Below are 214439 nucleotides of genomic sequence, written 5' to 3'. Positions count from 1 at the left end.
AATATGGTGGTTGTAATAAGACATATGAGCCAGCTTAAACTTTAAACGATCCCACAGCACCTTGAATGCCATAGACCGCAAGCCGCCGCCCACATGTCCCTTCATCTAAACTACAATGTCAAATAGCTCTCCCTGCTCCAAACCTCCCGGTCGAAGCGCCAGCAAGCCGGCGATAGAGAGACCGGAACACATGGCACCAACCATCTCGGTCAGTACCAGGTCCCGGTATAAAAAGAGCAACTCGCTATCCGCATCAGCGGCACGATCCGAAGATCAGCGAGGCGACCAGTCGAAGAAGCGAAGAGCGCCTCGTCGTCCGGTGAAGCTGCTTATATGGGCGGGTTCGGAAGGCGTCAACAACGATTCTCTACTTTTTTCGGTTCCCGGCGTTTTTTTCGATCCAGCGTGCCGTTCCAGGGCGTTTGCGGGCCTGTTGGCGTGCCCTTCCCCCTCCCCGGCTCCCGCGCCATAAGGTTGATGATAGTATCTTGTGAAAGGATCACTTCGTTGACCGCTGTTCCCGCGCCGCCTTCGCCGGATCGCATCTGGACGCTCGATGCGATCCGGCGGCTGGAGGCCGACTTCTGCCGTTCGGCCGATACGCATCTGATCCGCGTCGAACTGCCTGCGACGCCGGGAATAACGCTCTATCTGAAGGACGAATCGGTCCATCCATCGGGGAGCCTGAAGCACCGGCTCGCCCGATCCCTGATCCTCTATGGCCTGTGCAACGGGTGGATCGGGCCGGATACGATGCTGGTCGAGGCGACCAGCGGATCGACCGCGGTGTCCGAAGCCTATTTCGCGCGGTTGATCGGACTGCGGTTCATCGCCGTCGTCCCGCGATCGATCGCGAGCGCCAAGATCGATGCGATCCGGTTCCAGGGCGGCGAGGTCCACTTCGTCGACGACCCCCGGGAAGTCTATGCCGCGGCGCGCGGCTTGGCCGATGCCAGTGGCGGGCATTATCTCGATCAGTTCACCTATGCCGAGCGGGCGACCGACTGGCGGGGCAACAACAATATCGCAGAATCGATCTTCGCGCAGATGGCGAAGGAAGACTCGCCCGAGCCGTGCTGGATCGTCTGCGGCGCAGGAACCGGCGGCACGTCGGCGACGCTGGGACGCTTCATCCGCTATGGGCGGCATGCCACACGGCTGTGCGTCGCCGATCCGGCGGCGTCAGTCTTTCACCGTCATTATGACGATCCGGCCATCCGGACCGTCGACGGCGAATGTTCGTGCATCGAAGGGATCGGACGCCCGCAGGTCGAGCCCAGCTTCGTCCCCAGCGTCATCGACCGGATGATCGCCGTCGACGATGCCGACAGCATCGGGGCGATGCGGGCGATCAGTGCGCGGCTCGGGCGACCGGTCGGGGGATCGACCGGAACCAATATCGTCGCCTGCGCTACGCTGATCGAGGAAATGGCCGCGGCGGGGGAGCAGGGATCGGTGGTGACGATCCTGTGCGATTCGGGGCTTCGCTATGGCGACACCTATTATAACGATGGCTGGCTGACGGCGCGCGGGATCGACTGGCGACCGGCGGCAGCGCGGTTCGAACGCCTTCTGGGGCAGCCGGCATGACCCCGCTCAGCGTCACCGACCTGTTCACCATAGGTATCGGGCCGTCGAGTTCACATACCGTCGGGCCGATGCGCGCGGCCCATGCCTTTGCGACGATGCTGGACGAGGATGGCATCGTGCCGGAACGGGTGCTGTGCGACCTTTATGGTTCGCTGTCGCTGACCGGTCGCGGCCATGCCACCGATGTCGCGGTGTTGCTGGGGCTGGCGGGGGCGACGCCCGAAGGGATCGATCCCGATGCGGTCGCGGGCATGGTCGAGACGATCCACGCGACCTGCTCGATCGATCTGGCCGGCGCGCGACGTATCGCGTTCGATCCGGCGCGCGACATCGTGTTTCACCCCGGTTTCCTGCCCGGCCATCCCAATGCGATGGCGTTCACGGCCGTGCTGGCGGACGGTAGCCGGATCGTGCGGCGCTATTATTCGGTTGGCGGCGGCGCGATCCGGTCCGAAGGCGAGACCCCGCCGCGCCTGAACCTGACGCTGCCGCATCCCTTTGCCAGCGGGGCGGAACTGCTAACGACCTGCACCGATACCCGCCAGTCGATCGCGGAGATCGTCGCCGCCAATGAAAGCGCGTGGCGGCCCGAGGCGGAGACGCACGCGTTCCTCGACGCGGTGCGATCGGCGATGCTGGCCTCGATCGATCGCGGTTGTGCAGGTAGCGGCGAACTGCCCGGCGGCCTGCGGGTCCAGCGGCGGGCACGGGCGATCCGCGAGAAGCTGCTGGAGCGTGGGCCGCGGACCGACCCCAGCGTCGTCTTCGAATGGGTCAGCCTGTGGGCGCTGGCGGTGAACGAAGAGAATGCGGCCGGGGGCCGCGTCGTTACCGCGCCGACCAATGGCGCGGCGGGGGTGATCCCGGCGGTGCTGAAGTATTACGAGACCTTCGTCCATGGATCGACCCGCGCCGGTGCGCGAGCGCTGTTGATGACGGCGGCGGCGATCGGGTTTCTCTACAAGCAGAATGCGTCGATCTCGGCCGCCGAGATGGGGTGCCAAGGCGAAGTTGGCGTCGCCTGTTCGATGGCTGCCGCGGGGCTCGCCGCCGCACTCGGTGCGACACCGGGACAGGTCGAGAATGCCGCCGAGATCGGCATGGAGCATAATCTGGGCCTCACCTGCGACCCAATCGGCGGGCTGGTGCAGATTCCGTGTATCGAGCGCAACACGATGGGTGCGATCAAGGCGATCAACGCCGCCTATCTGGCGCTGCACGGCGATGGTCGCCACATCGTCAGCCTCGACCAGGTGATCGAAACGATGCGTCAAACCGGTGAGGATATGAAGAGCCAGTACAAGGAGACCAGCCAGGGTGGCCTGGCGGTCAACGTCGTCGAATGTTGAAGGATTTGCGTTTGTCCCAGCTTCCCGATTTCGCCGCGATCACTCCAGATTCGATCGCGCCCATGCTCGACACGCTGCTGGCCGGGCGCGAGGCGGTTGCCGAACGCGCCAAGGCGGCAAGCCCCAGCTTTGCCGAGACGTGGCTGCCGGTCGAGGCGGCGGATGTCGCGCTCGACGATTTCTGGTCGACGGTATGGCACCTGCATGCGGTGGCCGACACGCCTGAACTGCGCGAGGCACATGCGGCGGGACAGGCGGTGCTGACCGCGCGCGGGATCGCGGCGCAACAGGACCGGGCGATGTTCGATACGCTGCGGACGCTGGCGATCGCGCCCGACTTCGCCGCGCTGGACGATGCCGACCGGGTGGCAGTGGAACGATCGATCCGCGACCGGACGCTGGCGGGCGTGGCGCTGGACGAGGCCGAGCGCGAGCGGTTCAAGGCCGTGGCGACCGAATTGTCGGCGCTCCAGACCGAGTTCGCCAGTGCGGTGCTCGACGCGACCGATGCGTGGACGCTGCATATCGCCGATCCGGTGCGCCTCGCCGGGCTATCGGAGGCCGACCGGGCGATGATGGCGGCAGCGGCGGAAGCACGCGGGCTGGATGGCTGGGTCGTGACGCTGCAACAGCCGAGCGTGGTGGCGGTGCTGACCTTCGCCGAGGACCGCGACCTGCGCGCGGAGGTCTATAGTGCCTATGGCACGCGGGCGTCGGATCAGGGGCCGAATGCCGGCAAATTCGACAATGGCGAGCGGATCCGCCGAATCCTGACGCTGCGGCACGAGGCGGCGACGCTGCTGGGCTTCACCGACCCGGTCGCGCGGTCGCTGAGCACCAAGATGGCACCCGACGTGGCCGAGGTGCTGGCGTTCCTGCGCGATCTGGCCAGGCGGGCACGCCCGCATGCGGAGGCGGAGATCGCCGAACTGCGCGCCTTTGCCGCCGAGCATCTGGGGATCGACGACCTGCAGCCCTGGGATACCGGATTCGTAAGCGACCGGCTGAAGCGGCATGCCCATGCCATCGACCAGTCGGTGGTGAAGCAATATTTCCCGGTCGACCGGGTGCTGAACGGATGGCAGCGGCTGTTGGGCCAGCTGTTCGGCATCGTCCTGACCGAGCGCAGCGACGTCGCGACCTATCACGCCGATGCGCATTATTACGATGTGGCGGACGATGGAGGCGTGTTCGCGGGCCTGTACCTCGACCTGCATGCGCGTCCGGGCAAGAAGGGCGGCGCATGGATGGCCCCTGCCCGGCCCTATCGCGCCGATCCGGCCGAGGGCATCCCGGTCGCGTACATGGTCTGCAACTTCGCGCCGACCGGCGGCGCGACGCCCCTGCTGAGCCATGACGACGTCACGACGCTGCTGCACGAGACGGGGCATTGCCTGCACCACCTGTTCACCCGCGTGCCGCGGCCGGACATTGCCGGCACGACCGGGTTCGAGTGGGACGCGATCGAACTGCCCAGCCAGTTGATGGAGGATTTCGCGTGGGAGCCTTCCGTGCTCTCGGCGATGTCGGGCCATGTCGAGACCGGCGAGCCGTTGCCGCGCGGCCTGTTCGAGCGGATGCTGGCGGCGAGGCGGTTCGGCTCGGGCATGTTCCTGCTGCGGCAGATCGAGTTCGCGATGTTCGACCTGCTGCTGCATCTGGGCACGCAGGGCGATGACCCGATGGCGGTGATCGAGGCGGTGCGCGACGAGGTGGCGGTGGTGCGCCCGCCCGCATGGCACCGCTTCCCTCATGGCTTCGCGCATATCTTCGCCGGGGGCTATGCGGCGGGATATTATAGCTATCTCTGGGCGGAATTGCTGGCAGCGGACGGGTTTGCCGCGTTCGTCGAGGCGGGGACGGTGGACCGGGCCACCGGGGATCGGTTGCGCGAGACGGTGTTGTCTCAGGGTGCGGTGCGGCCGGCGATCGAGCTGTTCCGGGCGTTTCGCGGGCGCGATCCCGATCCGGCGGCGATGCTGGCGCGGCATGGGCTGGTTTGACCGGCCCAAAGTTCACAAAGTTCACACTTGCGCACTGTTTGTGCCGCGGTCGGACGAAAGGCGTTTTCGTTCACGCGAAGGCGCTAAGGCACGGAGAAAGTAAGAGGATTGTTCGCGCAGAGGCGCAAAGGACGCAGAGGGGCGCGTTCTAGGCAGTCGGTGCGCGATCCGAAGATCGTGGCGCCTTTTGAGGCGAGCGATAAGGCCGCTGGCGCGGGGGGATGCTGCATCAAGCACCACCCCTCAGCGTCCTTTGCGCCTCTGCGCGAAAGTCCAATCTTCTCTTCTTCGCGCCTTCGCGTGAACCATTTCGGCGGCAGCGATGAGAAACAGCGGCCCTCATCCTGCCGAACGGTTCGCCTGTAGGACAGCATTTTCGGACACCGCCCGCTTCGCAGCGGCGATAGCGCGACCGAGGGCGGGGAGCGGAACGTCGGTCAGGGTGATGCGCAGCGTCCGGTTTCGGCCCGGCATGATCTCGGCCCGGCCTTCGGGAAGGCCGACCGCGATCGGGCCGGCGGGCGTCCGATCGGGCCGGTGCGCAATGGTGACCGTGATCGGCGCGGCAGGGTCGGCAGGCGGACCTTCGCGGCGGAGCATGGAGGGGGCGCGGCCGAAGGCGGACTGGAAGGCTTCGTTGAAGCGGCGGACGCTGCCATAGCCGGCGGCGAAGGCGATATCGGTCAGCGGCAGGCGGGTGTCGTGGACGAGATGCTTGGCAAGGTGGAGGCGGCGCGTCGCCTCGATCGCCAGCGGGGTCAGCCCGAGATGTTCGACGAACAGGCGGCGGAGATGGCGGTCGGTCATCCCCAGCCGATCGGCCAGCGCGGCGACGCTGCCTTCCGCCAGCGCGCCGTCGTCGATCAGGCGCAGCGCGCGATGGATCGATGACAGGGTGCCGGCCCAGGCCGGGCTGTCGGGCGCGGTTTCGGGCCGGCAGCGCAGGCACGGTCGGTAGCCCGCCGCCTGCGCCGCCGCCGCGCAGCGATAGAAGGTGACGTTGCCGCGCTCCGGCGTGCGCGCCGGGCAGACCGGACGGCAATAGATGCGCGTGGTGCGAACCGCGGTAAAGAACAACCCGTCCTGCGCCGGGTCGCGGCGGAGGATCGCGGCATAGCATTGGTCGGGGTCGAGCATGGCGCAACCTTATCGTCGACGCGCCGCACGACTAGCGGAAAACGGACATGGACGTGACGTGATGTCCGGTTTCCGCTGGCAGTCGGTTGCGCGCGGCGGCAGGTTGCCGGGCATGATGACGCTGTACGAAGAGCTGCTGCCCAGTCCGGTCGGGACGATCACCATCCTGACCGATGGCGACGGGGTATTGCGCGTGCTGGAGTTCGAGGATTTCGGCGCGCGGATGGAGCGGTTGCTGCGGCTGCATTACGGGCCGGGCGGGTGGCGGGTCGTGCCGGCGGTGCGGACCAGCGACGCGATGCGGGCGATGACCGCCTATTTCGCGGGCGACGTATCGGCGATCGATGGTCTGCCGACTGCGACTGGGGGAACGGATTTCCAGCGGGCGGTGTGGCAGACCTTGCGCGCGGTCGGGCCGGGGCGGACGGTGGCCTATGCCGACATCGCCGCCGCGATCGGGCGGCCGAGCGCGGTTCGCGCGGTGGGCCTTGCCAATGGGTCGAACCCGATCGCGATCGTCGTGCCGTGCCACCGGATCATCGGACGGTCGGGGGAACTGACCGGCTATGGCGGCGGGCTGGAGCGCAAGCGGTGGTTGCTGGCGCATGAGGGGGTTGGGTTGGCTTAGGATTTTCGGTTCACGCGAAGGCGCCGAGACGCGAAGAAGGGAGGAGTGATTTTTCGCGCAGAGGCGCGGAGGCGCAGAGGGGTTGCGTTCCGGGCGATCGGCTAATGATCGGGAGACCGTATCGCCCTTGGCAGCAGAGCGTGAAGCCGCTGACGCGGGGGACGTCGCACCGAGCACAACCCTCTGCGCCTCTGCGCGAAATCTACCTTCTTCTCTTCGCGTCTCCGCGCCTTCGCGTGAACCAACCCACCGATCAGACCAAGGCCGCCGCCAGATCCTCACCCGGCGCCAGCGCGGCATAGGCCCGCTCGACTGCCGCGACGAACACCGCATCCTCGCCGAGATCGCCGAACACGTCGCGCATCGCCAGCAACGCCGCCGGCTGCCCGGCACGCGCCAGCAATGCCTCGGCGCGCGGGTCGATCAGCTTTTCGCCGCTCATCTTGCGCAGTTCGAGGAAGCGGAACCATGCGGCAATCGGCACCGCCAGCCGGTCGACCGGACGTCCCGCCGCGCGCGCGTCGCGGATGGTGTCGCACAGGCGATAGGGCAGCTTTTGCGAACCGTCCCACGCGATCTGCGCCAACTGGTGCGCGATCGCCGGATTGGCGAAGCGCGCCAGTACCGCGTCGATATAGGCCGACAGGTCCATTTCGGCGGGCGGCCGGATCGACGGTGCGATATCCTGCCGCATCAGCCGCTCGGCAAAGTCGGCGAGCGGCTGGCATGCCATCGCGTCGCGAACGGTGGCGAGGCCCATCAGCAACCCGACATAGGCGAGCGTCGAATGGGCGCCGTTGAGCAAACGTAGTTTCGCGTTTTCGAAACCGCGGACGTCGCGGGTGAACTGGACCCCGGCCAAATCGAGCGGCGGGCGCTCGCCGGCAAAGTCATCCTCGATCACCCATTGCGCGAAGCCTTCGCGCTGGATCGGCCACGCGTCGTCGAGGCCGGTGGCAGCGCGAACCGATGCCCTGAGCGCATCGTCGGTCGCAGGCGTGATCGAATCGACCATGGTCGATGGGAAGCGGACGTTATCGTCGATCCAAGCCGCAAGGTCGGGATCGCGCGCGGCGGCAAGGTCGCGGACCGAGCGGCGGAAGCGGTGGCCATTATCCGCCAGATTGTCGCACGACAGCAGCGTGATCGCGCCGCCCCCGGCCGCCCGGCGCGCGGCGAGGCCGGCGACCAGCCAGCCCGACAGCGTCGACGGTTCGGCCCCGGTCAGTTCGCGGACGATCGCCGGATGCTCCATGTCGAGCGCGCCGCTGCCGTCGAGGTGATAGCCCTTCTCCGTAACGGTGGTGGTGACCAGCCGGGTGGCCGGCGCGGCGATGCGCGACAGGATCGCGTCGCGGCGCTGCGCGGTCAGCAATTCGGTGATGGATCCGATCACGCGGTAGCTGGTCGCGCGGTCGAGCAGCGCCAGCGTATAGAGCCCGTCCTGCGGCCGCAGCGCATCGGCGACCCCGGTCGAATTGAGCGCGACCGCGCTGATCGCCCAACGTGGGTCGTGGCGCAAAATGCTGTCGACATAGGCCGCCTGATGCGCGCGATGGAACGCGCCGGGGCCGATATGGACGATGCCGGGGGTCAGCGTCGTGCGGTCGTAATCGGCGCGCGCGACCGTGGCGGGCAGGTCGGCAAGGGTGGCGTTGGAGAGGATCACAGCTTGTACGCCTTCTTGACGAGGCCATAGGTCAGGTCGTGCGCGACGTCGTGCGCCTCGGCTTCGTCCAGCCGGTGTTCGGCGACCAGCCGGGCGAGGAAGGCGCAGTCGACGCGGCGGGCGACATCGTGGCGAGCCGGGATCGACAGGAAGGCGCGGGTGTCGTCGTTGAAGCCGACGGTGTTGTAGAAGCCCGCCGTCTCGGTCGTCATCTCGCGGAAGCGGCGCATCCCCTCCGGCGAATCGTGGAACCACCATGCGGGGCCGAGCTTCAGGCACGGATAATGGCCCGCCAGCGGCGCCAGTTCGCGGGCATAGGTCGATTCGTCGAGCGTGAAGAGGATGATCGTCAGTTCGGTCGAGGTGCCGACCACGTCGAGCATTGGTTTCAGTGCAGCGACATAATCGGTGCGGGTCGGGATGTCGGCGCCCTTGTCGCGGCCGAACGCTTCGAACAGGCCGCGATTATGGTTGCGGAACGATCCGGGGTGGATCTGCATCACCAGCCCGTCGTCGATCGACATGCGCGCCATTTCGGTCAGCATCTGCGCGCGGAACAGCTCGGCGTCGGTGGCGTCGGCGGTGCCGGCGATGACCTTGGCGAACAGCGCTTCGGATTCCGACGCCGAGAGGTTGGCGGTGCGGGCGGTCGGGTGGCCGTGATCGCTCGACGTCGCGCCAGCGGCGATGAAGTCCTGCCGGCGTTTACGGTGCGCGTTCAGATAGCCGGTCCAGCTTGCCACGTCCTCGCCGGTCAGTTCGGCGAATTTGTCGAGGGCCGGGCGGAAGGCTTCGTGTTCGCAGTCGATCACCGCGTCGGGGCGATAGGCGGTGACGACGCGCCCGCTCCAGCCGCTGGCGCGGATCGCGCGGTGATGGTCGAGCGGATCGTCGGCACCTTCGGTCGTGGCGATCAGTTCGATACCGAAACGTTCGAACAGCGCGCGCGGGCGATAGGCGTCGGTCGCGAGCAGTTCGCCGATCCGGTCGTAATAGGTGTCGGCGTTGGCGGCGGTCAGCGCTTCGTCGAACCCGAACACCGCGCCGAACACATGATCGAGCCACAGCCGCGACGGCGTGCCGCGGAACAGATGCTGGTTGGCGGCGAACACCCCCCACGCCTTGCGCGGATCGGCGACGATCGTCCCGTCGCGACGCGGCACGGCAAGATCGTCGAGCGCGATGCCCTGGCTGTACAGCATGCGGAAGATATAGTGGTCGGGCGACAGCAGCAACTCGGTCGCGTTGGTCCAGGGGCGGTTGGTCGCGAACCACGACGGGTCGGTATGGCCGTGCGGGCTGACGATCGGCAGGTCACAAACGGCGGCATAGAGTTCGCGCGCGATCCCGCGCGTCGTCGGATCGGCCGGGAACAGGCGATCGGGGTTCAGCAGCAAGGCGGGCATCGGCATCTCCTTTCCTGCCCCTTGGTGGATTGTGCCAGCGGTGGCAATGCCCTATTTCCGTGCCCATGCTCGATGTTTCCCCCGCCCGCGCCGTGCGCGTCGATCGCGACGACGACGTCGCCCTGTTGCTCGATCCCGTTGCGGCGGGGGGCGTGGTGGCGGTCGATGACGAGCAGGTGGTGGCGCTTGGCGACATTCCGGTCGGGCACAAGATCGCAGTGCGTGCCGTCGCGGCGGGTGCGCCGGTGCGACGCTATCGCAGCCCGATCGGCATTGCGCGCGCCACCATCGCGGCGGGCGAGCATGTCCATGTCCACAATGTCGCGACGGCATTGGCCGGCGAGGACGCGTATCGCTACGCCCCCGCCCTGCCGCCCGCCCCGGCGGCACGCAGCGAGCCGGGCTTTGCCGGCTATGTCCGCACCGATGGCAGCGTGGGGACGCGCAACGAAATCTGGGTGTTGCCGACGGTCGGCTGCGTCGGGCGGCTGGGCGAGCGGATCGCGATACAGGCGGGGCCGCGCCATGCCGGGCGGATCGACGGCGTCCATGCGTTCAACCATCCGTTCGGCTGTTCGCAACTTGGGGACGATCTCAACCGGACGAGCGCGATCCTGGCGGCGCTGGCGTGCAATCCCAATGCGGGGGGCGTGCTGCTGCTCGGCCTGGGATGCGAATCGAACCAGTTGGATGCGATGCTGGCGCGATTGCCGGCCGATGTACTGGCGCGGGTGCGGACGGTGCGGGCACAAGCCAGCGCCGACGAATTTGCCGAGGCGATGGCGGCGGTCGACGAACTGGCCGAAGCGGCGGCGGCGAAGCGTCAGGCGGTGCCGCTGTCGGCGCTGCGCCTGGGCGTGAAGTGCGGGGGATCGGATTCGATGTCGGGGCTGACCGCCAATCCGCTGATCGGGCGGATGACCGACCGCGTCGCAGCAGCAGGCGGCACGGTGCTTATGACCGAAATCCCGGAAATCTTCGGCGCGGAACGGATGCTGATGGCGCGCTGTGCCGACGAAGCCGTGTTCGACCGGCTGGTCGAGGTGACCAACCGCTTCAAACGCTATTTCCTCGACCATGGCGAGCCGGTGTCGGAGAATCCCAGCCCCGGCAATATCGCGGGCGGGATCACCACGCTGGAGGAAAAGTCGCTGGGCGCGGTGCAGAAGGGCGGCCTCGCCCCGGTCAGCGACGTGCTGGACTATGGCGAGCCGGTGCGTACGCCCGGGCTGTCGGTGGTCGACGGGCCTGGCAACGATGCGGTGTCGACGACCGCGCTGGCGGCGGCGGGCGCGACGATCACCCTGTTCTCGACCGGACGCGGCACGCCGCTCGGGTCGCCGGTGCCGACGATGAAGATCGCGACCAATCGCGACCTCGCGACGCGCAAGGCGGGCTGGATCGATTTCGATGCGAGTAGGGTGCTGGACGACGGGCAGGACGCGGCGGCGGATGCCCTGCTTGCGAAGATCGTCGCGGTGGCGTCCGGCGAGCCGGCGCGCAACGAGGTGAACGAGGAACGCGCGATCGGGATCTGGAAATCGGGGGTTACGCTGTAGCCGCGCCGCTCACAGCCGGACCGCACCCATGATATAGACGTAGGGCAGTGGCGCACTTTTGGCGGACCAATCGGCAGGGCATTGGCCACCGGACACTGTAACAACCGCCTTGGCCCCATGGACCTTCAGTCGTCGGGCTACGCTCTGAAGAGCGGTGAACCCGCTTCGTTGCGTACGTTCGTCCGCGCCGGGTTGATAGCAGATCGAATAGCTGTCCAACCCGTCGACCATCCACGATCGGGCGGCATTGGCGATGATGCCCTCGGCAGTTTCGTTGAGCGTTCCGTCGAAATCGAAACCGACGATGAACGGACCGGGAAGCGGGTCGATGACGGGTGGCGGTGAGGCGGGGATATGCGTTGCCGCGCGCGGCTGGGCCGAGGCTGCTACCGACGTCAGCGCCGACATGCCCCCGACGATCCCCCATGCCAGCGGTGCAAGCCGAAGATGGGTCACGAAGAATCGTTCACTGGTTGCAAGTCGTCCCGATAGCGCTTCGCCTTCTCGACATAGACCGCCGCCGACAGTTTGAGCCCGGCAAGCTGCTCGTCGGTCAGCGTCTTCACTGCCCGCGCCGGGGCACCGACGATGAGGCTTCCCGGGGGAAACGTCTTGCCCTCGGTCACCAAGGCACCAGCGCCGACCACGCAATCGTCGGCGATGACCGCGTGGTTGAGGACGGTCGCACCCATGCCGATCAGCACGCGGTCGCCGATCGTGCAGCCGTGCAGCACCGCGCGATGGCCGATCGTGCAGTCCTGCCCCAGCGTCAGCGGTGCGCCGGGGTCGCTGTGGAGGACCGCGCCGTCCTGTATGTTGGTGCGGTCGCCGATGACGATCGCGCCATTGTCGGCCCGCACCACCGCGCCGAACCAGATGCTGGCCCCCACCCCCAGCCGTACCGCGCCGATCACATCGGCGGACGGCGCAACCCAGCTGTCGGAGGCAAGATCGGGGACGGCATCGGCGAGGGCGTAGCAGGGCATGACGCGCAGAGTATCACTCCGTCACGACGGGAGCGAGCCTTGCGCGCAGCAGCGTGTCGAAGCGGTCGAGCGGGCAGCGCGTACCGCAGCCTGGAATGGCAAGCGGGGTTTCGACCACCGTCGCCGCGTCCGATCGGATCGCGTCCAGCGGCTGTACGCGGTAGGAAAGGGTCACGTACGGCTCCTTGCGCCCCCGCCAGCGCTTGAGAATGATCGCACCGCCGGGGGCGACGTCGTTCCGCGCAAAGCCCGGCGCGTCGAGATCGACGCCGAGCGCCGCGCCGAGCGCAGTGACGTTGGTGTCATGGCCTATCAGCATTTCGAGGCGCGGCGCCGTTGCCGCCATCAGCGTCGCCAGCATGTGATGCCCGAGCGGCCCCGCCTGATGCGCGGCCATGTACGGCGAGCGGGTGAAGACGTCGAATAGCGCGGCGTGGAGCGTGCCGATCCGGCGGATCGTCGCGGCATCGGCGCGGCCGAAGCCGACCTGCGGCATCGGCATCCCCTCGGCATATTGCAGCAGGATCACCTGTGCAGTGCCCGAGGTCGATCGGATCGGGCCGGTAAAGTCGATGCCGCGTCCGTCGCGGCCGGGTTTCAGCGTCGCGGGTCCGGGGGTCGAGCAGCCGGCGGGCAAACCACAGCCGAGCACGCGGTCGAGGGTACGGATCGCATCGGCATGGCGCGCGGTCAGTGCATCGACGCCGCCGGTATAGGCGGTGATCGCCACCACCGCTTTGTCCGCGTCGAAGCCAGTCGCGCCGGCGCGGAGCGGTTCGAACAGCGGATCGACCCTGCCATCGGGGTTATGCCCGACCGGCAGGGCGCATCCGGGGGCGAGCGCATCGGCATAGGCGCGACCGGTGGCGATGGTGCGTTCGGCGGTGTTGGTCCAGATGCGGACGCTGCCGGGGGTCGGGCAGGCTTTGCTGGGCAACCAGCGGCGGTCGTAACGGGCGAGTTGCGCGATCGCCTGCGCGCCGTGCGGGGTGAGGACTTCGGGCGCGACCGGCCATGCGGGCCACTGGCCATCGACCTTGGTATCGGCGGGCGCCTCGCCGGCGATCGGCGCGCGGACGCCGTGGCGCATCAGCACGACGACGCGGTCGAGCGTGTCGCGGGCGGCGGCCGGTTGCGGGGCCAGCAGGGCGGCGGTCAGTAGGAGAGCGAGACGCATGGTTGGTCCTAATGGTTCGATAGGTCCGGACCCCCGCGCAGGCGGGGGTCCAGAGCCACGACCGAAACCGCCTGCCGCCCTGGACCCCCGCCTGCGCCGGGGGTACGGTAGTTGTCATACCCGTCGCCCCGGCGAAGGCTGGGGCCTCTCGCGGCGAGGCGCGCGGTCTCGCAACGGGGAGATCCCGGCCTGCGCCGGGATGACGAAGAGGTAGAAGCGGGGTGGCGCACTACGATGCCCCCCGCCCGCGCCTCACATCTTCATCGTCAGGCTGAACTGGAACACGCGGCCGGTCTTCAGATAACCGCCGTTACGGTCGTTCGAGATGTACGTCTCGCCCTTCCCCACCGTCGCCCAATAGGTGTACTGGTCGAGCAGGTTGCGGGCCGACACGCCGATTTCAAGATTGTCGGTCACCTCATAGGCCGCACCGAAGTTCAGTTCGCCGACCGGCTGGACATAGATGTCGGGCTGGCTGTCCTGCACCGCCGCGAGGATGCGGCCGGTATAATTGTACCACAGGTTCGTTCGGAACCCGCCGCCGGCATAGAACACGTCGGCGTTGTAGATCAGGTCCGGTGCCTGCGGCAGCGCGCTGGTGCGGGTGGTGCGCACGCCGTTCAGCGGGATGACATAGCTCGCCTCGGTCTGCTGATAGGTGATGTTCCCGCCCACACCGAAATTGCCGAGGAAGCTGCTGTCGACCATGTCGCCGACGGTGAAACGGCCCGATGCCTCGACGCCCTTCGCCGTGCCGCCGCCGCCGTTGATCGGGCGGGTATAGACGATGCCGTCGATCGTCTCGCCCGCCGTCCGCGTCGCGGTGGTCACCACGAAATTCGACAGGTCCTTGTAATAGGCGGCGAACTGGAAATAGCGGCCGACGCCGGCCTGGAAGTCGACGCCCGCATCATAGCTCCATGCCTGTACCGGCTTCAGGTCGGGATTGGGCTGGCTGATCGCGATGATCGCGTTGTTGCGGCCCGGATCGCGCGTGATGCGGGTCGGTCCGGCGAGCAGGTCGAATGCCGGGCGGGCATAGCTCGAACGGGCGGCGGCGCGCACGGTGATCCGGTCGCTGGGCTTCCACGCGGCGAGAAGGCTGGGGTCGAGATGGTCGTAGTCGCGACCGGCGTTGACGAAGCGCGTACCGTCCGCGTCGTTCAGGAAATAGCGCGCGTTGAAGCCATTATCCTCGTAGCGGACGCCCGGCATCACTTCCAGATTGCCGAACTTCACGGTCGCGGTGCCGTACAGCGCCTTGCGCTGTTCGTTGCCGCTCAGCAGCCCGGCATTCAACGTATTCGCCGCAATGACCATCGGGTCGACATAGCCGCGAACCTGCGCGTCGAGCTGCGCGCGCGAGAGCACCTTGATCGGGCGCGCCGGATAGTAATCGAGGAAGTCGGTAAGGACATAGCCCAGATACTGGTTGATCGACGGCCCCTGCACCGTGCCGCTCTGGAGCGGGGTGAGGAAGCGATAGCGGGTATTGTCGGGGGCGAGGCTGCGGCCGCTGCGGTCCGCATCCTCGTACAGGCCGCCGACTTCGACCGACGACAGGACACTGTCGCCGCTCCAGCCGATGCTGCCCTTCAGCGTCTTCTTGGTTTCGCTCAGATAGTCATAGCCGCGCTGGACATAGATCTGGGTCGGGCGGTCGAGCGACGACACATAGCGGGTGGCCCCCGCCGACAGCACCGGGCGCGGCGATTTCGGATCGGACAGGTCGACGACGACGCCCTCGGTCGCGGCACCGGTGTTGGTGGCGGTACCGTTATAGGCGATGCCGCGGAACGCCGCCTCGATCCGGGTCGGCTGGTCGAAGCGCCCATCGGCATAGGCGCCCTGCAGCGCGGCAGTGAAACCGTTCCAATGCGCCTTCGCACCCACTTGGGCTGAGAAGAGTTCCTGTTCGATATCCTCGGTGCGGAAATAGCTGGCCGGGTTCACGCCCTGCGGCGTGTAGACGCCCGCCGCGTTGTAGGCGCGGGTCGTGCTGCCATTGGCGAGGGTGCGCAGCGGATTGCCGCTCGACTGGCCGCTGGTGACTTCGTTGCGAAGCCCCGTCTGGTTCATCGTGTTGGTGTTCAGATAGGTCGCATAGTTGACGCGCGCGAACAACTCGATCGCGTCGCCGCGGAAGTCGAATGATCCGGTCGCGCCATAGCGCTTGATCTTGTTGTTGTAGAAATTCCACTGCACGCCGTCGGCCGACAGCGCATTCGCATTGGCGCGCGGGGTGCCGACATCGAAATTGGTGGTCTTGTAGTCGTTCTGGACGGCGGTCGATTCGGCGGCGTTGCCGCGTTCCTCGTAATAGCCGGCGAGATAGACGCCGAACTGGCCGTCGCTGCCGAAGCGGCGCGCGGCGTCGAGGCCGATCGCGCCGCCGAACGCTTCCTGTTCGCGGTCGAGCGCGAGACCGGCGACCTGGCCCAGCACGCGGGCGCGGGTGAAGCTCTGCGCGAAATCGAACGCGGTCGGGGTACGCAGGTCGACGATGCCGGCGATGCTGTCGGCATCCTTGGCCGCGCCCGGCGTCTTGTCGGTCACGATCGCGCCGATCGCGAACGGCGAGAACAGGTTGAGCGAGATGGCCCGGTTGTTGCCCGAGGTCTGCGGCAGACGCAGGCCGTCCAGCGTATAGGCGTTGTAGCCGGTGTCGAAGCCGCGGATCGTCACGAACTGCGCTTCGCCGGTCGCGCTCTGGTTGCGGCCCTGGTCGCGGCTGACCGATACGCCGGGCAGCATCTTGGCAAGGTCGGCGATGCCGGTCTGCGAATGGATGGCGACGTCGCCCGTGGTGACGATGTCGATCGTCGCGATCGCGGCCTGTTCCTCGTTCAGCGCGGTCCGCTGGCGCCGACCGTTGACGACGATGTCGTCGGTCAGCGATTCGCTGGCAGTCTGCGGTTCGGCGGCGGGCACGTCCTGCGCGCGGGCGGAGGCGGGCAGCAACGCCGCCACGGCAAGGGTGGTGACAGCGCCGGACAGGGCGAGCGCGGAGGCGCGCCACCGGCGTGCCGGCAGCGTCGAGAAGGACGACATGGATTTCCCCTTTGGATCGGATGCGGGGTTCTTCCCCGTTCGGTGGCGCGCTTAGGCGGCCATTGCGTATAATTTGTTACAGATGGTCATGATGTTGAGGGTTTCGGCGATGCAATGGCCATGAAATCCAAAGCGGATGATGAGATTGTGTTGATTTCGTCGCCGACCGATTGCGATCGACGCATTGCGCGATATGCTGCGCGCCTATGATGAAACGCCGCGACCGCCGCCAGGACATCCTCGATCTGCTGCGCCAGGGCGAGGCGATGGGCATCCATGGGCTGGCAAGCATCCTCGCCGTATCCGACGAAACCGTCCGGCGCGAATTGCGGCTGCTGGAGGCGGACGGGCTGATCGAGCGCATCCATGGCGGCGCGCGCCTCGCCAAATCGGTCGAGGAAGGGCCGTTCGAGGCGCGGCTGCACCGCAACGCCGCCGCGAAACAGCGCATCGCCGCCGCCGTCGCGCAAGTGGTCGAGGACGGTGAATCGCTCTATCTCGACGCCAGTTCGACCGCGTTCCACATCGCGCAGGCGCTGAAGGGCAAGCGCGACCTGACCGTGGTCACCAACGCGCTGGGCGTCGCCGCCGAACTGGGCGGGCGCAACGGCAACCGACTGTATCTGGCGGGGGGCGAGCTGGACGATCGCTATCGCGCCTTCTTCGACGCGACGGCGCGGGCCTATCTGGCACAGTTCCGGCCGGGCATGGCGATCGTATCGACCGAGTCGGTCGACACCCATTCCGGCTTCACCGACTATCATATCGGCGAGGGCGAAGTCTGCCGGCAGATGATCGGCCAGTCGCGGCGGGTGACGATCGCGGTCGACGCGTCGAAATTCGACCGGGCGAGCGTGGTGGCGGTCGCTTCGTTCGCCGAGGTCGACCGGATCGTCAGCGACCGGGCATGCGATGCGTGCTATGCGGCGGTGACGGCCGGGGTGGAGTGGATCGTGGCGTGAACGCCGCCACTGCGGAAGTCATCCCAGCGCAGGCTGGGATCTCCTGGTGATAGCGCGGGGCAGGAGCCGCGAAAGGCGCCAGCCTTCGCTGGGGCGACGTTTGCGCTGACAGGGCTTCGCCCCGCTACCCCGTCCGGCGCACCATCCACACCGTGTCGCCGGCATCGTCGACGACGAAGATCGCACCATCGGCCCGCGTCTGGATGCTGACCGGGCGACCATGGACGGTACCCTTCTTTTCATCCGCAACGAAGCCGGTCAGGAACGGCTGCGGCTCGCCGGTCGGGCGGCCATTGGCGAAGGGGACGGCAAGCACGTCATAGCCGCTGAAGCTCGACCGGTTCCACGACCCATGCCGCGCGACGAAGGCGGTGGGCGCCCCCTGCTTGGCGAAACCGATGCCGAGCGCGGCGGCATGGGCGCCGACCGCGACGTCGGGCAGCAACGTAGTGCTCAGCAATTCACGCTTCTCATTGGCATGGCGCGGGTCCTGCTTGCCGTAATAGCTGTACGGCCAGCCATAGAAACCGCCCTCGCGCACGCCGACCAGATAGTCGGGCGAGATGTCGTCGCCGATCTCGTCGCGCTCGTTGACCGCCGTCCACAAGGTCGAGGTGCCGGGAACGAAATCCATGCCGACCGGATTGCGCAGGCCCGAGGCGTAGAGCCGCTCGCGCCCGGTCGACAGGTCGATGGCGAGGATCGCGGCACGACGCTTTTCCTCGTCCATGCCATATTCACCGACATTCGACGCCGACCCGACCGAGACATAGAGCGTGCGCCCGTCGGGGCTGGCCAGCAGATTGCGGGTCCAGTGGTTGTTGTACCCGCCCGCCGGCAGCGTGACATGGGTGCGTGGGGGCGCCGTGATGCTGGTCGCGCCCAGTTGATAGGGGAAGCTGACCACCGCATCGGTATTGGCGACGTACAGCCGCCCGCCGACATATTGCATCCCGAACGGCTGGTTCAGCCCCTCGCGCAGGACGAAGCGCTGTTCGGCCACGCCGTCGCGGTTCGCGTCGCGCAGCAACGTGATGCGGTTGGCGCTGAAGCCGGTGGTCTTCGACAGCGCCTGCCCGCGCGCGACCTCGGGATCGGCGTCGAGCTTGGGCAGCGTGCGCGCTTCCGACACCAGCACGTCGCCATTGGGGAGCAGCAGCGCCTGCCGCGGATAGTCGAGGCCGCCGGCGAATTTGACGATCTGCCATCCGCGCGGGGCGGTGGGGGTCCGGCCTTCGGGCCAGCCGATCGTGACCGGATGGTTGACCACCGATTCGGTCGCATAGGGCGGATCGGTTTCCTTCAGGCCCGGAATGGCTTTCTGCGGCGCCTGCGCCAGCGCTGCGTTCGACACCAACACGAGCGCCACCGCGCCCCAATTGCGGACCTTCATCGCATTTCCCCATGCTGTCATCGCCGCGACAACCGCAGCGCGCCCGCATGGGGTCCGTCAGCAACGAAAAGATACGCGATCGGTACGGCAGGATTCCTCCCCCGCTCCGCACCGCGCACGCGCAACGGTGATCGGTTTCGAAGAACAATCTTTTGTCGCGGGCAAATATCGCCCGGTTCCAGGCGGGCGGAAAAGCCGCGCAGCATCGCTGCTTCCCGTTTGTGGATTAATCGTGATTGCTTGTTCAATTGACTCTTTGGCCGAACCCGATCATGCGCGCCTTATACATCATGGGGGACGTATGGGCGGACACGGTAACGAGACCTCGCGTTCGGCGGAAAGCGTCATCGCGGCACAACGCGCATTGCTCCTGACCGAATTCGGCAAGCATGTCAGCCGGGGCCAGCCCTATGCGATCATCGACTTCCCCGATCATGGCAATGTCGGCGACAGCGCGATCTATCTCGGCGAATTGTCCGTCCTGCGCGAACTGACCGGTCGCGATCCGAGCTATGTGGCGAGCCTTGCCCGCTTCGACGCCGACGCGCTGCGCCGCGCCGCGCCCACGGGACCGATCTTCCTGCATGGTGGCGGCAATTTCGGCGACGTATGGCCGCGCCACCAGCAGTTCCGCGAGAAGATGGCCCGCATCTTCACCGACCGGCGGCTGGTACAGGCACCGCAATCGATCCAGTTTCAGGACGATGCCGCCATCCAGCAGTGCATCGACTCCTTCGGCGCGCATCCCGATTTCCACCTGATGGTGCGCGATCGCCACAGCGTGACCTTTGCACAGGAACGGCTCGGCCTCGCCCCGACGCTGGTTCCCGATGCGGCGTTCGGCATCGGGCTGCTGCCGCGCCCGGTCAGCCCGAGCCACGACGTCGTCATGCTGCTGCGCACCGACAAGGAAAAGGTGAACCTCGACGCCAGTACGCTTCGGAGCATCCCGAATGCGCGCGAAGCCGACTGGCGGGCGGAATCGCCCAAGTCGCGGACGTGGCAGCGGCGCTTCGCCAATCTCCGCGCGATCGCGACCGGGGCGGTGACGAAGAGCAAGCGGCAGGTCTCGGTCTTCAACTATCTTGCCAACCAGCGGTTCGATCGCGGCGCGCGCGTCCTGAGCGACGGTCGCAAGGTCATCACCGACCGGCTGCATGGGCACATCATGTGTACGCTGCTCGACATCCCGCACGTCTATCTCGACAACTCCTACGGCAAGATCGGCCGCTATGCCGATGCATGGACCAAGGAACTGCGCGTCGCGCGTCAGGCGACGTCGGCACCGCAGGCCGTCGAGCTTCTGAACCAAGTCGGAAACTGAGGGCGCCATGACCGACCCCGAATTCAGTGTCATCATCTGCACGCTGAACCGTGCCACGCAATTGCCGCTGGCGCTCGACGCGCTTGGTATCGCGGTCGGGCGGGCGGAGCAGTCGGTCGAGGTCGTCCTAGTCAATAACGGGTCGACCGACGACACGCAGCAGGTGATGGAAGGCTGGGCCGCGCAGCAATCGGTACCGGTGCGGATCGTGGTCGAGGAACGGCGCGGGCTGTCGTGCGCGCGCAATGCCGGGCTGGCGGCGGCGCGCGGGCGGATCATCGTCATGACCGACGACGACTGCACGCTGGAACCCGATTATTTCGACCATGTCCGCGCCGCCTATGCCAGGGACCCGCGCGAGGTGATCCGCGGCGGCATGGTCGGCCTCGGCGATCCGCGCGACATTCCCTTCACCACCAAGCGCGCGCCCAATCCGGCCGAACTGGGACCGACGGCGATGCCGAGCGGCTTCATCATCGGCGCGAACTTCACCATGCAGCGGTCGGTCGCCGAGCGGATCGGGAAGTTCGACGAACGCTTCGGCGCGGGCGCGGCGTTCATCGGCTCGGACGACACCGATTATCTGGTGCGCGCGCAGGATCTGGGCATTCCGATCCTGTACGATCCGACCTTCCGCGTGGATCATTATCATGGCCGGCGCGGGCTGGACGCAGCGCGGAAAATGTATCGCGGCTATGGCTTCGGCAATGGCGCGCTGTACGCCAAGCATCTGCGGCAGAAGCGGGTGCGCGGCTGGATGCTGATGAGCCTGCGCGCCGCGCTACGCGACGTGCTGGGCAGGTCGGAGCACGACCTGATCAAGAATCGCGACCTGTTGAAGCTGAAGCATCAGGTGCGCGGCTTCGCGGCCTATTTTCGGCACAAGAGATGACGCCTTAACTCCTCCCCGGCACGGGGAGGGGGACCACCGCGTAGCGGTGGTGGAGGGGGGTGGCGGCAAACGCAGCCTCGCCGCAAGCGGACACCCCCCTCCACCAGCTTCGCTGGTCCACCTCCCCGTGCCGGGGAGGATTTTGCGTCACTCCACCGTGACGCTCTTCGCCAGATTGCGCGGCTGATCGACGTCGGTCCCCTTGGCGACCGCGACATGGTACGCCAGCAACTGCACCGGCACCGCATAGACGATCGGCGCGATCAGCGGGTGGACCTTGGGCATGGTGATGGTGGCGATGCAGTTCTCGCCCGCCGCCTGGATGCCGTCATAGTCGGAGATCAGCACGACCTTGCCGCCGCGCGCCTGCACTTCCTGCATGTTGCTGACGGTCTTGTCGAACAGCGGCCCCGACGGGGCGATGACGATCACCGGCACGGATTCGTCGATCAGTGCGATCGGGCCGTGCTTCATCTCGCCGGCGGCATAGCCCTCGGCATGGATATAGCTGATTTCCTTCAGCTTCAGCGCGCCTTCCAGCGCCAGCGGATAATCGGTGCCGCGCCCCAGATACAGTACGTCGCGCGCCGCCGCGATCACGCCGGCCATGGCTTCGATCGATTCGTCATAGGCGAGCGCACCGTTGATCGACGCGGGCGCCTCGGCCAGATGACGGACGATGCTGCGTTCCTCGGCCTCGGAGAGCCGCCCCTTGGCCTTGGCGAGATTGGCGGCGAGTGCCGCGAGGACCGCAAGCTGGCAGGTGAACGCCTTGGTCGAGGCGACACCGATTTCCGGCCCGGCATGGGTCGGCAGCAACAGGTCGGCCTCACGCGCCATGGTGCTGGTCGGCACGTTGACGACCACGGCGATGGTCTGCCCCTCGCTCTTGGCATGACGCAGGGCGGCGAGCGTGTCGGCGGTCTCGCCCGACTGGCTGATGAACAGGGCGAGTCCGCCCTCCTCCATCACCGGCGCGCGGTAGCGGAACTCGGAGGCGACGTCCAAATCGACCGGCACGCGGGCGAATTGTTCGAACCAGTATTTGGCGACCATGCCGGCATAAAAGCTGGTGCCGCAGGCGACGATGGTGACGCGCTTGATCCCCGACAGATCGAAGTCGGGGATGGGCAGCGACACGCGCCCTTCGAAGCGCTGGAGATAGCCGCGCAGCGTCTGGGCGACGACGATCGGCTGCTCGTAAATCTCCTTCTGCATGAAGTGGCGGTGATTGCCCTTGTCGATCAGCGCGCCGGTGACCCCCGACAGCGTGACCGGGCGATCGACGGGATTGTTGTCGCGATCGAAAATCTCGGTCCCGCCCTTCGTGCAGACGACCCAGTCGCCTTCCTCCAGATAGGCGATGCGCTGGGTCAGCGGGGCGAGCGCCAGCGCGTCGGAGCCGAGATAGACCTCATCGTCGCCATAGCCGACGACCAGCGGCGAGCCGAGCCGCGCACCGATCAGCAGATCGGGGTGCTGGCGAAACAGGATGGCGAGCGCGAAGGCGCCGTGCAGGCGCGGCAGGATCGCCTTGACCGCATCGGCCGGGGACAGCCCCGCCTCGACCTGTTCGCTGACCAGATGCGCGACGACCTCGGTATCGGTCTCGCTGGTGAAGACCCGGCCGCGTCCGGTCAGTTCGTCGCGCAACGGCTTGAAATTCTCGATGATGCCGTTGTGGACGACCGCGACCTCGTCGGTCGCATGCGGGTGCGCATTGTTGGTGGTCGGTCCGCCATGCGTCGCCCAACGGGTATGGGCGATGCCGACATGGCCGGGCAGCGGATGGTCGGCCAGTTCGGCGGCGAGGTTCTTCAACTTGCCCGACGCGCGGCGACGCTCGATCGCCGCGCCCTCGACGGTGGCGATGCCCGCCGAGTCATAGCCGCGATATTCGAGGCGCTTCAGCCCGTCGAGCAGCCGGTCGGCGACGCTGTCGGTGCCGATGATGCCAACAATTCCACACATGATCGTCTCTCCGGCGGGATGCCCGCTTATTTCTTCGACTTGGCGGCCTTGATCGCCGCCTGTTTGGCGCGGAAGCGCTTGGCCCAGCCGGGGTGGACGGCGCGCTCGGGCCGGACCAGCACCAGCGCGTCGGCCTCGACATCGCGGGTCACGGTCGACCCGGCGGCGACCAGCGCGCCGTCGCCGATTTTTACCGGCGCGACCAAGGCACTATTCGATCCGATAAAGGCACCCTCGCCGATCACGGTCCGGTATTTGAGATAGCCGTCATAATTGCAGGTGATGGTGCCCGCGCCGATATTGACGTTCGCCCCCACGGTCGCGTCGCCGAGATAGGTCAGGTGATTGGCCTTGGCCCCCACGCCCAGCGTCGTGTTCTTCACCTCGACGAAATTGCCGACACGGCTGCCCTCCCCCAGCGCCGCGCCGGGGCGCAGGCGGGCATAGGGACCGACATCTGCCTTCGACGCGACCGTCGCGCCTTCGAGATGGCTGAAGGCGTGGATGGTCACATTGTCGGCGATGGTCACGCCGGGGCCGAACACGACGTTCGGCTCGATCGTCACGTCGCGGCCGAGCCGCGTGTCGTGTGCGAAAAATACGGTGTCGGGAGCGATCAGCGTGACGCCGTCGGCCATCGCCTGGCTACGCCGCTTCGCCTGCCACGCGCCCTCGACCACCGCCAGTTCGGCGCGGCTGTTGATGCCGGCCACTTCATCCGCAGCCGTTTCGATCACCACCGCGCCGCGCCCGTCGGCGATCGCCAACATGACGATGTCGGGCAGATAATATTCGCCCGCCGCATTGGCGTTGCCGACCCGGTCGAGCAGCGCCCACAGGTCGCGGCTGTGCACCGCGGTCACGCCGCTGTTGCACAGGCCGACCGCGCGTTCGTCCGCCGAGGCGTCCTTATACTCGACCATCTTGGCGATGTTGCCGGCATCGTCGGCGATGATCCGGCCATAAGCGGCGGCATCGGCGGGGCGGAAGCCGAGAACGGCGACCGCCGGTGCATCGGGCGCATCGAGCCGCGCGGCCAGCCGCGCGACGGTATCGGCCGACAGCAGCGGCGTATCGCCGAAACAGACGATGACGATGCCGTCATGATCGGCCAGCGTCTCGCGCGCCTGCAACGCGGCATGGGCGGTGCCGAGCTGTTCGCGCTGCCACGCAATCTCGACGCCGCGCCCCGCGACCGCCGCCTCGACCTGTTCGCCGACCGCGCCGACGATCACGACGCGGCGCGAGATGCCGGCGGCGTCGAGGCTGTCGAGCAGATGGAACAGCATCGGCTGCCCGGCGAGCGGGTGCAGCACCTTGTGCTTCGACGACTTCATGCGCGTGCCCTGCCCGGCGGCGAGGATCACGGCGGCGATCGGTTGCGCGTTCATGGATGCGCTCCTTGGCATACGACCCTTGCCAATTCCATATCGCGCGCGCCAAAGCGGACCAGATGACAGAGATTTCATTCGCTATCGTCGGTTTCGATCTCGACGGGACGTTCGTCGACACCAGTGGCGACCTGACCGATGCCGTAAATCACGCGCTGGCCGATGCCGGGCGCCCGTCGCTGACCCGCGAACAGGTGATCCCGATGATCGGCGGCGGCGCGAAGCACATGCTGCGCCAGGGGATGGAGGCGACCGGCGGCTGCGACGAGGCCGAGCTGAACCGGCTGAACCGGCTGCTGCTCGATTATTATGAAGCGCATATCGCGGTCCATTCGCGGCCCTTCCCGGGTGCCGTGGCGGCACTCGACGCCCTGGAAGCGGGCGGCGTGAAGGTCGCGATCGTGACCAACAAGCTGGAGGCGCTGGCGCGGCGGCTGCTGGACGAACTCGACCTGACACGGCGTTTCGCCTGCATTCTCGGCGGCGACACGCTGGGGCCGGGCAAGTCGAAGCCGAGCCGCGCGCCGATCGACGCGATGATCGAACGCTGCGGCGGCGGACGCGCGGCGTTCGTCGGCGATTCGCATTTCGATATCGATGCGGCGCGCAATGCCGGCATTCCGTCGGTCGCCTGTTCGTTCGGGTTCATGATGCAGCCGGTGGCGGAACTGGGCGCGGACGCGGTGATCGACCACTATGACGAACTGATTCCGACACTCGCGCGTTTGGCCGCCTGACCCCCTACTCCAGTCTAGGAATTGCCATGCCCCGCCCCGTCGCCCTCATCACCGGCGCATCGTCCGGTATCGGCCTCAGCTTCGCGCATCACCTTGCCCGTACCGGCCACGACCTCGTCATCGTCGCCCGGCGCGAGGATCGGTTGCGCGACCTCGCCGAACAGCTGTCGGCCGAACACGGTATCGACATCGAGGTGATCGTCGCCGACCTCGCCGACCCGGACGACCTCGACGTGGTCGAGGAACGGCTGGAGGCGGGGGAACCGGTCGCGCTGTTCGTCAACAATGCCGGCTTCGCCGCGATGGGCAAGGTCGGCGAGGGCGATCGCGACGACATGACCGATATGCTGTTGCTGAACGTCGTCGCCTTCAGCCGGCTGGCCGATGCCGCGATGGCCGGGATGAAGCGCACGGGCCAGGGCACGATCATCAATGTCGGCTCGGGCACGCTGTTCACCAAGATGCCGGGCTATGCCGGCTATGGCGCGACCAAGGCCTATGTCGCCTATTATACCCGCGTGATGCAGGTCGAGGCGAAGGCGTTGAACATCCGCATCCAGTTGCTGATCCCCGGCGTAACCGCCACCGATTTCCACCATGTCGCGGGCAAGAGCATCGACGATTTCCCGCCCGAACGGGTGATGGAGCCCGACGATCTGGTCGTCGCATCGCTGCGCGGGCTGGAACTGGGCGAGGCGGTGTGTATCCCGTCGCTGCCCGACGTCGCGGATTGGGAAGCGCTGGAGGCGGCGGAGGCGAAGATCGCGCCCAACGCGTCGCGCGACACGGTGGCCGACCGATACCGGAACTGACGCGCCGCCCCGTGCGGGGTTACCGGGCGAACCATTCAGGGTAACGCTGCGCCTTCTCCGCCACCAATCCTTCGTAATAGTGCATCAGGTCGACCGCGTGATCGCGGTCGGTCCTGACTCGCGCCGCCGCTGCATTCGCCGCCGCCTTGACCACATCATAGTCGCGCGCGAACATGCGTCCGATCGCGTCCGCCGCCGAACGGGGATCGCGCGCGGCATAGGTTTCGGCGAAGTCCGGCTCGGCGATCTCGGCACAGCCGCCTTCGTCGGGCACGATCAACGGCAGGCCCGATGCCAGCCCTTCCAGCCCGACCAGCCCGAAGGGTTCGGCATCGGAGCCGTGGATCAGCGCGTCGCAACTGGCCATGATCCGCGCCAGCCGCACCCGGTCGTAGACCGGGCGGAACAGCTTGATATGCGGGCTGTTCTTCAGCCGGTGTTCGAGCCGGCGGGTATGCACGCCGCTGCCGATCTGGATCATGCCGACCGCCATATGGTCGCCCGCCATCTCGACCGCGTCGAAGATCATCGGCCAGCGTTTCTCGGCATGGTGCCGCCCCAGCCCGAGTAGCAAATGCCCCTCGGGCGGGAGGCCGAGTTGTTCGAGCAGCGACGCGCGCAACTGTTCGTCGCGATGCTCGGGTGAGAAGAAGCCGCGCTGGATGCCGAGCGGCATCGACGCATGCACCGTCAGCCCGCGCGCGGCATGGCGCTTTTCCAGCGCCGGGCCGTTGGTGACGAACGCGTCCATCTTGGCGAGGTAGCGCGCCATGTAGCGCGTCCACCACATGAACGCCTCCTCGATCCGCTCGCGGCTGGCCAGCCGTTCGAACCAGCGCAGCGGATAGGCACCGACATTGTCGTTATGCGCGAAATAGACCTTCACCGCATGGCCCGGCCAGTCGGCGACGATGGTCGCGGGGCGCCACGGGCTCGATGCCTCGACCACATCGGGATGGAGTTCGTCGAGCAGCGCGTGAATCGCGCCGCCGCGTACGAAGATGCCGTAATTCGGGTCGAGCACCAGTGTCGGCGCCTTCACCCAGTGGATGCGCCCGCCGCCGGGGCGTTCCTCGACCGCATTGTGCTTTGCCGGCGCGATGACGATCAGTTCGTGGCCCAGCTCGGCCATGATCGTCATCTTGTGATCGATATAGGTACGGACCCCGCCGCCGGTGGGCGAATAGAATTCGTTGACGTCGACGACGCGCATCGGGGATCGATCGGCCGGGTCAGCCGAGCGGGGCGAAACCGCCCAGCCCGCGCAGATACTGGGCGCGCACCGTCGTCGTCGTCACGCCCGCCGGCACGGTCACGATCGCCTGCGCCAGTTTCGGCCGCGCCCGCCCGAGCTTGCCCGCGCCCGGAAAGCCGGCGCCATCGCGCATGAAATTGAACTTGTTGCGCCCGTCGCGGTCATGGGTGAACAACAGCGCATAGCGGCCGGGCGACGGGGCGCGGATGCACATCTGCACCGCGCCCGATGCCGGCATGTCGGCCCAGACGCGGCGGAAGAACTTGCCCTCGGCACGCAGGTCGCGATCGTCTTTGAGGAAATCGTCCTCGTTCGCAGGGTACAGTTCCAGCTTCAGCCGGCCGGTGCGGTCCTTCAGACCCACGACGTTGACGCGGATCGCCGGCCCCTGCCCGTTGTTGCAGGCGGCGGCATCGCTGCCGATCGATTGCGCGGCGGCGGGCGTCGCGACGAGCAACGCTGCACCGAGCAGCGTCAGAGGCAATTGCATCATTCTTTCCTTGCGAGCGCAGGAAGCCCGAATGCCGCCATCAACACCGCGTGGGTAAACAAGGTGAGCGTCGCGACGAAGGCGACGAGGTCGGACAGGGCTTCGCCATGCCCGATGAACATAATCGCGAAGTTGGCGAAAAGAAGGTCTTTGTTCGGCAGCAGCGGCAGCCGTGCCACGACGAGACGCCCGGCGGCGAGGAACAGCCACCATTTGATCGACACCCAGGGCATGGCGAAATAGCTGGCGATACCAAAGGCGAGCGACCCGAGGACGAGGCGCAGGCAGTGGACGCCGAAGATCCAGCCCAGCATCCGCGCGGGCAGCGAGAATACCCGGCGCGAGAACAGTAGCAGCACGCCCGAAATCCCGACCGCGACCGCCGCCGACCAGCTCAGCATCCTGAGCTGCGGCGCGGTGAACAGTTCGAAGGCGAAGGGGAGCGCCACCGCGAGCATGCCGACGGTGACGATATTACCGGCGATGCCCGACAGGATCGTCACGTCCTTTACCGCCCCGAACGGCGCAGTCACCATCTTCAGCCGGGCACGCGCCCAGGCATAGAAGAACACGTCGCCCGAATAGCCGATCACGACATCGTTCGCGATCCGCTTCCGCACCAGCGCGCCGAACCCGTCGAACGGCAGCCGCCAGAGCGCGCGGAAGATGATGAAATCAAACAGCGGCGGGGAGAGATAGGCGAGCGCGAAGAAGAGGTAGAACCACGGCGAATCCGGTGCGGCCAGTTCGACCCCCGCCCAGCCGTGGTCGAACAGCTCCCACGCCAGCCCGACGATCATCAGCCCCGACAGCGCCGCGCCGAGGATGCGCGGCCAGCGGGGGCGGAACCGTTCGAGCGGCTCCAGCCCGGCAAGGTCGGGACCAGCCCGTATGGCGTCGGTATCGCTTACCATGTCGCGCGACGTCCTACGCGCATGGCCCGGCATTCGCCAGCATCATGCCGCGGGCGCCACCCGGTCGGGATGCGCATCCGCAAAGGCGGGCAGTGCCGATGCTCGCGCGTCGATCGCGACCAGATGCGGCCATGGCGACAGATCGAGGTCGAACCGCCGGACATTGTAGAGTTGCGGCACGAGGCAGCAATCGACCACTCCCGGCGCATCGCCGCCAAAAAACCCGTCCGCCGGCGCGCTCGCCTCCAGCGCGTCGAGCCCCAGCGCGATCCAGTGGCGATACCAGTCGGCCTTCGCCGCCGCATCGGCACCGAACTGGCTTTCAAGGCGCTGTAGCACGCGCAGATTGTCGATCGGGTGAATGTCGGCGACGATCACCAGCGCCAGCGCCATCGCCTGCGCGCGCGCCAGCGGATCGGCGGGGAACAGGCGCGGTTCGGGATAGGCGCTGTCGAGCCAGTCGAGGATCGCCAGGGACTGGGTCAGCACGGTCCCGTCGGGCAGGGCGAGTGCGGGCACGAGCCCCTGGCGGTTGCGCGCCAGATGGTCGGGCGCACGCTGTTCGCCCTTCAGCAGCGAAATCTCGACGCGATCATAAGCGACTCGCTTGAGGTTCAGCGCGATGCGTACGCGATAACCCGCCGACGACCGGAAATAGTCGTACAGCGTCACGTCGCTCACTGCGCATTCCCGCCTGCCGGCACCAGCGACGTGCCGGCGCGGCCGCTGCGGAACGAGCTGAACCATGTCGCCGGGTTCAGGCTGGTCGTGCCGTCGAGCGAGAAGGTGATGAATTCGGCACGCCCGCCGATATTCTCCCACGGCACCGGCCCGCCCAGCCCACGCTCGGCTTCGGAAAAGCGGCTGTCGGCGCTGTTGTCGCGATTGTCGCCCATCAGGAATACATGGTTGGCCGGGATCACGATCGGCGCGAAATTGTCGCCCTGCGAATAGCCGAGGTCGATCGTGTCGTACTGCCGCCCGTTCGGCAGCGTCTCGCGATACATCGGCAGGCGGCAGAACGCGCCCTTGTCGGTCCGCACCAGCGCGCCCGGATATTGATAGGCGTCGCAGCGGGTATTGGCGTCAACCGGGATCATCGCATCGCCCATCGCCTTGCGCGGAATGGCGACGTCGTTGATGTAGACGACGCCCCCCGCCACCTCCAGCCGGTCGCCCGGCAGGCCGATGACGCGCTTGATCAGGTCGGTGTTGCTGCCCGGCGGCTTGACGATGACCACGTCCCCACGCTCGGGCATCGACCCCCACAGCCGGCCATGCCATGCCGGCAACTGGACGCTCCACGTTTCCTGCGGCTCATGCAGCACGATGTCGCGGAACATCGCCACCGGATTGGGGATGGTCGGCGACACGAACGACCAGCCATAGGCATATTTGCTCACCACCAGCCGATCCCCGACGCGCAAGCCCGGCAGCATCGATTCGGACGGGATGTAGAAGGGCTTGGCGATGAAGCTGTGAAAGCCCAGCACCACCAGCAACAGCCAGAACAGCCCGCGCAATTCGCCCTTCCAGTCGAGCCGCGCACGCCGCGGCGGATGGCGGTGGGCAGGCGCCGGGGTCGGCGACGACGCGGGAACTCCATCGTTCTCCAGCGCCAGATGATCGGCCATCAATCGTCCTACTCTGTTGCCGGCACCGCCTCGATGATGACGAACGCCTGCGCCCAGGGGTGATCGTCGGTCATCGTCAGATGCACTTTCGCGACGTGGCCCTCGGGCATCATCGCGTCAAGTCGCGCTTTCGCACCACCAGTCAGCGCCAGTGTCGGCGCGCCCGAGCGGGCGTTGACCACGCCGATATCGCGCATGAACACACCCTGCGCAAAGCCGGTCCCGACCGCCTTGGAAAAGGCTTCCTTGGCAGCGAATCGCTTCGCGAGCGTACCGGCGCGGGTGAAGGGGCGTCGGGCAGCCTTGGCCTGTTCGACCTCGGTGAAGACGCGCTGGAGGAACCGGTCGCCGAACCGGTCGAGCGACGACTGGATCCGCTCGATATTGCAGAGGTCCGAGCCGAGACCGACGATCATAAAATCCTCCCCGGTACGGGGAGGGGAACCGCTCGCGAATGCGAGTGGTGGAGGGGGGTATCCCCAAACGCAACCGTCGTGGCGGAGGACATCCCCCTCCACCAGCCTGCGGCTGGTCCCCCTCCCCGTGCCGGGGAGGATTTTCCACTCCTCACCGCGCGGTCTCCATCAGATTCTTCATTCGCCGCACCATCGGCCCCAGGCCACCGAAGATCGCCTCGCCGATCAGGAAATGGCCGATATTCAGCTCGCGCACCTGCGGGATCGCGGCGATCGGGATCACATTGTCGAAGGTCAGCCCGTGTCCGGCATGGACCTCGATCCCGTTCTTCGCCGCCAGTGCCGCGGCATCGGCGATGCGGCGCAGTTCGGCGACCTGCTCGTCGCCCGCCAGTTCGGCATAGCGGCCGGTGTGCAGCTCGACCACCGGCGCGCCGAGCGCCACGGCGGCGGCGATTTGCTGCGCATCGGGTTCGATGAACAGCGACACCCGCACCCCCGCCGCGCCCAGTTCGCGGACCATCGGCGCTAAATTATCGTGCTGTCCGGCGGCGTCGAGCCCGCCCTCGGTCGTGCGCTCCTCACGCTTTTCGGGGACGATGCAGGCGGCGTGCGGACGATGGCGCAGCGCGATTCCGAGCATCTCGTCGGTCGCCGCCATTTCGAGGTTGAGCGGCACGGTCAGCTCCGCCGACAGCCGCGCGATATCCTCGTCGGTGATGTGCCGGCGATCCTCGCGCAGATGGGCCGTGATCCCGTCCGCGCCGTGCTCGGCCGCCAGCAGCGCGGCGCGGACCGGATCGGGATAGCCCGAACCGCGCGCGTTGCGGACGGTCGCGACGTGATCGATATTGACGCCCAGACGCAGTGGCCCGGTCATGCCGCGCGGCTCCCGGGCTTGATCGCCGGGATCGCCGCCAGTTCGGCGGGCAGCGCGTCGGGCTGGTAGCTCGGCACGTCGAGGCGGATCAGCGGGAAGAAGGGCACGCCCAGATCGGCGGAACCGTTCGACCGGTCGACCAGCGACGCCGCCGCCACGACCTTCCCCCCCGCCGCGCCGATCGCGGCGATTGCCTCGCGCGACGACAGACCGGTGGTGACCACATCCTCCATCATCAGCACGCGGGTGCCGGCATCGATGCGGAAGCCGCGCCGCAGTTCGAACGTACCGGTCGGCCGTTCGAGGAACATTGCGGACACGCCCAGCGACCGCCCCATCTCATGCCCGACGATCACCCCGCCCATCGCCGGCGAAATAACCACCTCGATCGATTCGCGCACCTCGTCCGGCAGGCGGCTGGCAAGTTCGTCGCACAGCCGTGCCGCACGGCGCGGATCCATCAGCACGCGCGCGCATTGCAGATAGCGTGACGAGCGCAGTCCCGACGACAGGATGAAATGCCCCTCCAGCAGCGCTTCCGCCTGCCGGAATTCGTCGAGGATCGCGTCGTCGTTCATGGCTGTCATCCCGCCCATTGCCGTCGCGCGCCCTCTACTGCCGCCCGGGGTGCGTTCGCAACCATCGCTTGAGGCCGGACGACATGCCGCGTATAGCCCGATGGGTTAGGGTTTCCAAACGCCCGCGCGACGCGACCACGCCAATCTAGAAGCGTGCCGCGTGCCAGATAACGGGGTGACGATACACGATGCGAAGCATTGGGATGAGGATGTTTGTTTTCGCCGCCGCCGCGGCACTGGCGGGCAGCGCCCATGCGCAGCAGCCTGCCGCGGTGACGCCGGGCAGCGGCGAGGTCGCGACCGCGCCGCAGGCAGGGGCCCCGCCCCCCGGATCGGCGGAGGCCAATCCGACCGGACAGGTGACGCCGCCCGCGACCGCCGCCGCCCCGACGCCGCCGGCGGTGCAGGACCCGACGCTGAACGCCGACGGATCGCCGCGCATGGTCGCAACGCCGCATGTCGGCCAGCCGACCGATCGCACGATCGACCTGCAGACCCAGTTCACGCCCAATGGGCGCGAGGGCAAGGCGTTCCACAACAACATCCTGATGCCGGTGATCGTCTTCATCTCGCTGCTGGTGCTGTTCCTGCTTGCCTATGTCGCGATCCGGTTCCGTGAAAAGGCGAACCCGGTCCCGTCGAAGACGTCGCACAATACCGCGATCGAGATCATCTGGACCGCCGCCCCGGTGCTGATCCTCGCCGCGATCGCGGTGCCGTCGATCGGGCTGCTCGCGCGCCAGTTCAAGCCGGCGCCCGACAATGCCGTGACGCTGAAGGCGATCGGCAACCAGTGGTTCTGGAGCTACGAATATCCCGATTATGGCGGCGTGTCGGTGACCGCCAACATGCTGAAGGAAAAGAACGAGGTTTCGGCCGGACAGCGGTTCCGCACCGATGCCGACGGGCCACGCCTGCTTGCGGTCGACAATCGCATCGTGCTTCCGGTCGGCGTGCCGATCCGCCTGATCACCACCGCGACCGACGTGATCCACAGCTGGGCGATCCCGGCCTTCTGGGTAAAGCTCGACGCGGTGCCCGGCCGGCTGAACGAGACCAGCTTCACCATCGAGAAGCCGGGCCTGTATTTCGGCCAGTGCAGCGAACTGTGCGGTGCGCGCCATGCCTATATGCCGATCGCGGTCGAAGCGGTGCCGGTGGCGCAGTTCAACCAGTGGATCCGCGCCAAGGGCGGCACGCTGCCGAGCCCGGCCGAAGCCGCCGCGCCGAGCAATGCCGTGATCCCGCAGCCGGGTGCCGACACCGCCGACGCTACGTCGGAAGCCGGCAATACGGCGAGCGACGCGTCGACGCCGGTCGTCAACGCGACCGAAGCCGCCTCCCCCTCCACCCAGCGCGCCACCGGCAACGGCGGCGGCGTCGGCAACGTGGACCAGTAAGATGACCGATTCCGCCCTTTCCGGCCACCACGCGTTCGACGCGCACGGTCACGGCCATGACGCGCATCATCACGATGCCGACCACAAGCCGGCATTCTTCGCCCGCTGGTTCATGTCGACCAACCACAAGGATATCGGGACGCTGTACCTGATCTTCGCGATCGTCGCGGGGATCATCGGCGGCGCGATTTCGGGGCTGATGCGCCTCGAACTCGCCGAACCGGGCATCCAGTGGCTGCCATGGCTGTCGGGCCATGAAGGCGATCAGGCGCTCCATTTCTGGAACGTGCTCATCACCGCGCACGGGCTGATCATGGTGTTCTTCATGGTCATGCCGGCGATGATCGGCGGCTTCGGCAACTGGTTCGTGCCGATCATGATCGGCGCGCCGGACATGGCGTTCCCGCGCATGAACAACATCTCGTTCTGGCTGCTGATCCCCGCTTTCGCGCTGCTGCTGGGCAGCACGATGTTCGGCGGCGGCGCGGGTACCGGCTGGACGGTCTATGCCCCGCTGTCGACCTATGGCGAACCGGGGCCGAGCGTCGACATGGCGATCCTGTCGCTGCACCTTGCCGGTGCATCGTCGATCCTGGGCGCGATCAACTTCATCACGACCATCTTCAACATGCGCGCGCCGGGCATGACCCTGCACAAGATGCCGCTGTTCGTGTGGTCGGTGCTGGTCACCGCGTTCCTGCTGCTGCTGGCGCTGCCGGTGCTGGCCGCGGCGATCACGATGTTGCTGACCGACCGCAAGTTCGGCACGACCTTCTTCGATCCGGCAGGCGGCGGCGATCCGATCCTATACCAGCATCTGTTCTGGTTCTTCGGCCATCCCGAAGTGTACATCATGATCCTGCCGGGCTTCGGCATCATCAGCCACATCGTCGCGACGTTCAGCCGCAAGCCGGTGTTCGGCTATCTCGGCATGGCCTATGCCATGGTCGCGATCGGTGCGGTCGGCTTCGTCGTGTGGGCGCACCACATGTTCACCACCGGCCTGAGCGTGAACACCAAGATGTACTTCACCGCCGCGACGATGATCATCGCGGTGCCGACCGGCATCAAAATCTTCTCGTGGATCGCGACGATGTGGGGCGGGTCGTTGCGCTTCCCCACGCCGATGCTGTGGGCGATCGGGTTCATCTTCATGTTCACCGTCGGCGGCGTGACCGGCGTGGTGCTTGCCAATGGCGGCGTCGACGACGTGCTGCACGACACCTATTATGTCGTCGCGCATTTCCACTACGTCCTGTCGCTGGGGGCGGTGTTCGCGCTGTTCGCCGGCTTCTACTACTGGTTCCCGAAAATGTCGGGGAAGATGTACAACGAACTGCTCGGCAAGCTGCACTTCTGGGTGTTCTTCATCGGCGTGAACGTAATGTTCTTCCCGATGCATTTCCTCGGTGCGCAGGGCATGCCGCGGCGCTACCCGGACTATCCGGACGCCTATGCCTTCTACAACCACATCGCCTCGGCCGGATATGGCATCATGGCGGTCGGCATGGTGTTCTTCTTCGTCAACGTCGTCATCTCGCTGATGGCCGGACGCAAGGCGGCGGACAATCCATGGGGCGACGGTGCGACGACGCTGGAATGGACCTTGTCCTCGCCGCCGCCGTTCCACCAGTTCGAAACGCTGCCCAAGGTCGACTGACCGGGACGCCGCCGAGAAAAAAACACAAACGCCCCGGAGCGATCCGGGGCGTTTTTTTACGCGGTTCTGCAAGGATCGGTACGAGTTCGAAACCGTCCCTCGAAACCTTCGGTTAACCATGTTTCAGCTTAAAAATCCGTACGTTAAACATTCCCCAACCATAGGTCTTTATCCCCGGCGTCAGCGTACGGGGGATTGCCATGTTGGGCGACGAAACGATCATCGACACTGCTGATCGGACACGGATTTCGGAACAGACGGTGCAGGCCTTGCCCGTCGATGCGGTGCCGGCCACGGGACTTGCCGCGAGACACGGCGTCATCGCCGCCGCCGCGCTGCTGGCGGCGTGCGATTCGGGCGGCGGCACCGGTCCTGGCACGGTTACCGTCGCCGGACCCAACCCGACCCCGACACCGACGCCGACCCCCAGCCCGACGCCGACGGTCGCGGCATTGAACGCCCGCAGCGCCAGCCGCTTCCTTGCCCAGGCGACGATGGGCGCGACCCGCACCGGCATCGATTCGGTGCTGAACACCGGCATCGCCGGATGGATCGAGGCGCAGTTCGCGATCCCGCGCCAGACCGGCCACTGGGACTGGATGGTCGCCAACGGCTATGCCGAGTCGAACAAGGTCAACGTCCAGAGCGGATACGATGCCAGCGTCTGGCGACAGGTCATCGCCGGTCCCGATGCATTGCGGCAGCGGGTCACGGTCGCGCTGCTCGACTATCTGGTCGTCGGCATGAACGCGCTGACCATCGACTGGCGCGCCCTGTCGATGGCGGCCTATACCGACATTCTGGCCGACAACGCCTTCGGCAATTACCGCGACCTGCTCGGCGCGATCGCGCGCAATGCGACGATGGGCGTGTTCCTGACGTTCGTGAACAGCAAGAAGGCCAATCCGTCGACCGGCAGCCTGCCCGACGAAAACTTCGCGCGCGAGCTGATGCAACTCTTCACGCTGGGGGTAAGCCAGCTCGAACAGGACGGCACCGTGCGCACGTCGAACGGACAGGTGCTGGAAACCTATACGCTCGACGACGTGTCGCAACTGGCGCGGGTGTTCACCGGGCTGCAACTGGCGACCAGCGACCGGACGACGGCCGACCGGATGCGCCAGCCGCTGATCCTGAACGACGCCAACAACGAAACCGGATCGGCGACCTTCCTCGGCGGGACGGTGTCGGGCGGCGGCTGGGCAGCGGTCGACGCCGCGCTCGACATCATCTTCCGCCATCCGAACATCGCGCCGTTCGTGTCGAAGCAGCTGATCCAGCGGATGGTCACCTCCAACCCCAGCCCGGCCTATGTCGGGCGCGTCGCCGCCGCCTTCGCCAATAACGGCAGCGGCGTGCGCGGCGACATGAAGGCGATCATCCGCGCGGTCCTGCTCGACCCCGAAGCACGCGACGAGGCCGCGGCGCTGGCCAGCCCCACCGCCGGCCGCCTGCGCGAACCGGTGCTGCGCCTGACCAACTGGGCGCGCGCATTCGGCGTGACCTCGCCCAGCGACGCATGGGCGATCGGCGACACGACCAGCACCACCACCCGGCTGGGCCAGGGCATCGGCCGGGCGTCGAGCGTGTTCGGCTTCGTCCGTCCGGGCTTCAGCCCCCCGGGAACGCCGCTGGTACAGGCCGGCCTGACCGCGCCCGAATTCCTGATGGCCAGCGAACAGACCAACATCGCCTATATCAACTATATGCAGTCGCTGGTCGGTGGCGGCACCGGCGATACCAAGGCGGATTATGCTCCGATGATGGCGCTGGCATCGGACAGCGCGGAGCTGGTCGACGAGGTCAATCTGATCCTCGCCGCCGGGCAATTGCGCGCATCGACCGTCGCCACGATCCGCACCGCCGTCGACAGCATCCCGCTGACCGCGAACAACGCCACGCTCAACCGAACCGGGGTCGCGATCCTGCTGACCCTCGCGTCGCCCGATTATCTGGTGCTCAAATGAACGCTCCAACCATCCTGACCGACGTTTCCCGCCGCGCGTTCCTGCAACGCTCCGCCTTGTTCGGGGTGGCGGGAGTCGCGGCCCCGTTCGTCACCAGCCTCGGCGCGATCGGTGAGGCGGCAGCGGCCACCGCCAGCGACTACAAGGCGCTGGTGTGCATCTTCCTTGCCGGCGGCAACGACCATTTCAACACGCTGGTCCCCTATGATCCGACCAGCCACGCCAAATATACGTCGCTGCGCAGTTCGCTCGCCTTCTCGCGCGAAGCGCTGGCGCCGACCGTCCTGCTGCCGACCGCGGACCTGGGCGGGCGCGCCTATGCGCTGGCCCCGGCAATGGCGCCGCTCAGCCCGCTGTTCGATGCCGGGCGGCTGGCGGTGGCGATGAACGTCGGCACGCTGATCCAGCCGACGACCAAGGCGCAATATCAGAACAAGTCGGTACGCCTGCCGCCCAAGCTGTTCAGCCACAACGACCAGCAAAGCTTCTTCCAGGCTTCGAGCCCCGAAGGCGCCGGTTCGGGCTGGGGCGGGCGGATCGGCGATCTGTTCCAGTCGGGCAACGGCACCGCGGCGACCACCTGCATCAACGCATCGGGCAACGCCGTCTTCCTGTCGGGCCGCAATGCGATTCAGTACAATGTCGGCACCGGTGGTCCGGTCCCGCTGCTGCGTAACGCAACGTCGCTCTACGGGTCGAGCGTTGCGGCCCAGACGTTGCGTCAGATGATGACCGAGACCAATCCGCACATGTTCGGCACCGAATATGCGCGGATCAACAAACGGGCAATGGAGACGCAGGCACAACTGGCCAACAGCCTGGCCGGCGTACCAGAATCGAATTTCCCGCTTTTTCCCTCCGACAACGGCCTTGCCGACCAGCTGCGCATGGTCGCGCGGATGATCGCCATCTCGGGCGATCTGGGCACGAAACGGCAGGTCTTCTTCGTGTCGATGGGCGGGTTCGACCTGCACGACAATCTTGCGGGGAACCAGCCGCGGCTGCTGACCAAATTGTCGGAGGCGATGCGCGCCTTCCACGACACGACGGTGGCGCTGGGCGTGGCGGACAAGGTCACGACCTTTACCGGATCGGATTTCGGCCGGACGCTGCCGTCGAACGGCAATGGTTGCGACCATGGCTGGGGATCGATGCACTTCGTCATGGGCGGGGCGGTCAACGGCAAGCGGCTCTACGGCACCGCGCCGCTGGTCGGCACCAACACGCCCGACGATGTGAGGCAAGGCCGCCTGATCCCGACCATGTCGGTCGACCAATATGCCTCGACACTGGCGCGCTGGTTCGGCGTGTCCGACGGCGACATGTCGAACGTGCTGCCCAATATCGGCAATTACGACAAATCGAGCTGGGGACAGGGGTTCGTGTGATCGGTCGGGGGACTGCCGCAACGCTTTCCCCCGCCCCCACAACCCGATATAGGGCGGCGATGACCGCGCAGACGATCACCCTGCCCGCCGAGTGGCGCGATTTCCTTGCCCTTACCAAGCCGCGGGTGATGACGCTGGTCGTCTTTACCGGGCTGTGCGGCATGCTCGCCGCGCCGGTCGCGATCCATCCGGTGATCGGCTTCACCGCCGTGCTGTGCATCGCCCTCGGCGCGGGTGCGGCGGGCGCGCTCAACCAATGGTATGAGGCCGACCTCGACGCCAAGATGAAGCGGACCCAGGGTCGTCCGCTCCCCGCCGGCCGCATGGACCGGCAATCGGCGCTGCATTTCGGTGTCGGCCTGTCGATCTTTTCGGTCGTGCTGATGGGGCTGGCGGTGAACCTCGCCGCCGCCGCGATCCTGACCGTATCGATCCTGTTCTACGTGCTGGTCTATACCGTGTGGCTCAAGCGCCGGACGCCGCAGAACATCGTCATCGGCGGGGCGGCGGGCGCGTTTCCGCCGCTGATCGGCTGGGCGGCGGCGACCGGTGACGTCGCGCTGCTGCCGTTCCTGCTGTTCTGCCTCGTCTTCCTGTGGACGCCGCCGCATTTCTGGGCGCTCGCGCTGTTCGTGAAAACCGATTACGCCAATGCCGGCGTGCCGATGCTGCCGGTGGTGGCGGGCGAGCGGACGACGCGGACGCAGATCGGGTTGTACACCATCCCCATGGCGGCGGTCGCGGTGGCGCCGTGGCCGCTGGGGCTGACCGGTGCGATCTATGGCATCGCCGCCTGCCTGCTGACCGCGACCTTCGGGTTGCTGGCGGTACAGGTCGCGCTGCGTTCGACGGGACAAGATGACAAGATGAAGCCCGAAAAGCGGCTGTTCGCCTTCTCGATCCTGTATCTCTTTGCGATGTTCGGCGCGCTGGTCGCCGACCGGTGGATGTTGGCATGAGCGAACAGGACGACCGCATCCGCGCGCGGCAGCGCGAACGGGCGAAGGTGATGGCATGGTTGCTCGGCGGGTTCGTCGTGCTGCTGTTCGCGATCACCATCGTGAAGATTCAGGCGGGAATGGGCGCATGACCCGTAATCTGCGGGTCGCGTTGCTGGCGGTGGCGGGTGTGGTCGGCATGACCGGAGTCGGTTTTGCCAGCGTGCCGCTCTACCGCATGTTCTGTCAGGTGACCGGGTTCAACGGCACCACCCAGCGCGGGGAACAGGCGCCCGGCGGCATCGGCGACAGGGTCGTGGTGCGCTTCGACACGAACGTCAATCCGGCGCTCGGCTGGGAGTTCAGACCCGAACGCGCCTCCGAAACCGTCGATATCGGCGCGCGCGACATGGCGTTCTTCACCGCTAAGAACGTGTCGGGTCGCCCGGTCACCGGCACCGCGACCTTCAACGTGACGCCATCCCAAGCGGGAAAATATTTTACCAAGATCCAGTGCTTCTGCTTCACCCAGCAGACGCTGCAACCGGGCGAGAAGGTGCGCATGCCGGTCATCTTCTTCGTCGATCCCAAGATCCACGACGACCCGGATGCGAAGGACATTCGCGCGATCACCCTATCCTACACATTTTACCCGGTGGATTCGGGCGCGACGAAGAGCTAGGATCGCGCGCAAACACGCTCCGCAAAAGGCGCGAACAGCTTAGGGACGGATGATGGCAGGCGCGAAGAACCACGATTTTCATATCCTGCCCCCCAGCATCTGGCCGCTTGCCAGTTCGATGGCCGCCTTCATGATGGCGGCGGGCGGCGTCATGTATCTGAACGAAGCGCCGCTTGGCGGCTTCGTGTTCGGCGCCGGCCTGATCGCGACGCTGGCCTGCATGGGCTTCTGGTGGGCCGATGTGATCCGCGAATCGAAGGCGGGCGACCATACGCCGGTGGTGCAGTTGCATCTGCGCTACGGCATGATCCTGTTCATCGCTTCCGAAGTGATGTTCTTCGTCGGCTGGTTCTGGTCGTGGTTCGACTTCTCTCTCTTCCCCGCCGCGATCCAGTATAATCACGAGGACGGCGTCTCGCTGATCGAGGCGGGCAATACCGCCGTCGCCGCGCAATGGCCGCCCGCCGGCCTCGAAGTGCTCAACGCCTTTGAACTGCCGCTCCTCAACACCTTCATCCTGCTGCTGTCGGGCACCACCGTCACCTGGGCGCACCATGCGCTGATCCACAACCAGCGCGGCGGTGCGCTGAAGGGCCTGTGGGGCGCGATCGGCGTGGGGGAGAATGACGGCGTCAAGAAGGGGCTGTGGCTGACCGTCCTCCTCGGCGCGCTGTTCTCCTGCATCCAGGCCTATGAGTACATCCACGCGCCGATGCCGTTCAAAGGCCTGAACTACGGCGCGTCCTTTTACATGGCGACCGGGTTCCACGGCTTCCACGTGCTGGTCGGCACCATCTTCCTCGCGGTCAACCTGATCCGCGCCTATCAGGGCGACTTCACCCCGAAGCAGCATTTCGGCTTCGAAGCGGCCGCATGGTATTGGCACTTCGTCGACGTGGTGTGGCTGTTCCTGTTCGTCGTCATCTATGTATGGGGCGGCTGGGGCGCGCCGATCCACGGCGGCTGATGTCCGACCAACCGGGCGCAGGGGGTCCCGCGCCCTTCGATTGCGGCGTGCGCGGCCTGTGCCCGCGCTGCGCCGCGCCGACCCTGTTCCGCAGTCCCGTCGCCTTTGCCGATCGCTGTCGGACATGCGGACTGGACTTCGGTGCGTTCAACGTCGGCGACGGCCCGGCGGCGTTCCTGACGCTCGGCATCGGCACGATCATCACCATCCTCGCCATCTGGCTGGAGCTTGCCGTCAGCCCGCCATGGTGGTTGCATGTGCTGCTCTGGGTACCGCTGACCATCGTCGGCGTGGTCGGCAGCCTGCGCATCGCCAAGGGCATGTTGATCGCGCTCGAATATAAGCGCGGCGCTCATGAAGGTCGGATCGACCCGCGCCCGTGAAACGCATGCCGATCCTGCCGACGCTGATCGTGCTGCTGGCGGTCGCGGCGATGGTCGCGCTGGGCGTATGGCAGTTGCAGCGCCGCGCGGAAAAGGCGGCGCTGATCGCGCACGCCCGCGCCAATCTCGATCGGCCCGTGCAACCGCTGCCGACGCGGATCACCGACGATCTGTTGTTCGCGCGCGTCACCGCCCATTGCGCACGGGTCGGCGACTGGACGATGGGTGCCGGCCGCGCGGTCGACGGCAGTTCGGGCTATCGCCACATTGCCGCCTGCACCGGCCCGAACGGCCAGCGCTTCCGGGTCGACCTCGGCGTCGCACCCGATCCGAAGCTACGGCCGGTCTGGGCCGGCGGCGCGGTGGCAGGCACGCTCAGCCAGGCACCGGGCGGGCCGACCTTGCTCGACCGGATGACCGGTCGCGTCACGCCGCCCGCACCGATGATCGTGTCGGACACCCCCGCCCCCGGTCTGAAACCCAGCCACCGCCCCGATCCTGCCAGCCTGCCCGACAATCACCTCGCCTATGCGATCCAATGGTTCGCCTTCGCCTTGGCCGCGGTCATCATATACTTGCTGGCACTTCGCCGTCGCAGCCGCTAACCGCACGCCCATGCGGTATGTCAGCACCAGGGGCCATGCGCCCGATCTCGACTTCGCCGGCGCGACGCTGGCCGGTTTGGCCAGCGATGGCGGCCTGTATCTGCCCGACGCATGGCCGACCCTGACGCGCGAAGAGATTAGCGCGCTGGCCGGGCTCAGCTATGCCGAGACCGCCGCCAAGGTCATGGCCCCGTTCGTCGGCGACGCGCTGAGCGAGGCCGAGCTGCTCGACCTGTGCGAGGCCGCCTATGGCAGGTTCAGCCACAAGGCGGTGACCCCGCTGGTGCAGATCGATCATGACCAGTGGCTGCTCGAACTGTTCCACGGCCCCACGCTGGCGTTCAAGGACGTGGCGCTGCAACTGCTCGGGCTGTTCTTCGAACGCTTCCTGACCGGCACGACCGAGCGGCTGACGATCATCGGCGCGACCAGTGGCGATACCGGATCGGCAGCGATCGACGCGGTGGCGGGTCGCGAGCATATCGACATCTTCATGCTGCACCCCGCCGGCCGCGTCTCCGACGTGCAGCGGCGGCAGATGACGACCGTCCTGTCGCCCAACGTCCACAACATCGCGATCGAAGGGGATTTCGATACCGCGCAAGCGCTGGTCAAGGCGATGTTCAACGACGCCGCCTTCTCCGGCCGTTTCCGCCTGTCGGCGGTGAACTCGATCAACTGGGCGCGGTTGATGGCGCAGGTCGTCTATTATTTCTATGCCGCCGTGCGGCTGGGCGGACCGGACAAGGCGATCGCCTTCTCGGTGCCGACCGGAAATTTTGGCGATGTGTTCGCGGGCTTCGTCGCGGCGCAGATGGGGCTGCCGATCGCCAGGCTGATCGTCGCGACCAACGTCAACGACATCCTCCACCGCGCGCTGACCAACGGCGATTATTCGAGCGCACAGGTCACCCCGACCGCGACCCCGTCGATGGATATCCAGGTCAGCTCGAACTTCGAACGGCTCCTCTATGACCTTGGCGGGCGCGACGGCGTGGCGCTGGGTGAGCAGATGCGCGGGTTCGAAGCCAGCCGGGCGATGCGGCTGACCAATGCGCAGCAGCAGGGCGCGGCGTCGCTGTTCGTCAGCGCGCGCGTCGATGGCGATCGCATGGCACAGGCGATGCGCTGGGCGTACGATCATGCCGCGCAGACGATCGACCCGCATACCGCGATCGCGCTGGCTGCCGCCCTCGACAGCGGCATCGACGCGCCGATGGTGACGCTGGCCACCGCGCATCCGGCCAAATTCCCCGAAGCGGTCGAACGCGCGGTCGGCACCCGCGCCGCGCTGCCGCCGCGCGTCGGCGACCTGTTCGATCGCGAGGAGCGCTATGTCACCCTCCCGGCGACGTTCGACGCCGTAACCGCGTGGATCGCCGAACGGGCGACGCCCCGCGCATAATGGACCCGATCGCACTTATCGGCGAACCCTGGGGCGATTACGGGCTGGTCGATTGTGGCCATGGTCGCAAGCTCGAACGCTATGGCCCGTATCGCTTCATCCGGCCCGAACCGCAGGCGATGTGGGCGCCGGCGCTGGACCATTGGGATGCGCATGGCGAATTCGTGCCCGGATCGGACGAGGATGGCGGGGGGCGCTGGCAGTTCTTCAAGCAACCCCCGCGCGACTGGCCGCTGACGTGGCGCGAGGTGCGGTTTTCGGCGAGCAACACGCCGTTCCGGCATCTCGGCTTCTTCCCCGACATGGCGCCGGTCTGGGACTGGATGCGCGGGCGGCTGGACGGCGCAAGCGACCCGGAATGTTTGAACCTGTTCGGCTATACCGGCGTCGGATCGCTGGCGCTGGCGGCGGCGGGGGCACGCGTCGTCCATGTCGATGCGTCGAAGAAATCGGTCGAACAGGCGCGCGCCAATGCCGCGCTGTCGGACATGACCGACAAGCCGGTCCGCTGGCTGGTCGAGGATGCGGCGAAATTCGTCGCGCGTGAGGTCCGGCGTGGACGGCGCTATGACGGCATCATCCTCGATCCGCCGAAATGGGGGCGTGGCCCCAATGGCGAAGTGTGGAAGCTGGAGGAGCATCTGCCCGGCCTGATCGCCGATTGCCGGCAATTGCTCGACAACGAGTCGCGCTTCCTGTTCCTTACGGTGTACGCGGTGCGGATGTCGGCGCTGGCGATCGGTGAATTGCTGCGCCAGTCGCTCGGCGATCTGGGCGGCACGGTCGAGTGCGGCGAACTGGGCGTGCGCGAGGAAACGCGCGGGCTGACCCTGCCGACCGCGATCTTCGCGCGGTGGCGTAACACTTAAGAATCCTCCCCGCTCCGCGGGGAGGGGGACCAGCCGCAGGCTGGTGGAGGGGGATCGCCGCGAAGCGCAACATGCGCGGATACCCCCCTCCACCATGCTGCGCATGGTCCCCATCCCCGTGCCGGGGAGGATTTTTAGCTCCGCCCGATCCGCATCGCCGCTCCCGCCACGATCGGTCCGCCGGCACATAGCAAGAGGCTGGTCGCCGCGAGCAGCTTCATCGCGCCCGCGCCCCCGTCCAGCGCCCCCGCCCCGAAGATCACGATCGGCAACGCCAGCGGCAGCATCACCAGTCCCGCCACCGCACCCCCGCCGCGCAGTCCCGCGACCAGCGCCGCCGTCGCGACGCTCAGCGCCGCCAGCCCCGGCGTACCGATCAGCAACCCCGCCTCCAGCAGCAGCAGCGTCGGCGCATCGATCCCCAGCAACGCTGCCGACAGCCCCGCCGCCAGCATCACCGCCGGCGCAAAACCCAGCCAGTGGCCGATCGTCTTGGCCAGCGCGATGCCGCTGTCGCTCCACCCGCGCACGACCAGTTGATCGACCACCCCGCTATCGACATCGGGCGCGACCAGCCGCTCGATCGGCAGCAGCGCCGCCAGCAACGCCGCCGCCCATGCCACCCCGCCGCCGATCCGCGCGAGCAGCGCCGCATCCGGTCCGATCGCGAAGGGAAACAGCGTCGCGACCAGCAGGAAGAACGCGACCGGCAGCAGCAGCCCGCCCCCGCTCCACGCGATCCGCAATTCACGGACGATGAGCGCGATCACAACGTCACCACCCGGGCGTCCGGCAGCGCGACCGGCACATGACTGGCGACTAGCACCGCCCCGCCCCCGGCGCGCCGTGTGGCGATCGCCGCCTCCAGCCGTTCGAGCGACGCCGCATCGAGGCCATTGGCCGGCTCGTCGAGCAACCAGATCGGGGCGTCGGCCGCCACCACGCGTGCGATCGCCGCGCGACGGCGCTGCCCGGTCGACAACATGCGCACCGGCACTTCGGCCAGCGATCCGATTCCCATCGCCGCCAGCGCCGCATCCACCCGGTCGCGTGCGCCATCCAGCCCGGCCCAGAATCCCAGCGCCTTCGTTAGCGGCAATTGCGGGTCGAGCGCCGCCGCCTCGCTCAGCAGCGCCACCGCCCCGCCGCGGGTGACGCTGCCGTCGACGGGTGGCAGCAGCCCGGCGGCGATCCGCACCAGCGTCGACTTGCCGACCCCGTTCGGCCCCTGCACCAGCAGCGCGTCACCGGTCCCCAGATCGAACGACAGGTCGGCGAACAGCGTCCGCCGTCCCCGCGCGCCGCTCACCCGATCGAACGTCAGCAGGCTCAATCCGCCGCTTCCAGCGCATGCATATCGTCGTCGGACAGGCCGAAATGATGGCCGACCTCATGCACCACGACATGCAGGATCAGGTCGCCCAGATCGACGCCGGTCTCGCACCATTCGGCGAGCAGCGGCTGGCGATACAGATGGATGCGATCGGGCAGCCGCATCCCGTCGAACATCGATTTCTCGCCGATCGGGCTGCCATGATACAGGCCGGTCAGCTCGTACGGCTCCATCTCCATCGCCGCCAGCGTCTCGTCATCGGCGAATTCCTCGACCAGCAGGACGATGTCGGACAGGTGGCTGGCGAACGGTTCGGGAATGCGGGCGAGCGCCGCGCGCGCGAGCATTTCCATCTCGGCGGCACTCGGGGCGGTTCGCGCTTGATCGGACATGGCCCAAGCAATAGGCCTTCGCCATCAGGAGACAAGGGAGGGACGATGGAACCGCTGAGCCAAGCCGAACGCGCCGATGCGCTGGATGGCCTGCCCGACTGGGACCATGATGCGGGTCGCGACGCGATCGTGCGCAGCTTCACCTTCGACAATTTCTCGCAGGCGTTCGCGTTCATGACGCAGGTCGCGTTGCTCGCCGAAAAGGCTGATCACCATCCCGAATGGTCGAACGTCTACAACCGCGTCGACATTCTGCTGACCACGCATGACGCGGGCGGGCTGTCCGACCGCGATATCGACATGGCGCAGGCGATCGACGCGCTGGTGGAGTAGGCGAACGCCGCAACGTAACTTCGAACGGTTGGAAATTACCGCCGCCGCATCTGCTGCCGCAGCTTCCCGGGCATCCACCGTGCGGCGAAGCGCATTCGCTTGGCGGTCGGGCCGACCGGCGTGTGGACGGCGTCGCCATGGACCGCATCCCATGCCGCCTGCGCCACCACCTCGACGGGCGTGAACTCCAGCCCCGCCGCGCGCACCTGTTGCCGAACGTTGAGATTGCTTCCGGCCAGCGAGGCGTCGAGCAGCGGCGTGTCGATGAACCCCGGCATCAGCGAGCGCACGCGAATGCCGTCCGCCGCCCATTCGCCGTCGAGCGCTTCGGTCAGCCCGCGCACCCCGAACTTGGTCGCCGAATAGACCGCCGCGCCCGCCGTCCCGTAAATCCCCGCCGCCGACGCGGTGTTCAGCAGGCACCCCCCGCTCGCCTTCAGAAAGCCGTGCGCCGCATGGGCACCATGGATCACCCCGGTCAGGTTGACGGCGATGGTCCGTTCGATCGCGGCGGGCGTCATGTCGGCAAAGACGCCACCTGCCGCGATACCGGCATTGTTGAACAGCGCGTCGATCCCCCCGTCCCCGGCAAAACGCCCAAGCGGCGCATCCCATGCGACGCGGTCGGTCACGTCGAACACGAAGGTCGCCGCGCCGCCGGGCAGCGACGCCGCCGTCTCCGCCAGCCCGGCCGCATTCAAATCCGCCAGCCCGATCCGCCAGCCGCGCGCGGCGAACAACTGCGCCACCGCCCGCCCGATGCCCGACCCGCCGCCGGTGATGAAGACCGTTTTCATCCCCGCAACATCCGACAGGAACGGGGCCGACGCCAGCGGTTTCAGGCGGCCACCGTCTCCAGCACGTCGCGCACCTTCGCCAACCGCTCGCCGGCATCGTCGATTCGCGCCGGCACGATCCAGCGCCCGTTCTTCTCGGTCAGCCCGTCGACATCGGGCAACGCGCTACTGCCCTGCGGCGTCAGCGCGATCGCCGCCGGCCCGGCATCGACCTTGGCCACCGCCGCCGCCTGCGCCAGCAACCGGATCCGCGCCAGATCGATCAGCAACTGCGCTTCTTCGGGCAAGGCGCCGAATCGATCCTCCAGTTCCTCCTCGAACGCTTCGAGCACGCCCTCCTCCTCGATTCGTGCCAGACGGCCGTAGAGGACCAGGCGCACCTCGGTTTCCGGGATCCACGTCTCGGGCAACCGCCCGGCAATGCCCAGATGCAGTTCGGGCACCACCCGGTCGACCACCTCGCCCCGCGCCGCGCGCAGCGCGCGACCGAGCAGATACTGGTACAGGTCGATGCCGATTAGCTTCATATGGCCGGCCTGCGCCTCCCCCACCAGATCGCCCGCGCCGCGCAGGTCGAGGTCGCGCGCGCTGATCGCGAAGCCCGCGCCCAGCCGGTCGAACGCCTGCAACGTCCGCAGCCGCTTCAGCGTCGCCTCGGCGATCGCATGGTCGGGATCGGTCAGCAGCAATATCTGCCCGCGCCGCCCGCCGCGCCCGACCCGCCCGCGCAACTGGTGCAGCTGCGACAGGCCGAACCGGTCGGCATGATGGACGATCATCGTATTGGCGCGCGGCACGTCCAGCCCCGCCTCGATGATGTTGGTCGCGAGCAGCACGTCGCCCTCGCCATGGGCGAAGCCGACCATCGCCGCGTCGATCTCCGCCGCCGGCATCTTGCCATGCGCGACGGTCAGCGTCAGTTCGGGCGCGAGCTTGCGCAGCCGTGCCTCGAGCGGTGCAATATCCTCGATCCGCGGCACGACGACGAAGCTCTGCCCGCCGCGCGTCCGTTCGCGCAGCAATGCGGTGCGCACCGTCACCTCGTCGAATTCGGTCACCGCGGTGCGGATCGGCTGGCGCAGCGCCGGCGGTGTGGCGAGAACCGAGAGTTGCTGCAACCCGATCAGCGCGCTTTGCAGCGTGCGCGGGATCGGCGTCGCCGACAGCGTCATGACATGGTCGGACAGCTCGCGCAGCTTCGCCTTGTCCTTCGCGCCAAAGCGCTGCTCCTCGTCGATCACCACCAGCGCAAGGTCACGATACTCGACACCCTTGCCCGCCACCGCCTGCGTTCCGATGACCACGCCGATCGATCCGTCGGCCAGCCCCGCCTTGACCCGCTTCTTCTCCGCCGCATCGGACAGGCGCGAGAGCCCGGCGACCTCGATTCCCGTCCCTTCGAACCGGCGACGGAAGGTTTCGACATGCTGGCGCACCAGCACCGTGGTCGGCGCGGCGATGGCAACCTGCCGCCCCGCCAGCGCGACGATCGCGGCCGCACGCAACGCGACCTCGGTCTTGCCATAGCCGACATCGCCGATCACCAGCCGGTCCATCGGCCGCCCCGCCGCCAGATCGGCGCGGGCAGCGGCAATGGCGCGCGCCTGATCGGGGGTCTCGGTGAACGGAAATCCCGCCGCGAACCGTTCATAGGCGGCGATATCGGCCTCGATCGGCGCCACCTCGATCGCATCGCGTGCCGCCGCGATCGCCGCCAGTTCGCGCGCGCTTTCGGCGATCGCCGCGTCGATCGCGCCGCGACGCTTCTGCCAGCTCGATCCGTCGAGCGCGTCGAGCGTCACCGCATCGCCATCCGCGCCATAGCGCCAGATGCGGTCGGCCTCCGTCACCGGCACCAGCCGCCGCGCACCCTTCGCATATTCCAGCACGATCGCGTCGCCGGCCTCTTCGCCCGGCAACTGCTCCAGCCCGACGATGCGGCCGATGCCGAACTCCTCATGCACGATCACGTCGCCCACCCGCAGCTCGCCCGCTTCAGCGAACAGCGGATTGGCGCTCGCAGCCGCCAGCTCGTCGCCACGCGCCCGTCCGCCCAGCAGGTCGCCGCCGGTGACCACCGTCACCCCGTCCGCCACGAAACCGCGATCGATCGGCGCGGTCAGCAGCATCGCCGTTCCGGGTTCGGCGCGCACCGCCTCGTCCCACGCCTCGATCGTCACCGGCTCGGTCCGGCCGAGCGTCGCCAGCCGCTTGCGCAGGAACCGCAGGTCGCGCGGACTGCCCGCCAGTACCAGCCGCCCGCCGTCGAGTATCTCGCGCGCGAACTTGCCGAACGCGCGGGCCGGCGCCCGGTGGGTGACGAAGCGCGGCGGCGGCGCGGCGTCCTCCGGCAAGTCGATCCGGTCGCGTGCCTTGAGCAGATCCTCCCAAGCCTGCCGATCGACCAGCGTCGCCGCATCGCGTCGCCGCCGCCGCGTCGCATCCTCTGCCAGATCGAGGAACCGGGCCCGCCGCCGCTCGGCGTCGGGGTCCATCGCCACCGCTGCACCCGGCAGATGATCGAGCAGCGAAACGCCCTTGGTCGTCACCGGCTCTGCGGCGCGACCGATCGTCACCTCGCCCAGATCGGCGTCGCCGCGCTGCGTCACGGGATCATAGCTGCGGATCGTGGTGATCGCGCCATCGGTCACCATCACCCGGATCGGGCAGATCGCATCGGCGGGGAAGATATCGACCACGCCGCCGCGTACCGCGACCTCGCCCGGTTCGTCGACCCGGTCGTCGACCACATAGCCCAGCTCGACCGCGCGTTCGGCGAAGTCGGCCATGTCGATCGCGTCGCCGATCCGCAGCACCGGCGGCGCGGCATCGAAATCCTCGGGCGTCGCGATGCGCAGCGCCGTCGCCTCGGGTGCGGTGATGCAGGCGACGCGCCGCTTGGTCGCCGACGCCATCCGCAACCACCGGAGCGCCGCGACGCGCGCGCCGGCATTGCCGGGCGAAGCGGGCGCATCGTCCCCGGGCAGCGCGTCGCTGGCGGGCAGGTGCACGACATCCGCCCCCGGCGCGAACGCGGCCAATGCCGCCGCGATCGCTGCGGCGCGCGTCTCGTCGCTCGCCACGAACAGTATCGGGCGTTTGCTGAGCTCCACCGCCAGACGTGCCGCGATCGGCCCGATCGCATGCTCCCCCCGGTCAGGACGATCGGGGGCGGCGGTGGTGTTCGGCATAGCGGAGTTCCCGGCAAGGCCCTGATATCGGGCGGACAGGAACGTTGAACGAAGCGTCGGTCGCGTCCGTTCCTGCGGCCTGTCGCATGGCGAACGCCGCTGCTATGCAGGCGCCACCGCCGGTCCGCCGGCCCTGTGGAGACGCCGATGTCCTCGATCCTGCTGCGCTTCGGCGCCGCGTTCAGCCTGATGACCGCCCTGCCCGCCATGGCGCAGACCGCACCGGCCCCGGTTGCCGAAACCCCCGCCGCGGACACCGCCGCCGCGACTCCGCGCGAAGCCGATCCGGCGCTGTGGGTCGTCAAGGACAAGGACACGACCATCTATCTGTTCGGGACGATCCACGTCCTGAAACCCGGCCTGTCGTGGTTCGACGAGGCGGTGAAGACCGCTTTCGACAAATCGAACGAGGTCGTGCTCGAAATCCCGATGCCAACCCCCGAACAGGCGCAGGCGGCGGTGATGAAGTCGGCGGTCAACGTGACCGGCCCGAAGCTGAGCGAAAAACTCCCCGCCGCCGAACGCGACGCCTATGCCAAGGCGGTCGCCGATGCCGGGCTGCCGGCGGGGGCGCTCGAACAGCTCGACCCGTGGTTCGCCGCCTCGACGCTGACGCTGGTGATGCTGCAGAAGCAGGGCTATGACCCGCAAAGCGGCGCCGAACAGACGATTTCGCAGGCGGCCAAGGTCGCGGGCAAGCCGATCACCGGGCTCGAGACGCTCGAACAGCAATTCGGCTTCTTCGACACCCTGTCCGACGCCGCGCAGGTCACGTTTCTTAGCGAAACGATCAAGGAACTGCCGACCGCGGGCGAACAGATCGACAAGATGGTCGACCAATGGGCAAAGGGCGATCCCGCCGCGCTCGCCGCGACGATGAACGAGGACATGACCGTCTCGCCCGAACTGCGCCGCGTTCTGCTGACCGACCGCAACGCCCGCTGGGCCAAGTGGATCGAGGAACGGATGAAGCGCCCCGGCACCGTCTTCGTCGCGGTCGGCGCGGGGCACCTTGCCGGCACCGGCAGCGTGCAGGATGCGCTCAAGCGGTACAAGCTGCGCGCAACGCGGGTGAAATATTGAGGATAGCGTCGGCCGGCGCCTTACACCCCGTCGCAACGAAACGTCGCCCCAGCGAAGGCTGGGGCCTCGCGCGGCGCCTGCCCCGCGCTATCACCCGGAGATCCCAGCCTTCGCTGGGATGACGGTCGGCGCGGCACGGGGTGGACGAAGACCACAAAGCTGATCGCGCGCGGTGCACCCCCACAAGAAAACGGCCGGCGGATCGCTCCGCCGGCCGTCAGGCACATGTCACGACGACGGCCCGGAAGGGAGCCGCCATCGGTAATCGGATCAGGCGTTGCAGGCCTGCGCGCCCTTGCCCGGCTGGGTCAGGGTGATCGACTTCGGGGTGCCGGTCAGGCTGTACCCGCCCTCGGCGGTAAGCGGCTTGCCCTTTTCCTCGGCCTTCAGACGGACGGGCATCTCGCCCTGCTTCGTCCGGAAATTCGCCTGCGTGTCGCCTTCGAAGAAGTCGACATAGACGAGGCTGTTGTCCTTGCAGCGGAACGTCACGCTCGCCTTGACGGGCGGGGGCAGTTCCACCGGGGCACGGTTGGCGAGCTGCGATGCCAGCGGATCGGGCGCGCGCGTGTCGAGCTGCTCCGGCTGCGACTGACCGCAGGCCGAAAGGGCGAAGGCCGCAGCGGTGGCGGCGAGGAGAAGGGGGTGCTTCATAGGATTAAGGTCGTTCGCAAACGCAAACGTTTTCGTCAAGCGCGCTTGTGCGCCGCGCAACAAAGGTTCGTCGCGGTGCGGCACAAACATTCAACCCACGGAGAACGCAAATCGTATAATGCTGTTCCACGCTTGCCCCGGATCGAGCCGGGCGGAGGGAAATTCCGGCCGGTTCGGCGTGTCGGGATAGGCTTGCGGCTCCAGACACACGGCATCGCCCTGTCGGTATAGCCGTCCACCCTTGCCCGGCTCCGCCCCGCCAAGGAAATTGCCCGAATAGAGTTGCAGCCCCGGTGCCGTGATCGACAGCGTCATCGTCCGGCCCGACTGCGGGTCGGCCAGCACCGCCGCCGGACGCAGTGTCCCCGGCTCTCCACGCACGATGAAATTATGGTCGTAGCCGCGCCCGATCGCGATCTGGTCGTCGCGCCCGTCGCGCACCCGCTCGCCGATCGCATGGGGGGTGCGGAAATCGAACGGCGTCCCCGCCACCGCGCGCTGCTCCCCCGTCGGGATCGACGTCGCATCGACCGGCAGAATTGCATCCGCCTCGATCGTCAGCAGATGGCGTAGCGCCTCGCCACGCCCGCTCAGGTCGAAAAAGGCATGGTTGGTCAGATTGACGATCGTCGGCGCATCGGTCGTAGCGTCATATTCGATGGTCAGCGCGTCATTAGTCAGGCGATAGGTCGCGCCTGCCTCCACCGTCCCTGGATAGCCGGCATCGCCATCGGGGCTGGTCAGTGTCAGGCGCACCCATGCCGCGTCGGCATCGCTGCCGATCTCCGCCACGTCCCACAGCCGCTGATCGAACCCGTCCGATCCGCCGTGCAGATGGTTGGGCGCATTGTTCGTTTCGAGCGTGTAGCTCTGCCCGTCGAGGCTGAACCGCCCACCCGCGATCCGGTTGGCATAGCGCCCGACCGTCACCCCGAACCAGGACGGCCGGTCGCGATAGGATTGGACGTCGTCGAACCCCAGCACGATATCGGCCACCGCCCCATCACGGTCGGGCCCGCACAGCGATTGCAACGTCGCCCCGAACGGCAGGATGCGCGCCGACAGCTTGCCGGCATCAAGTTCGATCGCCTCGGCGGGAGCGCCGTCCAGCGTCCCGAATGCCACCCGCTTTGCGTCCGCCATACAACCTCTCCACCAACATTCGCCACCGTACCCCCGCGTAGGCGGGGGCCCAGAGCCAAGCAATGCACCGTTGGCGCTTGGAACCCTGAATCCCCGCCTGCGCGGGGATACGGACGTTACCGAAGCGGCACCTTCGTCTCCCGCCCGTCATACACGAACGCCGTCGCCGCATTGTCGGCAAAGTCGGGCGCCACCGCCGACCCCGGCGTGTGGAAGCGCACCGACATCGCCCGCTTCGCCGCCATGCCCGGGAAACTGCCCTTGCGCGCGCCGATCGTCAGCGTTTTCGTCGCCTCGTTCCATGTCAGCGGGATTTGCGACGACTGGCCCTTGCGATAGCCTTCGCTAAGGCCGTCGTCCTCGAACAGCGTGTAGGCGCCGTCCTTGCCGGTAAAGACATGCAGCACATAGGGCGCGTCGAGCTTCTCGGCGGTCGACTGCACCGCAGCCCCGGTCGGTACGATCGATCCGGCACGGACATAGAGCGGCAGCACCGCCAACGGCGCGGCGGCGGTGATCGTCTGCCCACCCTTCAGATAGGCACCGGTCGTGAAGTCGTACCAGTCCGCCCCGGCCGGCAGATAGACCGACCGGCTGGTCGCACGATACTGCGTGACCGGCGCCACCAGGAACGCCGAGCCGAACATATATTCGTCGTCGACGCCCCAACTCTTGCGGTCGCCGGTAAAATCCATCGCCAGTCCGCGCATCATCGTCCCGTCGCGATGCCACGTCTCGGCCGCCAGCGAGGTGATATAGGGCAACAGCCGGTAGCGCAGCCGGTCATACTTGGCGAGCGCATCGTACAGCGCCGGAGCGCTCGCCCCCAGTTCGTAGATTTCGCGATACGGCGTCTCGCCATGGCTGCGGAACAGCGGGCTGAACGCGCCGAACTGGAACCAGCGCAGGTTCAGTTCCTTCCATTCGGCCACATGCGCCGGGTCCTTCTTCGCATAGCGATCCTCGACCGCGAAGCCGCCGATATCGTGCGTCCAGTTGGGCACGCCCGACATCGACAGGTTGACGCCTGCCGAAATCTGGTCGCGCAGATCGTCCCAGCGCGACGCGACGTCGCCCGACCAGAGCGCCGCACTGGCACGCTGGATGCCGCCATAGCCCGAGCGGGTCAGGATGAAGGGCCGCACATCGGGCTTGGCGACGCGCAGCCCGTCGGCGACCCCCTCGGCATGGACCAGCGGATAGCTGTTGAAGAATTCCTCCGCTGGCCCTTGCGCGGTCGGCCCCATCCGCTCGATGCGCTGTTCGATCGACAGGTTCGAATGGATGTCCGGTTCGGTCGCGTCCATCCACCATGCGTCGAAGCCCTTGTCGACCAGCGCGTCCTTCATCTGCCGGAAATAGATCGCGCGTGCTTCAGGGGCATAGGGGTCGTAGAAGGTGTTGAAATAGCCCTTGCCGACCCAATCGCGTTCCTTCGCGATCAGATTACCCTGATACAGATAGCCCTTGGCGTTCAGTTCCTCGGCATTCTTGGTGTTCGGATAGAATTTTGGCCACACCGAAATCATGATCCGCGCCTGTTGGCCATGGACGGTATCGACCATCTTCTGCGGCTGCGGAAAGCGCGCCGGGTCGAAGCAGTGGCAGCCCCATTGATCCTCGGGCCAATAGAACCAGTCCTGCACGACGTTGTCGAGCGGCAGGCCGCGCTTGCGATATTCGGCGACGACGCCCTCGACCTCGGCCTGGCTATTGTAGCGCTGGCGGCTCTGCCAGAAGCCATAGGCCCAGCGCGGCATCAGCGCCGCCTTGCCGGTCAGCGCGCGATATCCGGCGATGACGCCGTCCATGTTCTGGCCGCCGACATAATAATAATCGAGCGCATGGGCGACGTCGGACGACCACCACAGCGAATGGCGATCGGCTTGCGGCAGCGGATCATTCTGGAACAGCGCGATATAGCCGGCATTCGGCTCCCATTCGATCCGAACCTCCGCCGCCTTGCCCGCAGTCATCGGCAGGTCGAAATTATGGAACCACGGATTCCAGTTCTGCCGCCAGCGGTTCAGGACTTCCTTGCCGTCGACGAACACCTTGACGTAGCTCGACGAATAGAGGCGGAATTTCTGGACGCCGGTCGTGCTCGGCGTGACGGTGCCGGTCCACACCACCTTCTGCGTCTGCACCGCATTGCCGGCGGTATTCTGTCCGGTGGTCGCGGCGACCGTCTGCGCCTTCGCTTCCGCCGGCCAGTTCGCCTGATCCTTGATGAACTGATAGTTGATCGTGCGCTCGCGCCGCGTCACCGCCAGCCGGTCGCCCAGATAATATTGCGCCTGCCACCCGGCCTGCCCGCCGGAGCTGACCTGCATCCCTTCGCCGACCAGCTTGTAGGGCTGCGGATTGCCGAAGCGGGTGATGCCATTATTGTCCCACAGCACGCCATAGTTCTTCGTCGACACGACGAACGGGATGCCGATGTCCATATTGTGCTGGGCGAGTTCGACATCCTCGCCATTGTAATTCATCTGCCGGTTCTGATGCTGGCCCAGGCCGTAGAATCCTTCGTCGGTCCCGCGGTTGAACTGCTGGCGGATCGACACGAACCGCTCGCCCCCGGCGTTGCGTGGGGTAAAGGCGGCGCGCGGGGCTTCCTCCAGCGTCAGCTTGCCGGCGGCATCGCGAAAGCGGACCTGCCCGTCATCGGTATCGATCTCGGCCGATCCACCGGCGGTCTTGACCACGACCAGCTTCGTCGTCTGCCGCACGGTGAAGTCGCCCGCGGGCTTCGCGGTCACCATCAGGCTGTCGGGCGTGTCGAGGCTGGCGTCGGGCACCGCCGTCACCCGGAACCGGTCGGGACCATAGACCAGCACCCGCACCCGCTTAGCCGACCCCGCATCGGGGGTCACCACCACCCCGCCCGGCACCTTCGCCACTTCGGCGGCAAGTGCCTGGGTCGAAACCGACAGGGCCAGCGACAACAGCGTCCAGCGAAGCGTCTTCATCAGCGATACGTCCCCATCGTTACGCGCAGCAGCATCGGCTGCGCGGTGAAATTCAATCCGTAATCGGTCTGGTCGCCGTTCAGCACGCGACGCATGACGAAGCTGCCGTCATCGGCCAGCGTCCCCTCCTCGACCTTCAGCAACATCGCGGTCTCGCCCTTGCTCTTGTCGGCGAGGTCGATGTTGACGCGGATGTCGGTGCCGGTGACCAGAAACTGGTCGGGGGCGAGGTGCAGGACGGCCATGCCGCCGACCGGCTGTGCGGCATGCGGCGGCGGCGCGGCCTTCAGCCATGGCGAATCCATCGATCCGAATTGCCATTCGCCATATTTGGCCGATAGCTGCCACCGACCCATCGTCCGGGACTGTTCGGCGTCGGGCGCACCCTTGGCCGTCCCCCAGCCGGGATGGGCATAGGCCAGCTTCGCCCAGCCGCGCGCCATGGGTTTCAGCAACGCATAGGGCCGCGCAAACGCATCCAGCGTCGCCGCGTCCAGCGTCACCGCGCCCAGCGGATGGTTGGAATAGCCGGTATCGTCCATCCCGAACGGCGCCCAGCCGATTCCGCCCCGCCCCAACGTCGGCCACAGGAAGCGCGCGAAATCCATGGCATTGCCGGTCTCCGGCACCAGCAGCGCATTGTCGCGGCGCGCATAATGGTCGAGGAATTTCAGGTAGTTCTTGCCGTCACGGCCATAGAGGTCGGGCGCGACCGCATCGATATGCGGCGCCGCCGCCTTCCACACGTCGATCACCTGCCAGTCGGGGCCACCACTCGCCCCGCCCGACTTGCCCGGCGCGGCAAAGGGGTCGCCGACCGCCGCATTGACGTACATCGGTACCGGCTTGATCGCCTTTCCCGCCGCCGCGATCGCGTCGATATAGCGCGCGGTGTACCAGGCGTTGAACGCCGCCTCGGCCCCCACGCCATAGGCCTGCTCCCAGGTGCCCTTCTTCCCAAGCTTCGACGGCACTGGTCCGGCGAACAGCCGGTTGGCCTCTGGCGAATAATCGCGCCCCTGCTGGTACACCCCGACCTCGTTCTCGGGCTGGACCATGATGACGCTGTTGTCGGTATCCTTGTCCTTCAGATAGCGCATCAGCGCGACGAACGCCTTGCGGTCCGCCGCCAGCGTCGCGGGCGCATGCGGCGACAGCGCATAATGCGTCTTGCCGTCCTTCGTCCGCATCCGCGGGAACCGCGCATTGTCGCGCTTCACCCATGCCGGGACATAGCCGGGCGAAGTGTTCTTCCACGTCCCGAACCACAGCAGCACCAGCTTGACACCCCGCTCGCGCGCCTGCGGCAACAGCGCGTCGAGATAGCTGAAGTCGAACTGCCCCTCGACCGGTTCGATCTGCTCCCATGCGACCGGGATCTCCAGCGTATTGGCGTGGAGCCGTTCGACCACCGGCCACACCTGCGGCAGCATGGCGGGATAGTTGCTCGAATTATTGGCCTGTACGCCCAGCATCAGGAACGGCGCACCATCGACCATCAGCGCGTGGCGGCCATTGCGGCTTTCGATCCGGGGCACCTCGCCCGGCGCTGCCGACGCCGCCGCGCCTGCGACCAGCGCCCATGAAGCCAGTGCCACCGCCCATCCGCGCATCGCCGCCCCCTCCGGTCGTCGTCGGCTTGCTGCCGACAACGTTGTCACGCCCTTACCGCGGGACGACATGTCAGACAATTGTCTTCTTTATTTGGGCGGGCAGGCAGCGGGGTCAGGCGGGGGGCTGCTTCCCGCGTCGACGCCCCGCAAACGCCTTCTGCCCGATCCTGCCAACGACCCCGTCGCCCCAGCGCAGGCAAGCCCTGTACGAAACTACTCTTACCGTACCCCGGCGAAGACCGGGGCCCAGTTGGGGGGACGTTCGTACATCACGGAAAGGACATGCCAACTGGACCCCGGCCTCCGCCGGGGTACGATGAATTTTACGGTCAGAACGTTACGTTCACACAAGCGTCCCCTGCGTACCGGCACAAGGACGGGCGTATCTAGACGCCCCGCGACATCACTCCCCGCAACCCTACCGCCCGCTCACCTTCGGCAGCAGCGCCGCCGCCGCCGCCTGTTCGGGCGTTTCGAACGGCCCCTTCGCCACCGGCAACAACGTGCTACGCGCCTCGTCGTCGATATCGCGCGCGACCAGTTCCTCGCCCAGCTTCAGTCGCGGCTCCGGCGCGGCGGGCACTGCCTGCACCACCTTGTACAGCCCGCCCACCGCGACATCGGTGGCGCGGTCGCCGGCCACCGCGAAACTATTGTAGTAGGCGATCAGCGGCAGGATGCCGTCGGGGTCCTGCCGGTTGGCCTTGACGATATAGCCGCGTGCCTCGTCCAGCCGCTGGCGTCGTTCGCCTGCGGGCGCGCGCATCGCCAATTGCGTCAGCGCGGTCCCCTTCCACACCATCGCATTGGGTTCGGCAGGCGACTGCGCCAGCGCACGGTCGGCGGCACGCAGGCATTCGGCCGGATTGCCCGCGCGACACTCGGCCTCTGCCAGCAGGAGTTGATTTTCGATCAGATCGGGAAAGCGGGCCGCATTGCCGCGCAGCCGTTCCAGCCATGCGGTGCGCCGCGCCAGCGCCGCGTCGCGGTTCGGCCCGCTGTCTGGCACATCGATCCGCGCGCCCATTTCCAGCCGCCCGCGGATCAGCCCCGCCTCGGCACGAGTCAGGCGGCGGATGGTCGGTTCGGGAATGCGATCGGCGGGAAAGGTGACGCGGTCGAACGGCGCCTTGCTCCCGCGAAACAGCATGACCGCGCGTTGCAGGTCGGCGGGCTTGCCGAACACGCTCGCCGCGCGCTTCGGATCGGTCCCGGCTGCGACAGCGGCAAGATATTGCTCAAGCCGTGGTTTCCACGTGTCGGAAAAATACAGAAAATGAACCATCCGCCATGCGTGATAGGGGGTCCACGCCCGCCCCTCGCCGGTCAGGTAGCGGCCGTCGAAGACATGCTTGATCGGATATTCGCCGAACCGGTCCATGACCTTGAAGAAGCCTTCGGGACGCCGGCCGTAATCGATCGAGGTTTCTCCGGCGACGATGGTCGAGAAGAGTTCGCCGAACCCCTGCACGAACCAGCGCGGATAGGCGGCGGGGAAGTAGGTCATCAAATAGTTTTGGGCGAAGCCGCTATAGAGCCGCGAGTTGGCCGACTGGCAGACCACGATCTCGTTCGCCGGGAATTGCGAAAGATATTCGGCGGTTTCCCCGTTGGAGATCGGATCGGGGCGAACGACCGGAAAGTTATCGACCAACGGACTGTCTTCCCCGGCACTGCAATTGCGGCTGCTCGGACGCCCCCGCGACGGTTGCAGGATTAGGTTGAGGTCGGTTTCGGTGGTCGCCAGCACCGGCCCTTCCGGGCGCGGATCGTAATAGATCGTCTGCGCGAACTCGTGCGGGTACGGACCATATTGCCAGCGCGAGTCGGTCAGCCGCAGGTGCTCGAACTCCGCCGCATCGCCGATGATCGTCACGGCGACCTTGATCGTATCGTCGGGCTGGTCGACCCGGCCCAGCAGCGCCGACAGCAGGAAATGCAGCTTTTCCAAATTGTGCGCGGTCGCGCGCAGCCGCTTCTCATCACCCTGGCTAAAGACCGCGACGTGCGGCGTTTCCGCCATCCGCCACCCGCTCATCTCGATCTTCTTCCCGTCGACCGTCTGCTTGGTGGTACTGCGGCCGGTTACGGTGATGGTCGTGTCGCCATTGCGGACCGGCGCGGTCAACTGGGCATGAGCGGGGGCAGCGGCAGCGATCGCCGCACCGGCACAAGCAACGAACAGTAAACAGCGTTTCATATTGCTATGCTCCACTTGCCCGTGCAACGGGATCGATCGACATCAGGCGCGCTAAACTTGCGGAATGCAAGTCGTTCGATGGCGATATTGCGGCTGATCTGGATGTGATCGCTACCAAACCACCGTAAACCGGGATCGGCGGGACGCGAGTAATATAATTGCCGCATTGCGAAATTTTGTTCGCATGTGCCACAAGGGTTGAGCCAGCCAACAAGGAGTCGCATAGCCCGGGCATGACACCAAAAGCCAAGCTTGCCCGCCCCCTGGAAACGATGCTGGTCGACAGTGCGCTCCCCGGCGAAATCGAAGGTCTGGACGGCGCGGCCCGCGCCGATGCCGCGCAGTTCGTGGCGGCGACCGCCGCGCACCGATCACCCGGCACGGTCAGCGTCGCACTGGAGACGCTCAGCCGGGGTGAAGCGCGGCGGATGCGGCTGGCGGTCATCAATGACGACATGCCGTTCCTGGTCGATTCGATCGCCAGCACGATCGTCGCCCACGACATAGCCATCGACCGCATTCTCCACCCGGTCGTGCCGGTCACGCGCGACGCGGCGGGGACGCTCACCGATCTGGCGGGCGAGGGTCGCCGCGAATCGATGATCTACATCGAAATGGAGCGCGCCGATGCCCGCGTGCGCCACGCGCTGGTCGCCGAGATCGAACGCAATCTCGACCATGTCCGCGCCGCCGTCGCCGACTGGCGGGCGATGCAGGCGGCGATGCAGGCCGATGCCGCCCGGCTGACCGCGCACGCCGACACCGCCGAGGATGCGGCGCTGCTGAACTGGTTCGTGGCGGGCAATCTGACCCAGCTGGCGCACGAAACCTGGTCGCGCGACGGGGTGGTCGGCGAACGGCTGGGCCTGTCGCGCGCGCGGCTTGAGGTGCCGTTACTCGCCGATGCATCGCGCCAGCGCGCGATCGGATGGTTCGATGCCGGCAACCGCCAGCCGCTGCTGCTGAAGTCCAACTGCATCTCGACCGTCCATCGCCGCGCGCCGATCGATCTGGTGCTGGTGCCGGTGGTCGAGGGCGATCAGGTGACCGGCGTATCGATCCATGGCGGGCTGTGGACCAGCGCCGCGTTGCAAGCCGACCCGGCCGACGTCCCCGTGCTGCGCCGGAACTTGGCGGCGCTGCGCACCAAATTCGGCTTCGACCCGTCGGGCCATGCGGGGAAGGCGTTGAACCACGCCATCTCGACGCTGCCGCACGACCTGACCACCGCCTTCGATCCGGAGGCGCTCGAGCAGCTGGCGCTGACGGCCATGTCGGTCGCCGACCGTCCGCGCTCGCGGCTGGTGCTGATCCGCTCGGCGCTGGGCCGGCATCTTTTCGCCTTCGTCTGGCTCGGCCGCGACGACGTGACGACGCAGCGTCGCCTCGCGATCGGCGACATGCTGGCACAGGCGGCCAATGCGTCGATCCTCAACTGGTCGATCGCTATGGAGGATGGCGAGGCGGCGCTGATCCGTTACGTCCTCGACCTGCGCCAGGACGGGCGCATGCCCGAAGCGGGCGAACTCGACCAGCGGATCGAACGCATGGTGCGCGGCTGGCGCCCGGCAGTCGAGGGGGCGTTGGCCGAACTCGCGCCCGAGGGGGCGACGCGCATGGCGCTGCGCTTCGCCAACGCCTTCCCCAACAACTATCGCAACTCGAACCTCCCCGACGAAGCGGCGCGCGATATCGTCCGTGTGGCGGGTCTGACCGATGCCGGGTCGCGCTCGGTGCGCATCCTGTCGGCGCCGGGCGAACGGACGCGGATCAAAGTCTATCGCCGCGGCGGCGCGCTGCCTTTGTCGGATGCGGTGCCGGTGTTCGAGAATTTCGGCTTCCGCGTGATCGAGGAACTGCCGACCCGGCTGGAGGATGACGAAAAGAGCTTCATCCACGATTTCGAGGTCGAGATCGCCTCGGGCAACGCCCCCCGATTCGATGTGCCGACCGTCGAGCGCGCGATCGAGGCGGTGCTGGAGAACCGCGCCGAAAACGACGCCTTCAACCGCCTGACCGTCGAGGCCGGCATCGCCCCCGTCGCGGTCGTGCTGCTGCGCGCCTGGTTCCGCTATCTGCGCCAGACGGGGCTGAGCTACAGCCTCGCCACTGCCGTCGACGCGCTGCGCCGGGCGCCGGGCGTCGCGACCGCGCTGATCGAGCGGTTCAACGCCGCGCACGATCCATCGCGCACGGATCGGGACGCCGGCATCGCTGCCGCCGATGCCGCGATCGAAACCGGTCTCGACGCGGTGTCGGCGATCGACGACGACCGTATCCTGCGCAGCTATCGGGGGGTCGTTGCCGCCACGCTGCGCACCAACGCCTTCGCCCCCGCCGCCAACGAGGCCCTCGCCTTCAAGCTCGACAGCGCGACGGTCCCCGGCCTGCCCAAGCCGCTGCCGTGGCGTGAGGTCTTCGTCTATTCCCCGCGGGTTGAGGGCATCCATCTGCGCGCCGGCCCGGTCGCGCGCGGCGGCCTGCGCTGGTCCGACCGCCGCGACGATTTCCGCACCGAAATCCTGGGACTGATGAAGGCGCAGCGCGTCAAAAACGCGGTGATCGTACCGACCGGGGCCAAGGGCGGCTTCTATCCCAAGCAGCTGCCCGCCCCGTCGAACCGCGACGCATGGCTCGCCGAGGGGACCGAGAGCTACCGCATCTTCATCCGTTCGCTGCTGTCGATCACCGACAATATCGTCGACGGCAAGGTCGTCCATCCCCACGGCGTCACCATCCATGACGGCGAAGACCCCTATTTCGTCGTCGCCGCCGACAAGGGCACGGCCACGTTCAGCGACGTCGCCAACGCGCTCGCGCTCGAACGCCATTTCTGGCTCGGCGATGCCTTCGCCAGCGGCGGCAGCGTCGGCTATGATCACAAGGCGATGGGCATCACCGCCAAAGGTGCGTGGATATCGGTCCAGCGCCATTTCCTCGAACTGGGCGTCGACGTGCAGACGCAGCCGATCGACGTCGTCGGGTGCGGCGACATGTCGGGCGACGTGTTCGGCAACGGGATGCTGCTGTCCAAGGCGATCCGGCTGAAGGCCGCGTTCGACCACCGCCACATCTTCCTCGATCCCGAACCCGATGCGGCGGCCAGCTGGACCGAACGCGACCGACTGTTCGCACTGCCCCGGTCGAGCTGGGCCGATTACGATCCCTCGCTGATTTCGGCGGGCGGCGGCGTGTTTCCGCGCACCGCCAAGACCATCGCGCTCACCGATCCGGTCCGCGCGATGCTCGGCGTGACCGAGCGCGAGATGGAGCCGAGCGCGCTGATCTCCGCGATCCTCAAGGCGCCGGTCGACCTGATCTGGTTCGGCGGCATCGGCACCTATGTGAAAGACCGTGCCGAAAGCCATCTCGACGTCGGCGATCCCGCCAACGACCGCATCCGCGTCGATGCGCAGAGCCTGCGTGCCAAGGCGATCGGCGAAGGCGCGAACCTGGGCGTGACGCAGGCGGCGCGCATCGCGTTCAGCATGGCCGGTGGGCGGATCAACACCGACTTCATCGACAATTCGGCAGGCGTCGATTGTTCGGACAACGAGGTGAACATCAAGATCGCGCTGAACCGCGAAGTGATCGAAGGACGCCTCGCGATCGACGATCGCAACGCGCTGCTCGCCCGCATGACCGACGATGTCGCGCATCTGGTGCTGGAGGATAACCGGCTGCAGACGCTGGCGCTGTCGGTGATGGAGAATGACGGTCCCGTCGCGGTGCCGAGCTATGTCCGCGTCATCGAACTGCTCGAAGCCGCCGGCAAGCTCGACCGCGTGGTCGAGGGGCTGGCGACCAGCGACGACTATGTCCGCCGCGCCCAGGACGGCCGCGGCCTCACCCGCCCCGAACTGGCGGTGCTGCTCGCCAGCGTCAAGCTGGCGTTGCAAGAGGCGATCGAACACGCCCCGATCGCGACCGACGCCGACATGGCCGGCGACCTGTTGGCGGCGTTCCCGAAGGAGATGCAGGAGACGCACAAACAGGCGATCCTCGACCATCGCCTGCGCGGCGAAATCGTCGCGACCAAGCTTGCCAACCGCATCGTCAACCGGCTGGGCGTGCTCCACGTCTATGAACTGGCGGAGGAAGAGGGCGAGGCGCTGGCCGATATCGCCGCGATGTTCGTCGCCGCCGAACGGCTGTTCGACATCGACGCGCTCTACGACCGGATCGAGGGTGCCGACATTTCGGAACGCGCCCGCATCGCCCTGCTCGACGAGGTTGCGGTCGGGGTGCGGTCGCAGATCGCCGACCTGCTGCGCGCCTTCCCCGCCGGCACCATGCCGGCCCATGCCGTCGCGCATCTGCAAAAGGGGGTGGCGAGCCTTGCCGGACAGACCAGTTCGCTGCTCCGTGCCGAGGCGGCGCAACAGCGCGACCGCATCGCTGGCGTGTTGCAGGATGCCGGCGCACCGCAGGAACTGGCCGGGCAGGTCGTGCGCCTGTTCGAACTCGACGGCGCGGTCGGCCTTGCCGATCTCGGCCGCCGGCTGAAGCTCGACGAGACGAGACTGACGCTCGCCTTCACGCATCTCGGCTTTGCGCTGGGGCTCGACTGGGCACAGGCGGTCGCCGCGCGGATTCAGACCGGCGATCCGTGGGAGCGGCTGCTCATCGCCGGCCTCGCCCGCGATTTCCAGCAGTTGCGCTTCGACTTCCTGAACCGCAACGCCGGCAAGGACCCGCAGGCGGCGGTGGAGGCATGGCTGGAGGCGAACCGCGACCGCGTCGCCCAGTTCGCCGCCCTGGTCCACCGCGCCCGTCAGGCCCCGGTCGCCAGCGCGGCGATGCTGGCACAGATTGCCGGACAGGCACGGGTGCTGCTGGCGCGGTAGGGCATACCGTCCGCTACCGCCCCACTCTCCCGGGCCGGCCCCGGGGTCCCGCTTCGTCTGCGACTGCAGTACGGCGGGACCCGGCGCAAGGCGAGCCTCCGATTGGAAACGTCGCCTCGGCGAGGCTGGCACCGTTGGCGGCTCCTGCCGCGCGCTATCGCCGACCGGTTCCGGCCTGCGCCGGAGTGACGTCCGGTTCGACGTGGATGGGCCAGACGCCAGATGCGAGCTTTCGGAGGTTGCTCAGGCCCGCTCGATCCGGACGCGCCGGATCGACGATTACAACACCGAGCGACCGGACTTGTCCGCCGGCTACTTTACCCCCGCCCCGTCAATCTCCGCCGTCGTTACGACGGTATACGCTGGCAGTAACTGCTTGGCCGCGTCGCGGTCCTCCGTCTCGAGCGAGATTGCCCAGTCCATACGACGCGCGCCGATTTTTTGTCGGAATGAATGGTGGGTATTCAGCCGGTACAGCCCGATGCAAATACGTACACATCGTCGGACGGCATATCACAAATGTAACAGGCGGATCGTCAAAACTAACTGAGAACTTGTAAGCGTGGCCAGCAGGCCGCCTTGCGGCAGCACCGGTAGCCGGAATGCTTGTCGCCTTTGACGAGGGCGCGGACGGTGCGGGAAGTTATCAGTTTTACGACGAGTCATACGAGCACTCGTATGACTCGTCGGATCGAGGTGGTCGGGGCGATGCCGCCGCTGCCAGCATTTGCCGAGGTACAGGTGGCGGAACTGACGCTGCCAGCGCCACAGCTGGCGCCATATCCATCGGAGGCTCATCCAGATCGAATTGCCGGGCGGCTTTCGGGTGAGCGTGGATGCCGCGGTGGATGCAGGCGCGCTGGCACGGGTGCTGTCGGTGCTGCGGTCAACCTGATGCTGCTGCCGACGCGGGTGTTTCTGGCGTACAGTACCTGCCGCAACAGCGGTACGGCATGCGGCTGCTTCATCTTCATGCGCTCGGCCGGCACGCGCCAGTCCTTTTCGGCGAAGTCGATCTCGCTCTACTTCGCCTGCCGCAGCTCACCCAGGCGCAGGAAGACATGCGGCGCGATCCTGAGTGCATGCAGGGTCTCGGGCCGCCCATGTACCCGCCAATTGCGCGTAGCAGGTCGCCGACCTTCGTGGGCTCGACGATCGCCGCATGATGCTTAACCCGCGGAACAGTAAGGGCGCCGCGCAGAATGTCGGCCGGATTACGCTCGGTGCACAGGGTCGCGAAACCATAGCGGAAGACACGGCCGGCGAAGGAGCGTAGCCGAAGCGCCGTCTCATGATGCCCGCGGCGCTCGACCCGCTTCAGCACGTCGAGAAGCTCATGCGGGGTGATCGCCGCGATCGGACGCTTGGCGATGCCATCGAGGAGTTCGAGGAACCAGCGCGCTTTCTTGATGGTGGCGGGGGAGCGGCCCTCACGCTCCATCTTCTCGATATATTCCCCGGCGACGAGCGCGAACGTCGTCTGCGCCGCCAGTTCGGCCTTCAGCCGCCGCTGGCGCTTTTCCTCGACGGGATCGATCCCGTCATCGAGTTCGGCCTTGGCCTCGTCGCGCTTCCTGCGCGCCTGCACCAAGGTGACATCGGGGAAACTGCCCAGCGACAATTTGCGCTCGATGCCGCAGCATCGATAGCGAAAACGCCATAGCAGGGGGCCGGATGGCTGCACCGTAGATACAGGCCGTCCGAATCGGCCACCTTGTAAGGACGCTCTGCCGGTTTCAGCGCCCGGATCTGCACAACCGTAAGCATGGGGCCACGCCTCCTGCAACGTTCGTGGCCCCATGATTCGTGGCCCCTTTCGAGTGGGCCACGGCGGAACATAATGAGATTTCACGGGACCGCCGAGAGGCATTTTACCGCAGATTTCTGCGGTTTTCCAGGTTTGTTCCGGGGACGTGATGGTGCCGCTTACAGGACTCGAACCTGTGACCCCCGCATTACGAATGCGATGCTCTACCAACTGAGCTAAAGCGGCCCGGGACGGTTTGCCGTCTGGACGCGGGCGATTAGCAGCGGGGGCCGGGGGTGGCAAGTGGATTTACACCGGAACGGGTAGCCACGCGCTTTACCGGACGTTTACCACGCGTGGTACACAAGGCGAGCGATCGGGCAGAAGGCCCATGGGGATCTGAATATGGATATCGTGGGTGGGCCTTCGGAGCGGGGGGATGGGGACCGGGAGGGCGTTGGTAGCGAAGTGGTCTCCGTCGGGACCGACGAGCGGCGGATGCACGTCCGGGCGTACAACTACTGGGTGTCGCTGCTGAACGGACGGCCGTGCCCGTTGATCGAGTCGCTCGACCCCGCGGGCATCGCCGATTTCGGCCCGAACAGCGTGCTGCTCGACTTCACCGGCGGGCAGGACGATGCCGAAATCCGCTTCCTCGGCCACGCCCTGCGCGAGGAAAGCGGTACCGATTCGTCGATCGTCCGCCTGTCGCAGGTGCCGTCGCGATCGCTGCTGTCGCGGCTGACCGACCATTATCTGCAGATCATCGCCAACCGCGCGCCGATCGGCTTCGAAGCCGAATTCGTCGGCCATCGCGGCTTTCCGATGCTGTATCGCGGCATCCTGATGCCGTTTTCGTCGGACGGCGAGGCGATCGATTACCTGTACGGCGTCATCAACTGGAAGGAAGTGGTCGACGCCAGCGTCCAGTCGCAGCTCGCCGCCGAGCTGACCGAGGCGCGCCGCACCAGCGCCCCGCGCCGCACCCCCGCGCTCGCCACCGCCACCGCATGGGCCGACGGCCCGAGCGCACCGATCGCCCCCAGCACCCCCACGACCCCGGCCGCGAAGCCGGCCCCGACGCTGGCCGAGCAGCTGGTCGCGACGCGCCGGACGATCGAGGCGGCACCGGCATCGCCCGAGGCGCTGGCCACGGCCTATGACTTTCTGGTCGCGAGCGATCGCGACGCGGCGGGCTATGCGGCGATGCTGGCGGGTGCCGGACTGACCGTCGATCCGCGCGCGCCGGTGGAGACGCTGGTCCGCCTGCTGTTCGGCACGCCGCACGAAGGCCATGCCCGCCTGCTCGCCCGCGCCAATCGCGCCGGGGTGGGCGAAGGCGAGTTCGCCGAATGGATCGAGCGCACCGGCGCCCGCCCCGCCGCGACGCCGAACGTGGTCGTGCCCGTCGCGCCGGGCGACGAACCCTATGTCGTGCTGCTGGCGCGTGCGGTCGATGCCGGATCGGTCGAGATCATCGGCCGGGTGCAGGCGGATGCGGCGTTCGTCGAGACCGCGCTGCGCGATCTGGGATATTGAGGCAAGCGCGGGCGGCGATTGCCGTCCTGTCCCGACAGCCAATCGGTCCGGTGCGCCATCGAAACACCCGCGCGGATGCCGCAGCGGAACGCGGGGTCAGCCGCGCACTGGACCGGTGCGCTGCGCCACCGCCCATGTCGCGGCAGCGTCGAGTGCGGGATCGCGTCCCGTCGCGATTGCTTCGACCGTCACCGGAACGACGACGTCCGGTTCGATCCCGGCATCGGGCTGCGGCGTCGTCGGGAAATAGCCGATCAGCGGCAGGTCGAACTCGATCCCGCTGCCCGGCAGCTTGGTGAAGAAGAAGCCGCCGCCATTGATTCCGCGCCGGTTGCCGCCGGTCGGTTCACCGAACAGCCTTACCCGGCCACTGCGCCGTGCCGCATTGATGAAACCGAAGGTCGCCGAACTGTTCGCGGGGCCGATCAGCGCCGCAACGGGCACGTCGAGGCGTTTTGCATCCGGCCGGATCGGCAACGATTTTGCCCCGTCGGGCAGACCGTACCAGCCGCCGCCCAGATCGGCGCCACCCAGCCCGATGCGTCGGAAACCGTCATCCCAGGTGGAAACATGCGGCGCGAGCGTCGCCGGCACCTCGCGAAACCGCACCTTCGGTTCGAACGTCCAGCCGATCAGATCGCGACGGATCAATCGCGCCAGAATCGGGTCACCGCAATCGTCGCCACCCTCGTTCCGACGAAGGTCGACCACCAGGCCATGGGTGGTCGCCGCATCGTCGAGGCGATCCGACAGCCAGCGTTTCCAGTCCCATTTCGAATTCCACATCGCCCAACCGGGCATGTCCAGCACGGCGACCCCGTCCGGCCGGACATGATAGGTCCAGCGCGGGGCGTCGCTGTCCTCGCGCACGCGGGTCATCGTCGCCTGCCGGGCGGCCAGTCCGATCGCCGGCACTTCGACCCGGGTTGCCCGACCGTCGGGCTGCACCAAGGCCAAGCGATGCACGCCCCCGATCGGCGGCAGCAGCAATCCGTGGAAGACGTCGAAATATTCGATATCCTCGGCCCCGCGCACCCCCAGCAGCGACCGGCGCTTGCCGTCATTATGCCCGTCGCCGCGCGTATAGGGCATCAGCGTATCGAGAATGTCGCCGACATCGCGTCCGTCGACCGCGGTGATGCGGGACCCGCGTGGCAGGGCGTTCGTGCCGCTGTGATCGGCGGTGACAATCATCGACCGACCGATCCATTCGAAATCGAACGGCAACCGGGTCGGCCGGTCGAACAGGGCCTTCGCCGCCGGATCGGTCTGGTTGAAGAAATTGGGATAGCTGTGTCCGCAGCGGATGGTGGTCAGGAAGCGGGACAAAGCGAGGTAGCAACGATCGTACGATGCCGCGCGTGCGCCGGCGGCATAGTCCGATTCGAATACCGCGAGATTACGGGCCAATTCGCCCGGCGACAGATAGCGGTGCGCCCCGGGATGGATCGCCATCGCCGCGCGCAGCACCGCGAAATCCGCGTCGATGCCGGAAGCGTCCGGCGCGGCAACGACGCGACCGGAAGCGACCAGCGGGAGCGCGGCGAGGGCACGGAGGAGATCGCGTCGGTCCATGCGTCGCATAGTAAACGCAAAGTATCGCGCGGTCGCTCTATTTTCTGCGTAGCGACGTGATTTGGGCAGGTAGAGATGCGGCCGGCGTTTTCACTACCCCGGATCGAGCCGAGGCTTTTGCGAACGTCGCTCGCGTGGGCGAGACTGCGCAGTGCCGTCGTGCAGGCCGGGCCTGCATTGACGACGATGCCCGCAACGTCTTCAGCCCCATATGCCCGATGAAAAGAAGGGCATCGACAGACCGCGCTCCGGTTGTCGTCGCGGACTGACCGCGTTTCGATGCGGTTCCGCGGCGCTGGTCCTATCGGGACTGTGCAGGGCAAGGCAGGTCGGCCCGCACGCAGACAAACACACAAAAAACGCCCCGGCTTTCACCGGGGCGTTTTCGAACCATCGAACCCGCGGGATGCCCGCGGGACCACGATCAATACATATGCTGGCCGCCGTTGATGCTCAGCGTCGAGCCGGTCACGAACCCGCCTTCTTCCGAACACAGGAACGCGACGCCGCGCGCGATTTCGCTGGCCTGGCCCAGACGACCGACCGGAATCTTCGCCACGATTTTTTCGAGGACATCGGCCGGGACCGCCGCGACCATGTCGGTGTCGATATAGCCCGGTGCGATCGCGTTGACGGTCACGCCGAACCGCGCACCTTCCTGTGCCAGCGCCTTGGTGAAGCCATGGATGCCCGATTTGGCGGCGGCATAGTTGACCTGACCATATTGGCCCGCCTGCCCGTTGATCGAGCCGATATTGACGATACGGCCCCATTTACGGTCGCGCATGCCGGGGAAGGTCGCCTTGGCGAGGTTGAAGCAGCCGCCGAGATTGGTGCGGATCACGTCTTCCCACATCTCGTACGTCATCTTCAGCAGCGTGCCGTCGCGGGTGATGCCGGCATTGTTGACGACGATGTCGACCGGACCGATCGCTTCCTCGACCTGCTTGACGCCGGCCTGGGTCGCTTCGAAATCGCCCACGTCCCATTTGAACGCGGCGATGCCGGTGCGTTCGGTGAACGCCTTCGCCTTTTCGTCATTGCCGGCATAGTTGGCGGCAACGGTCACGCCCATGTCCTTGAGCGCGAGGCTGATCGCCTCGCCGATACCGCGCGTGCCGCCGGTGACGATCGCTACCCGTGCCATGCATTCTCTCCTGGTCAATTTCCGTTACTGCTAGGCGGGGTCGATCCAGCCCGCAAGTTCGCGCGCGATAATGTTGCGCAACATTTTATTGCCTGTCGGCTCGGCGTTCAGGCAAGGAAGATAGGCGAAATCGGTACCGCCCGCTTCTTCGAAGCTTTCCTTGCCGCGGATGGCCAGTTCCTCCAGCGTCTCCAGACAGTCCGCCGAGAATCCGGGCGCGAAGATCGCGACGCGGCGCTTGCCGGCCTTCGCCAGTTCGATCAGCGTTTCGTCGGTGGCGGGACCGAGCCATTTGGCTGGGCCGAAGCGCGACTGGAACGCAACGGTCAGCGGCCGGCCAAGCGCCTCTTGCACCAGCCGTGCGGTCTTCTGGCAATGGCAGTGATAGGGGTCGCCGAGTTCGAGCGTGCGTCGCGGCATGCCGTGAAAGCTCGCGACGATCGCATCGGGTTCGAAGGCCAGCTTCGCCAGATCCTCGCGCAGCGTCGTCGCCAGGGCGTCGATATAGAGCGGGTCGTCATAATAGGGCGGCAGGGTCCGGATCGCCGGCTGCCAGCGCAATTTCGCAAGATGCGCGAACGCCTTGTCATTGGCGGTTGCGGTCGTTGCTGCGCAATATTGCGGGTAAAGCGGCGCGAGCAGGATGCGCTCGCACCCCTGTTGCCGCAGCGTTTCGATCCGGCTGGCGATCGACGGATTGCCGTAGCGCATCGCCCAGTCGATCACGACCCCGTCCCCAAACTGGCCCTGCATCGCCTCCGACTGCGCACGGGTGATCGCGGCGAGCGGGGAGCCCCGGTCGCTCCACACCTGCTGATAGGCATGGGCGGATTTCTTTGGCCGGATGTTGAGGATGATGCCGCGCAGGATCGGTTGCCACGCGATCGGCGGGATTTCGACCACGCGGCGGTCGGACAGGAATTCGGCGAGATAGCGTTTCACCGATCGCGGCGAGGGATCGTCGGGCGTGCCGAGGTTCATCAGCAACACGCCGACGCGGCGCTTCGGGATGGCGGGGTGATTCGGCGGCAGGTCCATGGCGCGGTGTAACGCGCGAGCTTCGGCTTTGGTGCAAGGGGATTTGGTCCATGCGAAGGTGCCGGGACGAAGAAGGTTTGTTATCGCGCAGAGGCGCAAAGGGCGCAGAGGGGTTGCGTTATTGGCCGGCGTTTCGCGACCGGGAGACCGCTTGGGCCGCTGCAACCGAATACAGAAGGCGCTGATGCGCGAAGCATTTCCAAGCGCACCTCATTCTCTGCGTCCTTTGCGCCTCTGCGCGAAAACACACTTCTTCCTTCACCCGAGCAGCGGCAGCGTGCGATAGCGCCGTCCGGTCGCGGCGTGCAGGGCATTGGCGATGGCGGGGGCGACGACCGGCACCGCCAATTCGCTGACCCCGCCCGGATCGGCATCCGATTCGATCAGTTCGATCATGATCTCGGGACTGTCGGCCAGCCGTGGCAGGTTCAGTCCCCCGAACCCCCGCACGCCGGGCAGGTTCGCATCGAACCCGGTCGCCGCGCCGACCGCCTGCGCCATGCCGAAGAGCAGCCCGCCCTCGACCTGTTGACGCACCAGATCGGGGTTGATGACCCGCCCGCAATCGACCGCGACGACCAACCGGTCGACCTTGACCCGCCCCCCGTCGAGATGCGCCTCCGCCATGCAGGCAATCGCCGATCCGCGCATCCGGTGACAGGCGATGCCCTGTGCGCTGCCCGGCACCCCGCCCTGCCAGCCGCCCATCGTCGCGACCGTCGACAGGCAGCGGGCGAGCGCGACGTCACCGCCCAGCATCGCGATGCGGAACGAATGCGCCTCCATTCCCGCAAAGCCGGCCAGTTCGTCGAGGAAACATTCGGTGAAGAAGGCGGTGTAGCTATGTGCCCCCGACCGCCACCAGCCGGCGGGCAGGCCCAGGTCGGCGGGATGGTGATCGACCGCGACGTTCGGCACGCCATAGGCTGGCACCGCGCCCTCGGTCGCCAGCGCATCGCCGCGGTCGCCGGGCAGTGCCATGCCGAGCGATGCCGCGACGTCACCGCCCAGCAGCAACCGCGCCAGATCGCGCCCCGTGCGCGGCGCCGCGATCTGCGCCCGCCAGCCGAGGATGCTGCCGCCCCGCCCCAGCCGCGCCGTCATCCGCGCGGCGGCAGGGGTGCGGTAGCGATCGGCAAGGCAATCCTCGCCGCGCGACCAGGTCAGTTGCACCGGCCGCTCCAGCCGTCGCGCCAGCACCGCGACCTGTTCGGCGACGCGGTGGTCGAGATTGGCACCGAACGATCCGCCGGCGATGGTCGGGTGGAGGATCACCCGGTCCTCGCCGATACCGATCGCGCGCGCGGCGGCGGCGCGGGCCAGCGTCGGCGCCTGCGTCGGCATCCACAGCGTCAGCGTGCCGTCATTCCATTCGGCGGTGGCGCTGGTCGGCTCGATCGCGGCATGGAGCGCGGCACGCACGCGATAGGTCGCGGTCTGGGTCCGCCCGCCCGCGAACGCGGCGTCGACATCGCCCGCGTCATGGACGCGCGCCCCCTCCCCCGCGAGCGCGGCATCGAGCGCGGAGGCGATCGAGCGGTCGTCGACCAGCCCATGCGTCTCGAAACGCGGCGCCATCGCATCGACCGCGCGATTGGCCGCCCACCATGTCGTTGCCGCCGCCGCGACCCAGCGATCGGTCTCGATCACGCTGACCACGCCCGGCACCGCTTCGGCCGCCGCCTTGTCGACGCTCAGCAGCTTCGCCTCGCCGATCGGCCCCTGCCGGATCGAGGCGAAGACCATGCCGGGCTTGCGGACGTCGCCGGCGAAGGTCGCGCTGCCATCGACCTTGGCGGGCGCGTCGAGCCGGGGGGCGGGCGTGCCGACCAGCCGCTTGTCGTCGCCGGTCCTGAGCGGCAGTTCGCCGCCGGGCAGGCTCTCGCGCACCGCGCGTTCGGCCAGCACGCCGAACCGTTCGCGCCGTTCCCCCATCACCACGAAGCCATCGGCGGTGCCGCAACTGCGCCAGTCGCCGCCCCAGCCGCGCGCCGCCGCCTTGCACAGCAACACCCGCGCCGCAGCACCCGCCGCGCGCAGCGGTGCCTCGAACCGGCGGACCGAGGTCGACCCGGCGGTCAGCATCAGCGCGGTCCGCTCGGCATGGGTCGCGCGCGTCGCTTGCGGAAGCAGCGCCAGCGCATCGCCGAACAGGATGCCGGCGGCCAGCGGATTGGCATAGAGCGGGTTGATCGGCGCCGCCTCCACCGCGACCGTGCGCCAGTCGGCACCCAGTTCGTCGGCGACGATCTGCGGCAAGGCGGTATAGACGCCCTGGCCATGTTCGGTCTGCGGCACCGCGACGGTCACCTGCCCGTCGCTGCCGATCTTCAGATAGGCGCCGAACACGCTCTCGCCCTCGGCCGCCGCCAGATTGACGCCGTAGCGGCGCGGCCACAGGCCCCATGCGACGATCAACCCGACCCCCGCCCCGCCGCCGATCAGCAGGTTGCGGCGGGTGATGCGGGGCGTGGAAGGTCCGGGCATTACCGTGCCCTAGCAAATCCTCCCCGGCACGGGGAGGGGGACCGTCCGCGTAGCGGATGGTGGAGGGGGGGCATCCGCGAATGCAGCGGTTCCGTATTCGGACACCCCCCTCCACCATGCTGCGCATGGTCCCCCTCCCCGTGCCGGGGAGGATCTTCTGTTCCATCCCGCGCGCTTCCCCGATATTACCCGCCGCCACACAGCCGGAGCGTTCCCCTTGATCCTTTCCACCCTTGCCGCCGCCACCGGCGAACTCGGCATGGCCGCGGGCCATATCCGCTACAGCGACCTCGGGCTGGATCCGGTCGCGCTGAACCTCGGCTTCTTTCAGCTCAAATGGTATTCGCTGGCCTATATCGCCGGGATCCTGATCGGCTGGTGGTATCTGCTCAAGCTGCTCGACCAGCCGGGTGCGCCGATGGCGCGGCGTCATGCCGACGATTTCGTCTTCTACGCGACGCTCGGCATCATCCTCGGCGGGCGGATCGGCTATGTGCTGTTCTACGCGCCCGAAATGATCCTCGACCCGATCAAGATCCTGCGGCTGTGGGACGGCGGCATGTCGTTCCATGGCGGCGCCATCGGCACCATGGTCGGCATCATCCTGCTGTCGCGCAAGCACGGCCTGAACTGGCTGCGCGTGCATGATTATGTCGCGTGCTGTGCCCCGTTCGGACTGTTCTTCGGCCGGCTGGCCAATTTCGTGAACGGCGAGCTGTGGGGCCGGCCGAGCGACGTGCCATGGGCGATCGTCTTTCCCCGCACCGTCGCCGGCGGCCTCGACCCGGCGCGCCACCCCAGCCAGCTGTACGAAGCGGGCCTCGAAGGGTTGCTGCTCGGCCTCGTCCTGTGGTTCCTGTTCTGGAAGACCGATGCCCGCTACCAGCCGGGCAAGCTGGTGGGCGCGTTCCTGCTCGGTTACGGCCTGTCGCGCTTCTTCGTCGAATTCTGGCGCGAACCCGATGCGCAGCTGGTCGCATTCGCGCAGGCGACCGGGCTTCACATGGGCCAATGGCTGACGCTGCCGATGATCGCGGGCGGCATCTACCTGATCGCGACCGCGAAGAAGCGCCGCGTGCGGGTGGAACCGATCGCCGGCACGGAGAGCGTGGCATGAAGCTCCTGAAATTCCTCCCCACCCTGTGGGGAGGGGGACCAGCCGCAGGCTGGTGGAGGGGGATTGCCCCGGGCGCCACGTCGGCGTTTGCGGCATTGCCCCTCCACCACGCCCTGCAGGCGCGGTCCCCCTCCCCGCACTGCGGGGAGGATTTGGCGTGACCGATCCCGTCGTTACCGCAGCCGACCCCGCCCTTCCCGAACGGCTCGCCCGTGCGATCACGCTGGCCGGGCCGATCAGCCTCGCCCAGTTCATGGGCGCGGCCAATGCGCATTATTACGCGACCCGCGACCCGCTGGGCGCGAACGGCGATTTCACCACCGCGCCCGAAATCAGCCAGATGTTCGGCGAGCTGATCGGCCTGTCGCTGGCCGACCAATGGGATCGCGCCGGGCGTCCGGCGGCGCGCTATGTCGAGTTCGGTCCCGGCCGCGGTACGCTCGCCGCCGACGCGCTGCGCGCCATGGCGGCCGCCGGCTGCACCCCCAGCGTCCATTTCGTCGAAACCTCCCCCACGCTGCGCGCCGAGCAGGCGAAGCGCGTGCCGCAGGCCGAATGGGCGATGGACAGTGTCGGCCTGCCCGAGGACGGCCCGCTGCTGGTCGTCGCCAACGAATTCTTCGACGCGCTGCCGATCCGGCAACTGGTCAAGACGGCGGAGGGCTGGCGCGAGCGGCTGGTCGCGTGCCAGGACACGCTGTTCCTGCCGATCGTGGGACAGCGCGGATTCGACCCGATCATTCCGCCGCACCTGCGCGACGCGCCGGTCGGATCGGTCCTCGAAACCGCGCCGGCATCGGTCGCCATTATGCGCCAGCTTGCCAAGCGGCTCGTCGCGCAGGGCGGCTGCGCGATCGTCATCGACTATGGCTATAGCGGCCCGGCGATCGGGGATACGTTGCAGGCGGTGCGTGGTCACGGCTTCGTCAACCCGTACGACCAGTCGGGCGAACAGGATCTGACTGCGCATGTCGATTTCGCGACGCTGGTCGAGGCGGCGCGTGCCGAGGATGCCGTCGCCTACGGCCCGGTCGAACAGGGCGCGCTGCTGAAGGCGCTCGGCATCGACGCGCGGGTGCAGGCGCTGTCAGCCAAGTCGCCGGACCGGGCGGAGGGGCTGCGCGCCGATCGCGACCGGTTGGTGGAGGACGAACAAATGGGCAGCCTGTTCAAGGCGATCGCGATCACCAGCCCCGGCTGGCCGGTCCCGGCGGGGTTCGCATGACCCCGGTGCTGCGCCGCGCGACGATCGCCGATGCCGCGCTGCTGGCGAGGATCGGGGCGGAGACCTTTACCGAGACGTTCGGCCATCTCTACGACCCCGCCGATCTCGCCGCCTTTCTGACCAACCACACGCCCGACAAGTGGACGGCCGAACTGGACGATCCGCGCTATCACGTCGTGCTGGCGCTGGCGGGGGAGGACGCCGCCGGCTATGCCAAGCTCGGCCCGCCCTCGCTGCCGTTCACGCCGCAGGGTAAGCCGATCGAACTGCGCCAATTCTATGTGTGCCGGCCGTGGCAGGGCAGCGGCCTTGCCGCGCGGATGATGGAGCATATGCTGGAACAGGCGCGCGCGACCGGCGCGGACGAATGCTATCTGTCGGTGTTCGTCGACAATCATCGCGCCCGGCGCTTCTATCAACGCTATGGCTTCGAACGGGTCGGTACCTACGACTTCATGGTCGGCAATCATCGGGATGTGGATGACGTGATGCGGGTAGCCCTTTGAGCGAGGTTGAGGTGATCCGTGCCGCCGCACTCGACGGCGTGGCGCATGGCTTTCTTGGGCGGCGGGGCGGCGTGTCGCGCGGGGTCGTTGCCGGGTTGAATGTCGGGCTCGGCTCGGCCGACGATCCGGCGGCGGTGGCGGAGAACCGCGCGCGCGCCGTGGCGGCGGTGCTGCCGGGCGCGGCGCTGTGCGGGCTGTACCAGACGCATTCGGCATCGGTCGTCCGCGTGCTGACCGCCTTTCCCGACACCGACCGGCCGCAGGGCGACGCGATGGTCACCGAACGGCCCGACATATTGCTCGGCATCGTCACCGCCGATTGCGCGCCGGTGCTGCTCGCCGACCGCGAGGCCGGGGTGGTCGGCGCGGCCCATGCCGGGTGGAAGGGGGCGCTGGGGGGCATCACCGACGCGACCATCGCGCAGATGGAAAAGCTGGGCGCCCGCGCCGACCGCATCGCCGCGGCGGTCGGCCCCTGCATCGCGCGGGCCAGCTATGAGGTCGATATGGGCTTCGTCGAACGCTTTTGCGCGACCGATCCGGCGAACGAGCGCTTCTTCGCAGAAAACCGTCCCGGTCATGCCCGGTTCGACCTCGAAGCCTATGTCGTCCACCGGCTGGCGGCGGCGGGCGTGCGGCGGATCGAGGCGCTGGGGCAGGACACCTATGCGCAGGAAGACCGCTTCTTCAGCTTCCGCCGTGCGACGCATCGCGGCGAACCGGATTATGGGCGGCAATTGTCGGTAATCGGGATCGCGCGGGACTGATCCACCGCTTCAACCGTCACCCCAGCGAAGGCTGGGGTCTCGCCGCCAATAGCACGACCATAGCTTTCCATTTCCGTCACCCCAGCGCAGGCTGGGGTCTCCTGGTGGCCGGGCGCGACGCTGGAACCGCGAGAGCCCCCAGCCTGCGCTGGGGTGACGTTCGTGATCGATCGGCCCATTTGGTTTCTCCCGTAACTATCGCTACCCTCTCCGAAAAAGCAGGAGAGATTCGCAATGTCCGACGAAACCGAAGCCGATCTGACCGGCGTGCCGCCGCGCCGCCGTCCCAAACCGCCGGTCGACACCGTCGGCGGGCGGCGGCTGAAGCCGGCGACGCTGATGATGGGCCATGGCTATGACCCGGTGCTGTCCGAAGGATCGCTGAAACCGCCGATCTTCGCGACCTCGACCTATGTCTTTCCCAATGCCGCCGCGGGCAAGCGCCATTTCGAGGGCGTGACCGGCAAGCGTCCCGGCGGGGCCGAAGGGCTGGTCTATTCGCGCTTCAACGGTCCGAACCAGGAAATCCTCGAGGATCGGCTGGGCGTGTGGGAAGCGGCGGAGGACGCGCTGGTCTTCTCCAGCGGCATGTCGGCGATCGCCACGCTTTTCCTGTCGATGGTCCAGCCGGGCGACACCATCATCCATTCCGGTCCGCTCTATGCCGCGACCGAGACGCTCATCGGCCGCGTGCTCGGACGCTTCGGGGTGAACTATCTCGACTTTCCGGCGGGCGCGACGCAGGACGAGATCGAGGCCGTGCTGCGCAAGGCGACAGGCCGCGTACCGCTGATCTATCTCGAAAGCCCGGCCAACCCGACCAACGCACTGGTCGATATCGAAGCGGTGGCGGCGGCGCGCGATGCGGTGTTCGGCGAGCATGCCGAAAAACCGCCGATCGCGATCGATAACACGTTCCTCGGGCCACTTTGGCAGCAACCGCTGCAACACGGCGCCGACCTCGTCGTCTATTCGCTCACCAAATATGCGGGCGGACACAGCGACTTGGTCGCCGGCGGCGTGCTGGGATCGAAGGCACACATCAACACCATCCGCTCGATGCGCAACACCATCGGCACCATCTGCGACCCCAATACCGCGTGGATGCTGTTGCGGTCGCTGGAGACGCTCGAATTGCGGATGAGCCGGGCGGGTGAGAATGCCGCGAAGGTCTGCGCCTTCCTGCGCGATCATCCGAAGGTCGAGCGGGTCGGCTATCTCGGCTTCCTGAAGGACGCCAAGGGAATGGAGCGCCAGGCGGACATCTATCACCGCCATTGCACCGGCGGCGGATCGACCTTCTCGCTCTATCTGAAGGGCGGCGAGCGCGAGGCGTTCGCGTTCCTCGACGCGCTGACCATCGCCAAGTTGGCGGTCAGCCTCGGCGGGACCGAGACGCTGGCGAGCCATCCGGCGGGGATGACGCATCTGTCGGTGCCCGATGCGCGCAAGGCGGCGCTGGGGATCACCGACAATCTGGTGCGCATCTCGATCGGGGTCGAGGATGCCGACGATCTGATCGCCGACTTCGAACAGGCGCTGGCGGCGATCTAAATCCTCCCCGGCACGGGGAGGGGGACCGCCGCAAAGCGGTGGTGGAGGGGGGCTTCCTCAAACGTACCACTTGCGGACTTCCCCCTCCACCAGCTTCGCTGGTCCCCCTCCCCGTGCCGGGGAGGATTTATGCGCCGCCAATGCCCTCGATCACCTTCCCCGTACCGCCGCAATTCTGGCACTCGCCGCCTTCGATCATACCCTTGCCGCCGCAACGGGGGCAGATGTCCTCGCCGGTGCCGGGCGTGCCGGGGGCGGCGTCGTCGCCGGGATTGAGCGGTTCGGGCATGGCGTCTCTCCTATCGCGAAGCCGCAACAACGGTCGACAGCGCGGGTAAGGTCCGGCATGACGCGACCCCTTATGCCGCCCCGTTTCGCCTTTACCGTCACCGCCACCTCCGGCCGCGCCCGCACCGGGACCATTGCCATGCAGCGTGGCGAGATCCGCACCCCCGCCTTCATGCCGGTCGGCACCGCCGCCACGGTCAAGGCGGTCAAGCCGCAAGACGTGCGCGCCGCCGGTGCCGACATCCTGCTCGGCAATACCTATCACCTGATGCTGCGTCCTAGCGCCGAGCGGGTCGCGCGGCTGGGCGGGTTGCATGCCTTCATGGGCTGGGACCGCCCGATCCTGACCGACAGCGGCGGCTATCAGGTGATGAGCCTGTCCGAACTGACCAAGCGGTCCGAGGACGGCGTCGAGTTCAAGAGCCATCTCGACGGTACCCGCCATCTGATGAGCCCCGAACGGTCGATGGAAATCCAGCGGCTGCTCGGCAGCGACATCGTCATGGCGTTCGACGAGCTGGTGCCGACCACCTCGACCCGCGACGTGCAGGCGCGCGCGATGGAACGATCGATGCGCTGGGCGCGCCGCAGCCGGGCGGGCTTCGATTCGGGCGAGGACCATGCGTCGCGCGCCGCGCTGTTCGGCATCCAGCAGGGTGCGCTCGACGAAAAGCTGCGGAAAGCGTCCGCCGATGCGCTGATCGATATCGGCTTCGATGGCTATGCGGTCGGCGGTCTTGCGGTCGGCGAGGGGCAGGAGGCGATGTTCGGCGTGCTCGATTATGCGCCGCAGCAGTTGCCGGTCGACAAGCCGCGCTACCTTATGGGGGTCGGCAAGCCCGACGATATCGTCGGCGCGGTCGAACGCGGCATTGACATGTTCGATTGCGTGCTGCCGACGCGGTCGGGCCGCACCGGACAGGCGTTCACGCGGACCGGCCCGATCAACATCCGCAACGCCAAATTCGCGGAAGATTTGGGCCCGCTCGACCCCGACTGCGCCTGCCCGACCTGCGGCAATTTCAGCCGCGCCTATCTCCATCATCTGGTGCGCGCGGGGGAAATCCTCGGCGCGATGCTGATGACCGAGCATAATCTTTATTTCTATCAGGCGCTGATGGCCGATCTGCGCGCCGCCATCGCCAGCGATACGCTGACCGTTTTTGCCGACGATTTCCGGGCACGCTACCGCGCCGAGAAGCGTTAGAGCCATAAGAGGGAGAGGAACATGACCGAGAAGACTGAACTGAACGAGGTCGCCGCTGCCGCCAAGGAAGCCAAACGTGTCGCCGACGCGGCTGCCGACACGAAGCAGCCTTCCAAGGGGCAGCCATGGCCGCTGATGCCGATCGGCGTCGGCATCGGCATCGGTTCGGCGGCCCTCGCCGCCGCGCTGCTCTATGCCAATGCGGGGCGCAAGAAGGGCTGAACCAGCGGTCGCAGCGTCACGCCGGCCGATCCGGTGTGACGCTGGTAACCGATGATACGTTGACACCTGCCGCCCCTGCGGCCCACACCTCCGGCACCAATCCTGCCGGAGTTTCCTGATGCGTCTCGGCCTTGCGCTGCTGCTTTCGACCGCCCTGTTCGCCCCCGCCCAGGCGCAACAGCGCCCCGCCGCCGCTGCCCAAGCGACGGTCCCGCCGATCGCCTATACCGAACGCACCCTGCCCAACGGCCTGCGCGTCTATGCCATTCGCGACACGTCGAGCGCGAACGTCTCGGTGCAGGTCTGGTACGATGTCGGGTCGAAGGACGATCCCGCCGGGCGGTCGGGGTTCGCGCACATGTTCGAGCATCTGATGTTCAAGGCGACGCGCAACCTCGTCCCCGAACAGCTCGACCGGCTGACCGAGGATGTCGGCGGGTACAACAACGCGTCGACGGCAGACGATTACACCAATTATTACGAGGTGGTGCCGGCCAACCACCTGCAGCGGCTGCTGTTCGCCGAGGCCGACCGGATGGCGACGTTGGTCGTCGATCCCAAGACCTTCGCGTCGGAACGCGAGGTGGTGAAGGAGGAATTGCGCAGTCGCATCCTTGCCCAGCCCTATGGCAAGCTGTTCGGCCTCTACGCGCCGATGGTGTCCTATAGCCGCCATCCCTATGCCCGGCCGGGTATCGGGTCGATCGCCGATCTGGATGCGGCGACGATCGACGATATCCGCGCCTTCCACGCGACCTATTACCGGCCCGACAATGCGGTGCTGGTGGTCGCGGGCAATTTCGATCCCGCACAGCTCAACCGCTGGGTCGACCAGTATTTCGGCCCCATCGCCAAGCCCGGCCGCCCGATCCCGCGCGTGACCACCGACGAACCTGTCCGCCAGCAACCGGTGACGAAGACGGTGTACGAGGCGAACACGCCGCTGCCCGCTATCCTCATCAGCTATCCGCTGCCGCCCGCCAGCCATCCCGATCAGGCGGCACTGGAAGTGCTCGACGCCATCCTGTCGAGCGGCGACAATTCCCGGCTGCACCAGTCGCTGGTCTATCGCGATCAGATCGCGCAGGACGTCGGCGTGCAGCTCGACGCCAAGCAGGGGCCGGGCACGTTGTCGCTCTACGCCATCCTTGCCGGCGGCAAGTCGGTCGCGGAGGGCGAGGCGGCGCTGAAGCGCGAGGTCGCCCGCCTGATCGCGACCCCGCCCACGCCCGCCGAACTGGCCGAGGCCAAGAACGAGATCACCACCGCCGAACTGCTGTCGCGCGAAACGGCGGAAGGGAAAGCGTCGGCACTGGCGCAGGGCGTGATCGTCGAGCGCGATCCGCAGGCGGCGGACAAGGGGCTTGCCGCGATCGGCCGCGTCACTGCCGCCGACGTCCAGCGCGTCGCGAAGACGTGGCTGGCGGCCAATCGTGCCGCGACGATCCGCTATCTGCCCGACACCGCCAAGCCGGCGAATGCGACCAGCGATACGATCGCCATCGCCGACAGCGTCGTCACCGCGTCGCTGGCGGTGCCGCCCGGCATCGCCATCCACACGCCCGCGCCCGAAGGGCAGCGCATCCTGCCCCCCGCCCCCGCCGCGCCGGTACAGGTCGCGATTCCCGTGCCGGTCGAACGTCGCCTGCCCAACGGCATGCGCGTCGTCGTGGTCGAGAAGCGCGGGCTTCCGGTCGTGACCGCCGCGCTGGTCGGCGGCGGCGGTGCGGTCGCCGACCCGCAAGGACGCGCGGGCGTCGGCGAACTGACTGCCGGATTGTTGACGCAGGGGACAAAGACCCGGTCGGCGACCGAGATCGCGCGCGCGGTCGAATCGCTCGGCGGCAGCATCGGCAGCGGCGCGGGCTGGGATTCGCAGAGCGTGACGCTGACCGTCGGTTCGGCACAGGCCGCGCCCGCGCTCGCCATCCTCGCCGATGTCGCGCGCAACCCCGCCTTTGCTCAGGAAGAGATCGACCGGCTGCGCACGCGGACCATCGACGGCGTGTCGGTGGCGCTGACCGATCCGGGACAGTTGGCGGGTCTGGTCGCCGATCGCGCGGTGTTCGGCGCGTCGCCCTATGGCCATCCGGCAACCGGCACGCCCGCTTCGCTGAAGGCGATCACGCGCGACGATGTGGTGTCCGCCTATCGCCGCGCATGGCAACCGGACGAGGCGACGCTGATCCTGGTCGGCGATCTGACCGCCGATGCCGGAACGGCGCTGGCCACGCGCCTGTTCGGCGACTGGACGGCCGATCGGGGCACGGCCCCTCCTCCCCCGCCGGTCTATGCCGCGCCCCAACCGCGCGTGATCGTCGTCGACATGCCGGGTGCCGGACAGGCCGGCGTGGTCGTTGCGCGTCCCGGCATCGCGCGTGATGACAAGGACTATTTCCCCGCCGCTGTCGCCAATGCGACGCTGGGCGTCGGCTTCTCCTCGCGGCTCAACCAGGAAATCCGGATCAAGCGCGGGCTTGCCTATGGCGCACGTTCCGAGCTCGATGCGCGTCGCGCGAACGGGCTGATCGGCGCGTCGACCCAGACCAAGAACCCCTCGGCACCCGAGGTCGTCAAGATCATCACCGACGAATTCCGCCGGCTGGGCAGCGAACCGGCACCGGAAGCCGAACTGGCGACGCGCAAGGCGGTGCTGACCGGCAATTTCGGGCGGACGATCGAACGGACCAGCGGCATTGCCGGCACCATCGCCACCTATGTCGCCGATGGCGTCCCGCTCGCCCGGATCGCGACCTTCCTCCCTTCGGTCGAAGCGGTCGGGCCGGCGGCGGTCCAGTCGGTCGCGGCGCGGGTAATGGACCCCAAGGCGGCGAGCATCGTCGTGGTCGGCGACGCCAAGCAGTTCCTCGAACCGTTGCGCGCGGCGTATCCGGGGTTGGTGGTGATCCCGGCGGCATCGGTCGATCTGGGGAGCGCGGATCTGCGATAACCAGATCCTCCCCGCTCCGCGGGGAGGGGGACCGCCTTGCGACTGTCCAGTTCGGATTTCACCAAATCCTCCCCGGCACGGGGAGGGGGACCGCCGCGTAGCGGTGGTGGAGGGGGGTGTCCGCAGGCGGTGCGTTCGTGGAAATCCCCCTCCACCAGCCTGCGGCTGGTCCCCCTCCCCGTGCCGGGGAGGATTTGTTCACGAAGCGGGCGGATATTTAGGGTAGAGCGCTCGGCCATGGCCAGCCTTGTTCGGAACCGGTGGATCGCAGGCGGCGTCGCCCTTCTGCTCACCGGTACCGTGGTGGTGCAGTTCCAACCAACTGAACCGCAACCGGCACCCCCGCCGACCCGCTTCGGCTATGAAGCCGACGACCATTTCCCCGGCGCGGCGCTCCTGCTGGTCGACGCCCCCGTCCGCCGGGGCGAGACCGGCACGACCGCCCTGCCCCCGTCGCCCGTCCCGAACGACACTACCGACACCTCGATCCGCGCCGCCCAACCCTTCGTCCTGCGCGGCACCCAGCTTGACCGTGCCCCGCGCGCTGCAATGCCTGACCAGCGCGGTCTATTACGAAGCCGGCAACGAACCCGATGCCGGGCAGCGCGCCGTGGCGCAGGTCGTGCTCAACCGCGTGCGGCATCCCGCCTTTCCGGCGACGGTGTGCGGCGTCGTGTTTCAGGGATCGGACCATCCGCGCTGCCAGTTCAGCTTTGCCTGCGACGGAGCGATGGCACGGACGCCGGCACCCGCGGTCTGGCTGCGCGCCCGGCGGGTCGCGGCGCGCGCCTTGACCGGCGAAGTGTTCGCACCGGTCGGGCTGGCGACGCATTACCACACCTATGCGGTCACGCCGTCGTGGAACCGGGGGCTGGTGATGACCGGGGTGTTCGGCGCGCATTTCTTCCACCGGTGGAAGGGGTGGTGGGGCACCCCCGCCGCGTTTCGCGACCGCTATATGGGTGGCGAGCCGCTGCCCGGGCCGTTGCAGCCCCCGGCGCTACCCGCCGCCGCCATCCCGAGCGTGACGATACCGATCGCAGCGCCACCCCCGCCCGCGCCCGCCGCCATGGCGACACCCGCGGCACCCGCGGCACCTGCGCTGCCGGCCGACTCGCAGATCCTCGATCGCTGGAAGGATTCGGGCCAGCCGCTACGCTGACGTGACATTCGCGGCACCCGCGCCTACCTGAACCGCGAACCACCGGAGATACCCTATGTCGCTGACCGTCGCCGTCCAGATGGACCCCATATCGGGCATCAACATCGCGGGCGATTCGACCTTTGCGCTGATGCTGTCGGCGCAGGCGCGCGGGCACCGGCTGTTCCATTACGCGCCCGAGGACCTGAACCAGTCGGGCGACCGGGTGTGGACGCGGGCCTTTCCGGTGACGGTGCAGCGGGTGGTCGGCGATCACTTCACGCTCGGCGATCCGGTGTCGCTCGATCTCGGCGAGCAGGCCGATGTCGTGCTGATGCGGCAGGACCCGCCCTTCGACCTCGGCTATATCACCGCGACGCATCTGCTGGAGCGGATCAGCGACCGGACGCTGGTGGTCAACGATCCGGCATCGGTGCGCAACGCGCCCGAAAAGCTGTTCGTGCTCGATTATCAGCGCTTCATGCCGCCGACGCTCATCACCCGATCGGTCGACGAGGCGCGTGCGTTCCTCGCCGAGCACGGTTCGATCGTGGTCAAGCCGCTGCACGGCAATGGCGGCAAGGCGATCTTCAAGATCGACGGCGATGCGCAGAACCTGTCGTCGCTGATCGAGGTGTTCAACACCGCCTATCGCGAGCCGCATATGGTGCAGGCGTTCCTGCCGGCGGTGGCGCAGGGCGACAAGCGGATCGTGCTGGTCGATGGCGCGGTCGCGGGCGCGGTCAACCGCCTGCCCGGTGCCGGCGAAATCCGCTCCAACCTCGCGGTCGGCGGCACTGCGGCCAAGACCGAACTGACCGAGCGCGAACGCGAGATTTGCGCCGCGCTGGGGCCGGAATTGAAGCGGCGCGGGCTGATCTTCGTCGGGATCGACGTGATCGGCGGCGAATGGCTGACCGAGATCAACGTCACCTCCCCCACCGGCATCGTCGCGATCGAGAAGTTCGACGGCACCGACGTCGCGGGCATGATCTGGGACGCGATCGAGGCACGGGTGGCGGCGCGGTAACGGCACGAAAGCCGGCGCCGCACGTTCCGCACTCCCATGACGACCTTCATCCTCGATGCCATCGCGCGTGGCGGTTATCTCGGCATCTTCCTGCTGATGGCGCTGGAGAATGTCGTTCCGCCGATCCCGTCGGAGGTCATCATGGGCCTGGGCGGGATGGCGGTGGCGCGCGGCGACATGGCGATGGTGCCGCTACTGCTCTGGGGTACGGCGGGCACCACCGCCGGCAATTACTTCTGGTACGCGATCGGGCGGCGCTTCGGCTATCACGGGCTGAAGCCGTTCGTCGATCGCTGGGGCCGGTGGCTGACGGTCGAATGGGAGGATGTCGAGAAGCTGCACCGCTTCTTCCGCAAACATGGCGGCAAGACGGTGTTCGTGTTCCGCTTCATGCCGACCTTTCGGACGATGATCTCGCTACCCGCCGGCATGGCGTGCATGCCGCGCTGGCGCTTCTTCCTCGCGACCTTCACCGGCAGCATCGTGTGGAACGCGGTGCTGGCCTATGCCGGACTGTGGCTGGGATCGAATTTCGAACAGCTCGACCATTATGTCGGCCCGGTCGCGATCGGCATGTCGGTCGCGATCGTGCTGTTCTATCTCTACCGCGTCGTCACCTGGAAACCACGCGCGCAGCGTTGAGGCCGACAAGAAAAACGCCCCGGTTTGACCCGGGGCGCTTTCGTTTTCAGCGATCATGCATCTGATCAGGCAGCCGGCGGTACGGCCTCTTCCTCGGTACGGACACGGCGACGGCGACGCGGACGCTCGGCGGTATCGTCGCCGGCCGACAGCGCCGGCGGCAGGCGATCCGCTTCGATCGACGGTGCCGCTTCCTCGACCGGCGCGGGCGCTGCTTCGACGCGCGCGCGCGGGGTGCGGCGACGAACCGGCTTAGCCTCCGGCGCTTCGGCAGCGACCGGTGCCGGGGCGGGCGCAGGCGCCGCTACCGGAGCAGCCTCGACCTGTTGCGTGCCGACTTCGCCTTCGACGCCGCGCTGCTCGCCAAGATCGGCGGCAGGCTGCTGCATCCGGCCACTGTCACGACGCAGCCGCTCGCGGGGCTGACGCTCTTCACGCGGCTGACGCTCCTCGCGCGGCGCGCGATCTTCGCGGGCCTGACGCTCTTCGCGCGGGGCGCGATCGTCGCGCTGGCTACGGTCTTCGCGCGGCTGGCGGTCGTCACGGGCATAGCGGTCCTCACGCTGCGCACGCGGCTGACGATCGTCGCGATTGCCGCGATCTTCGCGATTGCCACGGTCGTCGCGCTGGTTGCCACGATCGTTGCCGGTCTCGTTGTCGTCGAGATCGAAATCCTCGTCCTCGGCGCCGTCGAACTCGTCGCGGGCGCGGCGCTGTTCCTCGACGCGCGAGCGGCCGGCTTCGAGCACGCGGAAATAATGGTCGGCGAACTGGAGATAATATTCGGTGTTCACCCGGTCGCCGGCGCGTTGGGCGTCGGCGGCGAGGTTCTTATACTTCTCCAGCAACTGCGCGGCGTTGCCGCGGGCGCGATTGTCGATGCGATTGCCGTTGTCGCGCGGGTTGCCGCCGCCGCTTCCCGGCTGACGCTGGCCACCGCGACCGCGACGGCGGCCGGCCTGACGATTGTTCATCAAGGGTTGGTTGTCCTGTCCTTACCTGTCCGTCGATCTACCGATCCCGGATGCGAGCAAATCCGCAAGGCGATGCATGGGCACCGTCCGCCTGCCATGACCACCGGACGACAGTGGTACACATGACGATGGAAGGAGCCACGCCCCGCAATCAACGACCTGGTCGATGGTGCCTGCCCCAAGCCGGTCTTAGCGGCTGCGCACGGCTTATCCAAGGGAAAATATGTGTCCGATCCGGTGCATTTCAACCGGCAATCACACAACGCGGCCGCCCGCCCAGATCGCGCACCAGCCGCGCGGACAGACCGGCCCCCTCGACCAGCGCCATGACCGCGTCGCCCTGCTCATGGCCGATCTCGATCGCGGCGATCCCGGCGGGGGCAAGCAGGCGCGGCAGATCGGGGACGATCCGCCGGTAATCGTCGAGCCCGTCGGCCCCGGCGAACAGCGCCGCTGCGGGCTCGTGGCCGACCACCTCCTGTGGCAGCACCTCCGCCGTCCCGATATAGGGCGGGTTGGCGAGGATCAGGTCGAAGCGTTCATCGATGCCGGCGGTCCAGTCGCCGGTGCGCAGGACGGCGCGATCCGCCATCCCCAGCGCCGCCGCATTGCGGCGGGCATAATCGAGCGCCGCATCCGACGCATCGATGCCCAGCCCGCTCGCCCGCGGCCATTCGGTCAGCGCCGCCAGCAGCAGCGTGCCGGGTCCGGTACCGAGGTCGAGGATCCGTGCGGGCGCACCGCCCGCGAAATGCGCGACCGCCGCCTCGATCAGCGTCTCGCTGTCGGCGCGCGGCACCAGCACGCCGGGGCCGACCATCAGGTCGATCGTCCAGAAGGCGCGGGTGCCGGTGATATAGGCGACCGGTTCATGGGTGAGGCGGCGTTCGACCAGCGCGTCGAACGCGGCCGGGACCGGATCGTCGAGCCGGGCGAGCAGCATCGCCTCGCGCGTGCAGCCCAGTGCGTGGGCGGCGAGCAGTTCGGCATCGAGACGGGGGGAGTTGGAGACAGCGGCAATGCGTGCCGTTGCTGCGGTCAGCGCGTGGCGCAGCGTGGTCATGGGTTCACGCGAAGGCGCGAAGGCGCGAAGAGAAGAAGAGGGATTTCGCGCAGAGGCGCAGAGGCGCGGAGAAGGTGCGCTCCGGGCAATCGTCCGCGCCGAAAGGCGCTTTCCGACTGGATTGCGAGGACGGTTGAGAGGGATCGCTGCGCGATCAGCCTTCGCAACCTCTCTGCGCCTCTGCGCCTCTGCGCGAAATCAATCCTTCTTCGCGTCTTCGCGCCTTCGCGTGAACCGAATTCAAGCATCCAGCGTCGCCAGCCGCTCCGCTTCGTCCTGTGCGATCAGCGCGCCGATCAGTTCCTCCATCTCGCCTTCGAGAATTTCGGGCAGGCGATGCAGCGTCAGGTTGATACGGTGGTCGGTCACCCGCCCCTGCGGGAAATTGTAGGTTCGGATGCGCTCCGACCGGTCGCCCGAGCCGACCATCGATCGGCGCGTCCCCGCGCGTTCGTCGGCCAGCCGCTGGCGCTCCGCCTCGTACAGACGGGTGCGCAGGACCTTGAGCGCCTTGGCCTTGTTCTTGTGCTGCGACTTTTCGTCCTGCTGGATCACGACCAGCCCGGTCGGCAAATGGGTGATGCGCACCGCCGAATCGGTGGTGTTGACCGACTGGCCGCCCGGCCCCGACGAACGATAGACGTCGATGCGCAGGTCCTTGTCATCGATCTGCACGTCGACATCCTCCGCTTCGGGCAGGACGGCGACGGTGGCGGCGCTGGTATGGATCCGCCCGCCGCTCTCGGTCGCGGGCACGCGCTGGACGCGGTGGACGCCGGACTCGAATTTGAGGCGCGCGAAGACGCCCGCGCCGGTGACGCTGGCGACGACTTCCTTGTACCCGCCCGCATCCGACACCGATGCCGAGATCAGCTCGACCCGCCAGCCGCGATTGTCGGCATAGCGCTGATACATGCGGAACAGGTCGCCCGCGAACAGCGCCGCCTCGTCGCCGCCGGTGCCGGCGCGGATTTCGAGCATCGCCGCACGTTCGTCGGCTGCGTCGCGCGGCAGCAGCGCGAGCGCCAGCGCGCGTTCGGCGGCATCGAGCTGCTGACGGTTGGCGTGGAGTTCCTCCACCGCCATCGCGCGCAGATCGTCATCGGCGTCCTGCGTCATATAGGCCAGGCTCTCGCTCTCGGCGCGCAGCCGCCGCACCTCGCCCGCCGCCTGTGCGACGGGTTCGAGTTCGGCATATTCCTTCGACACCGCGACGAACCGGTCGCCCGGCAGGTCGCCGGTCGCCATCTGCGCCGCCAGTTCGTCGCGCCGCGCCTCGATCTGGGCGATGCGTTCGGGGGCGATGGTCATTCGCTATCCGATACCTGCCAGAGCCCTTCGCGCCATTCGCCGATCATTTCGTCCAACACCGATTCGCCATCGACTTCCCCATCGGTCAGTCCCGATGAATAAAGCGTGGCGGCATGCAGGAATGCGTCACGATCCTCGGCAGACAGATCGATCTGACGACCGGTGGCGAGCAATTTGACCGTCACCGCCCCGTCGGCCCCGACCAGCGCAACCATCGATGCGCCCTGCGTATCGGCCTTGGCCATGCGGCGCTTCAGGTTGCCGCGATACGCCATGTCGGCGACCGCGCCCGCGCCCCGCAACTCCTGCAGCAACGCCATGGCCGGCGTGTCTGCTCCGGCCTCGCGCGGGATAACGCAGACGGCGGCGCGCGGCGCTTCCGGCTCCTCCAGCAGCATCGCCAGCCGCTCGATCCCGGCGGCCCAGCCGACACCCGGCGTCGCGGGACCACCAAGGCTTTCGATCAGCCCGTCATAGCGCCCGCCGGCGAGCACCGTGCCCTGCGCGCCCAGCCGGTCGGTGACGAATTCGAACGCGGTGTGGCGATAATAATCGAGCCCTCGGACCAGCCGGTCGTTGCGGGTCCACTTCACCCCCGCCGCGTCGAGACCACCGGTCACCGCCGCGAAGAAGTTCGCCGCCTCCGCCGTCAGATACGTGTCGATCCCCGGTGCCGCATCGGCGATCGGGCGGTCGCGCGGGTCCTTCGAATCGAGGATGCGCATCGGGTTCTTGTCGAGCCGCTTGAGGCTGTCTTCCGACAGGTCGCCGCGATGCGCCTCGAAATGCTCGACCAGCGCGGTGCGCCATGCGTCGCGCGTCGCGGCGTCCCCGAGCGTATTGAGCTGCAGCGTCACGCCATCGGCGATGCCCAATTCGTGGAGCAGTTGATCGGCCATCGCCAGCAATTCGACATCGGCCATCGGCTCGGCCGCGCCGATGACTTCGGCGTCGATCTGGTGGAACTGGCGATAGCGGCCCTTTTGCGGGCGTTCGTAGCGGAAGACCGGGCCGTGGGTCGCGAGCTTCAAGGGTGCATATTGCTGCCACCCTTCGGTCAGGTACGCGCGGGCGATGCCGGCGGTGAATTCGGGGCGCAGCGTCAGCGAATCGCCGCCGCGATCCTCGAACGAATACATTTCCTTCGACACGACGTCGGTCGTCTCGCCCAGCGAGCGCGCGAACACCGCGGTCGATTCGAAGACCGGCACCTCGACCCGCGAGAAACAGTAAAGGCGGCGGACGCGTTCGAACGTTTCGGCGACATGGGTAAAGCGCCGCTCGAAATCGCCGAATATGTCCTGCGTACCCCGGACGGGGCGTGGTGTCGTGATCTTGGCCATTGGGCGGCGGTATTTATGGCCTCCGCCGTCCGAACGCCAGCGATTAGCGCCGGGGGTACGGCGTTCGATCCTGCCCGGTTCGGCGCAACTGCCGCCAACGCGCACCATTGACCATGTCCGCCCGACTGTGGCAGGGGCAATGCCTCCACGCCGCAGCGTGCGGGCGGGTATAGCACAATGGTAGTGCAGCAGCCTTCCAAGCTGAATACACGGGTTCGATTCCCGTTACCCGCTCCAATTTCCTATCGCGGACCGAACAGGATCACGGCGCAGCCGCCGACGCACAGCGCTGCGCCGGTCAGGTCGAACCGGTCGGGCACCAGCCCTTCGACCGCCCAGCCCCATAGCACCGCACTGAGGACATAGATGCCGCCATAGGCCGCATAGGCGCGCCCCGCCCCGGCGGCATCGCTCTGCGCCAGCACCCAGGCGAACGCCGCCAGCGCGGCGAGGCCGGGCAGCAGCCACCATGGCGACCGGTCGAGGCGCCACCATGCCCAGAAGGCGAAGCAACCGCCGATTTCGAGCAGCGCGGCGATGGCGAAGAGGATGGGGGTCGGGATCGTCTTGCTTCCCGCGAAGCACCGCCGCGCTTGCCTAGCGCGGGCGGTGGTGGACAGGGCTGGATTCGAACCAGCGTACGGGAAACCCGGGCAGATTTACAGTCTGCTGCCTTTAACCACTCGGCCACCTGTCCAGCCGCCGCTGGGACGGGCTGGCCGTCCGAGCGAGCGCGCCCATTGCCGTCCCCGGACGGCGCTGTCAACGCCTTGCGCCACTTTGTCGGGCAACTTAGCGTCGTCGGCACATATTTTTCGACGCGAGGACCCCGAATTGCGCGCAATCCTGCTGGCCACCACCCTGATCGCCGCACCGCTGGCGGCGCAAAGCGTCGATCGCGACGCCGTGAACCGGATCATCGACGAAGGCACCAGCCATACGCAGGTCATGCCGATCGCCCAGCATCTGACCGACGTGATCGGTCCGCGCCTGCCCAATTCGCCGGCGATGCGCGACGCCGAGCGCTGGACCGAGGCGAAGTTTCGCGAATGGGGGCTGAATGCCAGCCGCGAGGGCTTCGAATTCGGACGCGGCTGGACGATCGAGCGCTCCAGCGTCCGCATGGTCACGCCCCGGCCCGTCCAGCTGACCGCGATCCCGATCGCGTGGACGCCGGGCACCAATGGCCGCATCACCGCGCCGGTGATCGTCGCGCCGATCGCCGAGGAGGCCGACTTTGCCGACTGGCGCGGCAAGCTGTCGGGCAAGGTGGTGATGGTATCGCGGCCGGGCGAGGGATCGGAACCGGGCGAGGCACCGTTCCGTCGCCTGACCGGCGAGGATCTGGCCAAGGCCGATAGCTGGAAGGAACCGGTGTATGATCCGGCCGATACCGATCGCCGCGCCAAGCGGCTCGACTTCGCGCGCAAGCTCGATGCGTTCCTGAAGGCCGAGGGTGCGGTGGCGATGGCGACCATGTCGTCGCGCGACGGCAAGCTGCTGCACGGATCGGGCTATCTGTTCACGCGCGCGGTCGCGCCCGCCGTGCCGGGGATCGAGATCGCGGCGGAGGATTATCGCCGGCTCGCGCGGCTGTCGGTCAGCGGGGCGGCGCCGACGATCGAGATCGACAGCCAGGTCCGCTTCGACGACAGCGACGCGACCGCCTACAACATCATCGCCGACCTGCCCGGCACCGATCCCAAGGCGGGCTATGTCATGGCCGGCGCGCATTTCGACAGCTGGGTCGCGGGCGACGGTGCCGCCGACAATGCATCGGGCACCGCGGTGGTGATGGAGGCGGCGCGCATCCTGTCGGCGCTGAAGGTCCGACCGAAGCGGACGATCCGCTTTGCGCTGTGGAATGCCGAGGAACAGGGGCTGCTCGGCAGTCTCGCCTATGTCGAGCGACATATCGCGACGCGGCCCGAACCGGCGGGCGGCAAGGATGGTGGCCTCGCCCGCTTCTATGGCTGGACCAACCGCTTCCCGATCACGAAGAAGCCCGGCTATGACGCGATGACCGCGTACTTCAACATCGACAATGGCTCGGGCAGGATTCGCGGGATCAACGCCGAGAACAACGTTGCCGCGGTGCCGAGCTTACGCGAATGGCTCAGCCCCTTCGCGTCTATGGGCGCGACCACCGTCGCCAACCGGCGGACCGGGTCGACCGATCACTATTTCTTCCAGTCGGTCGGGTTGCAGGGCTACCAGTTCATTCAGGACCCGCTCGACTATGGCAGCCGCTTGCACCATAGCAGCATCGATACCTTCGATCACCTCAAGGGCCCCGACATGCGGCAGAACGCGATCATCCTCGCGTCGCTGCTGCTGAGCGCGGCCAATGCCGAACGGCCGCTGCCGCGTCCGCCCCTGCCCACCCAGCCGGTCGCTACCGACCCCTACGCTACCCCTGAGAAAGACTGACATGGCCCGCAAAGGACACCGCCCCAGCAAGGCTTCGCCGCAGCGTCCGCGCTTCTGGGGCCGGCATGCCGCCTTCGCCGCGCTCGACAATCCGGAGCGGGTGATCCGCAAGATCTGGTGCACGCGCGAAATGGGGTCGCAGCTGGTCCTGCCCGAAGGCGTGCCGGTGGTGTTCGCCGAGGCCGCCGACCTCGCCCGCTTCGTGCCGCCCGATGCGCCGCACCAGGGGATCGTGGTCGAGGCCGATCCGCTGGAGGATATCTGGCTGGCCGACCTGATCGAACAGGGGCGCGACGACGACCGGCCGATCCTGCTGCTCGATCAGGTGACCGACCCGCATAATGTCGGCGCGATCCTGCGCTCGGCAGCCGCGTTCGACGCGCTGGGGATCGTGACGCAGGACCGGCACGCGCCGCCCGAATCGGGGGTGGTCGCGCGATCGGCGTCGGGCGCGCTGGAGAGCGTGCCGTGGGTGCGCGTCGTCAACCTGTCGCGGGCGCTGGTCGAGCTGGGCGAGGCCGGTTACTGGCGCGTCGGGCTGACGGGGCATACCGACACGACGCTGGCGCAGGCGCTGGGCCCGAAGCGAGTCGCGCTGGTGCTGGGCGCCGAGGGCGAGGGCATGCGGCAGAATACCGAGGCGCATTGCGACATCCTCGCCAAGCTGCCGATTTCGGACCGGGTGGAGAGTCTGAACGTGTCGAATGCGGCGGCGATCGCGCTGTATGCGGTGGCGACGGCGGGCTGACGAATTAGCGGCGCTAATTCGCACCCCGCCTAGCCCGGCCGGCGGGGCGTAGCCCCGTTCGACGACATGGGCTTTGCCCATGGCGGGCTTGTGGGGGCAACCGGGTTCTCGACGGACGCTTCTCGACAAGCTCGAAGCTGCTCGAACTGAACGGATTTGGGGTAATGGCGTGCCCCTAACCCCCACCCACCGCGTTCGGTTCGAGTAGGGATCGAGCGTAGTCGAGAGCCCGTATCGAGAACGGGGTTCCGCATAAGCAGCACGACATGGGCAAAGCCCATGTCGTCGGACGGGCCGATAACCCGCCGGCCGGGCGGGGCATGTCCCGCCAAAGGCTGGACCCGGTCTGCGGCTTCAGTCTTCGTCCGCTATGGTCACGATAAGCCCATCCAGCCCCGCCTCAAACGGCACCTGACAAGACAACCGCGACGTCGCCCGCCGGTCGTCGACCGCATCGAGCAGATCGTCCTCGTCCTCGCTCATCGGCGGCAGGCGGTCGAGGAACGCCGGGTCGACATAGACATGGCAGGTCGCGCACGAACAGCAGCCGCCGCACAGCGCGAGCAGTTCGTCGAAGCCATTGACCTTGAGCACTTCCATCACCGACAGCCCGGCCTCGCCGTCCACGGTTCGTTCTTCCCCGGCGCGGGTGACGACGGTAAGCTTGGGCATCGTGCATTCTCCTGTCGCCGCCCCATGCCGGGACGGCCGAAGCTTTTCAAGGACCGGTCATGGGGCTTTCCGCCGAACAATTGCGCAGCTCGCTCGACGCGCTGGCGCGGATCGAGCCGGCGTTCGGGGCGGCGCTGGCCTATGCCGGCTATCCCGAGCCGCGCATCCGCGAGCGCGGCTATGCGACGCTGCTCAGGACCATCGTCGGGCAGCAGGTGAGCTACAAGGCGGCCGATGCGGTGTGGCGAAAGCTGGAGGCGACGCTGGGCGATGCGACCGATCCCACACGGATCGCGGGGACCAGCGACGAGGAACTGCGCGCCGCCGGGCTGTCGCGGCAGAAGACCGGCTATGCCCGCAGCCTTGCCGACGAAGTGCTGAGCGGGCGGCTCGACCTTGCCAACCTGCCCGCCGATGACGAGGAAGCGATCGCGCAGCTGGTACGGATCAAGGGCATCGGGCGATGGTCGGCCGAAATCTATCTGCTGTTCGCCGAAGGACGGACCGATGTCTGGCCGGCGGGCGACCTGGCGGTGCAGGTCGAGATCGGGCGGATATTGGGCCTGCCCGAACGGCCGAGCGAAAAGGCGATCCGCGAACTGGCCGAGAAATGGCGTCCGCATCGCAGCGCCGCGACGGTATTCGCATGGCATCATTATATGTTCGACCCGGCGACGCAGGCGGCGAAGAATAGTGCGATTTAGGCGGCGGCCAAAGCACCGGCCGACGCCGGCTTTGCCTGTGGCGGGACACTGAAAACAAAGCGAAAATCCGCATAAGTTCACAAAGTTCACACTCGCCGCGTTGTGCGCGCTTCGCCTGACGTTGCGGCGGTCGAGCAGCAAATGCGGTTATCAACGGGCGTCGGCAAATATGACAGAGCGGGCCGCTGTAGGACAGCGGTTCCGGTCTGGCGTCGAACTGGGCGATCTTCGGTCATCCTCGCCCTATCGCGGCTGCGCCGCTCCCCCCTCGCCCACCGGGAGAGCGAAAGACGCCGGTGGCGGGCCATGGGCAATACCGGATTTCAGCGTTAGTCTGCCGCCGACTTCCGGGGGACTGCCATGCGTCGGATGCTGCTGCTTGCCATCGCCTGTGCCGCGCCGCTTACCGCTGCCGAGCCGGCCAACCCGCTGGCCGGGCGCTGGGTCGTCGATTTGTCGACCGATCCGGCCAAGCCCTATCGGAAAACGATGGAATTGCAGCTGGCGGCCGATGGGTCGGTCACCGGCAGCTTTTACGACAGCGTGATCGAAGGCGGGCGGTGGAAGACCGATCGGGGACGGACCTGCGTCAGCTTCCGAACCAGCGACGGCGTCGGGCCGTATCACAGCAGCGGGTGCCTGCGCGGCGCGGTGGTCGAAGGGCAGACCTGGGCCGAGCATCGCAAGTTCCTGTTCAACTGGAATGCGACCCGGGAATAGCTGCGATCTATTCCCGGCATCCGACATATTTTCCATAGGCAGGGCGATAGCGTGCAACAGTTCGTGTCGAGACGACAGGAGCCCTTTATCGGCATGGTCATTTGCGGCCTAGCTGCGGCATTTCTCGCTAAATTATTCTTCTATTTTCTGACGGCGTCTGCAGGGCATATCGAACTGGCAGTGACGATATTGGTGTTTGCGGTGATGGCGTACGGGACGATCGATTTCGCCATCCGGTTTGTCAGACCCACGAAAATCAGTCTCGAGGAACGCCGGTTGGTCGTCGAAACGCCGTTCGGCACCCGCTATTTCGAGCGGGACCGGATCGTTCGCGTTGCGGGGATCGGAAGCCTTCTCCTTTTCGTGAAGCAGCCGGACGGAACGGAAACAGCCCTGGCGATCGGCCATTGGCCCAAGGAACTGGGGCCGGCGGTCAAAGCCTATGCCGCGGGCCGACAAGTGTAGCGCTGGCCGATCCGCGACGAAGTTCGTGGTTGAGCGGAACCACAGGATCGGGCGTAGCAACCGACAGCAAAGGCAGCACCGGACCCCGATACGGCGCGGTGTTCGAGACGTTACCGCCCTGCCCACCAACCGGCATAGGGCGTGTTCTCGACCTTCCGCCGGTTATAGTCGGGCGCGCGGTCGTCCCACCAGACCGGGCCGCGTTCGCCGAGCGCCACCTTGGCCGCATCGACCGCCTTGCGCGCCGCTGCCACCGCGGCGTCGTCGCCCGCGCGCTTCCCCGCACCGACCGCGCGGCGGGCGTCCATCAGGTCGTGGACCAGCCGTTCGCGTTCCGCCTCCGACAGGTCCGGCCGGGTCGCACGCCACAGCACGCCGTCGACCACGATATAGCGGCCGTCGGGCGTACGCGGCGGGTGGGTCATGCCGGCTCGATCAGTCGCCGGGCCTGGGCGCGCGCCTCGTCGGTGATCTCGGCGCCCGACAGCATCCGCGCGATTTCCTCGCGGCGTTCGTCGCTCGACAGGGGCCGCACGCCGGTTCGGGTGACGATGCCGTCATGCGCCTTGGCGATCAGCAGGTGGCGGTCGCCACGCGCCGCGACCTGCGGACTGTGGGTGACGACCAGCAACTGCGTCGCGCGCGACAGGCGGGCGAGGCGGTCGCCGATCGCCGAGGCGACCGCCCCACCGACGCCGCGATCGATTTCGTCGAAGATCATCGTCGCCGCCCCGCCCTCTTCGGCCAGCGCGACCTTCAGCGCGAGGATGAAGCGCGACAATTCGCCGCCGCTCGCGATCTTGGCGAGCGGGGCGAAGGGGGCGCCGGGGTTGGTCGAGATTTCGAATTCCACCCGGTCGCGACCTGAGGACGACCATTGCCCCTCGTCGAGATCGGCGACGACGGTGCGGAAGCGCGCGGCGTCGAGCTTCAGCGGCGCGAGTTCGCCCGCGACGGCGGCGTCGAGGCGGGTCGCGGCTTCGGTGCGCGCGGCGTGGACGCGGTCGGCTTCCTTGGCAAAGGCGGCACGGGTGGTCGCGACCGTCGCTTCCAGCTTGCCGATGCCGGCCTCGCCCGATTCGAGCAGTGCCAGCCGGGCGGCGAGGTCGCCGGCGAGCGTGGCGAGGTCGTCGGGCTGGACGCGGTGCTTGCGGGCCATGGCGCGGAGCGCGAAGAGCCGCGCCTCGTCCTCCTCCAGCGCGCCGGCATCGAAGGCGAGCGCATCGGCGGCATCGCGCAGTGCGGTCTCGGCGGCCTCGGCCTCGACCAGCGCGCGGTCGACGGCGGCGAGCGATTCGGTGAGCGCGGGATGCGCCTCGGCGATGCGTTCGAGCGCGCGCGCCGCCTGTCGCAGCGCCGACAGCGCGCCATTGGGACCGTCGAGCCGTTCCTCGACCTGGGTCAGGTCGCCCGCGACCTTCTCGGCGCGCTGCATTGAACGGCGGCGTTCGGCGAGCGCCTCTTCCTCGCCCGCTTCGGGGGCGAGCGCGGTCAGTTCGCCGACGGCATGTTCGAGCCAGTCGCGGTCGCGCTGCGCCACCTCGATCTCGGCCAGCGCCACGCCCAGCGCAGCTTCGGCATCGCGCCAGTCGCGATAGGTGCGGGTCAGTGGCGCGGTGTCGATCCGGCCGAAACCGTCGAGCAACGCGCGGTGGCCGCGCGGGTTGAGCAGGCCGCGATCGTCATGCTGGCCGTGAATCTCGACCAGATAGGCGGCAAGGTCGCGCAGCAATCCGGCGGACGCTGGCTGGTCGTTTACGAAGCCGCGGCTGCCGCCATCGGCCTTGACGATGCGGCGGATGATGAGCGGCTCGCCGGGTTCGAGGTCGAGGCCGTTATCGTCGAACAGCCGCGCGACCGGGCCGTCGGGCGCGGGCGCGGTAAAGATCGCGGTCACCGCCGCCTGTTTGGCGCCGTGGCGGACCAACGCGGTATCGCCGCGCGCGCCGAGTGCGAGGCCCAGTGCATCGAGCAGGATCGATTTGCCCGCGCCGGTCTCCCCGGTCAGCACGCCGAGACCGGCGGCGAAATCGAGGTCGAGCGCCTCGATCAGCACCACGTCACGAATGGAAAGCGCCGTCAGCATCGCGCCCTCCTTACCCGCGGAACAGCCGGAGAACAAACCCCTTCGTGCGGCGCGGCGCGGGTTTTGGGGGATGGAGGCGGTTCCAGTCGACTACGCGACAAGCGCAATGCCACCGCATTCAAACTGGGTAGTCGACGAGAACCCCGTTACCGCGCCAACGGATCCCTTGCCGACGCTTGCGCGCATCTTATTGCACCCCGGCGCAGGCCGGGGTCCAGTCGGGTGACGTCGGCAACTTACCGAAAGGCTATCCCAACTGGACCCCGGCCTTCGCCGGGGTACGACTTGGTTACTCTCGGAACGAATCGTCCTTCGTCTGGATGCCGCCGCTGCAAGCGTGTCGAAGCGAAACGCCGGCCTCAGTTGCCCGGATTGCCGACCGATCCGCCCGAACCGCTGGTGGTCGTGCCGTCGGTCGGGCCGGTCGGCGATCCGGTGACCGGGGGCGGCGTGGTGGCGGGCGGGGTCGGCGCGCCGGCCGGGTTGAGCGACGCTTCGGGCGTGTCCTCGGCCGGCTCGACCGTCACCGTGCCGACCGGCGGCGGAGCGGGCTTGGCATAGGTGACCGGGATCGGCTTGGGCGGCGGCGGGCTCTTGTCCTTGATGAGGTCATAGGCGCGCTGATACCAGTCGGTGCCCGGATAGTTGGCGCCGAGTACCGCCGCCGACTTCTTCGCCTCTTCGGGCACGCCCAGCGCCAGATAGGTTTCGGTCAGGCGCATCAGCGCCTCGGGCGCGTGGGTCGTCGTCTGATACTGGTCGATGACCGCGCGGAAACGCATCGCCGCGCCCAGCCACTGGCCGCGCTGCTGATAGAAGCGGCCGATCTCCATTTCCTTGCCCGCAAGGTGATCGCGCACGAGGTCGAGCTTCAGCCGGGCGTCGGCGGCATAGGGCGTGTTGGGATAGCGGCGCGACAATTCGCCCAGCGCGTCCATCGCCTGCATCGTGATCTTCTGGTCGCGCGTCACGTCGCTGATCTGCTCGTAATAGGAGAGCGCGATCAGATAATAGGCATAGGGCGCGTCGCGGTTGCCCGGATGGACCGACAGGAAGCGCTGCGCCCCGGCGATCGCCTTGGTATAGTCGCCGTCGAGATAATAGCTGAACGCGCCCATCAGCTGCGCGCGGCGCGCCCAGATCGAATAGGGGTGCTGGCGCTCCACCTCGTCGAACAGGGCGGCGGCGACCTTGTATTGCTGGCGGTCGAGCCTGCTCTTGGCGGCGGTGTAGAGCGTGCCCACGTCGCGGGCGACATAGGGCAGATCGCGGCCGGCCCCCGCGCCGCCACGGGCACAGGCGGAAAGGCCGACGCCGGCGAGAGCGACGAGGATGAGCGCGGATGCGCGGGTCGATACGGTACGCATGGGCGACGCTTCTACTGCGCAAGGGGTATCGCGAACAGTCCCTTTCGCGCGAGGGTAAGGGGTAGCGCTAACCATGGGTTTCGCGCATGGGAGCCGCGACCTGTTCAACGCCCAATCGGAGTGCGTTCATGCCCGTCACCAAGCTCGAAATGCACCGCGTCGAAAAACCATGGGGGCGCCACAGCCTCGGCTTCGGTTTCGAAGACCAACCGGCGGACCGCGATCCGGTCGGCGAAATCTGGTACAAGACGCCGGGCGACGATACCCCCGACCTGCTGGTCAAGTACCTGTTTACGTCGGAGAAACTGTCGGTGCAGGTCCATCCCGACGATCGTCAGGCGCAGGCGCGCGGGCTGCCGCGCGGCAAGGACGAATGCTGGACGCTGCTGGCCGCCGAGCCCGATTCGACGATCGCGCTGGGTACGCTCGAACCGATGACCGCCGAACAGCTGCGCGACGCCGCGCTCGACGGGTCGATCGAGACGAAGCTCGACTGGAAGCCGGTGAAGGCAGGCGATTTCTTCTATGCGAAGTCGGGCACGGTCCATGCGATCGGCGCGGGGATCACGCTGATCGAGATCCAGCAGAATTCGGAAACGACCTACCGGCTGTACGATTATGGCCGTCCGCGCGAACTACATCTGGACGACGGGGTCGCGGTGTCGGACGCGCGGCCGTTCGTGGCGCCGCACGCACCGGGCAAGATCGCCGAGGACCGCGCCATCCTGGTCGACGGGCCGAAATTCGTGCTGGAACGCTGGACCGGCGGAGAGCGGACGGTGACGGTGCCCGCGGGCGTCAAGGGCTGGTTCGTGCCGGTTACCGGATCGGGCAGCGCCGACGGCGTCGCATGGGCGGCGGGCGACTGCCTGACCTTCGAAGGGCAAGTTACCGTCCGGTCGAACGAAGATGCCGACCTGTTGTTCGCCTATCCGGGCGAAAAATATAGCTGACCCAAAAGTGAACGGAACGTAGTTTTCCGTTCACGCAACTTGGAACGGGGCGCGCCGTTCTACTTGCCATCCTCACGGAGTGGAGAAGTAAGATGCGTACCCCGATCCTTGCCACGCTGGTCGCGGCGATTGCTCTGCCGACCATGGCCGCCGCGCCGGCGATGGCGCAGACGCCGCGCCAGGAATATCGCGAAGACCTGCGCGATGCGCGCCGCGACTACCGCCGCGACGTCCGCCGGGCCGACGACCGCCGCGACCTGCGCCGCGCCGAGAACGAATATCGCCGCGACGTGCGCGACGCGCGCCGCGACCCGCGCCAGAACCAGCGCGACTGGCGCGGCTATCGCAACTATGACTACAACCGGTTCGAACCGGGCCGGAACCGCTATTATGCCGATCGCTATTATCGCGACGGCCAATATTACCGGACCCGCGCGCTGACCCGCAACGACCGCATCTATCGCGGGCAGGATAACCGCTATTATTGCCGACGCAGCGACGGCACGACCGGCCTCATCATCGGCGGCCTCGGCGGCGGTGTGCTCGGCAATGTGATCGCGGGCGGCGATTCGCGGCTGCTCGGCACGCTGATCGGTGGCGGTGCGGGTGCGCTGCTCGGCCGGTCGGTCGATCGCGGACAGGTGGTCTGCCGCTGATCGGTTAGCGGGTGGCCGGGGCGGTGGAGCGCCGCCCCGGTTGACGCCCGCCGACGATATAGACCGCAAGGCCCGCCCAGATCAGCCCGAAACAGGCCAGTCGGGTCGGCGTCAGCGTCTCGCCGAACACCGCGATCGCCAGCAGGAATTGCAGCGACGGGGCGATGAATTGCAACATGCCCATCGTCGCGAGGCGCAACCGGCGTGCGGCAGCGGAAAACAGCAGTAGCGGCGCGGTGGTCACCGCGCCGGCCAGCACCAGAAGGCCCGCCATGCCCGGCCCCTGTTCGAACGCCATGGGCTGTTTGCTGCCCAGCCACAGCAGATAGCCGAGCGCGACCGGGGCGAGCAGCGTGGTTTCGACCATCAACCCTTCGAGCGCGCCGACCGACACCGTCTTGCGGATCAGGCCGTAGAGCGCGAAGCTGATCGCGAGGCTGAGGCTGATGCCCAGCGCGATCCATGACGATCCGAAGGCGAACAGCGCGACCCCCGCCCCGGCCAGCGCGACCGCGACCCCCTGCGTACGGTTCATGCGTTCGCCGAGCAAGACGACGCCGAGCAGCACGTTGAGCAGCGGGTTGAGGAAATAGGCGAGGCTGGCGGCCAGCACCTGTCCGTGGAGCACCGCCCAGACATAGACCAGCCAGTTGATCGCGATGAAACCGGCGCTGGCGACCAGATTGGCCAGCGCCTTCGGGTCGGTGAACGCCGCGCGCAACAGCGCCCCGCGCCGGACCGCGATGACGATGCCAGCGACCAGCAGCGCCGACCACAGCACGCGCTGCGCAACGATCTCGCCCGCGTCGATCGGCCCCAACAGCCGGAAATACAGGGGCAACAGGCCCCACAGGACATAGGCGCCGACGCCGAACGCCAGCCCCTGCCGGTCCGCCCCCTCGCTCATGTCGTCAGATCAGGCCGCCGGTCAGGAAGAGGCGCAGGCCGCTGACGATCAGGATGATGAGGTTCAGGTTGCGGCCCGACGTCTTCGACGACAACAGCCCGACGACGAAGCCGACCAGCGCGATCGGGAACACGATCCAGTTCATCAGCGAGATGACGGGGATCAATGCCGGGATGGCCAGCACCAGTGCGACAAGGCCGATCAGGATCGAAAATATGTTCAGCATGGGACAGGACATGGCCCCCCGTCCGCCGTCGAGCAATGGCAGCAATGGTTTTTTACGGTACGATGGAATCTTAAGGCGCGGTCCATAGGGTCGCCGCCGACCGACCACCGGAGCCGCAAGTCGATGATTCGTGCCCTGCCCCTCGCGATCCTGTTGCTGTTGGGCGGATGCGGCGGCGGAGGCGCGCCCGACAACGGCGTCGACACGCTCGACGCGCAACTCGCCCGGGCGAATGCGACCGATCCGGCGGTGACCGCGGCGTTGCAGGACCAGATCATGGTCGACCCGACGCTGACCGCCCAGGCCAATGGCGATGCGGTGCGCCCGCCCGACCGCCCCTACAGCGCCGCCGCCCCCGCCCCGACGATCGCGGCGGGCAGCGCCGCGCCGGAGGAATCGCTGCGATCCGCCCCCGCCCCCGGCGCCTGTCCGTCGTGCAAGGGCGGGCGCGAGGCGCTGACGCTGGGCGAACTGGCCAGCGTCCAGCGTAGCGGCAACCGGCAATGCGCGACCAAGGTCGGCTATTCGGCGGGCTGGGCCAATCGCCTGCCCGCCGCCTTCGCGCTGCATCCCGATGCGCGGGTGACCGAAGCGGCGGGGACCGACGCCGATGGCTGCCGGTTGCGCGTGGTCAGCTTCGTGATCGCGCAGCCGGTCGGGCGCATGGTCGACTGGTATTATACCCGCGCGACCAAAAGCGGCTATTCGGCCGAGCATCAGGCCGATGGCGACCAGCATGTGCTGGGCGGGACGCGCGGCAATGCGGCCTATGCGGTGTTCCTGTCGCCCGAGGGACAGGGCACGTCGGTCGATTTGATCGTCGACGGCGGCTGATCTTTACGCGCGTCGGCCGGCTTCCCATCTCGTTACGGAGGGGAAATATATGCTGATCGTCGGTGCCGTTCTTATTGCCTGTATCGTCATCTTGCGGTGGTGGCCCGAGCTGCCCCTCGCGCGCGCGTTGGCGGCGGTGCTGGTCGTGCCGGCGGCGCGAAAGTTGGCTGGGCTGACGCCGGGGCATTGGCTGTTGTTCGTTATCGTATCGGCGGCGACCGGCACGGTGCTGTGGATGGGCGGCGACATGATGATCGTGTCGGCATTGGGTGCGCCCGAGCTGGCCGGCGTTTTGGCGGTGATCGATGTCGCGGCGTATCTCGACGCGATGCTGGCGGCGTTCGCGGTGGCGGGCGCGGTGCGCGGGACGGCGGTGCGGCTGTGGGTCGCGCGGTTGCTGCCGCGGTCGCGCAGGCGGCGGACGCGGCGGGTGCGCGTGGCGCGGAAGGCGGCGAATGATGATGGGCCGGCAGGGGTCTGGCTGGCGGCGTGATGGCCGCACGCATTCCCACTCGTCATTTGAACAGGCGGGAGCTCACAACGGTCCCAAGCAGCCCGTAGTCCTACCGTACCCCGGCGGAGGCCGGGGTCCAGTTGGGCAGGCTTTCCCGCATGTCACCGGCGTCCCCCAAACTGGGGCCCGGCCTTCGCCGGGGTACGTCGATGGTTTATCGGTTCAGAGAGCGGGCGTAGCCGTCGGCACCACCGGCACCGGCCCGTTCGGTCCCGCTTCCAGCAGCGAATCGCCGCCCAGCGTCCGGTACAGGGTCACCCGGTTCGTGGCCGCAACCAGTTGCGTCGCGACCAGCCGGCGTTGCGCGGTGTAATAGGAGCGCTGCGCGTCGAGGCTGGACAGGAAGTTATCGATCCCGCCGCGATAGCGGGCCTCGGTCAGGCGGAAGGTGTCCTGTGCCGCATCGAGGTTGGCGCGGTCGGCGCGGGTCTGTTCGGTGATCGTCCCCTGCCGGGCGAGCGCGTCGGATACTTCGCGGAACGCCGACTGGATGGTGCGTTCATAGGTGGCGAGCAGCGCGTCGCGCTGCGCCTGGCTGAATTCCACCCCGGCCCGGCCCGCCCCGGCGCGGAAGATCGGGTAGCTGAGCGAGGGGGCCACCGAATAGTTGAACGCACCGCCGGTAAAGAGCGTGCGCAGGGCATCGCTGGCGAAGCCGACCAGCCCGGTCAGCGACAGTCGCGGGAACAGCGCCGCGCGCGCCGCACCGATATCGGCATTGGCGGCGAGCAGTTCATATTCGGCCTGCACCACATCGGGCCGCCGCAGCAGGATGCCCGAATCGACCCCGGCCGGCAGGTTGGCGATGGTCGGCAGCACGCGGTCGATCGACGCGGGCAGCAGCGCCGGATCGATCGGGGCACCGACCAGCAATTGCAGCGCATTGACGTCCTCCGCCAGTTGCGTGCGCTGTTCGGCGAGGTCGCTTTCGGCGGTGGCGAGGATCTGTTCGGCCTGGCGCAGGTCGGTGCGCGGGGCGACGCCGCCCTGCAGCCGCGCGCGGGTCAGGGTGACGCTGCGCCGGGCGCTCGCCGCCGTCGCTTCGGATATCGCCATCAGGCTGCGGTCGGCGCCGTACGCCGCCCAAGCCTCGGCGATGTCGCCGACCAACGTCAGCCGGGTGGCGCGCGCGCCGGCTTCGGTCGCGAAATAGCGATTCTGTTCGGCCTCGGTCAGCGAGCGGATTCGGCCGAACAGGTCGATTTCGAACGCGGTCGCGCCGAGATCGAGCGAGAAGCTGCTTGGCGACCGGCTGCTGGTGACGATCGTCCCGCCGGTACCGGTGCCGGCCCCGCCATTGCCGGTCCCCGTTCCGGTGCCGCCGGTTCCCGTACCGGTCCCGGGAATGGTCGTCGTGGTCGCGCCGTTGCCGGTGCCGCGATAGCTGTAACGGCCCGATGCATCGACCTGCGGCAACAGGTCGGCGCGCTGGATGCGATATTGCGCGCGCGCCGCACGGATATTGGCGGCGGCGATGCGCAGGTCGCGGTTGTTGACCAGCGCCTGCCCGACCAGCGTGCGCAGCCGCGGATCGGTGAACACCTGTTCGAAGGTCAGCGCGGGCAGCGTCGCCTCGCTCTGCCGCAGATAGGCGTCGCCGACCGGCCAGGACGGCGGCACCACCGCCTGCGGCCGTTCATAGGCCGGCGTCATCGAACAGCCCGCCAGCAACAGCGCCGGCAGCGCGAGGGTCAGCCGCTTCATGCCGGCACCTCCGCCTGCTTGCGGCCGCGCAGCTTGGCGAGACCGTCGCGCACGCCGCGCCGGACCAACACGAAGAAGAGCGGGATGTAGAAGATCGCCAGCACCGTCGCGGTAAACATGCCCCCGATCACCGCCGTGCCGATGGCGATGCGGCTGTTCGCGCCCGCCCCGGTCGAGATGGCGAGCGGCAACACGCCGAAGATGAAGGCGAGCGACGTCATCAGGATCGGGCGCAGGCGGATGCGCGCCGCCTCCAGCGCGGCATCGATGACGCGCGCGCCCTTCTTCTCCGCCTGTTCAGCGAATTCGATCATCAGGATCGCGTTCTTGGCGGCAAGGCCCATCGTCGTCAGCAACCCGATCTGAAGATAGACGTCGTTTTCCAGCCCGCGCAGCGTGACGAACGCGATCGCGCCGATCAGGCCGAGCGGAATGACGAGCAGCACCGCGATCGGGATCGACCAGCTTTCATAGAGCGCGGCGAGGCACAGGAACACGACGAGGATCGACAGGCCGTACAGGAGCGGCGCCTGTCCCGACGACAGCCGTTCCTGAAAGGACAGCCCGGCCCATGCGACGCTGGTTCCCGGAATCTGTCCGGCGAGTTCGGCGATGCGGTCCATCGCCTCGCCCGAGCTGACGCCGCGCGCCGCCTGTCCCTGAAATTCGAACGAGGGCAGGCCCTGAAAGCGCGACAGGGTGGTCGGCGCGACGGTCCAGCCGGTGCGCGAGAAGGAGGAGAAGGGCACCATCTGTCCGTTCGAGCCGCGCACGAACCATTGCGACAGATCGCCGGGTTCGCTGCGATAGGGGGCGTCGCCCTGTACGAACACACGCTTCACCCGGCCACGATCGATGAAGTCGTTGACGTAGCGCCCGCCCCATGCGGTCGACAGCGTGTTGTTGACGTCGCCCTGGCTCAGCCCCAGCGTCGACAAACGCTGCTGGTCGATATCGACGTTCAGCGTCGCGATATCGGGCAGTTCGGACAGGCGCACCCCGGTCAGCATCGGATCGGCGTTGGCGGCGGCGAGCAGCTTGTCGCGCGCCTCCGCGAACTGCGCCGCGCTCATGCCGCTGGCATTCTGCAGCTCCATGGTGAAGCCGTTCGACTGCCCCAGCCCGCGGATGGCGGCGGGCAGCAGCGCGAAGACCTGTGCATCGCGGAAGTTGCGGAAGGCGGACGAGGCGCGGTCGACGATCGCGTCGGCGCCATTCTCCTTGCCCTTGCGATCGGCCCAGTCGGTGAAGTTGATGAAGCCCTGCCCGGTATTCTGACCCGAGCTGCCGCCACCCCCGCCGGCGACGGTCAGGATCGTGCGGATATTGTTCTTCTCATGGGTCAGCAGATATTGTTCGACCGAGCGCTGCACCTCCTCGGTACGACCGCGCGTCGAACCGGCGGGCAGCTGGAAGCGGATCTGCGCCGCGCCCTGATCCTCGGTCGGCAGGAAGCTGGTCGGCAGGCGGACGAACAGCAGGACGAGGATGGCGAGGACCGCCGCATAAAGCAGCAGGTACAGCCATTTGCGGTCGATGACATGGACGACGCCGCGTTCATATTTCTCGACCCCGCGATCGAACCGGGTGTTGAAGCCGTTGCGCAGCCGTTCGCCGACATGGGCGACGCGCGGCAATTTGCGCTCCAGCCAGCCGCCCTCCAGACTGCCGTCCTCGCCCCGCTTCTTCTGCTTGAGCAGCGTTGCGGTCAGCGCGGGCGACAGGATCAGCGCGACCAGCACCGACAGGATCATCGCCGCGACGATCGTCACCGAAAACTGGCGGTAGATGACGCCGGTCGACCCGCCGAAAAACGCCATTGGCAGGAACACCGCCGACAGGACGATGCCGATCGCGATCAGCGCGACCTGAATCTCCTCCATCGACTGGATGGTGGCTTCGCGGGGGGTGAGGTCGGGATTCTCCTCCATCAACCGCTCGACATTCTCGACGACGACGATCGCGTCGTCGACCAGCAGGCCGATGGCGAGGACGAGGCCGAACAGGGTCAGCGTGTTGATCGAAAAGCCGGCGAGATAGAAGACGCCGAAGGTGCCGAGCAGCACGACCGGCACCGCGATCGTCGGAATCAGCGTCGCGCGCCAGCTTTGCAGGAACACGAACATGACGATGACGACGAGAATGACCGCCTCGACCAGCGTCTTGACCACTTCCTCGATCGACAGCTCGATGAAGGCGGTGGTGTCGTTGGCATAGGCAAAGGTCAGGCCGGCGGGGAAGTTGGCCGATTGCCGCTCGACCTCGGCCTTGACCAGCTCGGCGGTTTCCAATGCGTCCGCACCCGGCGCGAGGCTGATGGCGAGGCCCGCGCCGGGATGGGCGTTGACCCGGCTCAGCGCCGCATAATTTTCCTGACCCAATTCGATCCGCCCGACGTCGGACAGGCGGACGGTCGATCCGTCGGGCAGCGTCTTCAGGATGATCGCCTTGAACTGCGCCGGGGTCTGCAGCCGCGACTGGGCGGTGACGGTGGCGTTCAACTGCTGTTCGGGGCCGGACGGCTGCCCGCCCAGTTCGCCCGCGGCGACTTCGGTATTCTGGTTCTGGATCGCGGTGATGACGTCGCCGGGCATCAGCGAGAAGGAAGCGAGCTTCGCCGGATCGAGCCAGATGCGCATCGCATATTGCGACCCGAACACGTTGGTTTCGCCGACGCCGTTGATCCGCGCCAGCGGCTCGACGAGGTTCGCCTCCATATAGTCCGACACGTCGCCATTGGTGCGCTGGTCGGTTTCGTCATAGATGCCGACGATCATCAGAAAGTCGGGGTTCGACTTGGTGACGCGAATGCCCTGTTGCTGAACCTGTTGCGGCAGGCGCGACAGGGCCTGCTGCACCTGGTTCTGGACCTGCACCTGCGCGATGTCGGGGTCGACGCCCTTGTCGAACGTCGCGCTGATCGTCACCTGCCCGCGCGACGAGCTTTGCGAGCTGAAATAGAGCAGCCCGTCGATGCCGGTCAGCTGTTGCTCGATGATCTGCGTCACCGAATTCTGGATCGTCTCGGCATTGGCGCCCGGATAGGTGGCGCGGATATTGACCTGTGGCGGGGCGACGTCGGGATATTGCGCGATCGGCAGCGACAGGATCGCGCCCAGCCCGGCCAGCATGGTGATGATCGCGATCACCCAAGCGAAGATCGGGCGGTCGATGAAGATGCGGGACATGGCTTATCCGCCCTTGGCAGGCGCGGACGCGGTGTCGCCGGCGGGTTTGGGGGCGATCCGTTGCGGCACATTCGCCGGCACCGGCTTGATCTTCGCGTTCGGGCGCAGGTTCGCGGTCCCCTGCGTAATCACCTTGTCGCCGGGGTTGAGGCCGCCGGTCACGACCCAGAACTGGCCCTGCGTCCGGTCGGCCTGCACCGTCTTCTGCACGGCGCTATCGTTCGGGCCGACGACGAAGACGGTCGCCTGTCCCCGGGGATCGCGCTTCACCGCCTGTTGCGGCACGAGGATCGCGCGCTGATCGATCGCCTGCGCGAATTTGGCGCGGACGAACATGCCGGGCAGCAATATCCCCTGCGGATTGGGGAAGCGCGCGCGCAGCGTCACCGTGCCGGTCTGGGCATTGACCATCACCTCGGCGAACTGGACGGTGCCGGTCTGGCCGAAATCGCTGCCGTCCTCGAGGGTCAGGCGCACCGCCGCCGAAGCGGGCACCGCCCCGCCGCTCGCCAGTTGCCGGCGCAGCGCCAGCAGGTCGGCGGCCGATTGCTGGATATCGACGAAGATCGGGTCGAGCCGCTGGATCACCGCCAGCGGATCGGTCTGGTTGGTGGTGACCAGCGCGCCTTCGGTGAAATAGCTGCGCCCGATCCGCCCGGTGATCGGCGCGGGAACGTTGGTGAAGGACAGGTTGACGCGAGCGGTTTCGAGCTGCGCTCGGCTCTGTTCGACGGCGGCGGCGGCCTGGCGCGCCTGTGCGGCGGCGTCGGTATAGTCCTGGCGGCTCACCGCCTCGATCTCGGCCAGCGGGCGGAAGCGTTCGGCGCGGACCCGGGTCGCCTCGGCATTGGCCTGTGCGCTGTTCAGGTTCGCGACCGCTTCGTTGGCCTGTGCGCGATAGAGGCGCGGGTCGATCTGGTAGAGCGTCTGTCCGGCACGGACCAACGCGCCTTCGGTAAAGAAGCGGCGGCGGATGATGCCGGCGACCTGCGGGCGGACTTCGGATTGCTGGAAGGCGACGACGCGGGCGGCAAGGTCGGCGGTCTGCGCGACGCTGGTCGGCTGGACCACGACGAAGCCGACCTGGGCCGGGCCCTGATTGCCCTTGCCGTTCTTGCCCTTCTCCTCCGCCGCACCGCCGCCGCAACTCGACAGGAGCAGCACGGAGGACAGCAGCAACAGGCACGGGCGAGCACGCGACGACGCGGATCGGATCAAGGCGGCAACCTTTACGACGGGATACGGCGCGGATGCGCCGGCCGCATAACCGGCCGGCCACCCGAAAGTTTCGTGAACCGTTTTCATACGCCCGGCGTCAAGCGACGCAATGCGCGAGTTGTCGCAATTTGTCGCGGGGCCGTACCAATCGTCATCCCAGCGAAGGCTGGGATCTCCCGGTGACAAGGCGCGACAGGAACCGCCTGAGACCCCAGCCTTCGCTGGGGTGACGTTCGAGGGACTAAGACGGAGCGCCGCCCGTCCAGCGATACGCTTCGCGCGATTCCGGCTTCATCTCGATCGAATAGCCCGGCCGGGTCGGTGCGCGATACGCCCCCTTCTCGACGATGCATGGGTCGACGAAATGTTCGTGCAGGTGATCGACGAACTCGGCGGCGCGATCGTGCTTCACGCCCGAAAAGCATAGATAGTCGATCATCGACAGGTGCTGGACATATTCGCACAGTCCCACGCCCCCGGCATGCGGCCAGACGGCAAGGTTGAAGCGGGCGGCCATCAGCAGCACCGCCAGCACCTCGTTCACCCCACCCAGCCGGCACGCGTCGATCTGCACCACGTCGAGCGCGTGGCGCATGATGAACTGTTTGAAGACGATGCGGTTCTGGCACATCTCGCCGGTCGCGACCTGCACCGGCCGCACCCCCTCGCGGATCGCGCGATGCCCCTCGACATCGTCGGGCGAGGTCGGCTCCTCGATGAAGCGCGGTTTGGCGAAGGCGAGCGCGTTGACGCGGGCGATGGCGTCGGACACTTCCCACACCTGATTGGCGTCGATCATCAGGTCGATGTCCGGCCCGATCGTCTCGCGCGCCAATGCCACGCGGCGCCGGTCGTTCTCGGGATCGCCGCCGACCTTCAGCTTGATGTGGGTGAAGCCGTCGGCCACCGCCTCACGGCACAGGCGGACCAGCTTCTCATCCGAATAGCCGAGCCAGCCCGGCGAGGTGGTATAGGCCGGATAGCCCTCTGCCAGCAGCGTGGCGCGCCGCTCCGCCTTGCCGATCGCGCGTTCCTCGAGCAGCGCGACCGCCTCTTCGGGGGTGATGCAGTCGGTGATGTAGCGGAAGTCGATCAGCCCGACGATCTCGCTCGCCGACATCGACCCGATATAGTCCCATAGCGGCAGGCCCGCCGCCTTGGCGAGCAGATCCCATACCGCATTGACGACAGCGCCGGTGGCGAGGTGGATGATCCCCTTTTCCGGGCCGACCCAGCGCAGCTGGCTGTCGCCGGTCATCCGCCGCCAGAAACCGGCACCGTCGCTGCGGATCGCGTCGAGCGACAGTCCCTCGACCAACGGCGCCAGCGTCGCGATCGCCGCACAGCACAGGTCGTTGCCGCGCCCGATGGTGAAGGTCAGGCCGTGCCCTTCCAGACCGGGCGTATCGGTTTCGAGGATGCAATAGGCCGCCGAATAATCCGGCTCCGGGTTCATCGCGTCCGACCCGTCGAGGAAGGTCGAGGTCGGAAACCGGATGTCGTGGACCGATAGCCGGGTGATGATCGTCATGCGCAGCCCCCATGGGGCATCGGTGGTGATGATCGATCCGCCCCGTCCCGGTCACCGCCCGTCGGGTGCCGATGACGTTTTCATATGTGAACAGATTTTTGCTTGCAACTGGAAAGCGGTTGTTCGCAGCGGACCGAACGCAACACCGGCGCCATCCCCCCGACGAAGGGGATGTGGATTGACGATCGTTGCCGAAGGTCGATCGACCCCGGCTCTCAGGGATGGTGGTCGTCGTCCACCAGTTGCGCCGAGATCCGCGCCGCCGCCGCCTGCACCGCCGCGGCCGCCGCATCGATGGCATCGGGTTCGCCGAGCTTGGCCAGATAGGGCATGGTCAATGCCGCCGCGGCCGCGCCACCGCGCAGGATCGGTGCCGACAGGTCGGTCACGCCGCTGACGAAGCGGCTGGGGGTGCGTTCGACCGCGCGCTGGCGGACGTCCTCGGCATGGGCGCGAAAGGCGGCCAGCGTCTCCGCATCGGGCTGCGGGTCGAGCAGCTTTTCCCAGCGGGCGCGGACATCGTCGGGCTGAAAGGCATAGAGCACCGCGCCCGACGCCGCCTGCAACAGCGGCCGACGATAGCCGACCCGCACCGAAAAGCCGAGCTGCTCGGCCGATTCCATCCGCGCGACCACGGCCATGTCGCCCATGGTATGCACCGCGACGTGGCAGGACTGTCCGGTCTCCTGCGCCAGCCGCCGCATTTCGGGCAGTGCGACCTCGATCAGATAGCGGGTGCGCGGCTGGTTCATGCCGAGCGAGAACAGCCGGTCGCTGAGCGTATAGCCCTCGCCCCCCGCCTCGGTCGTCAGATAGCCGCGATATTCCAGCACCTGTACCATGCGGAACAATTCGCCATGCGACCGCCCCAGCCGCTGCACGATCTGCGTCAGCGTCAGCGGCGTCGCGCAGCCGGCGAGCAGTTCGAGGATATCCAGCCCCTTTTCGAGCGCAGGCGCGCGATAGCGGCGATCGTCGTCGGTATCGGCGGCGGGGTCGGCGGCGTCGGTGGTCATGGCGACGACCTTCGTCGCAAATGCGATGCCGTGCAAGCCGATGCCGGGACGGCGTCCGGTCAGCTGCGGTAGCGGGCCATCGCGATCCGCGGATAGAATTTCTGAAAGGCGCGAATGGCAAGCCGGCGCCCCCGCGACGGAGCGATGGCCCGGTCGAGCGCTTCCAGACCATCGGTCCGACGTTGCGACCGACCGTTGGCCGATGTCGCGATCGCCCCGACGCACAGGCTCCAATGCCCCTTGGGATGGGGATACAGGTCGATCGCGCAGCGAACGACGTCATAGCCGGCGGCTTGCAACAGATTGTGCAAGCTGGCGGGGGTGAAGAAGTTCACATGGGTCACCGGTTCGGCCCTTGCCGGCAATTGCCGGTACATTTCATAGGGAACCTCGACATACAGGACGCCGTCGGGTGCGAGCGAGCGTCGAAGCTCCTGCAGCGTTTCCAACGGATCGGGCAGATGCTCGACGACGTGGCTGCACAGGATCGCATCGTAGCGATCCTGCCGGGGGATGCCGCGTTCGGTATCGGCGATCTTGCGTACGCCCGGAACGGGACGATCCGCATAGTCGACAAGGGCGCAATCGAACCCCCGATCCACGAATTTCTGCAGCAGGCGCCCGTCACCCCCGCCGAAATCAAGCGCCGTCCGCGCCCCGTGCGAAAGGTGGCGCGACATCAGGCCAAATACCCGCCGGGCGCGCAGGGCCGTTCGTTCGGGACGTTCCGACTTGCTGGGCGTCGCGTCACCCAAACCCCCGACATAGCTGTATTTTTCCGCGATATCCTGCGTGGTCGGCCTGGGTTCGTAGATCATCAGGCCACAATTGCTGCACGCGAGGAATTCGAACTGCGCCTCCGCTACGTCGGGCATCCACCGTTCGAACAATATCTGCAAGGCGGTCTTCGTCCAGCCCCGCGACCGTTCGATAGCATCACGACCGTAACGCCGATGTCCAAAGGAACGAAAATCACGGACTTTACAAGTAGGACATATTGCAGGACTTTGCATCGAACCGCCCCGAAACGTTTCGGCAAGTAGAAAGGCAGGATCGACAGAGTCCATACTTAATAAGGTGTAGCGGATCCTGCTTCGGAACAGGGCAATACGGGTGTCGGCGAGCTGCACGCAGGTCCGGCCGCCTCCATGCCGCAAAGACGCTGCATCGCACAAAGCACTTGATACGTTGTATCATATTACGGTAGCGGCACGGTTCACTGTACTTCGGAGTCGTAGCAAATGGTCCGTGCCGCCCTGTGGTTGTCGAGCGCCGCCCTGATCCTTCCCGCCGCCGCCTTTGCCCAGAGCGCGCCCGGGCCGGCGACCGGCGACGACTATCATCGCGATGCCCCGCCCGAGATCATCATCACCGCCCCCTATGCCCGCAACCAGGCCGATATCCTGTCGGGCACCAGCGTGCTGAGCGGCGAGGAACTGACCCGCGAACTGCGCCCGACCATCGGCGAGACGCTGGCGCGCCAGCCGGGCGTGTCGGCGACCAGCTTTGGCCCCAACGCCTCGCGCCCGGTGCTGCGCGGTCTGCAGGGCGAACGGGTGCGCGTGCTGACCGACGGCATCGGCAGCTTCGACGTGTCGAACACCTCGGTCGACCATGCCGTCGCGATCAACCCGCTGACCGCCGACCGGATCGAGGTGCTGCGCGGGCCGTCGGCGCTGCTGTTCGGGTCGTCGGCGATCGGCGGCGTGGTCAACGTCATCGACAGCCGCATCCCGCGCCGGGTGCCGACCGAACCGATCCATGTCGATGCGATCGGCACCTATGGCACCGCCGCCAACGAACGGAGCGGCGCGGCGGCGGTCGATGTGCCGGTGACCGATAAGGTCGTGTTCCACCTCGACGGCACCTTCGGTCAGACCGACGATCTGCGCACCGGCGGCTATCTGCTGTCGCGGCCCTTGCGCGAACAGGCGGCGGCGAGCGATGAGGCAGAGGTGCGCGAACTTGCCGACCTGCGCGGGCGGCTGCCCAATTCGCAGTCGAAGATGTGGGAGGTCGCGGGCGGCGCCGCGATCGTGACCGACACCGGCAATCTCGGCTTTTCGGTCAGCCATCTCGACAATCGCTACGGCGTGCCCGAGCGGTTCGACGTCGCCGATCACGACCATGAAGGCGAAGCAGAGGGCGAGGAAGAGGGCCATGCCCATGAACAGGTGACGCTGCACGTCCGCCAGACCCGCGCCGACATGCGCGCTGAGGTGAATACCGGCGACGGCTTCGTCGAAAAGCTGCGCGTGCGCGGCGGCATCGCCAATTATCGCCATGACGAGATCGAGGACACCGGCGAGATCGGCACCAGCTTCTACAATCGCGGGCTGGAGGCGCGCGTCGAGGCGGTGCAGGCGGCACAGGGCGCATGGCGCGGCGCGTTCGGCGGGCAGATGTATATCCGCGACTTGAACATCGTCGGCGAAGAGAAATTCATTCCCAAGAGCGAGACGCAGCAATTCGGCCTGTTCACGCTCCAGTCGTTCGATCTGGGCGCGTTCCGGGCCGAGGCGGGCGGCCGCTACGAATATTCCACCGCCCGCGCCGCCGCCGATATCGACCTGGGCAACGACAATATCCGCCGTCGCTTCAACAGCTTTTCGGGCTCGCTCGGCGCCAGTGTCGGGCTGGCCGACAATGTCCGCTTCGGGTTGAACGCCAGCCATACCGAACGCGCGCCATCGGCCGAGGAACTGTTCGCCAACGGCCCGCATGCCGGGACGCAGGCGTTCGAGATCGGCAATCCCGGCTTTGCCAAGGAAATCAGCGACGGCCTCGAAGCGACGCTGAAGGGGTCGGGCGACGGCTACAGCTTCGGCCTGTCGGCCTATCACAACTGGTTCCGCAACTTCATCTACGAGAATCCGACCGGGGCCGAGCAGGACGAACTGCCGGTGTTCCAGTATCAACAGGCCGATGCCCGGCTATGGGGCTTCGAGGCGGAAGCGTCGGCGCGACTGGGGAAGATCGGAGAAACCGCGATCAATATCGACGGCCTTGCCGACTATACCCGCGCGACGATCGTCGATCGCGGCCCCGCCCCGCGCATCCCGCCGCTGCGCGTGCTGGGTGGTGTCGAGGCGCAGGGCCGGCTGGTGCAGCTGCGCGGCGAGGTCGAGCATGTGACCGCACAGGACCGTGTCGCCGATCTGGAGACGACGACGCCGGCCTATACGATGGTCAACGCGTCGGTATCGCTGCGGCCGTTCGGGCAGGACAGCAAGACGACGCTGATGGTGTCGGCGAACAACCTCTTCGACGTCGAGGCGCGCCGCCATGCGAGCTTCCTGAAGGACTATGCGCCGCTCGCCGGGCGCGACATCCGGGTGACCGCGCGGCTGGCGCTGTAACCGCCTCCCCGCTTGCGGACGGGGCGTGATGGATTTCCATCCGCCCCCGCCCACCCTATCTAGCGCGCCATGTCCCGTGCCCGCGTACTCCTGCTCAATGCCGCGCTCGGGCCGCTCGACTATCGCGTGCCGCATGGCATGACCGTCGAGCCCGGCTCGATCGTCACCGCCCCGTTGGGGCCGCGCCAGTTGCTGGGCGTGGTGTGGGATGCCGAGCGGCTGGCGACCGAAGAGGTCGGCGACAATCGCCTGCGCCCGTTGCTGGGCGTCGCCGACGTGCCGCCGATCGCCGCGCCCTTGCGCCGGCTGGTCGAGTGGACGGCGGGCTATTATCTCGCCGCCCCCGCATCGGTCCTGCGCATGTGCCTCGCGTCGAACTCCGCGCTGGAGGGGGCGAAGCTCGCCATCGAATATCGCGCGACCGGCGAGGTGCCCGACCGCATGACCCCGCAGCGGCAACAGGCGCTGGAGCGGATCGGCGAGCGGCGGGGGCTGGTGCGCGAGCTCGCCGCCATCGCCGACGTGTCCGACGCGGTGATCCGCGGCCTCGTCAAGCTGGGCGCGATCGAGGCGGTGTCGGTCGATATCGACCAGCCCTATCCGACACCCGACCCCGACCATCACCGCCCCGAATTGTCCACCGACCAGCGCGCGGCGGCGGACATGCTGACGGGGGCGGTCGAGGCCGACGCCTTCCACCCCTTCCTGCTCGACGGCGTCACCGGATCGGGCAAGACCGAAGTCTATTTCGAAGCGGTGGCGGCAGCGATCGCGGCGGGGCGACAGGTACTGGTGCTGCTGCCCGAAATCGCACTGACCGAACCGTTTCTGAAGCGCTTCACCGCGCGCTTCGGCTGCGAGCCGGTGCCCTGGCACAGCGACCTGCGATCGACGCAGCGCCGCCGGGCATGGCGCGCCATCGCGAGCGGTCAGGCGAAGGTCGTGGTCGGCGCGCGCTCGGCGCTGTTCCTGCCCTATGCCGATCTCGGGCTGATCGTCGTCGACGAGGCGCACGAAACCAGCTTCAAGCAGGAAGAGGGCGTGCATTATCACGCCCGCGACGTGGCAGTGATGCGCGGCCTGTTCGAGAAATGCCCGGTGATCCTCGCCAGCGCGACCCCGGCGATCGAGACGCGGCAACAGGTCGCGCAAGGCCGCTATACCGAGGTCAAGCTGCCCGGCCGCTATGGCAAGGCGCAACTGCCGACGATCGAGGCGATCGACCTGATCGAACAGCCGCCCGAACGCGGCCGCTGGATCGCCGCGCCGCTGGTCAAGGCGATCGACGAGACGCTGGCGCGCCGCGAACAGGCGTTGCTGTTCCTCAACCGGCGCGGCTATGCGCCGCTGACCTTGTGCCGGTCGTGCGGGCACCGCTTCCAATGTCCCAATTGCACCGCATGGATGGTCGAGCACCGGCTGATCCATCGGCTGTCCTGCCATCATTGCGGCCATGTCATCCCCACCCCGCGCGCCTGCCCCGAATGCCAGGCGGAGGACGCGCTGGTCGCCTGCGGCCCCGGGGTCGAGCGCATTGCCGACGAAGCCGCCGCGCTGTGGCCGACGGCAAAGATCGCGATCGTCACCTCCGACACCATCTGGTCCCCGGCCAAGGCGGCGGAGTTTGTGGGCCGCATGGAAGCGGGCGATATCGACATCGTCGTCGGTACGCAGCTGGTGACCAAGGGCTATCACTTTCCCAACCTGACCTGTGTCGGGGTGATCGACGCGGATCTCGGGTTGCAGGGCGGCGACCTGCGCGCGTCCGAACGCACCTTTCAACAGATCGCGCAGGTCGCGGGCCGGGCCGGACGCGGCACCAAGCCCGGCCATGTCTATATCCAGACGACCCAGCCCAATGCTTCGGTGATGCAGGCGCTGATCTCGGGCGATGCCGACAGCTTCTATGCCGCCGAGACCGAAGCGCGGCGCGAGGCGGAGGTGCCGCCCTTCGGCCGCTATGCCGCGATCATCGTGTCGTCGGAGGACAAGGCCGCCGCCGAGGCGACCGCCCGCGCGATCGGCCGCGCCGCGCCGCAGGTCGATGGCTGCCACGTCTATGGCCCCGCCCCCGCCCCGCTGGCGATGCTGCGCGGCCGGCATCGGTTCCGCCTGCTGGTCCACGCCACCCGCGCGCTCGACGTGCAGGATGTGCTGCGCGACTGGCTGGACGGCGTCGAATGGGGGCCGAAGGTCCGCGTCGCGGTCGACGTCGATCCGTACAGTTTCGTTTAGAGCGGTTTCCGACCAGGTTGGATCACCGGCACGGAAATGATTTTGGTTCGGGGCGAGGCGCAAGGAGGGAGCGATGCCGAAGCATCGTGACCGACGAAGCAACGCTGCCCCGAGCCGAAATCACCCCGCCGCGTCAGCGGTCGCCCGTAGGGCGATGACGGTGGTTCAAGCTGGTCGGAAACCGCTCTAGGACACCGAGCCGCGGCCATTCCGTACCCCCGCGCAGGCGGGGGGTCCAGAGCCAGGCAGAACAGCGGCTTGCCTATGTGGTTCTGGATCTCCGCCTGCGCGGGGATACGGCCTGTGAAGTCGACGCGCCGCACCCCCTTGCCCCCGGCACCGGTTTCGCCGAAACGGCGGCGGTCATGGTTACCAACGCGAACCCGCTCCCGCGATTGCTGACGCTCTGGCTGGCGGCGCTTGCCGCTTTGCTGGTCCTGTCCGCCCCCGCCCGCGCCGACGACGTGTCGGCGGCGGCACGCGGGGTCGTGCGCGTCGTCGTCATCGCCACGGTCGATGGCGAGATGGTCGATGTCGAGCACGGCACCGGCTTTGCGGTCGCGCCCAATCGCGTCGTCACCAACGCGCACGTCGTCGAACTGATGGAACGCTATCCCGGCGACACCGTCGTCGGCGTCGTCCCGTCCGAAGGCGACCGGTCGTTCGAAGGGCGCGTGGTGCGCATCGACAAGTCGCGCGACCTTGCGCTGATCGAGGTAAGCGGCGTCCGCCTGCCGCCGCTCACCCTCTATACCGGCGGCGTCGGCGAAGGCGACGCGGCGATCGCGCTCGGCTATCCCGGCAATGTCGATCTCGCCACCGCACGGTCGGTCGACGATTTCGTCACGCCGACCGCGCCGGTCCGGTCGCAGGGCGTGCTGTCGGGCAATCGCCGGCTGGAGGGGACAGCGGTGCTGGTCCACACCGCCAACATCGCGCGCGGCAATTCGGGCGGGCCGCTGCTCGACGCTTGCGGCCGGGTGCTCGGCGTCAATTCGGCGCTGACCCGTGGCGAGGAGGGCGATGCCAGCTTCGCCTTCGCCATTTCGGACGGCGAACTGATCGCATTCCTGCGCGAGGCCGAACAACCGGTATCCACCATCGCCACCCCCTGCCTGACGCTGGCCGATGCCGATGCTCGCGACCGCGCCGATGCCGAACGCCAGAGCGTCGAGGATCGTGAACGCGCCCGCGCCGCGGCGGAGCGTGCGCGCGAGGAACGCGCTACCGCGCTCGAACAGGCACGCGCCGACAATGCCGAGACGCGCGAAAACATGATCGCCGCCGCCGCGTTGCTGCTGGCGCTATCGGTGCTGGCGACGGGCGGGGCCGGGCTGTTGCTGACGCGCGGGCAGAAACGCGAGGCGAAGTTCGCGGCGATCGGTGGTGCCGTGCTGTTCGTCGGTGCGATCGCGACCTTCGTGCTGCGGCCCGATTTCGATCCGGCCTCGATCACGTCCGCCGACGAATCGGGCAATACCGCCGCGACCCGCGTCACGCCGCTGTCGGGTCCGCTCGAATGTACGCTGGTCCCCGAACGCAGCCGGATCATCCTGTCGCCGGTCGAAACCGTTCGCTTCGACTGGCGCGCCGATGGCTGCATGAACGGCCGCACCCAATATGCCGAGGCGCCGGGCGGCGGCTGGGAACGCATCCTCGTCCCCAATGAGGACGCGACCGTGTCGGTGCTGCGCTTCGATCCGGTCAGCGGCAGCTACACCAACAGCCGCTATCTGCTTTCAGCCGAATCGATGGACCGCGCCCGCACGCTGCGCGGACAGGTCCAGCAAAAGGCATGTGCCGCCGACACTGGCGCACGCGCCGCGCTGGCCACGCAGCAATCGGCGATTCGCACTTCGCTGCCACAGCAGGTCAACGAACGGCTGGTCTATCGCTGCACGGCGGCGAAGTAGACTAAGGGGGTTTCATGCGAAGGCGCGGAGCGGTCGCATCGCGGGTGGTACTTGGTCGCCACAACGTCACCCCAGTGAAGGCTGGGGTCTCCCTCGGTTAACGCTACGTGCCATTACCATGAGATCCCAGCCTTCGCTGGGATGACGTTTGTTGCGAACAGGAAGGATCAGATCCTCATTCGGCTCTTCGCGCCTTCGCGTGAACCGGGTCTGCCTTTTTCTTCGGCTGCATCACCCCCCGTTCAGCTTCGGTACGAATCGCCATTCGCCGCATCCTTGCCGCAAAGCTTGCGAAATCGTGACACCGATGCTAGCGGCCCCACGACCCATCGGGGGCGCATGGGCCGGTCAGCGGCGCGACACTTGGTCGCGACGGCGGTTGGGAATGCGGCCCCCTTTCATGCATGGGACGATGAATTGACCCCTGACAAGGACGCGCGCGTGGAGACATCCAGCGGAACTACTGGCGGCGGCATGATCCAGGCGAGCCTGGGTGGCCGCTATGCGACCGCGCTGTTTGGCCTCGCCCAGCAACAGGGCCAGCTTATCGCGGTCGAATCGAGCCTCAAGACGCTGTCGCAGGGCATCGCCGAATCGGCCGATCTCGCCGCGCTGGTGAAGAGCCCGCTGATCGGTCGTGCCGATGCCGCGCGGACCATCGCCGCGCTGGTGCCGGTGCTGGGCCTCGACCCGCTGACCGCCAATTTCCTCGGCGTGCTCGCGCAGAACCGTCGTCTGGGCGATCTGCCCGCGATCATCCGCGCCTTTCGCGAACTGGCGGCGCGCAGCCGTGGCGAGACCAACGCAGAGGTCGTCTCGGCGCATCCGCTCGACGATTCGCAAGTCGACGCGCTGCGCCAGCAGCTGCGCCACCGGGTCGGTCGCGACGTCGCGATCGACCTGAAGGTCGACCCCTCTCTCCTTGGCGGACTGGTCGTGAAGATCGGCAGCCAGATGATCGATAGCTCGATCAAGACCCGACTGAACACGCTCGCGCACGCGATGAAAGGCTGAACATGGATATCCGCGCCGCAGAAATCTCGAAGGTCATCCGCGACCAGATCGCCAATTTCGGCACCGAAGCGCAGGTTTCGGAAGTCGGACAGGTGCTGTCGGTCGGTGACGGCATCGCCCGCATCCACGGGCTCGACAACGTCCAGGCGGGCGAAATGGTCGAGTTCGGTGGCGGCATCCAGGGCATGGCGCTGAACCTCGAAGCCGACAATGTCGGCGTCGTGATCTTCGGCTCGGACTCGTCGATCAAGGAAGGCGACACCGTCAAGCGCACCGGCACCATCGTCGACGTGCCCGTCGGCAAGGGCCTGCTGGGTCGCGTCGTCGACGGTCTCGGCAACCCGATCGACGGCAAGGGCCCGATCGTGTCCGAACGTCGCGCCCGCGTCGACGTGAAGGCGCCGGGCATCATCCCGCGCCAGTCGGTTTCGGAGCCGATGCAGTCCGGCCTGAAGGCGATCGACGCGCTCGTGCCGGTCGGCCGTGGCCAGCGCGAACTGATCATCGGCGATCGTCAGACCGGCAAGTCGGCGGTGGCGATCGACACCTTCATCAACCAGAAGACGGCGAACGCCGGCTCGGATGAATCGAAGAAGCTGTACTGCGTCTATGTCGCGGTCGGCCAGAAGCGCTCGACCGTCGCGCAGCTGGTGCGCACGCTCGAAGAAAATGGCGCGATGGAATATTCGATCGTCGTCGCCGCGACCGCATCGGACCCCGCCCCGCTCCAGTATCTGGCGCCCTATACCGGCACCGCGATGGGCGAATATTTCCGCGACAACGGCATGCACGGCCTGATCGTGTTCGACGATCTGTCGAAGCAGGCGGTCGCCTATCGCCAGATGTCGCTGCTGCTGCGCCGTCCGCCGGGCCGCGAAGCCTATCCGGGCGACGTGTTCTATCTGCACAGCCGCCTGCTCGAGCGCGCCGCCAAGATGTCGGACGCCAATGGCGGCGGCTCGCTGACCGCGCTGCCGATCATCGAAACCCAGGCTGGCGACGTCTCGGCCTATATCCCGACCAACGTGATCTCGATCACCGACGGCCAGATCTTCCTCGAAACCGACCTGTTCTTCGCCGGCATCCGCCCCGCGATCAACGTCGGCCTCTCGGTCAGCCGCGTCGGTTCGGCCGCGCAGACCAAGGCGATGAAGAAGGTCGCGGGCAGCATCAAGCTGGAGCTGGCCCAGTATCGCGAAATGGCTGCCTTCGCGCAGTTCGGCTCGGACCTCGACGCGTCGACGCAGAAGCTGCTGAACCGCGGCGCGCGCCTGACCGAACTGCTCAAGCAGGCGCAGTTCTCGCCGATGCCGTTCGAGGAACAGGTCGCGTCGATCTTCGCCGGTACGCAGGGCTATCTCGATCAGGTCGCGGTCAACGACGTGACCCGCTACGAGCAGGCGATGCTCGCCGACCTGAAGGCGAACCACCCGCAGGTGCTCGCCAAGATCCGCGATACCAAGGATCTGGGCGACGAGGCGAAGTCGGGCCTGAAGGCCGCGCTCGACCAGTTCGCAAAGAACTTCGCATAAAGTCACTAGCCCTCTCCCCTTCAGGGGAGAGGGTTGGGAGAGGGGAAGCGCGGGCCGTTCGGTAACGAAGCCCTCTCTCCCCGACCCTCTCCCCGCCAAGCGGGGAGAGGGAGCAGGAAGAAGAACATGGCGTCACTCAAGGCCCTGAAACTGCGCATCGGCTCGGTGAAGTCGACGCAGAAGATCACCAAGGCGATGAAGATGGTCGCCGCCGCCAAGCTGCGCCGTGCGCAGGAAGCGGCCGAGGCCGGTCGTCCCTATGCGAGCCGCGTCGAACAGGTCGTCGCCAGCCTCGCCAGCAAGGTGCAGGTCACCGAAGGTAGCTCGCCGCTGCTGGCCGGCACCGGCAGCGATCAGGTCCATCTGTTCGTCGTCGCGACCTCGGACAAGGGGCTGGCCGGCGCGTTCAATTCGAACATCGCCCGCCTGGCCCGCCGCCGTGCGCTCGAGCTTCAGGAGCAGGGCAAGACCGTCAAGTTCCTGACGATCGGTCGCAAGGGCCGCGCGGTGCTGGCACGCCAGTTCCGCGACGGTTTCGTCCATGCCGTCGAACCGGGCGATCTGGGCAAGCTGACCTTCGCCGATGCGAAGGGCTATGCTGACGACCTGATCCGCCGCTTCGAAGCGGGCGAATTCGACGTCGCGCACCTGTTCTATGCAACCTTCAAGACGGTGCTGACGCAGGAACCCACGGAACAGCAACTGATTCCGGTCAAGGTTCCGACCCCCGCCGTGGCAACTTCGCAACCTTCCGCCGACGCGGTCGTCGAATATGAGCCGAGCGAGGAAGCGATCCTCGACAGCCTGCTGCCGACCAATATTGCGGTGCAGATCTACCGCGCGATCCGCGAAAACGCGGCGTCGGAACAGGGTTCGAAGATGACGGCGATGGACAACGCCACGCGCAATGCCGGCGACCTCATCAACCGCCTGACCATCGAATATAACCGCACCCGTCAGGCCGCGATCACGACCGAGCTGGTCGAAATCATCTCGGGCGCCGAAGCGCTGTGATCCGCGCCGCCGTCCTGCTGGCGCTCGTCGCCATGCTGGCCGGCTGTGGTCAGCCCGCTGCCGACAAGGCGGCGGAGCGTCCGCGCGCGACGCCGACGCCCTTCGTCACCGGTGGCTGGGCAACGGTGTTCGGCGATGCGCCGAAGACGATCGAGCTGCTGAACGGCATGGGCTTCCGCCTGTCGCCCTATGCAGCGGTCGAGGGCGGCATGGAGGCGACGGCACAGCCGACGCCGATGGCCGATCCGTCGATCAAGCCGGTCAACACCGCCAATCTGACGGTGACCGGCGATGCGCAGCGCATCGGGAAGCTCGCCTTCGCGCTCGATATCGTGAACCTCGATTCCAGCCCCTTTGCGAAGGAACAGTTCGCGCGCTGGGTCGACCGCCCGCTCGCCAGCCTCGGCCTGCCCGGCCGCGAGGAAGTGAAGCGCGGCATCATGACCGAGAGCCCGACATCGGCTAAGGTCGCCGGTGCCGATTATCAGATTACCCGTACTCCGATCGACGGCGGACGCCGCCTGATCGTGACCTTTACCCGCCCCGCGACGGGGACCGAACCGAGGAAGCAGTGATGGCAACCGCCGCAGACACCTACGCGCCCCAGGGCAGCACCAACAATACCGGACGGATCGCGCAGGTCATCGGCGCGGTCGTCGACGTCGCGTTCGACGGCGAACTGCCCGCCATCCTGTCGGCGCTCGAAACCGACAATAACGGCAACCGCCTCGTCCTCGAAGTCGCGCAGCATCTGGGCGAGAACACCGTGCGCACGATCGCGATGGACGCCACCGAAGGTCTGACCCGCGGTCAGGCGGTGCGCGACACCGGATCGCAGATCCGCGTGCCGGTGGGGCCCAAGACGCTCGGCCGCATCCTGAACGTCGTCGGCGAACCCATCGACGAGCGTGGCCCGGTTGGCGCCGAAACCACCGCCCCGATTCACGCATCGGCGCCGCTGTTCGTCGACCAGTCGACCGAGAGCGCGATCCTCGTCACCGGCATCAAGGTCATCGACCTGCTCGCCCCCTATGCCAAGGGCGGCAAGATCGGCCTGTTCGGCGGCGCGGGCGTCGGCAAGACGGTGCTTATTCAGGAACTGATCAACAACATCGCCAAGGGCCATGGCGGCACCTCGGTGTTCGCGGGCGTGGGTGAGCGCACCCGTGAGGGCAACGACCTCTATCACGAATTCCTTGACGCCGGCGTCATCGCCAAGGATGCCGACGGCAATCCGACCAGCGAGGGTTCGAAGGTCGCGCTGGTCTATGGCCAGATGAACGAGCCGCCGGGCGCGCGTGCCCGCGTCGCGCTGTCGGGCCTGACGATCGCCGAATATTTCCGCGACGTCGAAGGGCAGGACGTCCTGTTCTTCGTCGACAACATCTTCCGCTTTACCCAGGCGGGTTCGGAAGTGTCGGCGCTGCTCGGCCGCATCCCGTCGGCGGTGGGCTATCAGCCGACGCTGTCGACCGACATGGGCGCGCTGCAGGAACGCATCACCTCGACCAACAAGGGGTCGATCACCTCGGTGCAGGCGATCTACGTCCCCGCCGACGACTTGACCGATCCGGCGCCGGCGACCTCGTTCGCCCACTTGGACGCGACGACCGTGCTCAACCGCGCGATCTCGGAACTCGGCATCTATCCGGCGGTCGATCCGCTCGATTCGACCAGCCGCGTTCTCGAACCGCGCACCGTCGGCCAGGAGCATTACGACACGGCGCGCGCCGTGCAGTCGCTGCTCCAGCGCTACAAGTCGCTGCAGGACATCATCGCCATCCTCGGCATGGACGAGCTGAGTGAAGAGGATAAGGTCACGGTCGCCCGCGCCCGCAAGATCCAGAAGTTCCTTTCGCAGCCGTTCCACGTCGCCGAAGTGTTCACTGGCATCAGCGGCAAGTTCGTCGCGCTGGAAGACACGGTGAAGTCGTTCAAGGCGGTCGTCGAAGGCGAATACGACCATCTGCCCGAGTCGGCCTTCTACATGGTCGGCGGCATCGACGAAGTCGTCGCCAAGGCGCAGAAGATGGCGCAGGACGCCTGATGACGGCGCTGCGCCGCGAAGATGCCGTGAACGACGTCTGTCCCTGGTCGGCCAAGCCGATCAGCGACGACGCCCTGACGGTGTATCGCGGCGCGGTGGTCGGCTTCTGTAATCCCGGCTGCCGGGACAAGTTCGATGCGGCCACCGCCGCGTTCGACCGCGCGATTGAAACGAGACCCTGACATGCTGCACTTCGAACTCGTGACCCCCGAAAAGCTGGTGCGGTCGGAATCGGTCTACATGGTCACCGTACCGGGCACCGAAGGCGACTTCGGCGTGCTGGAGGGCCATGCGCCGTTCATGTCGACGATCCGCGACGGCGACCTGCTGGTCCAGCGGAGCGAAAAGGGCGAGGCCGAGCGGATCGCGATCCGTGGCGGATTCGCCGAGGTAACGCCCAAGGGGCTGACGATCCTCGCCGAACAGGCCGGCTGACCGCTCCGCCCCTTGCGTTCCACAAGACGCCGCGCCGGACCGAGGTTCGGCGCGGCGTTTTTGTTTCGCGACAAGTAGGTATTCCCGTCACCCCGGACTCGATCGGGAACTCTGCGAACGTCGCTCCTTGTACCCCGGCGAAGGCCGGGGCCCAGTTGGGAAGGTTTTGCCGTATCTCACTAACGTCGCCCAACTGGACCCCGGCCTTCGCCGGGGTACGGAAGGCTTCAGGCAATCACGCGACTTTCTCGGAGATCTCGATCAAGTCCGGGGTGATGTCGGAAGGGGGAAGCGCAACCACGTCACCCTACCCATGCGGGTGCGCATTCCGGTACACGTCGAGCAGATGCGCCGCATCGACCGCCGTATAGATCTGCGTCGAGGACAGGCTGGCATGACCGAGCAGCGCCTGAAGCGAGCGCAGATCGGCACCGCGCCCGAGCAGATGCGTGGCAAAGCTGTGGCGCAGCGCATGCGGCGTAGTGCGGTCGCCGAGCCCGAGCCGTGCCCGCGCCATGCGGACCGATCGGCGGATCACGCCGGCCGACAATGGCCCACCCTTGGCCCCGCGAAACAACGGGGCATCGCGCGCCGTGCCCCAGGGTTGCTGCGCGACATAGGCGTCGATCGCGGCGCGGACCGGGGACAGCAGCGGCACGACCCGCGTCTTGTCGCGCTTGCCGGTGACCATGATCGTCTCGCCCAGCGGCAGGATCGCTCCGGTCAGCGACAGTGCCTCGCCGATACGCAGCCCCGCGCCATAGAGCAGCAGCAAGACGGCCCAGTCGCGTGCGCCGATCCATGGTTCGGCGGCCTCGTCGGCGACGTCCTCGGCCAGCGCCACTGCTTCGTCGGGGGATATCGGCCGCGGTATGCCCTTGCCGGTGCGCGGTCCGCGCAGGCGGGGCGCGTCGATGCCGAGAAAGTCGAGAAACGCGCGCACCGCCGACAGTTCGCGCGCGGCGGACGTATTGGCGAGGCCATCTTCCCGCCGACGCGCTAGGAAGGCGCGCAGGTCGGCTGCGCCGATCCGACCCAAGGCAGCGGCATCGACCGCGCCGCCCCAATGGCCTTGGAGAAATGCGATCAGCCGTTCGGCGGTCGCCGCATAGGCGCGCACGGTATGCGCCGATCGCCGCCGGTCGCGCGACAGAAAGGTGGCGAAGGCGAGCGGCAGGGGCTGCGTGGTTTCCAAGACAGCCCCTGCCCCCCGATCAGCCGATCGTCTGGCCCGACTTGGCCCAATCGGCCATGAAGCCTTCGATCCCCTTGTCGGTCAGCGGATGCTTGACCAGCGCGCGGATGACCGATGGCGGCGCGGTCATCACGTCGGCGCCAAGCTTGGCCGATTCGAGGACATGGACCGGGTGGCGGACGCTGGCGACGAGGATTTCGGTGCCGAAGTCGTAATTGTCGTAGATCAGCCGGATATCGCTGATGAGCCCCATGCCGTCGAAGCCGATATCGTCGTGGCGGCCGACGAAGGGCGAGACGAAGGTCGCGCCGGCCTTTGCCGCCAGCAGCGCCTGATTGGCGGAGAAGCACAGGGTGACGTTGACCATCGTGCCGTCGTCGGTCAGCGCCTTGCAGGTCTTCAGGCCATCGATCGTCAACGGCACCTTCACCGCGACATTGTCGGCCAGTTTGCGCAGGATCTCCGCCTCGCGCATCATGCCCGCATGGTCGAGCGCCACGACCTCGGCCGAAACCGGTCCCGGCGTGATCGAACAGATTTCGCGCACGACCTCAAGGAAGTCGCGGCCCGACTTGTGGATCAGCGACGGGTTGGTGGTGACGCCGTCGAGCAGGCCGGTTTCGGCCAGTTCGCGAATGTCGTTGGTATCGGCGGTATCGACGAAGAATTTCATGGGACTCGGTTCCTGCGCGGGCCGTGAAAGCAATGCCGCCCCATCGCCCATCGGGACGGCGGGGGCAAGATCGCGGGTCTTTTCCTGTGGGCCGTGATCCATTATCTGCGCGCGCATGACTGCGCCGCAACCCGAATGGGCTCCCCACGCCGCCGTATGGATCGGCTATCCCAGCCATGCCGACCTATGGCTGGAAGACCTCGACCCCGCCCGCGACGAAGTCGTCGCCTTTGCGAGGGCCGTCCATGCCGAGGGACGCGGCGAGACGGTGATCCTCGTCGCCGCGACCGTCGAGGCGGCCGACGACGCGCGCGCGCGTGCGCCCTTTGCCGAGGTCACGATGGAGCCGTTCGGTGACATCTGGCTGCGCGACACCGGTCCGATCATCGGCGGCGACGGTACGGCGCATCGGTTCGGCTTCAACGGCTGGGGCGGCAAATACGACCTGCCCGGCGACGACGATATCGGCCTGCGCCTCGCGCGCGGACATGGGCTGGGGGTCGCCGAACATGACTGGATCGTCGAGGGCGGCGCGATCGACGGCGACGGCACCGGGCTGGTGGTGACGACCGAGCAATGCCTGCTCAACCCCAATCGCAACACCGGCTTCTACAAGACGGCGGCGGAAACGCGGCTGCGCGAGGATCTGGGCTATGACCGCGTCCTGTGGCTGGGCGACGGGCTGCTCAACGACCATACCGACGGCCATGTCGACAACCTCGCCCGCTTCGTCGGGCCGAACCGGCTGGCGATCCCGCAGGCGGCCGAGAACGATCCGAACTGGCGCATCTATCAGGATGCGGCGGCACGGGCGAAGGCGTTTGGCGTCGAGGTCGTGCTGGTCCCCTCCCCCGGTCGCGTGCTGTCGCCCGAGGAAGAGATCATTCCCGGCAGCCATATGAATTTCTATATCGGCAATGCGGCGGTCGTCGTGCCGCTGTACGGCACCGGCACCGACGATGCGGCCATCGCCGCCTTCGCCGAAATCTTCCCCGATCGTCAGGTCGTGGGGCTGCGCGCCGATCATATCCTGACCGGCGGCGGCAGCTTCCACTGCATCAGCCAGCAGATTCCGGCGGCTTGATCGCGTTCGTCGTCCGCGCCGCGCTGTCGGGGCTGATCGTCGCGGCGGTCGCGCTGATCGCAAGGCGTAATCCGGCGGCGGGGGCGCTCGTCGCGTCGCTGCCTTTGGTGTCGCTGCTTGGCATGATCTGGCTATGGCGCGATACCGGCGACGCGATGCGGCTGGCCGATCATGCGGAGGCGACCTTCTGGTATGTGCTGCCCTCGCTGCCCATGTTCCTGATCGTGCCGGCGCTGCTGCGCCATGGCCTCCCCTTCTGGTGGGCGTTGCTGGCGGGTTGCGGTGTCACGATCCTGCTGTATCTGGCCACTAACCCCGTCGCCGCCCGCTTCGGCGTAACGCTGTAGGACTGTTCATGACCGAGATCACCGTCGCCGCGCTCCAGCTCGGCTTCTCGAACGATATCGACCGCAACATCGCCAATGTCGCGCGACTGGTGCGTGAGGCGGCGGCACGGGGGGCGCAGGTCATCCTGCCGCCCGAATTGTTCGAAGGCGAGTATTTCTGCCGCGTCGAGGACGAAGGGCTGTTCGCCAATGCCAAGCCGGTGGCCGAGCACAGGGCGGTGCTGGCGATGCAGGCGCTGGCCAGCGAGCTGAAGGTGCATATCCCGACCAGCTTCTTCGAAGCCGATGGTCCGCATCACTACAACAGCCTCGCGATGATCGACCCCGATGGCCGCATCCAGGGCGTGTATCGCAAGAGCCATATCCCCGACGGTCCGGGATATGAGGAGAAATTCTATTTCCGCCCCGGCAATACCGGGTTCAAGGTGTGGGACGGGCCCGCCAAGCTGGGCGTCGGCGTCTGCTGGGACCAATGGTATCCCGAAACCGCGCGCGCACTGATGCTGATGGGCGCGGAAGTGTTGTTCTATCCGACCGCGATCGGCAGCGAACCGCACGATACCAGCCTCGACACCGCGCGGCTGTGGCGGCGGGCGATGGTCGGCCATGCCGTGTCGAACGTCGTGCCGGTGGTCGCCGCCAACCGCGTCGGCACTGAACATGGCCAGACCTTCTACGGCACGTCGTTCATCGTCGATGAGCGGGGTGACGTGCTGGCCGAACTCGACCGCGAGGAAGAGGGCGTCATCACCGCGACGCTCGACCTCGACCGGGTAAAGCGCCACCGCGCCGCCTTCGGCTTCTTCCGCGACCGCCGGCCCGAGCTGTACGGGCGGCTGGTGCAGGATATCTAACGGAAATCGGGCGCACGCCGCTCCATGCCGGCGCGGACCGCCTCGACCTGATTGGCGGTGCCGAGCAGCGCGATCTGTTCGGCGCTTTCGGTGGCGAGGATCGTCGCGGCATCGGCATCGTCGGCAAGGTTGGCGAGGCGCTTGGCCGCGCGGACCGCATCGGGGCTGCGTCCGGCGATGCCGCGGGCGATTACCATCGCCGTGTCGACCGGATGGTCGGCGATGCGCGTCACGAACCCCGCCGCCTGCGCCTCGACCGCGTCGAACTCGCGCGCGGTGAACGCCAGTTCGCGCAAGACGTCGCCCCGCACGTCGCGCCACAGCGCGAAGCCGGCCATGTCGGCAACCAGCCCCCATTTCGCCTCGAGGATCGCGAACCGGGTGTCGGGCGCGGCGATCCGCACATCGGCCCCCGCCATGATCTGCAATCCGCCGCCGAACGCCAGCCCGTGGACCGCCGCGATCACCGGCATCGGCAGCGTCCGCCAGCCCCACGCCACCTGCTGCACCCGGTTGGCCAGCCCATGCGTCCGGCTCGCTAGGTCGAGGCCCGCCGCCCCCGCCGCCATGCTCGCCATGTCGAGCCCGGCGCAAAAGGCCCGCCCCTCCCCCGACAGCACGACGCAGCGCGCCGGGGACGTGCGCAGCGTTCCGATCGTGTCGAGAAGCGCGTCGAACATCGCCGGATCGATCGCGTTCATCTTGTCGGCGCGAGTCAGGCGGACCTGCGCCACCCCGTCCGCGATCGTGGTCGTCACCCGCATCCGTCCCGCTCCCCAACTTCCCCCTTTTCAACGGGCCATGGCGGCGTAGCATGGGGGTAGCCGGACGATACCGGCAGGGGAGAGGAGAGGAAAGATGCGTCCATGGTGGTTGGCCCTGGCGGTGGTGGCGACTCCGGTCGTCGCGCAGGATGTCGGTTCGGGCAATATCTATGGCACTGCGCTCAGCAACGGCTGGGAGAATCGCAGTACGGCGACGGTCGAGCTGTCGACCGAGATTCAGGGGTCGCAGCGCAAGCCGATCTGGGTGGAGGCCGGCCCCTATCAGGCGCTGTCGCTCTACCATGCGCCGTTCGACACCACGCCGTACAAGTCGGTGGCGATGCTGATCCAGGGCATGGACGGCGGCGCGCAGCAATTGCGGATCGTCGCGGTGGTCGATGGCAAACCGCTGGAGGCGCAGGCCTATCCGGTGACCTTGCCCGCCAGTGGTTGGAAGAAGGTCGAACTGCCGCTTGCCAAGATCGGTGCCGACAAGAAGCGGATCGATGGCCTGCTGGTGCAGAACGCGACCGACAAGGCGATCGCGCCCTTCGTCGTCACCGAGATCGCGCTGCACTGACCGCCGGCCAGTCTTCGCCTTCAACCGGCGGGCGATCCGTTCTACAGGAACCGGCGATGACTGGCTTTCCGCTCCCGCCCGGCTTCGATCCGGCCCGCTTCTTTTCGGCGCGGGTCGGCGGCCATGGGTCGCGGCTGGGGATCGGCTATCAGGCGCATGGCGCGGACTGGTGCGAGTTGCTGCTGCCGTTCCGATCCGACCTGATCGGCGATCCGGCGCGCGGCGTGCTGGCGTCGGGGCCGATCCTGACGCTGATGGACATGGCGACCAGCGTCGGCGTCTGGCTGAAGCGCGGTGCGTTCCTGCCGCATGCGACGCTCGACCTGCGGCTCGACTATCTCCGCCCGGCGACGCCCGGGCGGACGGTGATCGGGCGCGGCGAATGCTACCGCGTCGCGCGGCAGGTCGCGTTCGTGCGCGGCATCGCCCATGATGGCGATCCGGGCGATCCGGTGGCGCATGTCGCGGGCACCTTCATGCTCTTGGACGCCGCATGACCCTGCCGCCCTATGCCGAACTGCTTGGGCTGACGCTCGACACCGACGATGCCGGCCATCCGATCGTAGCGATGGCGTTTGCCGACGACCTGCTCGGCCGCCCCGGCTTCGTCCATGGCGGCGCGATCGGCGGCATGCTGGAGATGGCGGCGTGGATCGCGCTGCGCCATGCCCTGGGCAGCGACGCGGCGACGATCAAGCCGATCAACGTCACGATCGACTATATGCGCGGCGGCCGCGAGCGGACGATCTGGGCGGCGGGCAGCGTCACCCGGCTGGGCGCGCGCATCGCCAATGTGGCCGCGATCGCATGGCAGGACGATCGCGACCGGCCGATCGCGGCGGCGCGGCTGAACTATCTGCTACGGCGCTGACCCGGCCCGGATATTTTCAAGACCTGCGATAGTTGTGCGACATTCGGGACGTAGCAACCCTCGACCGCGACAATGCGGCTTTGGTTTCAAAAGGGTTTCGCATGGCGCGGTGGACATTGGCGGTTTTGGCATTGGGGACGGCACCGGCGGCGCTGGCGGCACAGACTGCCCCAACCGCCCCGGTGGCAGGGACCACCCAGACTCCGGCCGCGCAGGCGCCGACGACGCCGCAGCCGGGTGAACCGGCCGATCCGGCGGGCGCGGGCGGCACCGATATCGAAAGCGAAGCCGAAGAGATCGTCGTAACCGGCCGCCCGCCCCCCGGATCGGTGCCCGGCGACATCAAGCCCGAACTGCAATTGTCGCCGGCCGATATCCGCTCCTACGGCGTCAGCTCGGTCGCGGAACTGGTCGCCGAACTCGCCCCGCAGCTGCAATCGGTGCGCGGCGGACAGCCGGTGTTCCTCGTCAACGGCCGGCGATCGGCGGGTTTTCAGGAAATCCGCGACCTGCCGACCGAGGCGATCCTGCGCGTCGACATCCTGCCCGAGGAAGTCGCGCTGAAATATGGCTATCGCTCGGACCAGAAGGTCATCAACTTCGTCCTGCGCCCGCGTTTCCGCAGCTATACCGGCGAATTGCAGGGCAGCGTGCCCACGCAAGGCGGGTCGAGCAATGTCGAGGTCGAGGGCGGGCTGGTCCGCATCGACCGCGATAAGCGCTTCAACCTGAATCTGCAGGCGGAAACGACCAGCAATTTGCTGGAAAGCGAACGCGGCATCATTCCCAACACCTCCGGCACGCCCTACGACCTGATCGGCAACGTCACCGGCATCACCAATGGCGCGGCGATCGATCCGGCGCTGAGCGCCCTGGCGGGCACGCCGGTCACCGTCGCGGCGGTGCCGGACGGCACGCCGACGCTGACCGGGTTCGCCGCCGGGGCCAACACGCCGCGCGTCACCGACACGACGCCGTACCGGACGCTGTCGGGCGCGGTCGACCGCTTTTCCGCCAATGGCGTCTATGCGCGCAGCATCTTCGGCAATGTCGCGGCGACGGTCACCGGGCGCGTCGAGCATAATCGTACCGAATCGCTGCTCGGCCTGCCCGCCATCTCGCTGACATTGCCGGGCAACACGCCCTTCTCGCCCTTTGCCAGCGACGTGATCGTCCGCCGCTATGCCGAGGCAAGCCCGCTGGTGCAGAATGGCGAGACGACCACCGCCAATCTCGGCTTTGCGCTGAACGGCGATATCGGCCGGTGGCGCTGGACGGTGAACGGCAATTACGACCGGATCGACACCAGCACCCGCACCGAACGCGGCGTCGACGTAACCGATATCCAGACGGCGGTCGGCGCGGGCACGTTCAGCCCGTTCGGCGATCTCGGCAATCTGATCCGCACCACCGATCGTGCGAAGTCGGTATCAAGCATTGCCGGCATCAACGCGCTGGTCGCCGGGTCGCCCTTCTCGCTGCCCGCCGGCGACGCCAGCACCAGCATCCGCATCGCCGGGACGACCAGCGATTTCAGCAGCGATTCGGTCCGCGCGGGACTGGCCAGCGCCGCCGATCTGGGTCGCGACAGCGGATCGGTGCGTGCCAATATCGACCTGCCGATCGCCAATGCCGCGCGCGAAGTCCTGTCGGCACTCGGGCGGCTGTCGCTGAACGGCAATGCCGAGGTCGAACAATTGTCGGACTTCGGCACGCTCACCTCCTATGGCTACGGCCTCAACTGGCAGCCGATCACGCCGCTGCGCATCCTTGCGTCGGTCAGCCACGAACAGAATGCGCCATCGCAACAGCAGCTTGGCAACCCGCTCATCACCACCCCCTTCGTCCGCCGCTTCGACTATGTGCTGGGGCAGACGGTCGACGTGACCTCGATCAGCGGCGGCAACCCGGACCTGGTGCAAAGCGACAGCCGCGTGCTGAAGCTGGGCGTCAACCTGAAGCCGTGGAGCGAGCGCGATATCTCGTTCCAGTTCGATTACACGAACAATCATACCGACAACCCGATCCGCACCTTCCCGACGATCACCGCCGAGATTCAGGACGCCTTCCCCGACCGCTTTACCCGCGATCCGGCGACCGGCGTGCTGACCCGCGTCGACAACCGCCCGGTCAATTTCGCCCGCGCCGACAGCAGCGTGCTGCGCTACGGCATCAACTTCGCCAAGCGGATCACCACCGCGCGCTCGCGTGCGGCGGAGGCGGCGCGGCAGGCCTTCATGGAACGGCGTCGCGCCGAACGCGAAGCGGCGGAAGCCGCCGGCACGCCGCCGCCCCCGCCCGGCGAGGGTCGCGGCCCCGGCGCCGACCGTGGTCCCGGCGGCGGTGGCGGTGGCGGTGGACGCGGGTTCGGCGGACCGGGCGGCGGGCGCGGCGGCTTCGGCGGGGGTGGTGGTGGCGGCGGCCGGCTGTGGTTCGGCGTGTATCACAGCGTGAACCTGACCGACACGATCGTGATCCGCGACGGGCTGCCGCAACTGAACCTGCTCGATGGCGACGCGGTCGACGACAATGGCGGGACACCGCGCCATCAGATCGATTTCAATGGCGGCTATGTCCGCGACGGACTGGGCGCACGCGTCACCGTCAACTGGCGATCGGCGACCGAGGTCAATGGCGGCGCCAGCGGCACCGGCCAGACGCTGAATTTCGGCGGGCTGGCACGCGTCGGGCTGCGCTCCTGGATCGAACTCGGGCAACAGCCGGGGCTGGTGCGCGACAATCGCTGGCTGCGCGGCGCGCGGATCAGCCTGGGCGTCGACAATCTGTTCAATGCGCGGCAGCGGGTGACCGACGCCAATGGCACGGTGCCGATCAATTATCAGCCCGGCTATCTCGATCCGACGGGGCGGGTCGTGCGGCTGACCTTCCGCAAGCTGTTCTTCTGACCCGGCCGATCAGTGCGCTTCCGAACGCTCCTCGCCGGAGCGTTCGGCACCGGGCCGCGGCACGTCGGCGCGCTCCGGTGCGTCGCTGTCGGTGCTGGCCATGCGGCGGCCGCCAAAGCCTGCCGTCTCCTGATACAACAGGGTGATGGCGACGCGGCGGTTGCGCGGGTCGAACGGGTCCTTGGCCACCATCGGCTCGCGATCGGCCACGCCCTCAATCCGTTCGAAGCGGCGCTCGCCGACCCCTGCCATCGCGAGGCGGCGGCGCGTCGCCTCCGCCCGGCCCGAGGAGAGCATCCAGTTGTTCATTGTCTCGCGCCGGCCATAGGCGACCGAATCGGTGTGCCCCCGGATCATGATCGTGTTGGGCAGGTCCTTCACCGTATCGGCGATCAGCGCCATCAGCTTCGACGCTTCGGGCGCGAGCGCGGTGGTGCCGAGCGCAAACATCGAATAATCGGCATTGTCGACCAGGTCGATGCGCACCCCGTCATGTGTCGGCACGATGCGGACGTTCTTGGCCAGTTTGCGCAGCTCGAGGCTCGATTCCAGCTTCTGCCGCAACTCGCGCTTGATCCGCTCGAACGCCTTGCGATCGGCCTCGGCCATTTCGGCCTTGTTCTTCAACCGGCCCTTCTCGCCCGATCCGACCTGTGCGCCGCCATTGGCGTCGACGGGGATGGTCAGCGACCGCGTCCCCGTCTGCGCGGCGCGGTGCGGATAGCTGTCCTTGTCGACGATCGATTCGCCGCCGAACAGCCCGTTCGATCCCGCCGACCCCGCCTTCACCTCGACCAGCGACGGCGTGAAATAATCGGCCAGCCCCTTGCGCTGCTTCTCGGTCGTGGCGCCGAGCAGCCACATCAGCAGGAAGAACGCCATCATCGCCGTCACGAAGTCGGCATAGGCGACCTTCCACGCACCACCGTGATGGCCGCCATGGCCCTCGGCGATGATCTTCTTGACGATGATGACGGGCGGCGGCTGGTTATTGCCGTGCGGTGCCTTCGCCATGGGATCAGCGTCCGCGCAGGCCGTCGAAGACTTCGGCGAATCCGGGCTGGTTGTGGTGCGGGATGCCCGAACGTGCGGCTTCGATCACCAGCGGCTGGGGATGGCCGTGGAGCGAGGCGATGATGATCTGCTTGACGGTGTGATAGATGGCGGCGTCGACATCGATCACCTGCTGCAACCGCCCGGCAAGCGGCCCGACCAGCCCGTAGGCGAGCAGAATGCCGAGGAAGGTGCCCACCAGCGCCGACCCGATCATGCCGCCCAGGATCGACGGCGGCTTGTCGATCGATCCCATGGTCTTGACCACGCCGAGCACCGCCGCGACGATGCCGAGCGCGGGCAGCGCGTCGGCGAGGCCCTGCAGCGTCGCCTGCGGCCCCTGTTCCTCATGGTGATGGGTCTTGATGGCGTTATCCATGACCTCCTCGACCGCATGCACGTCGAGCGTCCCCGACGACACGACGACGAGGCGCAACGTATCGGCAATTAAGTTTACCAACGTGTGATCTTTCATCAACCGCGGATACTCCCCGAACACCGACGAGGATTTCGGATCCTCGACATGCGGTTCGAGCGCGATCGGCCCTTCGGCACGGAGCATCTTCATCAGCTTGGACACGAGGAAGATCGCGTCGAGATAATCCTGCTTCTTGTACTTCGGCCCTTTCAGGACCTTCATGAAGCCGCCGCCCATGCCCTTCAGCTCTCGGCCCGAATTGCCGATGATGAGCGCGCCCACCGCCGCACCGCCGATGATGAGCATTTCGTGCGGGAGCGCGTGCAGCACGGGGCCGAGGTCGCCGCCGGTAAAGGCGAACCCGCCGAACACCATGGCAATGAGAACGACGAAGCCGATGGCGGGAAACATATGGCGCTTGCCCCTGGGTTACGAACCGTTGCGGCGCTGTCCGCGTCGCATCACCCGTCCCTTTTCGCCGATAGACGTCGAGAAATCGTTACCGCCCGCCAATTTACCAAGAGACCGGGCGGCCAGCGTCACTTCAGATAGTTAAACAGCGACATGCCTGCCAGTTTGGAAATGCTGGCCTGGGTCGCGCTCAGAATCGTCAGCGTCTTCTGAAATTCGACCATCGTCGTCGAGATATCGGTATCTTCGAGCGCGCTGCGCGCTTCCTCACGGTCGATACCGATATTGTCGAGCTGGCTCGATTCGATCTCCAGCCGCGCGGCGCGGGCGCCGTTGGCGGCACGCGCCGACGTCACCTGCGCTTCGGCGGTATCGAGCTTGCCGAGCGCGGTGTTGATCTTGGCGGTATAGGCCTTGCGCGCGGCATCGACGTCGAAGGGAGGAGCGTCGGGGTCGACCGGTACCGCCGGGTCGACCGCCGGCGCTTCGGTCGGCATCTCCATCGCCGCCTTCAGATCGTCGATCAGCGCGAAGATATCGACGCCGCCATTGGCACCGCTGAACACCCGGCTGCCGTCGATGCCGACCTGCATCTGGCTCGCATCGCCGATGCGGACGTTCGCGACCGATGCGTTGCCGGTATAGGTGATCGCGCCGGTCGTATCGTCCTTGGTGAAGGCGACGTCGCCGGTTCCGCCGAACACCGGATGGTTGCGCACGTCGCGGCTGTTGGCGATCGCCAGCAGTCCTTCGCGGATCTGGTCGAGTTCGTTGGCGATCGCGACCTTGTCCTCGGCGTTCAGCGTGTCGGTGCCGGCCCGCACGGTCAGCTCGCGCACGCGCACCAGCCGTTCGTCGACATTGCCGAGCGCGGTATCGGCTTGCGCCAGCAGACCGCGCGACAAGGTGATGTTGGAGCGGAAGGCGTTCGAATCCGCCTCGTCCTTCTTGATGCCGCCCAGCATCATCCACGATGCCGAATCCTGCGACGCGACCTTCAGATGCTTCTGCGTCGACAATTCGGTGTTCAACCGATTGAGGTCGGCGTTCAGCCGCGTCATCTGGTTCGTCGCGCGATTGTAGAAGTTGGCCGTGGAAATCTGCATGGCTGGTCCTATCGGATCGCGAACAGCGTATCGAAGGTCTCACGCGCGACCTGGATCACGCGGCTCGACGCCTGATAGGCCTGCTGGAAACGCATCAGGTTCACCGCCTCCTGGTCTAGGTTCACGCCCGCCGACGAATCGCGTGCGTCGACCGCCGAATCGCGGATCGCGCCCTGCGCCTCGGCAATGGTCTTGCGCGCGTTGAGCGCCGACCCGTTGCTCGATTGCAGCGCGACGACGCGCTGTTCGAACAGGCCGTTGCGACGCGCATCGAACAGGTTGGACAGGTTACCGCTGTCGCGCGGCCCCTCGCCGGGCGTTGCCGCTGCGATCTTGGCAGGATCGCCCAGCGTGCGGGTGACGCGGCCGGTCGGCTCCATCGCGAACATCGCGGCGCCCGCCTCGCCGTTCAGATCCTCGCCAAGGGCAAAGGCGCCGTTGACGTCGAGCACGAAATCGCTGGCGACAGCGACCACTTCCTTGCGCATGTCGCTGATCCGCTTGGCACCGTCGACCATGCCGGCCAGCGAACCTCCGCGCGGGATCAAGATGGTTTCGGTGCCGCCACGCATCGTCGTGAACACCGGCGCGCCGTCCTCGTCGCGTTCGAACCGGACGGTCGACGCCTCGATCCCATGGACCAGCAGCGGGCCGTCGGCGCCGCCCGCGCGCACCGTCACGCGACCGGTCGTATCGAAGTTGACGTCGATATCGGTCATCTCGCTCATTTCGTCGAGCATGCGGTCGCGCTGGTCGAGCAGCTGCGCCTCGCCTGCCGACCCTTTCGACACGCGCGACAGGCCGTCGTTGATGCGCGCCAGCACGGCCGCGTTGTTGCTGAGCTTGCTCACCGCATTATCGGCGTTGAGGGCGAGATTGGCGGCCGTTTCGTCAAGCGCGCCGATCGTGCCCGAAAATGCCTGGGCGACACTTTCCGCCGCTTCCAGCATCGACCGGCGCGGAGCATCGGCCGACGGATCGGCGGACAGGGTAGTGGCGCTGTTGAAGAAGGCGGTCATGCGATCGGTCAGCGCGCGGCTGGTCAGCGCGTCCTCGATCCGCGCCATCCACACGATGCCGCCATCGCTGCGTGATACGTCGGAGTTCGACTGGCGAACCTCCTGCGACCGGTAGATATCTGCCGAACGCGCAACCCCGGTCACGGTCACGCCGCTGCCCGTGATCTGCCGCGACGAACCCACGCCGACCTCGGCAAGCGACGTCGTCCGCCGAACGTACCCGGTGGTGCCGGCGTTCGCGATATTGTCCGACGTCGTGGTCAGGGCCGACTGATAGGCCCTGACTCCGCTTGCCCCGATCGACAGCAGGTCGCTCATCCGCTCTTCCCTTCACCCGGGGTAACGGCCGAATCGGTCCGGGCTTGAGCGGGATTATTGGCATCGGTCCCGTTAACCATCTGTGACCGAGCCAGAAACTCGGTCATCGCCTTGCCGATTCCAAGCGGGGTGGACACCGACATATTCTCGGCGACCTTCTGATCCCACATGTCGCGGAACTGGCCGGCGGCCTTGTTGTCGAACAGCGTGTCGGCCAGCTTCGCCTGCCGCATCGATTTGAGCATCATGCCGGTGAAGACCGATTCGAACCGCTCCCCGGCAGCCTTCAGATTGTCCTTGTTGCCGATGCGGCTGGTGTCGACCCCGATGCCGGTCGTCGCGCCGATCACGCTCACAGCACCACCAGCTCGGCCTTGAGCGCGCCCGATTCCTTCAGCGCCTCGAGGATTGCGACCAGATCGGCGGGCGATGCGCCAATGGCGTTGATCGCCTTCACCACATCGGCAAGCTTCGGCCCGGGCGCGAGCACGAACATCGGCTTGACCTCCTGCTCGATGGTCACGCCGCTCTTCTGCTCGACCGCGGTCTGGCCCTGGCTGAAGGGTGCGGGCTGACTGACGCGCTGATTCTCGTCGATCTTCACGGTCAGCTTGCCATGCGTCACGGCCGAGGGCGCGACGCGGACGGCCGAGTTAATGACGACCGTTCCGGTGCGGGCGTTGACAATGACGCGCGCGGCGGTCTCGGCCGGATCGACCGAGAGGTTCTCGACCTCGCTCATCAGCATCGCACGCGTGTCGGCGCCGGGCGCGGCACGCAACGCGACCGATACCGCGTCGATCGCGGTCGCGGTACCGGCACCGAAGCGGCGGTTGATCGCGCCGGCGACATTCTGTGCGGTGGTGAAGTCGGCCTGCGCCAGATTGAAGGTCAGCGTCGGCGCGGTCGCGAAACCGGTATCGACCATGCGCTCGACCGTCGCCCCTTCAGGAATACGGCCGGTCGAGGGGATGTTGACGACGATCTTCGACCCGTCGGCACCCTCGGCCCCGAGACCGCCGACCGCGAGATTTCCCTGCGCCATGGCGTAGATCTGGCCATCGGCCCCGAGCAACGGCGTCATGATGAGCGCACCGCCGCGCAGCGACTTGGCCTTGCCCATCGAAGCGACCGTCACGTCGAGCCGCTGGCCGGGTTTGGCGAAGGGCGGCAACTCGGCGGTGATGAGGACGACTGCCGCGTTCTTCAGCCCCGGATTGGCACCGGGCGGCAGTTGCAGCCCCATGCGCGAGGCGATCGCCTTCACCGACTGCACGGTATATTCGAGATTGTCGTCGCCGGTGCCGGGCAGGCCGACGACAATGCCGTAGCCGGTCAGCTGGTTCGACCGGATACCCTGAAAGCGACCGAGATCCTTGACCCGCTCCGCCGAGGCGGGCGCGATCATCAGGACGGCGGCGAGGATGGCGAGCAGGAAGCGCATGGGCGGAACCTAGAACGGGCTGACGACCTGGAAGAAGCGGCTGAGCCACCCCTGCCGGCTGGCGCGGGCGACATCGCCCTTGCCGGTGTAGGAAATGCGGGCATCGGCGACGCGGGTCGACGGCACGCGGTTGTTCGCATCGACATCGGCGGTGCGCACGATGCCCTTGATCGCGACGACCTCGTCCCCGCGGCTCAAGGTCACGCGCTTCTGCCCCTGCACCAGCATCGTGCCATTGGGATAGACTTCGGCGACGGTGACCGAGAGTTCGCCCGACAGCGCATTGGTCTGATCGGCCGATCCGGTGCCACCGAAATTGCGGCCGCCCGATGCCTTGGCGATGTTCGGGTCGAACGACAGCGGCCCGACCGAGGGCGGCGTGATCGAGAAGCCGCCATTGCTGTCGAGCTTCGATCCCGCCGATTTCGACGCACTGGTGCGTTCGACCAGGGTGATGGTCAGCGGATCGCCGACCTTGCGCGCGCGCCAGCCCTCATAGAGCGCGGCATAGCCCTGTTCGACCTGAAAGATCGCGCCGGTGGCGACGACGGGCATGACCGGAGCGGCGGCCGGCGTCGCGGCATAGGATTCGCGCGGCGCCTTCCGGCCGAACAGCGGGCGGGCGTCGGCGGGCATCGCTGCCAGTACCACCAGAGCGAACGCGACGACGCGTGTGGCGTCAGATGTTCTGATTGACATACTTCAGCATTTCGTCGGTGGCAGAGATCATCTTCGAATTGACCTCATAGGCGCGCTGCGTCTCGATCATGTCGACGAGTTCCTCGACGACGTTGACGTTCGAGCTTTCGAGCATCCCCTGCCGGATGCGGGCGCGCCCTTCGAGGCCGGCGACGCCGAGCTGCGGCGCGCCCGATGCGGCGGTTTCGGTCAGGAAATTGTCGCCGGCCGGCATCAGCCCCGCCGGGTTGGCGAACAGCGCGACCGGGATCTGGCCGATCGCGGTCGCTTCGGTCTGGTTGGGAATGGTCGCGCTGACGGTGCCGTCATTGCCGATGGTGATCGACGTCGCGCCCTCGGGCAAAGTGATGCCCGGCATCACCTGATAGCCTTCGGTCGTGACCAGCAGCCCTTCGGCCGAACGGGTGAAGTTGCCGGCACGGGTATAGCCGAGCTGACCTCCGGGCATCTGCACCTGAAAGAAGCCGTCGCCTTCCATCGCCATGTCGAGCGCATTGCCCGTGGTCGCAAGCGAACCCTGCGTCTGGATGCTCGCCGTACCCTGGATACGGACGCCGGTGCCGAGGTTGAGGCCGGTCGCATAACGCGATTCCTGCGTCGAGGCGGCACCCTGCGCGGTGATGATCTGGTAGCTCATCGCCTCGAACGAGGCGCGGTCGCGCTTGAACCCGGTCGTGTTGACGTTCGCCAGGTTATTCGAGATGACGCGCATCCGCGTGTCCTGGGCATCCAGCCCGGTGCGCGCGATATGCAGTGCGGCGTTTGCCATGTCCTGTTCCCCTTAACTCTGGACGCGCATCAGGTTGGCGGAGGATTCATCCATCTCCTTCGCCTGCTTGAGCATGCCTGCCTGCACTTCGTACGACCGCTGGTTCTCGATCATGTCGACCAGCGCCTGCGTCATGTTGACATTCGATTGTTCGAGCGCGCCGCCGCGCACCTTGGCGGTCATGTCGCCCGGCAGCGCGCCGCCGCCGCGGACGTGCAGCAGATTGTCGATGCCCTTGACCGTGTCGCTGCCGGCGGTGCTGACCAGCTTGATCTGGCCGACCTCCTGATCGGGCGTGCCGGGGGGCGATCCCTGCGGCACGACCATCACCCGGCCATCGGCGGTGATGTTGATCGACTGGGCCGGCGGTATCGTGATCGGACCGCCGACGCCCATGACCGGCAAGCGATCGCCGGTCTCCAGCGTGCCGGCGGCAGTGATTTGCAGGTCGCCGCGACGCGTATAGGCTTCGGTGCCGTCGGGGCCCTGGACCGCGATCCACGCGTCGCCCTCTACCGCGATGTCGAGCGGACGGCCGGTGGCAAGGATCGCCCCGGCACGGCGATCCATGTCGCGCACTTCCTCCGAAGAAGGCGAGCGCGATTCGAGCTCGCCGTTCTTGCCCTTCAGCAACAACTGCTCGAAATCGACCTTGTCGGCGCGGTAGCCGATCGTCGACCCGTTCGCGATGTTGTTCGCGATCGTCGCCTGCGACGCCATGTGCCCGCGCAGTCCCGACATCGCAGTATAGACCAGCCGGTCCATCCAAGCCTCCGTGTTATGACCCCTGCTTCACAGCAAGGGCCATGCCAGTTCGATCAGGCGCGCAGGTCGAGGATCGAGCGCGTGATCTGGTTCGAGGTGTCGAGCGCCTTCGAATTCGCCTGGAAATTGCGCTGGGCGGCGATCAGGCCGACCAGTTCCTCGGTAATGTCGACGTTCGACCCTTCGATCATGCCCGACATCAGCGAGCCCGCACCGTTCTCGCCCGAGCTGGCGAAGGTCGGATCGCCCGACAAGCCCGTCGCCTGCCAGTTGCTGTTGCCCATCTGGCGCAGGCCCGCCGCGTTCGAGAAGTTGACGATCGCGACCTGGCCGAGCGGCTTGGTATCGCCGTTCGAATAGCTGGCGGTGACGATGCCCTTTTCGTTGATGGTCACACCCTGCAGGCGGCCGACCTCGACGCCGTCCTGCAGCTGGGTCGACACCTTGAACGGCTTGGTCGTCGAGACCGTGGTCGTCGGGATGGTCAGCTTGATCTGCTGCTGGGCGATGCCGCTGGCGGGCATGAACGAGTTGAAATCTTGCTCGACCGCCGTGGCAAGTTCGCCGGCCGCGTTGAACTGGACCGTTACCGAGGGCGTATTGTTGGCGCCGTACGTCATCGCCTGGTCACCGACGAAGCTGTGTGCCTCCCACGTGCTCGTAAGGTTCGTTGCATCGGTATTCGGGGCGGTGGTCCGCACCATGTAGGTGGTCATGGTCATCGGATTGCCCGCGCCGTCATAGACGGTGGTCGAAATGGCTTCGTTGTAGCTGCTCGAGTCGAAACGGCTGAACGGGGTGGTCGAAGGCACGATCGACCGGGCGTTCATGTTCATGCCGAGCGTGACTTCGTCGGTGCCCTTGGGCTTGCCCGAGGTGCCGTTGAGCACGAGGTCGGTCAGCGACGCGCGCGTCGTGGCGATGACGTTGCCGTTGCCGTCGACCGGATAGACCTGCAGCCGCGCGCCCTGCGCATCGGTGACGAACTGGTTGGCGTCGACGCGCAGCGAACCGTTGCGGGTGAAGGCCAGGCCCTGCTTGTTGGGATCGGGCTTCAGCGCGAAGAAGCCGTCACCGGCGATCGCGATGTCGAGCGACGAGGACGACTGGACGAGATTGCCTTCGCCGAACTGCTGGCGATTGCCCTTCACCACCGTACCCGAACCGACCATCTGCGTCGGCGCGACGGCGAGGTTCGACGCGATCACGTCGGCGAATTCGGCGCGGCTCTTCTTGAAACCGGTGGTGCCGACATTGGCGAGGTTGTGCGAGATCGACGCCATGTCGACCTGCGAGGCCTTGAGACCGGAGAGCGAGGTATAGAAGGACATGCTAGGCTCCTGCGGGAATTCTTGAGAAGAGGGTTCAGGCGATCTTGCGGACGGTGTCGGCCGCGACCTGCGACCCGTTCGACAGCGTCAGCGTCGGCTTGCCGCCATTGGGCATCACCGAGGACACGCCCGCCCAGGCGAGGTTGCGTGCCTTGACCACGACGCCGGTCGAATCCGACGCGGCGACCGAGATGGTGTAGGGGCCGGTGCCGGCGGGAAGGCCGCTGTCGGTCGTGCCGTCCCATTGATAGTCGACCATGCCCTTGGGCTGTGCGCCCATCGACACGGTGCGCGCGATCGCGCCGCTGGCGTCGCGGATTTCGAGATCGACCTTGGCGGCATCGCCGTCGAGTTCGACCGCGCCATTGACGTTGCCGTTGTTGTCGGCGCTGGCAGTCGGGCTGTCGGTCAGCACCGCCTTGCCGATCCACGACACGGCGTCGCTGGTGCCGTTGCCGCCCAGCTTCGCCGCCAGCGTCTTCAGCGTCGAGCTCATTTCGGTGATGCCCGACAGCGACGAGAATTGCGCCATCTGCGCGACCATCTGGCCGTTGTCGGTCGGGTTGAACGGGTCCTGATATTGCAGCTGCGCGGTCATCAGGCGGAGGAAATCGTCCTGGCCCAGCGAGCGCTGACCCAGCTTCGACTTCGCCGCCGCCTGGTTCGTTGCGCTTAGCTGCGGCAGGTTCTGGACAGACGTAGTGGCCATGATCAGCGTCCCAGACGGAGGGTTTCGGTGATGAGCGACTTGGCGGTCGACATCACCTCGACATTGTTCTGATAGGTGCGGGCGGCATCGAGCATGTCGACCAGCTCGCGCGGTTCGTCGACGGCGGCTTCCCAGACATTGCCCTCGGGATCGGCGAGCGGATTGCTCGGGTCGTAGCGCTTGGCCGGCGCCTCCCCCGCCTTCACCACTTCGCGGGCGTCGACGGTGGCGAGGCCCGACGCCGCGTCGAAGCTGGTGCGAAACACCGGCTTCATCGTGCGATAGGCGGTGTCCTGCGTCGTCGCGACCGCGCCGGCATTGGCGAGGTTCGACGCGGTGGTGTTCATCCGCACGAGCTGCGCCGACATGGCGCGGCCCGATACTTCGAAGATGCTCATCGGCGCAGGCATCGTTTATTCCCCCTTCAGCGCGCGGGTGATGGTGGAGATGCGGCCGTTCAGGAACGCCAGCGTCGTCTGATACGCGACGGCGTTCTCGGCGAAGGCGGTCTGTTCGGTCACCAGTTCGACGGTGTTGCCGTCCATCGAGGGCTGCACCGGCAGGCGATAGAGCGTGTTGCGATCGATCGCGCCATCGACATTGCCGCCGCGCTCCGCCCCGGCCAGCGCCGCGCGGAAGTCGACGTCCTTCGCCTTGAACCCGGGCGTGGACGCATTGGCGATGTTCGACGCCAGCATCCCCATGCGCTGCGCCCGCACCTCCAGCGCGGCCCCATGTATCCCGAACAGAGCGTTGTCGGCCATCGGCCCGAAATCTCCTGAGCGGCGCGCCGGATGCGCGTCCCCATGGAACACAGCAAAGCGCGTGCCAAATTCGTCCGGCCGGGGTGAGCGATCGGAATACGTGCGACCTTAACCATGATCGCGGCAACCGCCCGCCGCGGCCCGGCAAGCGCTTGCCGCCGCCAAACTGGCATCGCCCTTGCAGCAAGGCGGGCATGAACCTGTCGCTGCTTGCCCCCTATGCCGATCCGCTGGCTGCGCTGTTCGTGATCGGCGGGACCATCCTGACCATCGCGATCCGCACGCCGCCTGCCGATCTGGGTCGCGCCATCCGCGCGCTCGCCACCCTGCCGCGTCGCCCGTTTTCGGCCGATGCCGGCATCGAACAGATTGCCGCGCTGGCGCGGATCGCGCGGCGGCACGGGGTGCTGACGCTCGACCGGTCGCAGATCGCCGATCCCGATATCGCCGAAGCGATCGCCGCGATCGTCGACGGCGCCGGGCCGGATGCGGTCGGCGAGACGCTGAGCCACCGCAACGCCGCGCGCGCCGAACGCCACCTCGCCGCCGCCGACATGTGGGCGGCGGTCGCCGAGCTGGCCCCGGCGCTGGGTATGATCGGCACGCTGGTCGGGCTGGTGCAGATGTTCATGGCGATGACCGATCCGACCGCGATCGGCAAGGCGATGGCGGTCGCGCTGCTGTCGACGCTGTACGGCGCGATCGTCGCCGCGTTGATCGGCATGCCGATCGCCGGGCGGCTGCGCCAGATGGCACGGATCGAGGCGTTCGAACGCAGCCGCTTCGAAGGCCCGCTGGTCGCGCTCGCCCGGCGCGAACGGCCGCATTTCCGGGAGGCGGCGGAATGAAGTTGTCGCGTTTCGACGTCGCGCCGGGACGACCGCTCTGGCTGACGACGCTGGCCGATCTGTCGCTGCTGCTGGTCGGGTTCTTCGTGTTTTTGCAAGCGTCGCAGATGGTCGACCGGCAGGCGCTGGCCGCCGGCATCCGTGCGGGCTTCGATGCGGATGCCGCGCCGATGACGCTGGATCGCGGGATCGTCGACGGGTTCGCGACCGGGTCGGCGGCAATGCCGGCAGGCTATGGCCGGACGCTCGACTTCGTCCGCGCCGCTGCTGCCGATCCCCGGGTCAAGGTCACCCTGACCGGTGGCACCGACGGCGATGTCGACCCGCTGACCGGCAGCGCCGCGATCCTCGCCAGCGACCGCGCGCGGACCGTCGCCACGGCGCTGGTCGCCGATGGTGCGGTACAGCCCGACCAGCTCGCCTTCGCCCCGCCCGCCACCGGCAGCCGGGGCGTCCAGATCGACCTGGGCTTTGCCGGCGACCGGCAAGCCGTTGCCGACCGGCAGGCGCCGGTTGCCGCCCCCGTCCATGGAGCCGACCAATGATCCGTCCGATCCTGACCATCCTGTCGCTGACCGCCGCCCCCGCCGTCGCGGCGCAGAATTTCCAGTCGACCGCGCAGCTCGATGAAGCGGTCGTGCAGTTCACCGGTGCCAGCATCGGCATGGACGGCGGCGCACAGATGCCGGTCGATCCGCGGCTGAAGCTGGCGAAATGCGCGATGCCGCAATTCAACTGGCTGTCCGAACGGCAGGATGCGGTGGTCATCAGCTGCATGGCGCCGGCCTGGAAAGTCTATGTCCCGGTCCGCCGCCTGACCCGTATCGTCCCCGAGCGCGCCGCCCCGGCAGTCGCCGCCGCCACCGCCAAGCCCGAACCGGTGATCCGCCGCGGCGACCCGATCATGATCGAAGCCGGGGCGGAAGGCTTTTCGATCACCCGCGACGGCGTGGCGATGAGCGACGCGCCGGTCGGCGGGCGGCTGATGGTCAAGGTCGACCCCGCCAAGCCGCCGATCCAGGCGATCGCGATGGAATCGGGTCGTGCCGCCCTGCCCGGCTTCGGGCGGTAGAGCGGCGGCATCGAAAAAAATCGATCCGCAGTAATTTTTGCTAAAGAAGTTCGGGAAGGCGTCGTTTCTCCTCATGTCAGCAGTTCGCGAAGGACGGGGACATGGTGGATTCAGTCGGTTCAAGGCCGGTAACGTCGATCGGGCAGCGTGCCATCGCACGCACCGACGGACAGACGCGCGCCGCGGCGACACCGCCGGCGGAGGGCACGCCCAAGACCGGCGTCGCCCTCCTGTCGGGGGGCACGACCGCCGCCGCCATGTCGGCATCGCCGCCGGTCGATACCGACCGGGTCGCGACGATCCGCAAGGCGATCGCCGAAGGCCGCTTCCCCCTGTCGCCCGCCACCATCGCCGACCGGCTCATCGCCCTGAAACTCGATTGGAACAGCAATGAACCGGCGTGATGCGCTGATCCAGATCATCGACAGCCTGCATGCGGAGATCGCCGCGATGCAGGCGAACGACGTCACCGCGCTGGAAACCGCGACGGCGATGAAGCTGCAGGGGATCGAGGCGGTTGCCGCCAATGACGACGTGCCGCTCGACGCCGAGCTGGAAACGCTGGCGCGCGAAGCGCAGCGGCTGAACGAGACCGCGCGGATCTATGTCAACCTGATGTCGGCCAATGTCCGGCGCCGGATCGAGCAGCTGACCGGCGGCGGTTTGCCGGCCTACCGGCCGGGGATTGCCGCCTCGGCGCAGCGCTCGGCGGCTGCGGCGTATCGGTGATCGCTGCACCAGCAGTCTGGCACGTCACCCCAGCGCAGGCTGGGGTCCCATGCGGCGCTTGCTGCGCGCTATAACCCCAAGATCCCAGCCTGCGCTGGGATGACGTTCGGGGCGGGGCGGATGGTGCGTGCTTCGCAGCGCGGAAGCAGCAAATGCAAAACTGGCACGTCGCTTGCTGTGTGGCTCCCCGAACAGGGGAAGCGAAGCACAGCCCGATGAATGTCGTTCCGGTAGAAGCAAGGTCCAACGTCCATAGCGCGATCGCGACGGCGAGCGCGCGGACCGGTATCGATTTCAATTACCTGCTGGGTCAGGCACAGGTCGAGAGCGGCCTGCACGCCAATGCGCGCGCCGCGACCTCGTCCGCCACCGGCCTGTACCAGTTCGTCGAGCAAAGCTGGCTGGGCGTGGTCAAGGCGCATGGCGCCGAGCACGGCATGGGCTGGGCATCGGACAGCATCCGCCAGGGCAGCAACGGCCGCTATTATGTCGCCGACCCCGCCACCCGCCGCGCGATCCTGAACCTGCGCAGCGATCCGCAGGCATCGTCGCTGATGGCCGCCGAACATGCCGCCGACAACAAGTCCGCGCTCGAAGGCGCGCTGGGCCGTAATGCGACCGGTACCGACCTGTATATGGCGCATTTCCTGGGGCTGGGCGGCGCGCGCCAGTTCCTGACGTCGATGCAGGCCAATCCCGACCGGTCGGCCGCCGCGATGTTCCCCGCCGCCGCCCGTGCCAACCGGTCGATCTTCTTCGCGCCCGGCGGCCAGCCGCGCTCGCTCGGCGAAATCTACGAACGGATGAGTGCGAAGCTCGACCGCGGGGCGAAGGCCGTCGGCGGCAGCGGCGTGGAGGATGGCGGCTTCCCGGTCAACCGGATGCAGCAACCGGCGGTAATGCTGAACGGCTTTGGCGGCGACGTCATCATGGGCAACGAGGCACAGGGCGGCGACGAGGCTTGGCTGGCATCGACCATCGCCAATCTGAACGTCGTGCGCAGCCGTGGCGGCGACGTGACGGCAAACCCGGCGCAGATGGCGTCGCTGTATCGCCCGACCCCTGAATCGGCGCGGCTCGCCTATTCGATCCTCGCCAATCTGGGAGCCGCATGATGCAGGCGATCCTGAGCAATCCCAAGAGCATCCTGCCCGCCTTGCGCGGGTCGGCGCTGCCCGCCGCGATCCTGCTGCTCGTCCTGCTGATGGTCGTGCCGATCCCGGCGTTCATGCTCGACATCTTCTTCGTCATGAACATCATGATCTCGATCGCGGTGCTCATGGTGGCGCTCAACGCGCAGAAGCCGCTCGACTTCTCCGCCTTTCCGACCGTGCTGCTGTTCGCGACGCTGTTCCGCCTCGGCCTCAACGTCGCATCGACCCGCGTCGTGCTGGTCCATGGCCATGAGGGCGAAGCGGCGGCGGGCCATGTCATCGAGGCGTTCGGCACCTTCCTGATCGGCGGCGACTATGTCGTCGGTCTCTTCGTCTTCTCGATCCTGATCATCATCAACATGATCGTGGTGACCAAGGGTGCCGGTCGCGTGTCCGAAGTGTCGGCGCGCTTCACCCTCGACGCCCTGCCCGGCAAGCAGATGGCGATCGACGCCGACCTGAACGCCGGCCTGATCACCCCCGACGAAGCGCGTGCCAAGCGGATCGAGACTGGCGCCGAAGCCGATTTCTACGGCGCGATGGACGGTTCGTCGAAGTTCGTGAAGGGCGACGCGGTCGCCGGCCTGCTGATCCTTGCCATCAACATCGTCGGCGGCCTGATCCTCGGTGTGGTCAGCCACCAGATGGCGGTCGGCCAGGCGGCGCAGACCTATGTGCTGCTCGCGATCGGCGACGCGCTGGTCGCGCAGGTGCCCTCGCTGCTGCTGTCGATCGCCGCCGCCGCCATCGTCACCCGCGTTACCTCGACCTCTTCGCAGGACCTTGCCGGGCAGATCGGGACGCAGTTCGCGTCGCACCGTACCTGGGCGCCGGTCGCCGGCATCCTCGGCCTGCTGGCGATGCTGCCGGGCATGCCGTTCCTCGTGCTGGCGCCCGCCGCCGGCATTGCGGGCTTCGCGTCGTGGAAGCTCGGCAAGATGAAGAACGCGCCGCCCCCCGCCCCGCCGGTCGAGGCGCTGCCCGAACCGGCCGACCTGTCGAAGATCGGCTGGGACGAGGTCAACGACAATTGCCACATCATGCTCGACATCGGCTACGGCCTCGTGCCGCTGGTCGACGAGCGCAAGGGCGCGCCGCTGATGAGCCGGATCACCGGCGTCCGCCGCCAGCTGTCCAAGGATCTGGGTTTCGTCGTGCCGCAGGTGAAGGTGCGCGACGACATCAACCTCGCCCCCTATACCTATCGCATCTCGATCGGCGGCGTGGTCGTCGGCGAGGACATGGCGTCGGCGACCGAGATGCTGGCGCTCGACACCGGCCAGGCGGTCGGCGGGTTCCTCGAGGGGAAGACCGCCAAGGACCCGACCTTCGGATTGGACGCGATCTGGATCCAGCCGGGCGATGCCGATGCCGCGACCGGTGCCGGCTATCTGGTGGTCGATGCCGGCACGGTGATCGCGACGCACCTGAACCATGTGCTGACCGTCAATGCGACCGAGCTGCTGGGCCCGGACGAGGTGCAGGCGCTGCTCGACGGCCTGAAGGACCGTGCCGCGAGCCTGGTGGCGGCGCTGTGCCCGCAGCCGCTGACGCTCACCACGCTGACGCAGGTGCTGCGCGCGCTGCTGGCCGAGAATATCCCGCTCAAGGAATTCCGCCGCATCGCCGCCGCCATCGCCGTCACCGCGCAGCGGACGCAGGATGCCGACGAGATCGTCGAGCTGATCCGGCCCGAGCTGGGCGCGCTGATCATCCAGAAGCTGTGCGGGGTGCGCGAGCCGCTGCGCGTGATGACGCTCGAAGGGCAGCTGGAGGCGCTGCTGGGACAGGCGATGCGCGGCGATCCGTCGCGGCGCAACGCGATCGAGCCCGATCTGGGCCGCCGCATCGTCGACGCGCTGACCCATGCCGCCCAGCCGCTGATGGCCGAGGCCAAGCCGTTCGCGCTGGTCGTGCAGCCGTCGATCCGGGTCGCGGTGCGCAAGCTGGTCAAGTCGTGCCTGCCCGACACCCCGGTCATGAGCTTCTTCGAAGTTCCCGAAGACAAGGCAGTCGAAGTCGTCGCCGTCATCGGCGCCCCGGAGGCCATCCCCGCATGAACGCCCCCTTCTTTCCCCAGCCCGAGCTGAACGCCGCGACCTATACGCGCCGTGCCCGACCGAACGATGCCGACGCGCTGGTCCGCAAGCATCTGCCGCTGGTCCGGCGGATCGCATGGCATGTCCATGGCCATATGAGCAGTATGGTCGATGTCGAGGATCTGGTGCAGGTCGGACTGGTCGCGCTGGTCGAAGCGGTGCCGATGTTCGAGGATCGCGGATCGGTCACGTTCGAACAATATCTCGCCACCCGGCTGCGCGGGGCGATGATCGACGAACTGCGGCGGCAGGCGACGATCAGCCGCGGCGCGATGAAGCGGCGGCGCGACTATGTGAAGGCGGTGTCGGTGCTGACGCAGGAACTGGGCCGCGCGCCGGTGCCGGCCGAGATCGCCGCGCGGCTGGACGTGCCGCTCTCCAAGCTGCGCACCGACTATGCCGATGTCCAGTCGGTGCAGTTCGATTCGATCGACGACGTCTATACCGACGAAGCGCCGTGGTTCATGGACGATGGCCCCGATGCGTTCGAGGCGCTGGCGGAGGGCGAGCTGCGCGAGGCGCTGATCGCCGCGATCACCGCGCTTCCGACACGCGAGGCGCAGGTCATCCAGCTTTATTATGTCGAGGAACTGAACCTCGAGGAAATCGGGCAGGTGCTGGGCGTCGGTGCGGCGCGGATCTGCCAGATCAAGAAATCGGCGCATGAGAAGCTGAAAAAGGCGCTGGCGCGCGCGGCGGGGTAACAAGCTGTAATTGCTGCGGTTTGGGCGGGGTCGGACTTGGGTCCGGCCCCGTCCTGGCGTCCAAAGTTCACGAAGTTCACACTCGTGCGCAGTACGCGCGGCGGGTGCGGCTGGTCGGTCGTCCCCTCCGAAAGCACGCCCCCGGGTCGAGCTCGGTATGGCATCGGGGTTTGGCGATGGGAAAGAGCGGGCGGATGATAGCGTAGCGGCTGTACTGTAGGAAAGCGGCGGTCTGCGCCGTTCCCTCCCCGGTGCGGGCAATGCCACAGCGAAAGCTCGCACATCGTTTGTCGCGGGGGTGACGGCGGGGCACCGAGCAGCGTGGCGCACGCGGCAAAGCGCTTCCAAAACTTCCTCCTCCCGGCCTAGAAGGCTGCGATCTTTCCCCGGGGGAGCCTCCATGGTCCGTTCGCTGTTCGCCGCCCTGCTCGCTTCCTCGATCGCGCTCCCCGCGCTGGCGCAGACCGCGCCGGTGCATCCTGCCCCCGCCCCCGGCCAGCGCGATCCGGGCATGGCGGCGAAGGTGCGCTACGACGTGTCGTTCCCGCAGGTCGCGCATCACCGCGCACGGATTACCGCGACCTGGACCGGGGTGCCCGCTGGCCCCTTGCGCGTGCAGATGTCGCGGTCGTCGCCGGGGCGCTATGCGATCCATGAGTTCGCCAAGAACGTCTATGACGTCATCGCCACCGACGGCGCCGGACGGCCGCTGAAGCTGACGCGCAGCGACCCCTATGGCTGGAGCGTCGCGGGGCATGACGGCACGGTCGTGGTCACCTACACGTTGTTCGCCGATCATGGCGACGGCACATATGCGCAGATCGACACCAGCCATGCGCACCTGAACATGCCGGCGACCTTCCTGTGGGCGAGCGGTTACGATGCGCAACCGATCCGCGTGCGCTTCCAGCGCCCCGACCCGAAATGGAAGGTCGCGACGCAGCTGCCCGAAAGCGATGCGGCGGACACCTATTGGGCGCCGAACCTGCAATATTTCATGGACAGCCCGACCGAGCTGTCGGACCATATGGTCCGCGAATGGCAGGAGGGCGGCAAGACCTATCGCCTCGCGCTGCATCATGACGGCAGCGCCGCCGACATGGACCGCTATACCGAGAAGGCGAAGCGGGTGGTGCGCGAGCAGATCCGCATCTTCGGCGCGCCCGCGCCCTATGATTTCGGCCGCTATACCTTCATCGCCGATTACCGCCCGTCGATCACCGGCGACGGGATGGAGCATCGCAACTCGACGATCATCACCAACGCGCAGTCGCTCGCCGAGGCGAAGGACGACCAGCTGGGCACGCTGGCGCACGAATTCTTCCATAGCTGGAACGTCGAGCGCATCCGTCCGGCCGAACTCGAGCCGTTCGACTTCTCCCGCGCCAATCCCACGCCGTCGCTGTGGCTGGCCGAGGGGTTCACCAGCTATTACGGGCCGCTGTCGATCCGGCGCGCGGGGCTGTCCAGCGTCGACGAATATCTGGACGAGATGGGGCCGATGCTGAGCGGCATCGTCAACAATCCGGCGCGGATTGCGGCGCGGATCAATGCGTCACCGCAGGAGATGAGCCTGCGCGCGCCGTTCGTCGATGCCGCGCGCTCGATCGATCCGGTCGATCCCAATATCTTCGTGTCCTATTACCCCTATGGCGCGATCATCGGCATGGCACTCGACCTCGAACTGCGGCAGCGTTTCGCGGGCAAGAGCCTCGACGATTTCATGCGGACCTTGTGGGCGCGGCATGGCCGGAACGAACAGGCCTATACCCCCGCCGATCTGCGCGCGGCGCTGGCCGCGACGACGGGGGACCAGGGCTTTGCCGATGCGTTCTTCGCACGGTCGATCGATGGCAGCGGCCTGCCCGATTTCGCGCCGTTGCTGGCCCAGGCCGGGCTGGTGCTGCGGCCTGCCGCGCCGACGCGTGGCTGGATCGGGCGGACGGCGGCGAGCGACGAGGCGGAGGGGGTGACGCTGACCTTCCCACCCGCGCAGAATTCGCCCTTGTTCGCCGCCGGGCTCGACCGGGGTGACGTGATCGTCGCGGTCGGTGGGCAGGCGATCGCCAATGGCGCGGCGTGGAATGCGGCGGTCGCGGCGCTGAAGCCGGGCGCGCCGGTCGAACTACGCTATCGCCGGTTCGGCACCGAACATAGCGTGACGCTGACCCCGGCGGCTGATCCGACGCTGGAGGTGGTGCGCGGCGAGACGGTCGGCCAGGCGCCGACCGCGCGGCAGAAGGCGTTCCGCAAGGCCTGGCTGGGCGCGTAGCATGCGACTCTGCGCCGATGTCGGCGGGTCATTCGTCGACATCGCCGCGTTCGACGATGCAGGCACGATCGGCGGGCGACGGAAGCTGCCGACGCCGGTCGACGACTGGACTGCGTTCGTTGGCATATTTGCCGATGCGCTGGCGGCGGTGGCGTGCGACCGGGTGTCGATCGCGACCGCCGGGCTGGTCGATCCACATTCGGGCATCGTCACCAGCGCCAATATCCGCTGCATCGACGGGCGCGTGCTGGGCGAGGAACTGTCCGCCGCGCTGGGGGTGCCGGTGCGGGTGGTGAACGATGCGGATGCCTTCGTCCTGGCGGAGGCGGCGCGCGGCGTCGCGGCCGGGCATGCGCGGGTGTTCGGCATCATCCTCGGCACCGGAGTCGGCGGCGGACTGGTCGAGCACGGCCGGATCGTCAGCGGTGCCGGTGGGATCGGCGGCGAATGGGGCCATGGGCAGGTCGTGCCGGAAAGCCGCATCGCGCCGGGGGCCAATCCGGTGTTCGCCTGTGGCTGCGGGCTGAAGGGATGTCTCGACACGATCGGCAGCGCGCGCGGGCTGGAACGGCTGCACCGATTTCTGCACGGGGTCGATGCCGACAGTATCACGATCACGCGCGGTGCGGAGGGTGGTGACGCGCAGTCGGTGGCGACAGTCGATTACTGGTGCGATCTGGTCGGCGGACCGCTGGCGATGCTGCTCCATGCCGTGTCGGCGACGATCGTGCCGGTCGGGGGCGGGCTGGCCAATGCGACCGCGCTGATCGCGGCGCTCGACGCGCGGGTGCGGGCGAACTTGCTGACCCCGATGACGACGGCAGTGGTGGTGCCGGGGCTGCTGGGTGAGGATGCCGGGCTGATAGGGGCGTTCGTCGCGGGGGGATAGGTGACGTACCCGTACCCCCGCCTGCGCGGGGATACGGTCCTGGTTTCGATCCTTACCGGCGATAACCCGGGCGGTTGTTGCGGTCGCGCTTGTCGACGCGGACCTTGTACGCCAGCGCGTCGAAACGGCGGTCGAGATCGCGGCGTTCCTGCATCGACAGGCCGTTCGACCGGCGATAGCGCTGTTCGAGCTGCGCGATCTGGCGGAATTCGACGCGCAGGTTGGTCGCTTCGCGGCGGCTGAGCGCGCCGCTGCGGATGCCCTGATCGATGCGGCGCTCGATCTGCGCCTGACGCTGGTTGACCGACTGCCACGGCTGGGCGGCGGCGGGCAGCGCGGTCATGGCGACGCCGAGGCCGGCGAGCATCAGTGCGAACTTCTTCATGAACTTTCTCCTGTTCGAACCCCTTGGGCTGAACAGAAAATGGGGATCGCGTGTCGCAAGGGTTTGTCGCCAACCCGCGAAAATTGTGTCGGAATGTCGCGGCGGCGGCGGGTCCGTTCAGCTTGTCAGACGGCCAGGCGCTTCGCACGCAGGATGGGCGTCAGCACCGCCTCCATCGCGGCATAGCCGGCGGCGGTCGGGTGGACGCCGTCATCGGCGAAGCCAGGCTTCATCGCGCCGCCGGGCGTCGCCAGCACCGGCGTATAGTCGACAAAGGTCGCGCCCGTCTGTGCGGCATAGGTTTTGATCCAGGCATTGAGCGCGCGGATCGGCGCGACGGTGGCGAGACCGGGGCGCCATGGAAAGCCGTCCGCCGGGGGCACGCTGGCAAGGAGCACGCCGATCTTCGCAGCCTGCGCGAGCATCGCCATCATCGCCAGATTGTCGTGCGTCTGCTGCGGCGTCATTGGCCCGGTATTGCCGGCGATGTCGTTGGTGCCGGCCATGATGTGGACGAATTTCGGGCGGTGGGCGATGACGTCGGCCATCATCCGCAGCACCATTTGCGGCGTCGTCTGCCCGCTGATCCCGCGCCCGACCCGGCCGGCGCGGAAGAATTCGGGGCGCTTGCCGACCCAGCCTTCGGTGATCGAATCGCCCATGAAGACGATGTCGGTCGGCTTGCCCGACGCGGCGAGCGCGGCATTGTCGGCGGCGTAGCGGCCGAGCCACGGCCAGTCGGTCGCGAGTTGCCGCTGGCGCTTGACCTCATAGCTTTCCTCCTGCGCGCAGGCGGTGGCGGGAAGCAGCGCGACACCGGCGGCGAGGCCGAGGAAATGACGGCGATCGGGAGTCATAGCGATCCCGCCAGGCGGCAGATTTCGGGGCGAATGTCGCCGTCGCGCGCAGTGGCGCCGCGGGCGTCGAACAGGATATTGGCGGGCTTGCCCTTGGTCGTGCGCGGCCATGCCGGGCGACCCTCGCCATTGGGGTCGCCGGTCGCGGCGAAGGCAAGCCAATAGTCCTGCATCGACACCGGCCCGACGCGGCGATCGGCGAAGATATAGCCGATCTCGGCGGCATGGGCGGTGCGGCCCGACCCGCCATCGCCCGCCATGTCGAATTCATAGCGCCAGACCGGCCAGTTGCGGCCGGCGAGGAGGTTGGCGAGCGTGCCCGCCGGGCAGCGGAAGGTGGCGTCGGTGGCGATCTGCTGGTCGCGGCTGCCCATGCGCGGATGGGCGACGGGATCGGGGTCGTCGAGGCGGTAGAAGGTGCGCGCGCCTTCCGCATTGTTCCCGAACGACAGGTCGACAAAGCCGTCGCGCGCCGGGCGACCGCCGGGCAGGTCGAGTTCCAGCATGTTGCTGCCAAGCAGGACCGGGCGCTTCGGCGCGGTGACGAACAACCGGTCGGGCGTGTCGGGCAGCACCGCGCCGTCGATCGTCGTGCGCAGGTACAGATAGTCGTCGGCGGTCAGCTTCGCATCGTGCAGCTTCAGGTCGGCCGCCAGCAGCGCGGCGGGCGAGGCGCTGCGCAGCGCCGCCGTCCCCCGGGTGCCGAGCAGCACGTCGAGCTGGTCGCCGATGCGGAACGCTTCCTTCAGCGGGCGCCATGGCAGGCCGAAGCCGGGGGTGCCCGACTCCATCGCCGCCCTGGCGAACAGGCCGCGCGCGAGCGGCGAGGCGAGCAACAGCGACACGTCCTGCGACCCGGCGCTTTCGCCGGCGATGGTGACATTGTCGGGGTCGCCGCCGAACTTGGCGATATTGTCGCGGACCCAGCGCAGCGCCGCGATCTGGTCCATCAGCCCGTAATTGCCGCCGGTCCCGTTCGCCTCCGCCGCCAGCGCACGGTGGGGCAGGAAGCCGAAGATGCCGAGCCGATACTGGATGGCGACGACCACGACGTCGCGCTTGCCGATCGCCGACAGCGCCATGTCGCCCGCCGATCCCGCGCGGTTGCTGCCGCCATGGATCCACACGATCACCGGGCGCTTGCCGGTCAGCGCGGGGGTGCCGACATCGAGCGTCAGGCAATCCTCGGCGGCATAGACATGGTCGGCATGGTTCCAGCCATAGTCGTTCTGGAGACAGGCGGGCGCCTGTGCGGTGGTGGTGCGAATGCCGAGCCATTCGACCACCGGCTGCGGTTCGCGCCAGCGGTTGGCGCCGAGCGGCGGGGCGGCAAAGGGAATGCCGCGAAAGAGGATGCGGTCGGGCTCGGCCTTGCCCTCGACGATGCCGCCCGAGACCGAGACGCGCGGGGGAACGGGCGCGGCGGGCGGCGTGGCTTCCTGTGCGACGGCGGGGGTCGCCGCGGCGAGGAAGAGAGATGCCCAGATTGCCTTCATCGCCGATGCCCCTGTGTGTCGTCGCTGATGCGCGGTTAGCAAATCCTCCCCGGCACGGGGAGGGGGACCAGCGAAGCTGGTGGAGGGGGTGTCCGCATACGGAACCGTTGCGTTGCGGGGCGAACCCCCTCCACCATGCTGCGCATGGTCCCCCTCCCCGCGGAGCGGGGAGGATCGTTACTTTGCGCAGGTCACCTTCACGTCCGCCGTCGTACCCAGCGCCACGCGCGCCACGCTGACCGTCAGCTTGCCGTCGGTCGAAAGCACGAAGGGCGTATCAACCTTCGCCATGTTCACATTGCCGCCGAAGCATTTGAGCGGCACGCCCAGCGTCTTCCACTGGCCGACCGGCAGCTGCTGCAACTGACCAAGCGCCACCTGTCCGCCGCCGGGGCCGCTGCGTAGCGACAGGGTGACCGGCCGGGTCGGGGCGGCGTCGACGCGCATCGTCGATACCAGCATGACGTCGCCATTGGTCTGGCGCGTCAGGTCGACCGGCGATTGGGTGCTCAGCACGATCTGCGCCGGGCCGCTGCCGTCGATGGCGAAGCGGCGCGCGCCCTCCTGAACACCGTGATCGGTCGCGGTGACCTTGACCCGGCCCGCCCCCGATTGGGCGGGAACGGTGGTGATGCGGGTGTTGCCGCCGGTGCCGGCGCCGCCGACCTCGAGCGACCAGGCAGTTGCGGGCAAGCCCTTGTCCATGAACACGTCGCCGGCATCGGCTTCGGCGACCTTCGCGTCTTCGGACAGCGTCGGCACCGTCGTCCTGCTGGCGGCGGTCAGGCCATAGCCGATCGGGAATTGCGTCGGGCCGGTCGCGTCCGCCGTCGCCGGCCAGGGGAAGGACAAGGTACCGGTAAAGTCGCGCTTCGGCTTGCCCCCCTGCCCCGCGAGCAGCACGTCGGCGACGCCCGCCCCTTCCGATCCCGGCAGCCAGCCGACGACGAACGCATCGGCGGCGTTGATCGCGGCGTTCACGAACAGCGGCCGTCCGGTCAGCATTAGCGCGACGACCGGAATCCCCTGCGCCTTCAGCTTCTTCATCGTCTCGATGGGTGCGCGCAATTCGGGGCGCAGCTGGAGCGTCTTGATGTCGCCCTGGAACTCGGCATAGGGCGTCTCGCCGAACACCACGATCGCGGCATCGGGCTTTTGGCCCGTGAAGCTGCCATCGGCTGACAGCGTCGCCGTGCCGCCCACCGCCTTGGCCGCCGCATCGATCCCTTGCCAGATCGAGGTCGCGCCGGGGAAATATTTCGGGTCGATCCCCGTCCCCTGCCATGTCAGCGTCCAGCCGCCCGACTGGCGCGCGACGTCGTTCGCGCCATCGCCGGCGACCAGCACCCGCGCGCCGGCCTTGATCGGCAGGACCGAGCCGTTGTTCTTGAGCAGCACCAGCGACTTCGCCACCGCCTCGCGCGCGATGGCGCGGTGTTCGGGGCTGCCGAGCAGGTCGAACTTGCCCGACAGCGGACGCGACGACGGCTTGCCCGCCTCGAACAGCCCGGCGCGAAGTTTGACACGCAGGATGTTGGATACCGCGTCGTCGAGGCGCGCCATCGGCACTTCACCCGACTTGACCTGCTTGACGAGGTTTTCCCAGATCGGCTTCCAGCTGTCGGGCGCCATGTACATGTCCAGCCCGGCGTTGATCGCGCGCGGGCAGGACGCATTGGTGCAGCCGGCAACCTGGCCATGCGCGTTCCAGTCGCTGACGATGAACCCGCCGAAACCCATGCGCTTCTTCAGCACATCGGTCAGCAGCCCCTTGTGCCCGGTCACCTTTTCACCGTTCCAGCTCGAAAAGCTGGCCATGACCGTCTGCACCCCGGCATTGATCGCCGAGACATAGGGCGTGCCGTGAATGTCGCGCAGCGTCGTTTCGGGGATCTTCGCATCACCCTGATCCTGCCCGCCGAAGGTGCCGCCGTCCGCCAGGAAATGCTTTGTCGAGGCGAGGACGTACGGCCCCTTCAGCTGGTTGGTCGATCCGGGCGCGCCCTGCAGCCCTTCGATGAACTGGGTGACGTAGCTGGCGACCAGCTTGGGATCGGACGAATAGCCTTCATAGGCGCGGCCCCAGCGCAGGTCCTGCGGCACGGTGATCGTCGGGGCAAAGGTCCATTCGATGCCGGTCGCGCGGATTTCGGCCGCCGTCGCCTGCGCGATCTTCCGCATCAGCGCCGGGTCGTGCATCGCGCCCAAGCCGACATTGTGCGGGAAGAGCGTCGCGCCCACGATATTGCTGTGGCCGTGCACCGCATCGGTGCCCCAGATGACCGGAATGCCGACGCCGCCGTCGCTCTTGTCGACCGATGCCTCGTAGAACCGATCGGCGAGCTTCAGCCATTCGGATGCCGGCGCGAATTCGTCGTTGTTCGGCGCGGAATTGCCGCCGTTCAGCACCGATCCCAGATGATAGCGCTTTACGTCCTCGGGCGTCAGGCTGGCGATATCGCCCTGCACGACCTGTCCGACCTTTTCCTCGACCGTCATCTTCTTGAGCAAATCGGCGATGCGCCGTTCGACCGCTGGATCGGCCTTGTACGGCCAATTGGCGCGTGGCCAGATGTCGGGGTGGACGGTCGCGGCCGGCGCGGGGGCCGGCACGGTCTGCGCGGCGGCGGGCAGCGCGAACGCCATGCCGGCCAGCATCGTGCCCATCAGAAATTGCGGTACCGGTTTCATCGCATCGCTCTCCCTCTGCCCGCGATTCCACCGCGTGCGATCCTTTGCGTCCCCGTTCGCCAATTCCGACAACGGTGTCAATCGTCCGACAGGGGTTTCGCCAACACGGTTTCCGATTGAACTGGCCTGTCCACTGGTCCACGCTCTGCCAAAAGAACGAACGGCGCCGCCGTGATTGGGAGATAGTGCGTGTCCTGCCCCCTACCCGCCCGGGATCTCCGCGCGTGACCGATCGTGCACCGATTCGCCTGTCGGGGACCAACCTCGAACGTGCCGCCGACCATAACCAGCGAATCACGCTGCACGCCATCCGGGTGTCGGGGTCGCTGACCCGCATCGACCTGGCCAACATCACCGGCCTCACCCCGCCGGCGATCGCCAACATCACCCGCCGGCTGCTGGGCGAGGGGCTGATCCTCGAGGCCGGGCAGCGGCGCGGCGGACGCGGCCAGCCGCCGACCAAGCTGGTGGTCAATCCCGCCGCCTGCTACGCGATCGGCATCAATATCGACCGCGATCACGTGACGATCGTGCTAGTCGACTTCACCGGGCAGACGCTGGCGCGCGCCACCCGCGACGTCGATTTCGCGCTGCCGGACGACGTCGCCGGTTTCTATCGATCGGTCATCACCGGACTGGTCGCCGAGGCGCAGGTCGATGCCGAACGGATCGTCGGCATCGGCGTGGCGCGGCCCGACGATCTGGGCACCGTCGACCTGCCCGGCCGCCCGGCCAGCTATACCGAATGGGAAAGCGTCGACATGGCGACGCTGTTCGCAGCGCCGATCGACCGGCCGGTGTTCGTCGAGAACGACGCGGCGGCAGCGGCGATGGGCGAGCTGCAACTGGGCCATGGCCAGCATCAGGCGAGCTTCTTCTATGTCCTGATCTCGTCGGCGCTGGGCGGCGGGCTGGTGATCGACGGCAGCTATTTCCGGGGGGCAAGCGGGCGATCGGGCGAACTCGGCTTCCTGCTGGGCAGCGACGGCAAGGGCGGGCAGACCCAGATCCAGCACACCGTATCGCTTTCGGGCCTGTCGCATCCGCTGCGTTGCGCGGGCTTCACGCTCGGCGATATCCGGGGCGAGCGCGATCCGGCCGAGCTGCTGACGATCGTCGATGCATGGATCGACGCCTCGGTCGAGCGGCTGATCGAACCGATGATCGCGATCAATTGCCTCATCAATCCGGCGGCGATCTTCGTCGGCGGACGGCTGCCGGGGCGGCATGTCGAGACGTTGGCCGCGCGGCTGAACGAACGGTTGCGGGTGAAGGCCACCAATGTTCCCGCCCTCGCGTCGGTGCGCCGCGCGATGCTGGCCGAGGATGCGCCGGCGGTGGGTGCGGCGATCCTGCCGTTCAGCCACTTCCTGCTGCCGAGCGCGACCGCTCTGTGGAAGGCGGTGGACGCCGGTTAAGGCCTTGCGAAGTCGAGCAGGCGGCGCAGCGAACGATAGGCCGCCGAGGATTTCGGTTCAAACACCGCATCGAGATGCGCCAGCCGCTCGCGGGCCTGTGCGGCGAAATCCATCTTGATGTCGGCGGCGGGCGTCCCGTCGGTCGCGATCAGTTCGCGGCGGAAGCGGTGCAGCGTATGGATGTCGATCGCGCCTTCCGCGAACAGGTGAAAGCCGTACTCGGCCATTTCGCGCGGGGTCATGTCCCGGATATCGGGCGGCGACATGGTGGACGCCGGCTGGGCGGCACTCCCCTTGAACTGCGCCGCGAATGCCAGTTCGAACCGTCCGGCCGCCCCCGCCGCCGCATCCTTCGCATTCGCCCGCATCGCCGACTCCATTTCCAGCAGACAGCTTTGGCACGGCGGTCCTTGCCGTTCGGTTAGCGAGCGGACGAACATTATACGAAACGCGGCGTCGCCGGAGGACCTGTCCCCCGGGACGATCGATTTTATTAAACAAACCGATTTTCCTAATTGCACTTGGCCGACAAGGCTGCGACGTTGCAAACTTTCACCGGTGACAGGATTTTCGCGAATGAACATGACGATCGATCCCCCGTCGGCGCGCGACCGGAGCGACCTGCCGCTGGCCGGGATCGAACTGGGCGGGACCAAGTGCGTGTGCACGCTGGCCTATGGCCCGGACCGGATCCTGGCGCAGGAAACGGTGCCGACCGAGCATCCCGACGTCACCCTGCCCGCCATAGCCGCCGTGCTACAGCGCTGGTGGAACACGACCGGGTTCGCGGCGCTCGGCATTGCCAGCTTCGGCCCGGTCGATCTCGACCCCGCATCGCCGACCTGGGGGCATATCCTCGCCACGACCAAGCCCGACTGGCCGATGGCCGATGTCGCCGGCCGGCTGTCGGCACCGTTCGCCGTTCCCCACGCGTTCGATACCGACGTCAATGGCGCGGCCTTCGCCGAAACGCTATGGGGCTGTGCGCAGGGGCTGGACGATTTCGCCTATGTGACGATCGGCACCGGGGTCGGCGTGGGGCTGCTGGTCAACGGCCAGCCGACGCGCGGGATCGGCCATGCCGAGATCGGCCATCTGCGCACCCCGCGCCTGCCGGGCGATACGCTGCCGAGCGGTTGCCCGTTCCATGACGATTGCGTCGAGGGGCTGGCATCGGGCACGGGTATCAAGGCCGCGCTGGGCGACGTCCATGTATCGACGCTGTTGCCCAACCATCCGGTCTGGGACCGCGTCGCCGCGTCGATCGTCGCCATGTGCCATGCGATGGTGTGCACCACCGGGCCGAAGCGGATCGCGATCGGCGGCGGAGTGATGAACAAGCAGCCGCATCTGCTGGCGCGGATCGAACCGGCGCTGCGGGAAAGCATCAACGGCTATCTGCCGCTGCCGGCACGCGACTATGTCGTCGCCCCGGCGCTCGGCGATCAGGCGGGGCCGCTCGGCTCGATCGCGCTGGCGCAGAATGCGTTGCGGGCGCGCGTCGCGGCTTGAAACAGGGGCGGGCAGCGACGCCCGCCCCGTCCGGTCAGTGCAGGCTCTTCGCCGCAGCGGCGTTGCGCGTCGCGGTGCGTCCGGCGGCGACGGCGAAGCCGCACAGCGCCGCATAGCAGATCGCCGGCACGAGGAACGCCGGCCCATGGCCGACCGCGCCCGACACCAGCCCCACGACCGGCGGGATCACCGCCCCGCCGAAGATCGCGGTGCACAGCAGGCCGGAGGTCGCCGCCTCGCTGGCGGTCGAGCGTTCGAGCGTCAGGGTAAAGATGACGGGGAACATGATCGAGTTGAACAGCCCCATCGACAGCGCGACGAACCCGGCGGTGACCCCGCCCACGCCCGCGACATAAAGGCACATGCCGACCGCGATCGCGGTGAACAGCGCCATCAGCTTCCACGCCTTCACCTGCGACAGCAGCACCGATCCGATCAGCCGACCGACCATCGCCCCGCCCCAATAGAAGGCGACGGCCTTGCCCGCTTCCTGCAACGACACGCCGGGCACGCCGTCGCTGCCCATCGCGAAGCCGAGCAGCGGCACGCCGAACGGCGCGTCCGACGCGCCCCAGACGCCATCGGCGTTGAGGAACAGCGCCATCTGCGTCCCGATCGCGACCTCGGCCCCGACATAGACGAAGATCGCGCTCGCCCCGAGCAGTGCCCAGCGCGACGAAAAGGCATCGGCGAGCAATGCCCCCGGCCCCGGCACCTTGGCCGGCGCGGCGGGGACCGCCGCCGACACGACCCGGCGGCTGAGGAAGAAGAAGATCGCCAGCGCCGCGATCAGCCCGGCGATCCAGAAATAGGCGCGGTCGATCCCGGCCAGCGCACCGGCGCGCACCGCGTCCGTCAACACCGTGCCGTCCTTTACCTCGACCCCTTCAAGGAACAGGCTGGCGCCGAGCAGCGGCCCGAGAAAGGTACCGAACGAGTTGAACGTCTGGCTGAGCGTCAGGCGGAAATGGCTGAGCTTCGGATCGCCGAGCGCGGCAGCCAGCGGGTTCGCCGCGACCTGCAACACGGTGATGCCGGCGGCGAGGACGAACAGGCCGAGCAGCACCAGCGGAAACACCGCAAGGTTCGCCGCAACCAGCATCGTCAGGCAGCCGATGATCATCGTCCCCAGCGCGAACAGGATCGACGGCACCGCGCGCAACCGGCCGAGCAGGATCGCGGCCGGCATCGAGATCAGGCCATAGGCGAGGAAGAAGGCCGAAGCGGCCAACTGCGCCTCGAAATCGGTCAGGGTGAAGATGCCCTTCACCGCCGCGACCAGCGGGTCGATGAGCGAGGTGATGAATCCCCAGGCGAAGAACAGGGTCGTCACGGCGGCGAAGGCCAGCCCGGTGGTGGCGGAACCCGCCTGTTTGTCAGCCAATGCGGCGCTCCCCTTAGTCGGACTAATTCGACTATTTGCTTATGATATTGGTGCGCTCGCCGAGGGCGGGGGGAATTTCAAGGCGGGGGCGGTTGCGATGTGCCAGTCCCGGACCGGTCCCCCTTCGTCGTCCCGGACTCGAGCGAAGCTTCTGGAAAGTCCCGAACGGAGCCAAGCCGAACTGTACCCCGGCGGAGGCCGGGGTACAGTTGGGAAGGTTCCTCCGTAGCCGACCCCGTCACCCAACTGGGCCCCGGCCTTCGCCGGGGCACGGTCCACGGATTCTCGCAGAGGTCTCGAGTACATCCGGGGTAACGGAACGCCCCTACCCCAGCATCGCCAGCATCTGCGCTGCCAGTTCGGACAGCGTATCGTCGCGCGCGCCCATCACCACGATCCGGTCGCCGTCACGCGCCTGCGCCACCAGATGCGCCGCCGCCGCCGCACGGTCGGGGATATGCCGTGCCGGAGCACCCTGCACGGTCAGGTCGCCGACGATATCGGCGCTGGTGACCTCGCGCGTCACCGTGCCGCCGCGATAGACCGGATCGGGCAGCACCAGCAGGTCGTCGCCGTGCAGTTCGCGCGCGAACATCGTCACCAGTTCGCGGCGCATCACCTTGAGCGGACCATAGCCATGCGGCTGGAAGAACAGCAGCAGCCGCCCCGGTTGGGTGCGCAGCGTGGCGATGGTCGCGGCGATCTTGTCGGGATTGTGCCCGAAATCGTCGATGACGCTGACCCCGCGCGCCGTGCCGACCCATTCGAAACGCCGCTTCAGGCCCGAAAAGCCGGCAATGGCCGCGACCGCATCGGCGACCGGCACCCCGGCGGCAACGACCGCGCCGATCGCCGCCAGCGCATTGGCGACATTGTGCCGCCCCGGCACCGCCAGCCGCACGTCGTGGACCTGCCCGTCCGCGACCAGTTCGAAGCGGCTGGCAAAGGGGTCGAGCACCAGCGCGCGGGCAACCAGATCGGCCTCGCCCTCGACCGCAAAGGTCGTGCGCTTGGCCGCCGGCACCGCCGCCGCCAGCGCCGCCGCCTCGCCATCGCCGACATTGACGACGACGTGGCGCGCGCGGTCGGCGAACCCGCCGAACAGGTCGCGCAACTCCGCCAACGTCTTGTGGTCGAGGCTGACATTGTTCAGCACCGCGACCTGTGGGCGGTAATAGGCGATCGACCCGTCGCTTTCGTCGACCTCGCTGACGAACGCATCGCCCTGCCCGACCAATGCGCTGGCGAAGGGGCGGTCGGGGGCAACGAAATCCTTCATCACCGCGCCGTTCATCACGGTCGGATCGCGGCCGAGCGCGTGCAGCACAGTGCCGATCATGCCGGTGACCGTCGACTTGCCGCTGGTCCCTGCCACCCCGATCGACAGCGGCGCGGCGTTGAACAGTATCGCGAGCAATTCGGCGCGGCCCATCCGCTTCGCGCCGACTGCCTCGGCAGCGACGATATCGGCGACGGTCGGTTCGATCGCGGCGGAGGCGACGACGATCTGGTCGGCCGAGACGATGCCGCTGCCGTCCTGTGGGAACAGCGCAATGCCGGCGGCGCGCAGCGCGTCGAACTTCGCGGGCAGGCTCGCCTGGTCGAGCGATCGGTCCGATCCGGCCACGGTCGCGCCGCGCCCGGCAAGGATCATGGCGAGCGGCAACATGCCCGAACCGCCGATCCCGACGAGGAAGAAGGATTTGCCGTACAGCATCGCGCGGGGCTATCGACCTTGTCCTTAAGTGGCAAGCGGGGTTGCAGGATGCGGATCGGTGTGGTGGCCCCGGCGCGGCGCGTGGATGAGGAGCAGATGGCCCGGACACAGGGCTATGCCGCGCTGACCTACCCCTCGGTCGATCTGGTGGTGCATCCGCAATGTTTTCTCGACGCCGGGCATTTCGCCGGCACCGACGAACAGCGCGCCGCCGCCTTCCTCGAATTCGCCAACGATCCGGGCTTCGACGCGATCTGGTTCGCGCGCGGCGGCTATGGGTCGAACCGCATCCTCGACATGGTCATGCCGCAGCTGAACCGCGCGGCGGCGGCGAAGAGCTATGTCGGCTTTTCGGACATGGGGTTCCTGCTCGGCGCGCTCTACGCCCGGCGGATCGGCCGGCCGGTCCACGGTCCGATGGCGGCACAGGTCGGCAAGGCGGGCGGCACCAACAGCGCGGCGCGCTCGCTCGCATGGCTGGTCAACCGCGACCGCTCGGTACTGGCACCCGAACTCGACGGGCGCCCGAGTGTCGCGTTCAACCTCGTGATCCTCTGCGCGCTGATCGGCACGCCATGGCTGCCCGACCTGACCGACCATGTCGTGATCGTCGAGGAGGTCGGCGAGGACCTGTACCGCATCGACCGTCTGTTCTGGCAATTGCGCGAGGCGACGCAGCTGAAGGGCATCGCCGGTATCCGCCTCGGCGCGGTGACCGATCGCAGCCCCGACGACACCGGCTTCGGCGAGACCGAGGAAGCGATCGTCACCCGCTGGGCGGGCGCGATGGGCGTGCCCTATCTGGGGCGCGCGCATGTCGGGCATTATGCCGACAATATGGTGGTGCCGTTCGGGGTGGCGTGAAGCGTAAAAGTCGCCCCAGCGAAGGCTGGGGCCGCAAGCGGCTCTTGTCCCGTTCCATAACCGGAAGATCCCAGCCTTCGCTGGGATGACGTCAGTTTCCGGCAGATGAAATGGACCGAAGCCCCCTCAGTCTCCGAACGTCCGCGGGGCCGGGCTGACCGTTACCGCGCCGCCGGTGCGCACTTCCTGTACCTCCAGCGCGCGTTCGGCGATGCCGTCGCGACCGAAGCGGAAGGCGCCGTCCAGCCCGGCAAAGCCGTCGTCCCCGCGCAACCGGCTTTCGGGAAAGTCGCGGCCGACGGGCCAGTCGCGGGCGATGCGCACGGTCAGCAGCACCGAATCATAGCCGAGGCTCGACAGGCGGTAGGGCGCGGCGTTGAAGCGCGCGCGATATTTGGTCGCGAACTGGCGATAGAGCGTGTTCGACACGCTCGCATACCATGCGCCGTTGAGCGCCGGCATCGACCCCAACCCGGTCTCGGTATTCCACAGCTCGGTGCCGAGCACCTTGGCGCTGCGGCTGGGCGACTTGCGGATCGCGGGGACCGCCAGCGCCGCCGTGCCCGCCTGATCGGCGATCAGCACCGCTTCATAGGGCGAGGTGCGCGACAGGCGGGTGACCGCAGCCGCCACCTGTCCGCTGCCGCGATCATAGGTCTGGATCGACACGACCTGTCCGCCCGCCTGTTCGACTGCGCGCAGGAAGCTGGTCGAGGCGCGCTGGCCATAGACGCCCGCCGGCACCAGCCCGGCGAACTTGCTGATCCCGCTGGTCCGCGCGAAGCCGACGACGCGCTCGATCGATTGCGCCGGGGTATAGCCTAGCAGATAGGCGCCGTTGCCCGCGACCGACACGTCGTTCGAATAGCTGATGACCGGCACCTTCGCACCGCGCGCGATCGGCGCGACCGCGCGGACATCGTCGGCGAGCAGCGGGCCGAGGATCAGCCGATTGCCTTCCGCGATCGCGCGCTGCGCGGCGGCGGCGGCACCGGTGGCGGTGTCATAGGTGGTGATTCGCACCCGTTCGCTGCGGGTGTCGAGCAGCGCGAGCTGCGTCGCATTGGCGATCGATCGGCCGACGCCGCCATTGGGACCGGTCATCGGCACCAGCAGCGCGACGCGGTGGCGCTGCGTGTCCTCGGGAATGCCGCCGGTCACCGGCGCGGGGCGGGTCGGTTGCGGACGGGTGGTCGTGGGCGGCGCCTGTTCGACCGGCCCCTTGGGCACCAGCGTGGCGCACCCCGCCAGCAATGCCGCGCCCAGCAGCGCCGTGGCGCGCGCGAAATGGTGCCGCCATTGCCGGGGCGCTATCGTCTCTGCCATGACCCTATCCCTGATGACCGAAAAACTTGAGCCCGGCCTCTACATCGTCGCGACCCCGATCGGCAATCTCGCAGACCTAAGTCCGCGCGCTGCCGATATTTTATCGCGCGCCGACATTATCGCGGTGGAGGACAGCCGGGTGACCGCCGGGCTGCTGCGCCATATCGGCGTCAAGCGGCCGATGATCCCCTATCACGACCATAATGCCGAGGGGATGCGCCCCGGCCTGATCGCGCGGATGGCGTCCGAAGCGGTGGCGCTGGTGTCGGACGCGGGCACGCCGCTGATTTCCGATCCGGGATACAAGCTGGTCCGCGATGCCCGCGCGGCGGGCCATGCGGTGGTGACGATTCCCGGCCCCTGCGCGGCGGTGGCGGCGCTGACGCTCGCCGGACTGCCGACCGACCGGTTCCTGTTCGCCGGCTTCCTGCCGCCCAAGGCGCATGCCCGCGCCGAATCGATCGCCGAGATCGCCGCCATCCGCGCGACGCTGATCTTCTACGAAAGCGGGCCGCGCCTGTCGGCGACGCTGGCGGCGCTGGCCGAGGGGCTGGGCGACCGGGACGCGGGCGTCGCGCGCGAAATCACCAAGAAGTTCGAGGAATGCGTGACCGGCAGCCTGTCGATGCTCGCCGCGCGCTATGCCGATGCGCCGCCGAAGGGCGAGATCGTGATCGTGGTCGCCCCACCCGGCGCGCCGCCCCCCGCGACCGAGGCCGACGCCGATACGGCGCTCCGCGAAGCACTGACCCGGCTACCCGCGTCGAAGGCGGCGGGCGAGGTCGCCAAGGCGCTGGGGCTGGACCGGCGCGAACTCTATGCGCGGGCGATGGCGCTGAAAGGGGAATGAATCAGGCGGCGATGATGCCGAACGCCTGGGTCTGCAACGGGCGGACGGCGGCGTTGATCGGCAGCGTATCGCCGCAACAGGCGCATTCGGCGATGATCCGTCCGACAAACCATTGCGAGGCACCGCAGCTTGGGCAGTTGTTGCGCCCGTGCAGCGCGTAGAGCGGCACCCGCGTATGGAATTGGACGGATCGTTCCATGGCATTCTCCCTGTCGAAAAGGGAACGCCACCACCGCTGCGCAGTTCCGTGCCGAAGCCGCTGAAAAATAGACGAAGCCACCAAAGGTTCCGAACACTGTGCCACGGTTGGACGGTTACGCGAACCGGCTCGCCGCACTTCCGGTTACGCGGGCGTCCGTTCGTCCAGCAGGCTTTGCGCGTCAAGTCCCAGCAGCGCGATATGCGCACGAATCCGGGGCCAGTGCCCGGTCAGGAACCGCTCGCGCTCCGCCACGCGCAGCCGCTCGACCGCACCGGGCAGCACGAACATGCCGACGCCGCGCCGCACCTCGACATAGCCATCGTCCTGAAATGTCTGGTACGCCTTGGCCACGGTCAGCGGATTGGCACCATGTTCGGCCGCGAAGGCCCGGACCGAGGGTAGCTGGTCGCCCGCCCGATATTCCCCACGCAGGATCGCCGCCGCGATTAGCGCGCGCAGGCGAAGATAGACGGGCGTGTCCTCATGGTCGATCGCTGTCATGCTGACTTAATACAGCAACGGCCGGGAAAGTCCACCGCTCACCCGGCCCAAACCGTACGGATGCGCGCCAGATCGGGACGCGGCCGTTCGTCGAGCGGCCGCCCCGGCGACCCGATATAGACGAAGCCCGCAATCGCTTCGTCCCCCGAACCGAACGCGTCGCGAACCCGGGGGCTGAACGCCGCCCATCCCGTCAGCCAGCTCGCGACATAGCCCATGGCGTGCGCGGCGTGGAGCAGGTTCATCGTCGCCGCCCCCGTCGACATCAGTTGCTCCCATAGCGGGATATGGCTGTCGACCGGCGCGGACAGGACGACGATCAACGCCTCCCCCTCGTGCGCGAAGCGGTCGCAGGCGTCGAGTTGCGCTTCGGTCGCACCCGGATTGTCCGCGGCAAAGGCGTCGCGCAGCAGTGCCGCGAACGCCGCACGACGCTCGCGCGGGATCACCACGAACCGCCACGGCGCCAGCTTGCCATGATCGGGCGTGCGCGCGGCGATCGCGATCATCGCATCGATCTCGGCCTCGCTCGGCCCCGGCGCGACCATGTCGCGCGGCTTGCCCGAACGGCGGGTTTGCAGATAGCGGAGCAGCGTCGAGCGGTCGTTGAACGTCATGGCCCGGGACGTAGGGCGCCGCCTGCCTCCGCACAATGCGCTTGGCATTGCCGTTTCTTGCGTTACGAATTGGCGACAGGAGACGGGCGCAGCGCGACCCGGTCATGATACCCCAAGACAAGGGACAACAGCGTGCCTGAATTCAAGGCTTTTGCATTGTGGAACGAGGCCGACTGGATCGCGGCGATCGCGACCTTCATCCTCGCCGCGTTCCTCGCGGGTGGGTTGGCGGTGGGGTTCAGCCGCAAACCCGAATTCGCCGGCCATCCGCGCGGCCTCTACATGCTGTTCTTTGCGGAGATGTGGGAGCGGTTTTCCTATTACGGGATGCGCGCCATCCTGATCTTCTACCTGACGCAGCACTGGCTGTTCAGCGACGGCAAGGCGAACTTGATCTATGGCGGATATACCGCGCTGGTCTATATCACCCCGGTGCTCGGGGGCTATCTCGCCGACCGGTATCTGGGACAGCGCAAGGCGGTGTTGTTCGGCGGCGTCCTGCTCGCCTTCGGCCATCTGTTCATGGCGTTCGAGGGGATGGAGGGCGTCACCGACGCCGCGATCAAGCAGGCCGATCCCGCGATCAACGTCTTCTGGCTGGCGCTCGCGCTCATCATCGTCGGATCGGGCTTTCTGAAGGCCAATATCTCGGTGATGGTCGGGCAACTCTACAAGCTGACCGATATCCGCCGCGATTCGGCCTACACCGTCTTCTATATCGGCATTAACCTCGGCGGGGCGGCGGGTTCGATCCTTGTCGGCTATCTGGGGCAGACGATCGGCTGGGCGTTCGGCTTCGGTCTGGCGGGCATCGGCATGGTCGCCGGGCTGCTGGTGTTCGTGGTCGGCAAGGGGCTGCTCGGCGGCAAGGGCGAGGCGCCCGACCCCGCGGCACTCAAGCGGCGCGTGGCCGGCATGCCGTTCGAATGGCTGCTCTATGGCACCGGCATCGTCGCGGTCGCGGTGATGTGGGGGCTGATCCAGTATCAGGACGTCATCCAGACGCTGCTGATTCTTTCCGGTCTTGGCCTGCTCGGCTATATCTTCTTCACCGCAACATTTGTGTTGCCCTACGGCAGCATAGCCGCCGCTCCGCGCCAAAACGTGATTTTAATGGCGCTTGGGCTTGCCGTGATGCTCGTTGCCGGGATCGCTTCCATTTCGATGGGCTTCACAACGGCCTTACAGGTGGTTTCGGCGCTCGGCTTCGTGTTTGTGATCGCAGCTGCGGCTCGAGAAAAATTCGCTTTGCACGATGCTCCACGCGATCGAATGTTCGCGATCATTTTTCTGATCGGCCTCAACCCGATCTTCTGGGGCCTGTTCGAACAGGCGGGGGGCAGCTTCAACCTCTACACCGACCGCTATGTCGATCGCGGCGGTGTGCCGGCGGCGCTGTTCCAGTCGATCAACTCGATCTACATCATCCTGCTCGGCGCGATCTTCGCCGGCATCTGGGCGTTCCTCGCCAAGCGCGGGCGCGAGCCGTCGGCGCCGGCCAAGTTCGCGCTGGCGCTGATGCAGGTCGGCCTCGCCTTCCTCGCCTTCGTCTGGGGCGCGAACAGCGTCGGACCGGAAGTCGCGACGCCGGTCGCGTTCGTCTTCCTGTTCTATTTCTTCCAGACCACCGGCGAACTGTGCCTGTCGCCGGTCGGACTGTCGGCGATGAACCGGCTGGCGCCCAAGCACCTCGCCTCGCTCATCATGGGTGCGTGGTTCTACATGACCGCGGTCGGCAATTTCGTCGCCGGCAAGATCGGCGAGGCGACCGGCGGCCATGACGGCGAGATGACCAAGGAGGGCACGCTGTCGGTCTATACCACCATCGGCCTGTGGACGATCGGCATCGGCGTGGTCGTGCTGCTGCTCTCCCCGATCGTGAAGCGGTGGATGCACCTCGACACGCTCAAGGACGATGTCGACCACAGCCTCGCCGGCGAGGCCGCGATCGGCGAGCCGAAGGCGGCGGGCGTCGACGTGTGGAAGGAACAGCGCTGACCGGATCGCGATGCGGGACGGTCCTCGACGACCGTTCCGCATCGCATCGGACACCCGCAGAACATGATGACAACCAGTTGAGCCGTTCGTGCTGAGTAGGGGCTGAGCTTGCCGAAGACCCGTATCGAAGCACCCGCACCGGACGATCCTTCGATACGCCATTTCGACATGCGCAATGGTTACGCAGGACGAACGGATGATGGGGTTGGCGCAACGTCATCGCGCTCTGGCCGCGCCCCATGATCCGGTATCGCTACGACATTGACGGGCTGCGCGCGGTCGCCGCGCTGCTGGTCGTCGCCTTCCACTGCGGCTTTGCGAAATTCGTCCCCGGCGGGTTCGTCGGGGTCGATATCTTCTTCGTCATTTCGGGCTATCTCATCACCGGCATCGTCCATGGCGAGATGCAGGCCGGGCGCTTCTCGCTCTGGCACTTCTACGAACGGCGGGTGCGGCGCATCTTCCCCGCACTGATCGCGGTCTATGTCGCGGTGCTGCTGGCGTCGTTCGTGCTGCTGTTTCCCGGCGAAACCGCGCAACAGGCGAAGAACGCCACGGCGTCGATCCTGTTCGTCTCGAACGTCTATTTCTACCTCGGCACCGATTATTTCGATTCGGCATCGCGCTTCAACGCGCTGCTCCACACCTGGTCGATCTCGGTCGAGGAGCAATATTATCTGTTCTTCCCGCCGCTGCTGGCGCTGGCGTATCGGCGGTTCCGTGCCGGTTTGAAGCCGCTGGTCGCGGTCCTGCTGATCGGATCGTTGGCGCTGGCGCAGTGGCGCGTCGCCGACGATGCGTCCGCCGCCTTCTATCTGGTCCAGTATCGCGCATGGGCGTTGATGATCGGCGCCGCGCTCGCGCTCGGCATGGTGCCGGCGGTGCGGCACCGCGGGGCGGCGGAACTGGTCGCCGTGATCGGCGTCGCGCTGATCGTCGGCAGCACCTTGCTGCTCACCGGCGACAGCGTGTTTCCGGGGCTGGCCGCCGCGCCGGCCTGTCTCGGCGCCGCCTGCCTGATCTGGTCGGGCATTGCCGGGCCGACGCTGGTCGGCCGGACCCTCGGCATGGCACCAGCGCGGTTCGTCGGCAGGATCTCCTATTCGCTCTATCTGTGGCACTGGCCGCTGTGGGTGCTGGGCGGGCAGGTGCGCGAGATCAAATCGCTTGCCGGATCGGCGGCGTTCCTGCTGCTGTCGCTGCTGGTCGCGGCGGTCTCGTGGCGGTGGATCGAACAACCCTTTCGCCGGCGCGACCCGGCGACCCCGCCACGGCGCGCCGTGCTGATCGGGGTCGCAGCGATGCTGGCGACGCTCGGCGTGGTTGTGGCGATCCCGTTCGCGGCGCGGGCCTATTGGCAGGTACCGGCTGCGGTCGAGCGGGTCGCGCAGTTCGTCCGCTACCGCGCCGCGCCCAATTCGCGCGCCGGGCAATGTTTCCTGACCACGCATGACCGCTTCGCGACGTTCGATCGCGACCATTGCCTGCGTCTGTCGCCGGACAAGCCCAACGTCCTGCTGCTCGGCGACAGCCATGCCGCGCACTTCTATCGCGGCCTTTCCGTCCTGCCCGGCATCAACCTGCTGCAGGCCAATGCCTCGGGCTGCCGCCCCGTCGCCGATCCGGTGGGGGAGGCGCGCTGCACCGCGCTGATGCGCTATGTGACCGACGATTTCCTGCCGAAACACCACGTCGATACGGTGATCCTGTCGGCGCTGTGGCGCGACGACGACTGGCCGGCGCTGCAACGGCAGATCGCACTGCTGCGGCAATATGTTGACCAAGTCGTGATCTTCGGCCCGATCCCCGAATACAACCACCCCCTGCCCCGCATCCTTGCCGAGGCGCTGTACCGCCGCGATCCCGCGATCGTCGCCCGCCACCGCGTCGCCGCGCGCCGGCGGCTGGACGCGGCGTTCGCCGCGCGGGTGCCGGCGACCGGCGCGACCTATGTTTCGACCTATCGGGCGCTGTGCCCCGCGGATCGCTGCACCTTGTGGACCGACGACGGCAATCCGATCCAGTTCGACTATGGCCATCTGACCGCGCGCGGATCGCGGTTGATGATCGCGCGCATCCGCCCGCAACTGCCCTTCGCCACCCGCTGACCGGCCGGGCACACGAAAACCCTGTTGCACTTGGCCGAAACCACGGTATGCCGGCCGCTCCCCGATCGGGGGCGCTTAGCTCAGTTGGTAGAGCATCTCGTTTACACCGAGAGGGTCGGCGGTTCGAGCCCGTCAGCGCCCACCACCGCCGAAGCGGCGATCGCGCGACCATCACGCTGCTGGACGACCAACGGCAATCGGAACGTTTCCGTACCGATTATTCGATTGGCCCTGTTTTCAGGGATCGCGCATTTGGTGAACATAACGCGTTAACGAATCCGCCATAATGGATGGACATGCGGTTCGTTCAGGCCAATTACCTGCTGATTTTACAGCTTTTTATCGCCCCGATGGCCTTTGCGTCGTTCAGCCTCTGGCCGCCTGTGTCGGGACGGATGCTGCTGGTCGCGCTCGACGGGTCCAGCCGCAGCGACGTCGCCAGGACCGCACTTGCGGGCGGGGCCGCGCTGCTGCGCGCCGGCGTGCTGCCCGGATCGATGGTGGTATCGGGCAACCGCGCGGACATCGCGGCGCAGCGTCGGGGGCGACCGATCCTGATCCTCGCCGCCTCCAGTGTGACCTGCGGGAGCGGCGTTCGTGGCGAATAGCGTGGGAGAAGACAGGGTGCTGGCACGGCTGAAGGCGTCGGTCCTGCGCGAACCGACCGAATCGCTCGGGTCGCTCGACCGGCTGCGCTACCATGGCATCCGGGCCTGGGCGGTGCTCGGCTGGGTGACGCTGATCCTGCTGCTGATCGGCAATGCGATGATGGGAAGCGGGATCGCACCGCCGCTGTTCGTGATCGGCGTCCTGCTCAACATCGCGCCGACGGCGGTCGCGTTGCAAGGGCGCTACGACGCGACCGCGCGCGCGCTGATGGGGACGCTCGCCGCATCGATTCCGGCGATGCTGGTCTTCCTGTTGCGTGGCCATGCGTGGCAGATGGACGCGCACATGTATTTCTTCGTCGGCATGGCGGCGCTGGTCGTGCTGGCCGACTGGCGACCGATCGCGGTGGCGACGGTGCTGACGGCGCTGCACCATGTCCTGCTCGAATGGCTGGCCCCGGATTATGTCTTTACCGGCGACGGCAATATCGGCCGGATCGCGTTCCACGTCGTTGCGGTCGGGCTGCAATCCGGGTTGCTGACGGTGGTGACGATCCAGCTGTACCGGCTGTTCGACGCACAGGATCGCGCCATGCGCCACGCCTGCGACCTCGCCGAGGCCGCCGCCGACGGGCAGCGACGGGCGGAGGCGGCGATGCAGCTGGCGCGCACCGCCGAACGCGATGCGGCGGACCAGCGGCGGCGGCGCGAGGAACAGGCCGCGCGCATCGCGGGCGACCGCCACCGCGAACTGATCGAACTGGCGCAGCAATTCGAACGATCGGTGACGACCGTCGTCCGCAGCATCAGCGACACCACCGACCGGCTGGAAGGGGCGGCGGCATCGCTGGAGGACGGCACCGGCGTCGCCCGGACGGAAGCGGTCGAGGCATCGGCCGGCGCCCATCGCGCCACCGACGAAATCGTCGCGGTCGCCGCGTCGATCCGCGACCTGTCGACCTCGATCTGGACGATCGCCGCCGCCGCCGAACAGCAGAACGATTTGACCGGTACGGCGAGCGGACAGGCGGCGCGCAGCGTGCGGACCGTCGCGATGCTGGAGGAACAGGCGATCCAGATCGAGGGGTTTCTTGGCGATATCCGCGCGATCGCGTCGAAGACGAACCTGCTGGCGCTGAACGCGACGATCGAGGCCGCGCGCGCCGGCGAGGCGGGCCGCGGCTTCGGCGTCGTCGCCGGAGAGGTAAAGGCGCTGTCGGCCGATACGCGGCGGGCGAGCGACCGGATCAGTGCGCTGATCGCCGGGATTCGCGGCGGCGTCGCCGATACCGGCGACAAGCTGCGATCGGTGCATCAGTCGATCGAGGAGGTTGCCGCCGCCGCCAGCGGCATCGCTGCCGCCGTCCGCGATCAAAGCAATACCTCGCGCGCGGTCGACGATGGCGCGACGCGGGTGGCGACGGCGGCGGCCGAGGCCGGACAGCAGATCGACAGCGTCGCCAATGCCGCCGGCGCCGCATCGTCGCTATCGGCGGCGGTCCGCATCAGCGTCGGGCAACTGGTTGGCAGCGCAGGCGATCTGCGCCGCTCGACCGACCAGTTCGTTGCGTATCTGCGTTCCGATCAGGCCCAGCCCAACCCCGCCCGCCCCACCGCCTCGGCATAGCCCTGCATCCCGGCGACCCCGCGCGCGGTCAGCACGATGAACGCACGACGCTTGTCGGCCGGGTCTTCCTGCCGTCCGACCAGTCCCGCATCGGTCAGCGTCGTGATCCAGCGCAACGCGGTAGTCGGCGGCACGGCGGAGGCGATGCACAGGCTGGAGACCGAGACGTTGCCGCCTTCCAGCCGCGCGGCGAACAGGTCGAGCAGCATGTCCCATGCCGGATCGGCGAACAGGTCGGGTGCGAAGAACTGGTCGCGCAGCCGCCGCGCCCGGATCGCGCCGCGCACGCTCGCCGCCGAGACCGCGGGCACCGGTCTGTCACCGACATCGGGCGCGGCGAAATCGTCGGTGCGGTCGCGCACGCCCTCCCCCGTTTCGCCGTCGCGGGCGAGTCTTGCCAGCGCCTCGGCGATACGCGCGACCTCGGCATTCAGCCGCCGCAACCGCTCGGCGTCGCGTTCGGGAGCGCTGAACCCCGCACCGCTGCCCGCGCCCAACACGATCGCGGCGATCCGCTCCTCGGGCCGCGCCTCGCACAGCAGCGTCGCGGGACCGCCCAGCAGGTGCAGCGACACCATGTCGATCGCCTCGACGCCGAAGCTGACCACCAGCTGCGCCCGGTCGCGCCCGGCCCTTGCGGCAAGGATCGGCAGCGCGCCATCAAGCGTCTCGATCGCCACCCCGGTCGCATCGACCAGCAACAGGTCGGCATGGGTGATGTCGTCCAGCGCCTGTGCCAGCCCGGCAAAGCCGATCGTCGCGGCGACTACGATCCCGGCATGGCGCGCCATCGCCTGCGCATCGGCCGCCGCCAGCGCGTCATCGGCGACGATCACCCCCCGCCGTGCCGCCGTCGATTGCTGCTCGAATCCTTCGAACTCCGTCACCCGCCTGCCCCTTCGCTTCAGCCGCGCACCCTACGCCGCGACCGTTGCGATGAAGCAACGAACCAGGTCAGTCCATCGCCTTGACGATCTCCTCGACCATCTTCTTGGCATCTGCCAGCAACATCATGGTGTTATCGCGGTAAAAAACTTCGTTATCGACCCCTGCATAGCCGACGCCGCCCATCGACCGCTTGATGAACAGCACCGTTTTCGCCTTTTCGACGTCGAGGACAGGCATGCCATAGATGGGTGAGCTCTTGTCGGTCTTCGCCGCCGGGTTGGTCACGTCATTGGCGCCGATGACGAAGGCGACATCGGTCTGCGCGAATTCGCTATTGATGTCCTCCAGCTCGAACACATCGTCATAGGGCACGTTCGCCTCGGCGAGCAGCACGTTCATATGCCCCGGCATCCGCCCCGCGACCGGGTGGATCGCATATTTCACGCGGACGCCATGTTCCTTCAGCTTGTCGCCCATTTCGCGCAGGGCATGTTGCGCCTGCGCCACCGCCATGCCGTAGCCGGGGACGATGATGACCTGTTCGGCCTGTTGCATCAGGAAGGCGGCATCCTCGGCCGAGCCGCGCTTCCACGGCCGGTCGATCGCGGCCGCGCCACCTCCGCCGCTGTCGGTCGCGCCGAACCCGCCGGCGATCACGCTGATGAAGCTGCGGTTCATCGCGCGGCACATGATGTAGCTGAGGATCGCGCCCGACGAACCGACCAGCGCGCCGGTGATGATCATCGCGGTGTTGCCGAGCGTGAAGCCCATCGCCGCCGCCGCCCAGCCCGAATAGCTGTTGAGCATGCTGACGACGACCGGCATGTCGGCCCCGCCGATCGGGATGATGAGCAGGAACCCGATCGCGAACGACAGAACGACCACCGCCCAGAACGGCCACGCATCCTGCGTATGGGCGAACTGCGCGACCAGCAGCAGGATCGCCGCCAGCGTGGCGAGGTTGATGACGTGGCGGCCGGGCAGCAGGATCGGCTTGCCCGACATGCTGCCGTTCAGCTTCAGGAAGGCGATGACCGATCCCGAAAAGGTGATCGCGCCGATCGCGACGCCAAGGCCCATCTCGACCTTGCTGACGGGATTGATGACGTTGAACGGCTCGCCGATCATCGGCACGACGACCGACGAAATGCCGAACGCGCCCGGATTGAGATAGGCGGCGATCCCGACCAGCACCGCCGCCAGCCCGACCAGCGAGTGGAAAGCGGCGACCAGTTGCGGCATCGCGGTCATGGCGATGCGCCTGGCGGTGGTCAGGCCGATGATCGCGCCGATGGCGATGGCGGCGAGGATTTCGGCGGCACTCGCCCAATCGATCGCGATCGGCAGGGAGCTTGCCGGTGCGTAGACCGTCCAGCCTTCGGGTGCTGCCTGCGGCAGATGCGTCAGGATCGTGGTCAATACCGCGATCCCCATGCCGATCATGCCGAGGCGATTCCCCCGCCGGCTGGTCGCGGGCGACGACAATCCGCGCAGCGCGAGGATGAAACACACCCCCGCCACCAGATAGGCGAAGGCGACCCATGGATTGACCGGTGCGGCCTCGTGCATGCCCCTCACCCCTTCTTCTTGTACATGGCGAGCATCCGTTCGGTGACGGCAAAGCCGCCGAAGATGTTGATGCTGGCCAGCACCACGCCCAGCAGCCCCAGCCACTTCGCGCCCGGCACCCCGGCGGCAGCGGCGGCGATCAGCGCGCCGACGATGATGACCGACGAGATCGCGTTGGTGACCGCCATCAACGGCGTGTGCAGCGCGGGCGTCACCGACCACACGACATAATAGCCGACGAAGCAGGCGAGGACGAAGATCGACAGGATCGAGAGGAAGTCCATCGGTTACTCCGTTGGGTGGGCGAGGTTCAAATTCTCCCCAAGCTCGCTTGGGGAGGGGGACCGCCGGCGCAGCCGGTGGTGGAGGGGTAGCGCGGCTGCCACGATCGCTTCGGCCGCCGCATCAACGTCCGCCAGCACATGACGCGCAGGTACGCGCAAGACGGTCAGGCCATGCGCCGCCAGCACCACGTCGCGCTCGCTATCCCGCGCCGGGCGATCGCCGCGATCATGCGCCTCGCCGTCGATCTCCACCGCCAGTTTGGCGCGGGCGCAGTAGAAGTCGACGACGTACCCGAGCATCGGGTGCTGCCGACGAAACTTCACGCCATGCGGTTCCAGTCGCAGCCGTTGCCACAACAGCACTTCAGGCAAGCTCATCGCTTGCCTTAGCTGCCGCGCTCGCGCGACCGTCGCTACCCCTCCACCACGCTTCGCGTGGTCCCCCTCCCCATGCGGAGCATGGGGAGGATTTGGGGGCAGCGCCTCTCTCACCGCTTCGCCAGCACCAGTTCCGCGAGCAGCCGCTGGATCGCCGCCGGATCGGCATTGCGGCTGACCTTCAGCGACAGCGGCATCGCCTCGCCGGTCACCCACAGCTTCAGGTCGCTGTCGAGATCGAACGTCCCCGCGCTTTCGACCGAAAAACTCTGGATCGATCGATAGGGCACGCTGCGGAACGAGATTTTCGAGCCGGTAAGCCCCTGCACATCGACCAGCACGAAGCGGTAATTGGTCAGGAACGCGGTGTCGCGCAGCGAGCGGAACGCGGCGAGCACCTCTTCGCCGCCGATCAGCGCATGGCCGTATTTCTCGCGGATTTCCGCCGGGTCGACTTCGTGGCTGCTGAACAAACCCATGGCGTTTCCCTTTGTAGAATCAGTCGGTCAGGCGCGGACTTACGATCTGGCCGTCGCGGGTCAGCACGATCGCCTGGGTCACTTCGTCATCGGGCGGCAGGACGGGACGGCCCGCGCCCTTGTCCCAATAGGCCGACAGAAAGTTGTAAAGGTTGCGCGCAAAGAGGGCCGATGCGTCCGCAGCCAGCCGGCTCGCCACGTTGCGATGGCCGACGATGTTGACACCGTGACGCTGCACGACCTCGCCCGCGACCGATCCTTCGACATTGCCGCCCTGTTCGACCGCGAGATCGACGATGACGCTGCCCGGCCGCATCGACGCCACCTGTGCGTCGCTGATCAGGCGCGGCGCAGGCTTGCCGGGGATCAAAGCGGTGGTGATGACGATGTCCTGTTTGGCGATGTGACCGGAGACCAGTTCGGCCTGCGCCGCCTGATATTCCGCGCTCATCTCGCCGGCATAGCCGCCCGCGCCCTCGCCCTCGATCCCCGCCACCTTCTCGACGAAGATCGGCTTGGCGCCGAGCGACAGTATCTGTTCCTTCGTCGCCGAGCGGACGTCGGTCGCGCTGACCTGCGCACCCAGCCGCCGCGCGGTCGCGATCGCCTGCAGCCCGGCGACGCCGACGCCCATCACGAACACCCGCGCCGCGCTGATCGTGCCGGCGGCGGTCATCATCATCGGAAAGGCGCGGCCATATTCGGACGCGGCGTCGAGCACCGCCTTGTACCCCGCCAGATTGGCCTGCGACGACAATATGTCCATCGACTGGGCACGGGTGATGCGCGGCATCCACTCCATCGCCAGCGCCTCCAGCCCCAGCGCGGCATAGCCGTCGATCCGCGCGCGGTCGGCAAAGGGGTTCAGCCCGGCGACCAGCCACGCGCCGCGCTTCGCCCCCGCCAGACTGTCGGGCGCGGGCGGGGCCACGCCGAGCAGGATATCGGCACCGGCAATCGCCTCCGCCCGCCCGAAAGGGGTTGCGCCCGCAGCGGCATAGGCGGCATCGTCGATCGACGCGCCGGTCCCCGCCCCCTGCTCGACCAAGACGGTCGCGCCCAGTGCGATCAGCTTCTTGACGGTTTCGGGGGTCGCGGCGACCCGGCGCTCGCCGGCGGCCTGTTCGGCGAGAACCGCGATCCGCATGTCAGCCCGCGATCAGCCAGATGACCAATGCGGCAAGCAGGGCACAGATCACCGTGCCCCAGGCGAACCAGCGGATGAAGCTGTTGTATGTCCCGGCATGGGCCGGGGTGTGGCCGTCGCTCGCCATCGATGAACCTCTCCATACAGCGTCGTTCAGGCAACTCTAACGCAGGTTGGACCAAGAACAACCCCCGCACCGCCTCCGACGGATTTCATTACCGTCTTAAGGCGAATTTTACGCCCCTCGGCGCAAGACGGTGTCGATCCGGGACGACAGGGACGTGGGAACAGCAATGACGCGAGACGGACAGCGAGTGCTGATGGTGATCGACGACGAACCGGCCCAGCGCCGGCTGGTCGGTGCGATCGCGGGGCGGCGCGGCTGGCGGACGGTGTTCGCGAACGATGCGCGGGCGGCCTTGGCCATGCTGAATACGCCCGACGGGCTGGCGCTGGATGCGGTGCTGCTCGACCATTGGTCGCCCGACGCCGATGCGCTGACGCTGATCGCCGATCTGCGCGCCGCGCGGCCGACATTGGCAATCCTGATGTTGACTGCAAACGAGTCGGTTGCCGGCGCGGTGGCGGCGATGCGGGCCGGGGCGAGCGACTTTCTGGTCAAGCCGCTGGCCGCCGAACGGCTGCTCGCCGCGCTCGAAGCGGCGGCGGGGGCAAGCGGCGACGGCGAATTGCGTCCGCTGACCGAGAAGCTGTCGATGACGCTGGCGTTCGACGAGATCGTCGGATCGGCCCCGCAATTCCGCGCCGCGCTGGCGATCGCGGCAAAGGCAGCGCGCGCCCGCGTGCCGGTGCTGATCGAAGGGGAAAGCGGCGTCGGCAAGGAAGTCGTCGCCGAGGCGATCCACGCCGCCTCCCCGCGCGCCCGCAAGCCGATGGTGCGCGTCAATTGCGGCGCGATCGCCGCCAACCTGGTCGAAAGCGAGCTGTTCGGCCATGAGAAAGGCGCGTTCACCGGCGCGTTCGAACGCAAGGCCGGCCGGTTCCAGGAGGCGGACGGCGGCACCATCTTCCTCGACGAGATCGGCGAGATGCCGTTCGAGACGCAAGTCAAGCTGCTGCGGGTGCTGCAATCGGGCGAGATCCAGTCGGTCGGCGCGCGCACCACGCGCGAAGTCGATGTCCGCGTGATCGCCGCGACCAACAAGACGCTGATGGCCGAGGTCGAGGCGGGCCGGTTCCGCGAGGACCTGTATTACCGGCTGAACGTCGTGCAGGTGACGATCCCGCCGCTTCGCGAACGGCGCGGCGACATTCCCGCGCTTGCCCGCCATCTGCTGGCGCGGATCGCGCAGCAGCCGGGCTTGCGGCAGTTGGGCATCACCGACGATGCGATCACGCTGCTCGACAGCTATGGCTGGCCGGGCAATGTCCGACAGTTGCAGAACGCGCTGTTCCGTGCGGCGGTGCTGTGCGAGGGCGACGCGCTGACCCGGAGCGACTTCCCGCAGATCGCCCAGATCGCGCAGGGCGAGGCGCCGCCGCCGGTGACGCTGGTCCAGCGCCACGACATGGCGGGCGGGGTGACGTTGTTCCGCCCCGACGGCAATCTGCGCATGCTGGAGGAGATCGAGGCCGACGTCATCCGGCTCGCCATCGGCCATTATCGCGGCCGCATGACCGAAGTCGCCCGGCGGCTGGGGATCGGGCGCTCGACGCTGTATCGCAAGCTGGGCGAACTGGGGATCGACCAGAGCGCGGCTTGAGATTCGAGACCGCACGACCTGCATCCCGTCGCCCCGGGCTTGACCGAGATATTTGCGAAAGCCCCTTCTCGTGCCCCGGCGAAGGCCGGGGCCCAGTTGGGGGACGTCAGCAACCTATCGGAAAACCCTACCAACTGGACCCCGGCCTTCGCCGGGGTACGGGCTGGCTTTGGCTCCGTCCCGGACGATCGCAGCGGCTTCGGTGACGTCCGGATGACGTGGAATCGGGCGTGGTGCATGGATATTGACGGTGGGACCCAACGCAACGGCTAAACCGACACCTCGCGCCATTCCCCCGGGGCCAGCCCCTCGACCGTCCACTCGCCCACCCGCCAGCGCACCAGCCGCAGCGTCGGCAGGCCGACCGCGGCGGTCATCCGCCGCACCTGCCGGTTGCGGCCTTCGCGGATGGTGATCGACAGCCAGTGATCGGGCACGGTCTTGCGAAAGCGCACCGGCGGCACCCGCTCCCACAATGCGGGCGGATCGATCGCGGCGACCTCCGCCGGGCGGGTCGGTCCGTCGTTCAGCGTCACCCCGCGCCGCAGCCGGTCGAGCGCCGCGTCGTCGCGCGCGCCCTCGACCTGCACCCAATAGGTCTTGGCCAGCTTGAACCGCGGATCGGCGATGCGCGCCTGCAGTCCGCCATCGTCGGTCAGCAACAGCAACCCTTCACTGTCGCGGTCGAGCCGCCCGGCGGGATAGACGCCCGGCACCGCGACATGGTCCGACAGCGTCGCGCGCGCCCCTTCGGTCCCGCGATCGGTAAATTGCGACAGCACGCCATAGGGTTTGTTGAGCAGGATCAGGCGCGCCATGCCACCCTGTCGGCGATCCGCCCCGCGCTGTCGAGGGGAACCGGATGTTGCCGCGAACCGTCCCTATCCTGTAGCCCCTGCGCACCATCGGTGGAGAACCCCATGAAGACCGTTTCGACCGCGCGCGCCCATGGCGGCACGCAGGGCGTCTATTCCCACGAATCGACCGCGACCGGCACGACCATGACCTTTTCGGTGTTCGTGCCGCCGCTCGAGCCGGGGCAGCGGGCGCCGGTGCTCTGGTACCTGTCGGGGCTGACCTGCACCCATGCCAATGTCACCGACAAGGGCGAATATCGCGCGGCGTGCGCCGAGGCGGGCATCGCCTTCATCGCGCCCGACACCTCGCCACGCGGCGAAGACGTACCCGACGATCCGGAGGGCGCATGGGATTTCGGCCTCGGCGCGGGCTTCTATGTCGATGCGACCGAGGATCCATGGGCGCAACATTATCGGATGCGCTCCTATATCGAGGACGAACTGCCCGCGCTGGTCACCGCCGAATTCCCGATGCTCGATTGCAGTCGGCAGTCGATCACCGGCCATTCGATGGGCGGGCATGGCGCGCTGACCATCGGCTTGCGCAATCCCGACCGCTTCCGCTCGATCTCCGCCTTCGCGCCGATCGTCGCGCCGTCGCAGGTGCCATGGGGGGAAAAGGCGCTGGGCGGCTATCTCGGCGACGATCGCTCGGCATGGCGCGCGGCGGATGCGGTCGCGCTGATCGAGGATGGCGCGCGGGTGAAGGAAATCCTGATCGATCAGGGGGCTGCCGACAATTTCCTGTCCGAACAACTACGCCCGGAATTGCTGGCCAAAGCATGCGCGGACGCCGGCATCGACTGCACGCTGCGGATGCAGCCGGGATACGACCATAGCTATCATTTCATCTCGACCTTCATGGCCGATCATGTGCGGTGGCATGGCGCGCGGTTGGTGGACCGGTAACCCGTTGTCATTCCCGCGCAGGCGGGAATGGCGATAGAGGCGCTACCATCGACCCGTCGCTTGGCAGGATAGCGCTGCGAAAGCCGTTCGATAAGCTCGAAACTCCGGTACCCCGGCGAAGGCCGGGGTCCAGTTGGGAAGGCTTCTCCGTACCTTACCCCCGTCCCCCAACTGGGCCCCGGCCTTCGCCGGGGTACGTGGAGAAACTTTCGCAGAGGTCACCTCGTAAGGCAGGCGAGAAAATCAAACCGCCCCCCGCGCGTCGATCAGGTCGAGCACGTCGCCGATCAGCGCGCGCATCGCGCTTCGCGCCGCCACGGAATCGCGCGCGGCGATCGCCTCCGCCACCGCCGCATGCTGTTCGACGCTGGCCGAGCGGCCGACGATGGTGTTGGTGAAGCGGATCGAGGTGTTGAGCGCGGTCGCCACCATCTCGCGGAACTGCGCGTAGAAGGGGTTCTTGGCGGCGAGCAGGATCGCGACGTGAAAGTCGATATCGGCCTCCAGCGGATCGTCCTCGCCGCGTTCCGCCGCCGCCATCCGCGCAAGGCCATCGGCGATCCGCGCCTGATCGTCATCGTCCGCCGCGACCGCCGCCAGCGCCGCCGCTTCGGGCTCGATCGCGACGCGGAGTTGATTGAACTGGCGCAGCAGCTCGACCGAGAATTTGCGGTCGAGCAGCCAGTGCAGCACATCGGGGTCGAACAAATTCCATGCCGCCGCCGGGCGCACCACCGTCCCCTGGCGCGGGCGGGCGCTGACCAGTCCCTTGGCGGTCAGCATCTTCACCGCCTCACGGGTCACCGACCGGCTGATGCCATGCGCCTTGCCGATCTCCGCCTCGGTCGGGAACGGCGTTTCGTCATATTCGCCGGTAACGATCGCGCGGCCGAGCGTGTCGAGCGTCGTGCGGGTCAAATTGCCGCCGGGCATTCCGGTCATCCGCGCCGCCATCCCGTCTCCTTTCGGTTCGTCCGTACCGCTTGGCACTGGACACATTGCATTCGTCGTATAATTGTCCGCCTCCAAAAGCCAGTGGGCGGGGAGGACATCATGCGTCTGTCGACGATCGATCTGATCGTCGTGGTCATCTATGCGATCGGCATTTTCGGCCTCGCGCAATGGGTGAGCCGCGACAAGGGGGGGCATCAGAAGGACAGCTCCGATTACTTCCTTGCGTCCAAATCGCTCCCTTGGTGGGCGATCGGCGCGTCGCTGATCGCGGCCAACATCTCGGCCGAACAGATCGTCGGCATGGCGGGCTCTGGCTATGCGATCGGCCTCGCCATCGCCTCGTACGAATGGATGGCGGCGCTGACGCTGCTGATCGTCGGCAAATTCTTCCTGCCGATCTTCCTGCGCAACGAAATCTACACGATGCCCCAGTTCCTCGAACAGCGGTACGGCCCGTCGATCCGCACGCTGATGGCGGTATTCTGGCTGGCGCTGTACGTGTTCGTCAACCTGACCAGCATCATCTGGCTCGGCTCGATCGCGGTGACGCAGGTCGCGGGCGTCGACCAGACGGTGGCGCTGATCGGCCTCGGCCTGTTCGCCTTGCTCTACCAGCTGCGCGGCGGGCTGAAGGCGGTGGCGCTGACCGACATCGTGCAGGTCACGCTGCTGGTGTTCGGCGGCCTCACCATCTCCTACCTGACGCTGTCGCAGATCGGTGGCGATGCCGGGGTGCTGGGCGGGTTCGCCGAGTTGAGCCGCCGTGCGCCCGAGAAGTTCGACATGATCCTGAGCGCCGACAATCCGTTCTACAAGGATCTGCCGGGCCTGTCGGTGCTGATCGGCGGCATGTGGATCGCGAACCTGAGCTATTGGGGGTTCAACCAATATATCATCCAGCGCGCGCTGGCGGCCAAGTCGCTGCCCGAAGCGCAGAAGGGCATCGTCTTCGCCGCGTACCTAAAGCTGTTGATGCCGCTGGTGATCGTCGTGCCCGGCATCGCCGCGGTGCTGCTCGCGCCCGACCTCGCCAAGCCCGACGAAGCCTATCCGACGATGATGCGGCTGCTGCCCTCGGGGCTGCTCGGGCTGGTCTTCGCCGCGCTGATCGCCGCGATCATCGCCTCGACCGCATCCAAGATCAATTCGATCGCGACGATCTTCACCCTCGACCTCTATGCCAAGCGCACCAGCGAGAGCGGGCAGATGGATGCCGGGCAGGAACGCAAGCTGGTCCGCATCGGCCGCATCGCCGCGACCATCGCCATCCTGATCGCGATCGTCGCCGCCCGCCCGTTGCTCGGTGGCGCGGATCAGGCGTTCCAGTTCATCCAGGAATTTTCGGGCTTCTTCACGCCGGGGATCACCGTGATCTTCCTGCTGGGCCTGTTCTGGAAACGTGCGACCGAAGCCGGCGCGATCGGCGCGGCGATCGCCTCGGTCGTGCTGTCCTATCTGTTCCGGGAGTTCGCGCCGGGCATCCCGTTCATGGACCGGATGGGCATCGTCTTCCTGCTCAGCCTCGGCCTCGCCATCCTGTTGTCGCTGGCGGTGAAGGGGCGCGGTGACGCCAACCGCATCACGATGCAGGGCGTGTCGTTCGGCACCTCGACCGGGTTCAACGTCGCCGGTCTGGGCGTCATCCTGATCCTCATCGCGCTGTACGCGACATGGTGGTGAGCCCGTTCATCGCCCTCGACTGGGGCACCACCAACCGCCGCGCCTATCGCATCGAAGACGGGCGCATCGCCGCGACCGCCAAGTCGCCGAAGGGCGTGTCGGCGATGGCGGCGGACGAATACCCGCAAGAAATGGCGGCGATCCGGGTGGAACTGGGCGACCTGCCGGTGCTGATGGCGGGCATGGTCGGGTCGACGATCGGCTGGCGGGTCGCGCCCTATGTCGCGGTCCCCGCCGATATCGCCGACATCGCCGCGCACCTCACCTGGATCGACGATCGGACCGCGATCGTCCCCGGCCTGTCCTTCACCGACGGCAGTCACGGCGACGTGATGCGGGGCGAGGAAGTGCAGTTGCTCGGCGCGGCGCTGGCCGGACAGGTACCGGCGGACGCGCTGCTCTGCCAGCCCGGCACGCACTGCAAATGGGTCGAGCTGACCGGGGGCAAGGTCACCGCCTTCACCACCGCGATGACCGGCGAGCTGTTCGCGCTGCTGAAGGGCGGCGGCGTGCTGGCGCCCCAACTTGCCGCGCCGGTCATCGCTGGCGATTCGTTTCGCGAAGGCGTCCGCGAAGGGGCGAAGCGCGACCTTGCCGCCAGCCTGTTCGGCATCCGCGCGTCGCACGTCCTCGGTCTCCGCGACGAAGCGCAGGCGGCGTCCTATGCCAGCGGCGTGCTGATCGGCAGCGACGTCGCCGCACGCATCGGTGGCGGCCGCGACGTCCATCTGGTCGCCGACGGCGATCTCGCCACCCTGTACGCGACCGCGATCGAGACGCTGGGCGGCCGCGCCATTGTCAGCGGGTGCGAGCATGCCTTTATCGCCGGTATCACCCATATCCGAAAGTTGTCCGCATGAGCCATTTGTCCGCCTTCGACGCCGCCTTCGCCCGCTGCCCGCTGGTCGCGATCCTGCGCGGGGTCCAGCCGCATGAGGTGGAAGGGATCGGCGACGCGCTGATCGATGCCGGCTTCACCATCGTCGAAGTGCCGCTCAACTCGCCCGACCCGTATGAAAGCATCACCCGCCTGTCGAAGAAGCTTGAGGGGTACGCGGCAGTAGGCGCGGGCACCGTGCTGACCGTCGAGCAGGTCGAACGGGTCGAGGCGGCGGGCGGCACGCTCATCATCTCGCCCAATGCCAATAGCGCGGTGATTTCGGCAGCGGCCGAACGGGGACTGGTGGCGATGCCCGGCATCGCGACCCCGACCGAAGCCTTTGCCGCGCTGGAAGCCGGTGCCGCCGCGCTCAAACTCTTCCCTGCCGAAGCGGCCAGCCCGGCAGTGATGAAGGCGATGCGCGCCGTGCTCCCTCGCGACGTGCGGATGCTGCCGGTCGGCGGCATCGTGCCATCGGTGCTGGTCGATTGGCACAAGGCGGGGGCGGCGGGCTATGGCCTTGGTTCGGCGCTCTACGTGCCGGGCATGAACGCGGACACGGTCGGCGAGCGCGCGCGGGCGTTCGTCGCGGCGTGGAGCGCGCTGGAGAAGTAAGCGCCGTCCGAAACCGTATCCGCGCGCAGGCGAGACCTTTGCAAAAGTCTCTCGATTACCTGTAAACGCCTCGTACCCCGGCGAAGGCCGGGGTCCAGTTGGGAAGGCTTTTGCGCACCTTACCGACGTGCCCCAACTGGGCCCCGGCCTTCGCCGGGGTACAAGAAGGTTGGTTTCGCAAAGGTCTCGCGCAGGCAGGGGTCCACAGCCAAACAGCGCACCGTCTGCGGCGCTGGATTCCCGCCCGCGCGGAGATATGCCGTTCCGTACGGACGTGGGACTTAAGGGAAACCCCCGCCCCCTCGACCGTTTGCCTTGCTCCCCCCTTGTCGGAGCACCGCCCATGTCGCACCCCCGCCCCGTCCTCGGCCTGTTCGCCGGGATCGCCGCCGGCCTGATCGCCTCCGCCGCGATGGCCGCGTTCCAGTCGGTCGCCGCCAAGCCAATGGGACAGGACCAGGGCGACGACGATCCCGCGACGGTGAAGGCTGCGGACAAGGTCGCACTCGCCACCACCGGCACGTGCGTGCCCGACGCCTATCGCGCGCCCGCGGGACAGGCGGTGCATTATCTGACCGGCGCGGCGTTGGGCGGGCTGTACGGCGTGCTCACCGAATATCGGCCGGGCGCAGCGAGCGGCTTCGGCAGCCTGTACGGCATCGCCACCTCTGCCCTGCTCGACGAAGCGGCGGTACCGGCGGCGGGGCTGGGATCGGCACCATGGGACACGTCCGCCGCGACCCACGCCTATGGTGCGCTGGCGCATTTGGTGTTCGGCGTGTCGCTGGAGGGGGCACGGTCGTTGCTGGGCGGGCGGCAAGGCTAGGCCCCTTCCGCCCCCCTTCCGTTCGGTTCGAGCCCCCCCCAGCCGTTTGCTTCGAGCGCAGGTTCGAGCCTGTCGAGAACCGAAGTTGAGAAGGGGTTGCCCCAAGCGGAGCGTTCTCGACGAGGGGCAGGTCGGATTGTCCCCCGGACAATCCTGAACCATGCGGGGCATGGTTCACCTGTCCCTCTTCTCGACTTCGCTCGAAGCTGCTCGAACCGAACGGGTAAGTAGGACAGGTAAGTGCTACCTACCGCCCGACCAACTCGACCATCCCGACCTCGATCACTGGTATCTCCCAGGGATGCACCGCCGCGATCGCCGCCAGTTCGGCATCGATATTCATATCCATCGCCGCATAGGTCTTCACCACCACCGTCGGCACGACCGCCGCCTCGCCGGCTCGCCCGGTGGTCGGCAACGCCTCAGCGCCGGGCACGAAGCTTTCCAGCCCGAAGCCCAGTTCGAACACCCCGCTATACGGCCCGATCGCGCCCAGCACGTCGCTGCCCCGGATCACGCCGACCACCCCGGCCAGCACCGGATCGTCGCCAAGCGCCGCCGCCTCGCCCGCCTGCAACCGCGCGAGGACATTGCCCGTCACCGGACAATGCACCCGCACCACCTGCATGGCGGTCCGCATCACAGCAGCAGCCAGTCGTTGCGACTGCGCGGCTTGATCTCGCCGCCGCCCTGCCGCCGCGCTAGTTCGGTTTCGGCGGTGAAGCGGACATCCTCGTCGCGGTCGGTCAGGAAGCCATCGAGCGAATCATCGTCGATCTCGGTCCAGGCGCGCCCGCGATCGGGGCCATAGCGCACCCGCGGCAACAGTCCCGGCAGACGAGACCATTCGAGCAGCTGCGCGATCGACGCCTCGTTCAGCATGTCGCGCAGGTGGAAGGCGGTGACATAGGCATCGGGAAACGCCCGATGCGCCGGCAGCCCGCGTTCATGCTCCATGCCCTGCGGCTTGCGCCAGTAGCGCAGCATCTGGTTCGAAAAGCCCGGGCTGTCCGGCCACAACCGCAGCGCGCATTTCCACGTGCAGATCCAGTCGGCCCCGTGCGTCAGTTGCGCGGTACAGAATTTCTGTTCGAAATCCGCACGATGTGCCGCCAGTGCTACGCGACGGGGGTAGGGGTCGAGCACGCGGCGGGCAATATCCTGCCACCACGGCGCATCGGCGACCTGTTCGTCGAGGATGTGATGCACCGCCTGCGTCACCGGCGGGATCGGGCGGCCGGGATTGACGAAATGCTGCCCGCCCTCGCCCAGCAATTCCCAGCGGCCGTCCTCGCCCAGCGCCACGTCCTGCCAGCCGACCTCGCACACGCCATGCGCGGGGGGAGCCTGCCCGGTGGTTTCGAGGTCGACGACACGGATGATCTGCGGTTGCGCCATGGGGCACAAATGGCGCTTTGGGGCCGAAAATGCCACCCCGGGGGCGGTGAGGGTCCGGTTTGAAAGAAGGAAGCGCTGGTTCGCGCAAAGGCGCAAAGGACGCCAAGGGGTTACGTGCGCGGCACGGCCGGCGCGAACGGCAGACAGTTCCGCTCGTGGAAATTGCGATACCGTGCCGTTACGCGAAACCCCTTTGCGGCCTTCGCGCCGTCGCGCGAACTAGGTAGCTACCCCCGAACAATCCCGGACGCCGCGAGTTGCGCGTCGACCTCACCCAATAACCGCGCCAACCCTTCCTCGGTCCACGCCTCCGCCCGCGCGGTCAGCACGTCCTGCGTGTTCGAGGCGCGCAGCAGCCACCATCCGTCGGCCGTCGTCACCCGCGCGCCATCGGTCGTGTTCACCTGCGCCCCCGCCGCCGCCAGCCGCGCGAGCACTTCGTCGACCACCGCGAACTTGCGCGTCTCGTCGACCTTGAAGCGCAGTTCGGGCGTGGTCGCCATTTCGGGCATCGCATCGCGCAATTCGGTCAGCGACCGCCCGCTCAGATGGATCGCGCGGATCAGCCGCACCGCCGCATAGGGCGCGTCGTCGAACCCGTAATCGTCGCCGCCGAAAAACACATGCCCCGACATTTCGGCAGCCAGCGGCGCGCCGGTTTCCAGCAGCTTGGTCTTCATCGGGCTGTGCCCGGTCTTCCACATCAGCGGCTTGCCACCCAGTTCAGTGATGCGGTCGAACAGCAGCTGGCTGGCCTTAACGTCCGCAATGATCGTCGCGCCGGGCGTCTCGCGCAGTTGCGGCTCGGCGAGCAGCATCAGCAACTGATCACCCCACAGCGTCCGCCCCCGTCCGTCGACCGCCCCGATCCGATCGCCATCGCCGTCGAACGCCAACCCGAAATCGAGCCCCTTGTCGGCGACCAGCCGCTTCAGGTCGACCAGATTGGCCTCCTCGGTCGGATCGGGATGATGATGCGGGAAACGGCCATCGACTTCGGTGAACAGCAGGTGATGTTCGCCGGGCAGCAGCGCGACCAACCGCTCGATCACCGGCCCCGCCGCCCCGCTGCCGGTATCCCAGCCGATGCGGTAGCTGCCCCCGGCATAGCCGGCCATCAGCCGTCCGACATAGGCATCGACATGGTCATGGTCGGTGACGTTCCCCGCACCCTCGTCCCAGTCGCCCGTCGCCGCCATCGCGCCCAGCCGCTGGATATCGTCGCCAAAGAACGGGCGGTGCTGCAACACCATCTTGAAGCCGTTGTGATCGGCCGGATTGTGGCTGCCGGTGACCTGAATGCCGCCATCGACCTCCAGCATCGCTTCGGCATGATAGAGCATCGGCGTGGGGCCAAGGCCGATGCGCACGACGTCCACCCCGCTGGCGATCAGCCCGGCGACCAGCGCCGCCTCCAGCTCGGGCGACGACAACCGCCCGTCGCGCCCGACCACGACCCGCGTACCGCCCGCGCGCCGCACCAGCGTCGCGAAGCCGCGCCCGATCGCATTCGCGTCGACCGCGCCCAGCGTCCGCCCGACGACCCCGCGAATGTCGTATTCGCGTAGCGAACTGGGGTGGAATCGGTGGGTCATGTCACGTTCCTCGCCATTACAAGGCGGACGGGTTTAGGTCGAAGCGGCAACGGAAAGTAGGGAAAAGAAGCGGTTCGCGCAGAGGCGCAAAGGCGCAGAGAGGTTGCACCTGCCGCGAACCGCCCGCGACCGGGAGACCTTCTGCACGGTTCAGACCGGACGAAAGGCCCGCCGTCGCGGGTACCGTTGCCCCTGGCGCAACCTCTCCGCGCCTCTGCGCCTCTGCGCGAAAACTACTTTCTTCTTATCTTCGAACAGCGGCTCAATGCCGCAACCGCCCCAACAGCACATCCCGCGCCGCATTGATCCGCCGCGCCAGATCGGCCGACCCGCCGCGATCGGGATGGACCGCCTGCATCAGCCGCCGGTGCGCGGCGCGGATTTCGCCCGCCTTCGCATCCTTGCCGACGCCGAGGATGGCTCGCGCCTCGGCCTCGCCGCCCACTTTCTTCGGCTTGGCGCGCAGCCACAACCAGAAGGCGAGGATCATCGCGACGATCAGGACGAACTTGAGCATCGCGCCGGGAACGTCAGATCGCGGTCGGCGCGCCGAGCGGTTCGGGCAGTTGCAGCCCGCCCATCATCTCGCGCAATTCCTGCCGCGCCGCGACATGCGACAGCCCCATCTCGCCGAATTCGTTGCGGTCGAGCATGGTCAGCCCCGACGGGAACAGTTCGCGATAGACGACGCGTTCGGACAGGCCCGGCGTCACGCGAAAGCCGACGCGCTTCGACAGCGAATTGATCGCCTCCGACACGCGGCGCATGTTGCGCGCCTCGATATGCTGCAGCCGGTTGCGCAGCACGACCCAGTCGATCGTCGACCCGTCGATCTTCGCGCGGTGCTTGCGCGTTTCCCAGATCAGTTCGGAATAGAAGCTCGGCCGCGTCACCTTGAACGTGTCGGGATCGACCTGTCCGATCAGGTCGAAATCGACGAAGCTGTCGTTCATCGGCGTGACCAGCGTATCGGCATTGGTCACCGCGATCCGTGCGAAGCGGTCGTCGCGACCCGGCGTGTCGATGACGAGGAATTCGGCATTCTCGCCCAACCGGCCGAGCGCGTCGTTGAAGCGCGTCATGCTCTCGCCGTCATGCGTGTCGTAGATCGGCATCGGCAGGTTGCGGCCGGTGCGCTTGATCGTCTCCGCCCGGTTGTCGAGATAGCGGCCCAGCGTCCGCTGGCGATGGTCGAGGTCGAAGCACGCGACGCGCGCGCCCTTCGCCGCCAATGCGATGGCGACATGCACTGCCGTCGTCGACTTGCCGGTGCCGCCCTTCTCGTTGGCGAACACGATGACGTGCAACCGATCCGAACCTTCGTCCAAGCGCGCAACCCAACCTTGTTGATCCCGGACGGCCTGATCCAGTACAGCCGCCTCCCCCACCCATATCGAAGGGCCATCGGCCGTGCAAATTATACGTCGGTTGGAGGTGCTTCGCGAAGCGCTCGACCAGTTTACCCAGGCGGGGGAAGGCGTTGCGCTGGTCCCGACGATGGGCGCGCTCCATGCCGGCCATATGGCGCTGGTCGATGCCGCGCGCCGCCGCGCAGCCCGGGTCGTCGTGTCGATCTTCGTCAATCCCAAGCAGTTCGGCCCGAACGAGGATCTGGCGCGCTATCCCAGGCGTGAGGCCGCCGATGCGCAGATGCTGTCCGAAGCGGGCGTCGACATCCTCTGGGCGCCCGAGGTCGAGGAAATGTATCCGGCGGGCTTTGCCACCAATGTCAGCGTCGCGGGCGTCAGCGAGGTGCTCGACGGCGCACACCGCCCCGGCCATTTCGATGGCGTCGCAACGGTCGTCAGCAAATTGTTCGGACAGGTCCGCCCGGCGGTCGCGCTGTTCGGCGAAAAGGATTTCCAGCAACTGGCGGTCATCCGCCGCATGACCGCCGACCTGCATCTGACGCCCGAGATCGTCGGCGTACCGACGCAGCGCGAGGATGACGGCCTCGCTTTGTCGTCGCGCAACATCTATCTCGACGAAACCGAACGCGCCCGCGCCGTCGCCCTGCCGCGCGCACTGGGCGAGGCGAAGCGCGGCATCGAACGCGGCGACGATCCAGCGACCGCGCTGGCGGCGGCGATCGCGACACTGACCCGCGCCGGCTTCGATCCCGATTACGTGACGCTGGTCGACGCCGAAACGCTGACCGCCCCCATTCGCGGCCGCCCCGCCCGGCTGCTGGCGGCCGCGCGGATCGGCACGACGCGGCTGATCGACAATATCGCGGTGACGTTCGAGTAGACGCTGCATGCAGACCAAGTGATTGTTCGCGCAGAGGCGCAAAGGGCGCAAAGGGGTCGCGTTCTGCGCAATGTTCCCCGCGGCAGCGGCTTTCCAAACCGGTTGCCGCCGCTCGCGAGGTCTACCGGTCGCGGTCCAGTTGCCAGAAACACAACCCTTTGCGCCCTTCGCGCCTCTGCGCGATCAAACCCTTCTTCCTCTTAAACCTGAACCAGCATCCACACGGCCATCGCGACCATCAGCAGATTCTCGGTCAGCGACACGAAGCCCAGCGGCACATTGCTGTTGCCGCCGACGCACGCGCATTTGAGCGAGCGTTTGTCGATATAGACCGCCTTCACCACCGACACCGCCCCGACCGTCCCGATCACCAACGCAACGGGAATCGCGATCCACAACAGCGCGCCGGCGATCATCAGCACGCCCGCCAGCCCCTCCGCCCATGGATAGACCCATGCATAGCGCACCACCCGCTGCGCCAGCAGGTCATAGCCCAGGAAGCCATTGGCGAACCCGTCAATATCGCGCAGCTTCTGCAAGGATAACAAGCACATGGCGATACCGACGAACCATTCCCCCGCCCGCATGGTCAGCGCGTCGCCGAACGCCGAATGACTTGCCGCCAGCGCGATCGCCGCCGCCATGCCAAAGATCGCCACGACCGGGGCATAGGTCGTCGCCTTTGGATCGCGGACCTTCAGCCCGAAATGGCGGCGCAAATCGTCATGGCCGCCAATCCGCTGTCCGTCGATGAAGGTCTGCGGCGTGGTCCTGACGTCATGCTCGGCCTTGAACGCATCGACCTCGGCGCGCGTCGTCAGATGCCGGTCGTCGACCGTAAATCCATGCCGCCGCAACAGATCGAGCGCCCGCCGCCCGAACGGGCAGACATGGTCGGGCATCACCATGCGGTAGAGGGTAGCGGTCCTGGCCATCACGGCTCCTTTCACCCGCTATATGGGGAGGCGCGGCGACCGCTGCACGCCCGGCTTTCCTACAGCGGGAGCGGATGCCATGCTCGGCAGGTTCTTTGACATGGTCGCGTTCTCGCCCGCCCCGAACGTCGCCCCAGCGCAGGCTGGGGCCTCGGGCGGCTCCTGCCTCGCGCCATGACCGGAAGATGCCAGCCTTCGCTGGAATGACGTCCGGCGGAACGGAGAAACCCGACCGCGCACAAACAGCGCGCAAGTGTGAACTTCGTGAACTTTGGCCTAGCCGCTGTTGCGCAACGCCGTGGCGATCGCATTGATCGACAACAGGATTCCCTCGCCGATCCGCGCATCGGCCTCGCCCGCGCGGTGGCGCTTGAGCAGTTCGATCTGGAGCAGGTTGAGCGGTTCGATATAGGGCGTGCGCAGCCGGATCGATGCTTCCAGCGCCGGGCTCCTTTCGAGCAGCCGCGTCTGGCGGGTGACCGACAACAGTCCATCATGCGTCGCCTGCCAGCCATCGCGGATCCGGCCGAAGATCGCTTCCGACAGCGCCTTGTTCTCGACCAGCCCCGCATAGCGCGCCGCGACGTCCATGTCGGACTTGGCGAGCACCATTTCCATATTGGCCAGCGTCGCGGCGAACAGCGGCCATGCGCTCGCCATCTCGCGCAGCAACCCCTTGTCCTCGAAGGATTGCAACGCCGCGCCGACCCCGTACCAGCCCGGCAGCATGATCCGCGCCTGCGCCCAGCTGAACACCCACGGGATGGCACGCAGATCCTCGATCGCGTCGGACTTCTTCCGGCTCGCTGGGCGCGATCCGATCTTCAGGCCGGCGATCTCGGCGATCGGCGTCGCCTGTCGGAAGAAGGTCGTGAAGCCGTCGGTGCCGTAGACCAGCCCGCGATAGGTCCTGAACGCGGTGTCCGACAACGCGTCCATGGCGGCGGCGAACCGCGCCGCATCGGCCGGGTTCAGCGAGTCGGGTTCGAGACTGGCGAGCAGCGTCGCCGACGTCATCGCCTCCAGATTCGTCACCGCACTGTCGCGCGTGCCGTATTTCGCCGCGATCACCTCACCCTGTTCGGTGATGCGGATGCGGCCCTGCACCGTGTCGTGCGGCTGCGCGCGGATCGCGGCGAAGGACGACCCGCCGCCCCGGCCCACCGCGCCGCCGCGCCCGTGGAACAGCTGCATGCCGATGCATGCTTCCTCGAACACCGGCGCCAGCGCCGTCGACCCCTTCGACAATTGCCAGGTCGAGGTGAGGTAGCCGCCATCCTTGTTCGAATCGGAATAGCCGATCATCACTTCCTGATGGCCGCGCGCCTGCGCGATGGCCGCGACTTCGGGCAGCGCCAGCCAGCGGGTCATGATCGCGGGCGCGGCCTCCAGATCGGCAACCGTCTCGAACAGCGGGATCGCCATGATATGCGCCTGCGGCGGCTCGCCCGGGACGTACAGCCCCGATTCCTTGAGCAGCAGATGCACTTCGAGCAGGTCGGACACCGACTGCGCCATCGACACGATATAGTGGCGGATGCATTCGCGACCGTAGCGGGCATGGGCGTCGGCGGCGGCACGCAGGATCGCCAGTTCGGACGCGGTCTGCTCCGAATAATCGGCATAGGGGCTGGTCAGCGGACGCGGGCTTTGCAGCTCGCGGCGCAGCAGGTCGACGCGCGCATCCTCGTCCAGCGCCTTGTAATCGGCCTCGACCCCGGCGACCTTCAGCAGCTCGGCGACGACGCTTTCATGGATCACGCTGTTCTGGCGCATGTCGAGCGTGGCGAGATGGAAGCCGAAGGTCTCGACCGCGCGGATCAGCCGTCCAAGCGCGCCGCCGGTCGACAGCGGGCCATTGCCCTCCTGCACCAGCCCGCGCGCCAATGCGGCAAGGTCGGCCCGGAACGCCGCCGGATCGGCATAAGGTTCGCCGGTCAGATTGCCGGGGCGCGGTGCGACCTTGCCGGTCAGCTTCTGATAGGTCGCGGCAAGACGCGCATAGATGCCGCTGATCGCGCGGCGGAACGGTTCGTCGGCGCGGCTCGGCGCATTGTCGCCGCTCTGCTCGGCCAGCGCGGCGATCGCGTCGTCGACGGCGACATGCTCGGTCGAGATCGACAGTTCGGCGCCCAGGCTGTGGAGCTGGTCGAGATAATAGCCGAGCACCGCCTCGGCCGCCTTGGCCAGCGCCAGCCGCATCGCGTCGGCATCGACGAACGGATTGCCGTCGCGGTCGCCGCCGATCCAGCTGCCGGGCTTCAGGAACGATGGCGGCCGCTGGCCCAGCACCCGCTCCCACCGTGCATAGAGCGCAGGCAGCGTCGGCAGGAACACGTCGCGCAGATAGCTCAAAGCGGTCTCAACCTCGTCGGCGACGTACAGCCGCTCGCGGCGCAGGACGCGGGTCTGCCACAGCAGCGCGATCTGACGCAGGATCGCTTCGTCGACCCGGTCGCCCTCCGGCGTCTCATCGGCGCCCTGATCCTTCAGCAGCATCAGGTCGGCGATGCGGTTCTTGTGGTCGATCATCGACTTGCGCCGCACCTCGGTCGGGTGCGCAGTCAGCACCGGCGCGATCAGCGCATGGTCGAGCAACGCCAGCACCGCGTCGCGGCCGATCCCTTCGCCCGCCAGCTTCTCGATCGCGGTGGCGACGTCGGCGCCCGGTTCGGCGGCGATGCCCTGCCGGTCTTCGGCCAGATTGGCGAGCATCGAGAACATCATGAACCCGCGCACGAACGCGATGGTGTCGTCTAGGCTGAGGCTGTCGAGCCCGAGGTCGATCGTATCGGCCCCCGCCACCCCGCGATGCCGGTCGACCGAGGTCGATCGGATATGCTCGATCCGCTTGAACAACGCCTCCCCGCCATAGGTGCGGATGACGTCACCGAGCAGCCGGCCGAGAAAGCGGATGTCGGGATTGTTCGTGATCGGGGGCAGAGTCGTCATGGGCACACTTGCTGCAATGCGGCAGGATGCGGGTCAAGGCACGATAAGCGACATGGCGCAAAGATCACCCATCGCGTACAGCGGCGCCGCTGCAATCGATCCGCGGCGGACCGTTCGAAGGAAATACCGATGACGACGCCGATGACCCTGTGGTGGCAGATGTGGACCGATGCCGCGCAGACCGGGCTGCGCCTGTGGGAAACGATGGCCGCCTCCGCTGTGGTCATCGACCGGCGCATGCCGATGATCGATGCCGGGATGCGCAATCCATGGACCGCCGATCATGTCGAACTGACCGGCATGGTCACCGAAAAGGCGCAAGCCTTTTCGAAGGCCGGCGATTCGCTGGCGAAGGACATGGCAGCGATGCAGGGGCTGTGGATGCAGGCGATGCAGGACGCATGGTCGCTCGGCACCGCCGGCCGCGTGCCCTCCGCACGCCGGATCGCCGCCGGACAGGATCGGGCGATGCGGCTGACGGCGGGCATGATCGGCGCGGGCGGGCGGGCGCTGACCCCGATCCATGCGAAGGCGACCGCCAACGCCAAGCGGCTGGGCAGTCCGAAAAGATAGTCCGTACGCAATCGGCGTTGAACCGTTCGCCGCGCGTAACGTTTATCCCGGCGAACCGTCTTTCAGGACCTCCGCCGTCATCTTGACCCAGCCCGCCCCCGCGTCAGTCGCGCCAGTCGAGCACCGGCCAGCCTTTCTTGCGCGCCAACGCCTTCAGCGGGGCATGGGCGTTGACCGGGAACGGTTCGTCGGCCCAGTCGAACACCGGCGCGTCGGACACATGGTCGCTGTAGAACCGCACCGCGACGTCGCTACGTGCGATTCCCTGTTCGGCGGCCCATGCCTCGATCGCACGCAGCTTGGCGGCGCCATAGCAATTCTCGCCATCGATCCGCGCCAGCACATTGCCGCCGGTCTCCTCGGCGCAATTGGTGGCGATGACCGCATCGAAGCCGAGCAGCGCGGCGATCTCCTGCGCGTAGAATCGATAGGATGCCGTGGCGAGCACCAGCATCCGCCCCTCGGCCCGGTCGGCCTCGATCCGCGCGCGAGCGCCGTCGAGCAGTCCGGTGGCGACCGTCGCCCGGGCAAAGGCACGCGCCGTATCGGCCAGCCGCTCGCCCGACACCGCGCGACCCAGCACCAGCCGGTGGGTCATCTCCTTCAACCGGTCGCGGCCATAGAGGCGCAGGGCATAGCCGGTGACGGCGATCCCCGCGATCGGCAGCAGCCACAAAGCCCCCCGCCCCCGTTCCTTCAACGCATGGCGCAGGAACGGCGTCCACGTCGCGACGCGGGTGATGGTCTTGTCCATGTCGTAGATGGCGAGATCGCGGTGGCGCATGCGAAAGGCGCGTACCACCTTGCCGCGACGCGGCAAATCGCCGATGGATGGTGGCGATGAGCGCTTCCGCCGATTTTTCGCACGACCGGGCCGATGGCGGCGACGTGCTGCGCTTCACCGGCAATCTGTCGCTCGCCCATGTCGGCGACCTGCCCGAACGATTGGGCGCGTTCGACGGCCAGGTGAGTCGCATCGATCTGTCGCAGGTCGATCGCATCGACACGGTCGGCGCATGGGTCGTACACCGCTTCGCGCGCGACCGCGACGTCGCGATCGAAGGGCTGAACGATGACAGCCGGCATCTGTTCGATCAGGTCGCCGCCGCCGACGATCCCGTCGTCCGCAAGGAAAAGGCGCTCAGCCCGCCGCTGCGCGTGCTTGAGGAAATCGGGGAGGCGGTCAGCGGCAGCGCGCGGCAGCTGCTCGGCCTGCTTGGCTTCATGGGCGCGACCGTCCTCGCCTTTCTGAACGTGCTGCGCCATCCCAAGCGGTTCCGTTTCAACGCGACGGTGCAGCGCTTCGAGGTCGTCGGCGTCTCGGCGCTCGGCATCATCGGGCTGATGAGTTTCCTGATCGGCATGGTCATCGCGCAGCAGGGCGCGGTGCAGCTTCGCCAGTTCGGTGCGGAGGTGTTCACGATCAACCTGATCGGACGGCTGACCTTCCGCGAACTGGGCGTGCTGATGACCGCGATCATGGTCGCGGGACGCTCCGGTTCGGCCTTCGCCGCGCAGCTCGGCACGATGAAGCTGACCGAGGAAATCGACGCGATGCGCACCATCGGCGTGTCGCCGATGGAGGCGCTGGTCCTGCCGCGCGTCATCGCCGCGATCGTGATGATGCTGCTGCTCGGCTTCTATGCCTCGATCATCGCGATCATCGGGGGCGGCCTGCTCAGCTGGGCGCAGCTCGGCATCCCGCCGATCACCTTCGTCACGCGGATCCGCGAAGTGGTGCCGATCACCGACCTCTATATCGGTCTCATCAAGGCCCCGGTCTTCGGCGCGATCATCGGCATATCGGGCTGTTTCCACGGGATGCAGGTCGAAAGCGACGCCGAACAGGTGGGCGGTCGCACCACCGCCGCCGTGGTGCAGGCGATCTTCCTCGTGATCGTGCTCGACGCCTTCTTCGCCATCTTCTTCGCATGGATCGGCTGGATATGAGCGACGACGACGACGCCATCATCCGCGTGCGCGGCCTGAAGAACCAGTTCGGCGATCAGGTCATTCACGACAATCTTGACCTCGACGTGCGCCGCGGCGAAATCCTCGGCGTGGTCGGCGGCTCGGGGACCGGCAAGTCCGTGCTGATGCGCTCGATCATCGGGCTACAGACGCCTGCCGCCGGCACGATCGAGGTCTTCGGCGAGAACACGATCGGCCGCGAGGAAACCGAGGCGACCGAGATCCGCAAGAAATGGGGCGTGCTGTTCCAGGGTGGCGCGCTGTTCTCGACGCTGACCGTCGCCGAGAATGTGCAGGTGCCGCTCAAGGAATTCTACCCGAAGCTCAAGCCCGCACTGCTCGACGAGATCGCCGGGTACAAGGTCGTGATGACCGGCCTGCCCGCCAATGCCGGGCCGAAATACCCCTCCGAACTGTCGGGCGGCATGAAGAAGCGCGCCGGCCTCGCCCGCGCGCTGGCGCTCGACCCGCAGCTGCTGTTCCTCGACGAACCGACCGCCGGGCTCGACCCGATCGGCGCGGCGGCGTTCGACGACCTGACCGCGTCGCTGCAAAAGACGCTGGGGCTGACCGTCTTCATCATCACCCACGACCTCGACACGCTGTACGCCATTTGCGACCGCGTGGCGGTGCTTGCCGACAAGAAGGTCATCGCCGTCGGCACGATCGACGAACTGCTCGCGCTGGACCATCCATGGATCCAGGAATATTTCAACGGACCCCGTGGCCGCGCCGCGACCGATGCGCAGGAACGCATCGCCGCCCGTGACCACGACCGCGACGCCGGGCACGACCCGGCCTCGCTGCAAGCCCAGAGGCGCTGATGGAAACCCGGTCGAACCATGTCCTTGTCGGCGCGGTGGTGCTGATCCTGCTGGTCATGCTGGCGCTGTTCACCGTGTGGCTGGCCCGCGTCGGCGGCGGCCGCGAAAAGGAATATGACGTCTTCTTCAAACAGGCCGTCGATGGCCTGGCCAAGGGGTCGCCGGTATCCTTTTCGGGCGTACCCTCGGGCCAGGTCGAGGATATCGCGCTGTGGCCGAAGGACCCGCAATTCGTCCGCGTCCGTATCAAGGTGAAGGACGAGACCCCGGTCCTGCTCGGCACGACCGCGACGATCGTCGGCAGCTTCACCGGCGTGTCGACGATCACGCTCGACGGCGCAGTCAAGGGTGCGCCGCCGATCACTTGTCCCGAGACGAACGCCGAACAGTCGTGCCCGATGGGCGTGCCGGTCATCCCGCCCAAGGCGGGCGGCGTCGCCGCGCTGCTCAGCTCGGCGCCGCAATTGCTCGAGCGCGTCACGACGCTGACCGAGCGGCTGGCCGACGTCCTGTCCGACCGCAACCAGAATTCGATCGCGGCGATCCTCGACAGCACCAACCGGCTGACCGACGCGCTCGCCGATCGCGGCCCTGAAATCGCCGCGACGCTGGCCGAAACGCGCGTCGCGATCCAGCGTGCGGGCATCGCGTCGCAACAGATCGGCGAACTGGCGGCGACGACCAACGGCGTGCTGGCCAACGACATCCAGCCGACGATCCAGCAATTGAACCGCACCATCGCCAGCGCGCAAAAGAGCGCCGACACGCTGAACGAAGCGATCGGCGACGCGAAGCCGGGGCTGCAGGCGTTCAGCAAGCAGACGATTCCGCAGGTCAACCAGCTGGTCGGCGACCTGCGCGCGATGACCGGTGCGCTCGCCTCGGTCGCGGAAAAGGTCGATCAGGGTGGCGCGACCGCGTTGGTCGGCCGCTCGAAGCTGCCCGACTACGACCCCAAGAAGTGATGCGGAAGACGAGGATGCGCCCCATGAAGAAGCTGTCGGTTCTGCTGCTCCTGCCGCTTGCCGGGTGCATCCGCTTCGGCGCCGAGCCGCCGCCCGCGCTGCTGACGCTGGCCCCCGCCGCCCCGATCGCGGCCGGTGCGACGCAAAGCTCGGCGCAGGCGCGTTCGATCACCGTGCAGGTGCCGGTCGTGCCGCAGGAACTGGCGGTGACCCGCGTGCCGGTGCAATCGAGCGCGACCAGCATCGCCTATGTCAAGGAAGCGCAATGGGTCGAACCGCCTGCGCGCCTCTTCGCCCGGTTGCTATCGGATACGTTGACATCGCGGGCGAACATGGTGGTGCTCAGCACGCGGCAGGGCTTTGCCGATCCGGGTGCCCAGCTGACCGGTGAGCTGCGCGAATTCGGCATCGACGCCGGTCGCAGCGAAGCCGTCGTCGTCTATGACGCCACCCTGCAACGTGCCGGATCGACCGCCTTCGAAAAGCGCCGCTTCGAAGCCCGCGCGCCGGTCGCGACGATCGACGCGAACAGCGTCGGCCCGGCGATCAATCAGGCCGCGAACACTGTCGCCACCGCCGTCGCCGACTGGGTCCGGGGCTGATCCCGCACCGCCATGGCGCTGCATAGCTGGCTGTTGTTCGTCGCCGCGGTGGTCGTGCTGTGTGGCACCCCCGGCCCAAACATGCTGCACGTCCTGACCCGCAGCGTCTCGCTCGGCTGGCGCGGCGCGCTGCCGGCGATGGCCGGCTGCCTGACCGCGCTGGTCGGGGTGCTTGCGGCATCGGCGGCGGGATTGGCGGCGCTGCTGACGGCGGTGCCGGGCCTGTTCGACGTGCTGCGCTATGCCGGTGCCGCCTATCTGGCATGGCTGGGCTTTCGCGCGATCACCGCGCGATCGGCACCGATCGATGTCGCTGCTGACGCCATCCCGTCGCGCCACCTGTTCCGGGGCGGCTTTCTGGTCGGAATCAGCAACCCCAAGCTGTTGCTGTTCGCCACCGCCTTCCTCCCGCAATTCGTCGATCCGGACGGTTCGCAGCCGGTGCAGTTCGCGATCCTCGTCGCGACCTTCGCGGTGGTCGAATGCCTGTGGTACGCGGCCTATGCCATCGGCGGACGGTCGCTCGCCCGCCATCTGACCCGCCCGCGCGTCCGCCGCTGGTTCGACCGCGCGACCGGTGGCATCTTCATCGGCTTCGGTGCGGCGCTGCTCGTCGCGCGGACCTGATCCTTACTTTGCGGGCGTCCGCCGGACCGGCGGCATCGCGTTGCAGATATCCGCGCCGCCCGCCGGCACTTCGAAAAAGGGCGGCTCGCGATTCTCGCGCCCCTTCACCCATGCGGCGTAGCGGGCATTGTCGGCGGCCCGGACCTGGAAATGCGGTCGTTCGGTCGCGGGGATCTCGCTAGCCAGCCGCACCGACAGGATCGGGGTGGGCGTCTGATCGGGCGCATAGAAGCCCATCGTGCCGGTACCGCGCGGCAGCGACGACAGATACTCGATCCCCTCCACCACGCGACCGACCAGCGCGATGTTGCGGTCGAGATGGCGGGGGCCATGGCCGATCACCGCATAGAGTTCGGCGCCGCTGCCAGTGCTCGGCGCCATGTCGCGCCCGACGCCGACCATCGCATAGCAATGGGTCAGCCACGCCGCCTTGCCGTCGCTCGCCACCGGCCAGCCATCGGCGCTGTGCCCGCTCTTCGCCGCATAGGGATCGCGCCGTGTCATCTGCGTCACCGCGTCATAGCGGCCGGTGACATATTCGGCGGGCGGATTGGTGACGACCCCGGCGGGCAGCGGCTTCTTCTCGGTCACATCGCCCCATTGCGCGACATAATTGTCCTGCACCCGATAGACCGAACTGCCGTCCCACCAATGCGCCCGCGCCAGCTTGCGCAAATTGTCGACATGGACCGGCGCGTAACGCGGCGCCAGCCGGATCACGACCCGCCTGTCCCCCGCCAGCGTCATCACCAGCAATTCGTCGTCGGGAATCGTTCGCCAGTCGCTCTCGATCGGATCGGCCGGCGTCGGCGGAGGGGCGGGAGCAGCGGGAGTAGCGGCCTGAAGCAGCGCCGCGATCAGCGAGACGAAATGCATGCGACCATCCTGCCACGCGCCACGCCGCCCCCGCAACTCCCGCTTGCACGAAACCCCGCCGCGCCCTAGGGAACCCACCTTCCGGCAATGCGGAGCGGTGGCCGAGTGGTCGAAGGCGCTCGCCTGGAAAGTGAGTATACGGCAAAACCGTATCGAGGGTTCGAATCCCTCCCGCTCCGCCACCTGGTCCCCCGACACATGCTTTCGTGGCAGATGTCGGCAAATCCGCCCGGTCGCAACCCGAGATGCCTTGCCGGCGAACGTTTGCATCCGGATGGCAGCCGGCAGGATATGGGGATCATCCCGCCGGTCCGCTCGGGTCAAAAGCCGCGGCGCAGCGTCACGAACCACTGGCGCGGCGCGCCGGCGAGCAGCGTCTGATTGTCGCCCCGCGCGGTGTAGCCGTTGGTGCCGATGGTCGCGATATACCGCCGGTTGGTCAAATTGTTGACGCTACCCTCAATCGCCAGTCCGTCGAGTACGCCACCCATGCCGGTCAGGCGATAGCCGATGCTGGCATCGACCAGCAGCCGGGCACCGACCGACTGGTCGTTCAGGTAGGTGAAGTAGCGCTTCGACATATAGTCGCCGCCGACCCGGGCGAAGAAGCGGTCGTCGTCATAGGCGACCTCCCCCTTCGCCATATGCTCGGGCGTATCGACCACGGTCTTGCCCGCCGTCGGTTGCAGCACCACGCCCGCCGCGTTGCGGACGTCGTCACGATAGGTCGCCTTGTTGTACGAATAGCTGCCGAACAGCGTCAGCGGACGCGCCACGCGATAGGTCGCGGCGAGTTCGGCGCCATAGCTTTCGACACTGCCGGCATTGTTCAGCGTCGGCGGGTTGCCGATGATCCCGGCGCCATTGGCGAAGCTCAGCAGCCGGTTCGCGAAATCGACATGATAGGCGACCGCCGACAATTGCAGCCCGCCCGAGCGCAGGCGCGCGCCGCCCTCGATCGTCTTCGAGGTTTCGGGCTTCAGCGTCGCGCGGATCGCGTTGAACCCGTTCTGCGTGGTCGCGAACGGACCGGTGGTCGCCGAGGAGACGAAGGCCCGCAGATTCTCGGTATAGCTGGCGAACAGTTCCGCCCCGCCACCAAGGCGGAACAGCGCCGATGCCTGTGGCAGGAACCAGTCGCGCGCCTTGATCTCACCGACGACCAGCGTGCCGGTCCGCAGATTGGCAGCGTTGTTCACGCGCAGCCCCTTCCACCCGCCATTCAGCGTCAGCGCGCCGAGGTAGAGCGTATCCGCGACGTGATATTGCAGCGTCTCGGTGTCGTACTTGCCGTCCCATTGGGTGCGATAGGCATTGGCCTGGAAATCGCGCGCGTTGCGGTTGGGCGACGCGGCGTCGTTCATTCCGTAGAAGCGGCGCGCCTGCTGGAAGGTGTTGGTTTCGTACCACAGCCCGATCTCGATCCGGTTGGCGCCGGTGGTCAGCGCCATGCGCGTCTGGTTGCCGGCACGGTCGATGCCATATTCGGTGGTACGGAAGCCGAGCGGCGAGGCAAGGCCGGTGGTCGAGGTCGCCGACGCCGGCAGCGCGGTGCCATTGGGGCCGAGTGCGCCCGCAGGGGTCGGCGAATAGGGTGTGATCCACGATCCCTGCCCCTTGTTGTGATGATAATAGCTGGTCGAGGTCAGCGACAGGTCGGGGGTCAGCTTCGCATCGACGGTCAGCCCGCCCAGCCAGTCGCGGCGCAGACCGGCGGCGTCGTAATAGGCATCGTCGACGGTGCCGAACCCGGTCGGGAAGGTGAAGCCCGCTCCGGTCCAGGGTGCGACGAAGCCGACCGTCGAGCCGCCATTGGCAGCGGCATAGGCGCTCTGCGCCGCCTGATTCTGATACACGCGGCCGATCTGCAGCGCGGTCGGATAGTCGTTCGAGATATTGTCGGCACGCAGGCCGCGACGGGCGATGATGTCGTAGCTCAGATCCTGATAGTCGTTTTCGCGCCGGTCGGAGAAATTGACGAACGCGGTGATGCTGCCACGCGTATCGATTTCCTTGACCAGCTTGGCATTGGCCTGGTGCTGGCGCTGCACGCCGAAGCCCTTCCACTTGTCGGTGCCGAGATAACCGTAAGACAGATAGCCCATCAGCCCGCCGCCCAGGTCGCCGCTGTCGATCCGGGCGAAGGCGCGGACGGTATCGTTGCTGCCATAGGTGGCCGACGCGACGACATCGGCGGTGTCGGACGGCTTGCGGCTGACGAACTCGAGCGTCCCGCCCAGATTGCTGGTCGAGGTGGTGCCGAGCGCACCGGCACCCTGCGCGACGGTCGTCGTTGCGATATTTTCTGACAGGATCGCACGGCTGATGTGCAGGCCGTTGACGTTGCCATAGCTCATGTCGCCGAGCGGCACGCCGTCGAGGGTGAAGCCCAGCTGGTTCTGATTGAAGCCGCGCAGCGAGATGCGGGTCGACCATTCATAGGCACCGAACGCGTCGGCGGACTGGAAATTGACACCGGGCAGCTTGGCCGCCGCCTTCAGCGGCGACGTACCGGGGGTCAGGCGCTCCATGTCGGCCGCCGAGATCGTCTGCACCTGTCGGGTCTGGCCAAAGCCGAGGACGACGATCTCATCGCCCTCGACCGGGGCCGCTTCGTCGACATCGGGTGCGGCAGCCGCTGCCACGACGACGGGTTCCTGCGCATGCGCGGAAGATGCGATAAGTGCGATGGGCGCGGTGCCGAGCAGCCACAGGCGTGCAGTCATGATATTCCCCCCGGACGTGCTGAACTGCCGTCCTTTCGGAGCGCGCCCTGCGGTGCGTTGGTTAAGCCTGCGCGACGGATCGATGACCTGTCGGTGACAATCTCCGTCGGTACGCCGGCGTCCCGGTGAACCGGGCGGGAATAGTCCCCGCCCGGTTTCCCGTCACGCGGTGACAATCCCCTTCGACCGGTCGGTCGTCACCCGATGGCGCGCGGCGACGGTGCGGGTGAACGGTTTCGCCATGACGCTCGACACCGCGACATGCTCGGTCACGACCGCATCGGGGGTCAGCGTCAGCAGCGAATAGCCCTTGTGATCCTGATCGCAGAACAGGACCTCGCGGTTCGTTTCGGCCACCAGCTTGCCGATACCGGGTAGCAGCGCGCCATAGGACGGGCTGGTAATCGCCGTACAGCCGAACTCGACCGCGGCCAGCCGCCCGCCTGCATCATACAGGTCGTTCGACCATGCGGCGTGGCTGTCGCCCGACAACACCACCGGTCGACTGCCGGCCCGGGCAAAGGCGGCATAGAGCCGCTCGCGCGCCGCCGGATAGCCGTCCCACGAATCGAGGCTGAACGGCACCCCCGCACGATAGCCCGCGACCAGTGCCGGCAGGCGCTGGCGGAAGGAAGCGGGCATCGTGGTCAGTGCCGCTTCATAGCGCTCCCGGCCCATCAGTACCGGCAGATCGGGTCCGGCGACGCGCGCCATCACCACCTGATTGCCCAGCAACTGCCACGGTTTTCCCGCCGCGACCGATCGCGAAAGCACCTGTTCGAGCCAGCGCTGCTGCCCGGCACCCAGCATTTCGCGATCGGGTCGGGCGCGCGTCGCCAGCACGGCGGCGACCTCGTCAGGGTCGGGTGCGTCCCCCTTGAACGCGGCCTGTTGCGACCGGGCCAGCAACCGCGTCTCGACCATCGCCAGCGTCGCGAGATCGCCGAATTCGAAGCTGCGATAAATCGCTTCGCGTCCCAGTCCGCGCCGGGTTTCGCGGATCGGCATCCATTCGAAATAGGCCTGCATCGCCGCCGCCTTGCGCGCGCTCCAGTCGCCCTCGGTCACGGGATCATGGTTTTCGGCACCGCCCACCCAGTCGTCATTGGCGACCTCATGATCGTCCCAGACACAGATGAATGCCGCGCGGGCATGCGCCGCCTGCATATCGGGATCGGACTTCACCTGCGCATGGCGGCGGCGATAATCGTCGAGCGCGACGATCTCGTGCGGCGGATCGGGTAGCCGACCCAGCGTGCGACCAATGTCCGCGCCATAACCGTCGGCACCATATTCATAGATATAGTCGCCGAGATGCAGCACCGCGTCGAGCTGCGGCAGCGCGGCCATGTCGGCATAGGCGTTGAACAGTCCGCCGGGATAGAGCTGGCAGGAGGCGATGGCGATCACCAGCCGGTCGACCTTGCCACGCGGCAGCGTGCGGAACCGCCCGACCGGCGAGCGCGTCCCGTCGGGCGCGGTGAACCAGAAATGATAGTCGCGACCGGGGGCGAGACCGGTCGCCTCGACCTTCGCCGTATGGTCCGCCGCCGCCCGCGCCGTCACCCGTCCCGAACGGCAGGGCCTGGCATCGGGCGCTTCGGCGACGTGCCAGTCGAGCGCGACGTCCCCCGCCCCCGTATCGACGGTCGCGCGGGTCCACAGCACCGCGCCGTCCGTCGCCGGATCGCCGCTGGCGACCCCGTGGTCGAACCGCGCCGTCCGCGCCGTCGCTGCGGTGGCCGCCGCTCCCGGCACCAGCATCCCCGCCCCGCCGCCGATCAGCGCCAATGCGCCGCGGCGTCCGATCATCGTCATCGTCATGATCCTTTCAGAAACGGGCGGTCTGCTGCGCGCCATCGATGCGCGGCCCGCCGGGGAGGAAGGTCGGAATGTGGAAGCCGCCGCCGGTATTCCCGGCGCCGAGCAGATCAGCCCGGTCGAACGCGTTGCGCAGGAACCCGGCCGAAATCGTGATCGGCACGTCGCTGGCCCGCTGTTCGATGTGCTGTGCGGTGACGATGATGTCGTTGCCGCTTGCGTCCCCGGCGTCCGCGTCGGGCTGTGCCGATGCCTGCGCCGACGCGGCCGGCATGGCGAGGCAGGATGCCGACACCAGCAGGATAGAGGAAAATGCGATACGCGTAACCATGCTTGCCCCTTTGCGATACCGGACAACCCACTGGCGACGCATGATGAACGCCACGCGACGATGGCGTGACGCGGCGGTTACACTCCGGGACGTATTCCATCGCGATCGGTGGTGCGCTGTACCGCTTAGCGCTGGCATATACCGTAACCGACGCGCCGCATTTTGCGGATTGACGGTGCGGACGATTTCTTGTGCGTTGCACAACGACCTAGCAGGAGGCCGTGTGTACGATGGAGGAACCGCTCGCGCTCGACCAAACCGATTATCGGCTTTTGCAGGAAATAACCGCGGACGGACGCATATCCGACGTCGCTCTGGGCGAACGTGTTCACCTATCGAGTACCGCGGCGGCACGGCGGCGCAAGTTCCTCGAAGAACGCGGCGCGATCAACAGCTACACGACCAATCTCGACATGGAGCGATTGGGATTCGGCGTGACCGTGCTGGTGTCGATCGAATTGCGGTCACAGGCGGAGGACGTGCTGAACGAGTTCGAGGAGGCGGTGGTACGCTGCCCATCGATGAGCTTTTGCAGTTTCGTGTCGGGCGACACCGATTTCGTGATGATGGTCCATGTGCGCTCGTTCGGCGATTACGACCGGGTCTATCGCAGCGAGTTGTCGAAACTGCCGCATGTCGCGCGGATCCGCAGCAGTTTCGTCATGCGGCAGGTCGCGGATCGCAACGCGCCGCCGGTACTGTTCGGGAATCGCGACCGGTGATCGCCGGATCACGGCACATGGTGCCGGTAACGGGCGCAAAATCCTGCGTCGATCGCGCATTCGGCGCCGTATTCCGAAGGGACGGCCGCAATATAAGCGACATTTTGCCGGGATCATGCGCGCGACTTCGTGCAATATTCGCTTCACGAAAAGGATCAGGGGGAAACATCCTGTCTTAGGGTCAGGACCCATTGATGTGAGCGTCACGATCTGATTCAGGCTCCGCGAGGAGACCGGAATGAGTGACCTGTTTTGGCTGACGGATGAGCAGATTGAGCGGCTGCGGCCGTTCTTTCCCAAGAGCCACGGCCGGCCGCGGGTGGACGACCGACGGGTTCTGAGCGGCATCGTCTTCGTCAACCGCAATGGGCTGCGCTGGCGAGATGCGCCCAGCGCCTATGGGCCACACAAGACGCTCTACAACCGGTGGAAGCGCTGGGGTGAGGCAGGCGTGTTCACGCGGATGATGGAAGGGCTGGCGGCGGCAGGCGCCGAGCCGAAGACGCTTATGATCGACGCCACCTACCTGAAGGCGCACCGCACGGCATCGAGCCTGCGGGTAAAACGTATGGCTCGCCCCGTCGGCAAGCGGTTTGTTTCTGACGATCTGAGCAGTCTGCGAAAACGTATCCGGCCTTTCAGCATGGAGCCGTTGGCCAAGATGGAGATCCGCGCGTCCTGGTCCTCAT

At 67.4% G+C, this 214439-nt stretch carries 195 protein-coding genes and 5 tRNA genes; 99 read left to right on the top strand and 101 right to left on the bottom strand.

Annotated elements, in window-relative coordinates:
• Nucleotides 1–507 precede the first annotated feature (507 nt).
• From MF607_RS12915 to MF607_RS12905, 3 genes are all read left to right on the top strand, one after another.
• Nucleotides 508–1590, top strand: a complete 1083-nt coding sequence (locus MF607_RS12915) for a PLP-dependent cysteine synthase family protein (RefSeq protein ID WP_242119382.1) — start codon at nucleotides 508–510, stop codon at nucleotides 1588–1590.
• Nucleotides 1587–2939 (top strand): L-serine ammonia-lyase, encoded by a 1353-nt coding sequence (locus tag MF607_RS12910; RefSeq protein WP_242119380.1) that lies wholly within the window; start codon nucleotides 1587–1589, stop codon nucleotides 2937–2939. Before MF607_RS12915 ends, MF607_RS12910 begins: the two co-directional genes overlap by 4 nt.
• A 62-nt stretch (nucleotides 2940–3001) precedes the next feature.
• Nucleotides 3002–4942: a M3 family metallopeptidase gene (locus MF607_RS12905; protein ID WP_242119403.1), complete on the top strand. Its 1941-nt coding sequence runs from the start codon at nucleotides 3002–3004 to the stop codon at nucleotides 4940–4942.
• A gap of 339 nt (nucleotides 4943–5281) precedes the next feature.
• Here MF607_RS12905 and MF607_RS12900 read toward each other — a convergent pair whose 3' ends face one another.
• Entirely contained in the window at nucleotides 5282–6079 is a 798-nt protein-coding gene (locus MF607_RS12900) for a bifunctional transcriptional activator/DNA repair enzyme AdaA (protein WP_242119378.1), read from the bottom strand.
• Nucleotides 6080–6140: 61 nt separating this feature from the next.
• On the opposite strand from MF607_RS12900, the gene ogt reads away from it, so the two are divergent.
• Entirely contained in the window at nucleotides 6141–6707 is a 567-nt protein-coding gene (ogt, locus tag MF607_RS12895; protein WP_242119376.1) for a methylated-DNA--[protein]-cysteine S-methyltransferase, read from the top strand.
• Nucleotides 6708–6960: 253 nt separating this feature from the next.
• Here ogt and MF607_RS12890 read toward each other — a convergent pair whose 3' ends face one another.
• Both MF607_RS12890 and uxaC read right to left on the bottom strand, forming a co-directional pair.
• Nucleotides 6961–8376, bottom strand: a complete 1416-nt coding sequence (locus tag MF607_RS12890) for a mannitol dehydrogenase family protein (RefSeq protein ID WP_242119374.1) — start codon at nucleotides 8374–8376, stop codon at nucleotides 6961–6963.
• Nucleotides 8373–9782, bottom strand: a complete 1410-nt coding sequence (uxaC, locus tag MF607_RS12885) for a glucuronate isomerase (RefSeq protein ID WP_242119372.1) — start codon at nucleotides 9780–9782, stop codon at nucleotides 8373–8375. Before uxaC ends, MF607_RS12890 begins: the two co-directional genes overlap by 4 nt.
• Nucleotides 9783–9847: 65 nt before the next feature.
• Between uxaC and MF607_RS12880 the strand changes: the two genes are divergently transcribed.
• Nucleotides 9848–11341, top strand: coding sequence for a UxaA family hydrolase (locus MF607_RS12880; protein WP_242119369.1), 1494 nt, complete (start codon nucleotides 9848–9850; stop codon nucleotides 11339–11341).
• A gap of 9 nt (nucleotides 11342–11350) precedes the next feature.
• Here MF607_RS12880 and MF607_RS12875 read toward each other — a convergent pair whose 3' ends face one another.
• From MF607_RS12875 to MF607_RS12860, 4 genes are all read right to left on the bottom strand, one after another.
• Nucleotides 11351–11797 (bottom strand): hypothetical protein, encoded by a 447-nt coding sequence (locus MF607_RS12875; RefSeq protein ID WP_242119367.1) that lies wholly within the window; start codon nucleotides 11795–11797, stop codon nucleotides 11351–11353.
• Nucleotides 11794–12327 (bottom strand): gamma carbonic anhydrase family protein, encoded by a 534-nt coding sequence (locus MF607_RS12870; RefSeq protein WP_242119365.1) that lies wholly within the window; start codon nucleotides 12325–12327, stop codon nucleotides 11794–11796. The genes MF607_RS12875 and MF607_RS12870 overlap by 4 nt, the downstream gene beginning before the upstream one ends.
• Nucleotides 12328–12340: 13 nt before the next feature.
• Nucleotides 12341–13504: a histidine-type phosphatase gene (locus MF607_RS12865; RefSeq protein ID WP_242119363.1), complete on the bottom strand. Its 1164-nt coding sequence runs from the start codon at nucleotides 13502–13504 to the stop codon at nucleotides 12341–12343.
• Nucleotides 13505–13756: 252 nt separating this feature from the next.
• Nucleotides 13757–16555, bottom strand: a complete 2799-nt coding sequence (locus MF607_RS12860; protein WP_242119361.1) for a TonB-dependent receptor — start codon at nucleotides 16553–16555, stop codon at nucleotides 13757–13759.
• Nucleotides 16556–16761: 206 nt separating this feature from the next.
• On the opposite strand from MF607_RS12860, the gene MF607_RS12855 reads away from it, so the two are divergent.
• Entirely contained in the window at nucleotides 16762–17517 is a 756-nt protein-coding gene (locus tag MF607_RS12855) for a DeoR/GlpR family DNA-binding transcription regulator (protein WP_242119359.1), read from the top strand.
• Between the two features lie 124 nt (nucleotides 17518–17641).
• On the opposite strand, the gene MF607_RS12850 is transcribed toward MF607_RS12855, so the two are convergent.
• The gene (locus MF607_RS12850) at nucleotides 17642–18931 is read right to left on the bottom strand and encodes a PQQ-dependent sugar dehydrogenase (protein ID WP_242119357.1); all 1290 of its coding nucleotides are present in this window, start codon (nucleotides 18929–18931) and stop codon (nucleotides 17642–17644) included.
• 280 nt (nucleotides 18932–19211) lie between these two features.
• On the opposite strand from MF607_RS12850, the gene MF607_RS12845 reads away from it, so the two are divergent.
• Together MF607_RS12845 and MF607_RS12840 are read left to right on the top strand one after the other, a co-directional pair.
• Complete coding sequence (locus tag MF607_RS12845) at nucleotides 19212–20234, top strand: polysaccharide pyruvyl transferase family protein (protein WP_242119356.1); 1023 nt, start codon at nucleotides 19212–19214, stop codon at nucleotides 20232–20234.
• 7 nt (nucleotides 20235–20241) lie between these two features.
• Nucleotides 20242–21126, top strand: a complete 885-nt coding sequence (locus tag MF607_RS12840; protein ID WP_242119354.1) for a glycosyltransferase family 2 protein — start codon at nucleotides 20242–20244, stop codon at nucleotides 21124–21126.
• 147 nt (nucleotides 21127–21273) lie between these two features.
• On the opposite strand, the gene glmS is transcribed toward MF607_RS12840, so the two are convergent.
• Both glmS and glmU read right to left on the bottom strand, forming a co-directional pair.
• The gene (glmS, locus tag MF607_RS12835) at nucleotides 21274–23097 is read right to left on the bottom strand and encodes a glutamine--fructose-6-phosphate transaminase (isomerizing) (RefSeq protein WP_242119352.1); all 1824 of its coding nucleotides are present in this window, start codon (nucleotides 23095–23097) and stop codon (nucleotides 21274–21276) included.
• Between the two features lie 26 nt (nucleotides 23098–23123).
• On the bottom strand, nucleotides 23124–24488 hold the full coding sequence (gene glmU / locus MF607_RS12830) for a bifunctional UDP-N-acetylglucosamine diphosphorylase/glucosamine-1-phosphate N-acetyltransferase GlmU (RefSeq protein WP_242119349.1): 1365 nt from the start codon (nucleotides 24486–24488) through the stop codon (nucleotides 23124–23126).
• Between the two features lie 62 nt (nucleotides 24489–24550).
• Here glmU and MF607_RS12825 point away from each other — a divergent pair, with 62 nt between their 5' ends.
• Together MF607_RS12825 and MF607_RS12820 are read left to right on the top strand one after the other, a co-directional pair.
• A complete protein-coding gene (locus MF607_RS12825) occupies nucleotides 24551–25225 on the top strand; it encodes an HAD-IA family hydrolase (protein WP_242119347.1) in 675 nt (224 codons plus the stop codon).
• 26 nt (nucleotides 25226–25251) lie between these two features.
• Entirely contained in the window at nucleotides 25252–26037 is a 786-nt protein-coding gene (locus tag MF607_RS12820; RefSeq protein ID WP_242119345.1) for an SDR family NAD(P)-dependent oxidoreductase, read from the top strand.
• 19 nt (nucleotides 26038–26056) lie between these two features.
• Here MF607_RS12820 and MF607_RS12815 read toward each other — a convergent pair whose 3' ends face one another.
• The 8 genes from MF607_RS12815 to pyrE form a co-directional block, all read right to left on the bottom strand.
• On the bottom strand, nucleotides 26057–27250 hold the full coding sequence (locus MF607_RS12815) for a glycosyltransferase (protein WP_242119343.1): 1194 nt from the start codon (nucleotides 27248–27250) through the stop codon (nucleotides 26057–26059).
• Nucleotides 27251–27269: 19 nt separating this feature from the next.
• Complete coding sequence (locus tag MF607_RS12810; RefSeq protein ID WP_242119341.1) at nucleotides 27270–27785, bottom strand: DUF2141 domain-containing protein; 516 nt, start codon at nucleotides 27783–27785, stop codon at nucleotides 27270–27272.
• Nucleotides 27782–28696: a hypothetical protein gene (locus MF607_RS12805; RefSeq protein WP_242119339.1), complete on the bottom strand. Its 915-nt coding sequence runs from the start codon at nucleotides 28694–28696 to the stop codon at nucleotides 27782–27784. Before MF607_RS12805 ends, MF607_RS12810 begins: the two co-directional genes overlap by 4 nt.
• Nucleotides 28697–28738: 42 nt before the next feature.
• Nucleotides 28739–29377: a maleylacetoacetate isomerase gene (gene maiA, locus MF607_RS12800; RefSeq protein ID WP_242119337.1), complete on the bottom strand. Its 639-nt coding sequence runs from the start codon at nucleotides 29375–29377 to the stop codon at nucleotides 28739–28741.
• A complete protein-coding gene (lepB, locus tag MF607_RS12795; protein WP_242119335.1) occupies nucleotides 29374–30330 on the bottom strand; it encodes a signal peptidase I in 957 nt (318 codons plus the stop codon). The genes maiA and lepB overlap by 4 nt, the downstream gene beginning before the upstream one ends.
• A gap of 8 nt (nucleotides 30331–30338) precedes the next feature.
• A complete protein-coding gene (acpS, locus tag MF607_RS12790) occupies nucleotides 30339–30746 on the bottom strand; it encodes a holo-ACP synthase (protein WP_242119333.1) in 408 nt (135 codons plus the stop codon).
• A 151-nt stretch (nucleotides 30747–30897) separates the two neighbouring features.
• Nucleotides 30898–31626: a pyridoxine 5'-phosphate synthase gene (locus MF607_RS12785; protein WP_242119331.1), complete on the bottom strand. Its 729-nt coding sequence runs from the start codon at nucleotides 31624–31626 to the stop codon at nucleotides 30898–30900.
• The gene (gene pyrE / locus MF607_RS12780) at nucleotides 31623–32204 is read right to left on the bottom strand and encodes an orotate phosphoribosyltransferase (protein ID WP_242119329.1); all 582 of its coding nucleotides are present in this window, start codon (nucleotides 32202–32204) and stop codon (nucleotides 31623–31625) included. Before pyrE ends, MF607_RS12785 begins: the two co-directional genes overlap by 4 nt.
• 203 nt (nucleotides 32205–32407) lie before the next feature.
• Here pyrE and coxB point away from each other — a divergent pair, with 203 nt between their 5' ends.
• From coxB to MF607_RS12725, 12 genes are all read left to right on the top strand, one after another.
• Nucleotides 32408–33604 carry a cytochrome c oxidase subunit II gene (gene coxB / locus MF607_RS12775; protein ID WP_242119327.1) on the top strand — a complete coding sequence of 399 codons (1197 nt, stop codon included), beginning with the start codon at nucleotides 32408–32410 and terminating at the stop codon, nucleotides 33602–33604.
• A gap of 1 nt (nucleotide 33605) precedes the next feature.
• Nucleotides 33606–35264: a cytochrome c oxidase subunit I gene (gene ctaD / locus MF607_RS12770; protein WP_242119324.1), complete on the top strand. Its 1659-nt coding sequence runs from the start codon at nucleotides 33606–33608 to the stop codon at nucleotides 35262–35264.
• Nucleotides 35265–35464: 200 nt separating this feature from the next.
• The gene (locus MF607_RS12765; RefSeq protein WP_242119322.1) at nucleotides 35465–37231 is read left to right on the top strand and encodes a DUF1800 domain-containing protein; all 1767 of its coding nucleotides are present in this window, start codon (nucleotides 35465–35467) and stop codon (nucleotides 37229–37231) included.
• Nucleotides 37228–38619, top strand: coding sequence for a DUF1501 domain-containing protein (locus MF607_RS12760; protein WP_242119319.1), 1392 nt, complete (start codon nucleotides 37228–37230; stop codon nucleotides 38617–38619). The genes MF607_RS12765 and MF607_RS12760 overlap by 4 nt, the downstream gene beginning before the upstream one ends.
• Nucleotides 38620–38678: 59 nt before the next feature.
• On the top strand, nucleotides 38679–39578 hold the full coding sequence (locus MF607_RS12755) for a heme o synthase (RefSeq protein WP_242119317.1): 900 nt from the start codon (nucleotides 38679–38681) through the stop codon (nucleotides 39576–39578).
• The gene (locus MF607_RS22715; RefSeq protein ID WP_268795281.1) at nucleotides 39575–39709 is read left to right on the top strand and encodes a hypothetical protein; all 135 of its coding nucleotides are present in this window, start codon (nucleotides 39575–39577) and stop codon (nucleotides 39707–39709) included. Before MF607_RS12755 ends, MF607_RS22715 begins: the two co-directional genes overlap by 4 nt.
• Nucleotides 39706–40239: a cytochrome c oxidase assembly protein gene (locus MF607_RS12750; protein ID WP_242119315.1), complete on the top strand. Its 534-nt coding sequence runs from the start codon at nucleotides 39706–39708 to the stop codon at nucleotides 40237–40239. The genes MF607_RS22715 and MF607_RS12750 overlap by 4 nt, the downstream gene beginning before the upstream one ends.
• Nucleotides 40240–40291: 52 nt before the next feature.
• Nucleotides 40292–41206, top strand: coding sequence for a cytochrome c oxidase subunit 3 (locus MF607_RS12745; RefSeq protein WP_242119313.1), 915 nt, complete (start codon nucleotides 40292–40294; stop codon nucleotides 41204–41206).
• On the top strand, nucleotides 41206–41589 hold the full coding sequence (locus MF607_RS12740) for a DUF983 domain-containing protein (RefSeq protein WP_242119312.1): 384 nt from the start codon (nucleotides 41206–41208) through the stop codon (nucleotides 41587–41589). The genes MF607_RS12745 and MF607_RS12740 overlap by 1 nt, the downstream gene beginning before the upstream one ends.
• A gap of 5 nt (nucleotides 41590–41594) precedes the next feature.
• Nucleotides 41595–42194: an SURF1 family protein gene (locus MF607_RS12735; protein WP_242119401.1), complete on the top strand. Its 600-nt coding sequence runs from the start codon at nucleotides 41595–41597 to the stop codon at nucleotides 42192–42194.
• 10 nt (nucleotides 42195–42204) lie between these two features.
• Entirely contained in the window at nucleotides 42205–43599 is a 1395-nt protein-coding gene (gene thrC, locus MF607_RS12730) for a threonine synthase (RefSeq protein ID WP_242119310.1), read from the top strand.
• A complete protein-coding gene (locus tag MF607_RS12725; RefSeq protein WP_242119308.1) occupies nucleotides 43599–44468 on the top strand; it encodes a class I SAM-dependent methyltransferase in 870 nt (289 codons plus the stop codon). The genes thrC and MF607_RS12725 overlap by 1 nt, the downstream gene beginning before the upstream one ends.
• 134 nt (nucleotides 44469–44602) lie before the next feature.
• On the opposite strand, the gene MF607_RS12720 is transcribed toward MF607_RS12725, so the two are convergent.
• The 3 genes from MF607_RS12720 to MF607_RS12710 are packed head-to-tail and all read right to left on the bottom strand — an operon-like array spanning nucleotide 44603 to nucleotide 46193.
• On the bottom strand, nucleotides 44603–45238 hold the full coding sequence (locus tag MF607_RS12720; protein WP_242119306.1) for a heme exporter protein CcmB: 636 nt from the start codon (nucleotides 45236–45238) through the stop codon (nucleotides 44603–44605).
• The gene (gene ccmA, locus MF607_RS12715) at nucleotides 45235–45801 is read right to left on the bottom strand and encodes a heme ABC exporter ATP-binding protein CcmA (protein ID WP_242119304.1); all 567 of its coding nucleotides are present in this window, start codon (nucleotides 45799–45801) and stop codon (nucleotides 45235–45237) included. The genes MF607_RS12720 and ccmA overlap by 4 nt, the downstream gene beginning before the upstream one ends.
• Entirely contained in the window at nucleotides 45798–46193 is a 396-nt protein-coding gene (locus MF607_RS12710) for a metallopeptidase family protein (RefSeq protein ID WP_242119302.1), read from the bottom strand. Before MF607_RS12710 ends, ccmA begins: the two co-directional genes overlap by 4 nt.
• A 45-nt stretch (nucleotides 46194–46238) precedes the next feature.
• Here MF607_RS12710 and MF607_RS12705 point away from each other — a divergent pair, with 45 nt between their 5' ends.
• Nucleotides 46239–46526, top strand: coding sequence for a 4a-hydroxytetrahydrobiopterin dehydratase (locus MF607_RS12705; RefSeq protein ID WP_056456550.1), 288 nt, complete (start codon nucleotides 46239–46241; stop codon nucleotides 46524–46526).
• A gap of 35 nt (nucleotides 46527–46561) precedes the next feature.
• On the opposite strand, the gene MF607_RS12700 is transcribed toward MF607_RS12705, so the two are convergent.
• Nucleotides 46562–47323, bottom strand: a complete 762-nt coding sequence (locus MF607_RS12700; protein ID WP_242119300.1) for an SDR family oxidoreductase — start codon at nucleotides 47321–47323, stop codon at nucleotides 46562–46564.
• Between the two features lie 41 nt (nucleotides 47324–47364).
• On the bottom strand, nucleotides 47365–50514 hold the full coding sequence (locus MF607_RS12695; RefSeq protein WP_242119297.1) for a helicase-related protein: 3150 nt from the start codon (nucleotides 50512–50514) through the stop codon (nucleotides 47365–47367).
• Nucleotides 50515–50661: 147 nt separating this feature from the next.
• On the opposite strand from MF607_RS12695, the gene MF607_RS12690 reads away from it, so the two are divergent.
• Nucleotides 50662–51597 (top strand): TraB/GumN family protein, encoded by a 936-nt coding sequence (locus MF607_RS12690; RefSeq protein WP_242119295.1) that lies wholly within the window; start codon nucleotides 50662–50664, stop codon nucleotides 51595–51597.
• 270 nt (nucleotides 51598–51867) lie between these two features.
• Here the strand turns inward: MF607_RS12690 and MF607_RS12685 are convergent, their stop codons facing one another.
• The 5 genes from MF607_RS12685 to MF607_RS12665 all read right to left on the bottom strand — a co-directional run bounded on the left by MF607_RS12685 (nucleotide 51868) and on the right by MF607_RS12665 (nucleotide 60176).
• On the bottom strand, nucleotides 51868–52251 hold the full coding sequence (locus MF607_RS12685) for a hypothetical protein (RefSeq protein ID WP_242119293.1): 384 nt from the start codon (nucleotides 52249–52251) through the stop codon (nucleotides 51868–51870).
• A 90-nt stretch (nucleotides 52252–52341) separates the two neighbouring features.
• Nucleotides 52342–53394 carry an aldose epimerase family protein gene (locus MF607_RS12680; protein WP_242119291.1) on the bottom strand — a complete coding sequence of 351 codons (1053 nt, stop codon included), beginning with the start codon at nucleotides 53392–53394 and terminating at the stop codon, nucleotides 52342–52344.
• A gap of 116 nt (nucleotides 53395–53510) precedes the next feature.
• A complete protein-coding gene (locus MF607_RS12675; RefSeq protein WP_242119289.1) occupies nucleotides 53511–56363 on the bottom strand; it encodes a glycoside hydrolase family 31 protein in 2853 nt (950 codons plus the stop codon).
• Nucleotides 56363–57976 (bottom strand): DUF5597 domain-containing protein, encoded by a 1614-nt coding sequence (locus MF607_RS12670; protein WP_242119287.1) that lies wholly within the window; start codon nucleotides 57974–57976, stop codon nucleotides 56363–56365. The genes MF607_RS12675 and MF607_RS12670 overlap by 1 nt, the downstream gene beginning before the upstream one ends.
• Before the next feature lie 418 nt (nucleotides 57977–58394).
• Nucleotides 58395–60176: a tetratricopeptide repeat protein gene (locus MF607_RS12665; protein ID WP_242119285.1), complete on the bottom strand. Its 1782-nt coding sequence runs from the start codon at nucleotides 60174–60176 to the stop codon at nucleotides 58395–58397.
• A 233-nt stretch (nucleotides 60177–60409) separates the two neighbouring features.
• Between MF607_RS12665 and MF607_RS12660 the strand changes: the two genes are divergently transcribed.
• Nucleotides 60410–65023, top strand: coding sequence for an NAD-glutamate dehydrogenase domain-containing protein (locus MF607_RS12660; protein WP_242119283.1), 4614 nt, complete (start codon nucleotides 60410–60412; stop codon nucleotides 65021–65023).
• A gap of 970 nt (nucleotides 65024–65993) precedes the next feature.
• Here MF607_RS12660 and MF607_RS12655 read toward each other — a convergent pair.
• Together MF607_RS12655 and MF607_RS12650 are read right to left on the bottom strand one after the other, a co-directional pair.
• Nucleotides 65994–66824 (bottom strand): tyrosine-type recombinase/integrase, encoded by an 831-nt coding sequence (locus MF607_RS12655; protein WP_242119281.1) that lies wholly within the window; start codon nucleotides 66822–66824, stop codon nucleotides 65994–65996.
• Between the two features lie 116 nt (nucleotides 66825–66940).
• Nucleotides 66941–67016, bottom strand: a tRNA-Thr gene (locus MF607_RS12650).
• Between the two features lie 252 nt (nucleotides 67017–67268).
• Here MF607_RS12650 and MF607_RS12645 point away from each other — a divergent pair.
• Complete coding sequence (locus MF607_RS12645) at nucleotides 67269–68309, top strand: RAD23 family protein (RefSeq protein ID WP_242119279.1); 1041 nt, start codon at nucleotides 67269–67271, stop codon at nucleotides 68307–68309.
• Nucleotides 68310–68405: 96 nt separating this feature from the next.
• On the opposite strand, the gene MF607_RS12640 is transcribed toward MF607_RS12645, so the two are convergent.
• The 4 genes from MF607_RS12640 to MF607_RS12625 form a co-directional block, all read right to left on the bottom strand.
• The gene (locus MF607_RS12640) at nucleotides 68406–69884 is read right to left on the bottom strand and encodes a S41 family peptidase (protein WP_242119277.1); all 1479 of its coding nucleotides are present in this window, start codon (nucleotides 69882–69884) and stop codon (nucleotides 68406–68408) included.
• A gap of 424 nt (nucleotides 69885–70308) precedes the next feature.
• On the bottom strand, nucleotides 70309–71031 hold the full coding sequence (gene phbB, locus MF607_RS12635) for an acetoacetyl-CoA reductase (protein WP_242119276.1): 723 nt from the start codon (nucleotides 71029–71031) through the stop codon (nucleotides 70309–70311).
• Between the two features lie 30 nt (nucleotides 71032–71061).
• A complete protein-coding gene (gene hemH / locus MF607_RS12630; RefSeq protein WP_242119273.1) occupies nucleotides 71062–72069 on the bottom strand; it encodes a ferrochelatase in 1008 nt (335 codons plus the stop codon).
• A 258-nt stretch (nucleotides 72070–72327) separates the two neighbouring features.
• Nucleotides 72328–74556, bottom strand: a complete 2229-nt coding sequence (locus MF607_RS12625) for a xanthine dehydrogenase family protein molybdopterin-binding subunit (protein ID WP_242119271.1) — start codon at nucleotides 74554–74556, stop codon at nucleotides 72328–72330.
• A gap of 217 nt (nucleotides 74557–74773) precedes the next feature.
• Between MF607_RS12625 and lgt the strand changes: the two genes are divergently transcribed.
• The 5 genes from lgt to MF607_RS12600 all read left to right on the top strand — a co-directional run bounded on the left by lgt (nucleotide 74774) and on the right by MF607_RS12600 (nucleotide 79725).
• A complete protein-coding gene (lgt, locus tag MF607_RS12620) occupies nucleotides 74774–75673 on the top strand; it encodes a prolipoprotein diacylglyceryl transferase (protein ID WP_431311947.1) in 900 nt (299 codons plus the stop codon).
• Between the two features lie 157 nt (nucleotides 75674–75830).
• Nucleotides 75831–76898, top strand: a complete 1068-nt coding sequence (locus tag MF607_RS12615; RefSeq protein WP_431311946.1) for a class I SAM-dependent methyltransferase — start codon at nucleotides 75831–75833, stop codon at nucleotides 76896–76898.
• Nucleotides 76895–77404: a GNAT family N-acetyltransferase gene (locus tag MF607_RS12610; protein WP_242119269.1), complete on the top strand. Its 510-nt coding sequence runs from the start codon at nucleotides 76895–76897 to the stop codon at nucleotides 77402–77404. The genes MF607_RS12615 and MF607_RS12610 overlap by 4 nt, the downstream gene beginning before the upstream one ends.
• Nucleotides 77401–78171 (top strand): peptidoglycan editing factor PgeF, encoded by a 771-nt coding sequence (gene pgeF, locus MF607_RS12605; protein ID WP_242119266.1) that lies wholly within the window; start codon nucleotides 77401–77403, stop codon nucleotides 78169–78171. Before MF607_RS12610 ends, pgeF begins: the two co-directional genes overlap by 4 nt.
• Nucleotides 78172–78405: 234 nt before the next feature.
• Nucleotides 78406–79725, top strand: a complete 1320-nt coding sequence (locus tag MF607_RS12600; protein WP_242119265.1) for a cystathionine gamma-synthase family protein — start codon at nucleotides 78406–78408, stop codon at nucleotides 79723–79725.
• Between the two features lie 127 nt (nucleotides 79726–79852).
• Here MF607_RS12600 and MF607_RS12595 read toward each other — a convergent pair whose 3' ends face one another.
• Complete coding sequence (locus tag MF607_RS12595; RefSeq protein ID WP_242119263.1) at nucleotides 79853–80014, bottom strand: hypothetical protein; 162 nt, start codon at nucleotides 80012–80014, stop codon at nucleotides 79853–79855.
• A 72-nt stretch (nucleotides 80015–80086) separates the two neighbouring features.
• Here MF607_RS12595 and tgt point away from each other — a divergent pair, with 72 nt between their 5' ends.
• The 6 genes from tgt to MF607_RS12565 all read left to right on the top strand — a co-directional run bounded on the left by tgt (nucleotide 80087) and on the right by MF607_RS12565 (nucleotide 87205).
• On the top strand, nucleotides 80087–81220 hold the full coding sequence (gene tgt / locus MF607_RS12590; RefSeq protein WP_242119396.1) for a tRNA guanosine(34) transglycosylase Tgt: 1134 nt from the start codon (nucleotides 80087–80089) through the stop codon (nucleotides 81218–81220).
• Nucleotides 81221–81241: 21 nt separating this feature from the next.
• Nucleotides 81242–81442, top strand: a complete 201-nt coding sequence (locus tag MF607_RS12585; protein WP_242119261.1) for a hypothetical protein — start codon at nucleotides 81242–81244, stop codon at nucleotides 81440–81442.
• A 118-nt stretch (nucleotides 81443–81560) separates the two neighbouring features.
• Complete coding sequence (locus tag MF607_RS12580) at nucleotides 81561–84392, top strand: M16 family metallopeptidase (protein WP_242119243.1); 2832 nt, start codon at nucleotides 81561–81563, stop codon at nucleotides 84390–84392.
• A 532-nt stretch (nucleotides 84393–84924) separates the two neighbouring features.
• Nucleotides 84925–85554 (top strand): cell wall hydrolase, encoded by a 630-nt coding sequence (locus MF607_RS12575; RefSeq protein WP_242119394.1) that lies wholly within the window; start codon nucleotides 84925–84927, stop codon nucleotides 85552–85554.
• Nucleotides 85555–85609: 55 nt separating this feature from the next.
• The gene (gene gshB / locus MF607_RS12570) at nucleotides 85610–86563 is read left to right on the top strand and encodes a glutathione synthase (protein ID WP_242119236.1); all 954 of its coding nucleotides are present in this window, start codon (nucleotides 85610–85612) and stop codon (nucleotides 86561–86563) included.
• A gap of 36 nt (nucleotides 86564–86599) precedes the next feature.
• Nucleotides 86600–87205: a DedA family protein gene (locus tag MF607_RS12565; RefSeq protein ID WP_242119234.1), complete on the top strand. Its 606-nt coding sequence runs from the start codon at nucleotides 86600–86602 to the stop codon at nucleotides 87203–87205.
• A 65-nt stretch (nucleotides 87206–87270) separates the two neighbouring features.
• On the opposite strand, the gene MF607_RS12560 is transcribed toward MF607_RS12565, so the two are convergent.
• The 4 genes from MF607_RS12560 to hisS form a co-directional block, all read right to left on the bottom strand.
• Nucleotides 87271–88179, bottom strand: coding sequence for a DUF4167 domain-containing protein (locus MF607_RS12560; protein ID WP_242119232.1), 909 nt, complete (start codon nucleotides 88177–88179; stop codon nucleotides 87271–87273).
• A gap of 244 nt (nucleotides 88180–88423) precedes the next feature.
• Complete coding sequence (gene prmC, locus MF607_RS12555) at nucleotides 88424–89242, bottom strand: peptide chain release factor N(5)-glutamine methyltransferase (protein WP_242119230.1); 819 nt, start codon at nucleotides 89240–89242, stop codon at nucleotides 88424–88426.
• A gap of 240 nt (nucleotides 89243–89482) precedes the next feature.
• On the bottom strand, nucleotides 89483–90553 hold the full coding sequence (gene prfA / locus MF607_RS12550; RefSeq protein WP_242119228.1) for a peptide chain release factor 1: 1071 nt from the start codon (nucleotides 90551–90553) through the stop codon (nucleotides 89483–89485).
• Nucleotides 90550–91896 carry a histidine--tRNA ligase gene (gene hisS, locus MF607_RS12545; RefSeq protein WP_242119226.1) on the bottom strand — a complete coding sequence of 449 codons (1347 nt, stop codon included), beginning with the start codon at nucleotides 91894–91896 and terminating at the stop codon, nucleotides 90550–90552. Before hisS ends, prfA begins: the two co-directional genes overlap by 4 nt.
• 163 nt (nucleotides 91897–92059) lie before the next feature.
• Between hisS and MF607_RS12540 the strand changes: the two genes are divergently transcribed.
• A tRNA-Gly gene (locus MF607_RS12540) sits at nucleotides 92060–92133 on the top strand.
• Nucleotides 92134–92138: 5 nt separating this feature from the next.
• Here MF607_RS12540 and MF607_RS12535 read toward each other — a convergent pair.
• Together MF607_RS12535 and MF607_RS12530 are read right to left on the bottom strand one after the other, a co-directional pair.
• Nucleotides 92139–92459 (bottom strand): YnfA family protein, encoded by a 321-nt coding sequence (locus MF607_RS12535; RefSeq protein WP_242119392.1) that lies wholly within the window; start codon nucleotides 92457–92459, stop codon nucleotides 92139–92141.
• Nucleotides 92460–92506: 47 nt separating this feature from the next.
• A tRNA-Tyr gene (locus MF607_RS12530) sits at nucleotides 92507–92593 on the bottom strand.
• Between the two features lie 137 nt (nucleotides 92594–92730).
• On the opposite strand from MF607_RS12530, the gene MF607_RS12525 reads away from it, so the two are divergent.
• Nucleotides 92731–94326, top strand: coding sequence for a M20/M25/M40 family metallo-hydrolase (locus tag MF607_RS12525; protein WP_242119224.1), 1596 nt, complete (start codon nucleotides 92731–92733; stop codon nucleotides 94324–94326).
• Nucleotide 94327: 1 nt separating this feature from the next.
• Nucleotides 94328–95074, top strand: coding sequence for a 23S rRNA (guanosine(2251)-2'-O)-methyltransferase RlmB (gene rlmB, locus MF607_RS12520; RefSeq protein ID WP_242119221.1), 747 nt, complete (start codon nucleotides 94328–94330; stop codon nucleotides 95072–95074).
• A gap of 354 nt (nucleotides 95075–95428) precedes the next feature.
• Here rlmB and MF607_RS12515 read toward each other — a convergent pair whose 3' ends face one another.
• Entirely contained in the window at nucleotides 95429–95746 is a 318-nt protein-coding gene (locus tag MF607_RS12515; RefSeq protein WP_242119219.1) for a 2Fe-2S iron-sulfur cluster-binding protein, read from the bottom strand.
• A 59-nt stretch (nucleotides 95747–95805) separates the two neighbouring features.
• On the opposite strand from MF607_RS12515, the gene MF607_RS12510 reads away from it, so the two are divergent.
• The 3 genes from MF607_RS12510 to MF607_RS12500 all read left to right on the top strand — a co-directional run bounded on the left by MF607_RS12510 (nucleotide 95806) and on the right by MF607_RS12500 (nucleotide 97635).
• Nucleotides 95806–96450, top strand: coding sequence for a DNA-3-methyladenine glycosylase family protein (locus MF607_RS12510; RefSeq protein WP_242119218.1), 645 nt, complete (start codon nucleotides 95806–95808; stop codon nucleotides 96448–96450).
• Nucleotides 96451–96810: 360 nt separating this feature from the next.
• Nucleotides 96811–97170 (top strand): hypothetical protein, encoded by a 360-nt coding sequence (locus MF607_RS12505; RefSeq protein ID WP_242119216.1) that lies wholly within the window; start codon nucleotides 96811–96813, stop codon nucleotides 97168–97170.
• Between the two features lie 51 nt (nucleotides 97171–97221).
• Nucleotides 97222–97635: a hypothetical protein gene (locus MF607_RS12500; protein ID WP_242119214.1), complete on the top strand. Its 414-nt coding sequence runs from the start codon at nucleotides 97222–97224 to the stop codon at nucleotides 97633–97635.
• 110 nt (nucleotides 97636–97745) lie between these two features.
• Here MF607_RS12500 and MF607_RS12495 read toward each other — a convergent pair whose 3' ends face one another.
• The 3 genes from MF607_RS12495 to MF607_RS12485 all read right to left on the bottom strand — a co-directional run bounded on the left by MF607_RS12495 (nucleotide 97746) and on the right by MF607_RS12485 (nucleotide 101088).
• Nucleotides 97746–98060 carry a hypothetical protein gene (locus tag MF607_RS12495; protein ID WP_242119212.1) on the bottom strand — a complete coding sequence of 105 codons (315 nt, stop codon included), beginning with the start codon at nucleotides 98058–98060 and terminating at the stop codon, nucleotides 97746–97748.
• Complete coding sequence (recN, locus tag MF607_RS12490; RefSeq protein ID WP_242119209.1) at nucleotides 98057–99721, bottom strand: DNA repair protein RecN; 1665 nt, start codon at nucleotides 99719–99721, stop codon at nucleotides 98057–98059. The genes MF607_RS12495 and recN overlap by 4 nt, the downstream gene beginning before the upstream one ends.
• A 359-nt stretch (nucleotides 99722–100080) precedes the next feature.
• Complete coding sequence (locus MF607_RS12485) at nucleotides 100081–101088, bottom strand: outer membrane protein assembly factor BamD (protein WP_242119207.1); 1008 nt, start codon at nucleotides 101086–101088, stop codon at nucleotides 100081–100083.
• A 128-nt stretch (nucleotides 101089–101216) separates the two neighbouring features.
• Here MF607_RS12485 and MF607_RS12480 point away from each other — a divergent pair, with 128 nt between their 5' ends.
• Nucleotides 101217–102041: a class I mannose-6-phosphate isomerase gene (locus tag MF607_RS12480; RefSeq protein WP_242119205.1), complete on the top strand. Its 825-nt coding sequence runs from the start codon at nucleotides 101217–101219 to the stop codon at nucleotides 102039–102041.
• Between the two features lie 92 nt (nucleotides 102042–102133).
• On the top strand, nucleotides 102134–102697 hold the full coding sequence (locus tag MF607_RS12475) for a glycine zipper 2TM domain-containing protein (protein ID WP_242119203.1): 564 nt from the start codon (nucleotides 102134–102136) through the stop codon (nucleotides 102695–102697).
• Nucleotides 102698–102701: 4 nt separating this feature from the next.
• Here the strand turns inward: MF607_RS12475 and rarD are convergent, their stop codons facing one another.
• Nucleotides 102702–103604 carry an EamA family transporter RarD gene (gene rarD, locus MF607_RS12470; protein ID WP_242119200.1) on the bottom strand — a complete coding sequence of 301 codons (903 nt, stop codon included), beginning with the start codon at nucleotides 103602–103604 and terminating at the stop codon, nucleotides 102702–102704.
• A 4-nt stretch (nucleotides 103605–103608) separates the two neighbouring features.
• Entirely contained in the window at nucleotides 103609–103830 is a 222-nt protein-coding gene (locus MF607_RS12465; protein ID WP_242119199.1) for a hypothetical protein, read from the bottom strand.
• 123 nt (nucleotides 103831–103953) lie between these two features.
• Here MF607_RS12465 and MF607_RS12460 point away from each other — a divergent pair, with 123 nt between their 5' ends.
• Together MF607_RS12460 and MF607_RS12455 are read left to right on the top strand one after the other, a co-directional pair.
• Entirely contained in the window at nucleotides 103954–104664 is a 711-nt protein-coding gene (locus MF607_RS12460) for a hypothetical protein (RefSeq protein ID WP_242119197.1), read from the top strand.
• Nucleotides 104665–104713: 49 nt separating this feature from the next.
• A complete protein-coding gene (locus tag MF607_RS12455; protein ID WP_242119195.1) occupies nucleotides 104714–105157 on the top strand; it encodes a hypothetical protein in 444 nt (147 codons plus the stop codon).
• A 183-nt stretch (nucleotides 105158–105340) separates the two neighbouring features.
• On the opposite strand, the gene MF607_RS12450 is transcribed toward MF607_RS12455, so the two are convergent.
• The 6 genes from MF607_RS12450 to MF607_RS12425 all read right to left on the bottom strand — a co-directional run bounded on the left by MF607_RS12450 (nucleotide 105341) and on the right by MF607_RS12425 (nucleotide 114734).
• Nucleotides 105341–106882, bottom strand: coding sequence for an efflux transporter outer membrane subunit (locus tag MF607_RS12450; protein WP_242119193.1), 1542 nt, complete (start codon nucleotides 106880–106882; stop codon nucleotides 105341–105343).
• A complete protein-coding gene (locus MF607_RS12445; protein WP_242119191.1) occupies nucleotides 106879–110070 on the bottom strand; it encodes an efflux RND transporter permease subunit in 3192 nt (1063 codons plus the stop codon). Before MF607_RS12445 ends, MF607_RS12450 begins: the two co-directional genes overlap by 4 nt.
• 3 nt (nucleotides 110071–110073) lie before the next feature.
• Nucleotides 110074–111285 (bottom strand): efflux RND transporter periplasmic adaptor subunit, encoded by a 1212-nt coding sequence (locus MF607_RS12440; RefSeq protein WP_242119390.1) that lies wholly within the window; start codon nucleotides 111283–111285, stop codon nucleotides 110074–110076.
• A 244-nt stretch (nucleotides 111286–111529) separates the two neighbouring features.
• The gene (locus tag MF607_RS12435; protein ID WP_242119189.1) at nucleotides 111530–112819 is read right to left on the bottom strand and encodes an L-fuconate dehydratase; all 1290 of its coding nucleotides are present in this window, start codon (nucleotides 112817–112819) and stop codon (nucleotides 111530–111532) included.
• Nucleotides 112820–113034: 215 nt separating this feature from the next.
• Nucleotides 113035–113835 carry an IclR family transcriptional regulator gene (locus tag MF607_RS12430; RefSeq protein ID WP_242119187.1) on the bottom strand — a complete coding sequence of 267 codons (801 nt, stop codon included), beginning with the start codon at nucleotides 113833–113835 and terminating at the stop codon, nucleotides 113035–113037.
• Between the two features lie 59 nt (nucleotides 113836–113894).
• A complete protein-coding gene (locus MF607_RS12425) occupies nucleotides 113895–114734 on the bottom strand; it encodes a class I SAM-dependent methyltransferase (protein ID WP_242119185.1) in 840 nt (279 codons plus the stop codon).
• A 342-nt stretch (nucleotides 114735–115076) separates the two neighbouring features.
• On the opposite strand from MF607_RS12425, the gene MF607_RS12420 reads away from it, so the two are divergent.
• The 10 genes from MF607_RS12420 (at nucleotide 115077) to MF607_RS12375 (ending at nucleotide 127384) form a co-directional block, all read left to right on the top strand.
• Nucleotides 115077–117194, top strand: coding sequence for a TonB-dependent receptor (locus MF607_RS12420; protein WP_242119183.1), 2118 nt, complete (start codon nucleotides 115077–115079; stop codon nucleotides 117192–117194).
• A 69-nt stretch (nucleotides 117195–117263) separates the two neighbouring features.
• Nucleotides 117264–119429, top strand: a complete 2166-nt coding sequence (locus MF607_RS12415; RefSeq protein WP_242119182.1) for a primosomal protein N' — start codon at nucleotides 117264–117266, stop codon at nucleotides 119427–119429.
• A gap of 266 nt (nucleotides 119430–119695) precedes the next feature.
• Entirely contained in the window at nucleotides 119696–121342 is a 1647-nt protein-coding gene (locus tag MF607_RS12410) for a S1C family serine protease (protein ID WP_242119179.1), read from the top strand.
• Between the two features lie 474 nt (nucleotides 121343–121816).
• Nucleotides 121817–122356 carry a F0F1 ATP synthase subunit delta gene (locus MF607_RS12405; protein WP_242119177.1) on the top strand — a complete coding sequence of 180 codons (540 nt, stop codon included), beginning with the start codon at nucleotides 121817–121819 and terminating at the stop codon, nucleotides 122354–122356.
• A gap of 2 nt (nucleotides 122357–122358) precedes the next feature.
• The gene (atpA, locus tag MF607_RS12400) at nucleotides 122359–123888 is read left to right on the top strand and encodes a F0F1 ATP synthase subunit alpha (protein WP_242119175.1); all 1530 of its coding nucleotides are present in this window, start codon (nucleotides 122359–122361) and stop codon (nucleotides 123886–123888) included.
• Between the two features lie 126 nt (nucleotides 123889–124014).
• Nucleotides 124015–124902 (top strand): F0F1 ATP synthase subunit gamma, encoded by an 888-nt coding sequence (locus MF607_RS12395; protein WP_242119173.1) that lies wholly within the window; start codon nucleotides 124015–124017, stop codon nucleotides 124900–124902.
• Nucleotides 124899–125477, top strand: coding sequence for a hypothetical protein (locus tag MF607_RS12390; RefSeq protein ID WP_242119170.1), 579 nt, complete (start codon nucleotides 124899–124901; stop codon nucleotides 125475–125477). The genes MF607_RS12395 and MF607_RS12390 overlap by 4 nt, the downstream gene beginning before the upstream one ends.
• Nucleotides 125477–126949, top strand: a complete 1473-nt coding sequence (atpD, locus tag MF607_RS12385) for a F0F1 ATP synthase subunit beta (RefSeq protein ID WP_056453217.1) — start codon at nucleotides 125477–125479, stop codon at nucleotides 126947–126949. Before MF607_RS12390 ends, atpD begins: the two co-directional genes overlap by 1 nt.
• Complete coding sequence (locus MF607_RS12380; RefSeq protein ID WP_055758524.1) at nucleotides 126949–127131, top strand: eL24 family ribosomal protein; 183 nt, start codon at nucleotides 126949–126951, stop codon at nucleotides 127129–127131. Before atpD ends, MF607_RS12380 begins: the two co-directional genes overlap by 1 nt.
• Nucleotide 127132: 1 nt before the next feature.
• On the top strand, nucleotides 127133–127384 hold the full coding sequence (locus tag MF607_RS12375) for an ATP synthase F1 subunit epsilon (RefSeq protein ID WP_242119168.1): 252 nt from the start codon (nucleotides 127133–127135) through the stop codon (nucleotides 127382–127384).
• Between the two features lie 307 nt (nucleotides 127385–127691).
• On the opposite strand, the gene MF607_RS12370 is transcribed toward MF607_RS12375, so the two are convergent.
• The gene (locus tag MF607_RS12370) at nucleotides 127692–128579 is read right to left on the bottom strand and encodes a tyrosine recombinase XerC (RefSeq protein ID WP_242119166.1); all 888 of its coding nucleotides are present in this window, start codon (nucleotides 128577–128579) and stop codon (nucleotides 127692–127694) included.
• Between the two features lie 19 nt (nucleotides 128580–128598).
• On the bottom strand, nucleotides 128599–129252 hold the full coding sequence (fsa, locus tag MF607_RS12365; protein WP_242119163.1) for a fructose-6-phosphate aldolase: 654 nt from the start codon (nucleotides 129250–129252) through the stop codon (nucleotides 128599–128601).
• Between the two features lie 115 nt (nucleotides 129253–129367).
• Here fsa and MF607_RS12360 point away from each other — a divergent pair, with 115 nt between their 5' ends.
• The 3 genes from MF607_RS12360 to aguB are packed head-to-tail and all read left to right on the top strand — an operon-like array spanning nucleotide 129368 to nucleotide 131537.
• Nucleotides 129368–130336, top strand: a complete 969-nt coding sequence (locus MF607_RS12360) for an agmatine deiminase family protein (RefSeq protein WP_242119161.1) — start codon at nucleotides 129368–129370, stop codon at nucleotides 130334–130336.
• Nucleotides 130333–130683, top strand: coding sequence for a DUF3147 family protein (locus MF607_RS12355; RefSeq protein WP_242119158.1), 351 nt, complete (start codon nucleotides 130333–130335; stop codon nucleotides 130681–130683). The genes MF607_RS12360 and MF607_RS12355 overlap by 4 nt, the downstream gene beginning before the upstream one ends.
• An 8-nt stretch (nucleotides 130684–130691) precedes the next feature.
• Nucleotides 130692–131537 carry an N-carbamoylputrescine amidase gene (gene aguB / locus MF607_RS12350; protein WP_242119156.1) on the top strand — a complete coding sequence of 282 codons (846 nt, stop codon included), beginning with the start codon at nucleotides 130692–130694 and terminating at the stop codon, nucleotides 131535–131537.
• Here the strand turns inward: aguB and MF607_RS12345 are convergent.
• Complete coding sequence (locus MF607_RS12345; protein ID WP_242119154.1) at nucleotides 131534–132301, bottom strand: crotonase/enoyl-CoA hydratase family protein; 768 nt, start codon at nucleotides 132299–132301, stop codon at nucleotides 131534–131536. The genes aguB and MF607_RS12345 overlap by 4 nt on opposite strands.
• Nucleotides 132302–132395: 94 nt before the next feature.
• On the opposite strand from MF607_RS12345, the gene MF607_RS12340 reads away from it, so the two are divergent.
• The 4 genes from MF607_RS12340 to MF607_RS12325 all read left to right on the top strand — a co-directional run bounded on the left by MF607_RS12340 (nucleotide 132396) and on the right by MF607_RS12325 (nucleotide 136658).
• Nucleotides 132396–132881 (top strand): hypothetical protein, encoded by a 486-nt coding sequence (locus tag MF607_RS12340; RefSeq protein ID WP_242119152.1) that lies wholly within the window; start codon nucleotides 132396–132398, stop codon nucleotides 132879–132881.
• A gap of 56 nt (nucleotides 132882–132937) precedes the next feature.
• Nucleotides 132938–133378 carry a PaaI family thioesterase gene (locus MF607_RS12335; protein WP_242119150.1) on the top strand — a complete coding sequence of 147 codons (441 nt, stop codon included), beginning with the start codon at nucleotides 132938–132940 and terminating at the stop codon, nucleotides 133376–133378.
• A complete protein-coding gene (locus MF607_RS12330) occupies nucleotides 133375–133752 on the top strand; it encodes a PaaI family thioesterase (RefSeq protein ID WP_242119148.1) in 378 nt (125 codons plus the stop codon). The genes MF607_RS12335 and MF607_RS12330 overlap by 4 nt, the downstream gene beginning before the upstream one ends.
• 101 nt (nucleotides 133753–133853) lie before the next feature.
• Nucleotides 133854–136658, top strand: coding sequence for a porin family protein (locus MF607_RS12325; RefSeq protein WP_242119146.1), 2805 nt, complete (start codon nucleotides 133854–133856; stop codon nucleotides 136656–136658).
• A 9-nt stretch (nucleotides 136659–136667) separates the two neighbouring features.
• On the opposite strand, the gene MF607_RS12320 is transcribed toward MF607_RS12325, so the two are convergent.
• The 13 genes from MF607_RS12320 to flgB form a co-directional block, all read right to left on the bottom strand.
• Nucleotides 136668–137672 (bottom strand): flagellar motor protein MotB, encoded by a 1005-nt coding sequence (locus MF607_RS12320; RefSeq protein ID WP_242119143.1) that lies wholly within the window; start codon nucleotides 137670–137672, stop codon nucleotides 136668–136670.
• A gap of 4 nt (nucleotides 137673–137676) precedes the next feature.
• Entirely contained in the window at nucleotides 137677–138540 is an 864-nt protein-coding gene (gene motA / locus MF607_RS12315) for a flagellar motor stator protein MotA (RefSeq protein WP_242119140.1), read from the bottom strand.
• 128 nt (nucleotides 138541–138668) lie between these two features.
• On the bottom strand, nucleotides 138669–139646 hold the full coding sequence (gene flgL / locus MF607_RS12310; RefSeq protein ID WP_242119138.1) for a flagellar hook-associated protein FlgL: 978 nt from the start codon (nucleotides 139644–139646) through the stop codon (nucleotides 138669–138671).
• 8 nt (nucleotides 139647–139654) lie between these two features.
• Nucleotides 139655–140983 (bottom strand): flagellar hook-associated protein FlgK, encoded by a 1329-nt coding sequence (gene flgK, locus MF607_RS12305; protein ID WP_242119135.1) that lies wholly within the window; start codon nucleotides 140981–140983, stop codon nucleotides 139655–139657.
• Nucleotides 140980–141339, bottom strand: a complete 360-nt coding sequence (locus MF607_RS12300; protein ID WP_242119133.1) for a rod-binding protein — start codon at nucleotides 141337–141339, stop codon at nucleotides 140980–140982. The genes flgK and MF607_RS12300 overlap by 4 nt, the downstream gene beginning before the upstream one ends.
• Nucleotides 141336–142427: a flagellar basal body P-ring protein FlgI gene (locus MF607_RS12295; protein WP_242119131.1), complete on the bottom strand. Its 1092-nt coding sequence runs from the start codon at nucleotides 142425–142427 to the stop codon at nucleotides 141336–141338. The genes MF607_RS12300 and MF607_RS12295 overlap by 4 nt, the downstream gene beginning before the upstream one ends.
• A gap of 9 nt (nucleotides 142428–142436) precedes the next feature.
• A complete protein-coding gene (locus tag MF607_RS12290; RefSeq protein WP_242119129.1) occupies nucleotides 142437–143126 on the bottom strand; it encodes a flagellar basal body L-ring protein FlgH in 690 nt (229 codons plus the stop codon).
• Nucleotides 143107–143895 carry a flagellar basal-body rod protein FlgG gene (gene flgG / locus MF607_RS12285; RefSeq protein ID WP_242119127.1) on the bottom strand — a complete coding sequence of 263 codons (789 nt, stop codon included), beginning with the start codon at nucleotides 143893–143895 and terminating at the stop codon, nucleotides 143107–143109. The genes MF607_RS12290 and flgG overlap by 20 nt, the downstream gene beginning before the upstream one ends.
• Nucleotides 143896–143907: 12 nt before the next feature.
• Nucleotides 143908–144660: a flagellar basal body rod protein FlgF gene (locus tag MF607_RS12280; RefSeq protein WP_242119125.1), complete on the bottom strand. Its 753-nt coding sequence runs from the start codon at nucleotides 144658–144660 to the stop codon at nucleotides 143908–143910.
• 53 nt (nucleotides 144661–144713) lie between these two features.
• On the bottom strand, nucleotides 144714–145991 hold the full coding sequence (locus MF607_RS12275) for a flagellar hook protein FlgE (RefSeq protein ID WP_242119123.1): 1278 nt from the start codon (nucleotides 145989–145991) through the stop codon (nucleotides 144714–144716).
• 34 nt (nucleotides 145992–146025) lie between these two features.
• On the bottom strand, nucleotides 146026–146700 hold the full coding sequence (locus MF607_RS12270) for a flagellar hook assembly protein FlgD (protein WP_242119121.1): 675 nt from the start codon (nucleotides 146698–146700) through the stop codon (nucleotides 146026–146028).
• Between the two features lie 2 nt (nucleotides 146701–146702).
• The gene (flgC, locus tag MF607_RS12265; RefSeq protein WP_242119119.1) at nucleotides 146703–147110 is read right to left on the bottom strand and encodes a flagellar basal body rod protein FlgC; all 408 of its coding nucleotides are present in this window, start codon (nucleotides 147108–147110) and stop codon (nucleotides 146703–146705) included.
• A gap of 3 nt (nucleotides 147111–147113) precedes the next feature.
• Nucleotides 147114–147464, bottom strand: a complete 351-nt coding sequence (gene flgB, locus MF607_RS12260) for a flagellar basal body rod protein FlgB (protein ID WP_056453146.1) — start codon at nucleotides 147462–147464, stop codon at nucleotides 147114–147116.
• Between the two features lie 194 nt (nucleotides 147465–147658).
• Between flgB and MF607_RS12255 the strand changes: the two genes are divergently transcribed.
• From MF607_RS12255 to MF607_RS12210, 10 genes are all read left to right on the top strand, one after another.
• Nucleotides 147659–148312, top strand: coding sequence for a motility protein A (locus MF607_RS12255; RefSeq protein ID WP_242119117.1), 654 nt, complete (start codon nucleotides 147659–147661; stop codon nucleotides 148310–148312).
• Nucleotides 148309–148857, top strand: coding sequence for a flagellar motor protein MotB (locus MF607_RS12250; protein WP_242119115.1), 549 nt, complete (start codon nucleotides 148309–148311; stop codon nucleotides 148855–148857). Before MF607_RS12255 ends, MF607_RS12250 begins: the two co-directional genes overlap by 4 nt.
• Nucleotides 148854–149384, top strand: coding sequence for a flagella basal body P-ring formation protein FlgA (locus tag MF607_RS12245; protein WP_242119113.1), 531 nt, complete (start codon nucleotides 148854–148856; stop codon nucleotides 149382–149384). The genes MF607_RS12250 and MF607_RS12245 overlap by 4 nt, the downstream gene beginning before the upstream one ends.
• Before the next feature lie 101 nt (nucleotides 149385–149485).
• Nucleotides 149486–149788, top strand: coding sequence for a flagellar biosynthesis anti-sigma factor FlgM (gene flgM, locus MF607_RS12240; protein WP_242119110.1), 303 nt, complete (start codon nucleotides 149486–149488; stop codon nucleotides 149786–149788).
• Nucleotides 149775–150113, top strand: a complete 339-nt coding sequence (locus tag MF607_RS12235; RefSeq protein ID WP_242119109.1) for a flagellar protein FlgN — start codon at nucleotides 149775–149777, stop codon at nucleotides 150111–150113. Before flgM ends, MF607_RS12235 begins: the two co-directional genes overlap by 14 nt.
• 215 nt (nucleotides 150114–150328) lie before the next feature.
• The gene (locus tag MF607_RS12230; protein ID WP_242119107.1) at nucleotides 150329–151228 is read left to right on the top strand and encodes a lytic transglycosylase domain-containing protein; all 900 of its coding nucleotides are present in this window, start codon (nucleotides 150329–150331) and stop codon (nucleotides 151226–151228) included.
• On the top strand, nucleotides 151228–153327 hold the full coding sequence (gene flhA, locus MF607_RS12225; protein ID WP_242119388.1) for a flagellar biosynthesis protein FlhA: 2100 nt from the start codon (nucleotides 151228–151230) through the stop codon (nucleotides 153325–153327). The genes MF607_RS12230 and flhA overlap by 1 nt, the downstream gene beginning before the upstream one ends.
• Entirely contained in the window at nucleotides 153324–154070 is a 747-nt protein-coding gene (locus MF607_RS12220) for a sigma-70 family RNA polymerase sigma factor (protein WP_242119105.1), read from the top strand. The genes flhA and MF607_RS12220 overlap by 4 nt, the downstream gene beginning before the upstream one ends.
• A gap of 400 nt (nucleotides 154071–154470) precedes the next feature.
• Nucleotides 154471–156342, top strand: coding sequence for a M61 family metallopeptidase (locus MF607_RS12215; RefSeq protein WP_242119103.1), 1872 nt, complete (start codon nucleotides 154471–154473; stop codon nucleotides 156340–156342).
• Between the two features lies 1 nt (nucleotide 156343).
• Nucleotides 156344–157231 (top strand): ROK family protein, encoded by an 888-nt coding sequence (locus tag MF607_RS12210; protein ID WP_242119100.1) that lies wholly within the window; start codon nucleotides 156344–156346, stop codon nucleotides 157229–157231.
• 52 nt (nucleotides 157232–157283) lie between these two features.
• Here MF607_RS12210 and MF607_RS12205 read toward each other — a convergent pair whose 3' ends face one another.
• The 4 genes from MF607_RS12205 to MF607_RS12190 form a co-directional block, all read right to left on the bottom strand.
• Complete coding sequence (locus tag MF607_RS12205; RefSeq protein WP_242119099.1) at nucleotides 157284–157616, bottom strand: hypothetical protein; 333 nt, start codon at nucleotides 157614–157616, stop codon at nucleotides 157284–157286.
• A gap of 125 nt (nucleotides 157617–157741) precedes the next feature.
• Nucleotides 157742–158473, bottom strand: coding sequence for a GDSL-type esterase/lipase family protein (locus MF607_RS12200; RefSeq protein WP_242119097.1), 732 nt, complete (start codon nucleotides 158471–158473; stop codon nucleotides 157742–157744).
• A complete protein-coding gene (locus tag MF607_RS12195) occupies nucleotides 158470–159969 on the bottom strand; it encodes a carboxylesterase/lipase family protein (protein ID WP_242119095.1) in 1500 nt (499 codons plus the stop codon). The genes MF607_RS12200 and MF607_RS12195 overlap by 4 nt, the downstream gene beginning before the upstream one ends.
• A 177-nt stretch (nucleotides 159970–160146) precedes the next feature.
• On the bottom strand, nucleotides 160147–162660 hold the full coding sequence (locus MF607_RS12190) for a glycoside hydrolase family 3 protein (protein ID WP_242119093.1): 2514 nt from the start codon (nucleotides 162658–162660) through the stop codon (nucleotides 160147–160149).
• 224 nt (nucleotides 162661–162884) lie between these two features.
• On the opposite strand from MF607_RS12190, the gene MF607_RS12185 reads away from it, so the two are divergent.
• On the top strand, nucleotides 162885–164078 hold the full coding sequence (locus MF607_RS12185) for an ROK family transcriptional regulator (protein ID WP_242119090.1): 1194 nt from the start codon (nucleotides 162885–162887) through the stop codon (nucleotides 164076–164078).
• Here the strand turns inward: MF607_RS12185 and MF607_RS12180 are convergent.
• Complete coding sequence (locus MF607_RS12180; RefSeq protein ID WP_242119089.1) at nucleotides 164075–164446, bottom strand: hypothetical protein; 372 nt, start codon at nucleotides 164444–164446, stop codon at nucleotides 164075–164077. The genes MF607_RS12185 and MF607_RS12180 overlap by 4 nt on opposite strands.
• A 208-nt stretch (nucleotides 164447–164654) precedes the next feature.
• Here MF607_RS12180 and MF607_RS12175 point away from each other — a divergent pair, with 208 nt between their 5' ends.
• Nucleotides 164655–165590: an ROK family protein gene (locus tag MF607_RS12175; protein ID WP_242119086.1), complete on the top strand. Its 936-nt coding sequence runs from the start codon at nucleotides 164655–164657 to the stop codon at nucleotides 165588–165590.
• A 34-nt stretch (nucleotides 165591–165624) separates the two neighbouring features.
• On the opposite strand, the gene MF607_RS12170 is transcribed toward MF607_RS12175, so the two are convergent.
• Both MF607_RS12170 and MF607_RS12165 read right to left on the bottom strand, forming a co-directional pair.
• Complete coding sequence (locus tag MF607_RS12170; RefSeq protein ID WP_242119084.1) at nucleotides 165625–166974, bottom strand: MFS transporter; 1350 nt, start codon at nucleotides 166972–166974, stop codon at nucleotides 165625–165627.
• A 325-nt stretch (nucleotides 166975–167299) separates the two neighbouring features.
• Nucleotides 167300–168691, bottom strand: coding sequence for a glutamate ligase domain-containing protein (locus MF607_RS12165; protein ID WP_242119082.1), 1392 nt, complete (start codon nucleotides 168689–168691; stop codon nucleotides 167300–167302).
• Between the two features lie 48 nt (nucleotides 168692–168739).
• On the opposite strand from MF607_RS12165, the gene MF607_RS12160 reads away from it, so the two are divergent.
• Entirely contained in the window at nucleotides 168740–169555 is an 816-nt protein-coding gene (locus MF607_RS12160) for an LD-carboxypeptidase (protein WP_242119079.1), read from the top strand.
• Nucleotides 169556–169681: 126 nt separating this feature from the next.
• Here the strand turns inward: MF607_RS12160 and MF607_RS12155 are convergent, their stop codons facing one another.
• Entirely contained in the window at nucleotides 169682–170881 is a 1200-nt protein-coding gene (locus MF607_RS12155) for a penicillin-binding protein activator (RefSeq protein WP_242119078.1), read from the bottom strand.
• A gap of 13 nt (nucleotides 170882–170894) precedes the next feature.
• Here MF607_RS12155 and rsmI point away from each other — a divergent pair, with 13 nt between their 5' ends.
• Nucleotides 170895–171731 carry a 16S rRNA (cytidine(1402)-2'-O)-methyltransferase gene (rsmI, locus tag MF607_RS12150; RefSeq protein ID WP_242119386.1) on the top strand — a complete coding sequence of 279 codons (837 nt, stop codon included), beginning with the start codon at nucleotides 170895–170897 and terminating at the stop codon, nucleotides 171729–171731.
• A gap of 1 nt (nucleotide 171732) precedes the next feature.
• Here the strand turns inward: rsmI and MF607_RS12145 are convergent, their stop codons facing one another.
• The 3 genes from MF607_RS12145 to MF607_RS12135 all read right to left on the bottom strand — a co-directional run bounded on the left by MF607_RS12145 (nucleotide 171733) and on the right by MF607_RS12135 (nucleotide 173051).
• Nucleotides 171733–171930: a hypothetical protein gene (locus MF607_RS12145; RefSeq protein ID WP_242119075.1), complete on the bottom strand. Its 198-nt coding sequence runs from the start codon at nucleotides 171928–171930 to the stop codon at nucleotides 171733–171735.
• Nucleotides 171931–172074: 144 nt separating this feature from the next.
• A complete protein-coding gene (locus MF607_RS12140) occupies nucleotides 172075–172434 on the bottom strand; it encodes a GntR family transcriptional regulator (RefSeq protein WP_242119073.1) in 360 nt (119 codons plus the stop codon).
• Nucleotides 172435–172472: 38 nt separating this feature from the next.
• A complete protein-coding gene (locus MF607_RS12135) occupies nucleotides 172473–173051 on the bottom strand; it encodes a nitroreductase family protein (RefSeq protein WP_242119071.1) in 579 nt (192 codons plus the stop codon).
• Between the two features lie 132 nt (nucleotides 173052–173183).
• Here MF607_RS12135 and MF607_RS12130 point away from each other — a divergent pair, with 132 nt between their 5' ends.
• From MF607_RS12130 to MF607_RS12110, 5 genes are all read left to right on the top strand, one after another.
• Complete coding sequence (locus MF607_RS12130; protein WP_242119068.1) at nucleotides 173184–175049, top strand: peptide MFS transporter; 1866 nt, start codon at nucleotides 173184–173186, stop codon at nucleotides 175047–175049.
• Nucleotides 175050–175288: 239 nt separating this feature from the next.
• Nucleotides 175289–177157 carry an acyltransferase family protein gene (locus MF607_RS12125; protein ID WP_242119066.1) on the top strand — a complete coding sequence of 623 codons (1869 nt, stop codon included), beginning with the start codon at nucleotides 175289–175291 and terminating at the stop codon, nucleotides 177155–177157.
• Nucleotides 177158–177226: 69 nt separating this feature from the next.
• Nucleotides 177227–177302: transfer RNA gene (locus MF607_RS12120), tRNA-Val, on the top strand.
• Between the two features lie 151 nt (nucleotides 177303–177453).
• The gene (locus tag MF607_RS12115; protein WP_242119063.1) at nucleotides 177454–177765 is read left to right on the top strand and encodes a hypothetical protein; all 312 of its coding nucleotides are present in this window, start codon (nucleotides 177454–177456) and stop codon (nucleotides 177763–177765) included.
• Complete coding sequence (locus tag MF607_RS12110; protein ID WP_242119062.1) at nucleotides 177755–179392, top strand: methyl-accepting chemotaxis protein; 1638 nt, start codon at nucleotides 177755–177757, stop codon at nucleotides 179390–179392. Before MF607_RS12115 ends, MF607_RS12110 begins: the two co-directional genes overlap by 11 nt.
• Here the strand turns inward: MF607_RS12110 and MF607_RS12105 are convergent.
• The 7 genes from MF607_RS12105 to MF607_RS12075 form a co-directional block, all read right to left on the bottom strand.
• On the bottom strand, nucleotides 179350–180279 hold the full coding sequence (locus tag MF607_RS12105) for a winged helix DNA-binding protein (RefSeq protein ID WP_242119059.1): 930 nt from the start codon (nucleotides 180277–180279) through the stop codon (nucleotides 179350–179352). The genes MF607_RS12110 and MF607_RS12105 overlap by 43 nt on opposite strands.
• 67 nt (nucleotides 180280–180346) lie before the next feature.
• Nucleotides 180347–181849: an NAD(P)(+) transhydrogenase (Re/Si-specific) subunit beta gene (locus tag MF607_RS12100; RefSeq protein ID WP_242119058.1), complete on the bottom strand. Its 1503-nt coding sequence runs from the start codon at nucleotides 181847–181849 to the stop codon at nucleotides 180347–180349.
• A 5-nt stretch (nucleotides 181850–181854) separates the two neighbouring features.
• Nucleotides 181855–182133, bottom strand: coding sequence for an NAD(P) transhydrogenase subunit alpha part 2 (locus MF607_RS12095; RefSeq protein ID WP_055757824.1), 279 nt, complete (start codon nucleotides 182131–182133; stop codon nucleotides 181855–181857).
• 3 nt (nucleotides 182134–182136) lie between these two features.
• Nucleotides 182137–182511, bottom strand: a complete 375-nt coding sequence (locus MF607_RS12090; protein WP_242119055.1) for an endonuclease domain-containing protein — start codon at nucleotides 182509–182511, stop codon at nucleotides 182137–182139.
• Between the two features lie 110 nt (nucleotides 182512–182621).
• Nucleotides 182622–182990 (bottom strand): PH domain-containing protein, encoded by a 369-nt coding sequence (locus MF607_RS12085; protein ID WP_056452913.1) that lies wholly within the window; start codon nucleotides 182988–182990, stop codon nucleotides 182622–182624.
• A 19-nt stretch (nucleotides 182991–183009) separates the two neighbouring features.
• A complete protein-coding gene (locus MF607_RS12080; protein WP_242119054.1) occupies nucleotides 183010–184137 on the bottom strand; it encodes a Re/Si-specific NAD(P)(+) transhydrogenase subunit alpha in 1128 nt (375 codons plus the stop codon).
• A gap of 1 nt (nucleotide 184138) precedes the next feature.
• A complete protein-coding gene (locus tag MF607_RS12075) occupies nucleotides 184139–184264 on the bottom strand; it encodes an aa3-type cytochrome c oxidase subunit IV (RefSeq protein WP_242119052.1) in 126 nt (41 codons plus the stop codon).
• A gap of 166 nt (nucleotides 184265–184430) precedes the next feature.
• On the opposite strand from MF607_RS12075, the gene MF607_RS12070 reads away from it, so the two are divergent.
• Nucleotides 184431–185861 (top strand): sigma-54-dependent transcriptional regulator, encoded by a 1431-nt coding sequence (locus MF607_RS12070; RefSeq protein WP_242119050.1) that lies wholly within the window; start codon nucleotides 184431–184433, stop codon nucleotides 185859–185861.
• Nucleotides 185862–186130: 269 nt separating this feature from the next.
• Here the strand turns inward: MF607_RS12070 and MF607_RS12065 are convergent, their stop codons facing one another.
• Nucleotides 186131–186679: a pseudouridine synthase gene (locus MF607_RS12065; protein WP_242119048.1), complete on the bottom strand. Its 549-nt coding sequence runs from the start codon at nucleotides 186677–186679 to the stop codon at nucleotides 186131–186133.
• 102 nt (nucleotides 186680–186781) lie between these two features.
• Here MF607_RS12065 and fghA point away from each other — a divergent pair, with 102 nt between their 5' ends.
• Nucleotides 186782–187627 carry an S-formylglutathione hydrolase gene (gene fghA / locus MF607_RS12060; protein ID WP_242119046.1) on the top strand — a complete coding sequence of 282 codons (846 nt, stop codon included), beginning with the start codon at nucleotides 186782–186784 and terminating at the stop codon, nucleotides 187625–187627.
• Between the two features lie 243 nt (nucleotides 187628–187870).
• Here the strand turns inward: fghA and MF607_RS12055 are convergent, their stop codons facing one another.
• On the bottom strand, nucleotides 187871–188581 hold the full coding sequence (locus MF607_RS12055) for a FadR/GntR family transcriptional regulator (protein ID WP_242119044.1): 711 nt from the start codon (nucleotides 188579–188581) through the stop codon (nucleotides 187871–187873).
• A 99-nt stretch (nucleotides 188582–188680) separates the two neighbouring features.
• Here MF607_RS12055 and MF607_RS12050 point away from each other — a divergent pair, with 99 nt between their 5' ends.
• From MF607_RS12050 to MF607_RS12035, 4 genes are all read left to right on the top strand, one after another.
• Complete coding sequence (locus MF607_RS12050; RefSeq protein WP_242119042.1) at nucleotides 188681–190261, top strand: sodium/sugar symporter; 1581 nt, start codon at nucleotides 188681–188683, stop codon at nucleotides 190259–190261.
• Nucleotides 190252–191121, top strand: coding sequence for a 2-dehydro-3-deoxygalactonokinase (locus MF607_RS12045; RefSeq protein ID WP_242119041.1), 870 nt, complete (start codon nucleotides 190252–190254; stop codon nucleotides 191119–191121). Before MF607_RS12050 ends, MF607_RS12045 begins: the two co-directional genes overlap by 10 nt.
• A complete protein-coding gene (locus MF607_RS12040) occupies nucleotides 191118–191756 on the top strand; it encodes a 2-dehydro-3-deoxy-6-phosphogalactonate aldolase (RefSeq protein ID WP_242119038.1) in 639 nt (212 codons plus the stop codon). The genes MF607_RS12045 and MF607_RS12040 overlap by 4 nt, the downstream gene beginning before the upstream one ends.
• Before the next feature lie 343 nt (nucleotides 191757–192099).
• Nucleotides 192100–192582 (top strand): DUF1440 domain-containing protein, encoded by a 483-nt coding sequence (locus MF607_RS12035; RefSeq protein WP_242119036.1) that lies wholly within the window; start codon nucleotides 192100–192102, stop codon nucleotides 192580–192582.
• A gap of 247 nt (nucleotides 192583–192829) precedes the next feature.
• Here MF607_RS12035 and MF607_RS12030 read toward each other — a convergent pair whose 3' ends face one another.
• From MF607_RS12030 to MF607_RS12010, 5 genes are all read right to left on the bottom strand, one after another.
• A complete protein-coding gene (locus tag MF607_RS12030) occupies nucleotides 192830–193225 on the bottom strand; it encodes a hypothetical protein (RefSeq protein ID WP_277925879.1) in 396 nt (131 codons plus the stop codon).
• Nucleotides 193222–193980, bottom strand: a complete 759-nt coding sequence (locus tag MF607_RS12025; RefSeq protein ID WP_242119034.1) for an exonuclease domain-containing protein — start codon at nucleotides 193978–193980, stop codon at nucleotides 193222–193224. The genes MF607_RS12030 and MF607_RS12025 overlap by 4 nt, the downstream gene beginning before the upstream one ends.
• A 227-nt stretch (nucleotides 193981–194207) precedes the next feature.
• Nucleotides 194208–195575: a phosphoglucomutase/phosphomannomutase PgmG gene (gene pgmG, locus MF607_RS12020; RefSeq protein WP_242119032.1), complete on the bottom strand. Its 1368-nt coding sequence runs from the start codon at nucleotides 195573–195575 to the stop codon at nucleotides 194208–194210.
• 262 nt (nucleotides 195576–195837) lie between these two features.
• Nucleotides 195838–196092 (bottom strand): J domain-containing protein, encoded by a 255-nt coding sequence (locus MF607_RS12015; RefSeq protein WP_242119030.1) that lies wholly within the window; start codon nucleotides 196090–196092, stop codon nucleotides 195838–195840.
• Between the two features lie 13 nt (nucleotides 196093–196105).
• Entirely contained in the window at nucleotides 196106–196903 is a 798-nt protein-coding gene (locus tag MF607_RS12010) for a division plane positioning ATPase MipZ (protein ID WP_242119027.1), read from the bottom strand.
• Between the two features lie 82 nt (nucleotides 196904–196985).
• Between MF607_RS12010 and panC the strand changes: the two genes are divergently transcribed.
• Nucleotides 196986–197825, top strand: coding sequence for a pantoate--beta-alanine ligase (gene panC, locus MF607_RS12005; RefSeq protein ID WP_242119026.1), 840 nt, complete (start codon nucleotides 196986–196988; stop codon nucleotides 197823–197825).
• Between the two features lie 200 nt (nucleotides 197826–198025).
• Here panC and MF607_RS12000 read toward each other — a convergent pair whose 3' ends face one another.
• Complete coding sequence (locus MF607_RS12000; RefSeq protein WP_242119024.1) at nucleotides 198026–198760, bottom strand: MauE/DoxX family redox-associated membrane protein; 735 nt, start codon at nucleotides 198758–198760, stop codon at nucleotides 198026–198028.
• Nucleotides 198761–199036: 276 nt separating this feature from the next.
• Nucleotides 199037–201712 carry a phosphoenolpyruvate carboxylase gene (gene ppc, locus MF607_RS11995; RefSeq protein WP_242119021.1) on the bottom strand — a complete coding sequence of 892 codons (2676 nt, stop codon included), beginning with the start codon at nucleotides 201710–201712 and terminating at the stop codon, nucleotides 199037–199039.
• A gap of 129 nt (nucleotides 201713–201841) precedes the next feature.
• On the opposite strand from ppc, the gene MF607_RS11990 reads away from it, so the two are divergent.
• Nucleotides 201842–202285 carry a hypothetical protein gene (locus MF607_RS11990; protein WP_242119019.1) on the top strand — a complete coding sequence of 148 codons (444 nt, stop codon included), beginning with the start codon at nucleotides 201842–201844 and terminating at the stop codon, nucleotides 202283–202285.
• A gap of 103 nt (nucleotides 202286–202388) precedes the next feature.
• Here the strand turns inward: MF607_RS11990 and MF607_RS11985 are convergent, their stop codons facing one another.
• A complete protein-coding gene (locus tag MF607_RS11985; RefSeq protein WP_242119018.1) occupies nucleotides 202389–203069 on the bottom strand; it encodes an HAD family hydrolase in 681 nt (226 codons plus the stop codon).
• Between the two features lie 56 nt (nucleotides 203070–203125).
• Here MF607_RS11985 and MF607_RS11980 point away from each other — a divergent pair, with 56 nt between their 5' ends.
• From MF607_RS11980 to MF607_RS11960, 5 genes are read left to right on the top strand one after another with little or no spacing between them, the layout of a single operon-like run.
• Entirely contained in the window at nucleotides 203126–204235 is a 1110-nt protein-coding gene (locus MF607_RS11980) for an ABC transporter permease (protein ID WP_242119017.1), read from the top strand.
• A complete protein-coding gene (locus MF607_RS11975) occupies nucleotides 204232–205080 on the top strand; it encodes an ABC transporter ATP-binding protein (RefSeq protein WP_242119016.1) in 849 nt (282 codons plus the stop codon). The genes MF607_RS11980 and MF607_RS11975 overlap by 4 nt, the downstream gene beginning before the upstream one ends.
• Entirely contained in the window at nucleotides 205080–206045 is a 966-nt protein-coding gene (locus tag MF607_RS11970; RefSeq protein ID WP_056453616.1) for an MlaD family protein, read from the top strand. Before MF607_RS11975 ends, MF607_RS11970 begins: the two co-directional genes overlap by 1 nt.
• 23 nt (nucleotides 206046–206068) lie before the next feature.
• Nucleotides 206069–206647 (top strand): ABC-type transport auxiliary lipoprotein family protein, encoded by a 579-nt coding sequence (locus tag MF607_RS11965; RefSeq protein ID WP_242119013.1) that lies wholly within the window; start codon nucleotides 206069–206071, stop codon nucleotides 206645–206647.
• A gap of 12 nt (nucleotides 206648–206659) precedes the next feature.
• On the top strand, nucleotides 206660–207274 hold the full coding sequence (locus MF607_RS11960) for a LysE family translocator (protein ID WP_242119011.1): 615 nt from the start codon (nucleotides 206660–206662) through the stop codon (nucleotides 207272–207274).
• Between the two features lie 3 nt (nucleotides 207275–207277).
• Here the strand turns inward: MF607_RS11960 and MF607_RS11955 are convergent, their stop codons facing one another.
• Nucleotides 207278–208150, bottom strand: a complete 873-nt coding sequence (locus tag MF607_RS11955; RefSeq protein WP_242119009.1) for a peptidylprolyl isomerase — start codon at nucleotides 208148–208150, stop codon at nucleotides 207278–207280.
• 91 nt (nucleotides 208151–208241) lie between these two features.
• Here MF607_RS11955 and MF607_RS11950 point away from each other — a divergent pair.
• Nucleotides 208242–208332: transfer RNA gene (locus MF607_RS11950), tRNA-Ser, on the top strand.
• 138 nt (nucleotides 208333–208470) lie between these two features.
• Here the strand turns inward: MF607_RS11950 and MF607_RS11945 are convergent.
• From MF607_RS11945 to MF607_RS11935, 3 genes are all read right to left on the bottom strand, one after another.
• Nucleotides 208471–210876, bottom strand: a complete 2406-nt coding sequence (locus tag MF607_RS11945) for a TonB-dependent receptor (RefSeq protein WP_242119007.1) — start codon at nucleotides 210874–210876, stop codon at nucleotides 208471–208473.
• 162 nt (nucleotides 210877–211038) lie between these two features.
• Nucleotides 211039–212694 carry an alkaline phosphatase D family protein gene (locus MF607_RS11940; protein ID WP_242119005.1) on the bottom strand — a complete coding sequence of 552 codons (1656 nt, stop codon included), beginning with the start codon at nucleotides 212692–212694 and terminating at the stop codon, nucleotides 211039–211041.
• Nucleotides 212695–212707: 13 nt separating this feature from the next.
• Complete coding sequence (locus MF607_RS11935) at nucleotides 212708–213028, bottom strand: hypothetical protein (RefSeq protein ID WP_242119003.1); 321 nt, start codon at nucleotides 213026–213028, stop codon at nucleotides 212708–212710.
• A 230-nt stretch (nucleotides 213029–213258) separates the two neighbouring features.
• Between MF607_RS11935 and MF607_RS11930 the strand changes: the two genes are divergently transcribed.
• Entirely contained in the window at nucleotides 213259–213750 is a 492-nt protein-coding gene (locus MF607_RS11930) for an Lrp/AsnC family transcriptional regulator (RefSeq protein ID WP_242119001.1), read from the top strand.
• A 238-nt stretch (nucleotides 213751–213988) separates the two neighbouring features.
• Nucleotides 213989–214439 (top strand): transposase (locus tag MF607_RS11925; protein WP_242118999.1); only part of this gene is annotated, 451 nt, incomplete at its 3' end.

Source organism: Sphingomonas lacusdianchii (genome assembly GCF_022664395.1).
GTDB classification, from domain to species: domain Bacteria; phylum Pseudomonadota; class Alphaproteobacteria; order Sphingomonadales; family Sphingomonadaceae; genus Sphingomonas; species Sphingomonas lacusdianchii.
Note: the sequence above shows the minus strand (reverse complement) of the source record. Positions and strands in the feature narration are given on the sequence as shown.

Excerpts from the sequence above, each read along its gene's own strand:
- MF607_RS12910 (WP_242119380.1), top strand. The coding sequence starts at position 1,587 with ATGACCCCGCTCAGCGTCACCGACCTGTTCACCATAGGTATCGGGCCG.
- MF607_RS12905 (WP_242119403.1), top strand. The coding sequence starts at position 3,002 with ATGCTCGACACGCTGCTGGCCGGGCGCGAGGCGGTTGCCGAACGCGCC.
- MF607_RS12900 (WP_242119378.1), bottom strand. The coding sequence starts at position 6,079 with ATGCTCGACCCCGACCAATGCTATGCCGCGATCCTCCGCCGCGACCCG.
- ogt (WP_242119376.1), top strand. The coding sequence starts at position 6,141 with ATGTCCGGTTTCCGCTGGCAGTCGGTTGCGCGCGGCGGCAGGTTGCCG.
- uxaC (WP_242119372.1), bottom strand. The coding sequence starts at position 9,782 with ATGCCCGCCTTGCTGCTGAACCCCGATCGCCTGTTCCCGGCCGATCCG.
- MF607_RS12880 (WP_242119369.1), top strand. The coding sequence starts at position 9,848 with ATGCTCGATGTTTCCCCCGCCCGCGCCGTGCGCGTCGATCGCGACGAC.
- MF607_RS12870 (WP_242119365.1), bottom strand. The coding sequence starts at position 12,327 with ATGCCCTGCTACGCCCTCGCCGATGCCGTCCCCGATCTTGCCTCCGAC.
- MF607_RS12865 (WP_242119363.1), bottom strand. The coding sequence starts at position 13,504 with ATGCGTCTCGCTCTCCTACTGACCGCCGCCCTGCTGGCCCCGCAACCG.
- MF607_RS12860 (WP_242119361.1), bottom strand. The coding sequence starts at position 16,555 with ATGTCGTCCTTCTCGACGCTGCCGGCACGCCGGTGGCGCGCCTCCGCG.
- MF607_RS12855 (WP_242119359.1), top strand. The coding sequence starts at position 16,762 with ATGATGAAACGCCGCGACCGCCGCCAGGACATCCTCGATCTGCTGCGC.
- MF607_RS12850 (WP_242119357.1), bottom strand. The coding sequence starts at position 18,931 with ATGACAGCATGGGGAAATGCGATGAAGGTCCGCAATTGGGGCGCGGTG.
- MF607_RS12845 (WP_242119356.1), top strand. The coding sequence starts at position 19,212 with ATGGGCGGACACGGTAACGAGACCTCGCGTTCGGCGGAAAGCGTCATC.
- MF607_RS12840 (WP_242119354.1), top strand. The coding sequence starts at position 20,242 with ATGACCGACCCCGAATTCAGTGTCATCATCTGCACGCTGAACCGTGCC.
- glmS (WP_242119352.1), bottom strand. The coding sequence starts at position 23,097 with ATGTGTGGAATTGTTGGCATCATCGGCACCGACAGCGTCGCCGACCGG.
- glmU (WP_242119349.1), bottom strand. The coding sequence starts at position 24,488 with ATGAACGCGCAACCGATCGCCGCCGTGATCCTCGCCGCCGGGCAGGGC.
- MF607_RS12825 (WP_242119347.1), top strand. The coding sequence starts at position 24,551 with ATGACAGAGATTTCATTCGCTATCGTCGGTTTCGATCTCGACGGGACG.
- MF607_RS12820 (WP_242119345.1), top strand. The coding sequence starts at position 25,252 with ATGCCCCGCCCCGTCGCCCTCATCACCGGCGCATCGTCCGGTATCGGC.
- MF607_RS12815 (WP_242119343.1), bottom strand. The coding sequence starts at position 27,250 with ATGCGCGTCGTCGACGTCAACGAATTCTATTCGCCCACCGGCGGCGGG.
- MF607_RS12810 (WP_242119341.1), bottom strand. The coding sequence starts at position 27,785 with ATGATGCAATTGCCTCTGACGCTGCTCGGTGCAGCGTTGCTCGTCGCG.
- MF607_RS12805 (WP_242119339.1), bottom strand. The coding sequence starts at position 28,696 with ATGGTAAGCGATACCGACGCCATACGGGCTGGTCCCGACCTTGCCGGG.
- lepB (WP_242119335.1), bottom strand. The coding sequence starts at position 30,330 with ATGGCCGATCATCTGGCGCTGGAGAACGATGGAGTTCCCGCGTCGTCG.
- acpS (WP_242119333.1), bottom strand. The coding sequence starts at position 30,746 with ATGATCGTCGGTCTCGGCTCGGACCTCTGCAATATCGAGCGGATCCAG.
- MF607_RS12785 (WP_242119331.1), bottom strand. The coding sequence starts at position 31,626 with ATGACCGGGCCACTGCGTCTGGGCGTCAATATCGATCACGTCGCGACC.
- pyrE (WP_242119329.1), bottom strand. The coding sequence starts at position 32,204 with ATGAACGACGACGCGATCCTCGACGAATTCCGGCAGGCGGAAGCGCTG.
- coxB (WP_242119327.1), top strand. The coding sequence starts at position 32,408 with ATGAGGATGTTTGTTTTCGCCGCCGCCGCGGCACTGGCGGGCAGCGCC.
- ctaD (WP_242119324.1), top strand. The coding sequence starts at position 33,606 with ATGACCGATTCCGCCCTTTCCGGCCACCACGCGTTCGACGCGCACGGT.
- MF607_RS12765 (WP_242119322.1), top strand. The coding sequence starts at position 35,465 with ATGTTGGGCGACGAAACGATCATCGACACTGCTGATCGGACACGGATT.
- MF607_RS12760 (WP_242119319.1), top strand. The coding sequence starts at position 37,228 with ATGAACGCTCCAACCATCCTGACCGACGTTTCCCGCCGCGCGTTCCTG.
- MF607_RS12755 (WP_242119317.1), top strand. The coding sequence starts at position 38,679 with ATGACCGCGCAGACGATCACCCTGCCCGCCGAGTGGCGCGATTTCCTT.
- MF607_RS22715 (WP_268795281.1), top strand. The coding sequence starts at position 39,575 with ATGAGCGAACAGGACGACCGCATCCGCGCGCGGCAGCGCGAACGGGCG.
- MF607_RS12750 (WP_242119315.1), top strand. The coding sequence starts at position 39,706 with ATGACCCGTAATCTGCGGGTCGCGTTGCTGGCGGTGGCGGGTGTGGTC.
- MF607_RS12745 (WP_242119313.1), top strand. The coding sequence starts at position 40,292 with ATGGCAGGCGCGAAGAACCACGATTTTCATATCCTGCCCCCCAGCATC.
- MF607_RS12740 (WP_242119312.1), top strand. The coding sequence starts at position 41,206 with ATGTCCGACCAACCGGGCGCAGGGGGTCCCGCGCCCTTCGATTGCGGC.
- MF607_RS12735 (WP_242119401.1), top strand. The coding sequence starts at position 41,595 with ATGCCGATCCTGCCGACGCTGATCGTGCTGCTGGCGGTCGCGGCGATG.
- thrC (WP_242119310.1), top strand. The coding sequence starts at position 42,205 with ATGCGGTATGTCAGCACCAGGGGCCATGCGCCCGATCTCGACTTCGCC.
- MF607_RS12725 (WP_242119308.1), top strand. The coding sequence starts at position 43,599 with ATGGACCCGATCGCACTTATCGGCGAACCCTGGGGCGATTACGGGCTG.
- MF607_RS12710 (WP_242119302.1), bottom strand. The coding sequence starts at position 46,193 with ATGTCCGATCAAGCGCGAACCGCCCCGAGTGCCGCCGAGATGGAAATG.
- MF607_RS12705 (WP_056456550.1), top strand. The coding sequence starts at position 46,239 with ATGGAACCGCTGAGCCAAGCCGAACGCGCCGATGCGCTGGATGGCCTG.
- MF607_RS12700 (WP_242119300.1), bottom strand. The coding sequence starts at position 47,323 with ATGAAAACGGTCTTCATCACCGGCGGCGGGTCGGGCATCGGGCGGGCG.
- MF607_RS12695 (WP_242119297.1), bottom strand. The coding sequence starts at position 50,514 with ATGCCGAACACCACCGCCGCCCCCGATCGTCCTGACCGGGGGGAGCAT.
- MF607_RS12690 (WP_242119295.1), top strand. The coding sequence starts at position 50,662 with ATGTCCTCGATCCTGCTGCGCTTCGGCGCCGCGTTCAGCCTGATGACC.
- MF607_RS12685 (WP_242119293.1), bottom strand. The coding sequence starts at position 52,251 with ATGAAGCACCCCCTTCTCCTCGCCGCCACCGCTGCGGCCTTCGCCCTT.
- MF607_RS12680 (WP_242119291.1), bottom strand. The coding sequence starts at position 53,394 with ATGGCGGACGCAAAGCGGGTGGCATTCGGGACGCTGGACGGCGCTCCC.
- MF607_RS12675 (WP_242119289.1), bottom strand. The coding sequence starts at position 56,363 with ATGAAGACGCTTCGCTGGACGCTGTTGTCGCTGGCCCTGTCGGTTTCG.
- MF607_RS12670 (WP_242119287.1), bottom strand. The coding sequence starts at position 57,976 with ATGCGCGGATGGGCGGTGGCACTGGCTTCATGGGCGCTGGTCGCAGGC.
- MF607_RS12665 (WP_242119285.1), bottom strand. The coding sequence starts at position 60,176 with ATGAAACGCTGTTTACTGTTCGTTGCTTGTGCCGGTGCGGCGATCGCT.
- MF607_RS12660 (WP_242119283.1), top strand. The coding sequence starts at position 60,410 with ATGACACCAAAAGCCAAGCTTGCCCGCCCCCTGGAAACGATGCTGGTC.
- MF607_RS12655 (WP_242119281.1), bottom strand. The coding sequence starts at position 66,824 with ATGGGGCCACGAACGTTGCAGGAGGCGTGGCCCCATGCTTACGGTTGT.
- MF607_RS12645 (WP_242119279.1), top strand. The coding sequence starts at position 67,269 with ATGCACGTCCGGGCGTACAACTACTGGGTGTCGCTGCTGAACGGACGG.
- MF607_RS12640 (WP_242119277.1), bottom strand. The coding sequence starts at position 69,884 with ATGGACCGACGCGATCTCCTCCGTGCCCTCGCCGCGCTCCCGCTGGTC.
- phbB (WP_242119276.1), bottom strand. The coding sequence starts at position 71,031 with ATGGCACGGGTAGCGATCGTCACCGGCGGCACGCGCGGTATCGGCGAG.
- hemH (WP_242119273.1), bottom strand. The coding sequence starts at position 72,069 with ATGGACCTGCCGCCGAATCACCCCGCCATCCCGAAGCGCCGCGTCGGC.
- MF607_RS12625 (WP_242119271.1), bottom strand. The coding sequence starts at position 74,556 with ATGCCCGGACCTTCCACGCCCCGCATCACCCGCCGCAACCTGCTGATC.
- MF607_RS12610 (WP_242119269.1), top strand. The coding sequence starts at position 76,895 with ATGACCCCGGTGCTGCGCCGCGCGACGATCGCCGATGCCGCGCTGCTG.
- MF607_RS12600 (WP_242119265.1), top strand. The coding sequence starts at position 78,406 with ATGTCCGACGAAACCGAAGCCGATCTGACCGGCGTGCCGCCGCGCCGC.
- MF607_RS12595 (WP_242119263.1), bottom strand. The coding sequence starts at position 80,014 with ATGCCCGAACCGCTCAATCCCGGCGACGACGCCGCCCCCGGCACGCCC.
- tgt (WP_242119396.1), top strand. The coding sequence starts at position 80,087 with ATGCCGCCCCGTTTCGCCTTTACCGTCACCGCCACCTCCGGCCGCGCC.
- MF607_RS12585 (WP_242119261.1), top strand. The coding sequence starts at position 81,242 with ATGACCGAGAAGACTGAACTGAACGAGGTCGCCGCTGCCGCCAAGGAA.
- MF607_RS12580 (WP_242119243.1), top strand. The coding sequence starts at position 81,561 with ATGCGTCTCGGCCTTGCGCTGCTGCTTTCGACCGCCCTGTTCGCCCCC.
- gshB (WP_242119236.1), top strand. The coding sequence starts at position 85,610 with ATGTCGCTGACCGTCGCCGTCCAGATGGACCCCATATCGGGCATCAAC.
- MF607_RS12565 (WP_242119234.1), top strand. The coding sequence starts at position 86,600 with ATGACGACCTTCATCCTCGATGCCATCGCGCGTGGCGGTTATCTCGGC.
- MF607_RS12560 (WP_242119232.1), bottom strand. The coding sequence starts at position 88,179 with ATGAACAATCGTCAGGCCGGCCGCCGTCGCGGTCGCGGTGGCCAGCGT.
- prmC (WP_242119230.1), bottom strand. The coding sequence starts at position 89,242 with ATGACCACGCTGCGCCACGCGCTGACCGCAGCAACGGCACGCATTGCC.
- prfA (WP_242119228.1), bottom strand. The coding sequence starts at position 90,553 with ATGACCATCGCCCCCGAACGCATCGCCCAGATCGAGGCGCGGCGCGAC.
- hisS (WP_242119226.1), bottom strand. The coding sequence starts at position 91,896 with ATGGCCAAGATCACGACACCACGCCCCGTCCGGGGTACGCAGGACATA.
- rlmB (WP_242119221.1), top strand. The coding sequence starts at position 94,328 with ATGGCCCGCAAAGGACACCGCCCCAGCAAGGCTTCGCCGCAGCGTCCG.
- MF607_RS12515 (WP_242119219.1), bottom strand. The coding sequence starts at position 95,746 with ATGCCCAAGCTTACCGTCGTCACCCGCGCCGGGGAAGAACGAACCGTG.
- MF607_RS12510 (WP_242119218.1), top strand. The coding sequence starts at position 95,806 with ATGGGGCTTTCCGCCGAACAATTGCGCAGCTCGCTCGACGCGCTGGCG.
- MF607_RS12505 (WP_242119216.1), top strand. The coding sequence starts at position 96,811 with ATGCGTCGGATGCTGCTGCTTGCCATCGCCTGTGCCGCGCCGCTTACC.
- MF607_RS12495 (WP_242119212.1), bottom strand. The coding sequence starts at position 98,060 with ATGACCCACCCGCCGCGTACGCCCGACGGCCGCTATATCGTGGTCGAC.
- recN (WP_242119209.1), bottom strand. The coding sequence starts at position 99,721 with ATGCTGACGGCGCTTTCCATTCGTGACGTGGTGCTGATCGAGGCGCTC.
- MF607_RS12485 (WP_242119207.1), bottom strand. The coding sequence starts at position 101,088 with ATGCGTACCGTATCGACCCGCGCATCCGCGCTCATCCTCGTCGCTCTC.
- MF607_RS12480 (WP_242119205.1), top strand. The coding sequence starts at position 101,217 with ATGCCCGTCACCAAGCTCGAAATGCACCGCGTCGAAAAACCATGGGGG.
- MF607_RS12475 (WP_242119203.1), top strand. The coding sequence starts at position 102,134 with ATGCGTACCCCGATCCTTGCCACGCTGGTCGCGGCGATTGCTCTGCCG.
- rarD (WP_242119200.1), bottom strand. The coding sequence starts at position 103,604 with ATGAGCGAGGGGGCGGACCGGCAGGGGCTGGCGTTCGGCGTCGGCGCC.
- MF607_RS12465 (WP_242119199.1), bottom strand. The coding sequence starts at position 103,830 with ATGCTGAACATATTTTCGATCCTGATCGGCCTTGTCGCACTGGTGCTG.
- MF607_RS12460 (WP_242119197.1), top strand. The coding sequence starts at position 103,954 with ATGATTCGTGCCCTGCCCCTCGCGATCCTGTTGCTGTTGGGCGGATGC.
- MF607_RS12455 (WP_242119195.1), top strand. The coding sequence starts at position 104,714 with ATGCTGATCGTCGGTGCCGTTCTTATTGCCTGTATCGTCATCTTGCGG.
- MF607_RS12450 (WP_242119193.1), bottom strand. The coding sequence starts at position 106,882 with ATGAAGCGGCTGACCCTCGCGCTGCCGGCGCTGTTGCTGGCGGGCTGT.
- MF607_RS12445 (WP_242119191.1), bottom strand. The coding sequence starts at position 110,070 with ATGTCCCGCATCTTCATCGACCGCCCGATCTTCGCTTGGGTGATCGCG.
- MF607_RS12435 (WP_242119189.1), bottom strand. The coding sequence starts at position 112,819 with ATGACGATCATCACCCGGCTATCGGTCCACGACATCCGGTTTCCGACC.
- MF607_RS12430 (WP_242119187.1), bottom strand. The coding sequence starts at position 113,835 with ATGACCACCGACGCCGCCGACCCCGCCGCCGATACCGACGACGATCGC.
- MF607_RS12420 (WP_242119183.1), top strand. The coding sequence starts at position 115,077 with ATGGTCCGTGCCGCCCTGTGGTTGTCGAGCGCCGCCCTGATCCTTCCC.
- MF607_RS12415 (WP_242119182.1), top strand. The coding sequence starts at position 117,264 with ATGTCCCGTGCCCGCGTACTCCTGCTCAATGCCGCGCTCGGGCCGCTC.
- MF607_RS12405 (WP_242119177.1), top strand. The coding sequence starts at position 121,817 with ATGATCCAGGCGAGCCTGGGTGGCCGCTATGCGACCGCGCTGTTTGGC.
- atpA (WP_242119175.1), top strand. The coding sequence starts at position 122,359 with ATGGATATCCGCGCCGCAGAAATCTCGAAGGTCATCCGCGACCAGATC.
- MF607_RS12395 (WP_242119173.1), top strand. The coding sequence starts at position 124,015 with ATGGCGTCACTCAAGGCCCTGAAACTGCGCATCGGCTCGGTGAAGTCG.
- atpD (WP_056453217.1), top strand. The coding sequence starts at position 125,477 with ATGGCAACCGCCGCAGACACCTACGCGCCCCAGGGCAGCACCAACAAT.
- MF607_RS12380 (WP_055758524.1), top strand. The coding sequence starts at position 126,949 with ATGACGGCGCTGCGCCGCGAAGATGCCGTGAACGACGTCTGTCCCTGG.
- MF607_RS12375 (WP_242119168.1), top strand. The coding sequence starts at position 127,133 with ATGCTGCACTTCGAACTCGTGACCCCCGAAAAGCTGGTGCGGTCGGAA.
- fsa (WP_242119163.1), bottom strand. The coding sequence starts at position 129,252 with ATGAAATTCTTCGTCGATACCGCCGATACCAACGACATTCGCGAACTG.
- MF607_RS12360 (WP_242119161.1), top strand. The coding sequence starts at position 129,368 with ATGACTGCGCCGCAACCCGAATGGGCTCCCCACGCCGCCGTATGGATC.
- aguB (WP_242119156.1), top strand. The coding sequence starts at position 130,692 with ATGACCGAGATCACCGTCGCCGCGCTCCAGCTCGGCTTCTCGAACGAT.
- MF607_RS12345 (WP_242119154.1), bottom strand. The coding sequence starts at position 132,301 with ATGCGGGTGACGACCACGATCGCGGACGGGGTGGCGCAGGTCCGCCTG.
- MF607_RS12340 (WP_242119152.1), top strand. The coding sequence starts at position 132,396 with ATGCGTCCATGGTGGTTGGCCCTGGCGGTGGTGGCGACTCCGGTCGTC.
- MF607_RS12335 (WP_242119150.1), top strand. The coding sequence starts at position 132,938 with ATGACTGGCTTTCCGCTCCCGCCCGGCTTCGATCCGGCCCGCTTCTTT.
- MF607_RS12330 (WP_242119148.1), top strand. The coding sequence starts at position 133,375 with ATGACCCTGCCGCCCTATGCCGAACTGCTTGGGCTGACGCTCGACACC.
- MF607_RS12325 (WP_242119146.1), top strand. The coding sequence starts at position 133,854 with ATGGCGCGGTGGACATTGGCGGTTTTGGCATTGGGGACGGCACCGGCG.
- MF607_RS12320 (WP_242119143.1), bottom strand. The coding sequence starts at position 137,672 with ATGGCGAAGGCACCGCACGGCAATAACCAGCCGCCGCCCGTCATCATC.
- motA (WP_242119140.1), bottom strand. The coding sequence starts at position 138,540 with ATGTTTCCCGCCATCGGCTTCGTCGTTCTCATTGCCATGGTGTTCGGC.
- flgL (WP_242119138.1), bottom strand. The coding sequence starts at position 139,646 with ATGCAGATTTCCACGGCCAACTTCTACAATCGCGCGACGAACCAGATG.
- flgK (WP_242119135.1), bottom strand. The coding sequence starts at position 140,983 with ATGAGCGACCTGCTGTCGATCGGGGCAAGCGGAGTCAGGGCCTATCAG.
- MF607_RS12295 (WP_242119131.1), bottom strand. The coding sequence starts at position 142,427 with ATGCGCTTCCTGCTCGCCATCCTCGCCGCCGTCCTGATGATCGCGCCC.
- MF607_RS12290 (WP_242119129.1), bottom strand. The coding sequence starts at position 143,126 with ATGTCAATCAGAACATCTGACGCCACACGCGTCGTCGCGTTCGCTCTG.
- flgG (WP_242119127.1), bottom strand. The coding sequence starts at position 143,895 with ATGGCAAACGCCGCACTGCATATCGCGCGCACCGGGCTGGATGCCCAG.
- MF607_RS12280 (WP_242119125.1), bottom strand. The coding sequence starts at position 144,660 with ATGGACCGGCTGGTCTATACTGCGATGTCGGGACTGCGCGGGCACATG.
- MF607_RS12275 (WP_242119123.1), bottom strand. The coding sequence starts at position 145,991 with ATGTCCTTCTATACCTCGCTCTCCGGTCTCAAGGCCTCGCAGGTCGAC.
- MF607_RS12270 (WP_242119121.1), bottom strand. The coding sequence starts at position 146,700 with ATGGCCACTACGTCTGTCCAGAACCTGCCGCAGCTAAGCGCAACGAAC.
- flgC (WP_242119119.1), bottom strand. The coding sequence starts at position 147,110 with ATGCCTGCGCCGATGAGCATCTTCGAAGTATCGGGCCGCGCCATGTCG.
- flgB (WP_056453146.1), bottom strand. The coding sequence starts at position 147,464 with ATGGCCGACAACGCTCTGTTCGGGATACATGGGGCCGCGCTGGAGGTG.
- MF607_RS12255 (WP_242119117.1), top strand. The coding sequence starts at position 147,659 with ATGAACCTGTCGCTGCTTGCCCCCTATGCCGATCCGCTGGCTGCGCTG.
- MF607_RS12250 (WP_242119115.1), top strand. The coding sequence starts at position 148,309 with ATGAAGTTGTCGCGTTTCGACGTCGCGCCGGGACGACCGCTCTGGCTG.
- MF607_RS12245 (WP_242119113.1), top strand. The coding sequence starts at position 148,854 with ATGATCCGTCCGATCCTGACCATCCTGTCGCTGACCGCCGCCCCCGCC.
- flgM (WP_242119110.1), top strand. The coding sequence starts at position 149,486 with ATGGTGGATTCAGTCGGTTCAAGGCCGGTAACGTCGATCGGGCAGCGT.
- MF607_RS12235 (WP_242119109.1), top strand. The coding sequence starts at position 149,775 with ATGAACCGGCGTGATGCGCTGATCCAGATCATCGACAGCCTGCATGCG.
- MF607_RS12230 (WP_242119107.1), top strand. The coding sequence starts at position 150,329 with ATGAATGTCGTTCCGGTAGAAGCAAGGTCCAACGTCCATAGCGCGATC.
- flhA (WP_242119388.1), top strand. The coding sequence starts at position 151,228 with ATGCAGGCGATCCTGAGCAATCCCAAGAGCATCCTGCCCGCCTTGCGC.
- MF607_RS12220 (WP_242119105.1), top strand. The coding sequence starts at position 153,324 with ATGAACGCCCCCTTCTTTCCCCAGCCCGAGCTGAACGCCGCGACCTAT.
- MF607_RS12215 (WP_242119103.1), top strand. The coding sequence starts at position 154,471 with ATGGTCCGTTCGCTGTTCGCCGCCCTGCTCGCTTCCTCGATCGCGCTC.
- MF607_RS12210 (WP_242119100.1), top strand. The coding sequence starts at position 156,344 with ATGCGACTCTGCGCCGATGTCGGCGGGTCATTCGTCGACATCGCCGCG.
- MF607_RS12205 (WP_242119099.1), bottom strand. The coding sequence starts at position 157,616 with ATGAAGAAGTTCGCACTGATGCTCGCCGGCCTCGGCGTCGCCATGACC.
- MF607_RS12200 (WP_242119097.1), bottom strand. The coding sequence starts at position 158,473 with ATGACTCCCGATCGCCGTCATTTCCTCGGCCTCGCCGCCGGTGTCGCG.
- MF607_RS12195 (WP_242119095.1), bottom strand. The coding sequence starts at position 159,969 with ATGAAGGCAATCTGGGCATCTCTCTTCCTCGCCGCGGCGACCCCCGCC.
- MF607_RS12190 (WP_242119093.1), bottom strand. The coding sequence starts at position 162,660 with ATGAAACCGGTACCGCAATTTCTGATGGGCACGATGCTGGCCGGCATG.
- MF607_RS12180 (WP_242119089.1), bottom strand. The coding sequence starts at position 164,446 with ATGCGGGCGAATGCGAAGGATGCGGCGGCGGGGGCGGCCGGACGGTTC.
- MF607_RS12175 (WP_242119086.1), top strand. The coding sequence starts at position 164,655 with ATGAACATGACGATCGATCCCCCGTCGGCGCGCGACCGGAGCGACCTG.
- MF607_RS12165 (WP_242119082.1), bottom strand. The coding sequence starts at position 168,691 with ATGCTGTACGGCAAATCCTTCTTCCTCGTCGGGATCGGCGGTTCGGGC.
- MF607_RS12160 (WP_242119079.1), top strand. The coding sequence starts at position 168,740 with ATGCGGATCGGTGTGGTGGCCCCGGCGCGGCGCGTGGATGAGGAGCAG.
- MF607_RS12155 (WP_242119078.1), bottom strand. The coding sequence starts at position 170,881 with ATGGCAGAGACGATAGCGCCCCGGCAATGGCGGCACCATTTCGCGCGC.
- rsmI (WP_242119386.1), top strand. The coding sequence starts at position 170,895 with ATGACCGAAAAACTTGAGCCCGGCCTCTACATCGTCGCGACCCCGATC.
- MF607_RS12145 (WP_242119075.1), bottom strand. The coding sequence starts at position 171,930 with ATGGAACGATCCGTCCAATTCCATACGCGGGTGCCGCTCTACGCGCTG.
- MF607_RS12140 (WP_242119073.1), bottom strand. The coding sequence starts at position 172,434 with ATGACAGCGATCGACCATGAGGACACGCCCGTCTATCTTCGCCTGCGC.
- MF607_RS12135 (WP_242119071.1), bottom strand. The coding sequence starts at position 173,051 with ATGACGTTCAACGACCGCTCGACGCTGCTCCGCTATCTGCAAACCCGC.
- MF607_RS12125 (WP_242119066.1), top strand. The coding sequence starts at position 175,289 with ATGATCCGGTATCGCTACGACATTGACGGGCTGCGCGCGGTCGCCGCG.
- MF607_RS12115 (WP_242119063.1), top strand. The coding sequence starts at position 177,454 with ATGCGGTTCGTTCAGGCCAATTACCTGCTGATTTTACAGCTTTTTATC.
- MF607_RS12100 (WP_242119058.1), bottom strand. The coding sequence starts at position 181,849 with ATGCACGAGGCCGCACCGGTCAATCCATGGGTCGCCTTCGCCTATCTG.
- MF607_RS12095 (WP_055757824.1), bottom strand. The coding sequence starts at position 182,133 with ATGGACTTCCTCTCGATCCTGTCGATCTTCGTCCTCGCCTGCTTCGTC.
- MF607_RS12090 (WP_242119055.1), bottom strand. The coding sequence starts at position 182,511 with ATGAGCTTGCCTGAAGTGCTGTTGTGGCAACGGCTGCGACTGGAACCG.
- MF607_RS12085 (WP_056452913.1), bottom strand. The coding sequence starts at position 182,990 with ATGGGTTTGTTCAGCAGCCACGAAGTCGACCCGGCGGAAATCCGCGAG.
- MF607_RS12080 (WP_242119054.1), bottom strand. The coding sequence starts at position 184,137 with ATGCGGATCGCGGTTCTCGCCGAACAGGCCGCCGGCGAGCGCCGGGTC.
- MF607_RS12075 (WP_242119052.1), bottom strand. The coding sequence starts at position 184,264 with ATGGCGAGCGACGGCCACACCCCGGCCCATGCCGGGACATACAACAGC.
- MF607_RS12070 (WP_242119050.1), top strand. The coding sequence starts at position 184,431 with ATGACGCGAGACGGACAGCGAGTGCTGATGGTGATCGACGACGAACCG.
- MF607_RS12065 (WP_242119048.1), bottom strand. The coding sequence starts at position 186,679 with ATGGCGCGCCTGATCCTGCTCAACAAACCCTATGGCGTGCTGTCGCAA.
- fghA (WP_242119046.1), top strand. The coding sequence starts at position 186,782 with ATGAAGACCGTTTCGACCGCGCGCGCCCATGGCGGCACGCAGGGCGTC.
- MF607_RS12055 (WP_242119044.1), bottom strand. The coding sequence starts at position 188,581 with ATGGCGGCGCGGATGACCGGAATGCCCGGCGGCAATTTGACCCGCACG.
- MF607_RS12050 (WP_242119042.1), top strand. The coding sequence starts at position 188,681 with ATGCGTCTGTCGACGATCGATCTGATCGTCGTGGTCATCTATGCGATC.
- MF607_RS12045 (WP_242119041.1), top strand. The coding sequence starts at position 190,252 with ATGGTGGTGAGCCCGTTCATCGCCCTCGACTGGGGCACCACCAACCGC.
- MF607_RS12040 (WP_242119038.1), top strand. The coding sequence starts at position 191,118 with ATGAGCCATTTGTCCGCCTTCGACGCCGCCTTCGCCCGCTGCCCGCTG.
- MF607_RS12035 (WP_242119036.1), top strand. The coding sequence starts at position 192,100 with ATGTCGCACCCCCGCCCCGTCCTCGGCCTGTTCGCCGGGATCGCCGCC.
- MF607_RS12025 (WP_242119034.1), bottom strand. The coding sequence starts at position 193,980 with ATGGCGCAACCGCAGATCATCCGTGTCGTCGACCTCGAAACCACCGGG.
- pgmG (WP_242119032.1), bottom strand. The coding sequence starts at position 195,575 with ATGACCCACCGATTCCACCCCAGTTCGCTACGCGAATACGACATTCGC.
- MF607_RS12015 (WP_242119030.1), bottom strand. The coding sequence starts at position 196,092 with ATGCTCAAGTTCGTCCTGATCGTCGCGATGATCCTCGCCTTCTGGTTG.
- MF607_RS12000 (WP_242119024.1), bottom strand. The coding sequence starts at position 198,760 with ATGGCCAGGACCGCTACCCTCTACCGCATGGTGATGCCCGACCATGTC.
- ppc (WP_242119021.1), bottom strand. The coding sequence starts at position 201,712 with ATGACGACTCTGCCCCCGATCACGAACAATCCCGACATCCGCTTTCTC.
- MF607_RS11990 (WP_242119019.1), top strand. The coding sequence starts at position 201,842 with ATGACGACGCCGATGACCCTGTGGTGGCAGATGTGGACCGATGCCGCG.
- MF607_RS11985 (WP_242119018.1), bottom strand. The coding sequence starts at position 203,069 with ATGCGCCACCGCGATCTCGCCATCTACGACATGGACAAGACCATCACC.
- MF607_RS11980 (WP_242119017.1), top strand. The coding sequence starts at position 203,126 with ATGAGCGCTTCCGCCGATTTTTCGCACGACCGGGCCGATGGCGGCGAC.
- MF607_RS11975 (WP_242119016.1), top strand. The coding sequence starts at position 204,232 with ATGAGCGACGACGACGACGCCATCATCCGCGTGCGCGGCCTGAAGAAC.
- MF607_RS11970 (WP_056453616.1), top strand. The coding sequence starts at position 205,080 with ATGGAAACCCGGTCGAACCATGTCCTTGTCGGCGCGGTGGTGCTGATC.
- MF607_RS11965 (WP_242119013.1), top strand. The coding sequence starts at position 206,069 with ATGAAGAAGCTGTCGGTTCTGCTGCTCCTGCCGCTTGCCGGGTGCATC.
- MF607_RS11960 (WP_242119011.1), top strand. The coding sequence starts at position 206,660 with ATGGCGCTGCATAGCTGGCTGTTGTTCGTCGCCGCGGTGGTCGTGCTG.
- MF607_RS11955 (WP_242119009.1), bottom strand. The coding sequence starts at position 208,150 with ATGCATTTCGTCTCGCTGATCGCGGCGCTGCTTCAGGCCGCTACTCCC.
- MF607_RS11945 (WP_242119007.1), bottom strand. The coding sequence starts at position 210,876 with ATGACTGCACGCCTGTGGCTGCTCGGCACCGCGCCCATCGCACTTATC.
- MF607_RS11940 (WP_242119005.1), bottom strand. The coding sequence starts at position 212,694 with ATGACGATGATCGGACGCCGCGGCGCATTGGCGCTGATCGGCGGCGGG.
- MF607_RS11935 (WP_242119003.1), bottom strand. The coding sequence starts at position 213,028 with ATGGTTACGCGTATCGCATTTTCCTCTATCCTGCTGGTGTCGGCATCC.
- MF607_RS11930 (WP_242119001.1), top strand. The coding sequence starts at position 213,259 with ATGGAGGAACCGCTCGCGCTCGACCAAACCGATTATCGGCTTTTGCAG.